General features: G+C 28.2%; 224 protein-coding genes, 7 tRNA genes, 3 rRNA genes and 1 riboswitch (2 of these 235 only partly in view). Of the genes, 87 read left to right on the plus strand and 147 right to left on the minus strand.

The window, feature by feature from the left end:
• The 5 genes from B9N70_RS04995 to B9N70_RS05015 form a co-directional block, all read left to right on the plus strand.
• Positions 1-53: the end of an inositol monophosphatase family protein gene (locus B9N70_RS04995; protein ID WP_085114704.1), read on the plus strand. The gene continues 688 nt to the left of window position 1, outside the view; 53 of the gene's 741 nt are visible here — the last part of the coding sequence; its start codon lies off the left edge, out of view; it ends in the stop codon at positions 51-53.
• Positions 54-88: 35 nt separating this feature from the next.
• Positions 89-319: a 50S ribosomal protein L31 gene (gene rpmE / locus B9N70_RS05000; protein WP_085114705.1), complete on the plus strand. Its 231-nt coding sequence runs from the start codon at positions 89-91 to the stop codon at positions 317-319.
• Positions 320-904: a cell cycle transcriptional regulator TrcR gene (locus tag B9N70_RS05005; protein WP_085114706.1), complete on the plus strand. Its 585-nt coding sequence runs from the start codon at positions 320-322 to the stop codon at positions 902-904.
• A gap of 60 nt (positions 905-964) precedes the next feature.
• Positions 965-1159 carry a 30S ribosomal protein S21 gene (rpsU, locus tag B9N70_RS05010; protein WP_008544401.1) on the plus strand — a complete coding sequence of 65 codons (195 nt, stop codon included), beginning with the start codon at positions 965-967 and terminating at the stop codon, positions 1157-1159.
• A 6-nt stretch (positions 1160-1165) separates the two neighbouring features.
• Positions 1166-1242 (plus strand) — tRNA-Met (locus B9N70_RS05015).
• Between the two features lie 6 nt (positions 1243-1248).
• Here the strand turns inward: B9N70_RS05015 and B9N70_RS05020 are convergent.
• The 18 genes from B9N70_RS05020 to B9N70_RS05105 form a co-directional block, all read right to left on the minus strand.
• On the minus strand, positions 1249-1947 hold the full coding sequence (locus B9N70_RS05020) for a transaldolase family protein (protein ID WP_085114707.1): 699 nt from the start codon (positions 1945-1947) through the stop codon (positions 1249-1251).
• Positions 1948-1952: 5 nt separating this feature from the next.
• Positions 1953-3347, minus strand: coding sequence for an NAD(P)(+) transhydrogenase (Re/Si-specific) subunit beta (locus tag B9N70_RS05025; RefSeq protein ID WP_085114708.1), 1395 nt, complete (start codon positions 3345-3347; stop codon positions 1953-1955).
• A 3-nt stretch (positions 3348-3350) separates the two neighbouring features.
• Positions 3351-3659 carry a proton-translocating transhydrogenase family protein gene (locus B9N70_RS05030; RefSeq protein ID WP_085114709.1) on the minus strand — a complete coding sequence of 103 codons (309 nt, stop codon included), beginning with the start codon at positions 3657-3659 and terminating at the stop codon, positions 3351-3353.
• A 3-nt stretch (positions 3660-3662) separates the two neighbouring features.
• Positions 3663-4751 carry an NAD(P) transhydrogenase subunit alpha gene (locus B9N70_RS05035; protein ID WP_085114710.1) on the minus strand — a complete coding sequence of 363 codons (1089 nt, stop codon included), beginning with the start codon at positions 4749-4751 and terminating at the stop codon, positions 3663-3665.
• A gap of 13 nt (positions 4752-4764) precedes the next feature.
• Complete coding sequence (locus B9N70_RS05040; protein WP_085114711.1) at positions 4765-4875, minus strand: aa3-type cytochrome c oxidase subunit IV; 111 nt, start codon at positions 4873-4875, stop codon at positions 4765-4767.
• 4 nt (positions 4876-4879) lie between these two features.
• The gene (ykgO, locus tag B9N70_RS05045) at positions 4880-5005 is read right to left on the minus strand and encodes a type B 50S ribosomal protein L36 (RefSeq protein WP_075501769.1); all 126 of its coding nucleotides are present in this window, start codon (positions 5003-5005) and stop codon (positions 4880-4882) included.
• Between the two features lie 2 nt (positions 5006-5007).
• Complete coding sequence (locus B9N70_RS05050; protein ID WP_085114712.1) at positions 5008-5889, minus strand: NAD-dependent epimerase/dehydratase family protein; 882 nt, start codon at positions 5887-5889, stop codon at positions 5008-5010.
• 8 nt (positions 5890-5897) lie between these two features.
• Positions 5898-6012: ribosomal RNA gene (gene rrf / locus B9N70_RS05055) — 5S ribosomal RNA — on the minus strand.
• A 65-nt stretch (positions 6013-6077) separates the two neighbouring features.
• Positions 6078-6800 (minus strand): glycosyltransferase family 2 protein, encoded by a 723-nt coding sequence (locus tag B9N70_RS05060; protein WP_231909378.1) that lies wholly within the window; start codon positions 6798-6800, stop codon positions 6078-6080.
• On the minus strand, positions 6800-8443 hold the full coding sequence (locus B9N70_RS05065) for an LIC_10190 family membrane protein (protein WP_085114713.1): 1644 nt from the start codon (positions 8441-8443) through the stop codon (positions 6800-6802). The genes B9N70_RS05060 and B9N70_RS05065 overlap by 1 nt, the downstream gene beginning before the upstream one ends.
• Before the next feature lie 9 nt (positions 8444-8452).
• On the minus strand, positions 8453-10684 hold the full coding sequence (locus B9N70_RS05070) for an SDR family NAD(P)-dependent oxidoreductase (RefSeq protein WP_085114714.1): 2232 nt from the start codon (positions 10682-10684) through the stop codon (positions 8453-8455).
• Positions 10650-11678, minus strand: a complete 1029-nt coding sequence (locus B9N70_RS05075) for an MraY family glycosyltransferase (RefSeq protein WP_085114715.1) — start codon at positions 11676-11678, stop codon at positions 10650-10652. Before B9N70_RS05075 ends, B9N70_RS05070 begins: the two co-directional genes overlap by 35 nt.
• A 7-nt stretch (positions 11679-11685) precedes the next feature.
• On the minus strand, positions 11686-12981 hold the full coding sequence (locus B9N70_RS05080) for an O-antigen ligase family protein (protein WP_085114716.1): 1296 nt from the start codon (positions 12979-12981) through the stop codon (positions 11686-11688).
• Positions 12978-13979: a glycosyltransferase gene (locus tag B9N70_RS05085; protein WP_085114717.1), complete on the minus strand. Its 1002-nt coding sequence runs from the start codon at positions 13977-13979 to the stop codon at positions 12978-12980. Before B9N70_RS05085 ends, B9N70_RS05080 begins: the two co-directional genes overlap by 4 nt.
• The gene (locus tag B9N70_RS05090; RefSeq protein ID WP_085114718.1) at positions 13976-14863 is read right to left on the minus strand and encodes a glycosyltransferase family 2 protein; all 888 of its coding nucleotides are present in this window, start codon (positions 14861-14863) and stop codon (positions 13976-13978) included. Before B9N70_RS05090 ends, B9N70_RS05085 begins: the two co-directional genes overlap by 4 nt.
• A gap of 3 nt (positions 14864-14866) precedes the next feature.
• Positions 14867-15793 (minus strand): methyltransferase domain-containing protein, encoded by a 927-nt coding sequence (locus B9N70_RS05095; protein ID WP_085114719.1) that lies wholly within the window; start codon positions 15791-15793, stop codon positions 14867-14869.
• A 9-nt stretch (positions 15794-15802) separates the two neighbouring features.
• On the minus strand, positions 15803-16567 hold the full coding sequence (locus B9N70_RS05100; protein ID WP_157101744.1) for an FkbM family methyltransferase: 765 nt from the start codon (positions 16565-16567) through the stop codon (positions 15803-15805).
• A 115-nt stretch (positions 16568-16682) separates the two neighbouring features.
• The gene (locus B9N70_RS05105) at positions 16683-17315 is read right to left on the minus strand and encodes a hypothetical protein (RefSeq protein WP_085114721.1); all 633 of its coding nucleotides are present in this window, start codon (positions 17313-17315) and stop codon (positions 16683-16685) included.
• 141 nt (positions 17316-17456) lie between these two features.
• Between B9N70_RS05105 and B9N70_RS05110 the strand changes: the two genes are divergently transcribed.
• Positions 17457-18785, plus strand: a complete 1329-nt coding sequence (locus B9N70_RS05110) for a hypothetical protein (protein WP_085114722.1) — start codon at positions 17457-17459, stop codon at positions 18783-18785.
• Positions 18786-18841: 56 nt separating this feature from the next.
• On the plus strand, positions 18842-20800 hold the full coding sequence (locus B9N70_RS05115) for an acyltransferase family protein (RefSeq protein WP_172819955.1): 1959 nt from the start codon (positions 18842-18844) through the stop codon (positions 20798-20800).
• 16 nt (positions 20801-20816) lie between these two features.
• Here the strand turns inward: B9N70_RS05115 and B9N70_RS05120 are convergent, their stop codons facing one another.
• Genes B9N70_RS05120 through B9N70_RS05130 form a run of 3 tightly spaced genes read right to left on the minus strand, consistent with a single transcriptional unit; the run spans position 20817 to position 24454 of the window.
• Positions 20817-21425, minus strand: a complete 609-nt coding sequence (locus B9N70_RS05120; RefSeq protein ID WP_085114724.1) for a VTC domain-containing protein — start codon at positions 21423-21425, stop codon at positions 20817-20819.
• A 4-nt stretch (positions 21426-21429) separates the two neighbouring features.
• The gene (locus tag B9N70_RS05125) at positions 21430-23817 is read right to left on the minus strand and encodes a hypothetical protein (protein ID WP_157101745.1); all 2388 of its coding nucleotides are present in this window, start codon (positions 23815-23817) and stop codon (positions 21430-21432) included.
• Between the two features lie 4 nt (positions 23818-23821).
• Positions 23822-24454 (minus strand): DUF4956 domain-containing protein, encoded by a 633-nt coding sequence (locus B9N70_RS05130; protein WP_085114726.1) that lies wholly within the window; start codon positions 24452-24454, stop codon positions 23822-23824.
• Between the two features lie 114 nt (positions 24455-24568).
• Between B9N70_RS05130 and B9N70_RS05135 the strand changes: the two genes are divergently transcribed.
• Positions 24569-26425, plus strand: a complete 1857-nt coding sequence (locus B9N70_RS05135) for a sugar phosphate nucleotidyltransferase (RefSeq protein WP_085114727.1) — start codon at positions 24569-24571, stop codon at positions 26423-26425.
• Here the strand turns inward: B9N70_RS05135 and B9N70_RS05140 are convergent.
• From B9N70_RS05140 to B9N70_RS05180, 9 genes are read right to left on the minus strand one after another with little or no spacing between them, the layout of a single operon-like run.
• Positions 26422-27504 (minus strand): WavE lipopolysaccharide synthesis family protein, encoded by a 1083-nt coding sequence (locus B9N70_RS05140; protein WP_172819956.1) that lies wholly within the window; start codon positions 27502-27504, stop codon positions 26422-26424. The two genes, B9N70_RS05135 and B9N70_RS05140, sit on opposite strands and share 4 nt — an antisense overlap.
• Position 27505: 1 nt before the next feature.
• Entirely contained in the window at positions 27506-28411 is a 906-nt protein-coding gene (locus B9N70_RS05145; RefSeq protein WP_172819957.1) for an NAD-dependent epimerase/dehydratase family protein, read from the minus strand.
• Positions 28408-29103 (minus strand): sugar phosphate nucleotidyltransferase, encoded by a 696-nt coding sequence (locus tag B9N70_RS05150; protein WP_085114730.1) that lies wholly within the window; start codon positions 29101-29103, stop codon positions 28408-28410. The genes B9N70_RS05145 and B9N70_RS05150 overlap by 4 nt, the downstream gene beginning before the upstream one ends.
• Positions 29104-29108: 5 nt before the next feature.
• A complete protein-coding gene (gene rfbG, locus B9N70_RS05155) occupies positions 29109-30188 on the minus strand; it encodes a CDP-glucose 4,6-dehydratase (RefSeq protein WP_085114731.1) in 1080 nt (359 codons plus the stop codon).
• Positions 30172-31506, minus strand: coding sequence for a hypothetical protein (locus B9N70_RS05160; protein WP_157101746.1), 1335 nt, complete (start codon positions 31504-31506; stop codon positions 30172-30174). Before B9N70_RS05160 ends, rfbG begins: the two co-directional genes overlap by 17 nt.
• A 1-nt stretch (position 31507) precedes the next feature.
• A complete protein-coding gene (locus tag B9N70_RS05165) occupies positions 31508-32428 on the minus strand; it encodes an NAD-dependent epimerase/dehydratase family protein (protein ID WP_172819958.1) in 921 nt (306 codons plus the stop codon).
• 14 nt (positions 32429-32442) lie between these two features.
• A complete protein-coding gene (locus B9N70_RS05170) occupies positions 32443-33183 on the minus strand; it encodes a 3-deoxy-manno-octulosonate cytidylyltransferase (protein ID WP_085114734.1) in 741 nt (246 codons plus the stop codon).
• Positions 33183-34799 (minus strand): hypothetical protein, encoded by a 1617-nt coding sequence (locus B9N70_RS05175; protein ID WP_085114735.1) that lies wholly within the window; start codon positions 34797-34799, stop codon positions 33183-33185. The genes B9N70_RS05170 and B9N70_RS05175 overlap by 1 nt, the downstream gene beginning before the upstream one ends.
• 23 nt (positions 34800-34822) lie before the next feature.
• Positions 34823-36520, minus strand: coding sequence for an ATP-binding cassette domain-containing protein (locus tag B9N70_RS05180; protein ID WP_085114736.1), 1698 nt, complete (start codon positions 36518-36520; stop codon positions 34823-34825).
• 174 nt (positions 36521-36694) lie between these two features.
• On the opposite strand from B9N70_RS05180, the gene B9N70_RS05185 reads away from it, so the two are divergent.
• Positions 36695-37849 carry a hypothetical protein gene (locus B9N70_RS05185; RefSeq protein ID WP_157101747.1) on the plus strand — a complete coding sequence of 385 codons (1155 nt, stop codon included), beginning with the start codon at positions 36695-36697 and terminating at the stop codon, positions 37847-37849.
• Positions 37850-37870: 21 nt separating this feature from the next.
• On the opposite strand, the gene B9N70_RS05190 is transcribed toward B9N70_RS05185, so the two are convergent.
• Positions 37871-39010 carry an LA_1612 family putative O-antigen biosynthesis protein gene (locus B9N70_RS05190; protein WP_085114738.1) on the minus strand — a complete coding sequence of 380 codons (1140 nt, stop codon included), beginning with the start codon at positions 39008-39010 and terminating at the stop codon, positions 37871-37873.
• Between the two features lie 104 nt (positions 39011-39114).
• Here B9N70_RS05190 and B9N70_RS05195 point away from each other — a divergent pair, with 104 nt between their 5' ends.
• Positions 39115-39816: an acetyltransferase gene (locus tag B9N70_RS05195; protein WP_085114739.1), complete on the plus strand. Its 702-nt coding sequence runs from the start codon at positions 39115-39117 to the stop codon at positions 39814-39816.
• Here B9N70_RS05195 and B9N70_RS05200 read toward each other — a convergent pair.
• From B9N70_RS05200 to hisF, 3 genes are read right to left on the minus strand one after another with little or no spacing between them, the layout of a single operon-like run.
• Complete coding sequence (locus tag B9N70_RS05200) at positions 39813-40979, minus strand: N-acetyl sugar amidotransferase (RefSeq protein ID WP_231909379.1); 1167 nt, start codon at positions 40977-40979, stop codon at positions 39813-39815. The two genes, B9N70_RS05195 and B9N70_RS05200, sit on opposite strands and share 4 nt — an antisense overlap.
• A 59-nt stretch (positions 40980-41038) precedes the next feature.
• Positions 41039-41668: an imidazole glycerol phosphate synthase subunit HisH gene (gene hisH / locus B9N70_RS05205; protein ID WP_085114741.1), complete on the minus strand. Its 630-nt coding sequence runs from the start codon at positions 41666-41668 to the stop codon at positions 41039-41041.
• Complete coding sequence (gene hisF / locus B9N70_RS05210; RefSeq protein ID WP_085114742.1) at positions 41665-42507, minus strand: imidazole glycerol phosphate synthase subunit HisF; 843 nt, start codon at positions 42505-42507, stop codon at positions 41665-41667. Before hisF ends, hisH begins: the two co-directional genes overlap by 4 nt.
• A 74-nt stretch (positions 42508-42581) precedes the next feature.
• On the opposite strand from hisF, the gene B9N70_RS05215 reads away from it, so the two are divergent.
• Positions 42582-43739, plus strand: coding sequence for an N-acetyl sugar amidotransferase (locus tag B9N70_RS05215; RefSeq protein WP_085114743.1), 1158 nt, complete (start codon positions 42582-42584; stop codon positions 43737-43739).
• 3 nt (positions 43740-43742) lie between these two features.
• Complete coding sequence (locus B9N70_RS05220; protein WP_085114744.1) at positions 43743-44987, plus strand: DUF4915 domain-containing protein; 1245 nt, start codon at positions 43743-43745, stop codon at positions 44985-44987.
• Between the two features lie 25 nt (positions 44988-45012).
• On the opposite strand, the gene B9N70_RS05225 is transcribed toward B9N70_RS05220, so the two are convergent.
• From B9N70_RS05225 to B9N70_RS05275, 11 genes are all read right to left on the minus strand, one after another.
• Entirely contained in the window at positions 45013-45702 is a 690-nt protein-coding gene (locus B9N70_RS05225) for an acylneuraminate cytidylyltransferase family protein (RefSeq protein WP_085114745.1), read from the minus strand.
• Positions 45702-46766, minus strand: coding sequence for a sugar phosphate nucleotidyltransferase (locus B9N70_RS05230; RefSeq protein ID WP_085114746.1), 1065 nt, complete (start codon positions 46764-46766; stop codon positions 45702-45704). Before B9N70_RS05230 ends, B9N70_RS05225 begins: the two co-directional genes overlap by 1 nt.
• A complete protein-coding gene (gene neuC, locus B9N70_RS05235) occupies positions 46756-47898 on the minus strand; it encodes a UDP-N-acetylglucosamine 2-epimerase (protein ID WP_085114747.1) in 1143 nt (380 codons plus the stop codon). The genes B9N70_RS05230 and neuC overlap by 11 nt, the downstream gene beginning before the upstream one ends.
• A 21-nt stretch (positions 47899-47919) precedes the next feature.
• Positions 47920-48957 (minus strand): N-acetylneuraminate synthase family protein, encoded by a 1038-nt coding sequence (locus tag B9N70_RS05240; protein WP_085114748.1) that lies wholly within the window; start codon positions 48955-48957, stop codon positions 47920-47922.
• Between the two features lie 12 nt (positions 48958-48969).
• On the minus strand, positions 48970-50136 hold the full coding sequence (locus B9N70_RS05245; protein WP_085114749.1) for a LegC family aminotransferase: 1167 nt from the start codon (positions 50134-50136) through the stop codon (positions 48970-48972).
• 7 nt (positions 50137-50143) lie between these two features.
• The gene (locus tag B9N70_RS05250) at positions 50144-51130 is read right to left on the minus strand and encodes an NAD-dependent epimerase/dehydratase family protein (RefSeq protein ID WP_085114750.1); all 987 of its coding nucleotides are present in this window, start codon (positions 51128-51130) and stop codon (positions 50144-50146) included.
• Positions 51131-51166: 36 nt separating this feature from the next.
• Positions 51167-52165: a class I SAM-dependent methyltransferase gene (locus tag B9N70_RS05255; protein ID WP_085114751.1), complete on the minus strand. Its 999-nt coding sequence runs from the start codon at positions 52163-52165 to the stop codon at positions 51167-51169.
• Positions 52166-52255: 90 nt separating this feature from the next.
• Positions 52256-55008, minus strand: a 23S ribosomal RNA gene (locus B9N70_RS05260).
• A 133-nt stretch (positions 55009-55141) separates the two neighbouring features.
• Positions 55142-55217 (minus strand) — tRNA-Ala (locus tag B9N70_RS05265).
• 10 nt (positions 55218-55227) lie between these two features.
• Positions 55228-55304, minus strand: a tRNA-Ile gene (locus tag B9N70_RS05270).
• A 97-nt stretch (positions 55305-55401) separates the two neighbouring features.
• A 16S ribosomal RNA gene (locus B9N70_RS05275) occupies positions 55402-56876 on the minus strand.
• Together the 16S and 23S rRNA genes with 2 tRNA genes alongside form the textbook arrangement of a ribosomal RNA operon.
• Positions 56877-57212: 336 nt before the next feature.
• Here B9N70_RS05275 and B9N70_RS05280 point away from each other — a divergent pair.
• Positions 57213-58502 carry a M23 family metallopeptidase gene (locus tag B9N70_RS05280; protein ID WP_085114752.1) on the plus strand — a complete coding sequence of 430 codons (1290 nt, stop codon included), beginning with the start codon at positions 57213-57215 and terminating at the stop codon, positions 58500-58502.
• Here B9N70_RS05280 and B9N70_RS05285 read toward each other — a convergent pair whose 3' ends face one another.
• Genes B9N70_RS05285 through B9N70_RS05305 form a run of 5 tightly spaced genes read right to left on the minus strand, consistent with a single transcriptional unit; the run spans position 58503 to position 63193 of the window.
• Entirely contained in the window at positions 58503-58940 is a 438-nt protein-coding gene (locus B9N70_RS05285; RefSeq protein WP_085114753.1) for a DUF4167 domain-containing protein, read from the minus strand.
• A 9-nt stretch (positions 58941-58949) separates the two neighbouring features.
• Entirely contained in the window at positions 58950-59792 is an 843-nt protein-coding gene (gene prmC, locus B9N70_RS05290; RefSeq protein ID WP_085114754.1) for a peptide chain release factor N(5)-glutamine methyltransferase, read from the minus strand.
• 7 nt (positions 59793-59799) lie between these two features.
• Entirely contained in the window at positions 59800-60873 is a 1074-nt protein-coding gene (gene prfA, locus B9N70_RS05295) for a peptide chain release factor 1 (protein WP_085114755.1), read from the minus strand.
• Entirely contained in the window at positions 60870-61970 is a 1101-nt protein-coding gene (ispG, locus tag B9N70_RS05300) for a flavodoxin-dependent (E)-4-hydroxy-3-methylbut-2-enyl-diphosphate synthase (protein ID WP_085114756.1), read from the minus strand. Before ispG ends, prfA begins: the two co-directional genes overlap by 4 nt.
• A 5-nt stretch (positions 61971-61975) precedes the next feature.
• Positions 61976-63193 carry an aspartate kinase gene (locus tag B9N70_RS05305; protein WP_085114757.1) on the minus strand — a complete coding sequence of 406 codons (1218 nt, stop codon included), beginning with the start codon at positions 63191-63193 and terminating at the stop codon, positions 61976-61978.
• Between the two features lie 77 nt (positions 63194-63270).
• Between B9N70_RS05305 and ubiG the strand changes: the two genes are divergently transcribed.
• A complete protein-coding gene (gene ubiG, locus B9N70_RS05310; protein WP_085114758.1) occupies positions 63271-63993 on the plus strand; it encodes a bifunctional 2-polyprenyl-6-hydroxyphenol methylase/3-demethylubiquinol 3-O-methyltransferase UbiG in 723 nt (240 codons plus the stop codon).
• On the opposite strand, the gene B9N70_RS05315 is transcribed toward ubiG, so the two are convergent.
• Entirely contained in the window at positions 63990-64418 is a 429-nt protein-coding gene (locus B9N70_RS05315; protein ID WP_085114759.1) for a DUF1178 family protein, read from the minus strand. The two genes, ubiG and B9N70_RS05315, sit on opposite strands and share 4 nt — an antisense overlap.
• 39 nt (positions 64419-64457) lie before the next feature.
• On the minus strand, positions 64458-65759 hold the full coding sequence (argJ, locus tag B9N70_RS05320) for a bifunctional glutamate N-acetyltransferase/amino-acid acetyltransferase ArgJ (protein ID WP_085114760.1): 1302 nt from the start codon (positions 65757-65759) through the stop codon (positions 64458-64460).
• A 62-nt stretch (positions 65760-65821) separates the two neighbouring features.
• Here argJ and secA point away from each other — a divergent pair, with 62 nt between their 5' ends.
• On the plus strand, positions 65822-68386 hold the full coding sequence (gene secA, locus B9N70_RS05325) for a preprotein translocase subunit SecA (protein ID WP_085114761.1): 2565 nt from the start codon (positions 65822-65824) through the stop codon (positions 68384-68386).
• Here the strand turns inward: secA and B9N70_RS05330 are convergent.
• Positions 68381-69481 (minus strand): acetyl-CoA carboxylase carboxyltransferase subunit alpha, encoded by a 1101-nt coding sequence (locus B9N70_RS05330; RefSeq protein WP_085114762.1) that lies wholly within the window; start codon positions 69479-69481, stop codon positions 68381-68383. The genes secA and B9N70_RS05330 overlap by 6 nt on opposite strands.
• A gap of 92 nt (positions 69482-69573) precedes the next feature.
• A riboswitch (glycine riboswitch) is annotated at positions 69574-69660 on the plus strand.
• Positions 69661-69750: 90 nt separating this feature from the next.
• On the opposite strand from B9N70_RS05330, the gene B9N70_RS05335 reads away from it, so the two are divergent.
• The gene (locus B9N70_RS05335; protein ID WP_085114763.1) at positions 69751-71934 is read left to right on the plus strand and encodes a malate synthase G; all 2184 of its coding nucleotides are present in this window, start codon (positions 69751-69753) and stop codon (positions 71932-71934) included.
• Here the strand turns inward: B9N70_RS05335 and recR are convergent.
• The 5 genes from recR to kdsB all read right to left on the minus strand — a co-directional run bounded on the left by recR (position 71921) and on the right by kdsB (position 76224).
• Positions 71921-72532: a recombination mediator RecR gene (recR, locus tag B9N70_RS05340; RefSeq protein ID WP_085114764.1), complete on the minus strand. Its 612-nt coding sequence runs from the start codon at positions 72530-72532 to the stop codon at positions 71921-71923. The genes B9N70_RS05335 and recR overlap by 14 nt on opposite strands.
• A 3-nt stretch (positions 72533-72535) precedes the next feature.
• On the minus strand, positions 72536-72853 hold the full coding sequence (locus B9N70_RS05345; protein WP_085114765.1) for a YbaB/EbfC family nucleoid-associated protein: 318 nt from the start codon (positions 72851-72853) through the stop codon (positions 72536-72538).
• Entirely contained in the window at positions 72850-74511 is a 1662-nt protein-coding gene (gene dnaX, locus B9N70_RS05350) for a DNA polymerase III subunit gamma/tau (RefSeq protein ID WP_085114766.1), read from the minus strand. The genes B9N70_RS05345 and dnaX overlap by 4 nt, the downstream gene beginning before the upstream one ends.
• Positions 74512-74650: 139 nt before the next feature.
• Positions 74651-75487: a prephenate dehydratase domain-containing protein gene (locus tag B9N70_RS05355; protein WP_085114767.1), complete on the minus strand. Its 837-nt coding sequence runs from the start codon at positions 75485-75487 to the stop codon at positions 74651-74653.
• On the minus strand, positions 75487-76224 hold the full coding sequence (gene kdsB / locus B9N70_RS05360; RefSeq protein ID WP_085114768.1) for a 3-deoxy-manno-octulosonate cytidylyltransferase: 738 nt from the start codon (positions 76222-76224) through the stop codon (positions 75487-75489). Before kdsB ends, B9N70_RS05355 begins: the two co-directional genes overlap by 1 nt.
• 107 nt (positions 76225-76331) lie before the next feature.
• Here kdsB and B9N70_RS05365 point away from each other — a divergent pair, with 107 nt between their 5' ends.
• Positions 76332-76871, plus strand: coding sequence for a c-type cytochrome (locus tag B9N70_RS05365; protein ID WP_085114769.1), 540 nt, complete (start codon positions 76332-76334; stop codon positions 76869-76871).
• On the opposite strand, the gene B9N70_RS05370 is transcribed toward B9N70_RS05365, so the two are convergent.
• Together B9N70_RS05370 and B9N70_RS05375 are read right to left on the minus strand one after the other, a co-directional pair.
• Positions 76863-77792, minus strand: a complete 930-nt coding sequence (locus B9N70_RS05370; RefSeq protein ID WP_085114770.1) for an ornithine carbamoyltransferase — start codon at positions 77790-77792, stop codon at positions 76863-76865. The two genes, B9N70_RS05365 and B9N70_RS05370, sit on opposite strands and share 9 nt — an antisense overlap.
• A 4-nt stretch (positions 77793-77796) precedes the next feature.
• Positions 77797-78960, minus strand: a complete 1164-nt coding sequence (locus B9N70_RS05375) for an aspartate aminotransferase family protein (protein ID WP_085114771.1) — start codon at positions 78958-78960, stop codon at positions 77797-77799.
• Positions 78961-79141: 181 nt separating this feature from the next.
• Between B9N70_RS05375 and B9N70_RS05380 the strand changes: the two genes are divergently transcribed.
• Positions 79142-79636, plus strand: a complete 495-nt coding sequence (locus B9N70_RS05380) for a GcrA family cell cycle regulator (RefSeq protein WP_085114772.1) — start codon at positions 79142-79144, stop codon at positions 79634-79636.
• A 6-nt stretch (positions 79637-79642) separates the two neighbouring features.
• On the opposite strand, the gene B9N70_RS05385 is transcribed toward B9N70_RS05380, so the two are convergent.
• Positions 79643-80614 carry a complex I NDUFA9 subunit family protein gene (locus B9N70_RS05385; protein WP_085114773.1) on the minus strand — a complete coding sequence of 324 codons (972 nt, stop codon included), beginning with the start codon at positions 80612-80614 and terminating at the stop codon, positions 79643-79645.
• Between the two features lie 16 nt (positions 80615-80630).
• Here B9N70_RS05385 and B9N70_RS05390 point away from each other — a divergent pair, with 16 nt between their 5' ends.
• The 13 genes from B9N70_RS05390 (at position 80631) to B9N70_RS05450 (ending at position 92546) form a co-directional block, all read left to right on the plus strand.
• Positions 80631-81242 carry a ribonuclease D gene (locus B9N70_RS05390; RefSeq protein WP_085114774.1) on the plus strand — a complete coding sequence of 204 codons (612 nt, stop codon included), beginning with the start codon at positions 80631-80633 and terminating at the stop codon, positions 81240-81242.
• Positions 81243-82211 (plus strand): KpsF/GutQ family sugar-phosphate isomerase, encoded by a 969-nt coding sequence (locus B9N70_RS05395; RefSeq protein ID WP_085114775.1) that lies wholly within the window; start codon positions 81243-81245, stop codon positions 82209-82211.
• A complete protein-coding gene (gene lptC / locus B9N70_RS05400; protein ID WP_085114776.1) occupies positions 82212-82790 on the plus strand; it encodes an LPS export ABC transporter periplasmic protein LptC in 579 nt (192 codons plus the stop codon).
• The gene (locus B9N70_RS05405; RefSeq protein WP_085114777.1) at positions 82790-83566 is read left to right on the plus strand and encodes an ATP-binding cassette domain-containing protein; all 777 of its coding nucleotides are present in this window, start codon (positions 82790-82792) and stop codon (positions 83564-83566) included. Before lptC ends, B9N70_RS05405 begins: the two co-directional genes overlap by 1 nt.
• Positions 83567-83571: 5 nt before the next feature.
• On the plus strand, positions 83572-84891 hold the full coding sequence (gene aroA / locus B9N70_RS05410; protein ID WP_085114778.1) for a 3-phosphoshikimate 1-carboxyvinyltransferase: 1320 nt from the start codon (positions 83572-83574) through the stop codon (positions 84889-84891).
• Positions 84892-85059: 168 nt separating this feature from the next.
• On the plus strand, positions 85060-86787 hold the full coding sequence (locus B9N70_RS05415; RefSeq protein WP_085114779.1) for a S1 RNA-binding domain-containing protein: 1728 nt from the start codon (positions 85060-85062) through the stop codon (positions 86785-86787).
• 7 nt (positions 86788-86794) lie between these two features.
• Entirely contained in the window at positions 86795-87085 is a 291-nt protein-coding gene (locus tag B9N70_RS05420) for an HU family DNA-binding protein (protein WP_085114780.1), read from the plus strand.
• The gene (gene pyrF / locus B9N70_RS05425) at positions 87078-87752 is read left to right on the plus strand and encodes an orotidine-5'-phosphate decarboxylase (protein ID WP_085114781.1); all 675 of its coding nucleotides are present in this window, start codon (positions 87078-87080) and stop codon (positions 87750-87752) included. The genes B9N70_RS05420 and pyrF overlap by 8 nt, the downstream gene beginning before the upstream one ends.
• Positions 87753-88376 (plus strand): phosphoribosylanthranilate isomerase, encoded by a 624-nt coding sequence (locus tag B9N70_RS05430; protein WP_085114782.1) that lies wholly within the window; start codon positions 87753-87755, stop codon positions 88374-88376. It abuts the gene before it with no gap.
• Positions 88366-89598 (plus strand): tryptophan synthase subunit beta, encoded by a 1233-nt coding sequence (gene trpB, locus B9N70_RS05435; RefSeq protein ID WP_172819967.1) that lies wholly within the window; start codon positions 88366-88368, stop codon positions 89596-89598. Before B9N70_RS05430 ends, trpB begins: the two co-directional genes overlap by 11 nt.
• The gene (gene trpA, locus B9N70_RS05440; RefSeq protein WP_085114784.1) at positions 89595-90398 is read left to right on the plus strand and encodes a tryptophan synthase subunit alpha; all 804 of its coding nucleotides are present in this window, start codon (positions 89595-89597) and stop codon (positions 90396-90398) included. The genes trpB and trpA overlap by 4 nt, the downstream gene beginning before the upstream one ends.
• Positions 90395-91324 (plus strand): acetyl-CoA carboxylase carboxyltransferase subunit beta, encoded by a 930-nt coding sequence (locus tag B9N70_RS05445; RefSeq protein ID WP_085114785.1) that lies wholly within the window; start codon positions 90395-90397, stop codon positions 91322-91324. The genes trpA and B9N70_RS05445 overlap by 4 nt, the downstream gene beginning before the upstream one ends.
• Positions 91278-92546 (plus strand): bifunctional folylpolyglutamate synthase/dihydrofolate synthase, encoded by a 1269-nt coding sequence (locus B9N70_RS05450; RefSeq protein ID WP_085114786.1) that lies wholly within the window; start codon positions 91278-91280, stop codon positions 92544-92546. The genes B9N70_RS05445 and B9N70_RS05450 overlap by 47 nt, the downstream gene beginning before the upstream one ends.
• Here the strand turns inward: B9N70_RS05450 and B9N70_RS05455 are convergent.
• The 16 genes from B9N70_RS05455 to B9N70_RS05530 form a co-directional block, all read right to left on the minus strand.
• Positions 92543-92860 carry a thioredoxin family protein gene (locus B9N70_RS05455; protein WP_085114787.1) on the minus strand — a complete coding sequence of 106 codons (318 nt, stop codon included), beginning with the start codon at positions 92858-92860 and terminating at the stop codon, positions 92543-92545. The genes B9N70_RS05450 and B9N70_RS05455 overlap by 4 nt on opposite strands.
• Before the next feature lie 66 nt (positions 92861-92926).
• Positions 92927-94372: an exonuclease domain-containing protein gene (locus B9N70_RS05460; protein WP_085114788.1), complete on the minus strand. Its 1446-nt coding sequence runs from the start codon at positions 94370-94372 to the stop codon at positions 92927-92929.
• A complete protein-coding gene (locus B9N70_RS05465) occupies positions 94369-95055 on the minus strand; it encodes a hypothetical protein (RefSeq protein WP_085114789.1) in 687 nt (228 codons plus the stop codon). Before B9N70_RS05465 ends, B9N70_RS05460 begins: the two co-directional genes overlap by 4 nt.
• A 37-nt stretch (positions 95056-95092) precedes the next feature.
• A complete protein-coding gene (locus B9N70_RS05470; RefSeq protein ID WP_085114790.1) occupies positions 95093-96190 on the minus strand; it encodes a DNA recombination protein RmuC in 1098 nt (365 codons plus the stop codon).
• Positions 96191-96228: 38 nt separating this feature from the next.
• Positions 96229-96921, minus strand: a complete 693-nt coding sequence (gene hisG, locus B9N70_RS05475) for an ATP phosphoribosyltransferase (RefSeq protein WP_085114791.1) — start codon at positions 96919-96921, stop codon at positions 96229-96231.
• On the minus strand, positions 96918-97964 hold the full coding sequence (locus tag B9N70_RS05480; protein ID WP_085114792.1) for an ATP phosphoribosyltransferase regulatory subunit: 1047 nt from the start codon (positions 97962-97964) through the stop codon (positions 96918-96920). Before B9N70_RS05480 ends, hisG begins: the two co-directional genes overlap by 4 nt.
• Positions 97942-99336 carry a histidine--tRNA ligase gene (gene hisS, locus B9N70_RS05485; protein ID WP_085114793.1) on the minus strand — a complete coding sequence of 465 codons (1395 nt, stop codon included), beginning with the start codon at positions 99334-99336 and terminating at the stop codon, positions 97942-97944. Before hisS ends, B9N70_RS05480 begins: the two co-directional genes overlap by 23 nt.
• A 349-nt stretch (positions 99337-99685) precedes the next feature.
• Positions 99686-99898 carry a cold-shock protein gene (locus B9N70_RS05490; protein WP_085114794.1) on the minus strand — a complete coding sequence of 71 codons (213 nt, stop codon included), beginning with the start codon at positions 99896-99898 and terminating at the stop codon, positions 99686-99688.
• 78 nt (positions 99899-99976) lie between these two features.
• Positions 99977-100051, minus strand: a tRNA-Phe gene (locus B9N70_RS05495).
• Between the two features lie 6 nt (positions 100052-100057).
• Positions 100058-100273, minus strand: a complete 216-nt coding sequence (gene infA / locus B9N70_RS05500; protein ID WP_085114795.1) for a translation initiation factor IF-1 — start codon at positions 100271-100273, stop codon at positions 100058-100060.
• 2 nt (positions 100274-100275) lie between these two features.
• Positions 100276-101562 carry a histidinol dehydrogenase gene (gene hisD / locus B9N70_RS05505; protein ID WP_085114796.1) on the minus strand — a complete coding sequence of 429 codons (1287 nt, stop codon included), beginning with the start codon at positions 101560-101562 and terminating at the stop codon, positions 100276-100278.
• Positions 101562-101957, minus strand: coding sequence for a DUF2948 family protein (locus B9N70_RS05510; RefSeq protein WP_085114797.1), 396 nt, complete (start codon positions 101955-101957; stop codon positions 101562-101564). Before B9N70_RS05510 ends, hisD begins: the two co-directional genes overlap by 1 nt.
• On the minus strand, positions 101957-103210 hold the full coding sequence (murA, locus tag B9N70_RS05515; RefSeq protein WP_085114798.1) for a UDP-N-acetylglucosamine 1-carboxyvinyltransferase: 1254 nt from the start codon (positions 103208-103210) through the stop codon (positions 101957-101959). The genes B9N70_RS05510 and murA overlap by 1 nt, the downstream gene beginning before the upstream one ends.
• A gap of 2 nt (positions 103211-103212) precedes the next feature.
• On the minus strand, positions 103213-103767 hold the full coding sequence (gene dcd / locus B9N70_RS05520) for a dCTP deaminase (RefSeq protein ID WP_085114799.1): 555 nt from the start codon (positions 103765-103767) through the stop codon (positions 103213-103215).
• 97 nt (positions 103768-103864) lie between these two features.
• Positions 103865-104065 carry a hypothetical protein gene (locus B9N70_RS05525; protein ID WP_085114800.1) on the minus strand — a complete coding sequence of 67 codons (201 nt, stop codon included), beginning with the start codon at positions 104063-104065 and terminating at the stop codon, positions 103865-103867.
• A gap of 174 nt (positions 104066-104239) precedes the next feature.
• On the minus strand, positions 104240-104959 hold the full coding sequence (locus tag B9N70_RS05530) for a TVP38/TMEM64 family protein (protein WP_085114801.1): 720 nt from the start codon (positions 104957-104959) through the stop codon (positions 104240-104242).
• 93 nt (positions 104960-105052) lie between these two features.
• Between B9N70_RS05530 and rpmH the strand changes: the two genes are divergently transcribed.
• From rpmH to B9N70_RS05580, 10 genes are read left to right on the plus strand one after another with little or no spacing between them, the layout of a single operon-like run.
• Positions 105053-105208, plus strand: coding sequence for a 50S ribosomal protein L34 (gene rpmH / locus B9N70_RS05535; protein WP_085114802.1), 156 nt, complete (start codon positions 105053-105055; stop codon positions 105206-105208).
• A 10-nt stretch (positions 105209-105218) separates the two neighbouring features.
• Positions 105219-105560 (plus strand): ribonuclease P protein component, encoded by a 342-nt coding sequence (gene rnpA, locus B9N70_RS05540; RefSeq protein ID WP_085114803.1) that lies wholly within the window; start codon positions 105219-105221, stop codon positions 105558-105560.
• The gene (gene yidD, locus B9N70_RS05545) at positions 105560-105811 is read left to right on the plus strand and encodes a membrane protein insertion efficiency factor YidD (RefSeq protein ID WP_085114804.1); all 252 of its coding nucleotides are present in this window, start codon (positions 105560-105562) and stop codon (positions 105809-105811) included. Before rnpA ends, yidD begins: the two co-directional genes overlap by 1 nt.
• On the plus strand, positions 105811-107490 hold the full coding sequence (gene yidC, locus B9N70_RS05550; RefSeq protein WP_085114805.1) for a membrane protein insertase YidC: 1680 nt from the start codon (positions 105811-105813) through the stop codon (positions 107488-107490). Before yidD ends, yidC begins: the two co-directional genes overlap by 1 nt.
• The gene (gene argB / locus B9N70_RS05555) at positions 107490-108356 is read left to right on the plus strand and encodes an acetylglutamate kinase (RefSeq protein WP_085114806.1); all 867 of its coding nucleotides are present in this window, start codon (positions 107490-107492) and stop codon (positions 108354-108356) included. The genes yidC and argB overlap by 1 nt, the downstream gene beginning before the upstream one ends.
• Positions 108353-109024, plus strand: a complete 672-nt coding sequence (locus tag B9N70_RS05560; protein WP_085114807.1) for a pyrimidine 5'-nucleotidase — start codon at positions 108353-108355, stop codon at positions 109022-109024. The genes argB and B9N70_RS05560 overlap by 4 nt, the downstream gene beginning before the upstream one ends.
• Before the next feature lie 2 nt (positions 109025-109026).
• Entirely contained in the window at positions 109027-109845 is an 819-nt protein-coding gene (dapD, locus tag B9N70_RS05565) for a 2,3,4,5-tetrahydropyridine-2,6-dicarboxylate N-succinyltransferase (RefSeq protein ID WP_085114808.1), read from the plus strand.
• A 3-nt stretch (positions 109846-109848) separates the two neighbouring features.
• The gene (gene dapE / locus B9N70_RS05570; protein ID WP_085114809.1) at positions 109849-111006 is read left to right on the plus strand and encodes a succinyl-diaminopimelate desuccinylase; all 1158 of its coding nucleotides are present in this window, start codon (positions 109849-109851) and stop codon (positions 111004-111006) included.
• Positions 111003-111932 carry a histone deacetylase family protein gene (locus tag B9N70_RS05575; RefSeq protein WP_085114810.1) on the plus strand — a complete coding sequence of 310 codons (930 nt, stop codon included), beginning with the start codon at positions 111003-111005 and terminating at the stop codon, positions 111930-111932. Before dapE ends, B9N70_RS05575 begins: the two co-directional genes overlap by 4 nt.
• Before the next feature lie 31 nt (positions 111933-111963).
• A complete protein-coding gene (locus tag B9N70_RS05580) occupies positions 111964-112455 on the plus strand; it encodes an SET domain-containing protein (RefSeq protein WP_085114811.1) in 492 nt (163 codons plus the stop codon).
• Here B9N70_RS05580 and truA read toward each other — a convergent pair.
• Genes truA through B9N70_RS05605 form a run of 5 tightly spaced genes read right to left on the minus strand, consistent with a single transcriptional unit; the run spans position 112435 to position 116574 of the window.
• Positions 112435-113175, minus strand: a complete 741-nt coding sequence (truA, locus tag B9N70_RS05585) for a tRNA pseudouridine(38-40) synthase TruA (RefSeq protein WP_085114812.1) — start codon at positions 113173-113175, stop codon at positions 112435-112437. The two genes, B9N70_RS05580 and truA, sit on opposite strands and share 21 nt — an antisense overlap.
• Positions 113168-114100: a methionyl-tRNA formyltransferase gene (gene fmt / locus B9N70_RS05590; RefSeq protein ID WP_085114813.1), complete on the minus strand. Its 933-nt coding sequence runs from the start codon at positions 114098-114100 to the stop codon at positions 113168-113170. The genes truA and fmt overlap by 8 nt, the downstream gene beginning before the upstream one ends.
• Before the next feature lie 3 nt (positions 114101-114103).
• Positions 114104-114622, minus strand: a complete 519-nt coding sequence (def, locus tag B9N70_RS05595; protein ID WP_085114814.1) for a peptide deformylase — start codon at positions 114620-114622, stop codon at positions 114104-114106.
• 25 nt (positions 114623-114647) lie between these two features.
• Positions 114648-116420: a hypothetical protein gene (locus B9N70_RS05600; RefSeq protein ID WP_085114815.1), complete on the minus strand. Its 1773-nt coding sequence runs from the start codon at positions 116418-116420 to the stop codon at positions 114648-114650.
• On the minus strand, positions 116395-116574 hold the full coding sequence (locus B9N70_RS05605; protein ID WP_085114816.1) for a hypothetical protein: 180 nt from the start codon (positions 116572-116574) through the stop codon (positions 116395-116397). Before B9N70_RS05605 ends, B9N70_RS05600 begins: the two co-directional genes overlap by 26 nt.
• 57 nt (positions 116575-116631) lie before the next feature.
• On the opposite strand from B9N70_RS05605, the gene B9N70_RS05610 reads away from it, so the two are divergent.
• Entirely contained in the window at positions 116632-117144 is a 513-nt protein-coding gene (locus tag B9N70_RS05610; RefSeq protein WP_085114817.1) for a shikimate kinase, read from the plus strand.
• Positions 117131-118237, plus strand: coding sequence for a 3-dehydroquinate synthase (gene aroB, locus B9N70_RS05615; RefSeq protein WP_085114818.1), 1107 nt, complete (start codon positions 117131-117133; stop codon positions 118235-118237). The genes B9N70_RS05610 and aroB overlap by 14 nt, the downstream gene beginning before the upstream one ends.
• Here aroB and B9N70_RS05620 read toward each other — a convergent pair.
• Complete coding sequence (locus tag B9N70_RS05620; RefSeq protein ID WP_085114819.1) at positions 118226-118486, minus strand: BolA/IbaG family iron-sulfur metabolism protein; 261 nt, start codon at positions 118484-118486, stop codon at positions 118226-118228. The two genes, aroB and B9N70_RS05620, sit on opposite strands and share 12 nt — an antisense overlap.
• Before the next feature lie 19 nt (positions 118487-118505).
• On the opposite strand from B9N70_RS05620, the gene B9N70_RS05625 reads away from it, so the two are divergent.
• From B9N70_RS05625 to B9N70_RS05635, 3 genes are read left to right on the plus strand one after another with little or no spacing between them, the layout of a single operon-like run.
• The gene (locus B9N70_RS05625) at positions 118506-119039 is read left to right on the plus strand and encodes a J domain-containing protein (protein WP_085114820.1); all 534 of its coding nucleotides are present in this window, start codon (positions 118506-118508) and stop codon (positions 119037-119039) included.
• The gene (gene cobS, locus B9N70_RS05630) at positions 119023-119997 is read left to right on the plus strand and encodes a cobaltochelatase subunit CobS (protein ID WP_085114821.1); all 975 of its coding nucleotides are present in this window, start codon (positions 119023-119025) and stop codon (positions 119995-119997) included. The genes B9N70_RS05625 and cobS overlap by 17 nt, the downstream gene beginning before the upstream one ends.
• Entirely contained in the window at positions 119997-121799 is a 1803-nt protein-coding gene (locus tag B9N70_RS05635) for a cobaltochelatase CobT-related protein (protein ID WP_085114822.1), read from the plus strand. The genes cobS and B9N70_RS05635 overlap by 1 nt, the downstream gene beginning before the upstream one ends.
• On the opposite strand, the gene B9N70_RS05640 is transcribed toward B9N70_RS05635, so the two are convergent.
• From B9N70_RS05640 to B9N70_RS05650, 3 genes are all read right to left on the minus strand, one after another.
• Positions 121796-123076, minus strand: a complete 1281-nt coding sequence (locus B9N70_RS05640) for an ActS/PrrB/RegB family redox-sensitive histidine kinase (protein WP_085114823.1) — start codon at positions 123074-123076, stop codon at positions 121796-121798. The two genes, B9N70_RS05635 and B9N70_RS05640, sit on opposite strands and share 4 nt — an antisense overlap.
• Position 123077: 1 nt before the next feature.
• A complete protein-coding gene (locus tag B9N70_RS05645) occupies positions 123078-125135 on the minus strand; it encodes a DNA gyrase subunit B (protein WP_085114824.1) in 2058 nt (685 codons plus the stop codon).
• A gap of 114 nt (positions 125136-125249) precedes the next feature.
• Positions 125250-125339 (minus strand) — tRNA-Ser (locus B9N70_RS05650).
• A 78-nt stretch (positions 125340-125417) separates the two neighbouring features.
• Between B9N70_RS05650 and B9N70_RS05655 the strand changes: the two genes are divergently transcribed.
• Positions 125418-126215: an NAD-dependent epimerase/dehydratase family protein gene (locus B9N70_RS05655; protein ID WP_085114825.1), complete on the plus strand. Its 798-nt coding sequence runs from the start codon at positions 125418-125420 to the stop codon at positions 126213-126215.
• Here B9N70_RS05655 and B9N70_RS05660 read toward each other — a convergent pair.
• From B9N70_RS05660 to B9N70_RS05700, 10 genes are read right to left on the minus strand one after another with little or no spacing between them, the layout of a single operon-like run.
• A complete protein-coding gene (locus B9N70_RS05660) occupies positions 126203-127006 on the minus strand; it encodes a glycosyl transferase family 17 (protein ID WP_085114826.1) in 804 nt (267 codons plus the stop codon). The two genes, B9N70_RS05655 and B9N70_RS05660, sit on opposite strands and share 13 nt — an antisense overlap.
• On the minus strand, positions 126999-127700 hold the full coding sequence (locus tag B9N70_RS05665) for a hypothetical protein (RefSeq protein ID WP_085114827.1): 702 nt from the start codon (positions 127698-127700) through the stop codon (positions 126999-127001). The genes B9N70_RS05660 and B9N70_RS05665 overlap by 8 nt, the downstream gene beginning before the upstream one ends.
• A 3-nt stretch (positions 127701-127703) precedes the next feature.
• Positions 127704-129509 (minus strand): translation elongation factor 4, encoded by a 1806-nt coding sequence (gene lepA, locus B9N70_RS05670; RefSeq protein ID WP_085114828.1) that lies wholly within the window; start codon positions 129507-129509, stop codon positions 127704-127706.
• A gap of 5 nt (positions 129510-129514) precedes the next feature.
• A complete protein-coding gene (gene pheT, locus B9N70_RS05675; RefSeq protein WP_085114829.1) occupies positions 129515-131923 on the minus strand; it encodes a phenylalanine--tRNA ligase subunit beta in 2409 nt (802 codons plus the stop codon).
• Positions 131920-132987: a phenylalanine--tRNA ligase subunit alpha gene (gene pheS, locus B9N70_RS05680; protein ID WP_085114830.1), complete on the minus strand. Its 1068-nt coding sequence runs from the start codon at positions 132985-132987 to the stop codon at positions 131920-131922. Before pheS ends, pheT begins: the two co-directional genes overlap by 4 nt.
• A 40-nt stretch (positions 132988-133027) precedes the next feature.
• Positions 133028-133384 carry a 50S ribosomal protein L20 gene (gene rplT / locus B9N70_RS05685; protein ID WP_085114831.1) on the minus strand — a complete coding sequence of 119 codons (357 nt, stop codon included), beginning with the start codon at positions 133382-133384 and terminating at the stop codon, positions 133028-133030.
• Between the two features lies 1 nt (position 133385).
• Positions 133386-133592, minus strand: a complete 207-nt coding sequence (gene rpmI, locus B9N70_RS05690; RefSeq protein WP_085114832.1) for a 50S ribosomal protein L35 — start codon at positions 133590-133592, stop codon at positions 133386-133388.
• Positions 133593-133645: 53 nt separating this feature from the next.
• Positions 133646-134191, minus strand: coding sequence for a translation initiation factor IF-3 (gene infC / locus B9N70_RS07075; RefSeq protein ID WP_157101749.1), 546 nt, complete (start codon positions 134189-134191; stop codon positions 133646-133648).
• Positions 134192-136108 carry a threonine--tRNA ligase gene (thrS, locus tag B9N70_RS05695; RefSeq protein WP_157101750.1) on the minus strand — a complete coding sequence of 639 codons (1917 nt, stop codon included), beginning with the start codon at positions 136106-136108 and terminating at the stop codon, positions 134192-134194.
• The gene (locus B9N70_RS05700) at positions 136109-137263 is read right to left on the minus strand and encodes a glycosyltransferase family 4 protein (protein ID WP_085114833.1); all 1155 of its coding nucleotides are present in this window, start codon (positions 137261-137263) and stop codon (positions 136109-136111) included. It lies immediately after the preceding gene.
• Positions 137264-137308: 45 nt separating this feature from the next.
• Between B9N70_RS05700 and B9N70_RS05705 the strand changes: the two genes are divergently transcribed.
• On the plus strand, positions 137309-138049 hold the full coding sequence (locus B9N70_RS05705) for an alpha/beta hydrolase (protein WP_231909381.1): 741 nt from the start codon (positions 137309-137311) through the stop codon (positions 138047-138049).
• On the opposite strand, the gene gltB is transcribed toward B9N70_RS05705, so the two are convergent.
• Entirely contained in the window at positions 138046-142551 is a 4506-nt protein-coding gene (gltB, locus tag B9N70_RS05710) for a glutamate synthase large subunit (protein ID WP_085114835.1), read from the minus strand. The genes B9N70_RS05705 and gltB overlap by 4 nt on opposite strands.
• Positions 142551-143990, minus strand: a complete 1440-nt coding sequence (locus B9N70_RS05715; RefSeq protein ID WP_085114836.1) for an NAD(P)-dependent oxidoreductase — start codon at positions 143988-143990, stop codon at positions 142551-142553. Before B9N70_RS05715 ends, gltB begins: the two co-directional genes overlap by 1 nt.
• Positions 143991-144172: 182 nt before the next feature.
• Between B9N70_RS05715 and B9N70_RS05720 the strand changes: the two genes are divergently transcribed.
• Positions 144173-144937 carry an undecaprenyl-diphosphate phosphatase gene (locus tag B9N70_RS05720; RefSeq protein WP_085115136.1) on the plus strand — a complete coding sequence of 255 codons (765 nt, stop codon included), beginning with the start codon at positions 144173-144175 and terminating at the stop codon, positions 144935-144937.
• On the opposite strand, the gene B9N70_RS05725 is transcribed toward B9N70_RS05720, so the two are convergent.
• From B9N70_RS05725 to B9N70_RS05740, 4 genes are all read right to left on the minus strand, one after another.
• On the minus strand, positions 144934-145815 hold the full coding sequence (locus tag B9N70_RS05725; RefSeq protein ID WP_231909382.1) for a DMT family transporter: 882 nt from the start codon (positions 145813-145815) through the stop codon (positions 144934-144936). The two genes, B9N70_RS05720 and B9N70_RS05725, sit on opposite strands and share 4 nt — an antisense overlap.
• A 14-nt stretch (positions 145816-145829) precedes the next feature.
• A complete protein-coding gene (locus B9N70_RS05730) occupies positions 145830-147119 on the minus strand; it encodes a 2-oxo acid dehydrogenase subunit E2 (RefSeq protein ID WP_085114838.1) in 1290 nt (429 codons plus the stop codon).
• A gap of 7 nt (positions 147120-147126) precedes the next feature.
• On the minus strand, positions 147127-150165 hold the full coding sequence (gene aceE, locus B9N70_RS05735) for a pyruvate dehydrogenase (acetyl-transferring), homodimeric type (protein ID WP_085114839.1): 3039 nt from the start codon (positions 150163-150165) through the stop codon (positions 147127-147129).
• Between the two features lie 211 nt (positions 150166-150376).
• Positions 150377-151552: an acetyl-CoA C-acetyltransferase gene (locus B9N70_RS05740; RefSeq protein ID WP_085114840.1), complete on the minus strand. Its 1176-nt coding sequence runs from the start codon at positions 151550-151552 to the stop codon at positions 150377-150379.
• A gap of 73 nt (positions 151553-151625) precedes the next feature.
• On the opposite strand from B9N70_RS05740, the gene B9N70_RS05745 reads away from it, so the two are divergent.
• Together B9N70_RS05745 and B9N70_RS05750 are read left to right on the plus strand one after the other, a co-directional pair.
• Positions 151626-151702, plus strand: a tRNA-Arg gene (locus B9N70_RS05745).
• Positions 151703-151815: 113 nt separating this feature from the next.
• Positions 151816-152241 carry a PaaI family thioesterase gene (locus tag B9N70_RS05750; RefSeq protein WP_085114841.1) on the plus strand — a complete coding sequence of 142 codons (426 nt, stop codon included), beginning with the start codon at positions 151816-151818 and terminating at the stop codon, positions 152239-152241.
• Here the strand turns inward: B9N70_RS05750 and B9N70_RS05755 are convergent.
• Complete coding sequence (locus B9N70_RS05755; protein ID WP_085114842.1) at positions 152238-154247, minus strand: TRAP transporter permease; 2010 nt, start codon at positions 154245-154247, stop codon at positions 152238-152240. The genes B9N70_RS05750 and B9N70_RS05755 overlap by 4 nt on opposite strands.
• A gap of 48 nt (positions 154248-154295) precedes the next feature.
• Positions 154296-155303 carry a TAXI family TRAP transporter solute-binding subunit gene (locus B9N70_RS05760; protein WP_085114843.1) on the minus strand — a complete coding sequence of 336 codons (1008 nt, stop codon included), beginning with the start codon at positions 155301-155303 and terminating at the stop codon, positions 154296-154298.
• Positions 155304-155511: 208 nt separating this feature from the next.
• Here B9N70_RS05760 and B9N70_RS05765 point away from each other — a divergent pair, with 208 nt between their 5' ends.
• From B9N70_RS05765 to B9N70_RS05780, 4 genes are read left to right on the plus strand one after another with little or no spacing between them, the layout of a single operon-like run.
• The gene (locus B9N70_RS05765) at positions 155512-157992 is read left to right on the plus strand and encodes a helicase-related protein (RefSeq protein WP_085114844.1); all 2481 of its coding nucleotides are present in this window, start codon (positions 155512-155514) and stop codon (positions 157990-157992) included.
• Between the two features lie 2 nt (positions 157993-157994).
• The gene (locus B9N70_RS05770) at positions 157995-158408 is read left to right on the plus strand and encodes a tellurite resistance TerB family protein (RefSeq protein WP_085114845.1); all 414 of its coding nucleotides are present in this window, start codon (positions 157995-157997) and stop codon (positions 158406-158408) included.
• Positions 158408-158734: a ferredoxin FdxA gene (gene fdxA / locus B9N70_RS05775; protein ID WP_085114846.1), complete on the plus strand. Its 327-nt coding sequence runs from the start codon at positions 158408-158410 to the stop codon at positions 158732-158734. The genes B9N70_RS05770 and fdxA overlap by 1 nt, the downstream gene beginning before the upstream one ends.
• Positions 158676-159587 (plus strand): CarD family transcriptional regulator, encoded by a 912-nt coding sequence (locus B9N70_RS05780; RefSeq protein WP_085114847.1) that lies wholly within the window; start codon positions 158676-158678, stop codon positions 159585-159587. The genes fdxA and B9N70_RS05780 overlap by 59 nt, the downstream gene beginning before the upstream one ends.
• A gap of 361 nt (positions 159588-159948) precedes the next feature.
• Here B9N70_RS05780 and B9N70_RS05785 read toward each other — a convergent pair whose 3' ends face one another.
• Together B9N70_RS05785 and B9N70_RS05790 are read right to left on the minus strand one after the other, a co-directional pair.
• Positions 159949-161646: an AMP-dependent synthetase/ligase gene (locus B9N70_RS05785; RefSeq protein WP_085114848.1), complete on the minus strand. Its 1698-nt coding sequence runs from the start codon at positions 161644-161646 to the stop codon at positions 159949-159951.
• A gap of 6 nt (positions 161647-161652) precedes the next feature.
• A tRNA-Leu gene (locus tag B9N70_RS05790) sits at positions 161653-161737 on the minus strand.
• Positions 161738-161796: 59 nt separating this feature from the next.
• On the opposite strand from B9N70_RS05790, the gene B9N70_RS05795 reads away from it, so the two are divergent.
• Genes B9N70_RS05795 through B9N70_RS05805 form a run of 3 tightly spaced genes read left to right on the plus strand, consistent with a single transcriptional unit; the run spans position 161797 to position 163397 of the window.
• Positions 161797-162402, plus strand: coding sequence for a YqaA family protein (locus tag B9N70_RS05795; protein ID WP_085114849.1), 606 nt, complete (start codon positions 161797-161799; stop codon positions 162400-162402).
• A 55-nt stretch (positions 162403-162457) separates the two neighbouring features.
• A complete protein-coding gene (locus tag B9N70_RS05800) occupies positions 162458-162886 on the plus strand; it encodes a disulfide bond formation protein B (protein ID WP_231909383.1) in 429 nt (142 codons plus the stop codon).
• Entirely contained in the window at positions 162870-163397 is a 528-nt protein-coding gene (locus B9N70_RS05805; RefSeq protein WP_085114851.1) for a demethoxyubiquinone hydroxylase family protein, read from the plus strand. The genes B9N70_RS05800 and B9N70_RS05805 overlap by 17 nt, the downstream gene beginning before the upstream one ends.
• A gap of 6 nt (positions 163398-163403) precedes the next feature.
• Here B9N70_RS05805 and B9N70_RS05810 read toward each other — a convergent pair whose 3' ends face one another.
• Complete coding sequence (locus B9N70_RS05810; protein ID WP_085114852.1) at positions 163404-163973, minus strand: HNH endonuclease; 570 nt, start codon at positions 163971-163973, stop codon at positions 163404-163406.
• Between the two features lie 48 nt (positions 163974-164021).
• Entirely contained in the window at positions 164022-164672 is a 651-nt protein-coding gene (locus tag B9N70_RS05815) for an alpha/beta hydrolase (protein WP_085114853.1), read from the minus strand.
• Between the two features lie 50 nt (positions 164673-164722).
• Here B9N70_RS05815 and B9N70_RS05820 point away from each other — a divergent pair, with 50 nt between their 5' ends.
• Positions 164723-164926 (plus strand): twin transmembrane helix small protein, encoded by a 204-nt coding sequence (locus B9N70_RS05820; RefSeq protein ID WP_085114854.1) that lies wholly within the window; start codon positions 164723-164725, stop codon positions 164924-164926.
• Here the strand turns inward: B9N70_RS05820 and B9N70_RS05825 are convergent.
• A complete protein-coding gene (locus B9N70_RS05825; RefSeq protein ID WP_085114855.1) occupies positions 164923-165432 on the minus strand; it encodes a TlpA family protein disulfide reductase in 510 nt (169 codons plus the stop codon). The genes B9N70_RS05820 and B9N70_RS05825 overlap by 4 nt on opposite strands.
• Before the next feature lie 24 nt (positions 165433-165456).
• Here B9N70_RS05825 and argH point away from each other — a divergent pair, with 24 nt between their 5' ends.
• The 3 genes from argH to B9N70_RS05840 all read left to right on the plus strand — a co-directional run bounded on the left by argH (position 165457) and on the right by B9N70_RS05840 (position 168903).
• On the plus strand, positions 165457-166848 hold the full coding sequence (gene argH, locus B9N70_RS05830) for an argininosuccinate lyase (protein WP_085114856.1): 1392 nt from the start codon (positions 165457-165459) through the stop codon (positions 166846-166848).
• Between the two features lie 127 nt (positions 166849-166975).
• Positions 166976-168190: a diaminopimelate decarboxylase gene (gene lysA, locus B9N70_RS05835; protein ID WP_085114857.1), complete on the plus strand. Its 1215-nt coding sequence runs from the start codon at positions 166976-166978 to the stop codon at positions 168188-168190.
• An 11-nt stretch (positions 168191-168201) separates the two neighbouring features.
• A complete protein-coding gene (locus B9N70_RS05840) occupies positions 168202-168903 on the plus strand; it encodes a lysophospholipid acyltransferase family protein (protein ID WP_085114858.1) in 702 nt (233 codons plus the stop codon).
• On the opposite strand, the gene dnaN is transcribed toward B9N70_RS05840, so the two are convergent.
• The 4 genes from dnaN to mutM all read right to left on the minus strand — a co-directional run bounded on the left by dnaN (position 168900) and on the right by mutM (position 172875).
• Positions 168900-170012 (minus strand): DNA polymerase III subunit beta, encoded by a 1113-nt coding sequence (dnaN, locus tag B9N70_RS05845; RefSeq protein WP_085114859.1) that lies wholly within the window; start codon positions 170010-170012, stop codon positions 168900-168902. The genes B9N70_RS05840 and dnaN overlap by 4 nt on opposite strands.
• Positions 170002-171423, minus strand: a complete 1422-nt coding sequence (gene dnaA / locus B9N70_RS05850) for a chromosomal replication initiator protein DnaA (RefSeq protein ID WP_085114860.1) — start codon at positions 171421-171423, stop codon at positions 170002-170004. The genes dnaN and dnaA overlap by 11 nt, the downstream gene beginning before the upstream one ends.
• Before the next feature lie 277 nt (positions 171424-171700).
• Entirely contained in the window at positions 171701-171961 is a 261-nt protein-coding gene (gene rpsT, locus B9N70_RS05855) for a 30S ribosomal protein S20 (RefSeq protein WP_085114861.1), read from the minus strand.
• 50 nt (positions 171962-172011) lie between these two features.
• A complete protein-coding gene (mutM, locus tag B9N70_RS05860; RefSeq protein WP_085114862.1) occupies positions 172012-172875 on the minus strand; it encodes a bifunctional DNA-formamidopyrimidine glycosylase/DNA-(apurinic or apyrimidinic site) lyase in 864 nt (287 codons plus the stop codon).
• A gap of 31 nt (positions 172876-172906) precedes the next feature.
• Between mutM and ubiE the strand changes: the two genes are divergently transcribed.
• Genes ubiE through B9N70_RS05890 form a run of 6 tightly spaced genes read left to right on the plus strand, consistent with a single transcriptional unit; the run spans position 172907 to position 178019 of the window.
• Positions 172907-173611 carry a bifunctional demethylmenaquinone methyltransferase/2-methoxy-6-polyprenyl-1,4-benzoquinol methylase UbiE gene (ubiE, locus tag B9N70_RS05865; RefSeq protein WP_085114863.1) on the plus strand — a complete coding sequence of 235 codons (705 nt, stop codon included), beginning with the start codon at positions 172907-172909 and terminating at the stop codon, positions 173609-173611.
• Positions 173611-175179, plus strand: coding sequence for a 2-polyprenylphenol 6-hydroxylase (gene ubiB, locus B9N70_RS05870; protein ID WP_085114864.1), 1569 nt, complete (start codon positions 173611-173613; stop codon positions 175177-175179). Before ubiE ends, ubiB begins: the two co-directional genes overlap by 1 nt.
• 8 nt (positions 175180-175187) lie before the next feature.
• Positions 175188-176387, plus strand: coding sequence for a bifunctional phosphopantothenoylcysteine decarboxylase/phosphopantothenate--cysteine ligase CoaBC (gene coaBC / locus B9N70_RS05875; protein WP_085114865.1), 1200 nt, complete (start codon positions 175188-175190; stop codon positions 176385-176387).
• Complete coding sequence (dut, locus tag B9N70_RS05880; protein ID WP_085114866.1) at positions 176387-176824, plus strand: dUTP diphosphatase; 438 nt, start codon at positions 176387-176389, stop codon at positions 176822-176824. Before coaBC ends, dut begins: the two co-directional genes overlap by 1 nt.
• Positions 176821-177573 carry a HesA/MoeB/ThiF family protein gene (locus tag B9N70_RS05885; protein ID WP_085114867.1) on the plus strand — a complete coding sequence of 251 codons (753 nt, stop codon included), beginning with the start codon at positions 176821-176823 and terminating at the stop codon, positions 177571-177573. Before dut ends, B9N70_RS05885 begins: the two co-directional genes overlap by 4 nt.
• Positions 177567-178019, plus strand: coding sequence for an SH3 domain-containing protein (locus tag B9N70_RS05890; RefSeq protein WP_085114868.1), 453 nt, complete (start codon positions 177567-177569; stop codon positions 178017-178019). The genes B9N70_RS05885 and B9N70_RS05890 overlap by 7 nt, the downstream gene beginning before the upstream one ends.
• Here B9N70_RS05890 and B9N70_RS05895 read toward each other — a convergent pair.
• The 4 genes from B9N70_RS05895 to B9N70_RS05910 form a co-directional block, all read right to left on the minus strand.
• Positions 178012-178602, minus strand: a complete 591-nt coding sequence (locus B9N70_RS05895; protein WP_085115137.1) for a DUF3501 family protein — start codon at positions 178600-178602, stop codon at positions 178012-178014. The two genes, B9N70_RS05890 and B9N70_RS05895, sit on opposite strands and share 8 nt — an antisense overlap.
• Positions 178603-178604: 2 nt before the next feature.
• The gene (locus B9N70_RS05900; RefSeq protein ID WP_085114869.1) at positions 178605-179936 is read right to left on the minus strand and encodes a (Fe-S)-binding protein; all 1332 of its coding nucleotides are present in this window, start codon (positions 179934-179936) and stop codon (positions 178605-178607) included.
• A 165-nt stretch (positions 179937-180101) separates the two neighbouring features.
• Entirely contained in the window at positions 180102-180518 is a 417-nt protein-coding gene (locus B9N70_RS05905) for a rubrerythrin family protein (RefSeq protein WP_085114870.1), read from the minus strand.
• Positions 180519-180623: 105 nt separating this feature from the next.
• Entirely contained in the window at positions 180624-181052 is a 429-nt protein-coding gene (locus tag B9N70_RS05910; RefSeq protein WP_085114871.1) for a Fur family transcriptional regulator, read from the minus strand.
• Between the two features lie 74 nt (positions 181053-181126).
• Here B9N70_RS05910 and fabA point away from each other — a divergent pair, with 74 nt between their 5' ends.
• The 3 genes from fabA to B9N70_RS05925 are packed head-to-tail and all read left to right on the plus strand — an operon-like array spanning position 181127 to position 183626.
• Positions 181127-181627, plus strand: coding sequence for a bifunctional 3-hydroxydecanoyl-ACP dehydratase/trans-2-decenoyl-ACP isomerase (fabA, locus tag B9N70_RS05915; RefSeq protein ID WP_085114872.1), 501 nt, complete (start codon positions 181127-181129; stop codon positions 181625-181627).
• Positions 181627-182838: a beta-ketoacyl-ACP synthase I gene (fabB, locus tag B9N70_RS05920; protein WP_085114873.1), complete on the plus strand. Its 1212-nt coding sequence runs from the start codon at positions 181627-181629 to the stop codon at positions 182836-182838. The genes fabA and fabB overlap by 1 nt, the downstream gene beginning before the upstream one ends.
• 2 nt (positions 182839-182840) lie before the next feature.
• Positions 182841-183626, plus strand: a complete 786-nt coding sequence (locus B9N70_RS05925; protein WP_085114874.1) for an enoyl-ACP reductase FabI — start codon at positions 182841-182843, stop codon at positions 183624-183626.
• Here B9N70_RS05925 and B9N70_RS05930 read toward each other — a convergent pair.
• From B9N70_RS05930 to B9N70_RS05990, 13 genes are all read right to left on the minus strand, one after another.
• Entirely contained in the window at positions 183623-184393 is a 771-nt protein-coding gene (locus B9N70_RS05930) for an FkbM family methyltransferase (protein WP_085114875.1), read from the minus strand. The genes B9N70_RS05925 and B9N70_RS05930 overlap by 4 nt on opposite strands.
• A 13-nt stretch (positions 184394-184406) precedes the next feature.
• Positions 184407-186479, minus strand: coding sequence for a polyribonucleotide nucleotidyltransferase (gene pnp, locus B9N70_RS05935; RefSeq protein ID WP_085114876.1), 2073 nt, complete (start codon positions 186477-186479; stop codon positions 184407-184409).
• Between the two features lie 59 nt (positions 186480-186538).
• Positions 186539-186787: a 30S ribosomal protein S15 gene (gene rpsO / locus B9N70_RS05940; protein ID WP_085114877.1), complete on the minus strand. Its 249-nt coding sequence runs from the start codon at positions 186785-186787 to the stop codon at positions 186539-186541.
• A 12-nt stretch (positions 186788-186799) separates the two neighbouring features.
• Positions 186800-187168 (minus strand): 30S ribosome-binding factor RbfA, encoded by a 369-nt coding sequence (rbfA, locus tag B9N70_RS05945; RefSeq protein WP_085114878.1) that lies wholly within the window; start codon positions 187166-187168, stop codon positions 186800-186802.
• Complete coding sequence (infB, locus tag B9N70_RS05950) at positions 187168-189387, minus strand: translation initiation factor IF-2 (protein ID WP_085114879.1); 2220 nt, start codon at positions 189385-189387, stop codon at positions 187168-187170. Before infB ends, rbfA begins: the two co-directional genes overlap by 1 nt.
• A 10-nt stretch (positions 189388-189397) precedes the next feature.
• The gene (gene nusA, locus B9N70_RS05955; RefSeq protein WP_445082309.1) at positions 189398-190951 is read right to left on the minus strand and encodes a transcription termination factor NusA; all 1554 of its coding nucleotides are present in this window, start codon (positions 190949-190951) and stop codon (positions 189398-189400) included.
• 98 nt (positions 190952-191049) lie between these two features.
• A complete protein-coding gene (metK, locus tag B9N70_RS05960) occupies positions 191050-192219 on the minus strand; it encodes a methionine adenosyltransferase (protein WP_085114881.1) in 1170 nt (389 codons plus the stop codon).
• Positions 192219-193754: an apolipoprotein N-acyltransferase gene (gene lnt, locus B9N70_RS05965; protein WP_085114882.1), complete on the minus strand. Its 1536-nt coding sequence runs from the start codon at positions 193752-193754 to the stop codon at positions 192219-192221. Before lnt ends, metK begins: the two co-directional genes overlap by 1 nt.
• A 1-nt stretch (position 193755) precedes the next feature.
• Complete coding sequence (gene ybeY / locus B9N70_RS05970; RefSeq protein ID WP_231909384.1) at positions 193756-194235, minus strand: rRNA maturation RNase YbeY; 480 nt, start codon at positions 194233-194235, stop codon at positions 193756-193758.
• Complete coding sequence (locus B9N70_RS05975; RefSeq protein WP_085114884.1) at positions 194210-195208, minus strand: PhoH family protein; 999 nt, start codon at positions 195206-195208, stop codon at positions 194210-194212. The genes ybeY and B9N70_RS05975 overlap by 26 nt, the downstream gene beginning before the upstream one ends.
• Before the next feature lie 3 nt (positions 195209-195211).
• Positions 195212-196540 (minus strand): tRNA (N6-isopentenyl adenosine(37)-C2)-methylthiotransferase MiaB, encoded by a 1329-nt coding sequence (gene miaB / locus B9N70_RS05980; protein WP_085114885.1) that lies wholly within the window; start codon positions 196538-196540, stop codon positions 195212-195214.
• 2 nt (positions 196541-196542) lie between these two features.
• Positions 196543-196959, minus strand: coding sequence for a Fur family transcriptional regulator (locus tag B9N70_RS05985; protein ID WP_085114886.1), 417 nt, complete (start codon positions 196957-196959; stop codon positions 196543-196545).
• Positions 196960-196967: 8 nt separating this feature from the next.
• The gene (locus B9N70_RS05990; RefSeq protein WP_085115138.1) at positions 196968-197354 is read right to left on the minus strand and encodes a peptidase M22; all 387 of its coding nucleotides are present in this window, start codon (positions 197352-197354) and stop codon (positions 196968-196970) included.
• Between B9N70_RS05990 and B9N70_RS05995 the strand changes: the two genes are divergently transcribed.
• Positions 197302-198363, plus strand: a complete 1062-nt coding sequence (locus B9N70_RS05995) for a polysaccharide deacetylase family protein (RefSeq protein ID WP_231909385.1) — start codon at positions 197302-197304, stop codon at positions 198361-198363. The two genes, B9N70_RS05990 and B9N70_RS05995, sit on opposite strands and share 53 nt — an antisense overlap.
• Here B9N70_RS05995 and B9N70_RS06000 read toward each other — a convergent pair.
• From B9N70_RS06000 to murJ, 4 genes are read right to left on the minus strand one after another with little or no spacing between them, the layout of a single operon-like run.
• The gene (locus tag B9N70_RS06000) at positions 198360-199445 is read right to left on the minus strand and encodes a glucosaminidase domain-containing protein (RefSeq protein WP_085114888.1); all 1086 of its coding nucleotides are present in this window, start codon (positions 199443-199445) and stop codon (positions 198360-198362) included. The two genes, B9N70_RS05995 and B9N70_RS06000, sit on opposite strands and share 4 nt — an antisense overlap.
• A gap of 2 nt (positions 199446-199447) precedes the next feature.
• Positions 199448-199987 carry a NifU family protein gene (locus B9N70_RS06005; RefSeq protein WP_085114889.1) on the minus strand — a complete coding sequence of 180 codons (540 nt, stop codon included), beginning with the start codon at positions 199985-199987 and terminating at the stop codon, positions 199448-199450.
• A 49-nt stretch (positions 199988-200036) separates the two neighbouring features.
• Entirely contained in the window at positions 200037-201041 is a 1005-nt protein-coding gene (gene trpS, locus B9N70_RS06010) for a tryptophan--tRNA ligase (RefSeq protein ID WP_085114890.1), read from the minus strand.
• 2 nt (positions 201042-201043) lie between these two features.
• Positions 201044-202573, minus strand: a complete 1530-nt coding sequence (gene murJ / locus B9N70_RS06015; protein WP_085114891.1) for a murein biosynthesis integral membrane protein MurJ — start codon at positions 202571-202573, stop codon at positions 201044-201046.
• 50 nt (positions 202574-202623) lie between these two features.
• On the opposite strand from murJ, the gene B9N70_RS07145 reads away from it, so the two are divergent.
• Positions 202624-204909, plus strand: coding sequence for an NADP-dependent malic enzyme (locus B9N70_RS07145; protein ID WP_085114892.1), 2286 nt, complete (start codon positions 202624-202626; stop codon positions 204907-204909).
• Here B9N70_RS07145 and B9N70_RS06025 read toward each other — a convergent pair whose 3' ends face one another.
• Both B9N70_RS06025 and rsmI read right to left on the minus strand, forming a co-directional pair.
• Positions 204910-205503, minus strand: a complete 594-nt coding sequence (locus tag B9N70_RS06025; protein WP_085114893.1) for a BON domain-containing protein — start codon at positions 205501-205503, stop codon at positions 204910-204912.
• On the minus strand, positions 205493-206353 hold the full coding sequence (gene rsmI, locus B9N70_RS06030; RefSeq protein ID WP_085114894.1) for a 16S rRNA (cytidine(1402)-2'-O)-methyltransferase: 861 nt from the start codon (positions 206351-206353) through the stop codon (positions 205493-205495). The genes B9N70_RS06025 and rsmI overlap by 11 nt, the downstream gene beginning before the upstream one ends.
• 34 nt (positions 206354-206387) lie before the next feature.
• Here rsmI and B9N70_RS06035 point away from each other — a divergent pair, with 34 nt between their 5' ends.
• Positions 206388-207542, plus strand: coding sequence for an ABC transporter substrate-binding protein (locus B9N70_RS06035; protein WP_085114895.1), 1155 nt, complete (start codon positions 206388-206390; stop codon positions 207540-207542).
• Here B9N70_RS06035 and rdgB read toward each other — a convergent pair.
• Positions 207526-208122 carry an RdgB/HAM1 family non-canonical purine NTP pyrophosphatase gene (rdgB, locus tag B9N70_RS06040; RefSeq protein WP_085114896.1) on the minus strand — a complete coding sequence of 199 codons (597 nt, stop codon included), beginning with the start codon at positions 208120-208122 and terminating at the stop codon, positions 207526-207528. The two genes, B9N70_RS06035 and rdgB, sit on opposite strands and share 17 nt — an antisense overlap.
• 42 nt (positions 208123-208164) lie before the next feature.
• On the opposite strand from rdgB, the gene B9N70_RS06045 reads away from it, so the two are divergent.
• The 6 genes from B9N70_RS06045 to B9N70_RS06070 all read left to right on the plus strand — a co-directional run bounded on the left by B9N70_RS06045 (position 208165) and on the right by B9N70_RS06070 (position 214369).
• On the plus strand, positions 208165-208806 hold the full coding sequence (locus B9N70_RS06045) for a nucleotide exchange factor GrpE (protein ID WP_085114897.1): 642 nt from the start codon (positions 208165-208167) through the stop codon (positions 208804-208806).
• Positions 208807-208869: 63 nt separating this feature from the next.
• Positions 208870-210807: a molecular chaperone DnaK gene (gene dnaK / locus B9N70_RS06050; protein ID WP_085114898.1), complete on the plus strand. Its 1938-nt coding sequence runs from the start codon at positions 208870-208872 to the stop codon at positions 210805-210807.
• 28 nt (positions 210808-210835) lie between these two features.
• Positions 210836-211969 (plus strand): molecular chaperone DnaJ, encoded by a 1134-nt coding sequence (dnaJ, locus tag B9N70_RS06055; RefSeq protein WP_085114899.1) that lies wholly within the window; start codon positions 210836-210838, stop codon positions 211967-211969.
• Positions 211970-212008: 39 nt separating this feature from the next.
• Complete coding sequence (gene dapB / locus B9N70_RS06060) at positions 212009-212785, plus strand: 4-hydroxy-tetrahydrodipicolinate reductase (protein ID WP_085114900.1); 777 nt, start codon at positions 212009-212011, stop codon at positions 212783-212785.
• Complete coding sequence (gene nth, locus B9N70_RS06065) at positions 212785-213438, plus strand: endonuclease III (protein ID WP_085114901.1); 654 nt, start codon at positions 212785-212787, stop codon at positions 213436-213438. The genes dapB and nth overlap by 1 nt, the downstream gene beginning before the upstream one ends.
• 1 nt (position 213439) lies before the next feature.
• Positions 213440-214369 carry an adenosine kinase gene (locus B9N70_RS06070; RefSeq protein ID WP_085114902.1) on the plus strand — a complete coding sequence of 310 codons (930 nt, stop codon included), beginning with the start codon at positions 213440-213442 and terminating at the stop codon, positions 214367-214369.
• A 35-nt stretch (positions 214370-214404) separates the two neighbouring features.
• Here B9N70_RS06070 and B9N70_RS06075 read toward each other — a convergent pair whose 3' ends face one another.
• Complete coding sequence (locus B9N70_RS06075; RefSeq protein ID WP_085114903.1) at positions 214405-214962, minus strand: winged helix-turn-helix domain-containing protein; 558 nt, start codon at positions 214960-214962, stop codon at positions 214405-214407.
• A 17-nt stretch (positions 214963-214979) separates the two neighbouring features.
• Between B9N70_RS06075 and B9N70_RS06080 the strand changes: the two genes are divergently transcribed.
• Complete coding sequence (locus tag B9N70_RS06080; RefSeq protein ID WP_085114904.1) at positions 214980-215474, plus strand: L,D-transpeptidase family protein; 495 nt, start codon at positions 214980-214982, stop codon at positions 215472-215474.
• On the opposite strand, the gene B9N70_RS06085 is transcribed toward B9N70_RS06080, so the two are convergent.
• A complete protein-coding gene (locus tag B9N70_RS06085; protein WP_085114905.1) occupies positions 215471-216124 on the minus strand; it encodes a YggS family pyridoxal phosphate-dependent enzyme in 654 nt (217 codons plus the stop codon). The two genes, B9N70_RS06080 and B9N70_RS06085, sit on opposite strands and share 4 nt — an antisense overlap.
• Here B9N70_RS06085 and B9N70_RS06090 point away from each other — a divergent pair.
• Positions 216119-216676, plus strand: coding sequence for a thiamine phosphate synthase (locus B9N70_RS06090; RefSeq protein WP_085114906.1), 558 nt, complete (start codon positions 216119-216121; stop codon positions 216674-216676). The two genes, B9N70_RS06085 and B9N70_RS06090, sit on opposite strands and share 6 nt — an antisense overlap.
• Positions 216677-216706: 30 nt before the next feature.
• Here the strand turns inward: B9N70_RS06090 and B9N70_RS06095 are convergent, their stop codons facing one another.
• Positions 216707-217681, minus strand: a complete 975-nt coding sequence (locus B9N70_RS06095; protein WP_085114907.1) for a porin — start codon at positions 217679-217681, stop codon at positions 216707-216709.
• A gap of 201 nt (positions 217682-217882) precedes the next feature.
• Here B9N70_RS06095 and B9N70_RS06100 point away from each other — a divergent pair, with 201 nt between their 5' ends.
• From B9N70_RS06100 to holA, 4 genes are read left to right on the plus strand one after another with little or no spacing between them, the layout of a single operon-like run.
• Positions 217883-218395, plus strand: coding sequence for a DUF3576 domain-containing protein (locus B9N70_RS06100; protein WP_085114908.1), 513 nt, complete (start codon positions 217883-217885; stop codon positions 218393-218395).
• Between the two features lie 14 nt (positions 218396-218409).
• Positions 218410-220950, plus strand: a complete 2541-nt coding sequence (gene leuS / locus B9N70_RS06105; RefSeq protein ID WP_085114909.1) for a leucine--tRNA ligase — start codon at positions 218410-218412, stop codon at positions 220948-220950.
• The gene (locus tag B9N70_RS06110) at positions 220950-221405 is read left to right on the plus strand and encodes a hypothetical protein (RefSeq protein ID WP_085114910.1); all 456 of its coding nucleotides are present in this window, start codon (positions 220950-220952) and stop codon (positions 221403-221405) included. The genes leuS and B9N70_RS06110 overlap by 1 nt, the downstream gene beginning before the upstream one ends.
• Complete coding sequence (gene holA, locus B9N70_RS06115; protein WP_085114911.1) at positions 221405-222400, plus strand: DNA polymerase III subunit delta; 996 nt, start codon at positions 221405-221407, stop codon at positions 222398-222400. Before B9N70_RS06110 ends, holA begins: the two co-directional genes overlap by 1 nt.
• On the opposite strand, the gene B9N70_RS06120 is transcribed toward holA, so the two are convergent.
• The 5 genes from B9N70_RS06120 to mnmE all read right to left on the minus strand — a co-directional run bounded on the left by B9N70_RS06120 (position 222387) and on the right by mnmE (position 228006).
• Positions 222387-223226, minus strand: a complete 840-nt coding sequence (locus B9N70_RS06120) for a ParB/RepB/Spo0J family partition protein (protein ID WP_085114912.1) — start codon at positions 223224-223226, stop codon at positions 222387-222389. The genes holA and B9N70_RS06120 overlap by 14 nt on opposite strands.
• Positions 223226-224020 carry a ParA family protein gene (locus B9N70_RS06125; protein ID WP_085114913.1) on the minus strand — a complete coding sequence of 265 codons (795 nt, stop codon included), beginning with the start codon at positions 224018-224020 and terminating at the stop codon, positions 223226-223228. Before B9N70_RS06125 ends, B9N70_RS06120 begins: the two co-directional genes overlap by 1 nt.
• Positions 224021-224041: 21 nt before the next feature.
• Positions 224042-224686 (minus strand): 16S rRNA (guanine(527)-N(7))-methyltransferase RsmG, encoded by a 645-nt coding sequence (gene rsmG, locus B9N70_RS06130; RefSeq protein WP_085114914.1) that lies wholly within the window; start codon positions 224684-224686, stop codon positions 224042-224044.
• Complete coding sequence (gene mnmG, locus B9N70_RS06135; RefSeq protein ID WP_085114915.1) at positions 224686-226557, minus strand: tRNA uridine-5-carboxymethylaminomethyl(34) synthesis enzyme MnmG; 1872 nt, start codon at positions 226555-226557, stop codon at positions 224686-224688. The genes rsmG and mnmG overlap by 1 nt, the downstream gene beginning before the upstream one ends.
• 117 nt (positions 226558-226674) lie before the next feature.
• A complete protein-coding gene (gene mnmE / locus B9N70_RS06140; RefSeq protein ID WP_085114916.1) occupies positions 226675-228006 on the minus strand; it encodes a tRNA uridine-5-carboxymethylaminomethyl(34) synthesis GTPase MnmE in 1332 nt (443 codons plus the stop codon).
• 42 nt (positions 228007-228048) lie between these two features.
• Between mnmE and B9N70_RS06145 the strand changes: the two genes are divergently transcribed.
• On the plus strand, positions 228049-228882 hold the full coding sequence (locus B9N70_RS06145) for a sulfotransferase domain-containing protein (protein ID WP_085114917.1): 834 nt from the start codon (positions 228049-228051) through the stop codon (positions 228880-228882).
• A gap of 21 nt (positions 228883-228903) precedes the next feature.
• Here the strand turns inward: B9N70_RS06145 and B9N70_RS06150 are convergent, their stop codons facing one another.
• Both B9N70_RS06150 and rho read right to left on the minus strand, forming a co-directional pair.
• The gene (locus tag B9N70_RS06150) at positions 228904-230475 is read right to left on the minus strand and encodes a tetratricopeptide repeat-containing sulfotransferase family protein (protein WP_085114918.1); all 1572 of its coding nucleotides are present in this window, start codon (positions 230473-230475) and stop codon (positions 228904-228906) included.
• Positions 230476-230493: 18 nt separating this feature from the next.
• Positions 230494-230686, minus strand: the 3' portion of a protein-coding gene (gene rho, locus B9N70_RS06155; protein WP_085114919.1) for a transcription termination factor Rho. 1076 nt of this gene lie beyond the right edge of the window; the window shows 193 of its 1269 coding nt (coding positions 1077-1269); its start codon lies beyond the right edge, outside the window — the gene reads right to left on this strand; the stop codon is at positions 230494-230496.

Below are 230686 nucleotides of genomic sequence, written 5' to 3' on the forward strand. Positions count from 1 at the left end.
CTTCTAGCCCCGATATTAACTCAAAATTACTTGAAAAATTGAATAACTTTTAATTGTTTTAGTAAATTCTTTTGCTATAAGTCTCGACATGAAAAAAAATATTCATCCAAACTATCACTCTATTAAGGTTGAGATGACTGATGGCACGCAGTTTGAAACAAAGTCTACTTGGGGCAAAGAAGGGGAAGTTCTTAAACTAGAAATTGATCCAAAATCACACGCTGCATGGACAGGCGGAAAACAGAAATTGATGGATAAAGGCAGAATAAGTAAATTCAATAAGAAATTTCAAAACTTTAAAGCAGAGAAAAAAAATTAAATGTCAAACGCACCATTAATGCCAATGGCGACAGCTGTTTGGCTTGTTGAAAACACTACTCTGACGTTTAAACAAATTGCTGAATTTTGTAAACTTCATGAAGTAGAGATCCAAGGTATTGCTGACGGTGAGGTAGCAAAAGGAATAAAAGCTTATAATCCAATTATATCAGGACAATTAACTCGTGAAGAAATTGAACTTTCATCAAAAGATGAAAATAGACCTTTAGTTATTAAAGGCTCCGATATTGAAATTTCTAATTCAGAGAAGAAGACTAAAAAATATATCCCACTTTCAAAAAGACAGGACAAACCAGATTCTGCACTTTGGTTAATTCGACAACACAATATTTTAAAAGACTCTCAAATAGCAAAATTAATTGGAATTACAAAAAATTCTGTGACAGCAATAAGAAATAAAAGCTATTGGAATTATAATAATTTAAATCCAAAAGATCCTGTGGCTTTAAATCTTTTTACTCAAAAAGATTTGGTAGACGCGATTGAAAAAGCTGAAAGAAGAGTAAAGAGAGAAAAAAAACAAAAAGAAAAAGCCAAATTAGAACAACAGTCAGCTAGTCAATGAATAAAATAAATAGACATAAATTTATAAAAGTGTTAATCAGTCGCTTTTTTGGAGGTAGTTATTAAAATAGAAGTTAAAGATAATAATATTGAACAAGCTCTTAGAGTTTTAAAAAGAAAACTTCAAAGAGATGGTTTTTTTAAAGTAATAAAACTAAAGAATACTTACGAAAAACCTTCTGAGAAGAAAAAAAGAATTCTTCAAGAAAATATTAAAAGAGTTAAAAAACTTAATAAACTTAAAAATAGAATTTAAGTATACCGCGGGGTGGAGCAGTCTGGTAGCTCGTCAGGCTCATAACCTGAAGGTCGGCGGTTCAAATCCGTCCCCCGCAACCAATTTCTTTAAATTTTAAATTTAGATTTTTTACTATCAATTAAAAAAGCTTTGACAGTTTCTTTTGTTAATTGGTCAAAAGATTTTCCAAACTTTTCAATTTTTTCAATAATTGAAGGTGGAATTGTAATTATATGACAACCTAATTTTTTTGCCTGCAAATAATTATATGGTTCTCTCACACTTGCCCATAAAATCTCAACATTTTTAAATTTTTTGGCTAATTTAATACTTTTTACAAATTCAGGAACTGGGTCTTTACCAGCATCACCTGCTCTTCCTGCAAAAACTGAAATGATTACTTTTGTTTTTTTATTAATAACTTTTAATATTTTATCGGTTTGTTTTGCACTATAAACAGCCGTTATGTTGAGTTTAATATTTTGATTATTTAATTCTTTTATAACACTGCCCATAAATTTATTTTTTGAATTTACAACTGGAACTTTTACATAGATATTTTTACCCCATGTGTTGATTTTTTTTCCTTGATCAATCATAGATTTTTGATCATCAGCAAAAACTTCAAAGGAAATAGGTTTTTTTGGACAAAGTTTTAATATTTGCTTTGAATAAGATTTGTAATCTTGTGCACCAGCTTTTCTCATCAAGCTTGGGTTCGTTGTAAAGCCTTTTACAATATTTTTTTTATTAAATTTTTTTATTGATGATAGATCTGCAATATCACAAAAGATTTTGGTGTTCATAAAATCTATAAGTTTTTAGTGATATCTTCTGTCATTTTTTTTGCATCAGCAAACAACATCAAAGTATTTTCTTTATAAAAAAGATCATTATCTATTCCAGCATATCCAGGAGATAAGCTCCTTTTAACAAATAACACTGACTTGCATTTTTCTACATCAAGAACTGGCATGCCATATATAGGACTCTGAGGATCTGTTTTTGCAACAGGATTTGTTACATCATTTGCTCCAATTACAAAAGCAACATCAGCATTTGCAAAATCATTATTAATCTCCTCAAGCTCAAAAACTTCATCATATGGAACATTAGCCTCAGCTAATAATACGTTCATATGTCCTGGCATTCGTCCTGCAACTGGGTGAATTGCATAAGAAACTTTGATATCATTCTTCTTCAATGTATCTACCATCTCTCTTAGAGCATGTTGTGCTTGTGCTACTGCCATTCCATAACCTGGCACAATTATAACTGAAGAAGCATTTTTCATTAAGAAAGCTGCATCATCTGCATTTCCACTTTTAACAGGTCTTTGTTCTTTATTTTTATCTCCTGCTGATTGTTCTGTTGCACCAAAGCCTCCTAAAATAACATTAAAGAATGATCTGTTCATCCCTTTACACATTATATATGATAAAATTGCTCCAGAAGATCCAACTAAAGCACCTGTAATAATTAAAGCTGTATTTTCTAGAGTAAAACCAATTCCAGCCGCTGCCCAACCAGAATAAGAATTTAACATTGAAATCACAACTGGCATATCTGCTCCTCCAATTGGAATAATAATTAAAAACCCAATTAAAAAAGAAACTGCAATTAATATCCAAAACAAATTAGCAGATTGAGTTGAACAAAGATAAAACGTTAGAATTACAATTGATGTTAAAATTAATGCATTTAATGCATGCTGGCCTTTAAAGGTTATTGGTGCACCAGACATTATTCCTTGAAGCTTTAAAAAAGCAATAACAGAACCTGAAAAAGTAATTGCACCAACAGCAGCACCAATTGCCATTTCAATTAAACTTGCAAGTTTTATATTGCCTGGTGTTCCAAGTCCAAAAGCCTCAGGATTAATAAATGCAGAGATTGCAACAAATACAGCAGCTAATCCAACTAAACTATGAAAACCAGCAACTAATTCTGGCATTGCAGTCATTGGAATTCGGTATGCAATAAAAGCTCCTATACTTCCACCGATTGCTAAAAATATTAATACATAAATAAATCCAGATGAAAAATTACCAACAGATAAGAAAGTAACTGATACTGCTATCACCATTCCAATAATTCCAAATAAATTTCCCTGTCTTGAAGTTTCTGGAGATGACAATCCTCTTAAGGCTAAGATAAATAATACACCTGATATAAGGTATAAAATTGCTGAAAGATTTGCAGACATTAATTATTTATCCTTTTTCTTTTTTTTGTACATTGCTAGCATTCTTTGAGTGACTAAAAATCCACCAAAAATATTAACTGCTGCAAGAACAATTGCTAAAAATCCAAAAATACTAGATGAAGAAAAAATAACTCCTTCTCCACCGGATAAAGCTGCAATAATTGCTCCCACAATAATTACTGACGAAATTGCATTAGTAACAGACATCAAAGGTGTATGTAATGAAGGTGTTACGCTCCACACAACATAATAACCAACAAATATTGACAAGATAAATATACTTAGTCTGAATATAAAAGGATCTATTTCCATAATTTATTTTATTAAAGTTTTGTCAATTATTTCATCTTCCAAATTAATATTTAATCTTTTATTTTCTTTATCATATAAATTAGAGATAAAATTAAAAATATTTTTAGCGTACAAATTAGAAGATGATACTGGGAGTTTATTTAAAATATTTGCCTCTCCTAAAATTTTAACTCCGTTTTTTTCAACAATCTCATCTACTTTTGTAAATGCAGTGTTTCCGCCTTGAATAGCTGCTAAATCGTAAATAACCGAGCCTGGTTGAAGATTTTTAAACATCTCTTCTTTTATAATTTTTGGTGCCTCTTTACCCGGAATTAAGGCTGTGCAAATAATAATATCAATTTTTTTTAAAGTCTCAGTTAGTAATTCCTCCTGTTTTTTTTTAAAATCGTCAGATGCTTCTTTTGCATAACCACCTTCTGTTTCTAAATTTTCAGCACCTTCAACAGTTAAAAATTTACCGCCTAAACTTTCAACTTGCTCTTTTGAGGCCATTCTAACATCTGTTGCAAATACTACTGCCCCCATTCTTTTAGCAGTTGCAATAGCTTGTAATCCTGCAACTCCAGCACCAACCACTAACACTTTAGCTGCAGGGATGGTACCTGCTGCTGTCATCATCATTGGAATTGCTCTTTCATAAATTTGAAAAGCTTCTATCACTGCTTTATAACCAGCTAAGTTTGCTTGGGATGACAAGATGTCCATTGATTGTGCTCTAGTAATTCTTGGGAGTAACTCTAGAGAAAAACTATTAATTTTTTTTGATTTTAAGTTTGCAAGTTTTTCTCTATTTGAAAAAGCATTTAAAGAGCCAATTAAAGTTTGATTTTCTTTTAGTATTTTTATTTTATCATCATCTAACAAGCCTAACTGAATAATAATATCAGATTTTTTTATTAACTCTTCTTCATTTTCTAGAAAATTTACTCCTAAGCTTTTATATTGATCATCACAAAAACCTAAATGAGTTCCATAATCATTAGGTAAAGATAAGTTAAATCCTAGGTTAAGATATTTTTTTGCAATCTCAGGTGTAATTGCTATTCGTTTTTCTCTAACTTTATTCTCCGAAATTGAAGTTAAATTCATTTGAAATTGTAAATTATAGTAAAAATGTTGCCATTAATACTAAAACTAAAACTACAACAATTGTTCCCCACAAGACAAATTTTGTAAAATTGTTCCAGGTATTTTTATGGTTTTCATTATTCATAAAACTACTTCTGTCTTGCTTTAAATTTTGGGTTAGTTTTGTTTATAATGTAAACTCTCCCTCTTCGTCTTACAAGTTTTGAGTTTAGATCTCTTTTTTTTATCGACTTTAATGAGCTTTTAATTTTCATAATTAATGGGAGTTAATAAAGGAACTTATATAATCTTTCAATTGTATTTTTCCAAATTTTTGAATAATTCTGTTATTATGTGAGATTTTAGTTAATGCTGAAGCATATCTTTCACCAGATCTAGCTTTTAAATAGGTAATTTTACTATTGAACATTTTTGCAACCTGTATGATCGAATATGATTTATTGTTGCTAATACTATAATATTTACATTTGTTAGCTTTAAAGGCAGTATAACAAATTTTAATAGTATCTTGAATATGTGTGAATCTTCTACCTTGTGTTCCAGGTCTTACTATACTTAAGGGCTTTTTATTTAAATATTGATTTTCAAAAATTCCAATTACCGTTGCCATATCACCAACTCTGATCTGTCTTGGCCCATAAACATTATAAAAGAAAATAACTTCAAATTTAAAGTTAAACCATTTTTTTAAGTTATCTAACAATTCTAAATTTTTTGATTTTGTAAAAGCATAGGGAGATAAGTTTTTATCATTGCCTTTGTTACCTAAAGATGCTGATGTTGCTGAATAGATTAGTTTAATTTTGTTATCTAGGCAGAATTTAAATACAGCTTTAGATCCAATTGAATTAGATTGATAGCATTCATCAAATTTTCCAAAACTTTGATAAATTCTTGCAAATTCTCCAAAATGAAAAAGTGATTTAATTCTTTTTCTGTATTTACTTAAAAGGTTATTAATGTCAGATGTATTTCCCTTTAAATACTTTACTCTGCTATTGTTAATATGGTTTTTTCTGGTACCAGACGAATAGTTGTCTAAACTTAAAATTTTATATTTTGTTTTTTTAATTAAAAATTCAATAAGATTTGATCCAACAAAACCTGCACCACCAGTTATAACAATGAGATTTTTCATTTGTAAATGCCTGGCAATGTCCTACTCTTCCGTGCCTTAAGACAAAGTACCATTGGCGCTGAAAGGCTTAACTGCCGAGTTCGGAATGGGATCGGGTGTTACACTTTCGCAATAATCACCAGGCAGTGTTTTATACCCAAACTTTTAAATTAGTCAAAGATAAATTTAGAAAAACCCAAGTAATTTAATTATTTTTTAATTGAATAGATAAAAATTGCTTTAAAAGCTATAAATGCATCTTTTAAGCCTATCTTTTTTCCCTCGTTATATGACCGACCATTATAAGTTATTGGTACTTCAAAAAATTTAAATTTTTTCTTAGCTAATTTTATTGTTATCTCGGGCTCAAATGAAAATGATTTTTCTTTTAATTCAACATTTTTTAAGCAGGAGTTTTTAAATAATTTATAACCAGTCTCCACATCAGTTAAATTTAAATTAGTAAACATATTACAAACAAAAGTAATAATTTTATTAGCTAAGTAATGCCAAAAAAAATGTATTCTGACATATTTTCCACCACCAATGAACCTCGAGCCATAAACAATATCAGCATCAGCCTCAAAAAAAGGTCTTAGCAGCTTTTCATAGTCGGATGGATCATACTCTAAATCAGCATCTTGAATAATTAAAATATCCCCAGTTATATTTTTAATTCCTGTTTGTACAGCCGCACCCTTACCCAAATTTTCTTTATGAGAAAAAACTTTAATATTTTCTGCAAAATTAGTTTGCTCTAAAATTTCTGACGTACCATCATTTGAACAATCATCGATAATTATAATTTCATAATCATTAAAGTCAAATTGATCTAGGTTATAGATTACTTTCTTTATAATTTTTTTAATTGTATTTATTTCATTATAACAAGGTATAATAATTGATAATTTAATTTCATTTTTTTTTAGCATTATTTTAAACTATTAATAATAATATAATTATTTACTAAGTTAACTTTAATTTTATTATAAGAACATATAAAAGGTATATCCCAACATAATCTTCCTTGCCATCCATTACCAGCTAAGTTATTTGCTTCAATATTTGGTCTAAAAACTGAGACTTTTTCATTTACAACATTATCATTAAATTCAATATATTCATTTTTAACGCCATCGATACCAAAAGTGATAATATTTTTTTCACTAATTCTTTTTAAATTTTTAGAAAAATTAAAAGTTAAACACAATATTAATAAAGTTATGAATATCTTTTGAGAAAAAATTTTTTGCATATAAATCTTAGAAGTAATTATGAAAATAAAAAAGAGAAAATAAAGAATTCCAAATCTATAAACTGGTGAAAATGAAAACCAAAAATAAAATCCTATTATAAGAAAAATTATTGAAATTTTTAAAACATTTTTTTTATGATTTTTAGCAAAATTTTTTTTTAATAAGAATAAAAAAACTATTACAGGGAACAACATTGTAAAAAAATGTTCGGCAATTTCTAAATAATTTCTTTTAATCCAATAAGGCAGCCAATTAAAATTTTTTAGATATTCATCGCTTGTAAAAAATTCTCGTGCTGTTGAATAAGATTTATTTACTAATTCTAGTTTATTACGTAAATTTAAAAACTCACTGTTAAACCAAGATACATCTAAGCATGTTATATTAGATGGAAATATAAAACATCCAGTATAAATTAATTGTTGAAAAAAAAATGATATAATAAGTAAATAAATAATTAGATAATTATATCTAAATATTTCTTTATGAAGAATTCTAAAATCTCTAAAAAAAACGAAAAATGTTAAGGTAATAATTGGTATTATGCTAAATTTTATAAGTATAGCAAAAGCTACGAAAGATACATGAGTAAAGAAAAGAAAAGATTTTTTTTTAGAATTTTCTTCCTCTTCGTATTTTAAAAAGAAATAAACACCAAGTATTGAATAAATTAGAGCTGGAATATCATTTCCAAATTCAGAAATTCTTGTAAATTTCAATATAAAATAAAAAATACAAATTATTAAAAAATAATTGCTATTATTATATCTTTTTTGATTAATAATTTGATCTATAGAATAAATAATAAATGTGATGTAAAGTAAAAAAGTTGGCAAAGTCATAAAACTGTAATCATCTTGAAAATAAAATAATGAAAAAATATTTAGCCAAATCGAATTATGAACAAAACCATCATTTAGGTTTCCAAGTCCAAATATAATTTTTTCACTTATAAGATTTACGGCATAAGGCAAATGATAATATCCAAAATCCTCATGATATTTTTGACTTATGAAAATTGGAATTAAAATTAAAAAAACTAAAATAAAACAATAATATTTTTTTCCTATTTCCTTAAAAGAATAATCATAATTTTTAATGTGAAAAAAAATACCAGTGAAAAATATAAAAAACAAAATGAAAAAATTAACCTCAAAAAAAAAATGAAAAAAAGTGACTAACAGACTAACAACTAAATAACCTGAAAAAATATTTAATAAAAAATTGTTTTTATATCCGCTTAATAAAGCACCTAACCCTGCTAAGCACAATAAAGATAAAATGGACAAAGTACTAAAAAAGAATATATCAATTATCATTCACCAGATTTAAATTTTACATATCTCTTGTAAACAATTTATAATTTTTCCGCTCGAATAATACTTGTAATTTTTCTCTAAGTTTAGAAAAAGTTTATTAAATTTATGGTAAGAAAAATTATTATTACTAACGTAAAATACATTATGATTTACTTTGCGTAGTTTTTCTTTTTTTTCATGAAGTTTTTCATGAAGTTTTTCATTTTTTTTTAAACCTGTTTCAATGAATTTTATTTCATACTCAGGATCTAAATTTTTTTTATATTCACCTAACTTCTGTGCTAATTCGTAAATATTTATTGGATTTCCCATATTTAAAATGAATGTTTTATTTCTAATCTTAAAGGATGTGGTTTTAATCACTAAGTAACAAGCTTCTAAGATTGTCATAAAAAATCTAGTTGCAGATTTATTTGTTATAGTTAGTGGTTCATTATTATTAATTTGTTCGATAAATTTGGTTATTGCAGATCCCGAACTACCAAATACATTTCCAAATCTCACAATATTCATATAATTTTTTTTACTATTTTTATTGTAAAAATGAATAATTTGCTCACAAATTTTTTTAGAATATCCTAAGACTGATTTTGGTTGTGCAGCCTTGTCAGTAGAAATTAAGATTAAGTCTATATTTTTTTTTACTGCTACTTCACATAAAGTCTTAGTGCCAATTATGTTATTAACCACAGCTGCATGCACATTTTTCTCTAAAATATTAACATGCTTATATGCAGCAGCATGTATAATTAAATCAATCTTATTTTTTGAAATAATCTGATTAATTAAAGTACTATCGTTTATATCACACAACTTTAATTTGAATCTTTTATCAATTTGATCTTTTTTTTCGTAAATTCCTATTTCAGATTTATCTATACCAACAACATTTTTTGCATTCTGGTATATTAATTGTCTACAAATTTCAAAACCAATAGTACCAACAGCCCCTGTAACTAGAATATTCTTTTTTTTAAGTCCTTTTATCTTATCTATATAAATCGGCTTGCGATTTAAAAATAAATTCAGTTGATCATTTTTTAAATCATTTAAATTTATGTAATTATTATTTAAAAATTTTTTTTCAGGTAAATATCTTACATCAAAGAAATATTTCCTTAACTTAATATTCAAATTATCAATTTCCAAATTACTTAATGAAGGCATAGCAATATAGATCTTATCAATAATTTTTCTTCTATTGATTTGCTTTAAACTATCAAAACTAATTATGGGTATATTATTAAATAGATTGTTTTGTTTTTTTGGATCATCATCTACGAAAAAAATTATTTTTTCTTTTTTTTTAAGTCTTAAAAATAATTTTTCTCCAGCAAAACCCGCACCATAAATCACTGATCCTTTATATTCTACATTCGAATAATTGAATTTTGTTGAGAAAAAAACTTTTTTTTTTGAAATTCTTAAATTTCGCATCAAATAATTTTCAAGAGATTTGAATTTAATATTGCCTATATTCTTTGTTAGTCTTGTTATATCTGCAATAGAATTTGAAATTTCATGAGAATTATTTTTTTTGATTAACTTTTTTTTGTCAAAATTGACAAAATCTACCAAGTTCTGGATTAATTTTCCTTGGCCAGTACCAATATCATATATACCATCATCACATTTTTTTTCTAAAAATTTTTTATATATCAACGCAACATCATCTATATTAATAAAATCTCGAAGTGATACACCGTTATTGATTAAGGTTAATTTAAGATTGTTTTTTTTGGAGTGTATCAATTTTTCAATAAATGAAAATTGATCTGTGGTATCACCATATGTATTGAATAATCGCATAATATAGAAGTTAATTTTTCTATTTTGACAAAAATTCTGAATTATTTTTTCAGATGAATATTTAAAAGATGAATAAATTTTTCTATTATATTTATCTGAACTCGAATGTTTTAGATCTTCATCTATACCGTAAACAGATGAACTGCTTGTATAAATTATTTTATTGATATTTTTAATACTCAAGTTTGATAATATTTTTATCAAATTAACTAAACTTAAATTTAAAAAACTTTCATATTGAGTTGGGCTCAGTGTATTTAATTTAAAAGAAGGATAAAAATTATTAAATATGTAATTTTTTTTTTGGCTATCATCAAATTTCAAATTATCAAAATTTATATTACTCGATGAAATTACCTCAAATTTTTTTATTTTTTTTATAATTGAATTTGTTAGGCTACTTCTTTTTCCAAATATGATTGTTTTGATCATCAGTTTTTAATTTTAAAATTAAAATTATGTATATATTTGTTATTACAAATAAAACTAAAAAAAAATTTAATTTCATAAAAGAAAATAAAAATAGTGGGAATATGACTAAAAACGATAATATAAAATTTGTTATAACTAGTTTGTACCTATTAATCAGCAAATGATGTATATGATTTCTATCGCCATAAAAAGCATTTTTACCATGAAATATTCTCATAATTGTGACTCTTAAAAGGTCTAATCCAGGAATTATGAGCATAAAGAAAATTTGATCAGCATAATTTATCGACTGAAAGTAATTATATTCGTAGATGATTGATATTATCAAAATTGATCCAAATAAATAAATTCCATTATCACCCATGAATAGCTTATTTCTTAGATTGAGGTATAAATTAAGAAGCAATATCAAAACTATCAAAATATATATAATAGATATGTGAGAAAAAATTGATAAGTAGACAAAATTAGTTATAAAAAAAATTATAGACTGACCATTAATGCCATCATAAAAATTTAATGCATTAATTAATATAATTATACAAAAAGTAGAAAATATATAATTAAAATTTTCAAGAAATATTATATCCTTATAAAATGTAAACTTTAATTCATTGATTAATAAATTTTTATCTAAAGATAAAACCATCAACGAAATAAAAATACTTAAAAAAAATTTTTTTTCTGGTTTAATTTGATATTTATCATCAAAAAAACCTAATAGAAAAAAGGTCATCATCATAAAAATTATTGAAAAACAACTTCTTTTAGAAATTTTGAATTCTAAAATTTCAGTATCAAAAATTAAAATATAGAAGATTATTAAAAAAAAGTTTATAAGTAATATCACTCCTCCAAGTAGTGGGACTTTAAATTTATGAGTCTTTAATTTTTTATCTGGATAATCATATAAATTAATTTTTTGAGCTAAAGAATCATATTTTTTTAAAATTAATATATTAATAGCTATTAGAATGATAAAAAAAGTCATCATAATATTTTTAAATTTTTTTTAACGAAAACAACATTAAACCTATCTTAAAATATAAAAATGAAGAAATCCAATTATTGAAAAAATTACCACTTGGTAAAAAGGGAAATAAATTAATGAACAAACCTATTAAAATTATTATTAATTTATTATCAAAATAATTAATCTTGTTTTTATCATGACTAAATATCAGTTGGAAAATGTAAATTATAAAAATGAAATAGAATAAGAAGCCAAAAAAACCCAATTCAGCTAATAATTGAGCTAATATGTTGTGTGGATGTGTAGAGCATACACCTTTAGGAGGGTCATACTCAACTGTTCTACAATAATACCTAAACCCTTTTGGACCTACACCAAAAATAGGATTCTTTATGAATAGATCTTTTGCTATTACAAGATGTCCATGATGATCTGATGAAAATATTGTAATATTTTCAATTTTTTCAATTAAGGACAATTCCTTTTTTTTAAAAACATTCTCACTAGAAAGATTATTATCTGCATTTTTATCTACAAATTGATTATATGTTTTAACAAACATTCTGTGAAATGTATTTTCTTTTCCAAGATTAAAAAAAGTAACAATTGCAACTAATATGACAAAAATTAAAAATGATTTAATAAAAATTTCTCTTAATTCATTTATAAATAATGTAATCATTAAGATCATTAAAATTGTTAACCCAAAAGCAGTTCTTTCACCTGAGATATAAATTGTAAAAAAATATACTGAAAAGAAAATTATAGAGGTTATTTTTTTTGAATTAATCTCTAAGTTTACATAATATGAATACCAGAGAATTATTGGCAATAATCTCATAAGAAAACTTCCTAAAATCAAATCATCACCAAAAAAACTTGAAACTCTGTAGCCATAACGACTTAATTTTTGACCAATAATATTTTGACCTGTGAAATATTGAATACAACTATCAACTAACAATATTGATATAAAAAGTATAATTAATAAAAATACATATCTTAAATTTTTTTCCGGTCTTTTATATACTTCCAAAAAAATATAAATTGAGATAGCAAATAAAACATATCTAAAATGAAAGATAGAGGATAACTTTAAATTATCTGGTATTTGAATAAATGCATTTATTCCAACGTATATAGAAAATATAGAAATAAATAATATTAATCTGCTTAGCTTTAACTCTTTATTTCTAAAATTTAAACATAAGAAAATAGTAAAACAAAAAATATAAAATTCGGTTAATGCAATACCGACAATATGAGTTAAAGGGAAAAAGAATAGTAATAAAAATATATTTTTTTTTTGAAATAAGAATGTCATACAACTATCTTTCGTAATTCTCTTTGAAATTCTTCTCTAGTAAAAATTTTATTTTTCTTAATATCAGATTGAATCTTTTCATAATTACCTAAAATATACTGAATAGTTTTTTCAAGTTTTACAGAATTTCGATCACAAATAAAAATACCTTTAAAATTAATCTTCACATGTGAGATTTCTCTAAAAATTATAATAGGCCTCAATCTAACAAGGCTCTCCAAAATAACTTTCGGTGAACCCTCTGTAAATGATGGCAAAATAAATATATTGTTTCTGTCATAATATTGAATAATTTTTTTTACATCAGAAGTCTCATCATAAAAATGAATATTTTTTTTTGTAAGTATTTTTCTTTCAGCTTGTCCAACTATATTTAACTCAAAACTAATGGTAAATTTTTCTACAAGTTTTAAAAGAGAGAAAATTCCTTTTTCTTTTTTTATTCTGCCAACATATAATAATTTTGCTATTTTAATATTAGGTTTTTTTAGCCTTGTTTTCCAAATATCTGTAATTTCTGAGGGATTGATTTTGTAATAATCGTAATTTTTTATTTTAGATAGATTTCTTGAAACAATTATTGGTTTAAGTTCTTTTAGAACTTTCTTAAACATAAATTGATAGATTGTCCTACCAATGAAACCAAATTTAGATTCATATTCTTTAAAGCCATCACTTCTCAAAATTACATAACCATAAATCTTCTGGTGAAAAAATTTGATTATCATGAAAATACAAAAATTAAAGGGTGTGATTGAAATCATAAAAAGTTTTTGATTATTAAAATTTAAATCTTTTATTTGCAAAATTTTAAGTTTAGACTTATTTTTTAATTTTATTTTGTGAATTTCTTTAAAATAATTTTTTCTACAAAAAAAACTTAAATGGTTTTTTTTTGATAAGCCTTCAATTATATTAAGTGTATCATTAAATTTTGAATAGATTGTGTTTTCTGTGAAATTTAATCTATCATTAGAGATTATAACTAATCTATTCATTTTCTAAAAAAATCAACGATTTTTAATGGTAAAAGGAAAGCTAATAAATATTTTAATTTCATCTTAAATTTTGGTATTTTAAAAATTAGAATTAATAATTTTAAATCTTTCTTTTGATACAATCCATTTATTATTTTTAATTTCAACAATTCTAATAAAAACTTATCTTTATTAATTTCAAAATTTTTATCACTATTTTTTTCCTGATTGTAATACCATTCTCTATACTCCTCATAATGCATTTTTTTACTTAATTTTGATAAATTATTATTGTGAACTCTATAATAAACCAATGGTTCATTGAAAGACTTTGCATTTGCGTATTTGCTAATTCGCATAATTAAATCATAATCACCAATGATATTATATTTATCATTAAAATAATTTTCTTTTTTTAAAATTTTTTTTCTTAAAATTAATCCACTTATAATTATGAAATATTGATTAGCTAAATAATTAAAAATCTTACCATCGGGTAAATCAAATTTATTATATTTTAAAAATTTATTATTTTTTTCATGATAAAAAAAAACGTTACTGTAAAAAAAGTCATATTTTTTATTTATAAAAAATTTTTTTTTTTCAGAAAGATAGCTACTATCCCACCAATCATCTGCATCGAGGAAAGCAATGAGATTGCCGGAAGTTTTTTTAATAGCTTCATTTCTAGCCTTATATAATGAGAGTTTTTTACTACTATAATAATATTTAACTCTTTTATCTTTTAATTTATTTACAATCTCTTTGCTACCATCATTTGAGAAATTATCATAAAAAATTATTTCAAGGTTTTGGTATTTTTGATTTAAAATGCTTTTGATACATTTTTCTAAATATTTCGAACCATTATGACAGTTTACTATTACACTGACTAATGGATGCATATGTTAAATAACCTTAAATATAACTCTGATGTTTGATAAATATTTGTCATCCTCTTTAAAGATTATTTTCTCTGTATTTTTAGAATTTTTAATTATACGTAAATATTTTAATGCTTTTCTTAAATAAGATTTCGCTTTATCTATATATCTGCCTCTTTGCCAATTTTCATATTTTTTTTTACTAACTTTCATTAGTTCAAAATTTCTTTTTAAGGTTATCGAAGCATAACTGATGTCTATTATTTCAAGTGAGTATTTTTGTGCAATCTTTTCAAAACTTTTTTTAGTAAAAAATATTAGGTGTGGTGAGTCGTATGGTCTATCTTTATAAAATTCATTAATTTCACAGTTTGGTACTTCTATGAAAATATAAGTATTGACCTTTGATAATTTCTTAAATTTTTCAAAAATTTTTAAATCTGTTAAGTGTTCAAGCGAGTGAAGACTAATAATTAAATCAAATTTATTATTTACCTTATCTATATTTTCATAATTTTTATATCCTCTTTCTTCAAGAATTTTTTTACAATATCTATCTTTTTCTGCACAATTATTTTCAATCTTTTGATACTTTTTTTTAATAAAATGTCCAAGACATCCTGTGCCTGACCCAAAATCAAACAATTGATAAACTCTCTCCAAGTCTATAAATTTTTCTAAATACTCTAAATAACTAATATTATTATTATTGTTATTATTATTTCTAATATCAATAATATCAAACTCGTGTGGTCTACCATGTGCTCGATAAATATTACTATAAAAAGTATTCAAATTTGCTACTGATGGCATTGGATTACAAAAAGATAAATCACAATTTGGACATCTAAAAATTTCAGGATTATTAAAATATTCTTTATCAGTTTTTATATTGTATCGATAATCATCAAAAAAATTTAGATTATTCTTTTCACAAATTAAACAATTCATTTAATTCAATCAATTTTTTTTATTAAATATGTAGTTAAATGATTTTGAAAATGGTCCATTTGAATTTTTTAATTCATTATTTTGTTTTTTATCAATAAATACAAAATTATTTTTTTTCATTATATCGATTACATTTTCAAACTGTTGACTAAAATTTTCATTTATTTCAACAGATACACTTTTGATTTTTTCGTTTTTTAAATATTCACCCGCACCACTTAAAATAAGATGCTCAATTCCATCAACATCAATCTTTATATAATCGGGAATTTCAAGAAATTTATTGTCTAATATATCCTTTATACTAAAACCAAAAAGTTGGTACTTCATAGGAAAAGAGAATTTTTTTCCCTCAAAATTATGATTTGCACCAAATGAATTTAATGCTCCCCCTTCATTGAATTCATTGTGTTGCATCATAAGAAATTTTTTACTGTTGTCAGTCAGAGGATTGGTAAATATTTTTATAGATTTTTCTAAATTATTAATAGAGATATTTCTGGACAAAACTCTTAAATTATTAGTGGATGGTTCAAAACTAATAACTTGACACCGAGGGTGAGTAATTGAAGCATATATTGAATATAAACCTATATTTGATCCTATATCCCAAAAAATAAAGTTTTTATCTTGAGGATCAAATTTATCTATCCATGCAAGTGTTTCTGGTTCTTTAGTATATAAAGTATCAACTCTCCACTCAGTTAAATGGTTAGGCGTAAAAAGTTTTATTTTTTTTTTCTGTATTTTCACAAATTGATAACTATCTTCCATAGAGAAATCCTTAAACCAAGAAACAAAACTTCTTTTAAAAATCAATCTAAGAAAAAAATCAATAAACCTAAGAAGTTTATACAAAATAAAAGAAAATTTTTTAAACACAGTATTTTTAATTTATTGTAAACTTAAAATATTTTAATAAATAGGGATTTATTTTATTTAAAGCTAAGTATTTATAGTAATTTATATTTTCTATTTCACAAGCTTTCTTCAAATCGTATGTCATTAAATTATATACTAAAGCTAATCTGTTAGAAATTTTATCTCCTTCATATGAGTGCCAACTTAAGTTTTCAGACCTTGAGAAAAAAAAAGCTTTATTTTGTACCCATTCAATCTCCTCTTTGTTTTCACCCCTTTTATTTTTATAAATAAAAGTGCCTTTATTCTTTTCTGGATATAAATAAATTACTCCACTTAATAATTTACTTGGGATATCTTGATGTATTGGAAATGAATAATTTTTTCCAGTTTCAACTAAATGAAACTCAGTGTAATCATAAAGTTTTATTTTTTGAGGTGCCAACTCACCCAAAATTTTATAGGAAGTTTTATTGTAGGTTTTATAAAGGTCTACTAGTAAACTGTTACTAATTAATGTTGAGTTAATATTATTAAATTTATCAATCTTATTATGATAAACTTTTATGGAGTTAGGTTTAATTTTTTCACGTTTTAAATTGCACAATTTATCAAAATGTTCTTTCTTTAAAAAATTTTTTATAACTTTAAAATTTTGCATAATTATTAAGTAAGTATATAATACAATTATCAAATTAATTTAATATCTAATTGTTGACAGAGATAAAATCTAACCTGATATGTAAATACAGTTACATAATGATTTGCTATATCAAAAATTCAATTTAGATTATTTATTATAGTGAACTTTCTTAAAAAAACATTTTCAATTAATTCTTTATTAATATCTATCTCTTTATTTTTGTATACTATATACAGAGCAGAATTTTATTGGGATGGTTCGAAAAATGAATACTATAAAACTTACTATGCAATCTCTTTATTCTTAATAATTTTTTCAATTTCTACTTTTTTTATAAATCAAAAGATAAAAAAAAGATTAATTATTTTAATCTTTACTTCCATTATAGTTTTGTATTTTGTAGAGGGAGCTTTTTTATTGAATAATAAAATTAATAAATTTCCAACATCAGATATAAAAATAAATTATAAAAATAAAACAGGAAAAGATTTTGATACTAGATATCGAGTAGAAATTTATTCAGACTTGAAAAAAATTAATAATAATATTAAAATGAAAGTTGCTCCATCTAATCATCTTCATAAAAAAAATTCAATTCTGCCTTTGTCAGGTTTCTCAAACTCTAAAACAATATATGATAATGAAAATGGATATTTTTCAATTTATCAAAGTGATAGATATGGATTTAATAACCCTGATAATGAATGGGAAAGCAAAGAAATAGAATTTTTATTAGTTGGGGATTCTTTTACTCATGGATCTTCAGTAAATAGGCCCTTTGATATTGCTTCACAGTTAAGAAAATTATCAAAAAAATCAGTTTTAAACTTAGGATATGATAATAATGGGCCATTAATTGAGTATGCAACTTTAAGAGAGTATCTAGAGCCAAATGTTAAAAATATTATTTGGATTTTTGATGCATCAACAAATTTTAAGGATCTAAATAAAGAATATAAAAATAAGATATTAAAAAATTATCTAACTGATTTAAATTTTACTCAAGAACTTAAAGCTAAACAAGGAGAAGTTAATAAAATTGTAAATGACGAAATAAATAAAAGAATTAAAAAAGCTAGCCTAAGATCAAAAATCATTAAGTTTTTAAAGCTTCATGCTCTAAGAAATTCTTTTATAACAGAATCCAAAAAAAAAATTCAACCTCAATTGCTAAAAAAAATACTTTATTTAGCTAATCAACTATCAATACAAAATAATTCAAAATTATATTTTGTTTATCTGCCAAAATATCAACGTTATAAATCAGGGATTAACAATGATGAAGAATATTATTTAATTAAAGATATAGTCCAAAATTTAAAAATTCCTTTTATTGATATACATGAAGAGGTTTTTATTAAAGAAAAAGATCCATTAAAATTGTATTCATTTAGTTTAAATTTTCATTACACTAAAAATGGATATAAAAAAGTTTCTGAAAGTATTTATAGAAATATTAAAGAAAAAAATAATTTGATATTAAAGTGACAAATAAGATAATCATGAATTTTTAAAAAATTAGAAATATTAAAAGACAACCCAATTTGAAATATAGATCTGAAATAGATGGTTTACGTGCTCTAGCAGTTATTCCTGTGATTTTTTATCATGCAGGTTTTGAATTATTTAAAGGTGGTTTTGTAGGTGTGGATGTTTTTTTTGTTATCAGTGGTTATTTAATTACTTCAATTATATTAGATGAGATGAGGAATAAAGAATTTTCATTGATAAATTTTTATGAAAGAAGAGCAAGAAGAATTTTACCAGCTCTTTTTTTTGTAATGCTTGTATCAATATTCTTTGCATGGAATTGGATGCAGCCTATGCAAATGAAAAATTTCTCTCAAAGCTTAGTGGCTGTAAGCATATTTTCATCTAATATATTGTTTTGGCTAGAAACTGGTTATTTTGAGGAAATTTCAGAGGAAAAACCATTACTGCATACATGGAGTTTGGCTGTTGAGGAGCAATATTATTTATTTTTTCCAATTTTGCTTTTATTTATTTGGAAATTTGGAAGAAAAAAAATAATTTCAATATTTTTGACTATTTTAATAACAAGTTTATTCTTGAGTGAGTACACATCACGATTTTATAAAGAAGCAAATTTTTATTTAGCACCTTTCCGTATTTGGGAAATATTTTTTGGATCCATAACTGCAGTTATGACCAAAGATAAAATTATAAGGGATAACAATTTATTATCTACTATAGGATTAATTGCTATACTTTTTTCAATATTCTTCTTTGATGAAACGATACGCTTTCCAAGCTTTTATACATTATTTCCTGTGTTGGGATCAGTTTTAATTATTATTTTTGCAAACAACAATAAAGGTTTTGTTACAAAATTTTTAAGGATTAAACTCATTGTTGGAATAGGATTGGTAAGTTATTCGGCCTATTTATGGCAACAACCGATATTTGCATTTGTAAAAATTAGATTTCTAGATGAGCCATCAAAGTTTATTATGTTTTTACTTTCAATATTTACTTTATTGATTGCAACTTTTAGTTGGAAATATATTGAAAAACCATTCAGACAAAATAAAAATAGTCCAATTAGTAAAAAAAATTTTATTTTGTTTTCAATAATTGGAATATTTTTTTTTACTACATTAGGTTTATATGGTCATTTTCAAAAAGGAAATATTGTAAAATATCAAATTTCACCAACAATTACTGAGACAATTGTAAGATCAAATAAGCAATCAGAATGTTTTGGAAAAGACTTTATACACAAAAGGGATGATTGGTATTGTATTATTGGAGACAAAACAATCAAACCATCTCTAGTAGTGTTTGGTGACAGTCATGCATTATCATTTTTACCAACTATAGATACTAGTTTGCAACAGCTAGGTGAAAGTGCCTACTTTATTGCCACACATGCTTGCCCACCATTATTAAATATCCATTCATTTCATGATAATCAGTCTCTGAGAAATTGTAATAAATTAAATGAAAGAGTATTAAATTTTATTAAAGTAAATGATATTAAAAATATATTCCTGGTTGCCCGATGGACCTACTATACAGACGGTGGCTATGACGGTAATGATTTTTCATATATTGCACTAGAAAATAAAAATATTAAGAATAAAGATGTTAGTCGCAATGCTTTTAAGGTAGGAATTGAAAAAACGTTAGCCTCATATAAAAAGCTAGGTGTAAAACTTACTGTTATCACTCAAATTCCTCAGCAAAAACATAAAGCTTTGGATTTATACTTTGAAAGTTTAAGAAGTGGTGACTCTGTTCAAAATATTTCTTTAAAACGTAGCGACCATGATAATTTGCAAAACTTTGTGAGTTCAATATTTGAAAACAAAAATATAGATTTATTAGATTTTACAGATATTTTTTGTACATCTGAAATTTGCGCTGTTGGTGATGAATTAAACTCACTTTATTATGATGATGATCATTTAAGTTTATCTGGCAGTGAATTAATTGTAAAACCAACGATTAATTATCTAAAATCAAATATTTATTCGAAATAACCTTTGATTTAATATTCTAGAATTCACTAAGATTTTTCTGAGAAATAAGCAAGCCCCTAGAATACTTTGAAAACCTGGATACTTGATATGGTATATATTTTTCAATAAAATCATCGCTGCAATTAATTGCTGTTTTAATTTCAACAACTCTCTCAGGATCTTTATAATCCAGCAAAGGATCAAGAGTTATGTTATTATAATTAATGTTAGAATCCAGCGTAATACGCATTTTATTTAACATATAATATTCTCGATTATAAGACACTTTCAAAGTTGGGTGTATTGCGCCATAATCTTTATCAAAAAGTGTAGATTTAAAAATTTCTTTAGTATTTGAGTAAAGATTGTATTTATCAGTAGTTTTAAATCTTCCCTCAACACTCGAAATTTTTTTTTCAAGTTGTAATCTATTAATACCTTCATACCAACGGATTCTTATTTTTTTTCTTGGAAGAACGCCTTCTTCAGATTGGCTAAACATATCGTATGATAAAGTATCAAAATAAATACTATTAACTTTTCTTGCTCCATAAAGTTTGGTCATACCATTTTCAATAAGTAAATTTTTCATTGAATAAAATTCATTTATTGTAAGGCGAAATTTTTTTTCTTTTCGAAAACTCATTTTTTTAAAAAGGTATTATTCCATATTTATAATAGTGATTTATTGATGTATTTATAACCTTTTCTGCCTCTAACTTTTCATCATAGCGAATAAATTTAACTAAATTTTTCTCTGATTGGATTTGATAATTATTCTTTTCAAAGATATTTTCATTATTGTAATTACTGTTTATTTCTTCTATTTTGGAGAAGTTATCTAATTTACTCCTTTTAAAATAATTCTTGCACTCAATATTTTTAATTTTTATTAAACTGCCAAAAAATTCCTGTTTTTTATTATAAGCAGCCAAACAAAATTCAACGTTTTCAACAGTGGCTCTATCAATTACTGTCTCTGAACTATCTTTGGAAGCTATGCCTATATTTGAGTTATAAATTAAAATTTTTTCTAAATTTAAAGTTGATTGCTCTCCTACAGATAATCCCTTATCACCACACTCATTGAGCTTAACAGATTCAAAATTATATTTTCCATCACTCAAATCAAAGCAATCATTTAATGCATAGGAAATATCAATGATCGAAGCATTTATTTCTGAAAAATCAACATCCAAAGCATCAGCAAAAGCGTTTTTTATGTAAATAGAATCAATATTTCCTTTAGAATTAAGAATATTGAGACTATCTTCACACTCACCATTATTTATTTCAAATGAAACATTTTTAAATGTAGATCTATAAATTGTTAAACAGCCTGTTAGACCAAATTGATTAAATCTTTGTTTTGAAAAAAATTTTTCATTATCATTTTTTTCTAATCCGATAAATCTAATTTTCCAATTATTCAAGTCAGCTGAGTCAATTAACACCCAATCTTTACTTTGAGATTGTGTGAATGAGATAGATTTATTTGACTTATCTATACTAATTTTTATACCTGGAGATGCTGCAATTTTACCTGAAAATTCAGAAATCTCTCTTGAAAAAAAATTTGTATCTATTTCAAGACTCTTGGATTGAATTAATGTAACTCTCTCTTTACCATGTAAATTATTAGAAATTATATCTTTCATTTCTTTTTCATCAATAACTTTTGAATTTCCATTAAAATAATCTAATACAAACTTTTCATTATCAATTTTAACATCTGAAACTAACAACTGAGAAACTTGATTTTCTTTTTGAAATTCAGTGTATGAATTAATTTTATTTTTGATTTTTTTTTTATCTTTTACTCGAGAAGATGATGTTATTAATTCTTCAATTTTAACTAAATTTGATTTATAAACTTTTATAGCTAAATTAAAAAACTCCGCAGCATCATTTTCTGGAATATTTACTCTTTTGATAAACTCAATTTTTAAATCTTTGAAATCAACAATTTCATTAATTTGACTTGACCAATTAAAGTTAAAAGACCTTGAAAGTAGATTTTGAATTATATCTCTAGATTGATGTCCCATGTGGTTATTTTTAAGATCAATAAAATCCACATCGCCATCATAATATATGGGAATAAATTCTGATGTAATTGAGTTATAATAAAACTTTCTATTGTGCGGTCTTAGTCCGTGAGACCCATTCATAGCCAACAACATTAAATCAAATTTTACAAAATTATCCAAACTTTCTTTATTTGGCTCTAATTTTACACCCCAAGTCCCCTGAGGTTGATCTTGTAGTGTTGCTGCATAAGTTAAATACATAGATTGTACTTTAGAATAAGCGCTAAGTGAAATTATTTGAGAAGATGGTCCTTTTAAAAACCAATTTCCATTAACTAGTCTTGATAATGCCAAAGGTTCTAGAAAAAATTTATCATATTTTTTGAATGACCAAAGAAGTGTTTCATCTCCCTCAAAAATTGCACCCTCTCTTTTGAAATTTCTTTCCAATAATTCTTTTTTTGCATTTTCTTGAAAAATCATAATAGACTTAGTGCCATTGATTAGTGTTGAAACTTCAAAAGTTTCAGGGGCAATAAAACCACTATTTTTCAAAATTAAAGATGCAAGAATCTCATTTTTTCCATTTCTAGTCTCGGGTATAAGCAATTTAAAATGAGTTGCTCGAAGAATATTTCCTTTATCTAATTTTACATCAAGAGATTGTAATAATTTTCCTCCATTTAAAAACTTAATATGATCTTTTCTATCACCACTTTGACGGATTTTTGCTAAATATTTACATTCACCAAAATTATAATTTACTGTTAAGTTTGCCTTAAACTTTTTTTTTAAATCTGATGGTATGACATCTCCTTTTGAAGTAAGTATTTTAAATGAATTTCTCATATATTTTCCACTTTTTGGAATTTTAATATTTATGAAATTAATATTTTTTGGATTTTTTAGCTCATTTAAAAATTCAGAAGTTTTAAAATCACAGTTAGACTCTGCGTTCATTTGAAAACTTAACATCAACGATGTTAATACAATAAAAAAACGAAGCATTTTCTTATTTATTTAATTGAGAAGATATTATTTTATTATTAGAGCTTATAGATTTTTCTAATTCTTGTAAATTTTTAAAATCAGATGATGCAAAAATATATGTGGTTTGTTCATCACTGAATGTTTTGGACTTTAAGTCTTCATGATTATTTAAATTGTCTAACTCACTTTTAGTGACGATCATTAATGTTGACATTGAATTTCCTTCAGAAAATGAACTAACGAAAAAAGGAGTTTGCGAAAAAAATTTATTTATCTTATTCAAAGAATAAAGAACTATACTGACCAATGTAACAGCTCCTATAAATAAGATAAGCCACGGTAGAGATACTGATGCCGCTATACCCATAGTAATTGCTCCAAAATACACAGATAATTCAAGAGGAGATCTAACTGGATTTCTGAAACGCACAATTGATAGAGCTCCCACCATACCTAGTGACAAAGCAATATTTCCTGAGATTACACTGGTAATTACATAAGTAAGAATTGGTAATAACATCAATGTAGACGTGTGAGCTATTGTCTTTATCCAGGATTGTCCAACAATCTGTAATAAAATTCTTAGATATAATGAGGCGAATAACAGAGTAACAACTATGTAGATTTTATTTAGATTGTTTAAAATAAATTCCATAATATATCTTTCTTAATATATTTTAATGAAATTTAAAACATCAGTTTTAAGTTTATTTATAACTTAAATACTGTTGAAGTAATAAAATTTTTGTTTATCTAATATATCAAAGTAATGATTATTATAATTCCTCTTGGTGGTATTGGTAAGAGATTTTCTGACTTAGGTTACAATGATCCTAAACCACTTGTAAAAGTTTTAGGAAAGGAAATAATATTTTGGGTCTTGGATAACCTGCGACTAAAAAAGAAAGATAAACTTTATATTGTATATAATAATCAATTGGAAAAATTTAGTTTTGAAGAGCATTTTGCAAAATATCCAAATATAAATTTTTTAAAACTAGACCACAATACTCATGGCCCAGTAGAAACAATTTATAAATTAACTAGTATTTTAGAAAAAAACTCAAAAAATGAAGGTCTTTTAATTTTAGACGGAGATACATTTTATAAAAAAAATATTATTAACCTAATTGATAAAAATGTTCATACTGTTTTTTATCATAAGACTAAAATTAAAGAACCAATTTTTTCGTATGTAAAACTAAATAAAAATAAAATTTACAAAATAGTTGAAAAAAAGAAAATTAGTAACAATGCAAATACAGGTGCTTATTTTTTTAACAATATTAAAAAATTTAATGCATATTCTAAATCTGCGCTAAAAAAAGATAAAAGAATTTATGTATCAGATATTTATAATTTATTATTAAAAAATAAAGAAACTATAAAAGGGATTGAAATCAAAGAAAAAGAGTTTGACTGTCTCGGAACACCGAAGCAAGTAATAGATTTTAGTAAGAAAAATAAAGTAGAAAAAAAAAGGTTTTGTTTTGATCTAGATAATACATTGGTAACATATCCTAAAGTAAAAGATGATTACAATACTGTAAAACCAATTATTAAAAATATCAAATTTTTAAATTTTCTTCATTCACAGGGACACTATATAATTATTTATACTGCCAGAAGAATGAGAACTCACAATGGAAATATAAAAAAAGTGAAAAAAGAAATAGAAAATTTGACCTTAAACCAATTAAAACTATTTAAAATTAGATATGACGAGCTCATACTAGGTAAGCCTTATGCAAATTTTTACATAGACGATTTATCAATCAACCCAATAGAAAATCTTAATACTAAACTTGGTTACTACGAAACAAAGGATTATTTGACAAGAAATTTTAATGAAGTCATTGTGGGTGAAAAATTTACAATAAAAAAATCATCAAATATAAATAAATTGAATAGTGAAATAAATTTTTTACAAAAAATACCCTCTAAAATAAAAAAATTTTTTCCTAAAATTAAAGAGACTGGTAAAAATTTTTATAAAATGGATACTGTAGATGGGTTAAAACTTTCATATTTATTAGTAAATAATTTATTAACTAAAGAAGATCTTACAAATTTATTTAAAAAACTAAACTTCATTCATAAATCAAAAACTTTGAGAAGCCAAAATTTAATTAACATTTATGATAATTATTCAAATAAGTTTAATCTAAGAACCAAAAATCTAAGAAAATATAAAAAAAAATACTTAAACAAACTAAATGAATATTTAAAAGATTATGAAAATTTTAACAAGGGAAAGGTTGGTGTTATTCATGGTGATCCAGTTTTATCAAACATAATTAAAAAAAATAATAGTGATCTTATTTTTTTAGATCCAAGAGGGAGTTTAGGTAAAAAATTTACAATTTTTGGTGATATAAACTATGATTTTGCTAAGATTTATCAAAGCCTAACTGGTTACGAATATATCATTTTGGACAAGAAAATAGACCAAGCATATTTAAGTGAACTTAAAAACCATTTTGAAAAACTTGTATTGGATAACAAACAAATAGATAATATTGAAACTTTAAAGATTCTAACATCGAGTCTTTATTTTACATTAATCAATTTTCATAATAAAAAATATACTTCAAAATTTTTAGATATAGCCTGTAAACTAATTTAGAAAATTTTTTTAGATATTTGATTGTTTTTTTTATCTAAAACAAATCTTTCTTTATAATCAATTGCTTTCAAGTTAAGTTTAAACTCATTATATAATGAAAGCCATTCACTAAATTCTATAGACCTAGAAGATTTATATAGATAATTTTTGACGAATCTTTGTTCAAAATTCCAGTCATATTTATGCCAAAACAAATCAATACTGTAAACATCAACTATGCCAAAATATTTTGATAAACATTCCCACCAATGTTCTAATGTCCAATCTAATTGGACGCCTTTATTCTTTAAATATCTTGCACATAATAAAATTTCACTCATTACTGCAGTTTCGTTTATAATTCTTTTAAAGGAGTAATTTTTTAGAATATCTTCTTCAGTCTCATCTTTAAAGTAAAGTTCGATTTCTTCTGTTTTACTAAATAGCATTATATCTGTTAGACCATAAATCCTATATTTACATGTCGCAACATTTGAAGCAAATATTCGTGAATTCATCGAGTCTTGAGAAATAAAGGTTTTTTGTAGACTTAAAAAATATGACTTAAGATTTGGCTTACATATCCTACAATCAGTTCTTGTTTTTAAAATACTTTTGATACCTTCATCTTTTAAAATTTTAATTGCACTACTTGTAGATTTAATCTGATAATTTATATTTGCAAAACCGGGTACTTTTGGTTTTTCAAGTTCTGAAATCTTAATGTATTCATCATTAAATAATTTTTTAGAAAAAGAATTTTTCCACGTTGAAACTACTATCAAAGTTTTAGGAAAAATATTTTTGTAAATCTTAAGTGTTTCTCTCAGAAAGTTAAGCTCATTTTTACTACTTATCGGTCCTTGTATAATTATTCCAAATTCTTTTTTGTTAATTTCTTCAGTTGAAACTAGTTTAAAATTCTCTGAGTATTTTGGCCTTATGGTATGAGAAATATAGTTAGATCTTGAATATGATGCGATAAAATCTAATCCTTTATTAGCAAGGGGCAAACCTGAAACTTTTTTTGAAAAATTCAAAATAATATTATATTTTAAATAATTAAAAAAATTAATTTTTTTTAAGATTTTTTTTATCACTTTATTCTTTAAAATACTTGATAGTTATAGATAGTCCTTTTTCAAATTTTACTGTTGGTTTCCAATTTATTAAATTTTTTGCCTTTTCTATACTTGGATAATATTCAAAAGATTCGTCTTTTCTCAATTTAATTTTTCCAAACATTGGCTTACCAGAATTTAAATAATCTCTGATCATGAGTATTACTTTTTTTACTCTTAAATTTTTATTAGATCCAATATTTATTATTTCACCGTTAGCTTTTTTTTTGGTCAATGTTTTAAAAATTGCCTTAACAAAATCCTCCACAAATAAGAAATTTCTCAATTGAGTACCAGATGAACATGCAAATTCATTATTTTTAATACTTTTTGATATTATAAAAGGTATCAATCTATTTATCTTTTGTCCTGGCCCATAAACTAAATATGGTCTTAATATTGTTACTGGGAAAAGATTTTCTTTAAAAGCTTTTAAACAATATTCAGTACTTAATAACTTTGATTTTGCATAAATACTTTTTAATAAACTAATTTTTTGAATAGCGATTTTTTCTTTATGAGGAGATCTTGTTTTACCATATTCAAGACTACTTCCTATTTGAATAAACTTTTTAATTTTTCTTTTTTCATAAAAATTTACTAAATTTTTACATCCTAAGAAATGGCTTTTATATGTTTTGTTTTTATTTGTATGATCTACATATCCTCCAAAATTTACAACGAAGTCTACATCAAAATTAAGTTTTTTATTTATTGCATTAATATTAGTAATATCACAAGTAATATATTTAACGTCTTTTATTGATTTAAATTCTGTTTTTTTAGTTGAAACACTGATCACTTTATATTTTTTTTTTATAGCTTCATTACATACATGAGATCCAAGAAAACCTGTACCACCAATAACTAAGATTTTTTTTTTCAAAATTTTAATTTTTTTTCTAATAAAAGTTTTTCTAAAATTTCTTTGTCTCTAACGGTATCCATGCATTGCCATATTTTTTTATGCTGAAATGCTTTTAACTGCCTTTTTTGTGATAATTTTTGAAGAGGCTCTTTCTCAAAAAATGTTTGATCAGATTTAATTAAAGGGAAAATTTCTGGCTCTAAAACAAAAAAACCACCATTTATCCACCCCTCATCAAGACTAGATTTCTCTCTAAATAATATAACATTATTTTTTTGGTTTAATTTAATTTTACCAAATCTTGCTGGTGGCCTGACTGCCGTGAGTGTTGCTATTTTTTTATTTTTTATATGAAAATTTAAAAGACTTTTTAAATTTACATCACTTAAACCATCACCATATGTCATAAAAAATCTTTCATTCCCAATATGTTTCTTTAACCTTTTTAATCTTCCACCAGTCATGGTTTTCTGGCCAGTTTCAATAAGTTTCACGTCCCATGGGAAATTATTTTTTTTAAAAAAATTCTTTAGAACAATACCTTTATACCCGATAGCAACATAAAAGTTTTTGAAACCATAATTATAAAAATGTTTCATAATATAGTAAATTATAGGTTTTCCTTTTAATGGTATCATTGGTTTTGGGATCAATTTTGTATACTCTGATATTCTTGTTCCAAGCCCACCAGCTAAAATAACTACTTTCATATTATTTATTTCAGAATTTCATTAAATTTTTTAATCTGATCGATTGATAGTTCGTAAGTATCTATTTTTTTTTCATAAAAATTTTTATACCAATTAGTCGTATATTCTATTACTTCTTCAAACTTTAAAATTGGCTTCCATCCTAATTTAGTAATTGCTTTACGTGAATCAAGATTTAGTAAAACAGACTCTTTTTGATTATTATTTTTTTTATATTTCCAATTGGCTTTTTTCCAATTTTTTTTCATTAAAGAAATAACTTCTTTTACCTTATGGTTCTTATTGTGATCTGGGCCAAAATTAAAAACTTCATGATTAAGTTTTTCATGAATTGATAAAAAGTAAGATAAAGTTAAATAGCCATAAACAATATCAATAACATGCTGCCATGGCCTTGTTGAGTTGGGCTGTCTAATATTTACATTTTTCGATTTTGACCATGATTTAACACAATCTGGAATCAACCTGTCACTTGACCAATCGCCACCTCCAACCACATTGCCAGCTCGTGCAATTGCTAACCGAATATTTTTTTTGTTAAAAAAATATGATTTTATGTAGGATTGAACTGCTAGATCAGCTGAACTTTTTGAACAACTATAAGGATCATGTCCACCTAAAACACTATTCTCATTATAAGGTTTTTTAGTTTCTAAATTCTTGTAAACCTTATCACTAGTAATAAAAACTACTGTACATTTTTCCTTATAAGCTCTTAAAATTTCTAGTAAATTTATTGTACCAACCAAATTAGTTGACCAGGTATCTAATGGATTAGAATAAGATCTTTTCACTAGTGACTGAGCGGCAAGATGAAAAATGAATTTTGGCTTTTCTTTAATTATTATTTTTCTTAATTTTTCAATGTTTCTCACATCACAAAAATAATCTTTAATATTAATTCTTTTTTTTATCAATTGATAATGAGATGGTGAACTTATAGATCCATTAGATACACCAATTAATTTTGCCCCTAAAAATCTAAGCATCAAGACTAGCCATGAGCCTTTGAATCCAGTATGTCCAGTAACTAAAACTTTTTTTCCTGAATATCTTTTACTCAATTTCTTAAAGTTTATAGCCATATATTTTTTTGTTTTTATTATTTTTTCCTAATTTTATTAATTTACCCTTTTTTTTTAATTTGTAAGTGAATACATTATTATATAATTTTTTTACAATAATATTTCTCCAAAATTTTTCAGAATAAACATCTAAGACAGGAAACTCACATATTTGTATTACTTTAACTCCTCTTTCTAGAGCCTCAATAATCGCTCCTGTGGATCCAATAAAAATAGATAAATCTCTTCTATTATTCTTTTTTTTTATCTTTTCTTTCTTTAATATACTTTTTAAATTTTGTTCAAAATTAATAATTTTTTTTTCTTTAGCAGAAAATGGATGTTTCTGGATTTCTATATCTTTAAGACAAAATTCATTGGAATTTATAATCTTTCTTAATGAACTAATTACGCTAGATGAGTTTCTAATTGTCATTGGAAAATAGATTTTATTACTCATTGAAATTTTTTTATACTTTAAAAATCTAGTAGATGGTCTTACCTTTATAATTTTTTTTGGCCAATTAAGAAATTTGTTGAAACAGTATAATTGATCATCACCATTAACAATAATCTCATCTGGACTAAATTTTCTATAAATATAGTTTGATGGAAAAGATAAAGGTGGTGCATGAATATATCCTATTATTTTAGTTTTAAATTTTTCAGTTTTTAAATAGTGGATGATTTTATTTTGAAATGGTTGACATTCGAATGGGAAAAATATTTTTTTTATGTTAGGTGTCAAATAAGGTTTAACTATATTAAAAAAATTTTCTGCGAAAAAAGAAAAGTTTGCAATACTATGAAGGTATAAATTAGGATTTTTATAATTAATTGTTTTATTCAATAAAAAATGGGTAAATCTAATGATGTTTATATTGGTTCTAATAGTTTGATAAAGTATAATGTTATTGTTTATTTTTTTTGGTAAAAATTTATCTAAGTATATTACTATCCATAAAGTATTTTTCGAATATTTAGAGTTAACATTAAAAAATTTATCATCAAGTGAACCATCATTTCTAAAATTATCAAAATTTGCCCACGTAAAAATTATATTATTATAATTAAATTTATCTAAATTTTTGATTACTCTAGGTCCCGAAAAAAAAACACCTGAGAAAGTATTTTTAAATATTTTTGATAAAAGAGAAAATTTATTTATCTTAGTATCTGAAAATTTATATATTTCAGATAAACCAAAAGAATCTGTAAAAGTTGGATAGTATAGATTTTGTGCATCTTTTAAATAAGATTTTCTATTTTCAAAATAATTTATATGATTTTTAATTTTGTTAATTGAATTAATTTTTTTTTTATAAAAATCAGCTTTCATTTCAGCTTGATTTTTTTGCCCAATAATAAAACTTTTCAATACCTTTTTTAATACCTATAAATTTTTTTTTTTTAGTAAGATCAAATATAGACTTATCAGCAAATATTCCAAATTGATCTCCAGGAGTATTATTTTTTATTATCACTTTACTTTTTTTAAAATGTATTTTTCTAAGAAATTGTAAAATTTGCATTATCTTAGTTTTTTGTCCTGTTCCTAAATTTATAATTTTATTATTCATTTTTTTATTTTTTAAAGCTTCAATCCATATATCAACAACATCATCAATATAAATAAAATCTCTAAATCGTTCTGTGCTTCCTTTGACAATTATCTTATTTCTTTTTAGAAGATTTGATAGGTAGATACTTACCATTCCTTGTCTTTGATTTAGTAAATCTTGACCTGGTCCATAAACATTAAACATTCTAAAAATTATATAATTAAAATTATTTGAATTTTTTAGAATATAGTCTTCTGAAAGTTTTTTATGTAAACCATAATATGATAATGGTTTACAGTAATCTTTAATTTTTGCTTTATTTGTAGTATTTCCATACACAGACATTGAACTTGCATAAAAAAAATTTTTTATAGAATTTTTTTTTGCATAATTAATTAAATTATAAGTTGTTTTAAAATTTCTATCTAAATCATCTAATGGATCATCAAAACTCTTCTCGCCAGAGGATTGTCCAGCTAAATGAAATATGTAATCAATTTTTTTTGGTAAATTAGATATTCTTTTTTTTTTAGATAGATCAATTTTGATAAACTTTGTTTTTTTTGTTATATTTTTTTTTGAGCCAGAGGAAAAATCATCACAGCCAATCACAGAATAGTTGTTTTCAACAAGCTTAGCGCAGATCTTGCTGCCAATAAAACCTGCTGCACCTGTAACTAAAATTTTTTTTTTTTTCAAAATATTATCTAATATTATATTCTATATTTTTTTGACTTAATAATTTTTTCAGCTTTTTTGATATCACTTTTTTCATCTACAGCTACTGATGCAGAGTTTAGTTTTATCATTTTAATCTTAATATTATGTTCAAAAAATCTTAAAATCTCAATATCCTCTATTTTTTCTAATTCTCCTTTTTTGCCTTTCGAATAAAATGTTTTTAATTCAATTTTATTAAACGCATAAATACAAACTTGTTTAAAGTATTTTATTTTTAAATTTTTTTTTTTTGAACCTGGAATTGCTAATCTTGATATATATATTAACTCACTTTTTTCATTAATAACAACTTTTGGTAAATTAACATTAAATGGATTTTGTAATTTGTGGATTCTATCATAACCACATATTACATGATTAGGAAATTTAATTTTCGCCTTTATGATTTTTTTAATGTCTTTTGGATTAATTGTGGGCTCATCACCTTGTACATTAATAAAAATATCTGACTTAATTTTTTTTGATGCTTCTGCTACTCTATCTGTGCCAGTTAGACATTTCTTAGAAGTCATTATAAATTTATATCCATTCTCACTCACTTTTTTAGAAATTCTTTTGTCATCTGTTGCTATAAATAAATCATCTTTTTTAACAACTTTTTTGCATATATCAGCTACTCTTAAGATCATTTCTCTTCCTAAAATTTTTACTAATGGCTTGCCAGTATATCTTCTTGATCCATATCGAGCTGGAATGACAATGCAAAATTTCATCATCTAATTTGATTAATATTTATCTTTTTCACACTTAGCTTAGTAGGTGTCAAAGATGCGAAACGTACATTTTTTTTTGAATACATCTTTTTCATTGAATTAATCATCTCAAAACTTGTGTCTTGGTTTGGTTCATCTTTTGAATATCCATCAAACCCAGCCAAAAAAATATTTTCAAAGTTTTTAGATATTAAAAAACCTACTGTATAGATCAATGCTAAAGGACTTTTAATAGTGATATAATTTTTATTTATGCTGGTTGATTTATTTATCTTAATTCCATAATCTATAATAAGGTTTTTATCAAAATAATTTCTTATATTTTTTGCCAAACAAGAATATGGTATTAATAAATTCTTTCTTAATCTTTTAAAATAATTTAAATTTGAAAGTATATTTATAGGATGACAAAAAGCTCTAATATCAACTAACTGATCATCAATTATTTTTGTTTTATTAAGACAAATTACTAATAATTTTGAATTTTTTATTTTTTTTATTAATTGTGGTTTAATTTTTTCAATAGATTTACCTTTTCCAAGAATTATGGCTTGTTTATTATCTTTATCATCAAAAATACTGCTTTCATTTTTAATTTTGATCTTCTTATTAAATTCATAAATCTTAAACGCAGACATTAGTGTAAATGGATTAAATGTCTTCGCAGTTTTATTTTTTAGATAATTAATCGCACTTATATAATCATTTTTTTTATAACGTTTATCTGATAGCATTGTTTGAATATAAGTAGGATGTATTTTATATTTTCCTGATAATCTATAATAATGATTTGTACCCCAATTATATTTTCTTTTTAATTTTAAAAACTTTGACAAAAGTTTTTTAATAGCTTTATTTGCAGATTTATTTTTTTTAATAAAAAATTTTATCAATTCCTCTGTTTTTGTATTACCTGGCCCTCTACCCATGCCCGTAATTGTGCAATCGAGCCAATTCAAACCAATTTTATTAGCATACAAAGTATTTTCTAAAGCCAAAGATTGATTGTCGTGCGCATGAATGCCCAAATCATATGGCCAATTTTTTTTAAATTTTTTTACTATTTGTTTTATATGGTTTTTTTTTAACGAACCCAAACTATCAGCAATATATAAACATTTAAAAAATTTTTTTGAATAATTGCAAATTTTATATATTGATTGAGAATTTATCTCACTAATTTGCATTATATTTACAAATAAATTAATATTTTTATGTTTCCTTAAAATTTTAATATACTTTTCTATTTTAAAAACTTCGTCAAAATGACAAGCAATTCTGATAAAGGATAAATTTTTATCTTTTAAATCATTTAAGATTTTTACTTTTTTTGCCTCTTCACTTTTATTAGCATAATTAATTAAATCAGAAGCATTAATCATTATTCCAAAATTAATATTTTTAGGAAAGGAAAAATTTTTAAAAAAATTATTATCGCAATTTGCTGTTAAACCTTTTTTTTTGTCTACAGGTAAAAATAAAAAGCCAATTTCTACAAATTTTATACCTAATTTTGAGATTTCATTAATATAATTTTGAATTTCAGCTTTGGAAAATTGCCAATTATTATAGTACCCACCATCTCTTAATGTACAGTCAATTATATTTGTATTCATTTAAAGATCCATAAAACTTAGTATTAAAATTTCTTGTTTAGGTCTATCAAATTATCACACATTTCAATTATTTTTTTATTATGTGATACAACAATTATTGTCATTCTACTTTTTAAATTCTTTATTGTTTGAAAAATTTTTTTTTCATTTTCATAATCAAGACCAGTGGTAGCCTCATCTAAAACTAAAACTGATGGATTTCTGTATAACTCTCTTGCTATTGCAATTCTTTGCATTTGACCACCTGAAATTTTAGATCCCCTTTCACCAATATTTGTATCTTTTCCCTCTGGTAAATTTTCCACAAACTTAAGTAAATTTGCATTTTCCAATGCCATAGATAATTTCTCGTTACTAATACTCTCTTCTCCAAAAGCAATATTTTCTTTCAAGCTTGCGTCTAATAAGAAAATATTTTGAGAAACATACCCTAAAAATTTTTGCCATTTTAAAACATTTTTGTGTATATCAAAGTTGTTTGAATAGACATTACCTTTATCTGGTGTCAGCAATCCAAGCAAAATATTGACCAATGTGGACTTACCTGAACCACTCTCACCACATATTCCAAAAATAGAATTTTTATGAATTTTGAAATTTAAACTTTTAAATATTTCATTTTTTCCATAAGAAAAGTTTAAATTTTTGCAAATTATATTACCGTTATAAATATCTATGTTATTATCATTTTCTTTTTTATTTCTAGAAACTAAATTTTTTTGTATAAGTTCATTAGAAATTAGATTTAATGATGGTTTGAAACTTTCAACTTGTTGCAAGTAACTATTTAATTTAACAAAACCTGGCAATAATCTCAAACCTGCAGCTAAATACACTACTAATAACGGAACTACCGATTGAATTTCTTTAGTTTCTGAAAAATTGGATATTATTATTATTGTTAAAATTACAATAAAAAAAAGTTCGATTAAAAATCTTGGAGCTTCTTGAATTGTGTTTGATTTATAGGCAGATTTTACAAATGATCTAATGTTAAAACTAAAGATATCTTTAAAAAAAAATTCAGATTTTTTTAATTTTATATCTTTGATAGTTCCAAAAATTTCCTGCAAGTTTTTTAAAATTCTTGCAGAAGATTTTTGTCTGACTGTGCCAAAATTATAAACTAATTTTTTGGTAAAAAAATAATAAATTGACGTAAAAATAAAAAAAAAACAAATCAAGATAAAAGATGTCTTAAAATCAATTACTAAAATTAATATCGCAATAGTAGTAAAAATAAACAATTCGACAAATATTTTTAAATAACAAAAAGTCATTTGAGACAAATTTTTTGTCTCAAAAACTATATTTCTTATTAAATCTGAAGATTTTTGATTAACAAAAAACAAATAATTATTATTTAAATATTTTTCTAAAAGTTGTTCACTAAGAACTTTATAAATATTTTGAGAAAATTTATTTGTCCAATATGAAAAAGCTATTAGGTATAAAGTCTTTAAAAAAAATAGAACCACTACAAATATTATTGTAGCTAGTAAAATTTGATTTTTAATAAAATATTTTTCAGCGTAGTCTAAAAAATCATTTATTAAATCAAATGATGTCTCTCCGCTAATTATTATTTCTGCAATTGGAATTAAAAATGTTAAACTAATTAATTCAAAAAACGTTGCAACAAGCAATAAAACAATAAATATATATAATTGTGATTTAATATTATTAGGTAAAATTTTATATAATTTATTAATACTATGCATTTTTAAATACTACTTTAATCTAATTTACTATTACAAATACAAATTATAAGGCATAAATATGATGATAATTTAAAACCACAGAATAATTTTATTTTAATTTTTTTATACTTTTAAAAAATTATAATGCGAGTAAATATTCCTAACACATTCTTTAAAACTAATAAATTATATAAATTGAAAAAAATTGTCTTTTTAACCTCTCAACCACTTGATCAAAGAAATTTCTATAGATTTGGGTTAGATATATTTATTAAGCATAATTGGAATATTATTTACTGTCACTTTAATGTAACAAATAATTCGAACAAAATATTTGAAAATAAAAAAAAAGTTAAATCTAAAGATTTAAAAAAACTTAAAAATTATACTATTTCAAATTTTAAAGAACTAAAAAATATTTTAAACAAAATTGAACATGCATATTATGCAGATTTTACAATAGGTAGTTTGTTTAAAATTTATGCTAATTTAAAATTAGAAAAAAAAAATACTCGTTTAATATTTAATATAAATAATTATCCAAACTTGAAAAAAAGTGAATTAAGAAATTTTTTTGATATTTTTAAAAATTTATTACCATTAAAAAGTAATTTTTATAAAATATTAAGATTAGTAATTAATAAGACAAATAATTTTTTTATAAATTATATTTATAAAAAACCTATTTTAGTTTTTTCAGGAAAAGTTTCCTATAATAAAAATCAATATTTGAAAGTAATAAATAATCATGCCATGGATTATGATTTTTTTATTAAAGACTCAGACTCAAAAATTGAAACTCAATCTATAGTATTTATTGATGCATATCTTGAAAATCATCCAGATCTTACATTCCTAAAAAAAAAAGTTGTAACAAAAAAAAAATATTTTTCCTCTTTAAGTAATTTTTTTTCAAAAATTGAGGAAAAATTTAACAATAAAGTTATTGTTGCAATTCATCCAAGAGCTCCGTTTGACAAAACAAGATATAAAGAAAATAAAAAATTTTTTTATGATACATATAATTTAATTAAAAAATCGAAATTAGTAATTATGCATGGATCTACTTCTGCTAATTTCGCTTGTATCTTGAAAAAACCAATACTTTTTATATACACCAATGAAATGTCTAAAAACTATCCAAAATCAGTTCATAATATAAAATTTTTTGCTAAAGAATTCGGAACTAAAGCAATTAACATAGATGACAACAAGAATATAAATTTTAAAAGTTATTTAGAAATCAATGAAAAAAAATATGAAGAATATTTTTCAAAATATGTAATGAATAACAAAAAAGATAGTTACTTATTTTGGGAAAAAATTATATTTGAATTAGAAAAAATTTAATTGATTATTAAAAATCCACACTTAGAGGTTTTTAATTATTTTCTTAAATTTTTTGTTGTCGTCATCAAAGTTCATGATTTTTTTTCTAAAAAATTTCAAATTTTTATTCCAATTTTTATTTTTTGATTTTACTACAAAATTGAAAACTCTTTTTATTTCTCCAATATCCAATTTATTAAATGAAGTCCAAAAAATTCCTTTATTTTTCAATTTAGAAAATGCACCAAACCTATATGAAAAAATTGGATTTTTTTTTGACTTAAACATTATAAAACCACCTCTAAAACCTTTAGCCAAAAGTTCACTTGCTAAGGTTGAATAAGTGGTAAAAATGAATCTATACTTTGAAAGTAATTCATAACTGGTTTTATTTTTATCAAGAATAAATTCAAAATTTCCTTTAATTAGTTTTTTATAGAAATTTATCTCCTCTTTTAATGATTGTTCCATTTTTTTAAATTGTGGATTAGTTCGATATCTAGGTAGAATTTTAAATGGAATATTATTTTTTTTAGCCAATTCATACAAATGAAATGCTATGATATCTTCATTTTCACACTTGTTTCTGCTGACGTGACTATAGTTTGAAATAAAAACTATTTCTTTTTTTTTATTTTTTTTATAATTAAATTTATTAAAATTATTCTCAAACGATCCTATTTCAAAAAAATTGCCACTAATTCTTTTAGAATAAAATTTTCTTATTGTCTCATTAAACAAAAAGACATAATCAACATGAAATTTTTTTTTGCTGCCTTTTGGAAAATAATAATTACTATTAGAGATAATTTCTTCAGAATATCCTCTTTGACCCTTTTGCAACATAAGAGTTTTGATTCCAGTTTTTTTACTTAATTTAAAAAAAATTATGTGATAATCAAAAGCAGTTAGTATTAATTTTGGTGAAACATGTCTGATAAATTGATTACAATAATCAAGTACTGAAAACTTAAATTTTAAAAAACATCTAAATAATATATATAAATTTACTTCTTCTCCTCTCCTATATAAGATTGTCATCTCTTTTTTTTTTATATATTTTAAAAAAGGATTATATTCACCATCAACTAAAACAAATTTATTTTTTTTTGGAGGACTAATTTTCCATTTTGCTTTAAAGATATTTCTAAATAGAATTTTTAAATTATTCCTTAATGGCATTTGAGCTAATATAGATAAAAATTTTTATTTTTGGATAATCTAGACTATTTTTTTTTAAAAATAAATTTAAATACCTCTACAAACCACTTATGATATAATAATATATGTTAAAAAAAAAAATAGTCATCTTTGGTAGCAATGATCATTCCAAAGTTATTTTTTCTGAAATAATAAAGTATAAAGAATATAATATTTTAGGATTTATAGACGATTATTCTGAGTATGGAAAAATAATTGTTAATCATAATAATAAAAATTATTTTACGCTTGGAACTACAAATAATTTTTTTGAAAAAGAGAAAAATAAAACTAATAAAAAAAAAACTTCTGATATATTTGGAATTATTGGCATTGGTCACAATTATATAAGAAAAAAAATTGCAAAACAGGTTGCAAAATTAGATAAAGAATTCAAATGGGAAAAAATAATATCAAAAAACTGTATTTTAAATGGAAATGTAGAAATAGGTGAAGGAAGTTTAATTATGCCCGGGGTTGTAATAAATACAGAAACAAAAATTGGAAAACATTGTATTATCAACACATCATCTTCAATTGATCACCATAATTACTTTAAGGATTACTCGAGTTGTGGTCCAGGAGTTATTACAGGTGGAAAAGTCACAATTGGAGAAAATAGCCACTTAGGAATTGGTGCTGTAGTAAAAAATGGTATAATGATAGGAAACGACACAATCATTGGTGGAAATTCTTATGTAAATAAAAATTGCAACAATAGCTCAATTTACTTTGGCAATCCCTCAAAATTAGTCAAAAAAAGAAAGGAGAGCGATAATTACCTTTAATCATCAGTACCATCATTGTTGACATTATGTCTTAAACGCCAAATGTTTTTTTCTTTTTTCCATAAATGAGGTGATCTAAATTTATCACAAATCTTAAAAAAAGTTTCTTCTCTTAAATCTAAAAACTTCATTATCTCAGAAAAATATCTGTCAGGAAATTCACCATCATACTTTTTTACTAAATTTTTGCCTTCCTCTCTTGTTAGATGTTTATTTCTAATTTCCTGACTAGCATCATAAGTGGCTCTTCCAATTCCAAATTTTATAAAAGTAGTATAATAATGTAGATCATCTATTTTATCATCAATACTGTTATATTTACTAAAAGTACCTTGTGTTCTAAACGGTCTAGGGGAAAAACCGGTATTTTTAACAGCGTAATAAAAAGCCTCTTGAGGAATCCATTTTAAATAATAACCTAAATAATGAATTTCAATTTTTTTTTTATTTATCTCTTTATCGCTAATTGGTAAAAAAATTTTTAAATCACTATACTTCAATTTATTTTTTTTTATTAAATCAGATATTTTCAGTCCCGCTAAAAAAATTTTATTATAGTTTTTTACTGCGAAATAGCTTTTCTTTCTCAGAGATGAATTATTTTCAGCAATTGGATTACCATATTCAGCTTCATTTTCTCCATAAAATACAAGGTTAATACCAAATTTAGATGCTATTTTTGGGGCAATATTTTTTTGACCTAAAATAAATGTCTGAAATGGGTGAAGTAAATTTGTTATTGAAAGTTTTGTTAACTCTTTCATAACTTTACCATTTGGTCTAACCACCAAGGCATCAAAACCCCCAATATTAATCCAATTGTTGTAATTATTTAGACCATAATCTGTATAAAGTATGGGAGGCCAAGTCACTATCAGAGGATTCATTTTATACTTATATTTTAAAATATGAGCTTGATATGCACTGTCTTTACCTCCACTACCTGGTACTAAACAATCGTACTCTCCATTTTTTTTTCTATGCTTGGCTAAAAGTTTAATTAATTTTTTTTCTCTTTCTTTCCAATTAATTTTATTTTTAATTTCATTTTGTTTACAAGCATCACAAATACCATCTTGTTGATTAATCTTAAGGTAATTAGCGTTTTTTCTATCTTTAGTATGAAAAAATTCGGATATTGAACCAGGTCTTTGATTGGACATAACGCAATTTCTACAAAATATTATCTTTTTAGGTAAATTATATTTTACTATCATTTTTCTTAACTAATCTTATTTAAAAAATTTTGTATAATCTTTAAACCATTCAAACCACTTTTTTCTGGATGAAATTGAACACCAAATAAATTTTTATACTGAATTGAAGTAGCAACCTTTTTTCCACCAAAATCTATTGTTGAAGTAATATATTTTTTATCTTTAACTTCAACATAATATGAATGTATAAAATAAATTGATGGTCTAACATCAATATCCTTGAATAAGTTGTTATTTTTATTTTTTTTAAAATTTAAATTATTCCACCCAAGATTTGGAACTAATTTAGATGTTTTCAGATCTTTGAGAGACTTAACTTTCCCATCCAATAAATTTAAACCTTTGGTATTTTTAAACTCATTACTTGAACTAAATAACATTTGAAATCCCAAACAAATAGCTAGTATTGGTTTACCTTTTTTAAAAAAATTTTTAATTGTTTTTTCTAAACCTGAGCTTTTCAATTTTTCCATACCAGCTGGAAACGACCCAACACCAGGTAAAATTAAAGCTGAGGAATTCATAATTATATTTTTATCATTAGTAACCTTAGTTTGAAAACCAAGATAATTTAAGGCGCCTATTATGCTTTTAAGGTTATTTATACCTGTGTTTATAATAGAAATATATTTCATAACCTAACGCTAATTCCTTTTTTTTTTAAATATTTTTTGATCGAAGAAATACTAGTTTTTTTAAAATTTGTATTATCTCTATAATTTTTAAGAAATTGAGTGTTACCTTCGCCTTTTGACTCAAATTTAAAATTTTTATCTCTTATTAAAGAATAGTGTAATAATGATGAGATCGCTACTCCTGAAACTTTTTCATATTTTAATACATCGTAAATTTGTTTTTCATTACCTGCTCCACCATGAATTATAAATGGGACTTTTATTTCATCATAAATTAATTCTAATATTTCTTGATCAAATCCATTTCCTATCCCATCGCATGAAACTGAAGTTAAGATTATTTCTCCAACTCCTAGTTGTTGAGCTTCGATAATCCATGGTAATAACTTTTTATTAGATACCTCTCTTCCATAATTGCTTAAACATATGTATTCATCATTAGAATCTTTTATAACTTCTATAGAAAGACAAATATTAGCTGATCCAAATTTTTTACTTGCATCAACTAAAAACTTTGGTTTTTTTATTGCTGCAGAATTTATAAAAACTTTATCAGCACCTGCACTTAAAACTTTTTCAATATCTTTTAGGGATTTAATTCCACCTCCAACTGAGATAGGAATAAATATATCATATGATGTTTTCTCTATTAAATCTAAAAAACTTTTTCTTTCATAAAGACTTGCGACACAATCATGATATATAATCTCATCTGATAAATTTTCATAATATTTTTTTGCAAAATAACTTGGCTCACCTAAAACTCTCAGTCCCTCAAGATTGATACCTTTTACTAAATTGGGGCCTTTTATATCTAATTTAGAAATTATTCTTTTCATATTGCTTTACAATAACACTAATAATTATTAAATAATTATGATTAATTCTTATAAAATTATTATTAAAACAAGCAATGTTAAAGTTAATAAAAAAAAACGTTAAAAAAATATACAATTTACCAACAAAAATAAAATTCTGTAAAAGTTGTGTTGTCTCTAATCAAAGACCAAGAATAGGCTTCAACACAGATGGAGTATGTAACGCTTGTGAAAATCTTAAAAACAAAAATAAAATTAATTGGCTTGAGAGAGAAAAAGAATTAAGGGATCTGCTATCAAGGTACAGAAAAAAAAATGGTAAATTTGACGTTATTGTTCCCTCCAGCGGTGGAAAAGATAGTGCAGTGGTAGCACATAAACTAAAATATAAATATAACATGAATCCTTTGACTGTAACGTGGGCTCCGCATATCTACACAGATATTGGTTGGAAAAACTTCCAAAGTTTAATTCATTCAGGATTAACAAATATTTTAGGTACACCTGATGGGAAAGTTCATAGAAGGTTAACTAGAGATTCTTTAATAGAAATAGGTGATCCATTTCAGCCATTTATTTATGGACAAGTGAGTTTCCCAGTTAAAGTAGCATTACAATATGATGTGAGTTTGATTATGGATGGAGAAAATGGGGAATTTGAATACGGAGGAGAAAAAAGTGCGTCTGAAAAGTCCTTTTCACCTAAAGATGAGATCAAATATTGGTTTTCAGATTTTGAGGCAAAAAAGTGGTTGAAAAAAGGATACACAAAAAAAGAAATGGATATCTATATGTCTCCACCAGTAGATAAGATTTTATCAAAAAAAATTAATAGACAATTTTGGAGTTATTATCAATTTTGGGATCCTCAAGAACATTATTATTATTCTGTTAAAAATACTGGGTTTAAAGCTAATCCCGATGGAAGATCTGAAGGAACTTTCTCAAAATATGCATCCCTTGATGATGCTATCGATGGTTTTCATTTTTATTTTATGTTTTTAAAATTTGGTATCGGGAGAGCAACTTCGGATGCTGCTCATGAAATAAGAGATAAACATTTGACAAGAGAAGAAGGGGTAAAATTAGTAAAAAAATATGATGGTGAATTCCCAAAAAAATATTTTGATAAGTTCTTAAACTATTGCAATATTAACCGTAAAGAATTTGATCAAATTTGTGATAGATGGCGTTCAGACCATTTATGGACCAAAAAAAATGGAAAATGGAAATTAAATAAGCAAGTAAGTTAGTTTATGAATATTTGGTTAGATTGGCCTATTTTAAATAAAATATTAAAACAAAAAAAAAGAGTATATTTCTTTGGGAGATCAGAGGACTGGGTACCCAAAACTTTATCAAAAATAAAAAAACATAATATCAAAATCACTGTACTTGATAATAATCCATCATACAAAAATACATTTTTTATGGATTGTAAAGTTGAAAACCCAAGCATTCTCAAAAATTTTGATTTTAAAAAAGATTATGTAATAATTACGGCTGAGCCTGAAACAATTATCCCTGAATTAAAGAAATACAAGCTTGAAGAAGAAAAAAATTTTTGCTGCACACCACAGATTAAAGAGTGGGGTAAACTTCAAGAAATAAAAAAAAACTCTTCTAATGTGATATTTTCATCATCAGATTATTTTGATTTAAGCAAAGCAAGAAGTAGTAAGCTTGGGGGTGGCATATTTACAGCTAATGTGGCTGAACAAAAATATGAAAAAAAAATTGATGGTCAATATCGACAGATAATCAAATATAAAGAATATTATTATGTGATTGAATATATAAAAAAAGAAGTTCATATTTTTGATAATAAATTCAAGATAATTCAAAAATACAATTTAGACCAAAGTTTAAAAAAAAATGAAAAACCAAATTATTGTGGTATTACACATATACCTCAAAAAAAATGTTTTTATGTAGCAAATACTGCTTCAGATGAGATCTCTATATACGATCAGAATAACTTCAAACTAATTGATAAAATTATTTTTTCTAATAAATCAAAACAATTTGATGATGGTCAAAGTCATATTAATGATATTACCTCATTGGGTTCTAGTCTTTTTGTATCTTATTTTTCAAGATCCGGACTTTGGAGGAAAGGTATTTTTGATGGAGGTCTTTCAGAGATTGAAATAGATAATAATAATAAAGTTAATAATTTAATTTCTAATCTCAGCCAACCACATAGTCCTGAGTGTCTAGAGGGACAGATATACGTATTGGACTCTTTTAATAAATATTTATATCATGGAACAAAAAAAGTTTCAAAATTCTCCGGATTTGTCCGTGGTTTAGCTTTTGATGGCAGTTATTTTTATATTGGCCAAAGTGAAGATATGTATCTAAGTAAAGATATGGGAACAGATATTAATTTAACTATGTGCAATGCTGGGATTTATCAACTAGATGCAAATAAGAATATAGCAAGATTTTTATCAATTCCAGATATTATGAATATTCATGATATTTTGATTATAGATTAATTGACTGATCAAACCTGTAATTAATTTATTTGAGATTAAGAAGACTTTTTTTAATTTTTTGTTTCTTTTCCAGGTAATATTCTAACAATTGTAAATCTTCTTTTGTATCTATATCAATCCAATTATTAGTTTCTGATACCAGGCCGTATGTTTTTTTTGGTAAATTAATTTTATCATAATATAAAAAAGTTCTATATACATAGATATTACCTGTAGGCACAAACTTATTTCTAATATCTTGAGTTCTTAAATTTAAATTATAGTCTGGCATCCATCTATTATTTATAATTTTACCAGTAAACGAAAAATTTTTTGCTAAATGAATTAAACTATCGAATTTCTTTTTTTTATTTAAAATTTTTATTGACTCATGCACTAGTTTAAAATTTCTTAACGGCGAAGTTGGTTGAAGCAAGATGATATATTTATACTTTGTTTCAAGTTGACTTATAACATAATGAATTACCTCATGCATTGATGAATTGTCACCTGAAATTTTTTTAGGTCTTTTTAAAAAAAAAATATTTTCTTGAGTACAAATCTTTTGAATTTTATTACTATCACTCGAGACTACTACATCAAATTGATCTTTTGAAAATTTTTTTGCAAATTTGATTGTCCAAAATATTAAAGGTTTTTTTAGTACCTTGATAAGATTTTTATTTTTAATTCTTTTTGAATTTTTTCTAGCAGGGATAATTATAAGATTTTTCATCACCTCAGTGTACTTTTGTAAATCTTTAATTGTTCTTTTGTTCCAAGATCAAACCAATTTTCATAAAATGGAAAAGCTATTACTTTTTTATTTTTTTTTATAAGTTTCATAATAAGTTCGTTCATATCTATATAGTGGTGATACTTTAATATTTTTATAATTTTTGAATTTAAAATATAAATTCCTGAATTAATTATTATGTTTTTCTTTGGTTTTTCTACAATATTTCTAACATTTATTCCTGATATATTAATTTCTCCATAATGATTTTCTGTAACATATTTTTTGACTGCTATCGTTAAATCTGCTTTATTTTTTATGTGAAATTCTAATAAACTTTTGTAATTTATTTCACTTATAACATCACAATTCGTTAATAAAAAAAATTTATTTTTTATCATGTTCTTAAGAAGAGATAGCGAGCCTGCTGTACCTAATGGTTTTTTCTCATTTACATACTTAATATCAATATTTAATTTTTTTCCATTACCATAATAATTTTTAATCAAATTTTTTTTATAGAAAGTAGTTAATATAAAATTAAAAAAACCATATTTTCGTAAATTATTTATAACTAACGTTAGCATGGGTGTTTTCTTAATTCGAACTAATGCTTTTGGTATCTTAATTGTTGTAGGTTTAAGTCTAGATCCCTTTCCACCAGACATAATCACAACTGGCATTTCTAAATTTTTTTTTATTATTGGTTTGTTAGCATTAAAAATACCTATAACTTTTTTGTTATCAACTATAGGAGCGTTATCTAAATTATTTTCTTTTAATTTTTTAATTGAATTTTTTTCATCAAAATTTTTATTCAATACAATTGGTTTTTTATTGTAAATATTTGATATTTTAGTTGTTAAATTTTTGCCTTTAAGAAGAGCTCTTCTGATATCTCCATCATTTAATACACCTTTAAAAAAATTTTTTTTATCAACTACTATACATATTCTTGCGTTAGAATTATTGAGACTTTTTAATGCATCATTTATAGTTTCATGTAATTTGATAAATGTTTTTTTGATATCAATATCTAACAAATATTTGGTCTTATATGTCATAGAAATTTTTTTTAATATTAAACTTAAAATTTAAAATTTTTTTGGCAATTCTATAAGGTGTTAATTTCTTCAAAAATAAATTATTGATTTTTTTTGGTTTCTTAATAATTTTTATATATGCTTTTTTAATTGAATTGAAATTGTTACCACTATTAATAATATTATCAGATAATATTCTACCTTTTTGTCTTTGCCCCACATTGATAGTCTTTGTGCCAAAACTTGGTGTTTCTAAAACTCCACTAGAAGAATTTCCAACAACTAAATGAGCAATTTTCAATAATGAATAATAAGTAGTATTTCCTAATGAAGCATAATAAAATACATTTTTCTCTCTCTTAAAGAATTTTCTAAATTCACTAACAATAATATCTGCTTCATTATCTAAATTTAATGAATTTATAATTATTATTTCATTCTTGAACAATTTAAGAAACTTAATTATATTGTTAATTTGATCTTTTGCTTGATCTTTCTCTAAAGTAACTGGATGGTATGTTACTAAAATTATTTTTTTATCAAATTTGATTTTTAATTTTTTTTCTAGATCTAATTTTGATAACAGTTTTGTTTTAGAAATCGAATATGCGCCTAAACTTCCAAAATTGAATATTGTCTTAGGGTTTTCACCTAGCTGTATAAGTCTTTTTTTATATTTTTCATGAATTGGAAAATGTAAATGTGAAAATTTACTTATCGAATGTCTTATAGAGTCATCCATGGCACCTGAGGTAACTTCGCCTCCATGTATATGTACTATTTTTTTTCTAAATGCCATTGCTGATATTGCAGATCCTAAAATTTCATACCTATCACCCAATAAAACAACTATTTGAGGTGACACACTTCTAATAGTTTGAGCAGTTAGCTTAATTGCTTTAGCAATATAATTACTTACATCTAAATCTGAAATCTTATTATTGAGTAATTTTTCCTTATATAATTTTCTAACAATTAATCTCTTGATTTTATCTTTTTTTATATCTTTTAATGTATTCCCCAGCTCCTTAGATAAATGAGATCCGGTAACCAATAAATAAGTATTTTTATTAATTTTTTGTGTCTCTATGATTACACTTCTTATTAATGCATAATCAGCTCTAGTAGATGTAATAAATAATACCTTTTTCATATTTTATATTTTTTAGGCAAATTAAATTGAGTAGAATTTATTTTTTTTTACTAAAGTTTCTGATTTAACAGAAACTTTTAATTTTTTTCTTATAAAATCTTTATAATTAATTGGTGAAATACCATTTTGGAACGGTCTTAGTGCAACTAGATCTTTATTTTTAATTATATGATTTTTTTTAAAATTTTTTGCGAAATATAAAGCTTTTTTGGCAATTTTTTTTGTGCTTACTTCTTTATTGGTTAAATGATTTCTTTTGCTAATTAAGCTCATTTTAACATCACAAATAATATTAACAAATTTTTGTAAATCTTTGCATTCTAGTGAGGCTTTATGATCTGGACCCTCCATGTCTTTATCTAACGTAATATGTTTTTCAATAATTGAACATCCTTTTGTTACGGCAGATACTGCAGCAGTTGATCCAATAGTGTGGTCAGAAAAACCAATTGGATAACCAAGATTCTTAATTTGATCAATAGCACCTAACATAGAATATTTAATCTCAGTTGGATAGTCACTTGTACAATGCAATATAGCTAACCTTTTTTTTTCAATTTTGACTCTATTGATTATTTTTTTCAATTCATGAAACTTCGTCATGCCTGAAGAAATTATTAGAGGTTTATTAAATTTTTTTATCGTATCAATTAAAAAAATATTATCATTATCTGATGATGAAATCTTAAAAGCTGGCACTTTTAGTTTATTTAAAAAAACTGCACTATCAATATCAAATGGAGTTGATAAAAATATTATATTTTTTTTTGAACAATATTTTTGAATTTTAACAAAATCTGAGTATTTTAAATTATATTTGTGTATTAATTCATTCATATTTTTAAGTTTATTTGTTCTTTGATATTCTGCCAAAGGCGCATTTTTGATCATTAACTTTTCAACATTAATGGTTTGAAATTTTACTGCATCAAATTTTGCTTCAACAGCGTAATCAATTAAACGATATGCATTATTTAAGTTCCCATTATGGTTTATACCAACCTCAGCAATCAAAAATGGTAAGCTATTCTTAGAAATTATTTTTTTTCCAATTTTCATTTATCTTTACCATTAGTCACAAATTCTTAGTTTTTTTATAACATGAATTACTTTAGTAATTTGATTTTTTGTAAGACTCGCGCTAGATGGCAAGCATAGAATTTTATCTAATATTTTATTGGCATAAGTAATTTTATAGCTCTGGCAATTTTTAAAAGGTGTTTGCAGGTGATTTAAATACCAAAGAGGTCGGACTTGAATTTTGTATTTATCAAAAACTTTAATCAAGTTATCAATATTAACTTTACAATTTTTTTTTATACGTAAAAGATTTAACCAATAATTAGACTCACAAAAAACTGGCTTATTAAGAATTGCAAAATCCTCTAATCCCAGGACTTTATTACGATAAAATATATGATTTCTTTTTTTTATTGTTAATAATTTTTTAATACACTCTATTTGAGCCAATCCTATTGCAGCATGCAAATTAGTCATCTTATAATTAAACCCAATATTATTATGGATAAACTTAATTGGATTATCTTTTGATTGGGTTATTAAATACCTTGCTTTTTTTGCTAATCTCTTATTTTGAGTTAATATTGCACCACCACCTCCTGAGGTAATTGTTTTATTGCCATTGAAAGAAAGACAGCCAAATCGGCCTATTGTCCCAGCATGTTTAATTTTATCACTAGCCCTAAGGTTATAATAAGATCCAAAACTTTCGGCAGAATCTTCAATTAATTCTATATTTTTTTTTTTACAAATTTTTACTAAAGATTTTAGATCAACTAAGTTGCCAAAAACATGGACAACTACCATTGCTGAAATTTTTTTTTTTGTTTTTTTATTATAAGTAAATCCACTCTTGGTAATTGTCTGATTTTCTAAAAATTCAATAGTTTTATTAACATCAATAGTCAAAAATTCATTCACATCCATAAAAACTGGGTGAGCATCACAATATTTTATAGCATTTATTGGAGCAATAAAGCTAACGGTCGGTACTATTATCTCATCATTAGGTTTAACATTGGATAATAATAATCCTATATGTAGTGCAGATGTTCCGCTATTCACTGCAATTGCATATTTTGATCCTGTATAATCACAAATTTTTTTTTCAATTAAATTGATAAATTTGCCTGATGTTGAGATCCAATTAGTGCTTAAACATTCATTTATATACTTTTTTTCATTACCTATTAATGTCGGTTCATGAAGTGGTATCATGTAATCTCTATCTTAAGTTATAATTTCCATACTGATTTTCTGTTCTAAAATCATATGTACCTTTTTTAATCTCTGCAATTATTTCTTCTATTCCTTTTTGAACACTGTAACTTGCTTTAAATCCTAAAACCAAGTTAACTTTAGAAAAATCAACTATATAATTTCTCTTATCAAAACCTTTCTCTAAATATTTTACTTTTCCATTTGGAATATATTTTAAAACTTCATCTACAATCATTTTTTTTGAAAAATTGTTGCTGTTATCACCTACATTAAAAACTTCAAATGAGATTTTATCTATATCAATTGTAATGGTTTGACATATCAATCTGGCAAAATCTACAGTATGACAGTAGGGTCTCCATGTATGAGCATCGTAGACTACTAATTCTTTACCAAGTACTAAATCTTTGGTAAATTCATTTACTGTTAAATCAAAACGCATTCTAGGTGACAAACCAAATGCGGTCGCAAATCTTAAAATCGTTGGTTTTAAATTTGAAAAATTTTTTTTTTCCAACAAATATTTTTCTATCTGAACCTTCGCTTTTGCATATAAAGAAAGAGGGTTAAGTTCATGGTTCTCATTTGCTCTTACATTGTTGTCAGTAATACCATAATTAGAGCAAGTTGAAGTAAAAACAAATCTTTTAATTTTTTTACTTTCACAAATATTAATTACGTTAAATATTCCCTCTAAATTAATTTCATCACTTTCTATTTGATATTTTTTTGATATTGGGTCGCCTACTAAACCTGCTAATAAAATAACCGTACAATTTTCATGAAAGCATTCACTTAAATCATTTTTATTTCTAATATCTATATTTGCAAATTTATAATTTTTGTTTTTCAAAAAACTTTTAATACATTCACTCTGATCATAGATTAAATTATCTAAACATAAGACTTCGTAACCCATAAGTAATAGGTGGTTTGTTAAAACTGTACCAATATAACCTGCTCCACCAACTAATATGATTTTGTTTTTCATTATCTAATTTAATAAATAGTTTTAAGTAATTTGTATTTATAATTTTTGAAATATTATTCGCATTGAGTTAGACATTTTTTGTTTGTCGATTATTGCCTGGGTTAAATTTGCAAAATGGTTTATGCTTTTGTTCAATTTAAATTTTTTTTTAAATTCAATAAATTGAAAATAATCTTTCACATCAAGTCCAAAATATTCAATAGATTTAATTTTAAGGCCTGCTTTTCTTGACAAGTAATTCAAAGACTCTTTATTAAAGAAACATATATGTCGAAAAACAGCAAGTAAGTTAAGATCTTCTCGCATTAATTCAAAAGACAATGAATTGATGTTCGGTGTGAAAGCTAAAATATAAGATTTAGATTTTAATTTTTTGGTTGCAGTTTTTAATTCTTTAATTGGATCAAAAAAATGCTCTATAGCATCAAACATTGTAATTAAGTCATAAGAATTATTTTTTTCACTTGAAAGCTCTGACAACTGAGCGTTAAGTTTTAAAGATTTGCAAAATTCTATTCTATTGACATCAAGGTCAATACCTTTGTTCATAATTTTTTTATCTTTTAAAACACTTATAAAATATCCTGAACCACAACCTAAATCTAATACCTTAAATTTTTTCTTATTTGGAAAAATTTTTTTTTTTATATATTTAAACCTTTCGAGACCAAAAATTTTTTTTCTATAATTATAAGTTTTAATCATTTCCTCTCTAAAGTCTTTAGAATTTACTTTATTACTTTTAAAAAAATCAGATTTACTAAACTTTTTTAAATCCAAGTTGTTAAAAATTACCTCACAATTTTTACATTTTCTAAGTTGATATTTTTTAAAATTAAAGAAAACTAAACTTTGATCACTTTTGCATATATGACACTTAATTTTTTTTGTATGAAGAAATTTATTGTATTTTTTATAGTAAAAATTTCTATTTTGAATTGCGCTTTTATAAAAATTTTTGCTTCTTAGGTTGGCTACATTAATATCAAAAAGCTCTAATCTATTAAAATTATTGACAATGAATTTATTATTCATTCGATGATCATATCATATCATTTAAGATAATTATTGATATTAATAATGAAATTTTGAGTTTTTTATCTTAAAAAAATTTTTTTCAGTGCATAAATCAAGCCAATTGAGCTATTAGTACTGGTCAGCTGCACGCATTACTGCGCTTCCACATCCAGCCTATCAACGTGGTGGTCTACCACGGCTCTATAGGAAGAACTAGTTTTGAGGTGAGTTTCCCGCTTAGATGCTTTCAGCAGTTATCTCGTCCATACTTAGCTACCCGGCACTGCAGCTGGCGCTACAACCGGTCCACCAGTGGTATGTTCAACCCGGTCCTCTCGTACTAGGGTCAACTCCTCTCAATTCTTCTACACGCATAGCAGATAGGGACCGAACTGTCTCACGACGTTCTGAACCCAGCTCACGTACCACTTTAATTGGCGAACAGCCAAACCCTTGGGACCTGCTCCAGCCCCAGGATGTGATGAGCCGACATCGAGGTGCCAAACACTGCCGTCGATATGAGCTCTTGGGCAGTATCAGCCTGTTATCCCCGGCGTACCTTTTATCCGTTGAGCGATGGCCCTTCCACTCAGAACCACCGGATCACTATGACCGACTTTCGTCTCTGCTCGACTTGTCAGTCTCACAGTCAGGCAGGCTTATGCCATTGCACTCTACGAACGATTTCTGACCGTTCTGAGCCTACCTTCGCACGCCTCCGTTACTATTTGGGAGGCGACCGCCCCAGTCAAACTACCCACCATACAATGTCTTGATGCCGGATGACGGCAATCAGTTAGATATCAAGAAAAACAAAAGAGGTATTTCACTGGTGACTCCACAAAAGCTGACGCCTTTGCTTCAATGTCTCCCTCCTATGCTAAATATGTTTTTCCTAACACCAATGTAAAGTTGCAGTAAAGGTGCACGGGGTCTTTCCGTCTAACTACGCGAACTCCGCATCTTCACGGAGAATTCAATTTCACTGAGTTGATGTTGGAGACAGCGGAGAAATCGTTACGCCATTCATGCAGGTCGGAACTTACCCGACAAGGAATTTCGCTACCTTAGGACCGTTATAGTTACGGCCGCCGTTTACTGGGGCTTCAGAAGTTAGCTTGCACCAACCGCATTAACCTTCCAGCACCGGGCAGGCGTCAGACCCTATACATCCACTTACGTGTTAGCAGAGCCCTGTGTTTTTGATAAACAGTCGCTTCTCCCTGGCTTGTGCCACCCGTCTCTAGTTGCCTAAAAACAGGTCTTCCTTATCCCGAAGTTACGGAAGCATTTTGCCGAGTTCCTTCAACATCATTCTCTCAAGCGCCTAAATATACTCTATTAATCCACCTGTGTCGGTTTAGGGTACGGTCTAATGATGGAGCTATTTCTTGGAACCTTTTCGCGGCAAGTTCAATCCATTAAGAACTCACAACTTACAAGATCCGTCACTACCATCTGGTTAAGGAATATTAACCTTATTTCCATCGACTACGGCTTTCGCCCTCGCCTTAGGTGCCGACTAACTCTGCGCGGATTAACCTTGCGCAGAAACCCTTGGATTTTCGGCGAAGAAGTTTTTCACTTCTTTTATCGTTACTTATGTCAGCATTCGCACTTCTGATACCTCCAGAGTCCCTCACGGGTACTCCTTTACAGGCTTACAGAACGTTCCGCTACCGCTTATAAAATTCGAAAATTTTATAAACCCACAGATTCGGTATATGATTTTAGCCCCGTTACATCTTCGGCGCAGAAACTCTATTAGACCGGTGAGCTGTTACGCTATCTTTAAAGGATGGCTGCTTCTAAGCCAACCTCCCGGCTGTTAAGGAATTTCCACATCCTTTCACACTTAATCATAATTTGGGGACCTTATCTGGTGGTCTGGGCTCTTTCCCTCTCGACCATGGACCTTAGCACCCACAGTCTGTCTGTTGAAGAACAATGCCTAGCATTCGGAGTTTTATTAGGTTTGGTAAGAATCTCTTCCCCCTAGCCCATTTAGTGCTCTACCTCTAAACATCTATTTATTCAACGCACTACCTAAATAGTTTTCGCGGAAAACCAGCTATCTACGAATTTGGTTGGCCTTTCACCCCTTACCACAAGTCATCCAAAGACTTTTCAACGTCAACTGGTTCGGTCCTCCGGTTGGTGTTACCCAACTTTCAACCTGCTCATGGTAAGCTCATTCGTTTTCGGGTCTAATTCATAAAACTATTCGCCCTATTAAGACTTGCTTTCGCTACGCCTACACCTAGATGGCTTAAGCTTGCTTTATAAATTAAGTCACTGACCCATTATACAAAAGGTACGCCGTCACTCTAAAAAGAGCTTCGACTGATTGTAGGCATGCAGTTTCAGGTTCTATTTCACTCCCCTAATAGGGGTTCTTTTCACCTTTCCCTCACGGTACTAGTTCACTATCGGTCACTGAAGAGTATTTAGGCTTAGAGGGTGGTCCCCCTATATTCGAGCAGGATTTCACGTGTCCCGCTTTACTCAAGAATTTTGTTAAACATTACTCATACGGGACTATCACCCTCTATGGTTAGCATTTCCAAACTATTCAAATTTTCTTAACAAAATTACTGGCCTAGTCCGCGTTCGCTCGCCACTACTAACGGAATCTCAATTGATTTCTTTTCCTCTGGTTACTTAGATGTTTCAGTTCTCCAGGTTGTCTCTTTAAACCTATGTATTCAGTTTAAAGTACCACATAAAGTGGTGGGTTTCCCCATTCGGAAATTTTCGGATCAAAACTTACATACAGCTCCCCGAAACTTATCGCAGTATATCACGTCCTTCATCGGCTTTCAGTGCCAAGGCATCCACTACACGCCCTTAAACGCTTGATTTATGCACAGAAAAAAATTCTGTGTTGAATCAAATTTTTATTTTGAACATTAGCTAATAACATTACTAATGTTCGGATATAGATATTGATATTAATTATTATTTTTATTCACAATTTTTATAACTAAGTGTTTTTGGTGGAGGATAGCGGGATCGAACCGCTGACCTCCTGAATGCAAATCAGGCGCTCTCCCAGCTGAGCTAATCCCCCTTAATCTTATTGGTGGGCCGAGAAAGACTCGAACTTTCGACCCCACCCTTATCAAGGGTGTGCTCTAACCAACTGAGCTACCGGCCCCCATGCAAGAGAAACACTACTTTAAGAAGAGAAATGAGGACGGTCAACATTACCTGTATATTATTTAGAATGAAATTTTACTTTCATTCATCCTTAGAAAGGAGGTAATCCAGCCGCAGGTTCCCCTACGGCTACCTTGTTACGACTTCACCCCAGTCGCTGACTATACCGTGGTCAAGGGTTTGAAACCTTGCCTTAAGGTAGAACCAACTCCCATGGTGTGACGGGCGGTGTGTACAAGACCCGGGAACGCATTCACCGTGGCACGCTGATCCACGATTACTAGTAATTCCAGCTTCATGCACTCGAGTTGCAGAGTGCAATCCGAACTGAGGTATCTTTTAAGGATTTGCTTGACCTCGCAGTCTTGCTTCCTGTTGTAGATACCATTGTAGCACGTGTGTAGCCCAACACGTAAGGGCCATGAGGACTTGACGTCATCCCCACCTTCCTCCAGCTTATCACTGGCAGTTCTTTCAGAGTGCCCAACTTAATGATGGCAACTAAAAGTGAGGGTTGCGCTCGTTGCGGGACTTAACCCAACATCTCACGACACGAGCTGACGACAGCCATGCAGCACCTGTGTTTCGTCCGGCCGAACCGAAAACTCTAATCTCTTAGAGTCGCGACGAACATGTCAAGTGTTGGTAAGGTTCTGCGCGTATCTTCGAATTAAACCACATGCTCCACTACTTGTGCGGGTCCCCGTCAATTCATTTGAGTTTTAACCTTGCGGTCGTACTCCCCAGGCGGTGTGTTTATCGCTTTCGCTGCGACACTGAAAATAAATTTCCAACGTCTAACACACATCGTTTACGGCATGGACTACGAGGGTATCTAATCCTCTTCGCTACCCATGCTTTCGTTCCTCAGTGTCAGTAATGATCCAGAAAGCTGCCTTCGCAATTGGTATTCTTTCTAATATCTACGAATTTCACCTCTACACTAGAAATTCTGCTTTCCTCTATCATACTCTAGCTGAAAAGTTTTAATGGCAGTTCCAGAGTTAAGCTCTGGGATTTCACCACTAACTTTTTCAACCACCTACGAACTCTTTAAGCCCAGTAATTCCGAACTACGCTAGGTCCCTTCGTATTACCGCGGCTGCTGGCACGAAGTTAGCCGGACCTTCTTATTCGGGTACAGTCATTTTCTTCCCCGACGAAAGAGCTTTACAACCCAAGGGCCTTCTTCACTCACGCGGCATCGCTGCATCAGAGTTTCCTCCATTGTGCAAGATTCCCCACTGCTGCCTCCCGTAGGAGTTTGGGCCGTGTCTCAGTCCCAATGTGGCTGATCATCCTCTCAAATCAGCTATTGATCACAGTCTTGGTAGGCCATTACCCCACCAACAAACTAATCAAGTGCGGGCTCATCCAATGGTGCATAAAGCTTTCTCCGTAAAGACTTATCCGGTATTAGCACAAGTTTCCTCGTGTTATTCCAGGCCAAAGGGCAGATACCCACATGTTACTCACCCGTCTGCCACTAAGTATTGCTACTTCGTTCGACTTGCATGTGTTAAGCGTGCCGCCAGCGTACGTTCTGAGCCATGATCAAACTCTCAAGTTTAAAAACGGCGCACACTAGCTTCTATATAAATTCTAAGAATAAAATTTATATAATGTTGAAGTGTGTACGACAAATTTTGGTAACCTTAACCGTCCACACTTCTCTTCTTAAATTTTTACTTTTTAAATAGCTAATTGAGCAAAAAAAAGCCCAATAATGCTCACTAATTTATTGTTATCACAATAATTTACTGAGAAAGTTTGATGCTTATAGGCTAAAAATATAGGAAATCAAGCGTTTAGAAATAAATAATCTATCAAAAAGTACTTATTTTACAGGGTTTTTTTTGATTTTTTTTAATACTAAATTAAAAGTTGTCAATTCTAAAACTTTAAAATGTTAAAAAAATTAAAAAATTATTTTAAAATAAAAAAAGAAATTTTACCATTAATTGGATTAATAATTTTAACAGTTATTTTTACTAATTATTTTAATCACAAGCAAAGACAAATTAAAAATAATTACAATAATCTAATAAATAATATTTTTTTCAAAAAAACTTCAAAACATTTCTTAGATAAACTTGAACCAAAATTTAAAAAAATTAGACATCAAATTAATGAAGGTGAAACCTTTGATGGTATCCTTAATCAATATCAAATAAGTGAAGAAGAAATACAAAACTTAAAAAAAAAACTATCTGAAAAAATAAATCTTAATAAATTAAATACTAGTCAATTAATCTATTTAACAATTGATCAAGCTGATAATCAAATTAAAGATTTTGTTTTTCAAATTTCAAATAAGGAAAAAATATATTTAACTAAAGATGAAAAAAGTAATTTTAATCAAGAGATTATTTTAACTAAGTTAGATAAAAAAATTATTTATCAAGAAAATATAATTATGCAAAGTTTGTATAAATCTGCAACTGACAAAAAAATTCCACCTAACACAATTATAGAACTTGCAAGGATTTATGGTTTTCAAGTTGATTTTCAAAGAGATATTAGAAAAAGAGATCGTTTTCAAATTATGTATGAAGTATTTGTAGATGAAAGTGGAAAAGATATTGAGACTGGTAATATACTTTTTGCTAATTTAATTTTAAGTGGAGAAGATAATTCTCTATATTATTTTGATGAAGAGGGAAGCATTGGGCATTATGATAAAAATGGAAAAAGTATTCAAAAAGCTTTAATGAAAACTCCTATCAACGGTGCAAGACTGTCATCACCATTTGGAATGAGAAAACATCCAATTGATGGATTTAATAAAATGCATAGAGGAACTGATTTTGCAGCACCTATGGGTACTCCTATAATGGCATCCGGATCTGGAACTATAAAAAAAGCTGGATGGTGCGGTGGTGGTGGAAATTGTGTTGTTATTAGACATAACTCAACCTATGAAACAATTTATGCACACATGTCAAAATTTGCTAAGGGAATTAAAAAAGGTGTTAGGGTTGCACAAGGACAAATAATTGGGTATGTGGGCTCAACAGGAAAATCTACTGGCCCTCATTTGCATTATGAAGTTGTAGTTAATGGTAAAAAGGTAAACTCTCAAACATTAAAGCTTCCATCTGGAAAAATTCTCAAAGGAAAAGAGAGAGAAATATTTGAAACGAAAAAAATAAAATTAGACGTTTTAAAATCTGAAAAAATAATAGGTATTAATTAATTATTTTGCTAAAGCCACTTTTGTTTCTGGCTCTTCTTTTTTACTAACAACTTTAGTTTTGGGCTCTTCTGCTTTTGCACCATCATCAGATTTATTATTTTCAGTTAGTTCTTTGCTTGTATCATTTTCTGAGGCATATCTAGCTTTTCTAAAAGCTTCTTGCTCATTTAATATTCTTGTAAAATGATCAGCATGCTGAAAATAGTTTTCAGATAAAATTTTATCCCCACTAGATAATGCCTCTCTTGCAAGGTTTTCATATTTTTCGATAAGTTTTGGCGCATTATGATTATTTCTACCCGGAGCTTTTCTTTGAAAATTTTCATTATTAGAAAAGTTGGATCCAAATTTTGATTTATCTCCATTGGACTTAAAATTCCTATCATTTCTTCTAAAATTATTTCTTCTGTTATTGTTGTTATTTCTAAATGTTACCATTGTTTAATTTTATATTTTTGTACTGATAATACATCGGTCATTCTTTGCTAAGTCTTTAACTACCGAGTTTACATAAAAGCTATTTTTTTTTAATAAATTTTTAACCTCTTGTGTTTGGTTATATTCAATTTCTAAAATCAATTTCCCACCATATTTAATCAGTTCAGATGATTTTCTAATTACCTTCCTGATTTCTGATATTCCATCTAATCCACCATCAAGAGCTAACTTAGGCTCAAAATTTTTCACATCTTTTTCCAAATAATTTAAATCTAAAATTTTTATATAAGGAGGATTAGATATTATTAAATCATATTTGCCTATTTTAAATTTGTCAATATTTGAATTATATAATTTTAATCTATTTTTAATCCCTAGCTTAAAAGCATTAATTTCACATACTTTTAATGCATAATTGCTAACATCTACTCCTGTGCCTTTAAAATTTTGTCGTTCTTTTAAAATTGATAACAAAATACATCCTGATCCAAAACCAATATCAAGAAAATTGATTTTGTTTTTATTTTGATAAAGTTTAAGGACTTGCTCAATAATAAGTTCAGTATCTGGTCTTGGAATTAAAACATGTTCATTCACATAGAATTCGTATTTCCAAAAAGACTTTTTATTGATCAAATATGCAATAGGTTTTCCTTCTGATCTTTGATGAACCATATTTTGGAAGTTGTCATAGTCTTTTTTATCAATATCTTTATCCAAATTTAAAACAATATGTTCTCTACTTTTTTTTAATACATTTGCCATCAACAACTCACTATCTAACAAAGCAGATTTGATGTTGTTATTCTTTAAATTTTGGTAAGCATCATTAATTGCTGTTTGTAATTTCATTTTTTATTTAATTAAGATTACTCAAACTTTCTTCTTGAGCTTGTAGTGTTAAAGATTCAATCATTTCATCAAAAGCTTCTCCCTCTAAAAATTCCTCTAATTTATGAAGTGTAAGATTTATTCTGTGATCTGTAACTCTTCCTTGAGGAAAGTTATAAGTTCTAATTCTTTCGGATCTATCACCAGTACCTATTTTACTTTTTCGATCTTTTGATCTTTCTTGATCAATTCTATTTCTCTCTAATTCATAAATTCTTGCTCTTAATATTTTCATTCCTTTTGCCTTATTTTTATGCTGAGATTTTTCATCCTGTTGTGAAACTGAAAGTCCTGTTGGAATGTGTGTAATTCTAACTGCACTATCTGTAGTATTTACAGATTGTCCTCCAGGTCCTCCTGCTCTAAAAACATCAATTCTAAGATCAGACTCATTAATCTTTAAATCTACCTCCTCAGCCTCTGGCAAAACTGCAACTGTTGCTGCAGATGTATGAACTCGTCCTTGAGTTTCTGTATCAGGAACTCTTTGAACTCTATGAACCCCACTTTCATATTTTAATGTTGAATAAATATTTGTACCCTTGATTGAAGCTATAACTTCTTTTAGCCCACCTGCTTCACTTCTTGATATCGAAATTAATTCAACAGCCCATTTTTTTTTATGACTAACTTTTTCATACATCTTAAATAAATCTGCAGCAAATAAACTTGCCTCTAATCCACCAGTACCTGCTCTAATTTCAATTATTGCATCTTTTTTATCAGCTTCATCTTTTGGCAATAAGAATAATTTTAATTTTTTTTCATTTTTTTCTTTTTCATTTTCAAGATCATCTAATTCAGTTTCAGCCATTTTTTTAAGCTCTTCATCAGAAGACTTATCATCTAAAATTTTCTGAAGTTCTAATTTGTCATTTTTATAAGAGATATATTTTTTTGCATTTTGAATAATTTCATTTAAATCTGAGTATTCTTTAGATTTATCGGCAAAAGTTTTTTTATCAATTGAACCAGTAGAAAGTTCTTTTTCTAAAATTGCATGCTTGCTAATTAGCTCTTCAATTGTTTTTTCAGGTATCATTTATTTATTTCAAGCTCGATAGCTTTTTTTTCAACTTCTTCTACAACTTTTGAAATAATGTTGTCTGTTAATACTTTTTCTGACTGAATACCTGATAAATAAAGCATATTATTACCTTTTCCACCACCTGTAATTCCAATATCTGTCATTGCTGCCTCTCCTGGTCCATTTACTACACATCCGATTATGCTTAGCGTAATTGGTGTTTTAATGTGAGCTAACTTTTCCTCTAAAATTTTAACAGTATCAATAACTTGGAATGCTTGTCTTGCACAAGATGGGCATGAAATTATTTTAACACCACGATTTTTTAAGTTTAATGATTTTAATATTTCATTACCAATTTTTATCTCTTTTACAGGGTCATCTGATAGTGAAACTCTTATAGTATCACCTATACCATCTAATAATAAACTACCTAAACCAATAGCTGATTTTATACTTCCTGATACAAAACTTCCTGCTTCTGTAATTCCAAGATGAAGTGGATAATCAGTTACATTTGAAAGCTGTCTATAGGCTGCTATTGATAAAAAAACATCTGATGATTTAACACTTATCTTAAAGTTTAAAAAATCCTTATCCTCTAAAATTTTTATATTTCTTAAAGCACTTTCAACTAATGCTTCAGGACATGGTTCCTTATATTTTTCTAAAATATCTTTTTCAAGAGAACCTGCATTAACTCCTATTCTTATGGAACAATCGTTATCTTGAGCAGCTTTTAAAACTTCATGAACTTTCTCTATATCACCTATGTTGCCAGGATTAATTCTCAAACATTTTGCTCCATTTACTGCAGCTTCAATTGCTCTTTTATAATGAAAATGAATATCTGCAATTACTGGTATATTCACATTTTTGGTAATCTCTTTTAATGCTTTAGATGATTCTTCATCTGGACATGAAACTCTAACTAAATCTGCTCCCTCTTCTTGAATTTCAATAATTTGATTTATTGTAGCCTTGATATCTGTAGTTAAAGTATTGGTCATTGATTGGACTGATATCGGATTATCACCACCAACTTTTACTTCTCCAACATTTATAACTTTGGTTTTTGCTCTTTTGATCTCTCTAAATGGTCTAATGCTCATGAAGACTAATCTAATTTAAATTCTTTATGCAATACAGTGATTGCTTTTTTTACTAGTTTAGATGAAATTAAGACTGAAATTTTAATTTCAGAAGTTGATATCACCATAATATTTATTTTTTCAGAGGCTAAGGCTTTGAACATTCTATATGTTATTCCTGGTGTTGTAATCATTCCAACTCCAATAATTGAAACTTTAGCTAAATCTTTATCAAAGGAAATCTTTTTGTAAGTAATATTCTTATTTTCTCTAATTATTTTTTCAGTTTTTTTTATATCCTCAGATTTTATAGTAAATGTTAAATCGGTTTCTTTTCCATTTAGAGAGATATTTTGAACAACCATATCAACATTTATTAAATTCTTAGACAGAGGTTCAAAAATATGTGCTGCTACGCCAGGTTTATCTTTTACACCTGCTATTGTAATTTTTGCATCATTTTTAGTTGAAGAAATGCCAGTAATTATTTGATCACTAAAGTCTTTCTTTTTAAAGCTTTTAGTAATTAAAGTTCCAGGCTTGTTAATAAAAGATGACTTTACTCTAATATCAATGATATTTAATTTAGCATCTTGAACTGAAGTTGGCTGCATGACCTTTGAACCTAAAGATGACATCTCTAGCATTTCATCATACTCAATTCGCTCTATTTTTTTCGCTTTTTTATGTAGCCTTGGATCTGTTGTAAATACACCCTCAACATCCGTATAAATAATGCACTCATCTGCTTTTAAAAATTTTGCAAGCATAATTGCAGATGCATCTGATCCACTTCTTCCAATAGTTGTTAATCTTGAATGAATATTTATTCCTTGAAACCCAGTGATAATTGGAATTCCTCCTGAGTTGATATATTTTAATAATTCTTTAGTTGCTATTTTGTCAATTCTTGAACTTTTATATGGACCATCTGTGATAATTGGAATTTGCCATGACATCCAAGATCTTGAATTTAATCCTAAATGACTCAGTCGTCCTGCGATTAAAGCACAAGCAGCCTGCTCACCAGTTGAAACCAAAACATCATATTCTGCTTCATTAAATTGATTACTTATTAATTTTGATTTTTTTATTAAATCATTTGTAACCCCACTCATTGCGGAGGAAACAACAATAACTTTGTTTTTCTTTTTCTTATATCCTAGAATTATGTTTGAAACTTTTTTAATTCTATCAATAGAACCTACAGATGTTCCTCCAAATTTAAGTACTACGGTTTTCATTGTTTTTAAAAAAAAGCACAATTTAATTAATATTTGATAAATTGCATCTTAATTGTTATGTCAATTAATTATTTTATATGAGCAGTGTAAATTATAAAGAAATTGAAAAATTCTCGAAGATTGCTGAAGAATGGTGGGATCCCAAAGGTAAATTTAAGCCATTACATAAATTTAATCCAATTAGAATTGCTTATATTAAAGATCATATAATTAAAACCTTTAAAATAATTGAAAAAAAAACACCTTTAAAAAAATTAAAAGTTTTAGATATCGGATGTGGAGGTGGTTTATTATCTGAACCAATGTGTAGATTAGGAGCTGAAGTGACTGCTATTGATGCATCTGAAAGAAATATTAAGGTTGCAAAACTTCATGCAAAAAAAAATAATCTAAAAATAAATTATATTCATACTTCACCAGAAAAAATGAAAGTTAAAAATCATTTTGACGTTATTTTAAATATGGAAATTGTAGAACACGTTGAAGATGTTAATTTTTTTTTAAAATCTTGTAGTAAACTTTTAAAAAAAGATGGAATAATGTTTGTTGCAACTTTGAACAAAACACTTAAATCTTATTTATTTGCAATTGTAGGTGCTGAGTATGTTTTGCGATGGCTTCCTATTGGTACTCATGATTGGGAGAAGTTTGTAAAACCAGATGAATTAATTTCTACACTCAAAAACTATAATCTTAATTTGGATAAAATTGATGGTATGCAATTTAATATTTTAACTGACAAATGGAAAATAAGTTCAGATAAATCAGTAAATTATATTACTAAATTTATAAAAAATTAATTATTTTTATCCTCTACCCAAGGTATCAATTGGGCATCAATTCCTTCTTCTCTCAGTTCTTTAAGGTCCTGTTTTGATGCTGTGCCATAAATACCTTCTTGTTTTTTCTTATTATCGTAATGAATAGATCGAGCTTCATAAGCAAAGTTATTTCCTACATACTCAAAATTATTTTTAATAAACTTTTGGTATTCTGTGATTGTTTTTTTTATTTTATCATATTTTTTTTGGTCTTTATAATTTGTTGAATTAAATTTTTTACTAATTAAATTTGGTGCCATTAAACTTTTTTCTACTTCTAAAGAATTACAATTGTGACAATTCAAAAATTTTTTCTTTTTTAATTTTTCATATTCTCTTGAACTTGCAAACCAACTTTCAAAAGTTAAATTACATTTCTTACAATTTAGACTATACTTAATCATAATATTAATTTGGTAATTTGGTTTAAAATTTCAATAGTCTTAACTTCTGTAGTCGGCATTTATTTCTATGTATTTTTTAGTTAAATCCATTGTATATACAGTAAAACTCTTTTTGCCTGTTCCTATTTTTATATTTATTTCAATATTTTGATTTTTCATATACTCGGCCACTTCTGATTCATTGTAATTTGGATCGATCTTACCTTTTTTAACAATGCTAATATTACCAAATAGGATAGCAATCTTATCGATTTTAATTGGTACCTGTGCTTTACCAATAGCCATGATCACTCTACCCCAATTAGGATCTTCACCGGCAATTGCTGTTTTTACTAATGGAGAGTTAGCAATAGAAAAAGCGATTGTTTTTGCATCAAACTCTGTTTTTGTATCATTAATATTTATAGTTATAAATTTTGAGGCACCTTCACCATCTGCAACTATTCTTTTAGCTAAACTTAATAAAGTTCTATGAAGTGATTGATCAAAATCTTTTAATATTTTGTCATTAAAACTATTTATTTTTTTGTGAACTGCTTGGCCGGTTGAAAAAATTGAAACCATATCATTTGTACTCGTGTCTCCATCACAGCTTATGGCATTAAATGTTGTTTCTATATTTTTATTTAAAAGCTTTTTAAGTATATCATTTGATAAATCTGCATCAGTGAAAATATATCCAAGTGTAGTTGCTAGGTTTGGATGTATCATGCCAGAACCTTTTGCAATACCATAAATTTTAACTAAAGTTTTTCCTATATAACATTCTTCCATAGCTACTTTTGGTTGAGTATCTGTTGTCATGATCCCAAGTGCAGCCTTCATCCAAATAAATTTATTTTGTGTATATTTGATATTCTTTATTAAATCAGGAATTTTAGTAATTATTTTTTGTTCTGGAAAAGTTTCACCTATTGTTCCTGTGCAGCCAAACAAAATATTTTTTGATCTAATAATTTTTGGCTCATCCTCATCATGCTTTTGTTTATCAGTTAACTCACGAGATATTACCCCAGCAATATTTTGAATGCTTTTATATCCCTGATCACCCGTAAAAGCATTAGCATTTCTTGTATTGACCAATAATGAAAAAATCTTTTTAGTTTTCTGATTAATGTTCCATTTTATGTTCTCAGATACTATTTTAGACTTAGTATAAACTGATGCAAAATTTGCCCCCTCCCTAAAATAAAACATGACCAAATCATCTCTAGGAGTTTTGTAAAGATTTGCACTGATAGCTGAAACAGATAAACCATCTAAATGATCTAAATCCTGAAAATCATTCATTTTATGATTTTTTGATTTGGAATTTAAAAAATTCGATATATTGAAACCCATGCTATTTAAAATCGTTATTTAATAGTTATATTAATCTTATAATTAATTATATATCAAAACCAATGTTTAATCCTTTAAGCTTTATTTCTAAATTTATCAAATCCAGTAATCAGAAAGAACTGGATAGGATTACTAAAATTGTTGAAAACATCAATTCATTAGAACAAAACTTTAAAAACCTTAATGACAAAGATTTTCCCAACAAGACTAATGAATTAAAAAATAGAATAAAAAACGGTGAAACTTTAGATCAAATTTTACCTGAAGCGTTTGCCTTAGTAAGAGAGGCCTCTAAAAGATCTAGGAAAGAAAGACATTATGATGTCCAGTTAATTGGTGGTGTTGTCTTGCATGAAAATAAAATTGCAGAAATGAGAACAGGAGAAGGAAAAACTTTGACCATTGCACTTTCTGCTTATTTGAACGCTCTAGAGGAAAAAGGTGTGCATGTAGTTACAGTAAATGATTATCTTGCAAAAAGAGATTCTCAAGAGATGGGTCAGATTTATAATTTCTTAGGTTTGACATCGGGATTTATTAATAATGATCAAAATGATTTTGAAAGAAAGAAAAATTATAATTGTGATATTACATATGCCACAAACAGCGAGTTAGGCTTTGATTATCTAAGAGATAATATGAAATACTCACTTGATGAAAAAGTTCAAAGAGAGCATCATTATTCAATAGTTGATGAAATAGACTCTTGTTTAATTGATGAGGCTAGAACACCTTTGGTAATTTCTGGAGCAGCTGAAGATAAAACTAATCAATATTTAGCTATTGATAAATTAGTAAAACAATTAAAAAAAGAAGATTATGAAATAGATGAAAAAGATAAAAATATATTATTAACAAATAACGGTATCAACAATGTTGAAAAAATATTTTCGAATGCAGGTATTTTAAAAAATAATAACTTCTATGATCCTGAAAATTTAGCTTTAGTTCATCACGTAAATCAAGCACTAAGAGCAAATCATCTATTTGAAAAAGGAAAAGATTACATCATAAAAGATAATAGTTTAAAAATTATTGATGAATTAACAGGAAGAATTCTTGAGGGCAGAAGGTTTGGTGATGGTCTACATCAGGCTTTAGAAGCTAAAGAAAAAATTGAAATTCAGGCTGAGAATCAAACTCTAGCGTCTATTACTTATCAAAATTATTTTAAACTATATAAAAGAATATCAGGTTGTACTGGAACAGCTGCAACAGAAGCAGAAGAATTTTATGAAATTTATAATTTACCAGTAGTTGTGATTCCAACTAACAATCCTATGATACGGAAAGATTATAATGATCAAATATTTAGATCTGAAGATGAAAAAAACCAAGCAATAGTAAAAAATATAAAAGAATGTAATCAATCTGGACAGCCATTATTAGTATTTACTTCTAGTGTGAATAAATCTGAAGTTTATTCAAAACTACTATCAAGAGAAAATATCAAACACGTAGTTTTAAATGCCAAAAATCATGAAAGTGAAGCAGAAATTATCGCTAACGCAGGTAAAGAAGGTTCTGTAATTATAACAACTAGTATCTCGGGTAGAGGTGTTGATATTCAACTAGGAGGAAAAAAAGGATCTATTCCAGATGAACAACTAAAAAAAGAAAAAAATAAAATAAAATCATTGGGTGGCTTGTTTGTAATAGGCACTGAAAGAATGGAGTCTAGAAGAGTTGACAACCAGGCTAGAGGAAGATCTGGTAGACAAGGTGATGAAGGTAGCTCAATTTTTTATGTAAGTTTAGAAGATGATTTAATGAGAATATTTGGATCAGAGTCCATGAATAATATTCTTCAAAAACTTGGGCTCAAAGATGGGGAAAGTATTGACCACCCTTGGATTAATAAAGCTCTTGAAAGAGCTCAGCAAAAAGTTGAAGCCAGAAATTTTGATATCAGGAAAACCTTAATAAAATTTGATAATGTTCTTAACGATCAAAGGCACGTAATATTTTCACAAAGAAATGATGCAATGAATAGTGATCAAATTTTTGATTATTCAGAGGATTTTTTAAAAGAAATCATTGATGATTTAATAAAATTAAAAATTCAAAAAATTGCAAACTCAAAAAGTAGCGAATTTGATAACAGATTAAAATCTCTGATGGGCAAAACTCTAAAAGAAGATGATTTTGTAGTGATTAACTCTTTAAATGATAATGATTTTAGAAAAAGAATAAGAGATCAGTTTAATTTTAGTAGAGCTGAAAGAACAAAAATATTAGGTGAAAATCAATCAAAAGAAATTGAAAAAAGAATTTTATTGCAATCGATAGACATGAATTGGAAATCACATATTCAATATTTGGAGCAATTAAGACAAGTTATTGGGTTAAGATCTTATGGTCAAAGAGATCCTTTGATAGAATATAAAAAAGAGGCATATGATTTATTTTCAAATCTATTAGAAAAACTAAAACTTGATTACATCACAGTTTTAATGAATTTAAAAATTGTTGAGCAGCCTAGGCAGGAAAACAATAAAAATAAAGAACCTGAAATACTTAATAATCCAAAATGCCTTTTAATTTTGAAAAAAGACCAAAAAATTTCAAGAAATGATAGATGCGAAGCAACTGGCAAAAAATTCAAACAGTGCTGTGGAGCTTTATAAAAAAATAGTTACTAAAAAAGCTATTAACAATAAAAAAGCTGCTGTTAAAAAAAATATCTTTTTATTTTTACTATAAAATTGTTCTAAATTATTTTTCTTGGTTTCCAGTGTGCTCAGACTTTTTGGATTACTAATAAAACCTTTGTTTCTTCCTATTTTTAGAAATTTATTTTTTCTTTGATCTAAAATTTCCTCAGCAGACATCTCTTTATATGCATTTAAGTTTTTGGAAATGGACTCTCTTACATTACTTAAAATTAAGTTTCTGTCTCGATGTGCACCACCAAGCGGTTCAGGGATAATCTCATCAATAACCTTTAATTCCAGAAGATCTCTCGCTGAAAGTTTCATGGCTTTTGCAGCATCTAACATTTTTTTTGGATCCCTCCATAAAATAGTTGCACATCCTTCAGGTGATATAACGGAATAAATTGCATTCTCTAACATTATAACTTTACTAGATGAAGCAAGAGCTATTGCCCCTCCAGACCCTCCCTCACCAATCACTATTGCTAATGTTGGGACCCTTAATTTCATACAGCACTCAATTGATTTAGCAATTGCCTCTGCCTGTCCTCTTTCCTCTGCACCTACTCCAGGATAAGCACCAGGTGTATCAATGAATGAAATTATCGGAATATTGAATTTGTCTGCAAGCTCCATTAATCGAATTGTTTTTCTATAACCTTCAGGCCTCATCATCCCAAAGTTTCTTTCAATTCTTGTTTCTAGATTTTCACCTTTCTCTTGTCCTATTACTAAAACTGATTGCCCATTAAATTTTGCAAATCCAGTAAGAACTGACTTATCTTCACCATAATATCTATCACCTGCTAAAGAAATGAAGTCCTCAAATAAATTATCTATAAAAAATTTTGACTTAGGCCGATCCTCATGTCTTGCGACCATCGTAGTTTGCCAAGGATCTAATGAAGAATAAATTTCTTTTAATTTTTTATCTAATTCATCTTGAGTTTTTGAAATCTTATTAGTATCTACCTCTGAGAGGCCACCTTGATTGTAAGGATCTTTTAGTTTCTCAAGCTCACTTTCTAAGTTTTTTATATCAGACTCAAAGTTAAGATAATTTTTCATTTTATGAGAATAGTACTTATGCTTTAAAAAAGGCAATAAAATGTTTTAGTTTTTTATTAATAAATTGACATCAATATATTAACTTGTAGATTTCTCCCTTATCGGGAGAGACTAATATTTTAGCACCGAAGGAGCAACCACCCCGGAAACTCTCAGGTAAACTGGACCGATAATGGCATAACACTCTGGAAAGTGAATAATTTTCCGCCGAAGGAGCAAAACTCTCAGGCAAAAATACAGATGGGGTAAAGTAAAAAGTAATAAGTGATATGCAGGAAAAATATATAAACGTAAACAATCTAAGAGTTTCAGAAAAACTTCTTAATTTTGTCAATGAGGAGTTGTTAAAAGATACTGAAGTTTCTCCTAATAGTTTTTGGGCGGGGTTTGATAAAGCAGTTCATGAACTTGCTCCAAAGAACAAAGAATTATTAAATATTAGAGATAAACTGCAAAAACAAATCGATGAGTGGCATATCAAAAATAAAGGAAATGAAATTAATATTGATGAATATAAAAAATTTCTTTTAGACATAGGTTATCTTAAAGAAGAAGGTCCAGATTTTAAAATCGAAACAAATAATATTGATGAAGAAATTGCAAACATAGCAGGACCGCAACTTGTAGTTCCAATAATGAATGCACGATACGCGCTTAATGCTGCTAACGCTCGATGGATGAGTTTGTATGATAGTTTGTATGGAACAGATGCTATCAAGCCTATTGATACTTCAAAGAAGGATTATGATGCTTCTAGAGGAGAGCTAGTAATTAATTATGCAAAGGAATTTTTAGATAAATATTTTTCATTAGAAAACTTTAGCTGGAAGGAGGTTACAAGTTTTGATATTCAAGAAAAATCCTTAATTATTTATAATAATGAAAAAACAACAAAGTTAAAAGATCAAAATAAATTTATAGGTCACATAGGTGAAAGTGATAAACCTTCTTCAATTATTCTTAAAAATAATAATCTCCACATTGAAATATTAGTTGATCCAACTTCTTTAAGTGGCAAACAAGATCCGGCAGGGATTACCGATTTAATTATAGAGTCTGCGCTGTCAACTATTTGTGATAACGAAGACAGTGTTGCGGCTGTAGATGCTGAAGATAAAGTTGCTTGTTATCAAAATTGGTTGGGACTGATGAAGGGAGACCTTGTAAATAAATTTGAAAAAAATGGAAAAACTATTGAGAGAAAACTGAATAAAGACAAAAGCTATATCTCAAAAGATGGCCTTGGACTTAAATTGCATGGTAGAAGTTTGTTGCTTGTCCGAAATGTTGGACATCTCATGACAAATTCTGCGATCTTATTAAAAGATGGTGCAGAAATTCCTGAAGGAATAATGGATGCATTCATTACAACAGCTGCAGCCCTTCATGATTTTAAACTGAAAGGTAATTCAAGATCTGGCTCTGTTTATATTGTTAAACCAAAAATGCATGGGCCAGATGAAACTGCTTTTACAGATTTGATTTTTACTAAGGTTGAGGAAGTTTTAAATTTAAAAAAATATACCTGCAAAATTGGAATTATGGATGAGGAGAGAAGAACCTCAGCTAATCTTAAAGAGTGCATTAGATCTCTTATGAATAGAGTATTTTTTATAAACACTGGATTTTTAGACAGAACTGGTGATGAGATGCACACCTCTATGGAAGCTGGTCCAATGATTAAAAAAGGTGATATGAAATCATCGAAGTGGATTAATGCCTATGAAAATAACAATGTTGATGTTGGTATAAAGTGTGGATTTTCAGGAAAAGCACAAATTGGAAAAGGTATGTGGGCTATGCCAGACAAAATGAAAGACATGTTAGAACAAAAAACAGATCACTTAAAAGCTGGTGCTAATTGTGCGTGGGTACCATCTCCAACCGCAGCAGCTTTGCATGCATTACATTATCATGAAATAAATATTTTTGATAAACAGAAAGAAATTCAATCAAGAGATGCTGCTAAACTTAATGATCTTCTAACAATTCCTGTTGCGGATAGACCAAACTGGTCATTAGAAGAAATTAGATCAGAAGTTTCAAATTCTGCTCAAACTCTTCTAGGATATGTTGTAAGATGGATTGATCATGGAGTTGGATGCTCTAAGGTTCCAGACATTAATAATGTTGGACTAATGGAAGATAGAGCAACTTTAAGAATTTCATCTCAGCATATAGCCAATTGGGTGCATCATGAGATTATTTCTAAAGAAAACGTGATTGAAATTATGAAAGAGATGGCAAAAGTAGTTGATAAGCAAAATGAAAATGACTCTGCTTATTCTAGAAGTGGTAGATCGAGTTATAATAAAATGTCTGATGACTTTGAAAATTCAATAGCTTTCTCAGCAGCCTGTGATTTAATTTTTAAAGGCAAAGAACAACCTTCTGGATATACAGAACCTTTGTTACATTTAAATAGAATTAAAATTAAATCTATTCAGAATTAGAATTTAAATTTGAACGATTTTTAAAAGCGGAGAACAAAGTACCATCATCTAAACTTTCTATTTCCCCTCCGACAGGTAAACCTTGTGCTAACTTTGTGATTTTTGCATTAGTTTTCTTTAAGCTATCCTGAATATAATAAGCTGTGGTCTGTCCTTCTACAGTTGCACTAGTTGCTAAAATAACTTCTTCAATTTTATCCTTAACCACTCTTTCAACTAAAGAATTTATTAAAAGATCTTCTTTTCTGTGTCCTGCAGAAGCTAATGTGCCCCCAAGAATATGGAAGTATCCCTTATAAATGTTTGAGTTCTCTATTGACCATTGATCTGCTATATCTTCAACAACACAAATTTTATTATATTTTTCTTTAACATTTTCACAATTTATACATCCCTCATTAACAGATTTTAAAGAACCACATGAGTTACATCGTGTTACATTTTTATAAACTTGAGCTAATGTATTAGCCATTGGTTTTATAATTTCATCTCTATTATTGATGAGTTTTAATACAATTCGTTTTGCTGATTTAGGACCAAGACCAGGTAATTTTGAAATTAATTTTACTAGATCTTCTATTTCAGTAATATTTTGCATCAACTATAATGGCCATTTAAAACCAGGAATACCCAAACCACCAGTAGCTTTTGAAATTTCTTCTGTAGTTTTTGATTTTAATTGAGATTTTGCGTTGTTATGTGCAGCAACTATTAAATCCTCAAGAATTGACTTATCTTCCTTCAAAATTTCATCAGATAATTCAATTTTTTGCATCTCACCTTCTCCATCTAATGTAACTTTAACAGAATTAGAGCCCGATACTCCTTCAACTCTAATACTTTTAATTTTTTCTTGGCTTTCCTTCATTTTTGCCTCTAATTCTTTAGCTTTTTCCAGTATCTTTGAAAAATCCGTCATTTATCTTCATTCTTTCTAGTGAGCTTAACGTCAATTAATTCAGCATCTGGAAAATACTCCATTACCATCTTATGCAAATCTGTTTTTTTTGTACTTTCAATTAATTCTTTTTGTTCGTTTTTTTCTTTGTCTTTAATTGACATCTCTCCCTGATTTTTACTAAAACTAATAATCCACCTCTCATTAGTCCATTCCAATAATTTTGTTGATAAATTTTTTACAAAATCTTTGTCCAGATTGTCATTAAAAGAAATTTCTATTCTACAATTTTCAAATTTTACTAGATTGACATTTTTTTCTAACTCATATTTAAGTTTCATTTCTTTCTTAATAGAACACAATTCTACTAATTCATTAAAAGACTGAATTTTAATATTATTTAGATTTTTTGTACTTATCTGTGAATCTAATTTCATTTTTTTTTCTTGTGAAACATTTTTGATCTGATTGATAGTATCTTTATTCATAATTTTAGATGCGATATTTGTTTCTATCTTTTCTTTTGGATCCTGCAGATCTTCAGTAGCAACCTTATCTTCATCTTTAGGCTTAAATCCTTTGATATGAATTAACCTTAATAAAAACATCTCAATTGATAAATGTTGATTAGACACAATATCTAATTCACTAAGAGTTTTTATTGTGAACTGCCAAAATAAGATCAAAACTTCATTGTTAATATTATCTGATATTTCCTTAATTTGATTAAACTCTTCATCGTTGAGAGAGAAGTTTGTACTTTCCAATGTAAGAGAATTTATATTTTTAAAATAATATAAAATTTCTAAAAAATCATTAATGAATATTTTTGGTTCAACACCTTGATCATAGATATTTCTATAACTTTCAATAACTTTATTCTCATCACCTTTTAAGATTAAATTAAACATCTCTATTAATTGTGATTTATCAAAATATCCAAATATTTTTTGTGCTACACTTAGATCTAATTCTTTCTCACCATCAAGACTTAAAAGGGCTCTATCAAGTAGTGATAACGCATCTCTAACAGATCCTTCGGAAATTTTTACAATGAGCTTTAATGCTTCATCAGTTGCATTGCCTTTTTCTTTATCTTTAATCTTTTTTATAAAATCAAATAATTCTGATGATTTTATTCTAGATAAATCAAATCTTTGACATCTAGAGACTACCGTAATTGGTATTTTTTTTATCTCTGTTGTAGCAAATATAAATTTTAGGTACTCTGGAGGTTCCTCTAGTGTCTTTAATAAAGCATTGAAAGCTTGTTTGCTTAACATGTGTACTTCATCAATGATAAAAATTTTGTACTTAGATGAAGTTGGTCCATATCTTGAAAATTCAATTAAGTCTCTAACATCATCTACGCCTGTTTTACTTGCAGCATCCATTTCAAGTACATCTATGTGTCTTGACTCTGCAATAGCCTCACAGTTTTCACATAAATTCTCTTTACATAAATTTTCTATTCCGTTTAGACAGTTAAGGGATTTTGCAACAATTCTTGCTATTGTTGTTTTTCCTATACCTCTTATGCCTGTAAAAAGGTAAGCATTTGGTACTTTATTTGACTTAATAGAATTTATAATTGTTTCAGCAACAACTTCTTGTCCAATCAGATCATCAAATATCTGTGGTCTGTATTTAAGAGCTAAAACTTTTGTATTTTTGTTCATTATTATATTTTAGGAGACTAGAACCTGAATAACTGTCTCTACGACTGCTTCCGTTAAGATCTGGTCGGATTCAAGCAGCATCCACCTCTAGCCTCCAGAACTATTATAGCAGTATTATTTTCTATTCTACAAGAAAAGATTATAATTTTTTATCTCTAATTGGATCAGCTTCAAATACACCTAGAACATGAAAATCTTGACAGTGAAGACCAAGCTCTTCAAGTGATTTTTGAACTTTTTTATCCTCAATGTGTCCATCAAGATCACACAAAAAAAAGAATGAGTCGAAAGAATTTTTTTCAGGATAACTTTGTAATTTAGTTAAGTTTACACCATTAATAGCAAAACCACCAAGAGACTGGTAAAGTGCTGCAGGTTTACTTTTTAATTTAAATAAAAAAGATGTGATATATTTTTTATTTGAAAACTCTGGTTGAGTTAGTTCTTTACCCATAACTAGAAATCTTGTTAAATTTCCTTTTTCATTTTCAATATTCTTTTTAATTATTTCTAATCCATAAGTTTCAGCACTCAAAGAAGAGGCTATTGCAGCTTCATCTCTTTTTTTATTTTTAGCAATCATTTCTGCAGATCCAGCTGTATCTGCTCTTACATGTTCATTTAAATTATTTTTTTTTATGAAATTTGAGCACTGTGATAATGCTTGAGCGTGAGAAAATACATTTTTAATATCAGTTAATTTTGCACCTTTTTGACCTAAAAGATTGTGTTCAATTTTTTGAAAATGTTCTGAATAAATATTTAAACGATATTTAAATATGAGGTATTCAATACCAATATTTCCAGTAATTCTATTTGACTCTGGGATAACAATTCTAGAATTTTTTTCATTGGAAGCATTCAAGAAACATTCATCAAAAGTCTTACATGGAATTATTTCTGCCTTCGCGTCAATTTCAAGTGATGCTAAGTGAGAATATGCTCCATATGTACCTTGGAAATAAATCTTACTCATTATTCTTTATATTCCATAATTTTTTTTATAGCCAGATAATCTTCCATGGTGTCCACTCCAATTGGTGATCTATTTGCAAGAGCAACATTAATGTTAATACTGTTATCCATAGCTCTTAATTGTTCTAATTTGTTTTCTAATTCATTTTTAGATTGTTTTAACATTACAAATTTTTTTAAAATCGCCACCTCATAACAATAAATACCTATATGGTGAAATATTTGAGTTTGATTTTGTGCATCAACATTTCTCATAAAATTTTCTGCTAATGGAAATGAGTTTTTGTCAAAAGGTTGTTTAAGTTTAACTTTAACTACATTTTCATCTATATACATTTCTTTTTTTTCAATTTTTGCCGCTAGAGTTCCAATCTTTGAATTATTTTCTCGCATTTTAAGTTCTAAATTTTTAATATCTTCGATGTCAATGTTGGGTTCATCTCCCTGAATATTCATTACTAAATCAATTTCTTTCTTATCTAATAAATTTAGTGCTTCAAATATTCTATCAGTTCCAGTTTTGTGATTTTTAGAGGTTAAAATTGCTTTTCCACCATTATTTTCTATATCATCTATAATTTCTTTATCCTCAGTTGCTACAACAACCTCACCAATTTTAGCATTACTAGCTCTTTCATAAACATGTGAAATGATCGATTTACCATTTATCTGTAACAAAGGTTTACCTGGCAATCTGGTTGCTGACATTCTTGAAGGTATAATCACTAATGTTTTCATAGATTTTTTATGATTATTTAGATTATAAAGAGGGGCAAAATTGTACAGTAAAATTTGAGGAATTATAAAATTTTAGTGTTATAGGTCTATTATAAATTTTTATCAAAATGGATTCTTTTGAAATTAATAAGATAGTTGCTGCTGTCCTCTTGGTTGCCTTACTCGTGATCGGAATTGGAAAACTTTCTAATGTAATATTCTATGTTGAGAAACCTGAAAAACCAGGTTATGTGGTAGAAGTCCAACAAGCATCTAATTCAACAACAGCTAATGCTAATGTAGAGGATAAAAAAGTTGATATCGCAGCTTTAATGGCTTTAGGAGATGTTAATGCAGGAGAAAAAATTTTTAAAAAATGTGCAGCATGCCACTCTATAAATCAAGGTGGTGCTAATAAAATTGGACCCGCATTATATAATGTTGTTGGAAGAAAAATTGGTGGTGTAGCAGATTATAAATATTCAAAAGCATTTGTTGAATATGGTAAAGAATGGAATTTTGAAGAGTTGAATGGTTTTTTAATTAAACCAAGCAAGTGGATTAAAGGCACTAAGATGGCTTACGCAGGATTAAGAAAAGAAGCAGATAGAGCTTCGATCATAAAATACCTTAATCAAAATTCAGATAGCCCTCTTCCTCTACCTTAATTTTCCAAAACAATATAATAAAATACTTTTTTGAACATGAGCTCTGTTTAGAGCTTGAAGCCAAACTTTTGAATTTTTGCTTTTAAATACTGTATCTTCTACTTCTGATCCTCTTGGTAAACAATGTAAAAAAGTGCAATCTTTTTTTGCTAAACTCATTAATTTTTTACTTACTCTATAATTTTTAAAATCTTTGACTTTATTTTTTTTGTTAACTTTATCATTAAGAGATATTACTTTATCTGAGAATATAACATCGGCATTTGATGCTGCTTTTTTTGCATCATTAAAAATATAAATTTTTTTCTTTTGGTCTTTAACCCAATCTAGAACAAATTTTTTAGGTTCATATTTTTTTGGACATCCAATGCTTAGTTTAAAAGAAAATTTAACAGAAGCTGCAATCAAACTATTTAAAACATTATTGGAGTCACCTATCCAAGTAATATTTAATTTTGAAATTGGTTTTTTTTTAATTTCTTCAACAGTAAAAACATCTGATAACACTTGTGTTGGATGTGATGAGGGAGACAATCCATTAATAATTGGAATTGATAAATATTTCTTAAACTTTTCAACTTTTTGATCACTATCAGTTCGAAGCATAAAACCATCTCCATAAGTAGATAAGATTTTAGCTGTATCTTCCAAAGATTCTCCTCCCTCACCTAGATGTAATTCATTGGATCTCAATGTAATAGTCCCACCACCTAATTGTTTTATTGCCAGATAAAAGCTCAATCTTGTTCTAAGGCTTGATTTTTCAAACATTTGGATCAAAAGTTTACCTTTTAAAGGTGCATCTTTATCAAGTTGAAGAGTGTTTAAATTAGATCTTTTTTGTTTTCTTTTTTTAGCATCAATTAATATTTTTCTAAGATCCTTAGCAGGAATATCTTTAAGATTTATAAAATGTTTCATTTATCTAATAATTAGCACAAACTTTTTTGATTATTTTTAAAGCTGTATCAAGTTCAGTTTTTTTTACGTTTAGTGGAGGCAAAATTCTCACAACATTTTCTGCGGCTCTTATAGTCAACAACTTATTATTCATTAATTGCTTGATGAAATTAGTTTGGTCTTTATGAAGTTGTAGCCCAATCAAAAATCCTCTGCCTCTTATATCTTTGATTATGTTTGGATAAATTTTTTTAAGCTTATTCAACTCATTAAAGAAATATTTAGAATTTTTTTTAACATTATTTAAAAAACTTTTTTTCGAAATAATATCAAAGACAGTATTTCCTATCTGCATTGCAAGTGGATTTCCTCCAAAAGTTGAACCATGAGTTCCAGCAACCATTCCAGATGCAACTTTTTTATTCATTAAAACTGCACCAATAGGAAAACCTCCTCCTATACCTTTTGCAATGGGAACTATATCTGGCTTCACTTTTGATTTTTCAAAAGCAAAAAAATCTCCAGATCTACCAATTCCACATTGAACCTCATCAAGAATTAATAAGACATTTTTTTCATCACAAATCTTTCTAAGGCCTTTTAGACACCAATCAGGAATAACTTTGATGCCACCCTCGCCCATTATTGTTTCAACCATCACTGCTGCTGTATTTTTAGTTATCAGTTTTTTTAGTGATTTATGATCACCAAAATTAAAATGATCAAAACCACCAACCTTTGGTCCAAAACCTTCTGTCATTTTTTTTGAACCACTAGCGTAAATTGCAGCTATTGTTCTTCCATGAAAAGAATTCTTTATGCATAAAATTCTATTTTTATTAGGCTTTCCAATTGAATAAAAATATCGTCTTGCAACTTTTATTGCGGCTTCAGTAGCCTCTGCACCACTATTTTGAAACATTACAAAATCAGCAAATGTTTTTTTTACTATTTTTTTTGCTAATTTTTCTCCCTCTGGGATAATAAATGCATTCGATACATGCCAAACTTTTTTAGATTGATTATTTAGAGTTTTTATTAATCTTGGATGAGCATGGCCTAAAGAATTAACTGCAATTCCTTGCACAAAATCCAAATACTTTTGACCATTAACTGAAATTAGGTAGCTTCCTTTTCCTTTGCTAAAAGCAATTTTTTTTCGATTATAATTTTTTGCAAGAAAGCTCATTATTTAAATTAGGTAATACTAAATCGTTAAAAATTAAATCAAATAAATTCAATTTTCGATTGTAATTATTAATTAAGAACTAATTAAAGTTGTTAATAACTGGCAAATAATCGTTGTTAATCTGGTTTTTATAACACTATATTGTGTTTTTTTACAAAACTAATACACTATATAGGTAAATATGAGCTGGACAGAGGAGAAAGTTTCAAAGTTAAAAGAATTATGGGGCAAGGGTAATACTGCAAGTCAAATTGCTGAGATTATCGGCGGTATCAGTAGAAATGCAGTAATTGGAAAAGCACATCGACTTAATTTGTCTGCTAAAATAAAAACACGAACAGCTACATCAAACAAAAATTTTGATAATAATTTAGAAGCTAACAGCGTTCAGTCAAAAAGAGGAAGAAAAAGTAGATTTAAATCATTAATAATTGAAAAAGATTTTGAACCAGAAAATCCTAAACAACTAGAGGAATTAGATGAAAGTTCATGCAAATGGCCAATTGGACATCCTGATGAAAAAAATTTTTATTTTTGTGGTAGATCGTCTTTAAAAGATTTTTCTTATTGCAAACTTCATTTGCTTTACGCCTACCAGCCTAAGGGTAAAAAAGAGGATATTGCTGATAAACAAGAGGTTCCAGAATTTATAGAAAAAAAAATTCAGTCAGCTTAAATAAAATTAAGTATTTTCTTCCATTGAATATTTTTCTGTAGAGAATTGTCCGCCCTCTCTCCACATATAAGAGTATTTTTTTACTTCTTCATTAAAATATTTTTTACCAGGTACGCCTATGTCTGAATTACTTTTATATTTTCCAGTTAAAACATTATCATATTTAAGTAATCTCAATTGATCTTCTGTTAAAATTGGATTTGGTGATAACTGAAAAATTTTTGCCGTAAGTGTAGCAAGTTGTAATGGCATAGGTATTAATATTCTTTTTTTATTAATTAAAGCTAGAAGTCTTTCGATTATCTCTCTAAAATTTATTACCTCAGGTCCTACACATTCAATTATTTTTGAATTTATATTTTTTGTAATCGTCTCATAAATCACATCTGTTAAATCTGAACAGTGAATTGGTGAAAATTTTGTTTTACCTGAATAATATAAAGGGAAAATTGGAAGTCGATTTAATAGTGTCATAAAATTAGTCGTAAAATTATCATCAACAGAATAAACGATTGAGGGTCTCAGAATAGTGGAAAGTGGAAAATTATTTATAATGTTTTTTTCACCCTCTAATTTACTTTTTGCATATTTGCTATCTATTGCATCATTAATTCCAAGAGCTGAAAGATGTATAAAATTTTTTAATTTATATTCCCTTGCTAATTTAGATAGCAACGACGGAAAAAGGGTGTGTATATTATAAAAAGTATTTCCTTTTTTTTTCTCAAATAAAATTCCTATTAAATTTATGCAAATATCTGACTTTGAAAATAAATCTCTTATTTTTTTTTCATCATAAATATTAGCCTCAACGATATCAATATAACCTGCATTTCCTTGGGTTTTAATAATATAGCTTTTCTGATGTATATTTCTTGTTACTACAGTTACTTTGATATTATTTTTTGTAAGTTTTCGAATTAAGTTTCTTCCTATTTGACCACTACCGCCAAAAATTAGACAATTCTTAGGTTTCATATATATATATTTAAAAATGAATATTGATATTAAACTTCACAAGGGTGATTTACCAGATGATATAAAATTAGGCAACGTAATTGCTGTCGATGGAGAATTTATGGGTTTAAATGTTAGGAGAGATCCATTATGTCTTATTCAAATATCTGCAGGTAACGGAGATGCACATATTGTACAGTTAGATCGATCTAAATATAATGCACCCAATCTTGTAAAAACATTTTCAGATCAATCAATTACAAAAATCTTTCATTTTGGTCGAGCCGATATGGCTCACATAAAGTATTACTTAAAAGCTGATACAAATAATGTTTGGGATACTAAAATTGCATCTAAATTAGCAAGGTCTTATTCTGACAGTCATTCATTAAAAACATTAATAAAAGAATTCATTAATATTGATATAAGCAAAAATTTTCAAAGCTCAGATTTTGGCGGTGAATTAACACCAGCACAATTAAAATATTGTGCAAATGATGTTATATATCTTCACAAAATTCATGATGAATTGATGAAAATTCTTGTTAGAGAAAAAAGAGAAGAACTTTATAAAGATTGTTTAAAATTTTTAAAAACAAGAGTTAAACTTGATTTAGCCTTATTTAAGGATGATATTTGGTCTCATTAAATGCCAAAAATAAATTATATTAAAACTGCAAGAGAAGTAATCAGTTTAGAAATTAAAGCATTAGAAAAGTTAAAAAAAAATATCAAAAATTCTTTTAATTTAGCTGTTGAGAAAATTGCAAATTGCCAATCAAAAATTATTTTATCTGGGGTCGGAAAGAGTGGTCTCATTGCAAATAAAATTGCTGCCACAATGTCGTCTGTTGGTTCTCCAGCATTTTGTCTATCAGCTAGCGACTCTTCACATGGCGATCTAGGATCAATTACCAAAAAAGATATTCTAATTTTAATTAGTTATTCAGGAAAAAGTAAAGAGTTAAAAAATATTATCCAATACGCAAATAGAAATAGAATTTTATTGATTGGAATAATGTCTAAGAAAGATTCTTTATTATATAAGGCATCCGATATAAAGCTATTAATTCCGCAAGTGGTAGAAGCTGCTGGAATTGTACCTACATCAAGCACAACATCTCAACTAGCATTAGGTGATGCGTTGGCAATTGCGGTAATGAGAAAAAAAAGATTTGGTAAACTAGATTTTAAAAAAATTCATCCTTCAGGTTCTCTTGGCGCACAATTAAAAACAGTTGAGGACTTAATGATTAAAGGCAACAAAATTCCTTTTGTAAAAGAAAATTTAGTAATGAACAAAGCACTTAAAATTCTAACTCAAAAAAAACTTGGAGTCCTTATTGTGCAAAATAATAAAAATCAAACAAAAGGTATAATAACAGATGGTCAAGTTCGAAGATATAATCAAAGTAATAAAGACCTTTTTGACAGCAAAGTGTCAAAAATAATGACAAAAAATCCTATAAGTGTTGAAAAGGATATGTTGGCCGCAAAAGCATTAAATATTATGAATAAAAATAAAATCACTGCATTGTGTGTGCATGATATAAAAAAGAAATTTAAAACCATTGGTGTATTACATGTGCACGATATTTTAGAAGCTAATATTTCTTGAATGTTTATTAAAAGGATTGGCATAAAAAAAATTATAATTTTTTCTTTATTAATACTAAGCATACTAATTTTAATTTTTTATAATCAAAAACAAAAAGAAGAGGTAAAATTAGATAAGGACAATAATTTAGATGAAATCATTGAGAATAATTATATTGAAAATGTAAATTATTCTTATGAGGACCCAAATGGTAATTCATATAATATAAGGGCAATTAAGGGTGAATTTGACTCAGAAAGTAATCAAATTATCTTTATGACCAATGTCAGTGCAAATTTAATAATGGCTAATGGGACTAATTTAAAAATAACTTCTGATTATGGAAAATATAATATATCCAATACTGACACAATTTTTTCAAAAAATATAGCTATTAAATATCTCGATAATAGTATTTATGCAAATTATTTAGATTTTTCAATATCAAGAAATAATCTGATCATCTCTAAAGATGTTTTATTAAAAAGTAAAAAAAATCATTTAAGGGCAGATATTATTGAGATCGACATAACATCTAAAATGATTAAAGTATTAATGCACAATCAAGATGACAAAGTAAAAGTTAATATTAAAAATTAATGGCTCTCATAAAAAAATTTAGGATTAAATCTTTCAAAAAAGAAAATTCAATTATTGAATTTAACAATATCTCTCTTTCATATGGAAAAAGATTAATATTAGATAAAATAAATTTTAAAATAAATGAAGGTCAAATTTTTGGAATGCTAGGGCCAAATGGTGTTGGAAAATCAACTATATTTAATTTGATTACAGGATTAATCTCCCCAGATAATGGAAAAATTAAGATAAATAATAATGAAGTAACAAATATACCTGTTTATTTAAGAACAAAAAATTTTCGTGTTGGTTTTGTTCCCCAATATGGAGGTTATTTTGGTGATTTAAGCTTATTAGATAATCTTAAGGCAATTAGTGAAATAGTTATTGAGAATAAGAATTTACGACAAGAAAAAATTAACTATCTGATGTCAAAATTTGAGCTTGAAAATATTCAAGATGTAAAATGTAAGTTTTTGTCTGGAGGTCAAAAAAAAAAATTAGTTATTGCTTTAGCTTTGTTAAGTGATCCTAAAATTTTATTATTAGATGAATGTTTTGCTGCCTTAGATGTTTTAACAATAAAAATGTTACAAGAAATAATAGTAAACCTTCAACAAGAAAATCGAATTACTGTTTGTATATGTGATCATCAAGCAAGAGATTTGTTATCTTGTGTGGATAAAGCGATGATTTTAAATAATGGAAAAATAATAGCTGAAGACACTCCATCAAATTTAATTAGGAATATAGAAGCTAAGAATGCTTATTTTGGTGATAATTTTAAATACAATTAAATTTGATGAATAATCAAATTAAAATTGAAAAAAAAATTCATAGTTTCAAAAAACAAATAATTGTTCCAGGTGATAAAAGTCTCAGTATTAGATGGGTTCTTTTTTCATCACTAGCAACTGGCATATCTAAAGCGGAAAATTTATTACTCTCAGAAGACGTAATTGCAGCAGTTAATGCAATTAAAAAATTAGGTATCAGAGTTAATATTAAGAACAAAATTTGTAAAATTTATGGAAGAGGTATTGAAGGTTATAAATTCAAAAAAAACATAATTATTGATGCAAAAAATTCTGGAACTTTGGGGAGATTAATTCTTGGAATATTAATTAAAACACCTTATCCAATTAAATTAATTGGCGACCAAAGTTTATCTAAAAGAGATTTCAAAAGAGTCACTGATCCACTTAGTAAATTTGGTGCTAAATTTGAATTAAAAAATGGTAATAATTTACCACTTAAAATATTAGGAATAAAAAAACCTAGCCCAATATTATATGAAGAAAAAAGAGGTTCTGCACAATGTAAAAGTAGCGTAATTTTTGCTGCAATGAAAACAAAGGGTAGAACCATTATTAAAGCAAAAAAATCCAGAAACCATACAGAGCTTTTAAGTCAATATCTCAAATTACCAGTAAAAGTTAAAAAAAATAAAAAATTTGATTTGATTGAAGTAAACAGGGTAAAAAAAATTTCTCCCTTAAATTATAAAATTCCATCAGACATAAGCTCAGGTTCTTTTTTTATTGTGCTTACAGCTCTAATTAAAAATTCAGAATTAATCATAAAAAATGTCAATATCAATCCTTCTAGAATTGGAATTATAACTATTCTAAAAAAAATGGGTGTAAAAATTTTTTTTGAAAAGCAAAGAATCTACAAAGGAGAAAAAATTGCAAATATTCGGGTTATAGGTCCAAAACAATTAAAACCAATTAATTGCCCATCAAACCTTAACGCTGGTGCTATTGATGAATTCCTGGTTATTTTCTTAGTTGCAGCAAAAGCAAAAGGAATTTCATATTTTAAAGACCTGTCTGAATTGAATCAAAAAGAAAGTCCTCGCCTTAAATGGGGTTCAAAAATTTTAAATTTGATGGGTGTCAAAACAAAAACCACTAGTGACTCTATTAAAATTTATGGAAATCCAAATTTAGAAGTTAATAAAGAAATTGTAATTAAAGATTACCTAAAAGATCACAGGGTTTTTATGACAAGTGTCATAGCTTCACTTGCATTTGGGGGTAAATGGACTATCCATGATAAAGATTCTATTAAGACCTCTTTTCCATCATTTTTGAAGATAATTAACGATATTAAAAAATAAATTATAATATCAAAGCTCAAAGAAGAAATTTTTACATAAAATACTCTAAAATAACCCAAATTTTTACTCTAACTAATGTTTAAACATGCTATTTGCTATTGATTTAAATGATTATTTTATCTAAAAGGTCGTGTTTTTAAAAAAACAGATAAGGAATTTAACTAATTAATGGAAATATATAAAGATCTATCAAGTCCAGCCTCTCAAGAGTTTGAAAAATTACTAAACAGTCAATTATCCAAAGTAAGCATCGAAGAAGGAAAAATAATCGATGGAAAAATAAATAAAATTACAGAAAAATTTGTATTTCTTTTTGTTGAAGGATTAAAAAGTGAACCTGTATTAGATATAAATGAACTTAAGAGTATGGGTCTTGCAGATAAAATTAAAGTTGGAGAGACAATTTCTGTTCTATTAGAAAAGATTGAGGATAAAAATGGTGAAGTTTTAGTATCAGCAAGTAAAGCTCAAAAGATTAAAGGCTGGGATAAGCTAGTAGAAGCTTATGAAAAAAATGAACCAATTATGGGAAAAATTACTTCTAAATGTAAGGGTGGATGTATAGTTGAACATATCGATACAGGATCATTAATGTTTTTACCTGGCTCTCAGATAAGTGACAAACCTCTCAAAGACATTAGTCATTTAATGAATGAGCCTCAAAAATTTGCTTTAATCAAACTAGATAAGGTTAGAGGAAATGCGTGTGTGTCTAGAAGAGAAATTATTTCTTCATTTAAAAAAGAAGATAAAGCAAAAATTATTGAAAAATATAATGTTGGAGACATTATCAAAGGAGCAGAGGTTAAAGGTTATAGTTCATTTGGATGTTTCTTTAATGTTAACGGTGAACTTGATGTGTTGGTACATTTACAAGAAATTTCATATTCAAGAGTTAATCATCCTGATGAAGTTTTTAATATTGGAGAAAAACACGATCTAAAAGTTATATCTGTTGATAAAGAGAAACTGCAAGTTGGTTGTTCTGTTAAACAACTTTCGCCAGATCCTTTTGAGCATATTGAAAATTATGAATTAAATAAAATTTACAAAGTTAAAGTTGTTAAAATTATGGACTTTGGAGCATTCTGCGAACTTGAGCCAGGTCTTACAACTCTACTCCACTCAAGTGAATTAAGCTGGACTAAGAAAAATATTTCAGCAAAAAAAATGTTTAAAGTTGGTGATGAAATTGATTGTGTGATCACAGAAATTGATAAAGAAAAAAGAAGAGTAGCAATATCTCACAGATTAACTCAAGACAACCCGTTTGAAACATTTGAGAAAAAATTTCCTATTGGAACAATTATAGAAGGTGAAGTAGTTAACAAAAATGAATACTCTTTATTTGTTAAAGTCGAAGATTTAGATGTAGATGCCTTTTTACATTGTAATGATTTAACTTACCTAAATAATGGTGAAGAAGAGTTAGCTAAATATAAAAAAGGTGAAAAATTAAAAGTAAAAGTTCTTGAGATTAAAGCATCTGAACAGAAAATTAGAGTTGGTTTAAGACAAACTCAACCTGATCCGTTTGACTGGTTTAATGATAAAAAAATTAATCAAACAATTACAGTTAAAATCATATCTACAGATAATAAGGGTTTAATAGTTAGACCTGAAGGTTGTGAAATGGATTTTCAAATTAAAAAGTCTCAAATTGCAATTAACGCTGCAGATGCAAGACCTTCAAGATTTACAGGTGGTGAAAGAATAGATTGTGCAATTTCTGAACTAGATTTAAATAAAAGAAAAGCAACTTTAAGTATCAAGCTTCTTGAAGAAATTGAGAAAAAAGAAGCATTAGAAAAATATGGAGCAGAATGGTCTGGTAAAAATCTTCCTTTTTCATCTTTATCAGAGGATCTAAAGAAAAAAGACGAGGACAAAGAGTAAGATTAATTTGGCTATTGTAAAATCAAAGCTTTTAAAACAACTTTCACAAAATTATCCAAATTTTTTAAAAAAAGACCTCGAAAAATTTACTGAAATTATTCTCAAAGAAATCAAAAGAACTCTAAGACGTGGCGAAAGAGTTGAGCTTAGAGGTTTTGGTGTATTTTCAACTAAAAAACAAAAAGCAAGAATATCAAGAAACCCTAAGACAGGGGAAAAGGTTCATACACCAGAAAAAAAAACAATTCACTTCAAAATGGCTAAAGACTTATTTAAAAAATTAAATAATCATGAATAAAAATATTTTTGTTGCCTGTGATGTTTCAAGTCAAAAAGAAATATTAGATTTGATTTCAAAAATTTGTAATGAGATATCAGGTATTAAAATAGGACTTCAATATATTACTCGGCATTCTCCAGATGAAATTAAAGCCCTTGCAAAATTTAATAAACCAATTTTTTATGATGGTAAATTTTTTGATATCAAAAATACTTTAGTAGAGTCTATAAAATCCCTAAAAGATCTTAATGTAAGTTATGCTACAGTTCATTTATTAAATGGGCTAGAATCTTTAAAAGCTGCTAACAAAGTAGCAAGTAAAATAAATGTAAAATTGCTTGGTGTTTCTGTCTTAACTAGTTTTGGTGATGAAGATCTTGAATTGCTTGGATTTAAAGATCGGGTAGAAAAACAAGTTATAAGATTAATTAAAATAGCTGATAAAGCAAATTTGTATGGTGTAATCTGTAGTCCACTAGAAATAAAAATAATTAAAGAAATTGCTCCTAAGCTTAAATGTTTTACTCCAGGAATTAGACAAGACGATCGTAAAAATGATCAAAAACGAACAATGAATGCCAAACAAGCTTTGGAAGCAGGTAGCGATTGCTTAATAATTGGACGACCAATTACCAAAGGTGATCCTAAAAAAAATATTAAAGAAATTTTATCCTCGTTAAATTAAATGCAGGTTAAAATTTGTGGAATATCAGATCCAATTACATTAAAATTTTTAACAGAACATTCGCATTCACCAAAGTTTATTGGTTTTATTGTAAACTACCCAAAATCAAAAAGATATGTTGAGATAAATAAATTAAAAGATTTGCTAAAAATTGATAAGAAAAATTCATCATACGTTGCAGTTTTAGTTAAACCAGATACAAAAATATTAGAAGATATAAAAAATTTACCCTTTGATTATTATCAGGTGTACGATTGTGATCCAAAAGAAATCAAAGATATTAGAGAGAGATATAATAAAAAAATAATCACAGCATTTACAGTTCAGTCATTAAATGATGTAAAAAAATATAATCTGTATAGCGATGTTTCGGATATTTTTTTATTTGATAGCAAAGGTTATGAAAAAAGTATGTCTTTTGAACATGAGTTAATCAAAAACATAAAATTCAATAAAGAAGTTATGTTGGCTGGTAATATCCAAGTAAACGATGAACTTGAAAAATTTAAAAAAATAGCTGATATTATAGATATATCTGGTGGTGTAGAAACTTCTGGAGTAAAAGATATTTCCAAAATTGAAATTTTCTTAAACAAAATAAAAAAAATAAATGATGAAACTTAAAAAGAACATTCCATTAATTGATCAGCATGACAGATTTGGATTTTGGGGTGGAAAATTTGGTGGAAGTTTTATTCCAGAAACTCTTAAAAAGCCTGTAGAAGATTTAACAAAAGAATTTCAAAAACTTAGAAAAAATAAAAAATTTCTTAAACAGCGAGACCATTATTTCAAAAACTATATTGGGTCTCCTACATCCTTTGTAAAATTAGAAAATTTGTCCAATCATTTAGGTGGTGCTCAAATTTGGGCTAAAGTTGTTTCTGAAGCAAATGGTGGTGCACATAAAATCTATAATGCAACCGTTCACGCTCTAATATGTAAGGCTATGGGTAAAAAATACATCGTAGGGGACACAGGTGCTGGATATGCCGGAAAAATGTTGAGTATGGCAGCAAAAAAATTTGGCCTTAAATGTAAAATCTTTATGGGTGCAAAAGACATCAAGAGACAAAAACCTAACTGTGATGCTATGAGAAAAAATGGTGCAGAAATTGTTCCTGTTTACTCTGGAAGTCAAACACTTGTGGATGCCGTAAGTGAATGTATGAGATATTGGGTTTCAAATTGTGATAATACGCATATGTGTGTGGGCTCAACAGTGGGGCCAAATATTTTTGTTAAAATTTGTGGTTGGAGCACCGCTCAAATCTCACGAGAACTTAAAGTTCAGCTTAAAAAAGAGTTCAAAAAAATTCCAAAAAAAATTAAACTTATAAATTGTGTTGGTGGTGGAAGTTCAGCTTATGGTTTTTGGAGTGAATTTATTAATTATGATAAAAAACAAATTGAATTAGTAGGAGTTGAAGCTGGTGGGCCAAAAAATTCTAAGCTTCATGCAGCACCACTAAGTAGAAATGCAAAGATAGGTGTTTTACATGGTGCAGCTTCTTATGTATGTCAGAATAACGAAGGGCAAATCCAAGAAACAGAGTCTATAAGTGCTGGCTTAGATTATCCTGGCGTAAGTCCAATTCATTGTTTTTTAAAAGATACTAAAAGAGCAAGATATACATATGCAACTGATGAAGATGCATTAAATGCTCATCAAATGGTTACAAAATTTGAAAATCTAAACCCAAGTCTTGAACCAAGCCATGCCTTTGCAGAGGCAATAAAAATAGCTCCTAAGCTAAGCAAAGATACAATCATTATTGTAAACTCATGTGGTGATGCAAAGAAGGATAGGGATATTCTTAGAGAAAGATTAGGTAAGAAAAGATGAGCGCTTCATTAATTGACCAAACGTTTAAAAATACTAGAAAAGAAAATAGACCAGCTCTACTTACATACACAGTTGCAGGTGATAATAGTAAAAAAAAATCATTAGAAATTTTAAAATCAATTTCAAAATATGCAGATATTTGTGAATTAGGTTTTCCCCATAACACACCAATAGCAGATGGAGGACAAATACAAACTAGCGCTTACAGAGCTATTAAAAACGGAGTTAAGATAAGCGATGTTTTTTCAATAGCTAGTCAATTTAAGAAATCAAAAAAAAATAAACCAATTATTTTAATGGGTTATTACAATATGATTTATCAATACAATGAAACTAAGTTTATTGAAAAATGTAAAAAATCAAAAATTGATGGATTGATTGTAGTAGATCTGCCCTATCCAGAAAATAAAGCTTTTGCTTTAAAATGTAAAAAAAAAGGAATTAATTTTGTTCAGTTAGTTTCTCCAACAACATCAAAAGAAAGGTTAAAACAAATCATCAAAGATAGTCATGATATGGTTTATTATATTTCAATGCTATCAACAACTGGAGGTAAACTAAAAGTTGCACCTAAAAAAATTCTAGAAAGATACAATAAAATTAAATCATTAAATAAAAATAAGAACATAGTTATTGGATTCGGTATCACTGAAAAGACAATTAAATCCCTTAAAAAAGCAGATGGTTTAGTTGTTGGGAGTGCAATTTGTAAGGAAATAACTAACTCTATTAATAAGAGACAAAATGCTGTCACAAATGTTACTAATATTGTCAGAAAATTAAGAAATAAAATTAAATGAATTGGATTACCAAAATAATTAAAGCAGGTGAAAAAATCAAAACTGCAATTCACAAAAGAGCATCTAAAGAAGAGATAGCAAAAAGTGATTGGACTTCATGCTGCAAAGGTCCAATTCTTAAAAAAGATTTAGAAAAAAATCTATGGGTTTGCCCAGATTGTAACAAACATCACAGAATTAAACCTAATCAAAGATTTGATATTCTTTTTGGTAAGAATAATTATGAAATTTTTAAAACACCAATTCCTAATGATGATCCTTTGGAATGGAAAGATTCAAAACCTTACAAAGATAGATTAAAAAGTGCTCGTAAAAAAACTGGTCTTGATTGTGGAATGATGGTTGCTTGTGGAAATATCAATAACATTAAGGTAACTGCTGTTGCATCTGATTTTGATTTTTTAGGAGCATCAATGGCCTCTGCTGAAGGAGAAGCTTTCTTATATGGAATTCAACATGCAATAGAAAATAAAACTCCATTTATTTGTATTAGCGCTGGTGGTGGAATGAGAATGATGGAAAGCTTAATTTCATTATCTCAAATGACTAGAACCACATTGGCAATCAATGAATTGAAAAGCAATAACCTTCCTTATCTTGTGTTAATCACAGATCCAACTGCTGGAGGAATAACTGCCTCTTATGCAATGTTAGGTGATATTCACATTGCAGAACCTGGATCATTAATTGCATTTGCAGGGAAAAGAGTAATCCAAGGAACCGTTAAAGAAGAACTACCTGAAAATTTTCAAACTAGTGAATACGTTCAAAAGACAGGATTTGTGGATTTGATAGTTGAGAGAAAAGATCTGGCTGAAAAAATTGGAACTTTATTATCAATATTGTTAAAGAAAAATTCTGTTATAAGCACTGAAGAAAATGAAACTTCAGAAGATAGTCAGTCGCTTACAAGAGCTGCATCCTAAAGAAATTGATCTAAGCTTAGATCGAATTTTAAATCTTTGTAAAAAATTAGATAATCCTCAAGATAAAATTAAAGCAATTTCTGTTGTTGGGACTAATGGTAAATACTCAACAATACAGGCCATGTATGCAATACTTAAAAAAGCAGGATTTAATTGTAACATTTATACCAGTCCTCACATTAGAAAAATAAATGAAAGGTTTGTTTTCAATAATAAAGAACTTAATGATGAAGAATTAACAAATCTTTTAGAAAAGGTTGAGAAAGCTAACAATAATGAGCCAATAACATTTTTTGAAATTTTAACTGCTGCTTACTTTTTTAAAGCAGCAGATTATCCAGAAAATATCAATTTAATAGAAACTGGACTATTTCATAGATTTGATGCAACTAATATTTTAAATCAAAACCTAGCAAGTGTTGTAACATCAATAGGTTTGGATCATTTAGATTGGCTTCCAAAAGATGAACAAACCGTTGAAAAAATTATTTTTGAAAAAACGACCAAATTATTAAATTCAAATATTGTTGTTGCAAAACAAAGCTCAAATGAAATTACAGAGCATATTAAAAAAACAATAAAAGAAAACAAATCAAAAAGATTATTTTTTAATCAAGATTATAGTTATTCAGAAAATGAAAATAATTTCTTTTATTATGAAGATGAATTTGGAGGAATTAAACTCCCAAAACCTAATGTAAATGGTCAATTTCAACTTGAGAATATATCTACAGCAATTGCAACACTAAGAATAATTAAAGAAATTAATATTAATAATGAACATATTAAAGATGGGATTACTAAAATTGAAAGTATAGCAAGACTGCAAGAAATTACTGAGGGGAAGTTAAAGGATTTGGTTAGAGAAAATAGATTATTAGTAGATGGATCACACAACCCACTAGGTGCTAAAGTTTTAAATAATTATTTAGAAAATTTAGACTGTAAAAAACATATTATTCTTGGGATGATGGCTAATAAAGATCACCAAAAATATATCAGTTACTTTAATGAAATTGAGACCTTGACCACAATAGATATTCCTAATCAACCAAATGCAATTGCTGGAGAAGATTTAAAAAATAAACTAAATAACGTTAAAAATGTTCAATACAAGGAAGACATTTTTGAAGCTATTAAGTCAATTCCAGTTAAGAAAAACGACTTGATCTTAATTACAGGATCTTTGTATTTAGCTGGTGAAGTATTGAATTTAAATTAGATGTTTTTTTCTAAAAATTCTTTCATGTGCCCCTCTGGAACACCGCCTACCTTTCTATCAACCTCAACACCTTTTTTGTAGACAATTACAGTAGGTACTCCTCTTATCCCCGCAGCACTTCCAGTATTAATTCCACCATCTTCTATATCTGCATAATAAAAACCAGCTTTTTCTTTATATTCATCTGATAGTTTATCCATCACAGGTTTCAAAGCCTTACAAGGGCCGCACCATGCAGCAGAAAATTGAATTACTGATACATCTTCATTTTTGATTTTATTTTCAAAATCTTCGTCTTTAAAATCTATAAGCATAGTACTGATATAGTTGAATAAAATGAATATTCAATGATCAAAAACAAATTTTTTTAATTTTATCAACTAAGCGTCAGAATATTTTTGCTCTAAATTCATGACGTAGTCATTAATTCCGTCAAGAAACTTAAGCTTTTCATCTACAGTTTTAAATGAAAACATCTTGTCATCATTTTCTCTTATTTCATCACACTCTGAGTAAAAAGCTGAAACAGTCCACCATTTCTCTTTATTTGTACTTAGTATTCTTGATGCAATTCTTCTTTTAATTTTTTTATGTATTTCTTTAGGTAAAACTTCTGGTGCCTCATTATAAATTAGTCCATGACCAAAAGTCACTAATCGATCATCTTGAAATTTATCTAATAATGCAAATTTTTCTTTCCAGTCACTGCTATGAAACTTTGGAAACAAAGCTTCATCTTTTGATGAAATAAAGCCCCCAGAATAAATTGATTCTTCTGGTTCTATATCTTCTTGAGATGCGGTCTCTATTTTTTCTTCAGCAGCTTCTTTTAAAATATTACAAATATCTTGTGAAAACTTTTCATTTTTTTTCATCAGTTCAGCTCTTTTATTTAGCAAGTTTTCACCAATTTTTTTATAAGGATCTACTTTCATTCCCAAACTTTTATCTAAAATGATGGGTGCTTTATTAGCTTTAATAGTTTTATAGAAACGAGGAGATTTTTTCATTTCTTTTTTTAAATCTTGATAATTTAATTTTTGGAGTTCTTCTATATTTGCCGATAAATTGACTGCTTGTCCCCATTTATAAACTGGATGCATACATGAGTTAGGATGAAGAGGCGCAACTAGAAATAAATAATTTTTACCAAAAAAGTTTTCATTTATTGTGAACATTTTTTCCTGTTTAATTAAGTTCTCTACAACTACTTTGCTTCTAGTTTTTAAATATTCATGCCATAAATCTGGTTGCTTATCTTTTAACAAACCTAAAACTTTAACAGTTAATTCAGTATCAAATAATGCTGAGTGAGCATCTTTAGAGTCGAAACCATTTAATCTTGCTAAAGACTCTAGTTTCATTGATTTATTACCTTTAGGATTAAGTTCCGTTTTTAAAACATTTTCATCTACTGCAAATGCAGCTTTGATCATATTCAAAGCATCATGTCTTGCATTTCCCTCCGTATTAATTAGGTAAGGTTTTCTTAGAGATTTAAAAAATTCTCTTCTTAATATTTCATCATCAAAGCCAACACTAGAAAATCCCATAAATGTGGCTGGTGACCATTCTCTGAATTTTTTCTCTAATTGGGCGATCATCTCATAATGGCTCAAGTTTCCTTTTGTAATTAAATCCACGTTTGATTTATTAATACAAAGTGCAGTTGCTGATGGAACTCTGTCTTGAGGCATTCTACAACGAGCAGAAAACCTTTCTTTTTCCTTGAAATTCTCATCTAACAGGATCGCACCCACTTCAATCATAGTTGCCCAATCTAATTGAGCAGAATCTGTTTCTATATCCCAAATTACGTAATTCAATTTGCCAACCTTTGTGAATAAAATTGTTCTACTTTTTCCATAAATAGATTTTGATAATTCTTAAATCTTTCACCATCAATCACAAACCTTTGAAAAATATTATCTTTTGTACATAAAAGAATAGCTGCTTGAGTGATATTTGAACCATAAACAGTGTTATGTGCTAGTCCGTAAGCAGCGCATTGTAGATAATAATCATCAATCCATTCATCTTTTTTTGGCTTATTACTTTGTTTAAAATCTATAATGGTTTCTTTATTTTCGTAAATACCAATACAGTCTGCTGCCCCTGCATATTTTCCAGGATAGTACAAAGTTGCTTCACATCCCCAAATTTCATTTAATTTATCTCTAAGTCCATTTTCAATAATTTGATCTGCCATCATTTTTTCTCTTGTATTATCACCAAGTAAATCTAAATTTAATTTTCCTAATAAAAATTTTTCTAAATAATCGTGCATTGAACTACCTCTGGTAGTTGCTTCTCTTGAAATAGCTTCAGCTTGTTTGTGTCCAACTCTTTTTTTCCACTCTTCTAATTTAGCTTTTTTCTCTTCAGATTCTGTTGCTTTTAAAATAGTTGTCACTGATGGAAGGTTTTCTTGATTAACAGAGTAATGTCTTGAACCTTTAAATATTGATCTGGTAGATTTTGGATAAGTGTATTTATTATTCCACTGCATGTGATTTCTTATAGTCGGTATTGTCGAAAAAAAGAAATTAATTTTTAAACTGTCTAGTTCGTTCAACAAATTTTTCTACATTTTCTGTTTGTACAGCTTTCTCAACCTGTTCGGGATCTTTAATACTTTCTAAAGTTCTTGTAATTGATCTTGCATCGGTTCCAAATTTATCAACAACCCCCATCGCATCTTCTAATTTTTTTCGAAGTGTAATGATGTTTTCGAAATGTTTTGAAAATCTTGTACTGATTGTTTTTAAATGATTATAAATTTCAGTAGCACCCTTTTGTACTTTCAAAGATTGAAATCCCATATGTAAAGATTGTAAATAAGCTGAAAGTGTATTTGGACCACAGATTACAATTTTATATTTTTTCATTAATTCTTGAGTTAATAGCTCTTTAGTGCTTGGGTCTTGGTACTCAGTTAACTCTTTGTATAAACTCTCTGTTGGTGCATAAACAATTGCAAAATCTGTAGTTTTAGGTGGAACTATATATTTTTCATTTACACTCTTTGCTTTTGCCTTAAAAGCACTAGCCAATTTAGCTCTGGCATCTGCAACAGCCCTTTTGTCTTCCGCGTCATGACCATCGGTAATTGCCTTGAACTTTTCAACTGGAAAATGACTATCAACTGGTACCAAAACATCTCCCTGAAGTTTGATTGCAAATTCTACATTTTCACTAGTATTTTCTTTCATCTTCACATTGGTCATAAACTGTGAAGCAGGCAATAAATCTTTAATTAATGCATCTAGAGAAAACTCTGCAAGTGTTCCATATTTTTTAACCCCAGCTAAAATTTTGGTTATACCCTCTTGGCTTTGATTTAATAATTGAACTTGTTGATTAAAGCTTCCAACTTTCTCCTCAACTTTAGTTAAGGTTTCTGTCATATCTTTAGTAACTCCAGTAGATAAGGCATTAAATGAGGTCGACATAGACCCCAATGAATTATTAATTGTTGTATTTAAAGTGTCTTTTAAATTTGTAATCTCTAACTTTAAATTAGCCATCTCTTCAGCTTCTTTATTCTCATTTTCATCTTTAGGCTTAGATTTTAAATTTAAATAAAGAATTGTAGAAGCTATTCCAGTTAACAAAACCAATACAATTAATAATACAATATCCATGATTCTTTGTATTATATCATATTATTGATTAGAAAGATTTAATTCTTAGAAAGTAATTTAACCAAACTTTGTAAATTCCTGTTTTTAGATGAAGACTTTGAAATCATCATGCAAGCCTCAGAATTTAATATTTCACCATCTTTTAATATTCTTAAGTTATTAGCTCTCAAAGTCTCTCCAGTAGAAGTAATATCTGTAATGATTTCTGCAGATCCTGTGAAAGGATAAGTTTCGGTTGCTCCCAAACTATCAACTAATTTAAATTGAGTTACTCCTTTAGAAAACAAAAAATCTCTAGTTAAATTTGGGTATTTAGTTCCAACTCTTAGTCTTTTTTTCTTTTTGTCTTTAAATTCAAATGCAATTTCTTCTAAATCTGCAATTGTTTGAACATCAATCCATTCATCAGGTATTGCAACAACTAACGTTGCTTTTCCAAAATTATATTTCTTTGTTACATTTACCTTATTTTGAATATTAATTTCACTTTCTTTTAATAAATCAAATCCTGAAAATCCCAGATCTAAAGAACCATCTCCAAGTCTTTGGATGATTTCTCTTGCATGTAAATAAACAACTTTAATATTATTTTTATTTTTAATAGAACCAAAGAGATCTCTCTCACCTCTTTCTGAAACAAGTTTTAATTTTTTCTTTTTAAAGATATTTAATACATCTTTTCGAAGTCTGCCTTTACTTGGAATACCTATATTTATCACATCTTTGATCATAGATTTAATGCAGCCCCTACTGCTGAAACTTCTTTTTTAGATCCAAGATCAGATATTAAATGATCATATCTTCCACCATTAATAACGTTTTTAATTTTTGAGCTTGATTTAACATCAATTTTAAAAACCATACCTGTGTAGTATTCAAGCTGTCTTCCAAATGAAGCTGAAAAGATTACATTTAGTTTTGAGATTTTATTTTGAGATAGTGGAAAATATCTTTGATCCACTACAAGATTAATTTTATATTTTTTAAAAAACTTATTTAATTCACTAGCTGCTTTATTAATTGGGCATTTAATTTTTAGAAAATCTTTAATTATCTTCGATACATTTTTGCCCTTGCTTGCTCTTCTTGGATCTTTAATTTTGTTATCAAATCTTTTTAAAATCTCACTAATTGATCGACCTGCAACAATTTTAGATTGATCATCTTTTAGCATTTTAAGATATCTTTTTTTATCAACTTCAACGATGGTTGGATCAACGTCTGAGTTAGTCTCTAATCTTTTTAAAAGATCATTAAAATAATCTTCTCTCCAAAAATGTCTTGATAATCTTAATTTCCACCTTTTTGGAATATCTAATTTTGAAATCAGAAGATTAAATATCTCAACATTACCAATTGTTAATGTTCCAGTTGAATATTTAAGATTTTGAAGTGATTTAAGTGAAGTATTAATGATTTCCTTATCATCATTTTTTTCATTTTTAGATCCAATAATTTCAAATCCAATTTGATTTCTAATAATAGAATCTTTTTTGTTTTGTGATTTTCTATATGCTTGCCCATTATAGAATATCTTTTCTTTTCCTTTTAAATTATTTTCTAAATATCTAAGGCAAGATGCAATTGTGAGATCGGGCCTTAAACACAATTCACTGCCATTTTGATCAATAAATGAAAATATAAATTTTCTAAAGTTTTCGCCAGATCTTTGAACAATGTGATTGGCCTCTATTACTGAAGGTAAATTAATATACTTAAATCCCTTAGATTTTACTGATCTAAGGATATTTTCAGATAAGTTTTTTGATTTCATTAATTAAATTTTCTCTAGAAATAGTTTGATTATTTTCACCCTTAACACCTTTAAGATTTTTTATCGTAACTGTGTTTTCATTAAATTCATTTTCACCACAAATAATAGCAAGCTCAAGTTCTCTCTTATTTGCATATGTTAGTTGTTTTCCTAAATTCTTTTTTGTGTCTAAAAATATTTCGGCATTAATATTGTTAGTTTTTAATTGATCTAAAATTTCATAATAATTTTTTAGATATTTTTGATCCATGACACAAATTAGAACTGGCTTTTGCTCTTTTACTTTTATTTGCTCTAATTGCATTAAAGCAAACAACAATCGATCAACTCCAAATGAAATGCCAGTGCCTGGTATATCTACACCCTTAAATCTAGAGATAAGTTTTGCATAAGCTCCTCCAGAACAAATACTGCCAATATCAACTGGTTTTCCTTTATTGTTTTTCACCTCAAAATTTAAATTAGTCTCAACAATAAACCCATCATAATAAGCAAGACCTCTTACAATTGTAAAATTTGTTTGGACTTGATCTTTGTATTTTCCAAATCCAAGTATCTCAAAAACATCTTCTAGTTCCTTTATTCCTTCTTGAGAAAGTGGATTAGTTAATTTATCTTTTAATTCTTTTAAGTCTTTTATTTTTAGAAAATCTAAAATTTGTTTTACTTGATCATCATTAAGATCAGCACCTTTTGTAATTGCTCCAGAACTATCTTTTCTCTCTTTTTTAAGTAAAGCCTCGACCCCTGATAAACCAAATCCTGGCTTATCTAATTTATCAATTGCTCTAATTACTTTTAGTTGTTTTTCTGATGAAATATTTAGCTCATCAATCAATCCTTGAACAATTTTTCTATTACTGACATTTATTATAAATTGATCTTTTTTAAGACCACATTCTAGTAAAGTTGTTGATATTAAATTACAAAGCTCAGCATTAGATTGAGCAGGATTTGTATTACCAATTATATCAAAGTCGGCTTGAAGAAATTCTCGATACCGTCCATTGCCTGGTTTTTCATTTCTAAAAACATTTTGAATAGCATACCTTTTATAAATTGACGGAAGTTCCTGATTATTTTGTGCAACAAATCTTGCTAACGGACTAGAAAGATCATAACGAAGCGTAATACTTTTATCTCCATCTTTAAATGAAAACACATCTGACATAGGATTAGCATCATCTTCTGCTAGAAAAGATCCTATATTTTCACTTACTTCGAAGGATGGAGTTTCTAATGGTTCAGCTCCAAACTTAATAAAATTTTTTTCAATCACATTTAAAAGCTGTTTTTTTAGAACTAACTTTTTCCCCCAACGATCTTCAAATCCAGACGGTAAGGATGGACTGAGTTTGTTTTCTTTATTCATTTTTTGGTACCTTGGGTAGGTTACGCTCCTACGACTTCGGATCCACAAACCGACGTGATGCTATTTCACCACCAAGGCATATCCTCTTGTGTTTTATATTATTTTTAGTGGATTTAAAATTATATTATAAAAATTAATAGCTAGCTTTAGCCAGCATGGAAATGTCTATGCGTACCTCTATTAGTTCCTCGAAGAGTAGATCTTTGAGTACCTCTGTTTGTTACTTTATTGGTCGCTTTTGTATTCATGGTTAGTCTTTTAGACAAAAAAATTATTTATTCAACCCTAAAATAAAAAAGGACGTTTCTCTAATTTTATAGAAAAACGCCCTTTATAAAATTTTAAATATTTAGTCTAATTTTTTTAGATTAACTGCAGAAGGACCTTTAGGACCATCTTCTAATGTAAACTCTAGCTTATCACCTTCGTTTAAGAATCTCATCCCAGCTGCTTTTACTGCTGAAGCATGTACGAATGCATCTTTTTCTTTGTCATCTCTTTCGATAAAACCGTAACCTTTTTTACCGTTAAACCATTTTACTTTACCTTGTAATGTACTCATCTTATTTCTTAGTCCTTTTTGTTATTTTTAATGAGCGAAAAATAATTTTTTTTAGAATAATTTCAAGATGAAAAGTGGTGGTGGCTGAGGAAGGATTCGCACCTCCGACACAAGCCTTTTCAGGGCTCTGCTCTACTCCTGAGCTACTCAGCCTTAAGATTATCCTCTAAAGATTATTCTGCCTTTAGTAAGATCATAAGGGGTCATCTCTACTGTCACGTTATCACCTTGCAGAACTCTAATTCTATTTTTTCGAAGTTTGCCTGCGGTATGGGCAGTAACGGTATGACCATTTTCTAATTGAACTCTAAACATGGCATTAGGCAACAGGTCTGTTACTTTACCTTTGAATTCAAGTAGATCTTGTTTTGACAAATTTAATTTCTCCTCATTCTTTTTTTTACTGAGTGAGCATGTCCTGCTAACCCTTCATAATTTGCAAGTGTTATAACCGATGGCCCAAGACTTTCAATACCCTTTTTTGATAAGTTAATATAAGAAATTCTTTTATAAAATTCATTAACACTTATTCCTGAAGAATATTTTGCTGACCCGTTAGTTGGTAAAACATGGTTGGATCCAACATTGTAATCTGTCATTGCCATAACAGCATATTTTCCTAAACATACTGAACCTACATTGTTAATTTTAGGAACAAATGATTTATAATTTTTAACATTTAATTCTAAGTGTTCAGGTGCAATTTTATTAACAACATCTATAATTTTTTTATCAGATGCAATGTGCATCAAAATTCCATTATTCATCAAACTTTTTTTAGCAATTGATTGTCTTGGAATGTCTTTAAGTTGTTTTAAGATTTCTGATTTAACTTTTGAAATTAAATTTTTATCTTTAGAAATTAAAATACATTGTGCAAGAGGATCGTGTTCTGCTTGACCAATTAAATCACTTGCTACCCAAATTGGGTTTGAATACTTGTCACAAACAATAGTTACTTCAGAAGGACCAGCTGTCATTCCTTCAATTCCAACATCTCCAAAGACTTCTTTTTTAGCTGCAGCAACATAGGCGTTACCAGGCCCAACTATTTTATTTACTGATTTAATTTTTTTTGTTCCATAGGCAGCTGCTGCAATTGCAGAAGGCCCCCCAATTGAATAAATCTCTTTGATTTTACATTTTCTAGCAGCATATAAAACGGCTGGATTTTGTTTTCCTTTAAAACCTGGGTTAATCATTATTATTCTTTTAACACCTGCAACAATTGCTGGGATTGCATTCATTAATACACTTGAAGGATATGAAGCAGTTGAACCTGGAACATATATTGCAACAGAATTAATTGGTAAATATTTATATTCAAGTTTGTTTTTAAATTTATCTACATAAGAAATGTTTTTAAATTTCTGTAATGAATGAAATTTATAAATTCGATTATAAGCTGTATCAATTGCTTGTTTTACTTTTTTATCTAAAGTTTTAATTGAGTTAGAAATTTGTTTTGAGGCTGGAACTATGATTGAATTTTTATTAAATCTTTTTTCGTATTTTAATAAAGCTTTATCTCCATTTTTTTTAACATCTTTGATAATGTTAGTGACTGATACAGAACTAGACTGAACCTTATTTTTTCTAATAGTTAATAGTTTTTCCAATTCACGATTAAAACTTCTACTACTGCTATTTAATATTTTAACCATTATTTAATCTCATTTTGATCTTCTAGTCTTACTTCAATGGTTTCTGACTTCAATGAAATATGTGCATTGTTATTGAATATGAGGTTAATCTCAAAGTCATCTTTATTTTTTAAATAATCAATTCCAATTAACTCTAATGTTAAATCTTGATCTTTTTGATTAATATTTTTAGATTTTACTTGATCGACAAAATCAAATTTACAAATACTATTGATTTTTTTGTCTTCCTGGCCTGACTCGATTTTTGTTCTTTCAATTGAAAGTAAAAATATCTTATTTTCTTGTAAAAATTTTATATCTGAAATTTTAACTTTTGCTCCAGCACAACAAGCTGAGATCATTTGAAGACCTTCGTTATCAGTTGCAATTATTTTTGCTAAATATTTTTTATCCATTAGTTAACTCTTCTAATTTTAGCTCCAACTTTTTTCAATTTTTTTTCAATATTTTCGTAGCCTCTATCAAGATGATAGATCCTATTAATAACTGATTTTCCTTTTGCTGTTAATGCTGCCAATATTAATGAAACTGAAGCTCTTAAATCAGTTGCCATAAGCTCTGCTGGTGCAAAATTAATATTTCCTTCAACAATTGCCTTATTGCCATTGGTTGAAATTCTTGCACCCATTCTGTTTAGTTCTGCAACATGCATAAATCTATTTTCAAAAATATCTTCTTTAATTATAGAGCTCTTATTAGCTTTACATAGTAAAACCATTATTTGAGCCTGTAAATCTGTAGGAAATCCGGGATATGGTGCTGTTGTTATTTTAGTATTTTTAATTTTTCTATTTCCAATAATTTGAACTTCATTTTTTTTAATCATTACTTTCGAACCTAATTTTTTAAGAAGATTGATTTCTGTTTTTATAATTTCAGGTACAATATTGCTAATTCTTAAATTTCCTTCGGTAACAGCTGCTGCCACTAAATACGTTCCAGCTTCTATTCGATCAAACATTACAGAATATGAAATTTCTTTAATTTTACTAACTCCAATAATCTTAATTGTTCTTTTTGATATCCATTTAATATTACATCCCATTTCTTTTAAAAAATTTACTAAATCATTAATTTCAGGTTCTATCGCACAATTAGATAATATAGTTGTCCCTTTTGCAAAACTTGCTGCGATAATTAGATTTTCTGTTGCTCCTACTGAAATTTTTGGAAATTTAATTTTGTTTCCTTTTAAACCTTTTGGAGCATTTGCAATTACATAACCTTGATCAATTTTATATTTAACTCCTAATTTTGATAATGCCTTAAGATGTATATCCACTGGACGAGTTCCTATCGCACATCCACCAGGCAAAGATACTTTGGCTGATTTATGTTTAGCAAGCAATGGGCCTAAAACTAAAATTCCTGCTCTCATAGTTTTTACTAAATTATATGAAGCAAATTTTTTGTTTTGTTTGGAGTTATCAATTATGGTTTTATTTTTATCTAATTTTATTTTAGATCCTAATGATTGAAGTAATGCCAGCATTGTTTCAATATCTCTTACTTTAGGGAGATTTTTTAAAATAATTTTTTTATTAGATAAAAGTGTTGCTGCTAAAATAGGTAATGAAGCGTTCTTGGAACCTGAAATTTTTATCTGTCCTTTGAGCTTATTGGCTCCAAAGACCTCTAGTTTTTGCATGATTAAACTTTAGGTAACGTTACTCCAGTTTGCCCCATGTATTTACCATTTCTATCTGCATAAGTTACTTCTGGTTTTTCATTACCTTTTAAAAAGATAAATTGGGCAACTCCCTCATTTGCATAAATTTTAGCTGGTAAAGGAGTGGTATTTGAAAATTCTAATGTTACATAGCCCTCCCAACCTGGTTCTAGTGGAGTGACATTGACTATAATTCCACATCTTGCATAAGTTGATTTTCCAAGACAAATAACAAGCACATCATTAGGAATTTTAAATTTTTCAACTGTTCTTGCTAATACAAATGAGTTTGGTGGAATAATACATTCAGAAACATTTTTTGTTACAAAGTTGGTTGGTTTAAAATTTTTAGGATCAACGATTTCGGAATTGACGTTTGTAAAAATCTTAAATTCATCTGAAACTCTAGCATCATAACCAAATGAAGATAATCCATAAGAGATACTATCTCCTCTAACCTGTTTCTCCTCAAAAGGTGAGATCATGCCTTCTTCCTTAGACATTTTTCTAATCCACTTGTCTGAAAGAACTGACATTATTTACTTTTCTTCTTTATCTTTTTTTGGAAAAGTTTTCTTTTTTTTAAGTTTTTCTTAAGTGCTAAACTTAAACGCTCATTCTTTTCTTTAGAATTCATTTTTTGTCTGGATTAGTTAAAAAGTCTAAAGTTATTGGCTTTGAAGCATCTAATGTTGGTGCTTTAGGCTCTTCCTCTTTAGGACCCTCTTTTGCTAATCGTTTTGCTTTTTTTTCTGCAAGCTTTTTTTCCCTTTTAGCTTGCTTCTCCATAAGCTTTGCACTTTTAGTTGATTTATAATCGTAATGAATGCCCATAAAAAATCCTCGCGTGTATATAATACATATTAATTAAAAAATTAAGGCAATAATTTGAAAAAAATGCTTTATTATCAGTGAAATACAATTGTTAGTTTATGCTCCTGTAGTTAAATGGCATAACAAGTCATTGGTAATGACTAGTTCCCTGGTCAGTACAGGGTGGGAGCACCATTAATTTTTATAAAATACTTTTCTAAAAAAAATAGTAATTATCAATAAACAAAAGAAAGCAGTTAACGGAATATAAATTGACGGTGATGTAATTAATTCAATTATACTTGGTGCATTTAGATTGTTATTAATTATTTCCTCAAGTCCACTACCAATAGAGATAACAATAAATAATGAAGGGATCATTCCCAACAATGTTGACCAAAAAAAGCTAGAAACCTTAACGTCAAATATACACGGCAAAACATTTTGAATTTGAAAAGGAATTCCTCCTACAAATCTGTAAATTAATAAATATAAAAATTCAGATTTTTTAAATTTTTCTTCAAGCTGCTTAAATCGATTTAAAAATTTATCTCTGATCATTTCTTTTAAAAAAAAATTTGCAAAGATATAAAGTAAAGTTGCACCTATTGTCATTCCTATAACTGCAAACAACAGACCAAACCATTTACCAAAAATAAATCCTGCAAATAAAGCTAATGGAGAACCAAAGCCAGCTGCAAAAACCCATAGAGCTGCAAAAAAAATAAAGACTATTCCTAAAAAAAATAGATTAGTTTGTCTTAGTTCATAAAAATAGTCTCTATTATTTTTAAAAAACTCATAACTAGTTATTTCTTGAAAGCTAAATTTACTTAGTATGAAATATAAAAATAAACAAACAGCGGATACATAAAATAGGCCAATAAATAATTTAATTTTTTTAGTTTTTGCCATTGATTTTGATGTTAATTCTAAAATCTTCTATTTGCTATTTATATATTTAATTACTATAAAGGGCGAAATTTAATAAAAATTTAACAACATTTTATGAAAAGAACTTACCAACCTAAAAAAGGCAAAAGATTAAAAAAGCACGGATTTCGATCAAAGATGAAAACAAAAGGTGGTCGTAAGCTTTTAAAAAGAAGACGAGCTAGAGGAAGAAAAAATTTAACTGTTTCATCAACTGTTAAAAAAAAATAACCTAACTTAAATGAAAAGCAAAATTCTTGCTCTTTCAAAAAACGAAGAATTTAAAAGCCTTCTTAAACAAAAAAAAATCTCAAATAAATACGTCACCATTTTTTTTGGAAAATTGGCTGATAAAAATAAAAACAAACTTAATATTAGCTTTGTAACTAAGAAAAAAATTGGGAATGCAGTTAAGAGAAATAAAATAAAAAGACGTCTTAGAAATATAACAAACGATGCAGTAAAAAATATCAGTGTAAAATTTGAATATTCATATCTTGTTATTGCTAAGCCAACTATGTTAAACAACGAGTATACAATTATAAAAGAAACCTTATTTAAAGACCTAGAAAGAATACGTTAATGAATATTTTCACAATAATCTTAATAAAGTTTATTAAAGGATATCGTTTTTTAATAAGCCCTCTACTTGGTCACTCATGTCGTTATTTACCAACTTGTTCTGAGTATAGTATGGAGGCATTAAAAACTTATGGTTTTTTAAAAGGTTTATTTATGAGTATAAAAAGAATTCTATCTTGTCACCCAATCAAATTTCTTGGTGGTGGTGAGGGATTTGATCCAGTAAATAAAAAATTAAAGATTAAAAAATAATGGATACAAAAAACGTAGTAGCAGCAATTTCACTCTCAGCAGCAGTAATTGTCTTATACTCTCTTTTTTTTGCACCAGAACCAGTTCAAAGATCAGAAAGTTTATCTGGAAAAGATAAAATAGAAAAAAATTCTGATGCACCAAGTTTGGATCAAGCTGAAACTTTTATAAAAATTTCTAGAGATGAAGCAATAGATCAAGAAGATAGAGTTGCTTTTGAAAATGATAACATAATTGGGTCGATATCCCTTAAAGGTGCAATCATAGATGATTTAACTTTTAGACAATATAATACTGAATTAGAGAGTAATGAAAATGTCGTTTTATTAAACCCGAAAAATATTGAAGATGGGTATTTTATAGAAAGTGGTTTTGTAACCTCAGATAAAAATATTGATATTCCTAATTCAAATTCAGTTTGGACTCTTAAAGGTAATAATAAATTAACCGAACGAACTCCAATAAAACTTTCATGGACAAACAACCAGGGTATTACATTTGAAAAAGATATTTCACTTGATAATAAATTTCTATTTACTGTCAAACAAAGAGTAATTAATTCTACTGATAAAAAATTTGATTTTTACTCATATGGTCAAATTATAAGAAACAAAATTCCAGAAGGTCTTTCAAATTTTTATATTCTTCATGAGGGTATGGTTGCAGCTCTTGATGGAGAACTAATTGAAGAAGATTATGATGATATTGAGGAACAAAAATTTAGTAAAAATGCTGGTAAAGGTTGGTTTGGAATTGGTGATAAATATTGGATAAGTTCAATTATTCCACCACGAGAAAAGGAATTTAAAGTTACATTTGATTACAAAGATAAATTTAGAGCAAACTATATTGCAACTAAACCAATTGAACTCGGAAGTAATTCTTCAATTGAGGATGAAATGCAAATCATTGTAGCTGCTAAAAGAGTTGATGTGGTGGATGGTTATGCGGAACAATTAAATATTGATAAATTCGATTTAGTAATCGATTGGGGTTTTTTATATTTTATTACTAAGCCTCTATTTTATGGAATTGATTACTTTTTTAAATTATTAGGAAACTACGGGTTAGCAATCATAGCGATAACAATTTGTATTCGTTTAGTATTTTTTCCATTAGCTAATTTTTCATTTAGAAGCATGGCAAAAATGAAAGCTCTTCAGCCTGAAATGGTCAGATTAAAAGAATTGCATAAAGATGACAAAATGAAACTTCAGCAAGAGATGATGGCTCTATATAAAAAAGAAAAAGTAAATCCAATGTCAGGATGTTTGCCTATATTGGTTCAAATTCCAGTTTTCTTTGCTTTATATAAAGTCTTATTTGTGACTATCGAAATGAGACAAATGCCTTTTTATGGATGGATAAAAGATTTGTCAGATAAAGATCCTACATCACTATTTAATCTTTTTGGATTGCTACCATACGATGTACCATCATTTTTGGTTATTGGAGCATGGCCTATACTTATGGGTGTTACAATGTACATACAACAAAAATTAAATCCTGCACCAACCGACCCTATGCAGGCAAAAATTTTTATGTTCTTTCCTTTATTCTTAACAATAATTCTTGCACCATTCCCAGCAGGATTAGTAATTTATTGGACAGTAAACAATGTTTTAACGATGGCTCAGCAATTGTTTATAATGAAAAGAACTACAATTAAAACCACCTAATGGTTCCTATTCAAGAGGAAGACTTAAAAAAAATTATACCTGCTGATGGACCTTCTATTTCAGAAGTTAAAAGTTATTTAGATAAATATAACGATGAGTATATTGTTATAAAATGTGGTGGGAGTGTTCTTGTTGATCAAAATTTATTTGATCACTTTATAGATAATATATCTATTTTAAATAAATTAGGATTTATTCCAATTGTTGTTCATGGGGGTGGTAAAAGAATTTCAAATAAACTATCTGAAAAGGGTATTGAAAGTAAATTTTTAAATGGCTTAAGAATTACTGATGAAAAAACAATTAAAATTGCTGAGGAAGTTTTAATTGAATTTAATAAGGAAATTGTTGAAGCTTTAAACAATAAACAGTGTACCGCTGAAGAAATTAATACAAAAAAAAACAATGTTATTTCTGTAATTAAAGATGATGAAAAACTTGGATTTGTAGGAAGCCCTAATAAAATTGATAAGAAATCTCTAGACAAAATTATAGAAGAAAAAAAAGTACCAGTAATTGCTCCACTTGGCTTAAATGAACAAGCAAAACCATTCAACATCAATGCTGATACAGCTGCAGGATACATAGCGAAAGAATTGAATGCTAGAAGATTAATAATTATGAGTGACGTTGAAGGAGTGCTTGGTAAAGAAAAAAATTTACTTCCAGAGATTAACTCTGAAAAGATTAGTGAACTTATTAAGAATAACACTATCTCAGGAGGTATGATACCAAAAATCAATAATTGTCTAGATGTTGCAAGTAATGGTGTAAAAGGTGTTGTAATAATTGATGGGAGAAAAAAAAATTCAATTCTATTTGAACTGCTCTCAGACAAAGGTTCAGGAACGCTAATTAGACAATGAAAGATTTAGTAGATATTAAATATTGGATATTTGATTTAGATAACACTCTATATAGTGGTCAAACTAAAGTTTTTTCTGAAGTTGATAAGAAAATGTCAGCTTTTATATCAAAAAAGTTTGATGTTGATCTTATTCAAGCTCGAGAGCTTCAAAAAAAATATTTTTATGAGTACGGAACAACTTTGTCTGGTTTAATGAACCATGACAATATCGATCCTCACGAATTTTTAGAATTTGTACATGATATTGATATTAGTTGGCTTCCAAAAGATAAAATTTTAAGAGAAGAATTAATTAAGATTAAAGAAAAAAAGATTATTTTCACTAATGGCTCCCATGCTCATGTTGAAAATATAACAAAGCAGTTAGGGATTGATGGTTTATTTGATGGTGCTTTTGATATAACAGATGCAGATTTCATTCCAAAACCCCACTTAGATCCTTATAAAAAACTTATAAAAAAGTTTAATATTGACCCGACACAATCTATTTTAATTGAAGATATCGCTCATAATTTAGAGCAAGCTAAAAATCTTGGAATGAAAACTTGTTGGTTAGAAAATGATGAGGTGTTTGCAAAGAAAGATGCTGATAAGTCTTATATTGATTATAAAATTAATAATTTGCCTTCATTTCTTCAAAAAATTAATATATTAAAAAATAATTAATCATGAATGAATTTGAAAATATAATCAATAAAGCTTGGGATAAAAGAGACCAAGTAAGTGGGAAATCTGATAAAAGTATCTTAGATGCTGTAGGCAAAACAATTGATCAGGTTGATAGTGGAAAAATCAGAGTTGCTGAAAAAAAAGATGGAGAATGGGTAGTTCATCAATGGATTAAAAAAGCTATTCTATTAAGTTTTAGAATTAATGAGATGCAAACTTTACCAGGGCCTTATGCAACTTGGTGGGATAAAGTAAAAGGTAAAACTGCTGGTTGGGGGAAAGAAGAACATCTAAAAGCTGGATTTAGAATGGTGCCTAATGCAGTAGTTAGACATGGTTCACATGTTAGTAAAAATGTAGTTGTAATGCCATCTTTTATAAATATTGGAGCATTTGTTGATGAAGGTACCATGGTTGATACTTGGGTAACTGTTGGATCATGTGCGCAAGTTGGAAAAAATTGCCACCTATCAGGTGGGGTTGGAATTGGAGGTGTTTTAGAGCCAATGCAGGCGAACCCAACTATCATTGAGGATAATTGTTTTATAGGAGCGAGATCTGAAATAGTTGAGGGAGTTATTGTTGGAGAAGGCTCTGTTGTTTCGATGGGAGTATTTATTGGCCAATCAACAAAAATTGTTCATCGAGATACTGGTGAAATTATTCAAGGTAAAATACCACCCTATTCTGTTGTCGTACCAGGAAGCTTACCTGCTAAAGATGGTAAAGGTCCATCATTATATTGTGCTGTAATTATAAAACAGGTTGATGAAAAAACTAGATCAAAAACTTCTATTAACGATCTTTTAAGAGATTAGTAAATGCCCAATATTAATGAATTGCAATTAGCAAAGGAGCTAATAAAATTTCCATCTGTAACTCCCACTGATGCTGGGATTATGAAATTTTTAGAAAAAAAATTAAAATCTTTAGGTTTCAAAACTAAAATTTTAGAATTTAGAGAAAAAAATTATAAACCTGTCAAAAATTTGTACGCAAGACTTGGCCATAAAGGACCAAACTTTTGTTATGCAGGGCATTTAGATGTGGTTCCACCAGGCACTTTAAAAGATTGGACCATTAATCCATTTAAACCTTCGGTTAAAAAAGGGCATCTAATAGGACGTGGTGCAAATGATATGAAAAGTTCGATTGCAGCTTTTGTTTCTGCAGTAAGTGATTATTTAAATTCTGTTAATAAATTTAATGGCTCAATTAGTTTATTAATTACTGGTGATGAAGAAGGTGATGCTGTTAATGGAACTAAAAAGGTTATTGAGTATCTTAAAAAGAAAAGAGAGAAAATAGATTTTTGTCTTGTTGGGGAACCAACTAATCCAAATAAACTTGGGGAAATGATTAAAATTGGTCGTAGAGGCAGTATGACTGGTAAACTAACTGTTATCGGAGTTCAAGGACATGTAGCATATCCTCAAAGAGCAAATAACCCCTCAACCACTTTAGTAAAAATGCTTAAAGAATTAAAAGATATAAAATTTGATAAAGGTACAAAAGACTTTCAACCGACTAATTTGGAAGTTACAAAAATTAATATTCAAAATACAGCTGATAATGTTATTCCTAGTACCGCTGAGGCAACATTCAATATCAGATTTAACAACAAACACACATCACAAAGTATTAAAAAAAAATTAAATAAAATATTTGGTAGAATTTCAAAGAAAGAAAAATCTAAATTTAATATCAATTATCGTGTCTCAGGTGAAGCTTTTTTAACTAAGCCAAACAAAACAACTTTTATGATACAAGACGTAATTAAAAAAATTACAAGAGTTAAACCAATATTTTCAACAACTGGCGGAACATCAGATGCTAGATTTATTAGAAAGATAGCCCCTTGTCTTGAATTTGGACTAGTTGGTAAAACAATGCATAAAGTTGATGAAGCAGTGTCTATTAAAGATCTTAGAAACTTAACCAAAATATACTCAAATATTTTGAAAAATTATTTTCAGTGAAAACTGGTCTAATTACTACTAAAAGCTATCAAGATCATAACACCGGAAATGGTCACCCAGAAAAAATTGATAGAGTTACAGCTATAATAGACAATTTTAAAAAAAAAAATAATAAAAATCTTATTTGGCAAGAACCTAAAAATTTTGACCAATCTTTATTAATCAAAACTCACTCAAGAGATTATATAGAATTTGTAAATAATTCTTTTCCGAAAGACGGCTTATCATTTTTAGATGGAGACACTATCGTTTCACCTGGAAGTAAAGATGCCACTCGAGATTCAGCAGGTTCAATAATTACTGCAATTGATGGGGTTGAGTCTAAGGAATATAAAAATGCTTTTTGTGCTGTAAGACCTCCAGGTCATCATGCAAAAAGAAATAAAGCGATGGGATTTTGCATTTATAATAATGTTGCTGTTGGTGCCAACTATTTAATTGAAAAATATAAATATAAGAAAATAGCTATTATTGATTTTGATGTTCATCACGGTAATGGAACTCAAGATATTTTTTATGAAAATGAAAAAGTTTTATATATCTCAACACATCAATATCCTTATTATCCAGGGTCAGGCACTGAACAAGAAAAAGGGAAATTTAATAATATTTTCAATATTCCTTTAGAGGCAGGAACTACATCTGAACAATATTTAAATGCATATGATCACGTCTTAAATAAAATTATTGAGTTTAAACCAGAATTTTTATTATTTTCTGCAGGATTTGATGCACATAAAGATGATCCGCTGGCTCAATTAAAATTAAACTCGAATGATTTTTATACTTTAACTAAAAGAGCTTTAGAGGCTGCAAAGAAATCTTGTAACGGTAAAGTTGTTTCAATTCTAGAGGGTGGTTATGATCTTAATGCACTAATGTCTAGTACAGAAAAGCATGTTGATGCTTTAATAGAATTTAATTGATAATTATACATAACTAACTAAGAGATGTTTTATGAAATTATATAGAATTAAAAGATCTGCAATTGATAAAAAAGGTCGAGGTCTTTATGCAACTAAAGATATAAAGGAAGGAACAAAGATTATCGATTATATTGGAAAGTTAATCACCAAAAAACAAACAGAAGAGTCAGATAAATATGACAACAGTAAACCAATTTATCTTTTTACGATAAATAAAAAATATGATTTAGATGGAGATTTTCCGTGGAACACTGCAGGATTAATCAATCACTCGTGTGATAATAATTGTGATTATGATGGCAAGGGTCTCAAAATTTGGGTTAAAGCAATTAGAGATATTAAAAAGGGTGAAGAATTTACGTGTGATTATGGATTTGGTTTTGATGAAAATTACAAACAATTTCCATGCAAGTGTAAATCTAAAAATTGTTGTGGCTATATTGTAAGAGCGGAGTCTAGATGGAGAATTAATAAAAAGTTTGCAATGAGTAATAAAAAAAATCTAATAAAAAACTCTAGATAAAAAAAGGCCTTTAGCGGGTGCTGGTGGTGCACAATTTTCTCTTTTCTTTAATTTTATAATTCTATCAAATTTTTTAAGACTCCATTTCCCTTCACCCAAATACTTCAAACAACCAACCATTGATCTTACTTGTTGTTGTAAAAAAGATTGAGATCTAAACTCAATAGATATTTTGTCATTTTGATTTATTATTTTTACAGACTTCATTGTTCGTATTGGACTTTTTGCATTACAACTTGAAGCTCTAAAAGTTGAAAAATCTTTAGTTCCTATTAATTTTTTTGCTCCATTTCTCATTTCTTTAAGATTAAGTTTTTTCATTATATGCCAGCCTCTATCATGATAAAGCACGGACGGACTAATTCTATTGTAAATAACATACTTATAAACTCTTTCCTTTGCAGAATATCTGGCGTGAAATTCTTTATTTTTCTTTTTTAGTTCCAAAACTGAGATCATTTTATTTTTTAAAAAATGATTAATAGATTTTAGAAATTTATCTTTATCTAAAATCAAATTTTTACACTCAAAATGAGCAGATTGAGAAATAGCATGGACACCAGCATCTGTTCTCCCTGAACCAATGACTGTAATTTTTTCTTTAAGAAGTTTTGAAATCTTATCTTGAAGTACACCTTGAATTGTTTGACCTTTTTTTTGTATTTGCCAGCCTCTATAATTAGTGCCAACATATTCAATTAAGATTTGATATTTATACATTTAATAAACTAGCACCCTTTTTGATTTGAGAGCCAATAATGAATTCTTCAATTTTTTGAGGTTTTTTTCCCTGTCTTTGTATTTCTAAAATTTTTAAAGAATGATTATCACCGCACGCAACTTCTAAATCATTTGTCAAAACTTCACCTGCATTACCTTGATTTTTATCTATTTTAGCTTTTAAAATTTTATATCTCTGATTTTTATAAATAAAAAATGCACCTGGAATTGGAAATAGTCCATTAACTTTACCAAAAATTTTTTTTGCATCCTCCTTCCAATTTATAAGTCCTTCAGATTTATCTATTTTAGCTGCATAGGTCGCTAATTCATGATTCTGTTCAACAAATTTGGCTTTTTCATTCAAAATATTATTAATTTCAATTATTATTTTTTCTGCTGCTAATAAAGATAACTTATTTGAAACCACAAAAGCATTATCACATGGATTTAATTCGATTTTATAAGCTGCACATACAGGACCAGAGTCTAACTTTTCTTTTATCTTCATAATACTTATTCCCGTTTCTTTATCCAAGTTCATTATAGCTCGTTGAATAGGTGCAGCACCACGCCATTTTGGAAGGATAGACCCATGTATGTTGATAAAACCTAATTTACATATTTCTAAAAATTCCTTTGGAATCATTTGGCCGTATGCCACCACGATTACAATATCTGGATTAATTTTTTTTATAAATTCTAATTCTTCATTATTGTTTTTTAAACTAGCTGGGGTTCTACAATTGATTCCTAGACTATCTGATAATTGATTGATGGGTGACTTATTTAGTTTTTGTCCTCTTTGTGATTTTTGTGGTGGTTGAGTATAGACAGCCTCAATTGAAAAATTGTTTTCATAAATTGATTTTAAAATAGGGACTGAAAACTCAGGTGTCCCCATAAACACAATTTTTTTTTGCATTAATTAAATAACTATCTGATTGGACTTTAGTTTTGATAGTTTTTTTATAATCATTGATTTTTTTAACTTAGATAAATAATCTATAAACAAAACACCCTCTAGATGATCCATCTCGTGCTGAATACAAGTAGCTAATAATCCACTTGCATGTAAAGTTTGTCTTTCTCCATTATAGTCCAAATAGTCCACATCACAATGACTCGGTCGATCAATTTCAGCAAATTGATTTGGAACTGACAAACAGCCCTCTTCATAAGTAGCTTTTTCTGGATCTTTATTTTTAATTACAGGATTTACAAAATATCTTGGTTCTTTTTTTTCAGGATCTTTGCTTATGTCCATTACAATTATTCTTTTTGGAATACCAATTTGAATAGCCGCAAGTCCTATACCATTTGCTGCATACATAGTATCAAGCATATCATCCATCAATTTTTGCTCATCTTTAGTAATCTTATCAACAGGTTTAGACACTTGTCTGAGTAGTTTGTTAGGTTCTGTTAATATAGGTTTAACCGCCATAATGAATGTATTCTAATTAATTTTTTTAAACTTTTAAAGGTAGAACTTTTAATAAAATTTTATTTCTAATGTAATCAATATCAAGCTGATTTAATGCACTAATTATAAAATACAAAGTATCTTCATCTAAATCTGTAAGATTGTCTTGCCCAATTACTTCTATAATTCTTAATACAGTTGATCCAATTTCGTTATTATTGATCATAACCTGAATATCAGTTGGCATTTCAGACTCATTTATTTCATAAAGGTCCTCATATTTTTTAGAAATTTCAATACCATCTGACTTAATAGATTCGATCAACATTATATCTTTTTTAGTTAAAATATATTTCTTATCTTTTTTGATTTTTTTTAAGAAATTATCCAGATCTTTTTCAATTTTAGATTTTGCAAAATCACCATTAAAATAATTAACTAATCTTGATTGATGTAAAATATCTTTATTAAACTTAATATCTTTTAATTCAACGCTTTCTTCTTGAATATTATCAAAGTAAAATGTTGTAAAATTAGATGGTACATTATCAGGTTCAATTGTCTCTAAAGCTTGTTTAAGCTCAATATCAAATGCATTTGAATATTCATCTTTAATAAATAAATCTTTCAAAAGTTTGAGAAATTCTAATTTTTTTTCAGTATCAGATTCAATTAAAGATCTTTGATAAATTAAAGCTCTCGCCTCTATATTTGATAATGACTTATAAGACTCAGAGGCATTTAATAATTGGTTAATATTAAATTGAAATCTTTTATATAAAGCAAATAAGTCTTTCTCAGAATAATTTTTATCATGTGTTGCTTTTTCAATTAAAGAAATTTTTTCTTCTTCAACAATATCAACTTCTTCAATATTAAATAATAAATTTGAAGCTGATAAATATTTCCAAATTTGAGAATCTGTATTTTTTTTTGGTTCAAAAATAAAATCTGGATTAGTTCTATGAGCTAGGTGAAAATCCAATATGGATGTTTCAGAAATTGATGGATCTGGGTCTTGCGTGTAACCAAATAAATAATTAAGTTTTTTTTCAAAGTATTCATCATTGAAACCTAGTTCTTTTTTTAAGTCTAAAATTAACTGTGCCTCCTCAGACCTACCCGCATTTATTAAACAATATAAATTAAATTTTGAGAGATATTCATCATTTATGACTTCTGAATTTTTTAAAAATAATTCACAAGCTTTTTCAATATTTGCCTCTGATAAATATTGATCTACTAAATATCTACTTAAATCAGGATGTAAGTTTAAAATTTGGTTTTTTACCAAATATTCCTCAATTAACTCCCTATCCTTGTTCTTAATCAGCCAATTAGATCTGATATTTAGAAATTCTTCATTAGTAATATTAATTTCAGGATTATAAGAATTAGTTAATAACACTATATTTAACAAGTCTGATGCATCTTTAGAAAGTTGCATTTTATCTATATTTGTAAAAAGATACTTTAATTGGTCACCGTTAGAATTAGACCACATATTAATTTGAAGGTCATAATCTTCTGGATCATAAAGTCCAATTATCTTTAATTTTTGAGAATTTAAATCTGAACTTACTTGAACAGTTTCAATTTCTTTTTCTGATTGGAGATCAAAAATACTTGGTTGAGAAATTTCAGTATTATTAGTTTCTAAATTATTTTGATTATTACTTATTGAACTTTCTTCAATTTCATTTTCATCAATGTTCCATATGTCAATAGGCTTATCTTCTGCATTAGCATTAAATGTATTTAAAAAAATTAATAATAGAATTGATAAATATTTGTTATTTAACAATTTTAAAATTTTCATTAGGAATAATTTTTTCTATTTCTTTTTTTGGAGCTGGAAAATCAATTTTACTTAGCAAGAAAATTGCCCCAATGAATAAAATTAAAACTAAACCTAGTTTTACAATTAAACCTGTAACACTCTTGCCTGAACTTGTATTTCTAGTAAATTGCATATAACGTTGGTTAAAATCAAATTAAGACATAATTGTGTTTTTTCAATACAGAAACTTATGAATTCAAAAGAAAATTTAGTTTTTTTAGGCATGATGGGTTCAGGAAAATCATCAATTGGTTCATTAGTATCAAAAAAACTAAATTTAGAATTTATTGATGTAGATATTCATATTGAAAAAAAATTAGATTTAAAAATTTCTGAAATATTTGAAAAAAAAGGTGAAAAATATTTCAGACAAATTGAAGAGGTGGAAACTTTAAGAGTTCTTAAAAATAAACAAACTGTAATTTCTCTTGGTGGTGGTGCATTTCTAAATAATAAAATTAAAAAAGAGGTTTTAGAAAATCACATTTCTTTTTGGTTAAATTGGGATGTGAAAACATTGATTAATAGAATTAAAGATAGCAAAAAAAGACCTATTGCACATAAATCATCTAAAAAAGAAATTGAGGAGTTAATTCAAAAACGATCTATTATTTATTCAAAAGCAATGTATAAAATTGATTGTGAGAACCTCACAAAGAATGAAATTATAAAGAAAATAACTAAAATCTATGAAGCCAATTAAATTAAATGTAAAAACAAATTCAGATAATTACCCAATTATAATTGGTTCTAATTTAATCAAAAATATAAGCTCACATCTAAGTAAAAATTCTATTATTTTTAATCAATGCCTTTTAGTTATCGATAAGAATGTTCCAAAAAAATTGATCAATAAAATTTCACAAGGTTTAAAAAAGAAAAAAATATTCAAGTTCAATTTTGATGCCAATGAAAAAAATAAAAATATTAAAATTGTAAATGAAATTTTGAAAATTTTACTTAATAAAAACTTTTCAAGACAAGATTGTTTGATAACAGTTGGTGGTGGTATTACAGGTGATGTCGGTGGTTTTGCTGCTAGTTTGTATAAAAGAGGTTTAAATTTTATTAATATTCCAACAACATTGTTATCTCAAGTTGACTCGTCTATTGGTGGTAAAACAGGGGTGAATACAAAAGAAGGAAAAAATCTTATTGGAAATTTTTATCAACCAAAAATGGTTATTAGTGACACTGAATTTTTAAAGTCTCTTCCAAAAAGAGAAATCATTTGTGGTTACGGAGAAATTTTTAAACATTCATTGATACTAAATAAGAATTTTTTTAAATACCTTAATATAAATTGGTCAAAGGTTTTGAATTTAAAAAGTCCTTTTATTGAAAAAGCTATTTATGAAAGTTGCAAAATAAAAAAAACAATTGTTGAAAAAGATGAAAAAGAAAAAAATATTAGAAAAGTTTTGAATTTTGGTCACACTTTTGCTCATGCTTTTGAGGCCTCTCTTGGGTATTCAAAAAAACTTAATCACGGTGAGGCTGTAATTCTTGGAATTGTGACAGCTCTTCAATTCAGTCTAAATGTAAAGTTAATAAAACCTAATCAGTGTAGATTTATAATAAACCATATTGTTAAAGCAGAATTACCCTCAAATATTAAAGATTACTTTTCAAAAAAAGATTTAAGTAAAATTTTAAAGTTCATGACAAAAGATAAAAAAAATTCTTCAGAAAAAATAAATTTAATATTATTAAAAAAAATAGGATCAGCTGTAATTAATAATGAATACACTAATATTAAAATTCATGATTTTTTAAAAAGAAAATTAATTAATTAATATTTGTAAAGAGTGAATATAATCTTTCATTTCTTTATCTAAAGCTTTATAAATTTTTTTATTGCTCTCAATTTTATTTAAAATTTTTAACTCTTCTGACTCAATTTTAAGTTTTAAATGAAACTTTCCCTCTTGATTACCTGAATGATTTTTATGTAAGAAAGATTTATCTTCAACTTCAATTTTTTCAATTTTAATTTTATTGATTAGTTTTTTTTTTACGATTGCAATTAGTTCATTTATATTCATAAATATTGTTTACTATACCATGAAAAACATATGTGACTGGAATAATTGTAATGAAACTGGTGAATATAAAGCGCCTGTTGAAAAAGATAATAGCAAAAAATATCGCCTACTTTGCTTAGAGCATGTAAAAGAATTTAATAAAAATTGGAATTATTTTTCAGGTATGAATGATGATCAGGTAATTGACTTTTTAAAATCTGATATGATCTGGCATAAACCAACTCAAAGCTTCAGCTCATCTGATAATTTTTTCAAAGTTTTGTGGAATAACACTCTGAGAGATGAACTAGACAAAGATAAATTAAAAGGTGAGTTTAATCATATGAGTAAATTTAAATTTGATCACAAAGATATTAAAGCTTTCGGAATTTTAGGGGTATCTGTTGGTTTAAAATGGCAAAAAATTCAAGAAAAATTTAAAATCCTTGTCAAAAAATTTCATCCCGATATAAATGCTGGAAACAAAAAATACGAGGAAAAACTTAAACAAATAACCTTAGCTTATACTCAGCTAAAAAATACATATAGAGAAAAAATTGACACCGAATCTTAATTCAAAACCTGATATCAAAATTTCTGTTAAACAAACATTTGGCATTGACTCTGATATGGAAATAGAAGCTTTTTCTAAAAAAAGTGAATACGTGCCTGAAATTGATAAAACTTATAAATTTGATAGAGACACAACCCTTGCAATAATATCTGGTTTTGCGTTCAACAAAAGAGTTTTAGTCCAAGGCTATCATGGAACTGGAAAATCAACTCATATAGAGCAAATAGCTGCAAGATTAAATTGGCCATGTGTTAGGGTGAATTTAGACAGTCATGTTAGTCGTATTGATCTTATTGGTAAAGATGCAATTGTTTTAAAAGACGGTAAACAAGTAACTCAATTCAATGAAGGTATTTTACCTTGGTCAATTCAAAACCCAGTTGCACTAGTGTTTGATGAATATGATGCAGGAAGACCAGATGTGATGTTTGTAATCCAAAGGGTTTTGGAAGCTGAAGGAAATTTTACACTTTTAGACAAAAATAAAGTTATTAAACAAAATAAATATTTTAGACTTTTTGCAACCTCAAACACTGTTGGCTTGGGGGACACAACCGGACTTTATCATGGGACACAACAAATTAACCAAGGACAAATGGATAGATGGAATATTGTTACAACTCTTAACTACCTAAGCTTAGAAAGAGAGATGGAAATTATATTAGGTAAAAATAAGAATTTAGATAATCCGAAAGGTAAAGAAAAAATTGCAAATATGATAAAAGTTGCAGCTCTAACAAGAAAAGGTTTCATAGCTGGAGACATATCAACTGTAATGAGTCCAAGAACCGTTCTACATTGGGCTGATAATGCTGAAATATTCAAAGACACAGGATATGCATTTAGAGTAACTTTTTTAAACAAGTGTGATGAAATGGAAAAAAATACCATCGCAGAATATTATCAAAGATGTTTTGGGGAAGATTTACCTGAGTCTTTGCTTAATATTCAAATTTAATGAGTGATAAAGAAACAAATCTCAAAGAAAAATTAAGACAGGCTTTAGCATCCACTATCAGAGTTATTTCTGATGATCTAGAAATTAAACAAAAGAATAAAGACAATAAAAGTTCGAATAAATTTGATTTTTTCGAATTAGATAATCTTAATAGTAAAATAGATTTTATAAAAGCAAGAGCTGAGGCGGATTCCTCTGCTTTAAAAAGAAAATTTTCTAACGATGAAATTTATAAGAAAAATCTTCCAAATAACTCAAATTGTAAATCTTTATATGCAATTGCAGAAAAAATTAGATATGAAACTTTAGGCGGCAAAATGCTTAAAGGTATTGAAAAAAACCTCAAAGATAATTACAGCCAAATGATCAATCTAAAAAGAAAAGATCAGCTCAAAACAAAAGAAGATGTCCCTGTAACTGAAGCTTTCGAACTTTATATGCTAAAAAATTTTTATGATATAAAATTAAATTCTCTTTCATCTAAAATGTTAAATCTTTGGGAACAAGATTTTGATCAATCTATAAGCAAACATATTAATTTTTTGAAAAATAACTTTGAAGACCAAAATGCATATTGCTCTAAATTTTCTAAATTATTACAAGATATGGATATATTTCAAACTGAGGATAATGAGGAAATAAAAGAAAATAATCAGGATGAAGGTCAGGATAATCCATCAAATGACGATCAAGAGAGTGAAACAGAAGATCAAAAAGATGAAAATAAAGAACAAGAAACTGAAGCCAGCTTGGATTCTGACTATGATATTGATGAATACAAATTAGATGAACAGTTAGTTGATACAGATTCTGATAAACAAAGTTCTGAGCAAGTTATCCAAAAAAAGAATATCAATGATTTAAATCTAGAATATAAAATCTATACGACGAAATTTGATGAGATTATTAAAGCAGAAAACTTAGAAAATGCAGATGAAGCCAATAAGCTTAGAAAAACTTTAGATCAACAACTCATTGGTTTTCAAGATGTAGTAACAAAACTCGCAAATAAATTACAAAGACAATTATTAGCAAAACAAAATAGAGCATGGGAATTTGATTTAGAAGAAGGATTATTAGATAGTTCAAAACTTCCAAGAATTATTATGGATCCTTATAATTCTTTATCTTTTAAAAAAGAAAAAGATCTAGACTTTAAAGATACCATCGTAACCTTGTTGATTGATAACTCTGGATCTATGAGAGGAAGACCAATCACTATTGCTGCTATATGTGCAGACATTTTATCTAGAACTTTAGAAAGATGCTCTGTCAAAGTTGAAATTTTAGGCTTTACCACAAAAAATTGGAAAGGTGGTCAAAGTAGAGAGTTTTGGAATAAACAGGATAAACCTAAAACTCCTGGAAGACTAAATGATTTAAGACACATCATTTATAAAGGTGCAGATACTCATTGGAGACAAGCAAAAAATAATCTTGGATTAATGCTTAAAGAGGGTTTGCTTAAAGAAAATATAGATGGAGAGGCCATTAATTGGGCCTTATCTAGATTAAAAAAAAGAAAAGAAGAGAGAAAGATTTTGATGGTTATCTCAGACGGTGCTCCAGTTGATGATTCAACTTTATCAGTAAATTCAGGAGATTTTTTAGAAAAACATCTTAAAAAAATGGTAAAATTTATTGAAGATAAAACTGAGATAGAAGTTTTAGCGATAGGAATAGGCCATGATGTTTCAAGATATTATAACCGAGCAATTAAGATAACAGATGTTAATGAGTTGGGAGATGTTATGATTTCTCAATTAAGCTCATTATTTGATAGTAAAAAAAAGCTCCACTAAATATTAAATAAATCTTTATTCTTCCATTTAATTATAACTTCAGCACCACTTCGAGTTTTAGAATTTCTACAGTTAACATTTGCAAAATTTTTTTCTAAAAGAGTTTTTCCAATGAAGATACCCAATCCTAGACCAGCTCTTGATTTCTGATCAGCATTAAAAGTCTTTAAATATGGTTCACCAATTTTTGGTAATATATCACCTGGGTAACCTGATCCATCATCCTCGATAGTAATTTCTGTAGTTTCGCTGTCGCTTTTTAAAGTTATAAAAATATTGTTTTTTGCAAATTTATTGGCATTCCCTATAAAGTTTCTTAATCCATATATGATCTCAATAGACTTTATAATTTTTTGGTGATTGGAATTTTGATCAAAATTAAATATAAAATTTTTATCACTTATATTCTCAAATGAGGTTATGATTTCATCTAAATAATCTTTTATTGATAAATCTTCATCAATAAAATCATCTTCATCGTTGCTATTTAAGCTTAATCTTTTTAAAATTTCGTTACATCGATCAACTTGACTGACTAGTAGTTCAATATCTTTTTCTACATCTTTTTGATCATTAAATTGTTTCTTTAATTCCTGTGAAACTAATTTAATTGTAGATAAAGGAGTTCCAAGCGAATGGGCTGCTGCTGCTGCCTGCCCACCTAAAGACAAAAGCTCATGCTCTTTTGCCATTACTTCATCCATTCTACTCAAAGCTTCTTTTCTTAATCGAGTTTGATCCTCAAAAGCCAAGGCAAAATAATTCATAAAAATTAATGCTGAGATAAGTGCTAGAGGAATAGAATAATATACATAATCATTAATTGAAGTAGTTAAGTTTAAAGGGCTTGGTAGTGGTTGATAAAAAAAAGTTAATGATAAAATTGATATAGACGTAATTACAACAATAAACACATTAATTTTAAAACCTAAATTAAAAGATGAAAAAATACTTGGTATGATTAAAAAGATTATAAAAGGATTTGCAACACCACCCGTCAAATACAAAAGAAACGTTAACTGTAATATGTCTATGATTAAAAATATAAAAGCTGATCTTTCAGAAAGCTGTGTTTTTTTATAAATATATATTAGGAATAAATTGCTTAATACTCCTAATAACACAATAAAATTTGTTAATAAAAAATTAAACTCAAATCCTAAGAAAGTATTAACAGTAAAGATTGCTAAAAACTGTCCAAAAAAACCAATCCATCTTAACGTTATATAGGTAGATTTTTTTAATGAAAAATATTTTGAAGTTTCAAAAAACTTCATCTTATATATCTAGATTTTGGACATTAATAGAGTTAGAAATTATAAAATCTTTTCTCAAAGCAACATCATTACCCATGAGTGTATGAATTAAGCTTTGATCCTTTTTTAAGTCTTTGGAATATTGAACTTGAAGTAAATTCCTAGTCTCTGGATCAAGTGTGGTGCTCCACAGTTCTTCTGGGTTCATTTCTCCTAATCCTTTAAATCTTTGAATATTCATCTTAGATTTTTCTTCATCAACTCGAGTAGTAAATTCTTTTGAACCTCGTTTACATTTTTTTAAATCTTTATGATTATTAACTATGTATTCTTCTAGCTCCTTTTCATCTTTGATATATATGCCCTTAGAGCCTTTATTAATTTTAAATAAAGGAGGTTGAGCTAAATATACATGGCCATGCTCTATTAGCTTATTAAATGGTTTATTATTAAAAAAGGTTAATAACAAAGCTCTTATATGTGAACCATCAACATCAGCATCTGTCATAATTATAATTTTACCATATCTTAAATCCTTAAGATCAATTTCCTCAGCTTTTGGATCTAAACCTAATGCATTTATTAAAGTAACAATTTCATTAGATGAAATCATTTTTGATATGGCTTTTGTTTTTTGCTCTGAACTATCTTTATTGCCATTTTTTTTTAATTGAGTATCTTCAACATAAGTATTCAATATTTTTCCTCTTAAAGGTAAGACTGCCTGATTAGATCTATTTCTTCCTTGTTTAGCAGAACCTCCTGCTGAATCTCCCTCAACTATAAATAGTTCCGTCCCATCTTGTTTTCCAATTTGACAATCTGCTAATTTACCAGGTAGGCCACTTAATTCTAAAGCTCCTTTTCTTCTTACATTCTCTCTCGCTTTTCTTGCTACATCTCTTGCCATTGCTGCTTGAATTATTTTTGCAAGAATAATTTTTGCAATCGAAGGATTTTGATCAAACCAAATTGACAGTTTTTCATTTACAATAGTCTCAACGATCATCCTAACTTCTGAAGAAACCAACTTATCTTTTGTTTGTGATGAAAATTTTGGATCAGGAATTTTTGTTGATAAAACACAAGTTAAACCCTCTTTGATATCATCTCCAGAAATAGTTAATTTATTTTTTTTCAATAAATTATGTTCATTAGCGTATTTATTGATAATTCTGGTTAAAGCACTTCTAAAACCCAAAACATGTGTGCCTCCATCTTTTTGAAAAATGTTATTAGTATATGGAAGTACGTCTTCAGAATATCCTGCATTCCATTTCAAAGAACACTCTATTTCTATATTATCTTTTTTACCTTCAATATAAATTGGCTTTTTAAATAGATCATTACCATTTTTGTTTTGTAATTTTTCTCTTTTTTCATCTAAAAATTCTACAAACTCTAGCACCCCTCCATCAAATTTAAATTCTGAAACTTTTTCTTTTTTTAAACTTGCATCTGTAAAAATAATTTTAATTCCTTTGTTTAGAAAAGCTAATTCTCTCATTCTTTTTATAAGAACATTTGCACTAAACTTTGTAGATGAAAAAATTTCTTTAGATGGCAAAAAAGTAATTTGTGTACCTGTCTCTTTAGATTTTCCTAATTCTTTAAGCGGTTTTTTTGCTTCACCATTTTTAAATTCTATAAAATATTTTTTACCATCTCTATTTACTTCTAACTCTAATTTTTCGGATAATGCATTTACAACTGAAACTCCTACGCCATGCAATCCACCTGAAACTTTATATGAATCATGATCAAATTTTCCTCCAGCATGGAGTTGGGTCATTATTACCTCTGCTGCAGATTTTTTTTCCCCCTTATGCATATCAACTGGAATACCACGACCATCATCTCTTACTGTGATTGTGCCATCAGAATTAATTTTAACAAAAATGTTTTTGCAATATCCTGCTAATGCTTCATCAATAGAGTTATCTACAACTTCGTAAACCATATGGTGAAGGCCAGTTCCATCATCTGTGTCCCCAATATACATTCCGGGTCTTTTTCTAACTGCTTCTAAGCCCTTAAGTACTTTAATAGAGTCTGCTTGGTAGGTGTTTTTATTTGTCATTTTTAATATTAGGAAATGAAGAAATATATCATTTTTTAAGAAAAATTGCTGATATAAATTTTATAATAATATTTAATATTAGTAAATTTATGTTGCAAATAAAGCCTTATTTAATGGCGGAGAGAATGGGATTCGAACCCATGATAGAGTTGCCCCTATACACGCTTTCCAAGCGTGCGCCTTCAACCACTCGGCCACCTCTCCACATAAATTTTATATCATATTTAATAAACGCAAATGAACTTATTTTAAATTTTAAATTTTCAAAGGTATAAAATACTTATGTTAGATGAAAAAAAATTATTACTGATAGGAAAAAAAAGCTTTATTGCTAATAATCTTTATAAATTTTTAAAAAAAAAAATTAAAGTAAGAATTTTTTCATTTGAAGAATTTATTCTATTAAAAAGTAAATTCATAAATACTTTTACTCATATCTGTAATTCTTCAATTAAAAAAGAATATGTTAAAAATAGGTATAATAAAAAAAATGATATTGACAGATTAATTATTGATAAAATACAAAATTCAAAAATAAAATATATTTTTTTTAGCTCAAGAAAAGTTTATGCACCAAGAGCAAATATAAGGGAAACAGGTAAATTATTAGCAAAAGAAAATTATTCTAAAAATAAATTGATTACTGAAAGATATATTAGAAATAATTATCAATCTAACTATTTAATTCTAAGAATTTCAAATTTAATTGGCAAACATAAAAGATATAACAGAAAAGTATCTTACAACTTTATAGATAACTATTTTAAATATCAAAAGAATAAAAAGACAATTTATTATGAAAATTATTTTAAAGATTTTTTATCGATTGATCAATTTAATATAATATTTTTAAAAATATTGCAGAAAGATTTAAAAGGAATCTTTAATGTTTCTATAGGAGAAAAAATATTTATTAATGAAATTTTAAATGCTCTTGGAAAAGGTAAAATTTTAAAAAAATTCAAACAAAAAAAAATAATTAAAGATGAGAGTTTTTATTTAAATAATAAAAAATTATTGAAAAATATAAATCTTAAATTAAGTAAAAAATCATTACTAGATTATTGTTATAAAATGTAATCCTTAATTTTGGTTATATTGTCTAAAAAATATTTAGGAAAATTTTTATCAATTGATATTTTTTGATAAATATGTCCTCTATTATATAAATCTTGAAAATTACTAATTTTTTTTTGAATAATTTGCTCGCTAGAATATTTTTCATCACTAAATTCCTGATGTGGAGAAGTTTTGAGTTTTTTTGAAATTTTTTCAACTGAGTATAAATTATTGAAATGCCAGCCTCCTTCTTGAAAAATTTGAATATCTTTATCAATATTGAATTTCCAAAAAGGTTTTTTTAAATTTTTCAATCTAATTTTTTTTCTTAAAAAATTAAAACTTTTTAGATATTTTTTTTTACAAACTCGAGTTCCTTCCCAAGGCGATTCATATCTATTAAACAAATTTAACTTATAAACAAAACATTTTTGTAAAAAAATTCCATATTTTTTGGTCATTGAAAAATTCTTGAGAACTTCTGGATTAGGAATTTCATCTGAGTCAGAAAAAAAAATAAAATCTTCTTCCTGAAAATTTTTTACTTCTAACATTAACTTTTCACGCTGATATTCCTCATTTTTCCAACCATCATCAGCCTCAGGAAAATTTTCATCTAAAATTATATGTTTAACTTTATTTGAATAATCTTTATTTTTTAAATTAAAATTAACTCCTTTATAAATACCTCTGTGATCAAATTTAGACTCACAAACAATAAAATAGTCTACAACGTCTTTAAGAATTTCAAATCTACTATTAACTAAAAAATTTTCATCATAAAAAGTAATACAATCAATTAGTTTATACATTTTTTCTAACTGTTATTATGCAGTTATTAGATTTATTGTTATCATGATAAATATCAACAATTGTGAAAAGATAATTTTTTTCTTTAAAATATTGAATAAATTTATTTTGATCTTTATTATAAACATCCTCAACTATATAAACTCCATCATCAGCCAACATATCAATAGAATTTTCAAAGCAACAAATATTAGCGTTATATTCATGTAAACCATCTTCCAGAATTATATCAAATTTGTCGACACCTATTTTTTGATACATGGCTTTAATAATTTTAGGATTTGTTTGATCAACAAAAAAAGTTTTAATTCTATCTTCATCTTTTAGGATATCTTTGTCTATGTCTGCTCCATAGATGTTAGCATTTTTAAAATAATCTCTCCATGCTCGTAAAGAAGCGAGTGGCACTCCATCTTTACCCATATTGCTTAACATGTTTATATTATTAGTCCCAAGTCCAATCTCTAAAAAATTTTTAACCTTGTCTTTTTTATGATAAAAAATTTCAGAGTAATAACTTGCGTAATTGTGATGATTATTTCTTCCACCTTTATCACTTCCATGAATGTTCATTAAATTTTCTAGATCATTATTTACGTTTGCATTACCTATGTATGACATTTTTACTTCTTTTTTTTTTGAAAGAAATTTCAATTCATATCTTAATTTTCTTAAATAATTTCTTATAAATTTCATATTCTATTCCTTGTTAATTTTTAAAACACCAATAAATGCTTCTTGTGGTATTTCAACTCTCCCAAATTGTTTTGACTTTGCTTTTCCTTTTTTTTGTTTTTCAAGAAGTTTTCTTTTTCTATCTGTGGCACCTCCACCATGAATTTTAGTTAGAACGTCTTTTTTAAATCCTTTTATAGTTTCTCTTGCTATTATCTTTCCTCCAATAGCAGCCTGTACAGGTATCATAAAATTATGTCTAGGTATTAAATCTTTCAATTTTTCACATACTTCTCTTCCAGTCCTTTGTGCAAAATCTTTATGTATCATCATGGCTAAAGCATCAACAGGTTCTCCATTTACTAGAATTCCTAACTTAACTAAATCACCTTCTTTATACTCTGCTATCTCATAATCAAAACTTGCATAACCACTTGTCATTGATTTAATTCTATCATTAAAGTCAAAAACAACTTCGTTTAATGGAAGCTCATAACTTAAAACTGCTCTATTTCCAGAATAAGTTAAATTAGTTTGTATGCCTCTTTTATCCTGGCAAAGTTTTATTATCGAACCTAAATATTGATCAGGTGTAATAACTGTTGCTTTAATCCAAGGCTCCCCAATTGTTTTTATTAAAGTTGGATCTGGTAAACTTGAAGGATTTTGAAGATCTAATACTTCTCCATTATTTAGGTTAACTTTATATACAACTCCTGGAGTTGTGGTTAGAAGATTAACATCAAATTCTCTTTCAAGTCTTTCAGAAATAATTTCAAGATGCAAAAGACCTAAAAAACCACATCTAAATCCTAATCCTAGTGCTGATGACGACTCAGCTTCAAAAGAAAAACTTGCATCATTTAATTGTAATTTAGCTAAACCATCCTTTAATTTTTGATACTCAGAACTATCAACCGGAAACAAACCACAAAATACAACTGGCTTACTTGGTTTAAAACCTGGTAAAGCATCAACTTTAGTTTTGGTTGCGTCACAAATTGTATCACCAACTTTAGTTTCAGATAAAACTTTTATACCAGTTGTTATAAAACCAATTTCACCAGAATTTAGTTCATCCATATCTCTTGCTTTTGGTGTAAATACACCTACTTTTTCTACGATGTAATCTTGGTCTGTAGAAAGCATTTTGATCTTCATATTCTTAGTCAATTTTCCATTTATAACTCTTACTAAAATTACAACTCCTAGGTAAGTGTCATACCAACTATCAACTAGCAGACACTTTAAATCATCAGAAGTTTTGCCTTTTGGAGCTGGCAATAAAGATATAATTTTTTCCAATATATCTTCTATTCCCTCACCTGTTTTTCCTGAACAAGGAACAGCATTTTCAGTTTCAATACCTATTACATCCTCAATTTGTTTTTTTGTACGTTCAATATCTGAGGCTGGCAAATCAGTTTTATTTAATACTGGAATTATTTCGTGATTTATATCTAAAGCTTGATAAACATTTGCGAGCGTTTGTGCTTCAACACCTTGTGTACTATCTACAATCAAAATTGATCCCTCACATGCATATAATGATCGAGATACCTCATAACTAAAATCAACATGACCAGGTGTATCTATTATATTTAGAATATAATTTTTTCCATCTTTTGCTTTATAATTTAATTTAACAGTTTGAGCTTTAATTGTAATTCCACGTTCACGCTCTATATCCATAGAATCTAAAACTTGAGCCTTCATCTCTCTTTCAGTCAATCCACCACACTTATGAATTATTCTGTCAGCGATAGTTGATTTTCCGTGATCAATATGAGCAATAATTGCAAAATTTCTAATATGATCGATAGTATCCATTATTTCTATGATCTAATTTTTGCACCAGTTTTTTTTTCTACTAATTCAATTATAGTCTTATTTAATAAATCTAAATCTTGCTCTTTAAGAGTTTTTTCATTTGATTGAATTGTAACATTAATAGCTATGGATTTTTTATCTTCTGAAATATTTTCACCCTCATAAACATCGAAAATTTTAACATCTTTAATTAAATTTTTATCAACACTATAAATTACATCCATTAAATCTTGAGAAATGAAATTTTTATCAACTACAAATGCAAAATCTCTCTCAGATTTTTGATAATCTGAAACTTCAAATTTAGATTTTTGATCCTTTAAATTTTTTTTGGTAACCTTCAAATTATCCATAAAAATTTCAAAACCAATTAAAGCTTCGGTTTTTATATCTAATTTTTTAATAATGTTTGGGTGCAACTCACCAAAGTAAGCTGCTATATTTTCTTTACCTTTATTTAAAAAAACTCTCCCTGATTTTCCAGGATGAAAATAATTTGGTGTAATATCATCAATAAAAAGTTTATTTGGATTAAAGCCGGCTTCTTCCAAAGTTTGAAGTACCACTTGTTTTGCGTCAAAGACATCAACATTTCTCTCATCTTGAAACCATGATAATCTTGATTTTTTACCTGAATTCAAACCTCCAATTACAGTTTCTTGTTCACCTGGCTCTGACCCGAAAAAAACAGGTCCTATTTCAAATAAAGAAATATCTTTAAAGCCACGATCAAGATTTTTTCTTAGGTATAAAATTAAATTTGAAAAAATTGAGTTTCTTAAAACATTTAAATCTGAACTTATTGGATTAACAATCTCTATTGATTTTTTTTGTTCTTTAAAAAAATCGTTAATTTTAGAGTCAGTAAAAGACCAAGTAATAGCCTCTAAATATCCTTTCGATGCAAGAGATCTTTGTAAAAAATGAAACTGTCTCTGAGTTTTTGTTAATGTAGGCTTAGTTCTTGCTTTTTCTGGATTTATAATTTCTATTTTTTCATATCCATTTATTCTTACTAATTCTTCCACAATATCAATCGGCTGAGTAATATCTGGTCGCCATGAAGGAACCTGAAGCTTTAAAGTATTCTTGCCAGATTTTATTTCAAAACCTAAGTTTTTTAATATCTGTATCATTATTTTAGTAGATATTTTAAATCCAGAAATTTTTTCAAATAAATCTGTATCAAATTCTATTTTCGTTTTTTCAAATTTTTCAATTTTTTGAATATCAATTTTACTTACTTCTCCACCACAAATTTCTTTGATTAATTCTGCCGCTCTATTAATTCCTTGTTCAATTGATAAAGGATCTATCCCTCTTTCAAATCTAAATTTGGCATCTGTATCAATATTTAATAATTTTGAAGTTTTTCTAATTGATCTTGGATTAAAATATGCTGACTCAATTAATACATTTTTTGTATCAAGTTCAGTTCCAGACCTTGTGCCCCCAATAATTCCTCCTAAACCCAGAACACCTGTGTTATCTGAAATTACACACATGTTTTTTTCAAGTGTATAATCTTTGTTATCTAAGGCAGTAAATTTTTCACCTTTCTGTGAATTTCTTACAATTATACCTTTGTTGATTTTGTCTGCATCATATGCATGAAGTGGTCTATTCAAATCTAGCATAACATAATTCGTTACATCAACTATTGCTGATATCGGTTTTTGACCAATAGAAATTAATTTATCTTTTAACCATTTGGGACTTTCACAATTTTTTATGTTTGTTATTAAACAACTTCCAAATGAAGTGCAGCCCTGGTTTTTTTCTTTATTAATTTTAACTTTAATTTTTTGATTTAATTTAGATTTTATTTTCTTTTCTTTTGTTTCAATGAACTTTCCAAAACCTGTTGATGCAAGATCTCTTGCGATACCCTTTACACCTAAGCAATCGGGTCTATTTGGTGTAATTGATAAATCAATTAAATTTGATTGATTTTTAGAAAAATATTTTTTTCCAATTTTTTTATTATATTTAGACTGATCTAATTCTATTATTCCATCACTTTCCTCAGATAAACTTAATTCTGATTCTGAACAAAGCATTCCAAAAGAAGTTACACCTCTTATTTTACTTATGGATAACTTCATTTTATTTTTTGGTATGATAGCTCCTGGAGGTGCATAAATAGTAAATAATCCTTCTCTTGCATTTGGAGCACCACAAACAACTTTTAGTAAATCTTTTTCTCCAACATCAACATCACAAACTTTTAGTCTGTCTGCGTCTGGATGCTTTTCTGTTTTGATTATCTTGGCTATTTTAAAAAAATCTGAGTCTGAAGATGGTGTCTCTACACTCTCTACTTCCAGTCCTATATCCGTCAATTTTTCAATTAATTGAGCTTCAGTAGATTTAGTTTTTAGGTGATCTTTTAACCAATCATAAGTAATTTTCATCTACTCAAGCCTCTATAATTACTAGGAACATCTAATGGATCAAAACCAAAATGATTAAGCCATCTATAATCACATTCAAAAAATGCTCTTAAATCATTTATTCCATATTTTAGCATTGCAAGTCTATCAATACCTATGCCAAATGCATAACCTTGATAAATCTTGCTATCTACATTTACATTATTTAAAACATTTGGGTGCACCATTCCACAGCCTAATATTTCTAACCACTTATCACCCTCACCGATTATTATTTTTCCATTTTTTATTTCATATCCAATATCAACTTCTGCAGAAGGTTCAGTAAATGGGAAATGACTTGGTCTAAATCTCATCTTTATTTTATCAACTTCAAAAAATTCTTTTATAAAATAATTTAGACATCCTTTTAAATGTCCCATGTTTATATTTTTATCAATATGCAATCCCTCAACTTGATGAAACATAGGAGCGTGTGTTTGATCACTATCAGACCTGTAAGTTCTTCCTGGTGCAATAATCTTAAATGGAGGTTTATCTTTTAACATTGTTCTAATTTGAACTGGGGAAGTGTGGGTTCTTAAAAGTTTTTGCTTATTATCATCAAGATAAAAAGTATCATGCATATCTCTTGCCGGATGATTGTCTGGTGTATTCAATGCAGTGAAATTGTTATATTCATTTTCTACATCAGGTCCTTCTTCAACACTAAAACCAATTTCTGAAAAAATAGAAGATATTTCATCTATGGTTTGTGATACCGGATGAATTTTTCCTTTCAAATATGGTCTTGAGGGAAGTGTTACATCTACTTTTTCTCTATTAAGTTTCTCATTTATCTCAAGCTCTTCAATTTTATTAATCTTAAAATCAATTTGATTCTGTAAAATATTTTTTATCTCATTTAAATCAGATGCAAATTTTTTTCTTTCACTCTCTTGTATCTGGCCAATTTTTTTAAACTCGAGTGAAATGATTCCATTTTTACCAAATAAATCTGATTTAAATTGATTAACTTCAGATAAACTTAAATCACCCTGCAATTTATTAAGAAATTCTTCTTTAATTTTTTTAATATCAGACATGAATACAGATTATTTCTTAAAGAAATAAAAACAATAGAGATTAATTTAAAGCAGATTGAGCTTTTTGAACTATTGTTTTAAATGCCTCTGGACTATCATAAGCAATTTCTGCAAGAATTTTTCTATCAATAGTAATTCCACACTTAGTTAATCCATTAATAAATTTAGAGTAAGTTAAACCTTCAGCTCTAACACCAGCATTAATTCTTTGTATCCATAGAGATTTGAAATCTCTCTTTTTATTTCTTCTATCTCGGTATGCATACTGCATAGCCTTCTCCATTGCTTGCTTTGCAACTCTTATAGTATTTTTTCTTCTGCCCCATTGACCCTTAACAGCTTTTAAGACTTTTTTATGTTTAGCTCGGCTAGTTACACCTCTTTTAACTCTTGCCATTTTATCCTCTTAAACTGTAAGGCATGTACGATTTTACAATTTTTCCATCTTGTTTTGACATCGCAGTTGTGCCTCTTAATTTTCTAATTTGTGAATTTGTTCTTTTGATCATACCATGTCTTTTACCAGCTTGGGCTGTAATAACTTTACCCTTTGCAGATATCTTAAATCTTTTTTTTGCTGAGCTTTTTGTTTTAAGTTTTGGCATAATTCTGCGAGGTTATACAAAGAATGATTTAAATTTACAACCTTAATTAAGGCCTATAAAGGCTGAATTACCATTATCATTTGCTTGCCATCAAATTTTGGATGCAATTCGACTTTTCCAACTTCCTTCATGTCTTCCTTGATCTTGGTCATCAATTCATTTCCAAGGTGTGAGTGCTGTAATTCTCTTCCTTTAAATCTGATCGTAAATTTTACTTTATCACCTTTTGATATAAATTTTTTTGCGTTCTTTACTTTAAATTCATAATCATGAGTTTCAGTTACTGGACGCATTTTTATTTCCTTAAGTAAAACTATTTTTTGCTTCTTCTTTGCAAGGTTAGCTTTTTTTTGTGCATCATATTTAAATTTACCCATATCCATAATTTTACAGACCGGTGGGTTAGCATTAGGTGCAATTTCAATTAAATCTAATCCCTGATTTTTTGCCATTGATATAGCTTCATTGGTGCTTATAACCCCTAAGTTTTCTCCATCACTTGCTATAACTTGAACCTCAGGTGATGAAATTCTATTATTAGATCTTGGACCACGATCTTTGGTTCTACGCTGAAAATAGTTTTGTTTAAAATCTGCCACTTAGTTTGAGGATGCTTTGTTTAAAGCAGAGAATGTTTTTAAGAATAAGTCTAAATCCATATTTTCTTGTTTATTAGAGTCTAATCTTCTAATCGTTACTGAGTTACTGTCAACTTCTTTTTTACCACAAATTAATAATAAAGGTATTTTTGCCAGCGAGTGATCTCTAATTTTATAATTAAGATTATGTTTTTTTAGATCAACATAAGAACTCATGCCAGCTTGTTTAATTTTTTTTGAAACTTGAATGGCATAATCATCAAACTCTTCTGTAATTGGAATTACAACAGTTTGAAGCGGAGAAATCCAAAAAGGAAATTTGCCTGCATAGTGTTCAATTAAAATTCCTATAAACCTTTCAAGAGATCCAAATAAAGCTCTATGTAACATCACTGGAACTTTTTTTGTTCCATCTTTATCTACATATGAAGCATCAAGTCTTCCTGGTAAATTTAAATCCACTTGCAGCGTTCCACATTGCCAATCCCTACCAATTGCATCTCTTAAAACAAATTCTATCTTTGGGCCATAGAAAGCACCTTCACCTTTATTAATACTATATTCCAGTTTTGAAGCTTTTACTGCTTCAAGTAGAGATGCTTCTGCTTTATCCCAAACTTCGTCATCTCCAACTCTAACTTCTGGCCTATCTGCATATTTTAAAATTACATTTTCAAAACCTAGATCTTTGTAAATGTCTAGAATTAGATTAGTTACATTTAAACACTCACTTGTTATTTGATCTTCTGAACAAAATATGTGTGCATCATCTTGAGTAAATGCTCTAACTCTTAACAAGCCATGCAAGGCCCCAGAAGGCTCATATCGATGTACTTTACCAAACTCAGTTATTCTTAAAGGAAGATCTCTATAACTTTTTAAACCTTGGTTAAAAACTTGAATATGACCAGGACAATTCATCGGTTTGATTGCAAAAACTTTTTCATCAGGCGTTTCAGAGGTATACATATTTTCTCCATATTTTTCCCAATGACCTGACTTTTCCCACAACAAACGATCTAAAACTTCTGGTGTATTTACTTCCTTGTAACCTGCAGCATCTTGGCGAGCTCTCATATAATTAATTAACTTTTGAAATAGAGCCCATCCCTTTTCATGCCAAAATACGGATCCTGGGCTTTCTTCTCTAAAATGAAATAAATCCATTTCTCTGCCTAGTTTCCTATGGTCTCTTTTTTCAGCTTCTTCGAGTCTTCTTAAATATGCATCTAGATCTTTTTGAGTGGCCCAACTTGTTCCATAAATTCTTTGAAGCATCTCGTTATTTGAATCTCCTCTCCAATATGCACCTGAAACTCTCATTAATTTAAAATATTTTCCAATTTTGCCAGTAGAAGATAAATGCGGCCCTCGGCACAGATCGTGCCAATCTCCATGAAAATATATTGAAACTTCCTCTCCTTGAGGAATGCTCTCAATTAATTCAGCTTTGTAGATTTCACCTTTTTTTTTAAAATGCTCAATTGCCTTTTCTCTTGACCAAACCTCTCTTTTTGTAACAACATCTCTGTCAACAATCTCTTTCATTTTGTCTTCAATTTTTTTTAAGTCATCTTCAGTAAATGGTTCTTTCCTAGCAAAATCATAATAAAAACCATTTTCAATTACTGGCCCTATTGTAACTTGTGTACCAGGAAATAATTCTTGCACAGCCATTGCTAATATATGAGCAGTGTCATGCCTTATAGTCTCTAAACCTTCTTTATTTTTTGAAGTAAGTATTTTTATAGAACAATCTTTATCAATTATATAATCTAAATCTTTCAATTGCCCATCTACAGCCACTATCATAGCTTGCTTAGCTAATGACTTGCTAATTTTTTCAGCAACTTCTAATCCTGTTATCTTATTTGAAAACTCTAAATTGTTTCCATCTGGTAATGTTATAGTAGGCATTTAATTTATTAATTTTTTGTATTCTGAATAAGTAGAAAAGCACATTTTTTCAACATTAAATTTGCTTACAATATTTTTTCTTCCTTCAATACCAATTGTTTTTATCGTTGTTTCATCTAAATTTAACACTTTTAGAATTTTATCAGATAATGATTTTGCATTTCCAGATTCAAATAGATAACCAGTTTTTTCATTAATTACTGTTTCATTTGATCCACCAATATCACTTGCAATTATTACTTTTTGCATAGATTGTGCTTCAACTGCTACTCTTCCAAAAGCTTCTGGTTCTATCGATGATGAAACAATAATATCAGAGACTTTATAAGCTAATGCCATATCTTTACAGTGATCTATAAACTTTACCTGTTTAGTCATTCTGTATTGTTCGCTCAGTCTAATAAGTTTTTTTTTATATAAATCACGGCCTTGTTCACTTCCAAGAATAACTGCATAAAAAGCCTCGTAACCAAGTTGAATATTCACCATATTTAAGGCTTCTAAAAATAGCTCTTGGCCCTTCCATGAGGTTAATCTGCCTGGCAATAAAATTATTTTTTTATTTTCTTCGATACCCCAACTTTTTAATAGTTTTTTTTCTTCTACTTCTGTTTTTGTTGTGTGATCAAAATAATCTACGTTTATACCTCTAAAAATTACTAGAAGTTTATTCTTAATATCTAAATAATCTGCATAATTATTTTTAATGTGTGAAAAAATAAAATTTGATCCAGCAATGATTAAGTTAGATTTTACCATGACTGAATTATAAAATCTTTTTAATTTGTTATTAAAGTTATATGTTCCATGAAATGTTGTTACAAATTTTCTCCTAGTAATTTTGGTTGCAAATAAGCAGGACCATGCAGGCGCTCTACTTCTTGCATGTACAATAGTGATATTATTAAAAATTATAATAAAAATGAGAGCTAGCGCATTTAATAAAATTAATAATGGATTTTTACTGTGTACTGGTAATTTAATTAGCTTAACCTTTTCTTTATTTATAAATTTTGTTAAATCACCACCACTTGTGACTATAAAAGATTTACATCCATTCTCAGGCAAATAATGTGCAATATCATAACAACCTGTTTCTGCACCTCCATATCCTAATTTTGGAATAACTTGCAAAACTTTTAAATTAGATGACATTTGATATGGTTATATATTAATAGAATTAACTATTAAACTTTAATGATGAAATACAAATATTATAATTTATCAAAATCAAAAAAAATTCGCTATTTAATACACGAAAAAAAGAATAGACCTTATATTGTATTCTTGCATGGTTTTATGTCAGATCTTGAAGGAAAAAAACCTAAACATTTTTTAAAGTTTGCAGTTAAAAAAAATTACAGTTTTTTAGCTTTAGAATATTCAGGTCATGGAAAGTCTTCAGGAAAATTTACTAGTGGAAATATAAGTAAGTGGACTAATGAAACCTCCATACTCATAAAAAAAATCATAAAGAAAAATAATTTCATATTAATTGGATCAAGTATGGGAGCCTGGATTTCTCTCAATCAATTTAAAATTTTTAAAAATCAAATTAAAGGTTTTCTTGGAATAGGATCAGCTCCTGAATTTTTAGAAAATTTAATGTGGAAAAAATTTACTAAAAATATGAAAAAAGAAATTACTGGAGAAGGAGTAATAAATTTAAAACATGGAAAATATGAATATCCGATCACATTACAATTGATAAAAGATGGTCGAAAAAATAAAATTTTAAAAAAAATTATTAATCAAAAGCTAAACATTACCATGGTGCATGGTGAAAAAGATGAGTCTGTACCAGTTACATATTCAAGAAAAGTTTTAAAACTATTTAAAAAAGCTCAAAAAAAATTAGTTATCGTTAAAAATGGAGATCATAGTTTATCTTCAAAGAAATGGTTAAAAATGCTAACTAAAGAGTTGAATTTAATTCTCTAACTTACTTCTTTAATAGTTTTTTTAAAAGTAATAGGATTGCTTAGTTTATCTAGCATTTCTTTAGGGCATACTTGAATAAAGTTTTCAATTTCGTTTTCAAAGTTACTTATTATTTTTTTAGATAACTCAGAGTTAGTCTCTAATGCATGTTCAGCTACGAGTTTTTTTAAACTGTTTGACCAAAATTCTGTTTCTATTTTTTGCCATACAACAGAATCTGGATTAACTTTTTTTTCAAAATCGTTTGAAATGTCATATACAAATGCCATTCCCCCTGTCATTCCTGCTGCAAAGTTATCTCCGACATTTCCTAATATTACTACTGTCCCACCCGTCATATACTCACAACCATTTGAGTCGCAACCTTCGATAACTGTTGTTGCTCCTGAATTTCTTACTGCAAATCTCTCTCCTGCCTGACCTGCTGCAAACAATCTTCCTGAAGTTGCTCCATATAAAACTGTATTCCCAATTATTGTATTTTCATTTGAAATTAAATTGCTCTCTTCTGAAAGTTTAATGGAAATAATCCCGCCTGAAAGTCCTTTTCCAACATAATCGTTAGCATCTCCTTCTAGTACCAACTTCAAACCTTTTGTAGCAAATGCTCCAAATGATTGACCAGCTGAACCTTTGAAGTTAAGTGATAAAAAACCATCCTCTAATTTCTCATAACCAAATTTTTTGTACAAATGATGACTTATTCTAGTTCCAACAGCTCTATTTGTGTTTTTTATAATATATTTTTTATCAATTGTTTTTGACTGGTCTAATGCATTTTCAATCTCTGGCCATATCTCTTGATCAAGAGTATCTGGTACAGAGTTTATCTCAGAGTTTTCACAATATCTTTTATTATCTCCTGCATCCGCTTGAACGAATAAAGGGTTTAAATCTAAATCATCTAAGTTTGCTGATGCTTTGCTAACCTGCATTAATAAATCTGTTCGTCCGATGATTTCATTTAAAGATTTAAATCCAAGTTTAGCTAAAATCTCTCTTACTTCTGAAGCTATGAAAGTGAATAAATTTACAACCTTATCAGGTGTACCAGTAAATTTTTCTCTTAATTTTTCATCTTGGGTACACACTCCTACCGGACAAGTATTTGAGTGACATTGTCTAACCATAATACATCCCATGGCAACTAAAGCTGTTGTTGCAACACCATATTCTTCTGCTCCCATCATTGCAGCAATTACAACATCTCTTCCAGTTTTAATTCCACCATCAGTTCTTAGGGTAACTTTATGTCTTAAATTATTTAACGTCAGAACTTGATTGGCTTCTGTTAGTCCCATCTCCCATGGTATACCAACATATTTTACACTTGTCTGTGGTGTGGCTCCTGTGCCTCCATTATGTCCTGAAATTAAAATTATATCAGCTTTTGCTTTAGCTACACCGGCTGCAATTGTGCCTACTCCAGATGATGCAACTAATTTTACACCAATTCTTGCTTTAGGATTAATTTGTTTTAGATCATAAATTAATTGGGTCAAATCTTCGATTGAATAAATATCGTGATGAGGTGGAGGTGAAATCAAAGTAACCCCAGGTGTAGAGTGTCTTAGCTTTGCAATTTCTTCTGTAACTTTAAATCCTGGTAACTGACCACCTTCTCCAGGTTTCGCACCTTGTGCAATTTTTATTTCTATCTCATTACAATTGTTTAAATAATTTATTGTCACTCCAAATCTTGCTGAAGCAATTTGCTTTACTCTTGAATTTGCACTATCGCCACTTTCTAAAACTTTAAATCTCTTTTCATCTTCACCACCTTCACCACTACATGATGCACCTTTAATTCTATTCATCCCCATCGCTAAAGTCTCGTGTGCTTCTTTTGATAAAGCTCCATGAGACATACTTCCACTACCAAATCTTTTTAAAATATTCTTAATTGGTTCAACTTCAGAAATATCAATTGAGGGTCCTAATTTTCTTTTTCTAAAATCAATTAAATCTCTTAGATTAATTGGGGGTAAGTTATAAATTCCCTCAGCATATTTTTTGTATGCATCATAAGAATTAGATCCTACTGCACTTTGTAAGAGGTGTATCAATTTTCCTTGATATTGGTGTGTTTCACCATTTTTTCTGTAACGGTAAATTCCGCCTATAGGCAAAACTGTATCTGAATTTTCATAGGCCTCTTTATGATTAGCTCTTATTTTTTTTTCAATCCCAAGTAAACCTATTCCAGAAATTTTTGAAACTACACCTGGAAAATAATCAGCAACAATTGTTCTACTTAAGCCTACTGTCTCAAAATTGCACCCGCCTCTATATGAGCTTAAAACAGAAATCCCCATCTTGGACATAATTTTCAAAAGACCAGCGTTAACAGATTTAATATATCTCTCAACACACTCATCAAAACTAAATTGACCAAATAATTTTTTTTCGAATCTCTGGTACAAACTATCAAAGGCTAAATAAGGATTTACCGTTGTTGCACCAACCCCTATTAAAGTTGCAAATGAATGGGTGTCTAATGCTTCTCCAGATTGAACATTTATTGACACATATCCTCTTAATTTTTTCTGAATTAAAAATGAATTTATTGCCCCAACACATAACAACATTGGCATCGGCAGATTATTAGATGATAAATTTTTATCACTTAAAATTATTTGGGTAACCCCTTGTCTTACTGAAATTTCAGCTTCTTTTTGAATTCTATCAATGGCGGATGATAAAGTTTCCTCACTTAAGAAAGTACAATCGATGACCGTGGAATTTTTTCCAAAGAAATTTATGAATTTATCAAATTGTGAATTAGACAAGATTGGACTGTTAAGCACATAAATATTTTCTTTAGTTAAAGTGTCAAAATCTAAAATATTTCCTAAATTTCCAAATCTAGTCTTTAAACTCATGACTTTATTTTCTCTCAACGAGTCAATTGGTGGGTTTGTAACTTGACTAAAATTTTGCCTGAAAAAATGATATAAAGGTCTATATTTATCAGATAAAACAGCTAGAGGAGTATCGTCTCCCATTGATCCGGTCGCTTCTTTTGCATCTTCAGCCATTGGATGCAATATAAGTTCTAAGTCTTCTAAACTTATTCCAAAAGTATGCTGTTTTCTTCTTAGCTCTTCACCAGAAAATGTATTTTTTTCGTTCGAGATTACTAACTTGTCATCTAAGTCTATAATTTGAGAATTAAAATGTTTGTATTCTTTTGCTAAAAAATCCTTAATTTTTTCATTTGTAAATACTTTTCCTTTTTCTATTCTTACACCAATTATCTCTCCAGGCCCTAATCTTCCCTTGGACAGAATCTTTTTCTCATTTAACTCAATCATACCTGTCTCAGAACCTGCAAATAAGAGTTTGTCTTTAGTGATTGCATATCTAAGAGGTCTCAAACCATTTCTATCATTAGCAACTATAACCCATTCATTGTCTGTTGCTGCTATTGCTGCTGGACCATCCCATGGCTCCATTGTGCTATTTAAAAAGTTAAATAATTGTTGATGATCCTTAGGTAAGGTTTTACTTTTTTTTGACCAAGCATCTGGCACCAACATTAATTTTGCAAGTGGAGCAGGTTGGCCAGAGATATTTAATAATTCAAAAACATTATCTAAAGCAGCAGAGTCAGATGCCCCCTTTTGAATTACTGGTTTCAAGTTATTTACATCGTCAAAAAGAGGACTATTCATTTCCTCTTCATGTACTCTCATCCAGTTTTTATTGCCCCTATATGTATTAATTTCTCCATTATGAGCTATTGCTCTAAAAGGTTGAGCTAAATTCCAGCTTGGTGCAGTGTTAGTTGAAAATCGTTGATGAAATATTGCATATCTTGAAATAAATCTTTCATCTTTTAAATCCAAATAAAAATCAGAAATTCCCTCAGCTAGGAACATTCCTTTATAAATTATTGACTTTGAACTCATTGAACAAATATAAAAATTATTCAACGATGAGCTAAAAGCACTATTTTCAATTTTTCTTCTCGTCTCGTAAATTTTTCTCTCTAAATTTTTATTTAGTAAATCTTTGTCATTTGATTTAAATAAAACCTGAATAATTTCTGGCATTGTTTGAAATGCTTTTTCTCCTAGAACTTTTGGATTTACTGGCACTTGCCTCCAACCATAAATATTAAAATTATTTTTGGTTAACTCACTCTCTACGATTGTTTTACAATTTTCTTGAGAAGCATAATCATTTCTTGGTAGAAAAATCATTCCTACGCAAATTTCTGCGTTATCATACTTGTGTCCAGTAACTTCAATCTTTTCTATGAAAAAATCTTTGGGTATTTCTAAGTGAATACCTGCTCCATCGCCAGTTTTTCCATCTGCATCAACAGCTCCTCTATGCCAAACCGCTTTTAATGCCTCAATGCCATATTCAACAATCTGACGTGATTTTTTTCCCTCTGTTGAAGCAATCAAACCGACACCACAAGCGTCATGTTCCATTTCCTTCGAATAGACGTGATTTCTTTCTAATAATTCAACGTTTTTTTTATAATTGTTCATCACGCGACTTTGGATTGTTTGATCTCTTTACTTTCTAAATATTTCTTTATTGAAGTTGCTGCATCTCTACCATCTTTAATTGCCCAAACCACTAATGAAGCTCCTCTAACAATATCTCCTGCTGCAAAAACACCTTTTAAGTTTGTTTCCATGGTATCAAAATCAGTTTTAATAGTTCCCCATTTTGAAATTGAAAGTTCCGGTGCATCAAATAATGTTGGTAAATTTTCTGGATCAAAACCTAATGCTTTTATTACCATATCTGCCTTGATCTCAAATTCAGATCCAATTTTAATTTCAGGTCTTCTTCTTCCTGAATCATCAGGCTCTCCTAATTGAATTTGATCAACTATAACTTTTTCAATTTTACTCAAACCTTTAAATTCTTTAGGGCTTGATAACCAAACAAATTCCACACCTTCTTCTTCAGCATTAGCTACTTCTCTTGCTGAACCTGGCATATTTTGTTTATCTCTTCTATATAAACATTTAACTGATTTAGCATTTTGTCTAATTGATGTCCTTACACAGTCCATTGCAGTATCTCCACCTCCTATGACTACGACATCTTTGCCTTCGGCATTTAGAACTCCCTTATCAAATAAATCTACCTTATCACCTAAACCCTTTCTATTTGATGCAGTTAAAAATTCCATTGCAGGAAAAATATTATTTAAATCGTTTCCTGATAAATCTATCTCTCTTGCTTTGTAAACACCCGTTGCAATAAGCAACGCATCGTGTTTTTTTCTTAACTGGTCCAATGTTGAGTCTTTCCCAACTTCAAAGTTCTGAATAAATTTAATTCCACTCTCTTTCAGTAAATTAGTTCTTCTCTCAACAACAAATTTTTCTAGTTTAAAATTAGGGATTCCATAAATCAATAGTCCACCAGGTCGATCATATCTATCATATACTGTGATTTTATAACCTTGTTTTCTTAATTGTTCGGCAGCTGCAAGTCCTGCTGGACCTGCTCCAATTATTCCAATGCTTTGATTTTTTTCACTTTGGATTTTAATAGGTTTTACCCAGCCTTGTTCCCACGCTGTATCTGTAATATATTTTTCCATAGAGCCAATTGTTACAGTTCCATGACCTGATTGTTCTATGACACAATTACCTTCACATAATCTATCTTGAGGACAAATACGTCCACATACCTCCGGCATATTATTAGTACTTTGTGATAACTCATATGCTTCTTTAACTCTTCCTTCTGCAGTCAATTTTAGCCAGTCTGGAATATTGTTACTAAGAGGGCAGTGTACTTGACAAAACGGAACTCCACATTGTGAACATCTGCTTGCTTGCTCCTTTGCTTTTTCAGTTATAAATTCGTCATAAATCTCATTAAAATCAGACTTTCTTTTGTCCACCTCTCTTTTAGGTGGGTTTTGTTGACCTATTTGAGTGAATTTTAGCATTTTATCAGTCATAAAATTTTTAGAATTTAAGCAAATTATACATAGTTTTTAATAGTTAAAGCTAAAAAAGAGACAGTAATATTGACCTATAATTTTAATATAATAGCAATTTTAATGGCTAATACCACTATTGCATATCTAATATGCTTAAATCGAATTGTTTAAAAAAAAAATTTATAAGCTACGACGTTGTTATGTTTCAAAATATTATAGAAATTTTTATTCTTTCTTTAATACAAGGTGTGTCTGAGTTTTTGCCTATAAGCTCTTCAGCTCATTTAATTATTGTTTCAACTTTATATGAATTTCATTCTAGTTCGCTATTAATTGATACAAGTCTTCATTTAGGATCTCTCTTAGCAATAATATTTTTTTTTAAGCGAGAATTATTTGACCTTAAAAATAATCAGAGAATTTTGTTATTAATATTTTTTGGATCATTTCCATTAATTATCGTGGGTTATTTTATATTCAAAACAGGATTAATTGATTTATTGAGAAATATAGAAGTTATAGCTTGGACTACTTTTATTTTTGCTATTATTCTTTTTTTTGCTGATAAGAGTAGATTTGATAATAAAATTTCAACCAATTTAAATCTAAAAACAATATTGATAATTGGATTATTTCAAATATTGTCATTAATACCTGGGGTAAGTAGAGCTGGTATTACAATTACTGCAGCAAGGATTTTAAAATTTAATAGAGTAGACTCTAGTAAAATTTCATTTTTACTTTCAATTCCAGCTTTAGCTGGTGCTAGTTTTCTTAGTTTAAGTGATCTGACTTTGGAACAAATTAATTTTAACCTTCAAGTGTTAATGGCTATAATTTTATCTTTTATTTTTTCTTATATTACAGTTAAGTACTTTCTAATTTATATTAACAAATTTTCTATGAATGCATTTGTAATTTATAGGATATTGATTTCATTTTTGTTGTTCTATCTAATATACTAAAGTTTTTTATTCTTAACTAATGGTAAAAGTTGAGATAGCAGAACTCCACTCAAGATAAAGATACATCCTAAAACATTATTGATATCTAAAATTTGATTTAACAAAAACCATGCAGCTATAGTTGCAAATACGCCTTCCAAAGAAAATATAATTGCAGCTGGAGCTGGAGTGATGTTTTTTTGTGCATAAATCTGTAGAACAAAAGCTAAACCTCCTGACAAAACACCTGCGTACAAAATTTCAATTTTTTCTTGTAAAATATTTTCTAAAATTAATTCTTCAAATATTAATGCTATAATTAAAGATAGTATTGCCACTATAAATGTCTGGATTGCTCCAATTGTAAGAGGATAATTATATTTTTTTATGATCATCCCAGTAAAAATTATATGAGTGCTCCAAAAAAAAGCTCCTAAAATAACTAGGCCATCACCAATTCTCACCGTTGTATCGTAAAAATTTGTGAGTAAATAACCACCAATTACACATAAAATTACTGAAGGCCAAACACTCCAATGTATTTCTCTCTTATGAAGAAAAAAAACTATTATTGGAACCATTGGCACATAAAAAATAGTAAAAAAGGCAGCATTTGCTACATCAGTATAAATTAAAGCCACTTGTTGTAGTGCAGAACCTAAAAATAAAGATAAACCGATTAAAGTCACAAGATATAAAAAAAGTTTTTTATTTACCTGAAAAGAGGATCTAAAGTTTTTAAACTCAAAAATATAAGCAAGAGGAACTATCGCGAAACATCCCACAAAAAAGCGTATTGAGTTAAAAGTAAATGGACCTATTTCATCCATTCCTGTTTCTTGAGCTATAAAGGTAGTTCCCCAAATGAAAGTGCATAGCAAAGCACTTAATAAGGACATGGTCTTAGACATTATTAGACTGCTAGTTTATATGCAAAATTTTTACCAAGATTGTCTTTTAAATCATTATTAAATCTTGCAGCTTCAGCTCCATCTATAATTCGATGATCATATGATAAAGAAATTGGTAACATGGTGCGTGTTACAAATTTATTATTCATAAAAATTTGTTTTTTTTGACTTTTACCAACACCAAGAATAGCAACTTCAGGATAATTGATTATTGGTGTAAAAAATGATCCACCAATGCCTCCTAGACTTGTTATTGTCATTGAGCCACCAAATAATTCTTTTTTATCAATTTTAAGATTTCGACATAACTCGCTTACTTGTTTTAAATCTTTACTAATTACAGAAATATTTTTGTTATTAGCATCTCTAATTTTTGGAACCATTAATCCATGAGGGGTATCTACCGCAATTCCAATATGATAATACTTTTTCAAGGTCATTTTTCCATCCTCAATTTCGTCTATCGAAGAATTAAAGCTTGGAAATTTTTTTAATGATGCAACTAAAGCTTTAATAATGAACGCTAAAGGAGTAATTTTTTTTTTCTCCCCAGTATAAATATCTGTAAGTGAATTTCTAAAATTTTCTAGTTCTGTAATATCAATTTCATCGTGATTAGTAACATGAGGAATATTTGACCAAGAATTCATCAAATATGTTGAGGCTAATTTCTTTACTCTCGGCATATCTTTTGTTTCAACTTCACCAAATTCTGAATGTGAGTATTCTAAATTAATTTTTTTTGGTAATTTTTCCTCTTGATAATCAACAGGTGCATTTTGCTTATTTGAAATATAATTCTTTATATCTGCTTCTGTCACTCTACCTTGTCTTTCACTTCCGTATAAGCTGTTGATGTTTACACCCAATTCTCTTGCAAATTTTCTTACTTTGGGTGATGCAAGAGCAAGTAAATTATTGTTAGATCTTATGGTGCTAACATTTTGACTTGGAACAACTTGACTTGGAGTATCTTCTATTTTGACATCTATTTCAGATAATGACTGTTCTTGATTTTTGATAGTTTCATTTGATTTAACTGCATCACTTGATTTACTTACTTCAATTTCTAAAATCTTTGATCCCTCAGAAATCTTATCTCCAACCTTTACTATAACATTTATAACTTTACCCTCTTCAATACTAGGGATTTCAACACTAGATTTGTCGCTTTCTATAGTAATTAATGGATCATTTTTTTTTATAGATTGTCCTTCTGAAACAAGAACTTCAATTACTTCCACATCTTTAAATTCTCCAATATTTGGTACTTTTAAATCAATAAGAGACATGCTTTCTTTATAATTTGGTAGGCATTGGCTTGTTTGGATCAATTTTAAATTTCTTCATCGCCTCTGTGGCGTATTTTGAGGCAATTAGTTGCTCTTTAGATAAAATACTTAAACCATAAGCAACGATGTGTTCTTTATCAACTTCAAAAAAATTTCTTAAACTTTTTCTAGTATCACTTCTACCAAATCCATCTGTACCTAAAGAGTAAAAACTTTTTTCAACATATGGCCTAATTTGATCAGAGTTAATTCTCATATAATCAGAGGCAGCCATGATTGGCCCCTCTGTTTTTCCCAAACATTCCTCAACATAAGATTTTTTTTGTTCTTTGTTTGGATTTAGAAGATTGTATCGCTCAACTTCCATTCCATCTCTTCTTAATTCATTAAAACTTGTCACGCTCCAAACTTCACTATCAATTTGATATTCATTTTGTAAAATCTCTGCACCTTTAATCATTTCTCTTAAAATAGTACCAGATCCAAGAAATTGAATTTTTGTTTTTTTATTTTTATTAAAGTCTCTTATTTTGTACATCCCTTTTAAAATACCTTCTTCACACTTTTTATCTTTCGGCATTTCAGGGTGAGAGTAATTTTCATTCATTGTAGTAATATAATAAAAAATATTTTCTCTTTTTTCATGCATTCTTCTTAATCCTTCTCTAAAGATTACAGCTAATTCATAATGAAATGTTGGATCATAACTTATGCAGTTTGGAATAGTTGAGGCCAATATATGACTATGTCCATCTTGATGCTGTAAACCTTCTCCCGCAAGTGTAGTTCTTCCGGCTGTTGCACCAATTAGAAAACCTCTAGATTGACTGTCTGCGCCGGCCCAAGCCAAATCTCCAATTCTTTGAAAGCCAAACATTGAATAAAACAGATAAATTGGGATCATTTCAATATCATGATTTGTGTATGATGTTCCTGCCGCAATCCAAGATGACATTGCACCAGCTTCGTTAATACCTTCCTCTAAAACTTGTCCTTTCTTATCTTCCCTATATGAACTTAATTGAGCAGAATCTTCTGGTTCATATTTTTGTCCTTCATGAGCATAAATACCTATCTTTTGAAAAAATCCCTCCATACCAAAAGTTCTAGCCTCATCTGGTATTATTGGAACTAATCTTGGAGCAACATTTTTATCTCTTAATAAATTTGTTAACATTCTTACCAAGGCCATTGTTGTCGACATTTCTTTTTCACCTGTAGAAACTTTCATATTGTCAAATATATCTTTTGGAGGAACTTTAATAGGTTTAGCAAATGTACTTCTTTCAGGAATAAATCCACCTAACTTAAGTCTTCTTTCTTTTAAGTATTTTATTTCAACAGAATTTTCATCTGGCTTATAATATTCAATATTTTTTACTTGCTCATCAGTTAAAGGTACATCAAATCGATCTCGATAATACATAAGATCATCAATATCTAATTTTTTAGTTTGATGAGTAGTATTCACACTTTCACCGGTTTTACCCATCCCATATCCTTTAATAGTTTTGGCGATTACAACCGTTGGACTTCCTATATTTTTTGTTGCTCTATCATAAGCAGCAAACACTTTGTGGGGATCATGACCTCCTCTATTTAATCTCCAAATATCTTTGTCTGATAAACTCGATACTAGTTCTCTTGTTTCTGGGAATTTACCAAAAAATTTTTCTCTAACATAAGCTCCATCTCTCGCTTTCATTGCTTGATATTCACCATCTACTGTTTCATTCATTGCTTTTACTAAGTGTCCAGTCTTATCATTTGCTAATAATGGGTCCCAATATGAACCCCAAATTACTTTGATTACATTCCAGCCTGCTCCTCTAAAACTTCCTTCAAGTTCTTGAATAATTTTTCCATTACCTCGAACAGGTCCATCCAGTCTTTGTAAATTGCAGTTAACTACAAAAATTAAATTATCTAATTTTTCTCTTGCTGCTAAACCAATTGCACCTAAAGACTCTGGTTCATCCATTTCACCATCACCTAAAAATGCCCAAACTTTTCTACCTTCATCTTTAATTAAACCTCTATTGATTAAATATTTCATGTATCTTGCTTGATAGATTGCAAGCATGGGACCAAGCCCCATGGAAACAGTTGGGAATTGCCAAAAGTTAGGCATCAACCATGGATGAGGATATGATGATAAGCCTCCAGGCTTAACTTCTTGTCTAAAATTGTCTAATTGTTTTTCGTTTAATCTTCCTTCTAAATACGCTCTCGCATACATTCCTGGAGCACTATGACCTTGAAAATAAACTAAGTCTCCACCGAATTTATTATTTTTTGCCCTGAAAAAATGATTAATTCCCACATCGTATAAAGTTGCAGCTGATGCAAATGTTCCTATATGTCCACCTAATTCTGGAAATTTTTTATTAGCTCTAACAACCATTGCTGCTGCATTCCATCTAATAAATGATCGAATTCTTCTTTCGATATTCTGGTCCCCGGTAGATTTTTTTTCCTCATCAGCTGGAATGGTATTTATATAAGGGGTATTTTGAGTGTAGGGAATATTCACTCCCTGCATATATGCCTTATTTATAAGTTCCTTAATTAGATAATGAGCTCTGTGATTTCCATCTTTATCAATTACTGCAGATAAAGACTCTAACCATTCTTGGGTTTCTAAAGGATCTATATCACCTTGATTTACAACTTGAATAATTTCAGGTTTTTCTGGGGTGACAATCTTATTAGTTTGAACAACATTTTCTTTTTCTTTTAATGCTTGTTCTGCCTCCCTAATTAAATTTTCAGTATCTTTAGGAATTATTTTTTCATCTTTGCTAGACGTATTTTCAGAAGCAACTGTTAAAATTAAATCATCTTTTGAAACTTTATCTCCAACTTTAATATTTAGGCTCTCGATTTTTCCATCTAATGTAGAAGGAATCTCCACACTTGATTTATCACTTTCAATAGTAATTACAGGATCACCAGGCTTAATTTCATCACCCTCTTTAACTAAAACTTCTATTACTTCAACTTTTTCGAAATCTCCTATGTCTGGGACTAATAATTTAGAGCTCATTTTTTTAAGAACTTATACACTAAAAAATAGATAATTATTCTTAATTTTAGACACATTTTGTGCAAATTTTTAACAATCTTAGATGAAAAATTTTAAATATGATAAAAAAATTAATATTTAAAATTTTAAAAAACAAGAATTTTAATCCACTTGATAGTCAAATTTGGATTCAAAAAATTATTTTAGAAGAAAAATTTAATAAAACTAATTTTTAGATTTTTTCTATACAAATTGCTATACCCATTCCACCCCCAATACAAAGTGTAGCGCAACCTTTGGCTTTGTTTTGCCTTAACATCTCATAAATTAATGTCACTAAAATTCTTGTTCCAGACGCACCAATTGGGTGTCCTAATGCTATTGCGCCTCCATTAACATTAACTTTATTTTTATCAATATTTAGCTCTCTGATAACTGCAATACTTTGAGCAGCAAAAGCTTCATTAATTTCAAATAAATCAACATCATCTATTTTCCAATTAGTTTTTTTTAAAGCCATTCTAACCGCTTCTATTGGACCTAAACCCATTAATGATGGATCAACTCCAACAGATGCCCAAGATGTAATTTTTACAAGAGGCTTTAAATATTTCTGTTTAGCCTCTTCCAAAGTTGTAAGAACAACTGCTGCTGCACCATCGTTAATTCCAGATGAATTACCAGGTGTAACTGTTCCATTTTCTTTAAAAACTGTTTTTAATTTTTTTAAATCTTCAATCTTTAAGTCTTTTCTAGGATGTTCATCATTTTCTAATAAAACATTTTCTGTGTCCACTTTTATGATCTCATCACTAAATTTATTTTGCTCTAAACTTTTTTGAGCCTTATTTTGTGAGTTTAAAGCAAAGTCATCTTGTTCTTCTCTTGAAATCTTATACTTCTCTGCAATATTTTCAGCGGTTACGCCCATATGGTAATTATTAAATGCATCAATTAAACCATCAAAAACCATAGTGTCTTTTAATCTGTCTTCAGATAATAACTTCTCATTTCTGTAAGATAGTGAGTGAGGTGCTAATGACATATTCTCTTGACCTCCACAAATTACATATTTTGCCTCATTAAGCTTTAAGGATTGAAAGCCAGATATTACCGACCTTAAACCAGAACCACAAACTTGATTGACTAAATAAGCAGGTATTGATTTTGATATCCCTGCGTTAATTGCAGCTTGTCTTGCAGGATTTTGCCCTGCACCAGCAGTTAAAACCTGACCCATAATTACTTCATTCACTTCATTTTTATCGATACCAGATCGATTAATAACTTCTTTAATAACTAACGAACCTAACTGATCAGCCTTAATATCTTTTAATGAACCTTTGTACGCACCAATAGGAGTTCTCACAGCAGCTACTATTACTACTTCATTTAGTTTATTATTCATTTTTAGAATATGATTTTTAACAAATTACATTAAAAAGTGATAATACTATATTAATAAAAACTATTAACAATCAGCACCTCTAGCTCAATTGGATAGAGCGGCTGACTACGGATCAGCAGGTTGAGGGTTCGACTCCTTCGAGGTGCGCCATAAAATTAAAATGATAAAAAAACTTTTAAAATCCTCATTACAAAACTCAGTTGTTATTTTTTTTGCTTTTATTTTATTTATTTTATTAATTCTAACATTTGTTCTTTAGGCTTATGGAAAATAAATATGAACAAATAAGTTTAAAACCAGGGTTCATGAAACATAATGGTGGCTTATTGTTTAGAAATATATCAGAAACTGAATATGAATTTAAATCAACAATTAATGAAAATCATCTTAATGCAGCAGGTATAACTCATGGTGGTTATATTGCTGCTCTAATTGATGCTGGTGCTGGAACATCTGCTCATCGATCTGCAAATGGTGCTCCGTGTGTAACTATTTCTTTAGATTTAAAATTTATAGGTGCTTCAAAAACTAATGATGAAATCATTGGTAGAACAAAAATACTAAAAAAAACAAACACTTTAATATTTTTATTTTGTGAACTTTTTTGTAATGACAAAATTATAGCTTCTGCATCAGGAATATGGAAAATTTTAAAAGTAAAACAGTCTAATTTTGGGCCAGGTGGCTAAACTTTTTTAAAAAACTGAAAATAAATTGTAGGCGATATTGCGATTAAACCAACAATCATTGAATTTAAACCTGGTGCAACAAATAATAAAGCTGCCAAACCTAAAAACCACTGTTCAAAAGTTTTCAAAGGTTTTATCCAATATCCAGTAAAGGCAATCCCAATTAAACCAATACCCATTAGAGTGCCCAAAACTGTTACAGTTAGTTTAATCAAATCGAAATCATTAGTGATTAAAAGCAATGATGGAGAATAAACAAAAACAAAAGGAACTAACGCCTTAGCAATTCCCAATCTAAAGGCAGTATTACCAGTTTTAAATGGGTTTGATTTTGCAATTCCAGATGCCGCATATGCTGCAAGCGCAACTGGCGGTGTAATATCAGCCAACACACCATAATAAAACACAAAAAAATGTGCAACTAATGGTTCAATATTTAATTGAGCAAGAGCAGGTGCTGCAACTGCAACTAAAATGATATATGTGGCTGTTGTTGGTATTCCAGCTCCCATAACTATGCAGGAGATTGCTATTAAAACTAGTGAAAAAAATAATTTTAATTGATCAAAACTAAAATACGAAATTGGCCAGATATTAGAAAAAAAATTTCCTATATCTCCTGCTGTTTGTAAAACAACAAATCCCAACCTGAAACCAACACCAGTTAAAGTAACTACTCCAACAATTATTCCAACACATGTTGCGGCTGCGCCAACCGCAAGAGTATTTTTAGCTCCTGAAGCTAGACAGTTCCATAGATCAATAAAGTTAAGTTTATTTTTTGGTTTTAATATTCCAACAACTACACAAGCAATAATACCATATATTGCTGCAAAATCAGGAGTTCTTCCTGCTAAGATAAAATAAACTAATACTATTAATGGTAGCAATGATAACCAGTTATCTTTCATAATTTCAAAAAACTTGGGAAGTTCTTTCTGATTTAAACCCCTTAAGCCAAGTTTTTTTGCCTCCAAATGAACCATTATAAAAATTCCAAAATAATGAAATAAAGCTGGCAATAAAGCAGCTGCTAAAATATCTTTTAATGGTAATCCCAAATACTCAACCATAATGAATGCTGCTGCTCCAAGTATTGGTGGTGTAATTTGTCCACCAGTAGAGGAAGCTGCCTCAACAGCTCCTGAAAAATGTGATGGATATCCAATTTTTTTCATTGCAGGAATAGTTAATGAACCCGTGGTCACAGTATTTGCAATTGATGAACCTGAAATTGTACCCATAAATGCTGAGGAGAAAATTGCAACTTTAGCTGGCCCACCAGAATACCTGCCCGCAAGCAACATTGCTAAATCAATGAATAATTTGCCAAGACCTACTCTTGTTGCTAACACTCCAAATAAAATAAATAAAAATACATACTGCGCCATAACTCCAACAGCTATTCCATAAACACCTTGGTTAGTAATATAGATATGATTCACGAAGCCTAACCAGCTCGTACCTCCATGTTTCAATGCTCCTGGCGCATACGGTCCAAATATAGCAAATAAGATAAATATTATGCTAATAATTGGAAGTGTTGGACCAACAGATCTTCGAGCAGCCTCTAAAGTTAGCAAAATTAATACTGATCCCATAGCAACATCGATTAACTCTGGGTTTCCAACTCTTGCTGCTAAAATTTCTGAAGGAAGCAAAGGAAGGTATAAAGCAGATGTAACTGTTAAAATTGCAAATATATAATCTAGGACAGAAACATTTTGAAAAGAAAACAAGGTTTTATTTGTTTCATTCTCAGTATTTTTTTTCCAGCTAAAAACAATAAAAACTAATCCGATAACATAAGCAATATGAATGCCTCTATGTAAAACTTCTCGAACTAAACCAAAACCAGATGCCCAAAAATGATAAAGCGACATTGAAACTAAAATGGTAGTGACAATAATTGATAATTTTGGTCCTAATTTTCTAAATGATAACTGAGGATCATATTTTTCCTCAAATTTTTTTAAATCTTCAATTGATGTTGAATTTTTTTCCATAAAAAAACCCTGGATTAATTAGAAATCCAGGGTTTGTTTTTATCTTAGTTATTTTATTAAGCCAGCCTCTTTATAAAAACGCTCTGCTCCAGGATGCAAAGGAACCCCAACTCCAGATAATGCAGTATCTGGTGTAATAGTTTTTCCTTTTGCATGACCTACATCCATAAGTTTTCTTGATTCCTTATTCCATAATGCTTTAGTAATATTATAGATTAAGTCATCATCTTCTTTTGCAGATGTAAACCACTGTGCACCAACTGCTACCGTGTTTGTAGTTCCAACATTTTCATATGTTCCACTAGGAATAGCACTTTGTGAGAAGAAGCCATACTTGTCAGTTAATTTTTTAGCACCTGCTCCATCAATTGGAACAAGTTTAATATCAACTGCTGATGCTAATTCAACGATAGCACCTGTTGGATAACCAGCAACAACAAATATTGCATCAACTTTACCATTTCTTAAAGCATCTGTTGCAGCATTTCCTTTTAGAGCTTCCGCTTTCACATCTTTTTCTGAAAGTCCATTAGCCTCTAAAATTAATAATGCATCAACATATGTACCAGAACCTGGTTCATCTAGGGATACTCTTTTACCTTTAAGATCTTTAACAGAATTAATCTTATTTTTTTTAAGAGTTACTAGGTGAATATGTTCTTCAAATAAAGCTGCAATTGTTCTTAAATCTTTCGCAGGTTCTTTACCTTCCATTGTTCCAGTGCCTGTGTAAGCCCAATAAGCAACATCTGATTGAGCAAAACCTGAATTTCTTAGACCTGATAAGATTGCATTAACATTATCAACAGATCCTCTTGATGAAACTGCAGAAGCAATCAACCCTTCAACTCCACAACTTCCACCTTTACCACACTCTCTAGATCCTGGTGGTTTAGATATTGCATTCGCAATCATCCCTCCGACTGGATAATATGTATAAGCTGTTCCACCTGTTCCAATTGTGAAAAAGGTTAAATCAGCACTATAAGCTTTACCAAAAATTGAACTTGATAAAAATAAAACAAGTCCAAAACTTTTTAATATCTTTTTAAACATCTTTATTCCTTCTTATTGTTAATTTAAAAAATTAATTTTAACATTTATTCATTAAAACAAGTATGAAAGAATGTACGCATATAATTTATTTAATTAGAGCAAAAATGAGAACATTTAACAGGGCGATTCGGACATGTTTTAGTCTATTTTTGTTCTTTAACGGTAACAATATCTAGTATTAGAAAAAAAAGATATACCAATCATAGATATGACAAAAGATAAAATCACAGCAGTTCTTGGACCAACTAACACTGGAAAAACTCACTTAGCAATAGACACTATGCTTTCATTTGATAGTGGAATGATTGGTTTTCCCTTAAGATTATTGGCACGAGAAGTTTATGACAAGGTAATTAAAAAAATAAGCCTGGATAAAGTTGCTTTGATAACAGGTGAAGAAAAAATAATTCCATCTAACGCAAAGTATTTCTTATGCACTGTTGAATCAATGCCAATTGATAAAGATTTAGAGTTTGTTGGTGTTGATGAAATTCAAATGTGTGCTGATCATGAACGTGGGCATATCTTTACTGATCGATTGTTAAACATGAGAGGCACCAAATTAACAATGTTAATGGGATCAAGTACTATAAAAAAAATTATTTCTAAATTAGATGATGATATTGAATTTATAAATCGCGAACGACTATCAAAGCTTACTTATGCAGGTCATAAAAAAATTTCAAGAATAAATAGAAAAACTGCAATTATAGCTTTTTCAGCTGAGGAAGTTTATGCAATAGCAGAATTAATTAGAAGGCAGAAGGGTGGTGCTGCAATTGTTATGGGATCCCTTAGTCCAAAAACTAGAAATGCCCAAGTTGAATTATATCAATCAGGAGATGTAGATTTTTTAGTTGCAACCGATGCCATAGGAATGGGTATCAACATGGATTTGGATTATGTATATTTTTCAAATTTAAAGAAGTTTGACGGAAGAAAACTTAGAAAACTTAACTTATCTGAAATAGGACAAATTGCAGGTAGAGCTGGCAGATATCTTAATGATGGAAGCTTTGGAATTACGGGAGATTGTAAGGAAATAAATGCTGAAGAAGTAGATTTATTAGAAAACCATAAATTTGAAGAGATAAGAACTTTATTTTGGAGAAATTCAAATCTGAATTTTAACAATCCTCGAAGTTTAATAAAATCTTTAGAAGAAAAACCTCAAAGAGAATGGTTAAGAAAAATTCATGAATGTGAAGATGAAAAAGCTTTAAAATTTTTTCTAAGAGATAAAAATCTTGAAAATATAGATTTCGATAGCAAAAAACTCAGTCTCCTTTGGGAATGTTGTCAGATACCAGATTTTGTTAAAAAAACTTACGGAAATCATTATGAGGTAATTGAAAATGTTTTTAAATTTTTATCTAGTGAAAAAGGCAAAATATCTGATGAATTTATGAGATTGCAGCTTATGAAATTGGATAAATTAGAGGGAAATGTAGATTCTTTATCAAATAGAATTGCAAATGTAAGAACTTGGTCTTATGTTTCGAATAAAAATAATTGGATCGAAAATCAAGAATATTGGATAGAAAAAACAAAACTCTTAGAAGATAGACTTTCAGATAGACTTCATGAAGAACTTACAAAAACTTTTATTGATAAAAGAGCAAGTATTCTTGCAAGAGGTTTAAAACAAGATATGGAATTTAAAACTGAGATATTAGAAAATAATGATGTCAAAATAGATGGTCAATTCATTGGTAAAATTAATGGATTGAAACTTGAGCTTGATCTCAAAAAAGGTGCTCTTGAAACTGATATAAAATCTCTAAAAAAAGCAGCAAGACAATCTATAGGACCAGAGTTAGAAAAAAGAATTCAAAACATAATTGATACTGGGTTAATTGAGCTTAAAGATGATTTCAAAATCTATTGGAATAATTTTGTAATAGCTAAACTTACATCTGGTCATGATTATTTAAGCCCAAATATTGATTTAATTGTTGATGATATTCTTGAACAAGACCAAAAACAAAAACTAAATTTGTTTATTAAAAAATGGTTAAAAAATAAAATTGATACAGTTTTACAGAGTTTAGTAGATTTAAAAAATCTTAAAGAAAAAAAATCTTCAATAAAAGCACTAGCTTATCAATTGTATGAAAATAATGGTGTATTAAAAAGAGAGAATGTATCTGATTATTTAAAAAATTTGGAACAAGTTGATAGAAAAATTTTAAGAGATTTAGGTGTCAAATTTGGAAGATATCATATTTTTTTATATAAATTGATTAAACCTGAGCCTGTAACTATTCGAACTTTGTTATGGAAAAATTATCATCAAAAATATTTTAAACTTAAACCTCCAACCTTTGGATTAAATTTCATTGATGACAATGATAATAAAAATAAAAATTTTATGCTATTATGTGGTTTTGAGAAGTTTGATAACTTTTTTGTAAGAATTGATATTTTGGAGAGATTATTTATGCAAATAATTAATTCTGGATCTGAGGAGAGTAAAGAAATTAAATTAGTACCAGAAATGCTAAATCTTCTAGGATGTAGTAAAGATAATTTCAAAAAATTAATCATAAAAATGAACTATAGAGTCACAGAAAAAGAAGGTGAAATATTTTTTAGATATTTGCCTAAGAAAAAATTTAAAAAAACAAAAGATCAAAAAATAAAGAAAGAAAATCCATTTGGGGTACTTAAAGATTTAAATTTAAATTAGAAATGTTTTTTAACAAAAAAGATAAACAAGAAAATTCTACTAATTTAATAAAGGTTGGTGCGCTACTTATCCATACTGCTAAAATAGATGAAAATTATTCTGCTGAAGAAGAAGAAATCATCAAGAAAACTCTGATTGAACTTGGAGCAGAAAGTAATGATTTAAATGAATTAATAACTAAAGCAAAACAATATGAAGAGAACTCTAATCAAATATTAGACTTTACAAGAGAGATAAAAAATCTTGAAGAAACTGATAAAATTAAGATTATAAAATCACTTTGGAAGATCATTTACTCAAATAAAGACGCTGATATTTATGAAACAAATTTAATGAGAAGACTTGCGGGGTTGCTTTACATTGATAGTAAAGTAATGGGGGATATTAAAGAAGAAATTAAAAAAGAAAATTTGTAATGACTTATATCGTAAACGACAAATGTATAAAATGTAAATTAATGGATTGTGTTGAAGTCTGTCCAGTTGATTGCTTTTATGAAGGTAAAAATATGCTTGTAATTAAACCGGATGAGTGTATAGATTGTGGCGTTTGCGAGCCTGAATGTCCGGTTGATGCCATCACTGCTGATACTGAACCTGGTAGCGAAAAATGGTTAGAGATCAATAAACAATACTCTGAAATCTGGCCCAATATAAGTGAAAAAAAAGATCCACCATCGGATCATGAAAAATTTAAAAATGAGCAAAATAAGTTTGAAAAATATTTTAAAGAAAACCTTTAAAAAAGACTCTCCTAAAAAAAAAACTAAAAAAGTAACAAAAAAAGTCGCTAAAAAAGTTGCGAAAGCAAAAAAAGTTTTACCTAAGAAAACTGCAAACAAAACTACTAAAAAAAAAACTATATCTAAAACAAAAAAAGTTGAGAGTAAAAAAGTAGCTAATAATGTTACCCAGACCGCAGAGGTTAAAACAGATAATTTAAGAATTTCAAAAAGTAATGAAGTAAAACCTGAAATCAAAAAAGTTAAAAAGCAAGAAACTGAAAAAAAAGAATATAAAGTTAAAGATTACGTTGTTTATCCAAAGCATGGCGTAGGTCAAATTACTGAATTTAAAAAGATTAATATTGGTGGGATTGACGTCGAAACTTATGTGATAAAATTTGAAAAAGATAAAGCTAATGGAATGGTTCCTGTGAATAAACAATCACATCTTAGACCTCTAGCTACAATCAACCAGGTTAATAAATGTATTTCGATTTTAAAAAGTAAACCAAAAATCAAGAGATCAATGTGGAGTAGAAGAGCTCAAGAATATGAAGCAAAAATTTCCTCAGGAAAAATATATGAATTAGCTGAAGTAGTAAGAGATCTTAATAAAGGTGATGATCTTATGGTTGATCAATCTTACAGTGAAAGACAATTGTTTGAAAAAGCTTATGAAAGAATTTTATCAGAATTTCAAATTGTTCTCGGAGTTTCTTTAGAAGATACACAAAAAAAATTGGATAAAGCTCTTAAAAGAAATTTAGGTGGTACACCACAACCTGCTCCTGTAGCACCAAAGACGACTACAGAATTGCCAACAGAAGAGCCAATTGGTGACACTGAAGATACTGATCCTATAGACGAATAAAAAAAAACGCCTCTCACACAAAAAGTTATGAGAAGCGTTTTTTGTAAAGATAACTAAGTGACTATCTTCTTCTTTTTTTAGCCTTCTTTTTAGCTTTTTTCTTAGCTTTTTTCTTAGTTTTCTTTGCCGCTTTTTTTCTTTTCTTAGGCATCTTTAGCTCCCTTATTTAGTTAAACGAATCAAGTTGATTCGTTGTTAACTTATTTTTATTTTTTTAAACAAGTTATGTCAAATCATTAATTAAAAACAAAAATTTACAAAAATAAAAATAAAATTTAAAAAAAAATTAAATTTAACTTAATTCTCTTTGTTAAAAAAAGTTAATGTTTATGCGTTAAATAACTAATTATATTTTATTTTATTAATAAAGATTTTCTAATTCTTTTTTATATTCTTTAATAATTTTAAATCTTTTTAATTTTAATGTGGGCGTCATATATCCATTTTCAATTGAAAATTGATTATCAATAATAAAAAATTTTTTTATTTTTTCTATTTTACTTAGTTGTTTATTTATTTTTTCTATTTCTGCTTCAATAATTTTATTATCTATATTTTTAAAATTGTTATTGACTACTATTAGAGCAACTAAAAAAGGTTTGTTGTCACCATAAACTAATGCTTGTTCTATAAATTCTATTTTTGTTAATTCACCCTCTATTTTAACAGGTGAAATATTATCTCCACCAGGGGTAATCAAAATATCTTTCTTTCTATCTGTAATTTTGAGAAATCCATCTTCCAATATCCCAATATCACCAGTGTGCAACCATCCATTTTTAATAACATTGTTTGTCTCTAAAGTATTATTCCAGTAACCCAACATTACATTTTCGCCCTTAACTAATATCTCACCGTCATCTGCAATTTTTACATCGTTTCCCTCAAATGGAGGGCCAACAGTGTCTATTCTAATGTCATTAATAGGATTGCAACTCACAACAGGTGATGTTTCTGTTAAACCATAACCTTGTAAAGTTGGTAATCCAATTGAATTTAAAAATACCCCAACATTATAATCTAGAGCACCCCCTCCAGATATAAATGCTTTTAAATTTCCACCAAATTGAGATTTTATTTTTTTTCTTACCAATTTATCACAAACTAAATTTATAAATTTTTCATAGTTTGATAAATTTTCTTTTAAAAAATTTTTTCTTCCAATTTGTAAAGTTGAATTTATCAAAAATTTTTTTACACCTGTTGCTTTTTTAAAAGTTGAAGTTATTTTTTGATATAAATTTTGATAAAATCTTGGCACTGCTGTCATTATAATATCTGGATTACAATCATTCATATTCTTAACAAGTTTATCTATACTTTCGGCATAAAAAATTCTTGCACCTACTGCTATTTGAACAAATTGTACTGTGTGTTCATATGAATGAGATAATGGCAGCCATGTAAGAAACTTGGGTTTGGTAGTTATAATTTCTCGAAGTAGTTTTGACGAACCTTCACAATTATTAAGAATACCTCCATGACTTAGCATCACGCCTTTGGGGTTTCCTTGTGTGCCAGATGTATAAATTATACATGAAATATCTTTTCTACTTATATCAATCTCTTTTAAATTCTTTTCTTTCTTATATGTCCTTCTAAAAATTTCTTCTATATAAGTAACATTTTTATCTTCGATATTTTCAAAACTAATAACTTTTTTAATGAAAGAATATTTATTTATTAAATTATTAATTTTTTTAAATTGAATAGCATCAGAAACAATAACCACTGAAGGTTTACAATCTTCAATTAAAAATTCATAATCTCTTTCAACATAAGTTGTATAAGCAGGTACAGATATTCCTTTTGATAACATTATGGCCAAGTCTGAAATCAACCACTCTGGTCTATTTTCTGAAATTAATAAACACCTATCATTATGACTAATATATTGATCAAGAAAAAATGAGAAATTTTGAATAGCATCAAATGTTTGTTTCCAAGTAAAATTTAGAGTTTGATTTTTAAGTGATTGTAAAAAAATTTCATTTTTATTTTCGACTTGATATCGATCAAAAAATAACTCTAGAAGGTTGTTATAATTCTCTAATTTCATAATTTTTGGTGGGCGAAGAGAGAATCGAACTCTCACTTCTTGCGAAACACGATTTTGAGTCGTGCGCGTCTACCAGTTCCGCCATTCGCCCTTATATAAAAATATAATTTAAATAGTATAAGAACTATAATTATATTAAAAAACAAAAAAATGTTTACTCAACTTTATAATAAATGTCTTAAGTTAGCTGCTCATAAGAACTCTAACTATTTTTTAGGTATTATTTCTTTTATAGAAAGTTCTTTTTTTCCAATCCCGCCAGATGTGATGATTGCACCCATGGCAGTTGCAAAAAAGAAAGATTTTTTAAGAATTTTTTTAATAGCAACTATTTTTTCAGTTTTAGGTGGGATTTTTGGCTATGTGCTAGGTGCCTTTTTTTTTGATTTCGCAATGACTATTGTTGAGTTTTATAATTACCAAGAAAAAGTGAATAACATAAAAAATGCTTTAGCTGAGGGAACTGGATTTTATACATGGTTAGCTATTTTATTTTTAGCAGGATTTACTCCTCTACCTTATAAAGTTTTTACTATTACAAGTGGTTTGATCGGCTTTAATTTAATAGTTTTTATTTTTATAAGTCTTATTTCACGAGGACTCAGATTTTTTATAGTTTCCTACTTATCAGCAAAATTTGGCGATGCTTTTACGGACTATATGAACAAACATGGACAAAAATGGTTTACTATAATTGGTATCATTATAGTAATTATTGGAGCAATAATTTATTTGTTAAAAAAATTTCATGTTTAGTTTAACAAAACAACATTATTTACGAATTTTATTTACATTAAGCTGTTTAATTTTATTGTCGGCTTTAATTATTGAATATGTTCTTGGCTACCAACCTTGTAATTTATGTATAATTGAAAGAATTCCATATGGACTTGCTATAATCATTTTAATTTTAAATAATTTTTTTAAGAAAGATCAACTATTCCATAATATTCTATTGATATTAGTGTTTTCATTTTCAATCATCATTTCGGTATACCATTTTGGTATAGAGCAAGGTTTTGTGGAAGAATCCACTGTATGCGCATCACAAAATATTGATTTGATGACTAGAGAGCAAATTTTAAATTCATTAAAAGAATTAAACATTAGCTGCAAAAATGTAGCATTTAGGATTTTTGGTTTATCACTTACAACGTATAATTTATTTACTAGCGTATTAATGTTAATAATGTCACTTAAAATTTTATCACTTACTAATAATCATGATATCAAAAAATAAAATTGAAGAATTTATTCGTGTAGATCACGCTGGTGAAAGGGGAGCTGTCAAAATATATGAAGGTCAACTTCTTGCTTTAAATACCTTAGTTAAAAACGAAAAATTAAAAAAGATAATTGAGGAAATGAAAGTTCACGAAAAAGAACATTGTGAATTTTTTGAAAAGGAGATTAAGAAAAGAGATATTAAACCAACCAAACTTTTACCTTTATGGGATTTGCTAGGTGTTGCCCTGGGTTTTGGTTCCACAATTCTTGGAAAAAAAGCTGCAATGCTTTGTACTGCTTCAGTTGAGGAGGTGATTGATAAACATTATCAAAGTCAAATAGATCAATTAGACAAAACAGAAAAAGAATTAAAAAAAAATATAACTAAGTTTAGAGAAGACGAACTGCATCATAAAGATATAGCCTATGAAAAAGGTGCAACTAAAAAAGGCTGTTATTCAATTCTCGATAAAGTTATTAAAACTGGATCTAAAATTGCAATTAATATTTCTGAAAAAATCTAAACTTTTTTAATTTTCTAGCTCAACATCCCAATATAAATAATCCATCCAACTTTTATGCAAATAATTTGGGGGGAAATGTTTTCCATTCTTATGCAAGTCTTCTGTAGATGGTTGAAATGGATGTTGATTTAATTTCATTCCAGAAAACTTAAGAAGTTTTCCACCTTTTTTTACATTACAAGTAGAGCATGCTGTTACAACATTATCCCAATTTGTTTCCCCACCTTTAGATCTCGGCAGCAGATGATCAAACGTTAACTCTTCTCCACTTCCGCAGTATTGGCATGAAAAACGATCTCTTAAAAATACATTAAATCTTGTAAAACTTGGTTTAGTTTGTGGAACTATATAACTTTTCAATGCTATGACACTTGGAAGCTTCATTTCAAAAGATGGACTTCTAATTTGTCTATCATAGTTACTAACAATAACTACACGATCTAAAAAAACAGATTTGACTGCATCCTGCCAAGACCAAAGAGAAAGTGGATAATAACTTAAAGGTCTATAATCTGCATTCAATACAAGTGCAGGACACTTTTCAAGTGAAACACTTTGCTCAATAAAATCATTCATTAAAAAATCTTATAACAATTAAAAGCTGATATCAATATTACTAATGTGTTAAATATTTTTTAAAATATAATTTAAAGCTATGCTAGATGCTTCAATTGGAATGTGATGTGCACAATTTTTAATAAGATGAGTTTCAACATTAACTTTCTCTCTCAGGAGAAAATCTTTTGCTTCTAATAAATAAGTAGGTGAAACAATATCATCTTGATCACCATGAAGCAAAAGAACATTTGTATTATTTTTTTTTCTTAGTTTTAGATTTTCAGAATTAATTATCTTTCCTGAAAATCCAACAATACTACTAAAAGACTTCTCGGCTGTGAGACCTACATTTATTGACATCATACATCCTTGACTAAATCCAGATAAACAAATTTGATTATTTTCAAGTTGATATTCTTCTTTAATTTCATCTAAAAATTTATTAATTTTTTTTTCCGCTTTTAAAGACTCATCCAAAATATATTTTGGATCATCTTTTGTTAAATCAAACCATTGGTAGCCAGATGGATTTATTGAACATTGTTCATGACCATTTGGACAAATAAAAACTGTGTTTGGTAAATGTCTTTTCCAATTTAGTGTAAGCATGCTTATGTCTTTACCGTCACCACCATATCCATGAAATAAAACAACAATATTGTTAATATTATCATTTTTTTCTGGTTTTATAATTGTGCTTTCAAGACAAAATGTCATAAATAAATTTAATATGTTTTTTATTTTGATAAACACTTTACAATAAAATTATGTTTACAGGAATATTTGTTAAAATTTTATCAATTGTCCTTTTGCTTGCAGTCGGCATAGTTCTCATTCTTGGAATTGGCACATTGTTTAAGGGTGGGAGCACAAGTAAAAAATACTCCAATAAATTAATGCAGCTGAGGGTTCTATTGCAATTTATTGCGATAATTCTTCTAATAGTTTTCGCTTATTTTTTTAAAAATTAATTATAATTTTTAATCCACTCAATAAATTCTTTATCTAAAAAATCTATCGAACCAATGACTCTTGCAAATTCCTCACCTTCTTTATTAAATAAAATTGTTGTTGGAACTCCCCGTAGACTTAAATCTTTGGCCAATGTTTTTGGATTATCAAAATAAATATTCAAATTTTTAATATCTAAATCTTTAAAAAATCGATCAGATTTTTTGAAACTATCTTTTCCTATATTAATAGGAAATATTTCAATATTACTCAGCTCTGGTGTCAATTTTAATCCATCAAGTGAAGGCATTTCTTCTTTGCAAGGTGCGCACCAAGTAGCCCAAAAATTCAATAATACTAATTTTCCTCTTAATTCAGATAAATTTATAATTTTTTCATTAGCATCAAGGAAAGTAATATTTTCATACGTTTTTAATTCTTTATTGATGATAAGATTTTTGATTTTTGGAAAATCATCAGCTATTGCATGAGAAATAAAGAAAATAAAAATTACTAAAAATCTCATATTTAATAGGTATAAGTAATTATCATGGCTAAAAATAAAAACAACCAAGCAATTTGGAATACCAGAATAAAGAAAAAAGCCTCTACACTTTTTGCTAAAGTTGGTAGCTCAATTGATATTGATAAAAGATTATACAAAGAAGATATCCGTGGCTCAATTGTCCATGTTGAAATGCTTTTCAAACAAAAAATAATATCTTTTAAGGTTAAAAATAAGATTATTTATGGATTGCAAAAAATAGAAAAGCAAATTTCAAAAAATAATTTTGAATTTAATAAAAAATATGAAGATATTCATATGAATATTGAGAAACAACTTTTTCAAATGATAGGAGAAGAGGCTGGCTATATTCATACTGCAAGATCAAGAAATGATCAGGTAATTACTGATTTTAAATTATGGATAAAGTCAGCTACCAAAGAAATTAATACAAATATCGAAAAAATTATTAAATCAACTCTAAAATTATCAGAAAAAAATATTGAAACTATAATGCCTGGTTTTACTCATCTGAAAAATGCTCAACCAATTTCATTGGCACATTACTTCATGGCTTATGTGGAAATTTTTAAAAGAGATAAGAAAAGATTTACTAATAACCTAGACAATTTAAATGAATGTCCGCTCGGTGTAGCAGCACTTTCAGGGACTTCATTTAATATTGATAGGCATTATTCTTCAAACAAACTTGGTTTCAATCAACCAACTAATAATTCAATAGATACCGTATCAGATAGAGATTTTGTATTGGATTTCCTTTATTGTGTGTCTGTTTGTTCAATGCATATTTCGAGAATTGCAGAAGAATTAATCATTTGGAACTCAGATGGTTTTAATTTAATTCAACTATCAGATAAAGTCGTAACTGGGTCTTCTATAATGCCACAAAAAAAGAACCCTGATCTGCTTGAATATTTAAGAGGTAAATCTGGAATTTCATTTGGAAATTTATTTTCGATGTTAACAATACTTAAGGGCTTACCCTTATCTTACTTCAAGGATATGCAGGATGATAAGGAAATAGTTTTTAAATCGTACGATACATTGATCAATTGTTTAATGATATTTGATGAAATTTTAAAAAATATCTCTCCTAATAAAAAGAAAATGTTAGAGTTGGCTAATTTAGGTTTTATTACAGCCACCGATCTAGCTGATTATTTGGTAAAAAATCATGCAATGTCTTTTAGAAAAGCATATCAAAAAACTGCAGAGATTGTGAATTATGCAGAAAAAAAGAAGAAGAAGTTAAATGATTTAAAAATTGAAGAATTAAAAAAAATTGAACCAAAATTAACAAGTGATGTTTTAAAAGTTTTTGACTTAAGAAATTCAATAAATTCAAAAAAATCTTATGGAGGAACATCTTTTGAAAACATAAAAAGAATGATAATGAAATACAAAAAGAATAAATGATAAAAAAAATTTATATATTGCTGTTTATCTCTATTCTAATTTGTTCTTGTGGTAAAAAAGGAGACCCAGTTTACAAAGAAGATAATCAAAATGTAGAGAAGAAAAGTATCCAAATAACTACATTTTCATGATTTATAAAAAAAATAAACTTACTATAGATCATTTAGATATAGGCAATATTGCAAAAAAATTTAAAACACCTATTTATTGTTATTCCCTAAAAACAATTGAAGCTAACATTAAAAATATTAAATCACATTTCAAAAGTATAAACCCTCTAATATGTTATGCAGTAAAAGCTAATTCTAATTTAGGAATTTTAAAAGAAATAAAAAAAAATAACCTTGGTGCAGATGTTGTATCAGTTGGTGAGCTAATGAAAGCTCTTAAAGCAGGAATTAGTCCTAAAAAGATTGTATTTTCTGGAGTTGGAAAAACTTATGAAGAAATTGAATATGCAATAAATAGAAACATACTTTTGATAAATACAGAGTCTAAAAGTGAAATATTGCAAATAGAAAAAATTGCTAAAAAGAAAAAAAAAATTGTTAATATAGGGATCAGACTTAACCCAAATACAGACGCTAAAACTTTAAGCCAAATATCAACAGGTAAAAAAGAAAATAAGTTTGGTGTAGCTCAAAAAACATTTTTAAAATTAGTCAATATGGCAAAGAAATCTGAAATTCTTAATTTAAAATGTTTAAGCGTACACATTGGTAGTCAGATTCTTAGTCATAAACCATATCAAAAAATGCTAAGTGTAGTAAGTAAAGTAATAAAGCTGTCAAATTATAAGTTTGAATATGTTGATTTAGGAGGAGGAATGGGAATTGATTATAATCACGATCATTCTAAATTAGATTTAAAAAAATACTCCATAGAAATAAAAAAATTTTTAAAGGCTAATAAATGTAAAATTATATTTGAACCTGGAAGATCTATAGTAGGAAATTCTAGTATTTTAATAACTAAGATTATTTATATCAAAGAGGGATTTAAAAAAGATTTTGTAATTTTAGACGCTGCCATGAATGATTTGATGAGACCTGCTTTGTATGGTGCAAAACATAAAATTATTCCTCTAAACAAAATTAAAAAAATATCAAAAAAAAGTTATGAATTTGTTGGCCCTGTATGTGAGAGCACTGACACTTTTTCAACAATCAAAAGATATCAAAAATTGAATGAAAAAGATTATCTGGCTATTTGTGATGTTGGTGCTTATGGAATGTCTTTAGCTTCGAATTATAACCTTAGACCAAAACCATTGGAAATTTTAATCAAAAATTCAAAAGTTCAGATTTTAAATAAGAGGCAAAAAATATCTGATCTAATATAATATTCAAAATAATGTTAAGAAATATTATATTTTCTATAATTTTTTTTTCAGGAATTATTTTTATATCAATTGTATTCCTGCCAGCATTAATTTTGCCCCAAAAAATAATTTTAATTGGAGGTAAATTAATGGGTTATTGGACAGGTTTTTGTCTCAAAAATATTTTATCAGTGAAAATAAAAATCCTAGGCTCAGAAAATATTATAGATAACGAAAAATTTTTTATTGCAGCTTCTCATCAATCAATGTTTGAAACATTTTACTTACAAACAATTTTTAATTCACCTGTATTTATTTTAAAAAGAGAGCTTATTTTAATCCCTATTTTTGGATGGTATCTAAAAAAGATAGGATCAATTTCTATAAAAAGAAATAAGGTTACAAAAGATAATTTAAGTTTTTTTGAAGATGTATCAAAAATAATAAATAAAAGTAAAAGACCTTTAATAATTTTTCCGCAAGGAACTAGGGTTAACCCAGAGGAAAGACCAGCTTTTAAAAAAGGTGTAGGCAGGATCTATGATGAGTTGAAAATATCTTGTCAACCAGTAGCAATAAACTCTGGTTATATTTGGCCCAAAAAAGGTTTAAAACAATCAAAAAAAGATATTACAATATCTATATTACCTAAAATAACACTAGGAATGGATAAAAATGAATTTACGAGAGAATTAGAAAAAAAAATTTATAATGAATTAGATAGGGTTAATTAACCCTTCATAGGCATCACAACATAAATACTATCAAAATCTGAAGGATCTTTAATTAAAGCTGGTGATCCAGTATCATTGAAATAAATCTCAATTTTTTCACCATCTAATTGGGAGGCAACGTCAATTAGATATCTTGAATTAAAACTTATCTCTAAGTCATGGTCAAATTTTACACTAAGTGTTTCATTACCATCCCCACTGTTAGTATTATTTACTGAAAGATTTAATGCATCTTTTGTTAAGTTAAATTTAACACCATCTTTTTTGTCTAAAGATACTGAAGCTACACGATCAACTGAACCTAAAAATGATTTTAAATCTATTTCAAGTTTTTTTTGATTATTCTTAGGAATTACTTGAATATAATTTGGAAATTTTCCATCAATTAATTTTGAAATCAAAATACTATTATCTAGCTCAAATTTAATTTTAGATTTTACATTAGATATTTTAACATCACCATCATAGTTATCTAAAAGAGAAACCAGCTGAAATATTGTTTTCTTTGGCAAAATAATTGGCTCAAAGTTTATTTTTTCATGGAGTCGTATCTTTGAAATAGACATTCTATGACTGTCTGTGGCAACTGATGTTAGGTAATTTTTATCTTCTACTTCAGTTTGATGAAAATATATCCCACTCAAATAATGTCTAGTTTCATCATTAGAAACTGAGAATTTACATTTATTAAGAAGTTTTAATAAACTTTTTGAATTAATTGAAAACTCATTTTCATTAAAATTTTCATCAGTAAGTGGAAATTCAGAGTGACTTATACAATTTAAATTAAAAATTGATTTTTCAGATTCTAATTGCAATTTACTTGTATCTGACAACGATAAATTAATTTTTTTCCCCAAAGAAAATTTTCTCACAATATCATACATAATTGATGATGTGGTTGTTGTCTTGCCTTCTTCAACTACTTCAATATTTTTAATTTGATGAATAAAAATTAAATCTAAGTCAGTTGCTGTAATAGTTAACTTCGAACTACTTGCATCAAGTAAAACATTTGAAAGAATTGGAAGAGTGCTTCTTTTTTCTATGACACCTTGGCAATAACTTAGTGCTTGTTGTAGATCTTGCTGGTTTACGTTAAATTTCATTATCTTTATTATTATATAATATTTGATTTTTTAACTTATTTATATTTTCTACCATCTCAGGATCTTTTTCTTTAAGCTTTTCTATCGTTTTAACAGAATGAATAATAGTTGTATGATCTCTGTTCGAAAACTCTCTTCCAATTTCAGGTAATGATTTTGAGGTTAAAATTTTAGTCAAATATATCGCTGTTTGTCTTGGTCTCACAAGATATCTTGATCTTCTAGAAGACAACATTTCATTTTTGCTTATTTTGAAAAACCTGCATACAAGTGTTTGTATTAAATCAATTGTCACCTTGTTTTCAGATATATTTAAAAGGTCTTTTAGAACAACTTTTGTCTCAGCTAAATTTGGTGCTTTGTTGTAAATTCTAGAAAATGAAATTATTCTATTTATTGCTCCAACAAGCTCTCTAATACTGGTAGTGATTTCAGTGCTTATATATTCTTGAATTTCTTTTGAAATATTAATCTGATCTGAATATAATTTATTGAGTTCTTCTGTTTTTTGGATAACTATTTTTTTTCTTAATTCGTAATCTGGTTTTTGTATATCAATCACCAAACCTCCAGAGAATCTTGATTTTATTCTCTCTTGAATTCTAGATAATTTGTTAGGCGCCCTGTCTGCAGAAACAATTATCTGTGATCCTTTATCAAGCAAAGCGTTAAAGGTATGAAAGAATTCTTCCTGCATTGCTTCTTTGCCATTCATAAATTGAATATCATCAATCAACAAAATATCAGTATTTCTGAAGTATTCTTTAAACTTTACCATGTCATTTGTTTTTATAGATTTAACAAATTGATACATAAATCTTTCAGCAGAAATAAACATTACCTTGTTATCTTTTTTTAATTCTAAACCAATTGAATTCAACAAATGAGTTTTTCCCATTCCTACACCGCCGTAAATATATAACGGATTATAATGAGATATATTTTCAGAAACTTTTATAGAGGCCTCATATGCTAATTTGTTGCTTGAACCAGTAAGAAAATTGTCAAATCTTTTATTTGGATCTATTCTATTATATTGAAGATACGAGTCTTTGATAAAAGAAACATTTTTATCATTAATTGTGTCTTTGGTGATCTCCTCGCCAACATCTTTCTTGCTTGATTTTAATTCTGCAATTTTAAATTCTATTCTAATTATATCTTTTTTATGGGCTTTAATAATCTGTAATATTTGATCTAAATACCTTGATGTAATCCAATCTCTAATAAATCTTGTTGGAACTGTTAACAGAATGTAATTATTAAACTCTTCAACAAAATTAATTTTTTTAAGCCAACTTTCATAAATCTCAACACCAAGTTTATTTTTCATTTGAGACTGAATTAAACTCCAGTCCAAATTATTTTGATTTAATGTTTCTATATTTTTATTTGTAGTTGTGTTGTTCATTTCTTTTTTGGAAGAGACTCCACTTAGACCTATCTAAAAATATTTTCAAGATATAAATTTTTAAATTAAAAAATAAATTAAATCTGAAAGTGTAGAGATTTTTGTCACATAAAAAAAATTCTTTTGACAATAATATTTTTATTATTCTAGTGGAAATAAAACTTCAGGTTGGATTTAAACTATTAATTTATTTACCAAATCTAAATATTGATTGAATGCTTCCATTCAATCTACATTAAGCGTGTTGTTAAAGTTGAATCAACTACAAGTTATAAACTTATAGCGAGGATATTTTTTTAGTAATTCTAGAAACGTTTCTAGAGGCGTTTTGTTTTTTTATAATCCCAGATTTTGCAATTTTCATAAGCTCAGAATTCAATTTAGGCAAGAATTTAAGAGCCTCATCTTTTTTCTTATCTACAATCAGAAGGTTCATTTTCTTTAGAGCATTTCTATATCTGCTTTTTCTAGCTTTATTAACTGCAGTTTGTTTGGAAATTCTTCTAATTCTTTTAATTGCTGATTTTGTGTTAGCCATATGCGCAGGGGTATAGCTTGAGAATTTATATCGGTCAATCAAATAATTATTTAAATTTGACAGTAATTACAAAAAAAAGTTGATCTGTTAGCGATTACTTTTTTTATTATTATTCCATCGCAATTAAATCTTTTACAACACTCTCCTTCTCTTTGATAAACTTTAAAACTATCTTGAAAACCTCCTTTACTACCATCTGTGTTTTTAAAGTCTCTAATGCTAGAACCACCTTTATTAATTGCATTCAAAAGAACTTTTTTAGAATTAGATATTATTTGATTACACTCTTTTTTGTTAAGAGATCTAATCTTTTTACTAGGGTTAACTCTACTTAAAAATAAAATCTCACTTGCATAAATATTACCAATTCCTGAAACAAATTTTTGATCAATTAATAAATCTTTAATGGTTTTTAATTTATTTTGAATAAATTTTTGAAAATATTTTAAATTAAATTTATTATCAAATGGTTCTGGTCCTAGATGAATAAATCTTTTTTTTAAATCTCTATTGTTTTCAATTATTTGAAAAAAACCAAATCTTCTTGGATCATTATAAATAACTTTGAAATTATCAAAAATAATTTCTACATGATTATGTTTTTTTGGTAAAAATGGTGAATTGTAAAAACTTAAGTTAGTAACATCTTTTTTATCCTTAAAATCAATTAAATGAATTGTACCTGACATCCCAAGATGAACTACACAAAATTGATTATTTGAGAGATAAATAATTAAATATTTTGAAAACCTTGAAACTTTAACAATAGTTTTATTTTCCAAAAATTTCTCAAAACCTCTAGGGATTTTAAATCTTAAACTTCTATTTCTTATAATTACTTTTTTTACCTTTTTTTTTTGAATCTTTTTATCTAGAGATTGTCTTACTATTTCTACTTCTGGTAATTCTGGCATTTAATACTATATTGATTGTATAAAATATTTTATGCAACAATATCTCCAAAATAAAAAAGGGCTAGTCCAAAGTGTCTTTGACAAGGTGTATGATAAATATGATCTAATGAATGACTTTATGTCATTAGGCGTTCATAGAGTGTGGAAAAAGAATTTGATTAATATGATGAATCCTTCTTTTAATAGCACCTTGATTGATGTTGCTTGCGGTACTGGTGATATTGGAAAATTATTTCTAGATAATACTAAATCTAACAATTTAATTTACTGTGTAGATCCCAATCAAAGCATGATTGCTAAAGGAAAAGGGAAATTAAAGAGTTATAAAAACATTAAATGGGTAATTGCTCCAGCAGAAAATATACCTGTTCAAAAAAATTGTTTTGATTTTTATAGTATTAGTTTTGGCTTAAGAAACACAAAAAATATTAACAAGGCCCTGGCAGAAGCTCATAGGGTTTTAAAACCTGGTGGTAGATTTTTATGTTTAGAATTTTCAAAGATATTAAACTCTAATTTAGATTTTTTTTACAAAAATTATTCAAAACTTATTCCATTAGTCGGTGGTCTAGTCGTTGGTGAAAAAGAACCTTATGAATATTTAGTAAAAAGTATTGAAAATTTTATTAATCAAGAAGAATTAATTGCATTAATGGAACAAAATGGTTTTAAAAAGTGCTCATACCGTAATTTATCTGGAGGGATTGTTTCAATTCATAGTGGCTGGAAATACTAATGATAAAAAAATTAATCATACTTTTCAAGCTTGGAAGAAAAATTGCTAAATCAGATATTCTTAAAATTACATCAAAATTTAAAGAACCTCCCTTAGCAGTAAAAATTTTATTTAAAATTTTAGCGTTTTCTTTTTCGGAAAAAAAACATTCAAATATAGACCAAGATGAAGGTCAAAGATTATCAAGCTCATTAGAATCAATGGGCACAACTTTTATTAAACTTGGACAATTTTTAGCAACTAGACCTGATATAATTGGTGAAGAACTATCAAAAAAATTAGAAAATTTACAAGATAGACTTCCTCCGTTTTCAATCTATCAAGCTAAAGAAATTATAAAAAAAGATCTTGGTGAAGAAACCTATAATTCTATAATTAATTTAAGTGAGCCTGTAGCAGCAGCATCTATTGCACAAGTACACAAAGCGCAAATAGATGACAATGGAACTATTAAAGACGTTGCAATTAAAATCTTAAGACCAGATATTAAGAAAATCTTTAATGAAGAGATTGATGCAATGATGCTATTTGCTTTTTTAATTGAATCTATTGTAAAAAAAACCCAAAGGTTAAAGTTAGTTGAAGTTGTTTTTTTATTAAAGGAAATCACTAATTTAGAAATGGATCTTAGATTTGAAGCCGCAGCTGCGAATGAATACGCAGAAAATACAAAAAATGATGCTGGTTTTAGAGTACCTAAAATCTATTGGAATTTTACAAGTGAAAATGTAATGACATTAGATTGGATTGATGGTGTTTCAATCAGGGAGACTGATGAACTTAAAAAACAAAATATTGATACAAATAAAATTGCTGAAGATATAATTCAACATTTTTTAAGACATGCTGTAAGAGATGGTTTTTTTCATGCAGATATGCATCAGGGAAATATATTTGTAGATACTAACGGTCAAATTGTGCCTATTGATTTTGGAATAATGGGTCGTTTGGATAAAATGAGTAAAAGATTTTTGGCTGAAATCTTATTTGGTTTTATTCAGAGAGATTATAAAAAAGTTGCTGAAGTTCATTTAATTGCAGGCTTGGTACCTAAAGAAGTACCAATAGATGATCTGGCTCAGGCTTTAAGATCAATTGGAGAACCGATTTTTGGACAGGCTGTTAAAGACATTTCGGGTGGTAAACTTCTTAAGCAGTTGTTTGATGTTACTGAAAAATTTAATATGCAAACTCAACCGCAGTTATTAATGTTACAAAAGACAATGGTTGTAGTTGAGGGAGTTGCAAGGAAACTAAACCCAGAAACAAATATTTGGACAACCTCTAAGCCAGTTTTAGAAAGCTGGTTAAGAGAAACAAAAGATCCTTTGAATACAATTAATGAAACTCTTCAAAATACCTCTGAAGTAATTAAAAGATTGCCAGACTTTCCTGAAATCATGGATAAGGCAAATCAAGCTCTAACGTATTTAGCAAGTGGACAAATACCTCAAAACTCAAATTCTTTTACGGCTTTAAATAATAAGAAGTCAGAAATGATGGCATTTAGAAATCAATCTGTTATTGGAATTTTAGCAGTTGTAATTATTGGTTTATTAGTATTTTAATTCCTTCGATGAAAAATCTAAAAGATAAAAAAATATTATTAATCATTTGTGGTGGAATTTCAGCTTATAAAAGTCTTGAAACAATAAGAATTCTTAAAAGAAATGGTTGTGAAATTAAAACAATACTGACTAAAAGTGCTAAAGAATTTGTAACACCGTTATCGGTAGCCTCATTATCTCAGGGAAAAGTTTATGAAGATTTGTTTAATGTAGAAAATGAAGCAGAAATGGATCACATTGCATTATCTAGATGGGCTGATCTAATTCTAGTAGAGCCTGCTACAGCAAATACAATTTCGAAACTTGCAAAAGGTTCATCTGAAGACTTGGCATCAACAGTAATTTTAGCCTCAAATAAACCAATTTTTTTATGCCCAGCAATGAATGTGAGAATGTGGGAACATCCTTCATTAAAAGAAAACTTGGAAATTCTAAAGTTATATTCCTACAAAATAATTGGGCCTCAGATTGGAGAAATGGCCTGTGGAGAATACGGTGAAGGCAAAATGACTGAGCCAATAGACATTGTTAACAAAATTAATGATTATTTGTATTTCATTAATAAGAATAAAAAACTTAAAGCATTAGTTACTGCAGGACCAACTCGTGAATATATAGATCCAGTAAGATTTATCACTAATAAATCTAGTGGCAAACAAGGTTATGAGTTAGCAAAATCATTATCTAGAAATGGATATCAAACAACTTTAATCTCAGGTCCAACTAATCTTGAAATTGAGAGTGAAGTAAAAGTTATAAAAGTAGAGACTGCTGAAGAGATGTTTAAAGAAACTCAAAAAAACTTGCCAGTTGATGTAGCTATTTTTTCTGCTGCTGTAGCTGATTTTAAAGTCCATGAAAAAAGTAATTTGAAAATTAAAAAAAGCGATGAACTTACAATTAAATTAGAAAAAAATGTTGATATTTTGAATTATATTTCAAATCACAATTCAATGCGTCCTAAATTAGTGGTTGGCTTTGCTGCAGAAACTAACGATTTAGAAAAAAATGCAATACAAAAACTAAAAAGTAAAAATTGTGATATTATTATTGGCAATGACGTTTCTAACAAGAAAATAGGTTTTGATTCTAATTTAAATGAAGTAACAATCTTTTACAAAAACAATAAACAGGAAAAATTATTTGTTAAAAGCAAAACCTTAATATCTGAAGAAATAGTTGAAAGAATTAATAATCAATTAACTTAATGGTAAAAGTTTTAATTAAAAAACTCTCATCAGATGTAGAGCTGCCTTCATATAAAACTTCTGGTGCATCAGGTATGGATTTGATGGCTCACATCAAATCACCTATAATTATTAGACCAAAAACATCGGAATTAATTCCAACTGGTTTATCAGTGGCGTTTTCTGAAGAATACGAAATACAAATAAGACCAAGATCCGGATTGGCGGCTAAAAACAATATAAGTGTGCTAAATACCCCTGGCACAATTGACAGCGATTATCGTGGAGAATTAAAGATTATTATTTACAACCATGGAAACGAAGATTTTACAGTTAACAACAGTGATCGTATTGCCCAAATGATTTTAACTCCTGTAGTAAAAATGGAGCTTCAGGAAACAGATGAACTACCTGAGACTTTAAGAGGTGAGGGCGGTTTTGGCTCAACAGGAAAATGAAAAAATCACTTAACAAAAGTGAAATTGAGAGATTTTCAAGACAAATAATACTCAAAGATATTGGTTCAAAAGGCCAAGAAAAAATAAAAGAAGCAAAAGTTTTTATTGTTGGTGCTGGTGGCTTAGGTTGCCCTGTAGCTGAATTTCTTACTAGAGCCGGTGTAGGAAAAATTGGAATTATTGATGATGATGTTGTTGATATTTCTAACATCCATCGTCAAAGCCTTTATGACATTAAGGATCTTAAAAATTCGAAAGTTAAATCTATTAAGGAAAAATTAAAAAAAATTAATCCTAATACGATTGTTAAAACTTTTAATTCAAAACTTAATGAAAAAAATGCTTTAAAAATAATCAAAGATTATGAATATGTTGTTGATGGAAGTGATAATTTTAAAACTAAATTTTTAGTTAATGATACTGCTTTAAAACTTAAAAAACACTTAGTAGTTGGCGCAATAAGTAAATTTGATGGGCATTTGTTTACTTATGATTTTAAAGCTAAAAAAACACCGTGCTTAAGATGTTTCTTTCAAGAAGATAAAATTTCTGATGATATCTTAAACTGTGAATATGAAGGTGTGCTTGGAACTGTTGCTGGAATTTTGGGTACATTACAAGCTAATGAGGTTTTAAAACAAATATTGAATATTGGACAAAATCTTAATGGAAAAATACTAATATTAGACTTATTAAATCTTAACTTCAGAAAAGCAAAAATTTTAAAACAAAAAAAATGTATATGTTAAAAAATAATTTCATTATTTTATTAATAACATTTATTTTTTTTCAAATTTCTAACTTAGCGAGTGAAGAAAAGTTTTTGTCTTTAAAAAAGAGCAAAGTTAATGTTAGATATGGACCTAGTTTTGAATCTCCCATAAAATTTATATATAAAAAAATTAATCTTCCCATCAAACAAATTGACGAAAAAGAAAATTTCAGAAGAATAATAGATTACAAAAAAAATAGTGGGTGGATACACGTATCTCAGTTAAAAAAAATCAATTCAGTAATTACAGCTAATGACAAAATATTATTTAAAAAACCTACAATTTTTTCAGAACCTATTGCTAATATAAAACAAGGTAGATTATTAATTGTCCAAAAATGTATGGGTGAGTGGTGTAATGTAAAAACTGATGATTTTAAAGGTTGGATTGATAAAAAAAATCTATGGGGCTATACTAACTAAAGTCTGCAGATAAAGATTTTATTGTAACATCTGCTAATTTAGTTGTGTGTGAGTATTCGGCATGATCAATTCCCACTTCAATTTCTGAGCTATTTTTAAATTTTGCAATCTGCTCATCAGTAAATTTAAAATGAATAAACTGAACTGAAGAAGCTTTACCTTCAGCAGAAGTTCTATCAACATCTTCTTCTGGAACTGCTTTAATTTTTTCACCTTCTACTTTCATAAAAACTTTTTCTTCTATACCACCAACTTTTCCAAGAAAAGCTGCTCTTGAAACTGGATTATCTATTTCAAACATTAAAGTTGCAGTTAGCTCTTTTCCATTTGGAACTAAAGGATTATATGCAGCAAGCTCATCTTTTAACTGCTCTTCACCACCTTTTTCTATGTAAAGCATTTCTTGAACTTGCGCTAACATTGTTTCGTAACTTTCAAAATAAAATGTTGCGTATGGTCCAAGCGCAACTCTTCTATCTTTTTTAAAATCAACTATGTTCTTTCTTAGCTCTCTTCTATTTTTTGTGTAAACATCTAAGGGCATTATATCTTCTTTTGAAATTTCTCTTTTTTCTTTTGGCATAATCATAACCTATAACTTTTTGCTACTAATTCGATAGGATGTAGTGCCTCATCATTTGCGATATTTGTATCAGCTTCAAGTTGTTTTAAATGTTTACCAGCCAACGGACAATCTGACGCCATATATTTATTATTTTTAGTTTTGATTTGTCTTGCTGTTGGTCTGCCTACTTTTTTGGCAAGATCATGTGTATCTTTCATAACTCCAAAAGTTCCTCCATGACCTGCACATCTTTCCACTACATCAATCTTAATGTTTGGTATTAATTTAAGCATGTCTCTAGCTTTAATACCCATATTCTGAGCTCTTGCATGGCATGCATGATGGACTGTTACGCCCCCATCAATTTCTTGAAGGCCATCAGCTAGACCCTCGTTATTTGCAATATCAACTACATATTCATCAATATCCATAACATTTTGAGATAATTTTTTAACCTTCTCATCATTTGGTAACAATAATGGCCATTCAAATTTTAACATCAAACCGCAACTGGCAGTTAAGGTTATCACCTTATACCCCTTATCAATCCAATGGATTAGATCATTAGAAACTTTTTTTGCTTGCTCAACAACTTTTGGTAAATCTGCTTGCTCTAAAAAAGGCATTCCACAGCAACCCGGGTAAGCTTCCTGAACCTCTACACCATTTTTTTTAAGTACTTTTAATGCTGCAACACCAGTATCTTTTTTATTAAAATTTACAAAACAAGTTGAATAAATAACAACTTTTCTATCTTTTGATGAAGTTTCATAAGTAATTTTATCTTTATTTTTTTTGAAAAAATTTGAAAACGTTTCTGAGTTATATTTTGGCAACTGAACTCTTTTATCTATTCCTGAAATTATTTCTAAAATTTTTCTAATAAATGTATTTTTAACATCAGATGCCCAGTTAATTATTTTTGAAAATAAAACCCCAAATTTAGCATTTCTATCTATTTTAGCTAGCTGTGCAGGTACTGCTGAAAGTTTACCAAGTTTTTTTTGTGCTGTTCTATATCTCAACATCAAATGTGGAAAATCTAAATCAAATTGATGTGGAGGCACGTATGGGCACTTTGTCATAAAACACATGTCACACAAAGTACATGCATCTACTACTGGAGCAAATTGATTACTAGATAGACTATCTACATCCTCATTTTCTGACTCATCAATCATGTCAAATAACTTTGGAAAAGAATCACATAAGTTGAAACATCTTCTGCATCCATGGCAAATGTCAAAAGCTCTTCTCATTTCAGCATCTAGTTTTTCTGGGTTTAGAAAATCTGGATGCTCAAAATCTATTGGATGCCTTATTGGTGCTTCTGTGCTTCCTTCTTTGCTCATATAATTAAATTACCTACTATTAATAATGATAAAGAAACAATTAATACTGGTTCGTTTAACCAATCTTTTAAAGTTTGTATAATTTGGTCTATCATTTTATAAATTATTAAGAATTTTGAAAATTTGATTAGCGGGCAAGTAAATATGCCCGCTAAAAAGAATTAATTAGCTAATAGACTCTAAAGTTTTTTGGAATTTACCAGCATGAGATTTTTCAGCTTTTGCTAACGTTTCAAACCAATCAGCAATTTCTTCAAAACCCTCTTCTCTAGCAGTTTTAGCCATACCTGGGTACATGTCAGTGTACTCATGAGTTTCACCAGCTACTGCAGATTCTAAGTTTGCTTTAGTTTCACCAATTGGTTTACCAGTTGCTGGGTCACCAACTTGCTCTAAATACTCAAGGTGTCCGTGTGCGTGACCAGTTTCACCTTCTGCAGTTGATCTAAATACTGAAGCAACATCATTGTATCCTTCGATGTCAGCTTTTTGTGCGAAATAAAGATATCTTCTGTTAGCTTGACTTTCACCAGCAAAAGCTTCTTTTAAGTTTTCTTCTGTTTTAGTTCCTTTTAATGACATTTTTTTCTCCTTAATTTAATGTGTAGGACATATAGTTGTTAAAACCATAATGTCAACAGTTTAGAATAATTATAATGTAGATTTTAAGTAATTGATTTTATTGAATTATTTTTGATTTTGATAATCACTCGCAACTTTAACCAAAACTTCAACTGAGTTTATTTTTTTTCCCGTAATATTATTTTTAATATTTACAGAATCAATGTCATCTTCACTACAATCAATCAATTCATTTGTATCTTCATCAAAAAAATGATGGTGAACAGAAGTGTTTGTATCAAAATAACTCTTATCACTATTGATTGAAATTTCTTTTAAATAGCCCTTTTTCTTAAAAGCATGGACAGTGTTATAGACAGTAGCAAGAGAAATTTTCTCATTAAGCTTCTCTTCAATTGTTTTTGCAAGGTCATTAATTGTAAAATGAAAAGTTCCATTTCTTTCAAACAGCACTTTGCAAATTTTTATCCTTTGCTTAGTGGGTCTAAGGCCAGAAGATCTTAATTTATCGATAAAATTACTGTTATTTATCATTATTGTTTATAATAGTTCTAAACTATATCTATATTATATTGCTTAAAAATCAAGTATTAAGGTTATTCAATTTTATGAAAAAAAACTCCTTTGACTACAAAGAGCTAATAAGTTGTGGAAATGGTGAACTTTTTGGGCCTGGAAATGCAAAATTACCACTTCCTCCTATGCTCATGTTTGATAGAATTACTGAAATTAATGACAATAATGGTGCCTTTAAAAAAGGCTCAATAAAAGCTGAATTAGACATCAAAAATGATCTGTGGTTTTTTGATTGTCATTTTAAAGGTGATCCGGTTATGCCAGGATGTCTAGGTCTAGACGCTATGTGGCAGTTAGTTGGATTTTATCTTGGTTGGCTTGGAAACCCTGGAAAAGGTAGGGCCTTAGGAGTTGGGACAGTAAAATTTACAGGCGAAGTTTTACAGAATGTAAAATTAGTTAAATATCTTATCGATATGAAAAAAATTATGTCACCAGGGGGAACAACTGTTGGACTTGCAAATGGTGTGGTTTTAGCTGATGATAAGAAAATTTATTCTGCAGAAAGTTTAAAAGTGGGGTTATTTAAATAATGAGAAGAGTTGTAATAACAGGTCTTGGTGTTGTTTCGTGTTTGGGAAATAACCAAGAAGAGGTTTATCAATCTTTACTAAATTCTAAATCAGGTATTTCTTTTGCTGAAGAGTATAAAGAGCATAATCTTAAAAGTAATATTCATGGCAAACCAAATATTAATTTGGCAGATCATGTAGATAGAAAAACAATCAGATTTATGGGATCTGGATCAGCCTATAATTATATAGCAATGAAAGAAGCTATAACAGACTCTGGTCTTGAGGATAAAGATATTAGTAATTTTAAGACTGGAATAGTTATGGGGTCTGGTGGACCATCAATTGAAAATGTTGTTTTATCAGTCGATAAAACAAGAGCAAAAACACCAAAGCTTATGGGTCCATTTGTAGTTCCTAGAACTATGGCAAGTACTGCTTCGGCAACTCTTGCTGTGCCTTTTAAAATAAAAGGAGTGAACTATACAATGAGTTCTGCGTGTGCAACTAGTGGACATTGCATAGGCCATGCAAGTGAATTAATTCAAATGGGTAAACAAGACATTGTTTTTGCTGGTGGTAGTGAAGAATTACATTGGGCTATGACTGCAATGTTTGATGCTATGACTGCTCTGTCTTCGAAATACAATGATGCACCTGAAAAAGCATCTAGAGCATATGATAAGACAAGAGATGGTTTTGTGATCGCTGGAGGTGGAGGTGTTTTAGTTCTTGAAGAATATGAACACGCAAAAGCACGAGGTGCAAAAATTTATGCTGAATTAACAGGATATGGGGCTACTTCTGATGGATATGATATGGTTGCACCATCTGGTGAAGGTGCTGTTAGATGTATGAAAATTGCACTATCAACAACTAAAAACAAAATTGATTATATTAATACTCATGGAACTTCTACTCCTGTAGGAGATATTACTGAGCTTAATGCAATTAAAGAAACATTTGGATCAGATATTCCTAAAATTAGCTCAACAAAACCTTTGTCGGGTCATCCTTTGGGTGCAGCTTCTGTCCACGAAGCAATTTATTGCTTAATCATGATGAAGAATAATTTTATTACTGGATCAGCAAACATTACTGATATGGATGAAGATGCAAAGAATTTTCCAATTGTTACTAAAAATGAAAATGGCGCAACACTAAATACTGTTATGTCAAATAGCTTTGGTTTTGGTGGAACCAATGCTGCTTTAATTTTTGAAAAGGTTTAATTATGGATTTAATGAAAGGTAAAAAAGGATTAATCATGGGAGTTGCCAATGAAAGATCGATTGCTTGGGGAATTTCTCAAAAATTAGCTGAAGCAGGTGCTGAACTTGCTTTCACATATCTTGGCGATGCTTTGAAAAAAAGAGTTGTACCTTTAGCAGAAAAATTGAATTCAAAAGTAACATTTAGTTGTGATGTTGAAAAAAAAGAAGATGTGGTAAAATTATTTGAAGACGTAAAATCCAAGTGGAGTGAAATTGATTTTATAGTTCATGCAATCGCATTTTCAGATAAGTCAGAATTATCAGGCGAATACTTAAATACAACGAGAGAAAATTTCCAAAGGAGTATGTTAATCTCATGTTTCTCATTTACAGAAGTTGCGAAAGAAGCTTCTAAAGTGATGAAAGATGGTGGAAGTTTAATAACTTTAAGTTATGAAGCTAATAAAGCAATTCCAAATTATAATGTCATGGGTGTCTGTAAAGCTGCATTAGAAGCTAGTGTTAAATATCTTGCTAGAGATTTAGGTGCTAAAGGCATTCGAGTGAATGCGATAAGCGCAGGACCAATTAAAACATTAGCAGCTTCTGCAATAGGGGATGCAAAATTTTTATACAAGTGGAATGAAGATCATTCACTATTAAAGAGAAATGTAGATATTCATGATGTTGGAAATTCAGCATTATATCTACTAAGTGACCTTGCAAACGGTGTTACAGGTGAAATTCACTACGTAGATGCTGGGTATAATAAAGTGGGAATGCCTGATCCAAAAAATATTTCTTAAAAAACAAATTCTTTTTTAAAACAAACTAAATCTCTGCCTATCTTCAAAAATTTATAATTAAATTTTTCTAATTTTTTTAGTAAAAGTCCAATTTCATTTTTTTCTGCGTGAATCCATTCAAATACAATCATAGGTCTTATATTTAATGTATCGACAAAGTTATTTATTAAATTTACATCATAACCTTCTGTATCAACAATTAATAAATCTAAATCATAATAATCATAATAATCAATAAGTTTAGAAAATGTTATACAACTAATTTCTTTAGATATTATATGTTTTTCTTTTATACCATGATTAATTAAATGTTTTTTGTTAAATGATGATAATACATTTAGCCAATCAACATTTATATTATTAAATTTTTTTTCATAATAATCAAAATACGTACTGCTAACTGAAAATATTTCTTTAGATCCATTCTGGATATCTATAGCTAAATTTAAACAATTTATCTTTGAATACTTTTCATAATTCTTTTTTAATTTTAAAAAAGCATCATTAATTGGTTCTATTAAGATAGCGTTCAGATTATCATTTAAGCATTTATATAAAAAATCATCACTTTTACCGTCATTGGCACCTACCTGAATGACTTTATTTATTTTTTTTTTATTAATAAGTGGTTGTATTATATCTTCAACTTTTAGTGAGAGATTATCTATAAATCTCTCTGTTTTTAAAGATTTTTTATCTACTAATTTATATCCTATTGAGCCAATGATTTTTTTAATAAATTTAAACTTTTTTAAATCATGGCTCAATTTAGATTACCAACTAACTTTGAGCTTGTTTAATAGAAAGTTTAACTTTCCCTCTATCAAAACCAATTACTTTAACTTTAACTTCGTCACCTTCTTTAACCACATCAGTAACTTTAGCCACTCTTTTATCTGCCAGTTCTGAAATATGAACAAGTCCATCTTGCTTTCCAAGGAAATTTACAAACGCACCAAACTCCATAATTTTCATAACTTTACCTGAGTAGATTTTATTCAATTCAGCTTTTGCAGTGATATCTTTGATCATTTGAAGTGCAATATTTCTAGACTCTTCATCTGGAGCAGCAACTGTAACGATACCTTCATCGTTTACATCAACTTTTGCGCCTGATTTTTCAACAATTTCTCTAATCGTTGCACCACCTTTTCCAATTACAGCAGCAATGTCTTTTTTGTCTACATTTACTTGTTCCATTTTTGGAGTGTGTTTTCCAACATCAGATCTAGATGCTGATAAAGCTTTATTCATTTCACCTAAAATATGAACTCTTCCATCTTTTGCCTGGCTTAAAGCTTGCTCCATAATTTCAAATGTAATACCAGTAATTTTTATATCCATTTGAAGCGAAGTAATTCCATCTTTGGTACCAGCAACTTTAAAGTCCATATCCCCTAAGTGATCTTCATCACCTAAAATATCTGATAAGACACTAAAATCGTCACCTTCTTTAATAAGTCCCATTGCAATACCTGCAACTGGCTCTTTAATTGGAACCCCGGCATCCATTAGCGCTAATGATGATCCACAAACAGTAGCCATTGAAGAAGATCCGTTAGACTCTGTGATCTCTGATACTATTCTAAATGTGTATGGAAATGCTTCTTTTGAAGGTAATGATGAATTAATAGCTCTCCAAGCTAATTTTCCATGACCTATTTCACGTCTTCCAGTTCCAATTCTTCCAGTTTCACCAACTGAAAAAGGAGGAAAATTATAATGAAGCATAAATCGCTCTCTTTGAAGACCATCTAAACTTTCAATTCTTTGTTCATCATCAGAAGTACCTAAAGTGGTCACAACAATTGCTTGTGTTTCTCCTCTAGTAAACAAGGCTGATCCATGGGCTCTTGGCAATATACCCACTTCACACGAGATAGGTCTAACATCAGATAGTCCTCTACCATCAATTCTATTTTTGTTTTTAAGAATATCAGTTCTAACAATTTTCTTCTCTAGATTTTTAAGCTCTGAGTTAACATCAAGATCAGAATAATTCTCATTTTCTTCAAAAAGCTTTTTGGCTCTATCGGTAATTTCTGAAATTTGATTAGATCTATCTTGTTTGTCTCTGGTTGCAAAAGCTTTTTTGAGATCTTCAGTAAAAGTGTCCTCTAAAACTTTTTTTACTTCTGACAAATCTTTTTTTTCAACAGTCCATTCAGGTTTTCTACATTCTTTTGCCAGTTCTTCGATCATTTCGATCACTGGAACAAAACCCTCATGACCAAATTTAACTGCATTAAGCATTTCTTCTTCAGTTAAACCATTCGCTTCAGACTCTACCATTAGCACAGCATCTTTTGTACCTGCAACAACAAGATCTAAACTTGATTTTTCAAGCTCTGTCTTGGAAGGGTTAAGAATATACTTTCCATCAACAAAACCGACTCTAGAAGCTCCTACAGGGCCCATAAAAGGCATTCCTGAGATAGCTAGTGCTGCTGAAGAAGCAGTAATTGCTAATATATCTGGTTGGTTTTCTTTATCATATGAGATTACAGTTGGTAATAATTGAACTTCATTTTTGAATGCATCTGGAAACAAAGGTCTGATTGGTCTATCAATTAATCTTGAAATTAATGTTTCACTTTCTGTTGGTCTTGCTTCTCTTTTAAAATATCCACCAGGTATTTTTCCACCTGCATAATATTTTTCCTGGTAATTTACAGATAGTGGAAAATAATCCATATCTGGATTAACTTTTTTTGCTCCTACTACTGTCGCTAAAATAACTGTTTCACCACATGAAGCGATGATTGCTCCGTCTGCTTGTCTTGCTACTTTACCTGTTTCTAAACTTATTTTCTTTCCTGCTACTTCTATTTCCTTCTTATATACTTTAAACATTTCATTTCCATTTCGTTTCGTTCGTTTCGTTCCATTCCGTTCTATCTATCTTGATCTTATTATTTTCTTAAATTCAATTTCGACAGTACATTTTTGTAAGAGTCCATTTTGTTTTTCTTTAGGTACTCTAACAATTTCTTTCTTCTATTTACTGCTCTCAACAATCCTACTGAAGAATGCTTGTCTTTTTTAAATTGTTTGATGTGTTTTGAGAGAGTTTCTATCTTCTCAGTTAGCAATGCGATCTGAATCTCTGAAGATCCTGTATCTTTATCATGAATTGCTAATTCTTTTACCTTGCTGTTCATGCTTTTTTTTCCTTATTTGTTTGTTTGTTTTATTAAGTTTTCTATTTTTTCCGCATACTCGAAAGACTCATCTTTTCTAAAGAGTAATTTAGGTAAAAATTTCATAAATACTTTTTTAGACAATATTTTTCTGATTAAAAAAGAATATTCTTTAAGTAATTTAACTACCTCATCTGCATTTTTTCCGCCTAATGGCATTACATATGCTTTTGCTATTTTTAAATCTTGGCTCATTTGAACTTCTGTAACTGTAATAGTGTTAGTTTCTAAATTTGGAACTTTCGCCTCATTTTTTATAAATATCATACTCAAAGACTGCTTAATCATTTCACCAACCCTCAATTGCCTTTGGGAAATTGGTTTTCCTATTCTATCAACCATTATATTGTTCTCTCTGTTGAAGTAACATTAAATGCCTCTATTGTGTCTCCTTTTTGAAAATCCATATAATCTTTTATCGTAATTCCACACTCCTGGCCATTGCTTACCTGTTTCACTTGATTTTTTTCTCTAAATAAAGTGCCGACTTTCCCAGTATAAATAATAGCCCCATCTCTAATTAATCTTACATCTGATGTACCTGTGATTTCACCTTCTGTAATTTTGCAACCGGCAACTTTGCCAGCTCCTGAAACTTTAAAAATTTCTAAGATTTGCGCAGTACCAGCAACTGTCTCTTGAACGTCTGGTGTTAATAAACCTGACATTTTTTGTTTTATAAAATCCAAAACTTCATAAATAATATTATAAGAAGAAATTTTAATATTTTCATTTTCAGCTAATTTTTTTGCTTCCTTGCTAGGTTTAACATTAAACGCTATTAGTAATGCTTTTGAAGCTTTAGCTAAAGTCACATCGGTTTCTGTAACCATACCAATATCAGATAAAATAATTTTTGGTTTTACTTCATCGTGTTTAATTTGACTGATTGCATTTTTAATAGCCTCTGAGGACCCATGGACATCTGATTTGATAATCAAATTTAATTCTTCTGCAGATTTATCTGAAAAAGCTGAGTCTTGAGTGGCAAATGATAAAGGATTTTTTCCATCTTTTGCTTCTTCTGCTCTATTTTCACTTAAAGTTTTTGCTTCTTTTTCATTATCCAAAACAATAAAATCATCGCCTGCTTTTGCAGCACCATTTATACCTAAAATTTCTACTGGTGTTGATGGAGAAGCTTCATTTATATTTTTTCCTTTATCATTAATGATTGCTCTAACTTTTCCCCACTTCAATCCACTAACAAAATAATCACCTTTTTTAAGCGTTCCTGTTGTAACAATTATTGTTGCAACAGGTCCTCTACCAACATCAATTTTAGACTCTAAAACAACTCCAGTTGCTTTTGACTCAAAGTCAGTTTTTAAATCTAAAATTTCAGCTTGCAATATTATTGCTTCAACTAATTTATCTAAATTCAATTTAGTTTTAGCAGAAATTTCAACCATTAATGTGTCACCGGATAAATCTTCTGCTATTAATTCATATTCTAATAATTGATTTTTGATTTTTTGAGGATCAGCTTCAGGAAGATCACATTTGTTTATTGCTACTACTATAGGAACATTTGCTGCTCTAGCATGTTTAATAGACTCAACTGTTTGAGGTTTTACACCATCATCTGCTGCAACTACTAATACTACAACATCAGTTAATTTAGATCCCCTAGCTCTCATCTCTGTGAAAGCTGCGTGACCAGGGGTATCAATAAAAGTTAATTTGTTAGACTGACTTTCTATTTGATAAGCTCCAATATGTTGAGTAATACCTCCAAATTCGCCTGAGACTACATTTGCGCTTCTAAGCACATCAAGCACAGAGGTTTTTCCGTGATCAACATGGCCCATTACAGTTACTATTGGCGGCCTATTTTTTAAATTTTCAACTCTGGTTGCTTTTATTTTTTGAATTATTTCTTCAGCTTTTTCTTCACGGATTGGGTTGTGCCCAAACTCTTTAACTAAAAACTCTGCTGTATCAGCAGCTAATGTTTGATTTATTGTAACTGTAACTCCCATTCCAAAAAGATATTTAATTACATTGCTTGATTGCTCAGCCATTCTATTAGCGAGCTCCCTAACTGTTATAGCCTCTGGAATATTTACATCTCTTTTAATAGGTTTAGGATTTTCTTTGTTATCATCTTTGTTTAAATTTTTTTGCTCTTTTTCTCTGGCTCTTTTAACAGATGCCAAACTTCTCTCTCTCGCCTCAATTTCATCACTAAGTGCTCTTGAAACAGTAAGTTTAGTTTCTCTTTTTTTTGTACCAAGCTTGGTTTTCTTATTATCACTATCACCCTTTAGTCTTTTTGTAGCTCTTTGTTCTGCAAGCTTTCTTCTTTCAAAATCATTTGTAATTGGTGGAGTTTTTAACCCTATAGATGGCTTAAAGGGTGCTCCACGAGAAAAAGGTGAAGCTGGTTTTGTACCAGTGCTAGAGCCTGCTGATCTAAATGAACTACCTATTTTTACGAAACTATTTTTTGGCTTTTCGATTACAACTGAATTTTTTCCTTGAGTTTTAGCAACCTCAATATTTTTGATCGATTTTTTGGCTGTGCCTGAAATTGTTAATTTTGTTTTTTTGTTTTCCATAACTCATCACTCAATCTTTATAAACAATATTTCTTGCAGACATGATTAATTCATCTGCTTCTTCTTTTGATAGAGCAAAATCTTCTAAATAACCTTGAATTTTTACTCTCTCACCTTTTACTACATCATAACCACCTGTTAATTCGTCAGATGCAAGATCTGCAAAATCTTCTAGAGTTAAAATTTTTTGCTCACCCAACGTAACCAACATTCCAGGTGTCAAACCTTTCAAATTAATTAATGCTTCTTCAAGACCTAAATCTTTTATTCTTTGAGAAATATCTTCCTGATCTTTTTCATAAAACTCTTTGGCTCTTTCAATTAATGCTTTTGCTGTATCCTCTTCAATACCCTCTATCTTTATTAAATTTTCTGCACTGCTATCTTTAATATCGTCTATTGTTGAAAAACCCTCGGCAACTAATAGTTGACCTAATGTTTCATCTAATTCTAAGTTTTTAACAAAATTATCTGTCTTTTCTTTGAACTCAAGTTGTCTTCTTTCAGAGTCTTCGGCGTCAGTCATTATGTTTATCTCATAATTTAATAACTTGGTTGCTAACCTAACATTTTGACCTCTTCTACCAATTGCTTTACTTAAATTTTCCTCGGTAAGGATTACATCTAGTTTTTTTCTTTCAGCATCAACATTAACTCTTTGCACTTCAGCAGGTGATAACGCATTTGAAACTAAAATTGCAGGGTCTTCAGACCAATTAACAATATCAATTTTTTCTCCTTGAAGTTCATTGACTACAGCTTGAACTCTCGATCCTCTCATACCAACACAAGCTCCGACTGGATCTAATGATGTATCCACTGCTTTTACACAAATTTTTGCTCTACTACCTGGATCTCTTGATGAAGATTTAATTTCAATTAAACCATCATAAATTTCTGGAACTTCCTGAACAAATAATTTTTCCATAAATTTAGGATGAGCTCTAGACAAAAAGATTTGTTGGCCTCTTGGTTCTCTTCTCACATCATAGCAATATGCTTTAACTCTATCTCCTGCTTTGATGTTTTCTCTAGGTATCATTTCATTTTTTTGTATAATTGCTTCCGTTCTTCCAAGATCAACAATCACATTGCCAAATTCTAATCTCTTTACAATTCCACTCAAAATTGAGTCTTTTTTATCTATAAAGTCATTAAATTGTCTTTCTCTCTCAGCCTCTCTCACATTTGTACTGATTACTTGCTTTGCAGTTTGTGCAGCTATTCTTCCAAAATCAAAAGATGGCAACGGTTGTAAAACCTCGTCTCCAACTTTTTTTTCCTTATTAATTTCATTCAAAGATATAGCATCCTCAAGTTTGATTTCTGTATTAGTGTTTTCAGGATTTTCTGAAATTATTAGTTTCCTAAAAAGTTCGATATCACCATTTTCTCTATTAATTAAAACTTTGATTTCATTGTCTTGACCAAATTTTGATTTTGCTGCCTTAGCAATTCCAGTTTCCATAGAACTAATTATCAACTCTTTATCAATTGATTTTTCTAATGCTACTGCTTCAGCAATTCTTAATAATTCTAGTTTATCCGCTCTTTTATTTAACATTTTTTTGTTTGCTCCAAAAAAAAATGGGCTAAAGCCCATTTTGTAAATTCAATAATGTAAAGGTAATATATAAAAGTTTTTTTTTAATTCAATAAAAACTATTTTAAAAAAACGTTTATTTTATCAGTTTTTTCCCAAGAAAATGCACCATCACTTTCAGGGGATCTTCCAAAATGACCATAAGCTGCTGTTTTTTCATAAATTGGTTTGTTTAGATTTAGCATCTCTCTTATTCCTCTAGGACTCAAGTCAAAATTTTCTTTAATTTTTTCTTCCACAAATTTATTTTTTTCTAAATCATCATCAAACAAATCTACATAAATCGAAAGAGGTTTTGAAACGCCAATTGCATAAGCTAGTTGTATCAAACATTTATCTGCAATTTTCGAGGCAACTATATTTTTAGCTATATATCTTGATGCATACGCAGCAGACCTATCCACTTTAGTTGGATCTTTTCCTGAAAATGCCCCACCACCATGTGGTGCTGCACCACCATAAGTGTCAACAATAATTTTTCTTCCTGTTAAACCACAATCTCCATCCGGGCCACCTATAACAAAATTGCCTGTTGGGTTTACATAAAACTCCTCTTCATTAAATCCTTCTAAAAAATTTTTAGGTATAGAATTTAATAGATATGGTCTTAATAACTCTCTTACTTTTGCTTGATCAACATCAGCTGAATGTTGAGAAGATATAACGACTGATTTGACTTTAATTGGTTTTCCATTTTCGTATTCAAATGTAACTTGGCTTTTAGAGTCTGGTTCAATATTTTGTAATTTTCCAGATTTTCTATCAACTGCCATTAATCTTAAAATTTTATGTGAATAATAAATTGGAGCAGGCATTAATTCGTCAGTCTCGTTGCAAGCATATCCAAACATAATTCCTTGATCACCTGCACCCTCATCTTTATTGCCTGATGAGTCTACACCCATTGCAATATCCGCTGATTGTGAGTGTAAGTGACTTTCTATTTTAGTTGCCTCTCTCCATGTAAAACCATCTTGATCATAACCAATATCTTTGATGCAATCTCTAACTTTTTGAATTAACTCATCTTTTTTAATTTCAGGACCTCTAACTTCACCTGCTAAAACTACCTTATTGGTAGTTGTTAAGGTTTCACAAGCAACTCTTGAGAAAGGATCATTTGATAAATAGCTATCAACAACCATATCTGAAATTCTATCTGAAACTTTATCGGGATGACCTTCAGAAACAGACTCACTTGTAAATAGATAGTTTTTTAAATTACTCATTATGAAATTCTATTAAATGAAAATATTAAAAAAATATATAACAAAATTATAATTAAAAACATTTTATTCCCATATTTTGAAAAAACAGTTTCTTTAAAGATTTTTTTATCTTTAAAATCTATGTATCCAATTTGATCAAATTCAATTTTTTTTTCAATTTTACCGGTAGGATTTATTATTGCTGAAATTCCATTATTTGCTGATCTTAATAAGTATTTTCCACTTTCAATTGCCCTAAATATACTGTGTGCAAAATGTTGATGGGGCCCAATAGAGTTACCAAACCAACCATCCTCGGAAATATTTACAATATAATCAAAATCAGAATTTGTAAAAATATTACCTGAATAAATTATCTCATAACAAATCAATGGTAAAATTTTTAAATCAAAATTATTTTCATCGACTAATAGTATCTCTCTATGATCACCACTACTAAAAGATTGGTAGTTGTTAGTTAAAGATTTAAGACCCAGTTTTTTTAAGATTTTTTCAAAAGGTAAAAACTCACCAAATGGAACTAATTTCACTTTTTTATATTCATTAACAAGGTTTAACTTATGATCATAAAAAGAAAGTGTATTGTAATAATAATTCTTTATGTCAGTTTGTTCATAACTATTAATTCCAATTGCCAATAGATGATTTTCATTGAATTTTTCACTAAATAAAAATTCAAACTCTTTTAATTGTTTTTGACTTACATTAGGTATAATCCCCTCAGGCCATAAAAAAACTGTCTTAGTATTTTTGTCAGGCTGGCTTATTTTAATTAACTCATTGATTACTTCCGCTGTGTCTGAGTTACCGTAGAACCTATCAAGATTTATTTTTGTTCCAATCGTTCTAATCACATATTCGTTTTTAACACTTTTTGTTAATTCAAAAGAACTAATGTTATTAGATCCAAGTTTAAAAAAGAAAATAGGTGATAATAAAAAAATTACACAAACTAAAATTTCTTTTTTATTTTGTCTTAAAATAAATATTGCAGGACTTGCAAAAAAAGAAATGCAAAGCATATTGAGACCATATGTTCCTAGAAAAGATAATACCTGCAATATCTCTAGGTTTTCTGAAAAACTGAATACAATTAAATTCCAAGGAAAACCTGTAAATATATTTCCCCTGATAAATTCAATTAAGCCAAACAAAAGTGAGAATAAAAAAAAGTTACTTATTGATTTTTTCAAATCTATTTTAAAAAAAATATAAGTTGCAAGTCCATAAAAAGCTCCAAGAAATAATGGAATTAAAATCAAAGCAAAGGGAATTAAAAAACTAAAATTCTCATCAAAAGTTAATGATATTGAAATCCAATATAAATTTGTTAAAAAATAACCAAATCCAAAAAGCCATCCATACAAAAAAGTATGTTTTTTTACATTCAATTTTTTTTTTTGAAAGATGTAGATGAAAAATAAACTAATAGTTAAAAAGTTGATAAGTAAATAATTGTAGGGTGGTAAGCTTAGAGATGTGAATGCACCAAGTGCTATTAAAAGAATAAATTCTAAATATTTTTTATTTTCCAAATTAATTAATTTTTTTAATTACTGACTGATAAATATTTTGCTCTTCTTTAAGCATTTTTCTATAATCCTTAAGTTTAATGTGGTCAAAACCTAATAAATGTAAAAATCCATGAATAAATGTTTTGACAACTTTTTCCTTAAATAGACTTAAATTTTGACTTTTAGGTTTGTCCATAAAATCATAACTAATCACAATATCACCCAAATATAATTTTTTTATATTTTTTATTTTATTATCAAATGGAAACGACAATATATCTGTTGGTTTATTTTTATTTCTAAATTTTCTATTTAAAATTTTTATATTTTTATTATTAGACAATAATAATGTTAAAGAAAATTTTTTATTTAAAAAGCGATATTTTTTTGGGAAAAATTTACAAATACTTTGAAAAAAAAAATCTATTTTTTTAATCTTTTTTGACCACTTTTTTTCTTCTGATACGACCTCAATCTTAATCATTATGATTGCTATAAGCATTAACAATCTTTGAGACTAATGGATGCCTTACTACATCTGAATGATCAAAATCTATTACTGAAATCTCATTTAAATGAGCAAGTAGTTTTTTAGATCTATCAAGACCCGACATATTTTTATTTGGTAAATCTATTTGAGTAGGATCTCCATTTACAACTATCTTGGAATTTTCTCCAATTCTCGTTAAAAACATTTTTATTTGAGTGTCTGTTGCATTTTGAGCTTCATCTAAAATAGCAAATGAATTTTTTAAAGTTCTACCTCGCATAAATGCCAATGGTGCAATTTCAATGTCTCCAATTTCAATCATTCTCTGAATTTTTTCAAAATCAAATAAATCGTATAAAGAGTCGTATAAAGGTCTTAAGTAAGGATCAACTTTCTCTTTCATATCACCAGGTAAAAAACCCAATCTCTCACCAGCTTCAACTGCAGGCCTTGATAAAATTATTCTTTCAATTTTTTTTTCAAGCAACATTGTTAAGCCTACCGCTACAGCAAGAAAAGTTTTTCCAGTTCCTGCTGGTCCAGCAGAAATTACTATATCACTCTGTCTTAATGCCCTAACATATCCTTTTTGTTTTTCTGATCTTGGTATTATAGATTTTTTTGGGGTTTTAATGATATCTGTAATATTTTGATTTTTAACTTTTTCATTAATCATAAATTTATCAATTGATGATAATATATCTTTATTTTCTATGCTTCCATTATTGATAAATTGATTTGCTAAAAATTGTATAGCATTTTTAACAATCTCATTTTTTTCAGAAGTTGATTTGATTAAAATAGAGTTTCCTCTTGAATATAAATTTGACTGAGTGATTTTTTCTAATTCTTTAAGATTTTTATTAAATTCACCAACAACCCCCATCAACAGATCATTATCATGAAAAATAACACTTAGGGTATTGTTATCGGAATAAACAAACTTTAAATTTTTATCAAAATTTTTCTTTGTGCTGATATTCAAATTTTAGGCTACTTTCTGATTCGATTGATTAACTAGATCACCAAATAAAGTGTTTTGATTACTTTTTTTAATTTTAACTTTCACAATTTTTCCAACTAAATCATCACTACCACTAAATAGTACAGAAGTCATGTATTCAGATCTGGCAAAAAGTTTAGATTTGTCGTCTGTTCTATTTTCAACAAGTACATTTATTTGTTTACCTTCTAATTTTTTGTTCATATTTATTTGATTGCTAAATAGTTTTTGCTGAACAATCTCTAATCTTTCCATAGATCTTTTTTTATCTATTAAAGGTAGATCTGCAGCAACTGTTCCTGGTCTTGGACTAAAAATAAATGAAAAAGAATTAATAAATTTAATTTCATCAATAAGTTTGATCGTATCTTCAAAGTCATTTTCTTCCTCACCTGGGTAAGCAATTATAAAATCACTTGAAAATTCAATATTTGAATTAATCTTTTTTAATTTATTAAAGATTTCAAGATAAGTTTTTATTGTATGCTTTCTATTCATTAAATCTAAAATTTTATCTGAACCACTTTGAACTGGTAAATGAACCAGTGGCATCAATTTTTTTGAGTTTTTATAAGTATCAATTAAATCTGTTGTCATATCTTTTGGATGAGAAGTTGTGTAACGAATACGCTCAATACCTGAGAGTTTTTCAAGTTCTAAAATTAAATTTGATAATCGATAATTTTCAAAATTATATGCATTAACATTTTGTCCCAATAATATGATTTCTTTTGAACCATTATCGGCTAGTTGTTTCGCTTCATCCACAATCTGATTAAAAGGTCTCGAATATTCAGGCCCTCTAGTATAAGGCACTACGCAGAAGTGACAAAACTTATCACAACCTTCTTGAATTGTTAAAAATGAAGAGATTTTTGAAGCTTGATTTTTAATTTTACTCAAATACTCAAACTTTGTTATTGCATCAAATTCAGTTTCTTCATGCTTACTTTTTTTTGATTGGTAATTAAGAATTGTGTCGTTAATTTTATGATAGGCCTGAGGTCCAAGAACTAAATCAATATAGGGTTCTCTTTTTAACATTTCTTCATGTTCTGCTTGAGCAACACAACCCACAACAATTACTAATGGCTTAGTTTTTGATCTAAATATTTTTTTAACTCTTCCAATTTCGTGATAAACTTTTTCTTTTGCTTTATCTCTTATGTGGCAAGTGTTTAGTAAATAACAATCAGCTTCGTTATATTTTTCAGTTTTAACAAAATCAATTTTTTTTACAGTGTCATATATTCGATTAGAGTCATACTCATTCATCTGACATCCAAAAGTCTTTATAAAAATTTTCTGTGTCATTATTATTTTTTAGACTTTTTTTTCACACCATATAATTCAAGTTTATGATCCACTAAAGTATATCCATATTTTTCTGCAACTTTTTTTTGAAGTTTTTCTATCTCTTCATCAACAAATTCTATTATCTCTCCTGATTTAACATCTATTAAATGATCGTGATGCCCCTCATTTAACTCTTCATATCTTGCTTTACCACCTTTGAACTCATGTTTGGTTAAAATGCCAGACTCCTCAAATAATTTTACTGTTCTATAAACAGTTGCAATGCTTATCTTTGAATCAATTTTTGAAACACGGTTATAAAGCTCATCGACATCTGGATGGTCAGTTGACTCAGACATTACTTTTGCAATAATTCTTCTCTGATCTGTTAATTTTACTCCTTTAGATAAACATTTAGACTCTATGGTTTCAGACATATTTAATTTTAACTTATATAAATTGGATTAATCAAATTTTTTTTAACATTAAATTTTTCACACAAACTTGGCACATTTTCATATTTACAATCATTAAAATCACCAAAATCATCAAAACTAAAACAATAATAATTAATCTTTTTTGCAACAAATATAGCTTTAACTACAGATAGAGAGTTTCTAATACCTGCAAAACTTCCTGGTCCTCGGTTAACATATAATTTTGAAATTTCATCAATTTTTAAATCATGTTGATTAATAAATTCATTTATTAATATTGTTAATTTTTCATAATTAGTTTTACTATTTTCATAACTAATACTATAAATATTTTTATCCTTAATGAGTGATAAACATATTTTTTTATTTGCTGCATCAATTATTAAATTATTCATAATTCTATTTTTATTAATAACAAATTCTAAAGCAGAAGATAATAATATCAAACAATATTCAAATGATGAGGGTGTTTTATCAATTATGTATCATCGATTTGATGAAAATAAATATCCTTCAACAAATATTCAGATGGAAGTTTTTTTAAAACAAATTCAATTAATTAAAGATCTAAATTATAGTTTTATTCATCCTGAGGATTTTGAAAAAAATTTTAATATACCAAAAAAACAAAAAAAAATTCTGATAACTGTTGATGATGCATTTCAATCTTTCTACGAAGTTGCATGGCCATTTTTAAAGGAAAATAGAATTCCATTCATTTTATTTGTTTCAACAGAGCCTGTTGGAAATAGAGGATATATGACATGGGAACAAATTAGAGAAGTTGAAAAAGAAAAATTTGCTGTTATTGGGCATCACTCCCACTCACATAAATATCTAATAGATAAAACTAATGAAGATTTTGAAGAAGATATTGAAACTGCAAATAGAATTTTTAATGAAAAAATTGGATATGTTCCAAGTTTGTTTTCTTATCCATTCGGCGAATATTCAGAATTTATGAGAAATTATATTTCAAAAAAATTTACATATGCTTTTGGTCAGCACTCAGGGGTTATTGATGTTAATAAAGAAAAATTTCAGCTGCCAAGATTTCCAATTAATGAAAATTACGGAGAACTGAAAAGATTTACATCAATTATAAAAACCTATCCTCTGGAGTATAAAGAATTATTACCGGTAGAAAAAAAATTAAATAAATCAAATAATCCACCATCATTTTCTGTTGAATTTTTTAAAGATCAAAAAAATATTAAAAATATAAATTGTTATTCAAATGAAGGAAATCAGTGGGAAAAATCAAACATTATATTTAATGACACTATTTTAAATATTAATTTTAGAGAAGCTTTTCTTCCAAGAAGAGGTCGAATTAATTGTTCATTAAATGATGATGGCAAATGGAGATGGTTTGGAACTCAATTTATTGTTAAAGATGATTAAATTAAACTCTCTAATTCTAAGCTTGTAGGCAAAAGTTTTGCTTTATCAAAATCTTTAAGATTGTTTTGTTCAATAATCTTTCTTAAAATTCTAACATACTCTTGACCTGTTTCTGCATACTTATCTAAATACTGAGATAGTATAATGCTATCTAACTCTTTACCCTCATCCCTTAATTGAGCTCTAGCTAGCCTAAATTCTTTATATGTTTTATGGGTATTCAAATTTCTTTGATATGCTCTAACTGAAGCTTGTAAGATATTAAACTTCATTACTTTGTGACCCTCGCCTTCCTCGGCTTCTTTTGGCTTTAAACCTTCTCCAGACCACGTCCATTGTCCAAAAAGAGCGTTACCTTCTTGGGCAAACCTTGAGGTCCCCCAACCAGTTTCTTTTGCCGCTTGTGCAAGAGCTAATGATACTGGAACTTCATCCATTCTTATTTTTAGAATTGAAAGATCTTTTGATGGAATGCCATATTGTTTGAATTTCTTATTAAGCCATTTTTTTTCAAGCTCTGTGTTATTACTTTTATTAATTATACTAAAAAGTCTTTTTCTATCTAATTTAATATTATTATTTTCCTGAAGAACTAAAGGTAAAACAATCTGTAAAAATAATTCTTTTCTTTTTTTTGTGTTTTCAATCATCTTAATTTCTTGAGGAAAAGAATCTAAAGCTACAGGTTTTACTAATTTGTTAACTCTAACGTCGTCTAATTTATATCCCGTGTCTTCGAAAAGTTGTTTTATTGTTGAAGCATTTAATCTTACAGCATCAGTTTCTTTGTCATTTAAGTTATAGATATCTGCTAGAAGATCTCTTTCATCAAATATTTCATTTTCATCTTGAGTTCCATTTATTTTTTTGTCAAGTGTATACACTAAAACTTGTTTAGAATTATTTCTAAACTCTTTAGTATTCAAAATATTGTTGTTAGCAAAATTGATCATTAATGGTAAAGAATAAAATATAAAAATAACTACCAAACTTCCCAATAGAGTTCTTGCTAAAGAACCTAAATTATTATTATCGATAGTTTCTAAAATCTTATTTTTTCTTTTTTTTTGGATTTTTTTCATTATTAAACAGCTACAACTTCTTTAACTTCTGGTAAATAATGACACAAAAGATTTTGAACTCCTTGTTTCAATGTCATTGTCGAACTAGGACACCCCGAACAACTACCCTGTAATTGAACCTTAACTATTCCATCCTTAAACTCTTTAAATCTTATATCTCCACCATCTTTAGCAACAGCAGGTCTGATTTTTTGATCTAAAATTTTAACAATCTTTTTTTCAATTTCTCCAAGATTTTCATCAATTTCAAAAGGACTTTTATCTACTACAAACTCTTTCCCTGTTGAATAAAAGTCATTTATTAAAGAAATTACTATATGCTTTATTTCATCCCATGAGGTTTCGTCATATTTATTTATTGAAATAAAATCTCTGCTTAAAAAAATTCCCTCAACACCGTTTACTGACATTAAATTTCGTATTAATTCATTTTTAACTTCATCTTTTTTTGTAATTTCAAAAGATCCACTATTTGAAACTGTTTTGCCTGGCAAAAACTTCAATGAATTAGGGTTTGGTGTTGTTTCAGTTTGAACGAACATAGATCTTATATAGTCAATAATTCTGAAAATGGAACTTGTTTAAGAATTTTTACAAAAAACCTACAATTTCATGTATCTTTTTTAATTTATTTGATGCGTATTCATTAGCTTTTTTTTGTCCATCTAATAAAATTTTATCTAAATACTCATTTTCTTTGTTAAGTTTTTTGATTTCATTTGCTACAGGGTTAATTTTTTCAACTAAGACTTGAGAAAGTTTTTCTTTAAATTCTGAGAAATTTTTTCCACTAAATTCATTAATTGTTTGATCCAATGTAAAATTATTTAAACTAGAATATATTCCTAAAAGATTTTTTGCTTCAGGCCTTGTCTCTAATTCTTTTGAGTCTGAGGGTAATGGTAACGGATCAGTTTTTGCCTTCTTAATTTTATTAACAATTAAATCTTCACTGTCTGTTAAATTTATTCTACTTAAATCAGACAATTCTGATTTACTCATTTTTTTTGTCCCATCCTTTAAACTCATTATTCTTGAAAATTCTTTTTGTATTAATGGATCTGGGACTTTCAAAAAATCTTCAACGCTATAATCATTATTAAATTTTTGAGCAATATCTCTACAAAGCTCAAGATGTTGCTTTTGATCTTCACCTACCGGTACATGAGTAGCATCATATAAAAGAATATCAGCTGCCATTAGTACTGGATAAGAATAAAGACCTATACTTGCTTTCTCTTTATCTTTACCTGCTTTTTCTTTAAACTGTGTCATTCTATTCAACCATCCCATTCGAGCAACACAACTTAATATCCAAGCTGCTTCAGAATGCGCTGGAACGGCTGATTGGTTAAAAATAATACTTTTTTCAGGGTTTATTCCACATGCCACAAAGGTTGCTACTGTCTCTCTGATATTATCCCTGAGTTCTTTTGGGTCTTGTTTTACTGTAATGGCATGCAGATCTACTACACAAAATACACAGTTATTATTTTCATCCTTATTAAGTTCAACAAAATTTTTAATTGCTCCTAAATAATTTCCTAGATGTAGGTTTCCTGTTGGTTGAACTCCTGAAAATATTTTTTTATTCATTTTCAATACTTTAATTTAATATCTTCTAATTGGAAAGCTTTCATCAAGTAAGATACGAATATATAGAAACAGAGCGCTATCACTACTGATAAAATTAAGTAAAAAGATTTAAAAGTTTGATCAAAAGCTAATTCATACTGAAACAGTATTAATAAATAATAAAACAAAGCACCCATTAATACTGAAGATAAAATAATTTTAAAAAAACGATTAATAAAAATACTATTAAAATTAAACAGGTTTCTTTTTTTTAAAATTAAAAACAAAATAATTGTATTAAACCATGAGGAAATGCTCGTAGCTATAGGGATTATAATAAAACCAATTAATCTAAAGAAATAAACACTTATCAAAATATTTAATAAAACAGATGCTAATGAAATATAAAATGGTGTTTTAGTATCATGGTTGGCAAAAAAGAAATTTGAAAATACTTTAATAAATGCAAAAGCTGGCAGCCCTAAAGCAAAATAAAATAATGCATTAGCAGAATTTAAGACCGATGACTCATTAAACTGTCCATAACCAAATAATGCTGAAATAATATTATCAGATCCTAACAACAAGGCGATAGTTGCAGGCAGACTTAAAAACAAACTCAATTCCAATGCTTTATTTTGAATTAAATCAATTTTTTTTTTATTTTTTTTAATAATATGTTTTGAAAGTTGAGGAAGTATTACAACTCCAATGGCAATTCCAGCTATTGCTAGATTAATCTGATAAATCCTATCAGCGTAATAAAGATACGAGACGGCACTAGCTTGAAACGAAGCAATTATTGTTCCTACTAAAATATTTATTTGAGTTACACCTGAAGAAAAAATACTTGGAACTAATTTTTTGAAAAAAATTTTAACGTTTTTTGAAACTTTAAAACTTAAATTAAAATTTAAATTAAAGAATTTTCGTACAAAAAAATATAAAAATATAAATTGCAATAAACCTGCAAGGGTTACAGCATATGATAGATAATAAACTAAATCATCATTTAGTGATTTACTAAATAATAGGACTATTATTAAAATAAGATTTAATATTATTGGTGCTGCTGCTGCTTCTGCAAATCTATTGTATGAATTTAATATTCCAGAAAAAAAAGATGCCAAAGAAATTAATAATAAAAACGGAAAGGTTATCCTTGTAAGATTAATTGCTAATTGCATTTTTTCACTATCCTCTAAAAAACCTGGTGCAATTAAAGACACAAATACTGGCATAAATATTTGAACCAACAAAACTAGAATTAATAAAATTAAAAAAAGTAAGTTAAATACTTCACTTGCAAATTTATTTGATTTAGCTTTTCCTTTTAGTACTTCTGAAGAATAACTTGGAACAAATGCTGCATTAAAGGTTCCTTCTGCAAATAATCTTCTAAAAGTATTAGGTATTCTAAAGGCAACAAAAAAAGCATCAGCTAAGAAACTAGTTCCAAGAAAGATTGCTATTAAAATATCTCTTAAATAACCAAATATTCTACTAATTATTGTAAAAAAACTGAAGGCGCCAGTTGACTTAATTAAGTTCATAAATCATATTAGTCTTAATTTTACCCTAATTGTACATCTAATTACCAAAAATGAAAAAAACAAAAACTGATCATTATACTGAAAAAGAAGCATTAGATTTTCACTCCAATAAAAAACCTGGAAAGATAGAAATTGTAGCGTCAAAAAATATGACGACCAAAAGAGATCTTGCACTTGCTTACTCTCCAGGTGTTGCGGCTCCTGTAAAAGCAATCAGTGAAAATCCTGAGACTGCTTACGACTATACAGCAAAAGGAAATTTAGTTGCGGTAATTAGTAATGGTTCAGCAATTCTAGGAATGGGAAATTTGGGAGCACTTGCTTCTAAGCCTGTTATGGAAGGAAAAGCAGTTTTGTTTAAAAGATTTGCCGATATCGACTCCATAGATCTTGAAATAGATTGTAGCGATGCAAATGAAATTATAAATTCAATTAAAAATTTTGCCCCTAGTTTTGGAGGAATAAATTTAGAAGATATTGCTGCTCCAGATTGTTTTGTCATCGAGGAAAAATTAAAGGAAATTTTAGACATACCAGTTTTCCATGATGATCAACATGGTACTGCAATTATAACTACAGCAGCATTGATTAACGCATTACACATTAATGGTAAATCTATAAAGGATATAAAGGTTGTTGTTAATGGAGCAGGAGCTTCTGCAATTGCTTGTACTGAACTATTTAAAAATTCAGGTGTTCCAAATGAAAATGTAATCATGCTTGATCGAAAAGGTGTCATTTATAAAGGCAGAACTGAAGGGATGGATCAATGGAAATCAAAGCATGCAGTTGAAACAAAGTTAAGAACCTTAGAAGATGCTATAGATGGTGCAGATGTGTTTTTAGGTTTGTCAGCAAAAGGGGCATTAAAAAAAGAATTTGTGAAGAAAATGTCAAAAAATCCAATAATTTTTGCGTGTGCAAACCCTGATCCAGAAATTCTACCTGAAGAAATTCAAGAAGTTAGAGATGATGCAATAATTGCAACTGGAAGATCTGATTATCCCAATCAGGTTAATAATCTCATAGGTTTTCCATACATATTTAGAGGAGCATTAGATGTTAGATCTAAGATAATTAATGAAGAAATGAAAGTTGCAGCTGCAAAGGCTATTGCAGAGCTTGCAAGAGAGGATGTTCCTGATGAAGTGGTTGCAGCAATGGGAGGTCAAAGACCTAAATATGGAAAAGAATATATTATTCCTTCAACATTTGATCCAAGATTAATAAGTGTAATTCCTGCAGCAGTGGCAAAGGCTGCTATGGACAGTGGTGTTGCAAGAAAATCTATAGATGATTTTGAAAATTATAAAGATCAACTTAAACAAAGACTAGATCCAACTGTAACTATAATGCAAGGTATTAACAACCACATCAAAAAAAATCAAAAAAAGATTGTATTTGCAGATGGAGAGGATGAAAATAATCTTAAAGCAGCAATTGCTTTTAAGAATTCAAAACTTGGAATTCCAATTCTAGTAGGGAAAGAAGACAAGATTAAAGAACAGGTAAAAAAAATTGGTTACAATGAAAATTTTGATATTGAAATTATAAACTCAAAAGATACTGAAAAAAGAGAGAGATATGTTCAACATCTTTTCAAAAAGCTTCAAAGAGAAAAAGGTTTGTTAGAATGGGATTGTGATAGATTGGTTAGAAATGATCGTGTAATTTGGGCTGCTTGCATGGTTGCATGCGGAGATGCTGATGGTGCGGTAACTGGAAATACTAGAAGATTTGGAGCGTCTTTTGAAAAAATTACTCAAGTAGTTGGTGCTAGAAACAACGAAATTATGTTTGGATTAAATATGGTTGTCCATAAAGGTAAGACTATATTCGTTGCAGATACTAGTGTTCATGAATATCCAACATCAGAGGAGATGTCTGAAATAGCAATTTCAACCGCTAGGGTTGTTCGTTTGTTTGGTATTGAGCCAAGAGTTGCTTTTGTATCTCATTCAACATTTGGCCAACCTCTTACCAGCAGAACTAAACATATTAAGAAAGCTGTCGATATCCTAAAAGAAAAAAATGTAGATTTTAAATTTGATGGAGACATGCAGCCTGATGTAGCTTTAAATGATCAGTATAAAAATTTATATCCTTTTTCTAATATAGTTGGTAATGCAAACATTCTAATTATGCCAGGCCAACATAGTGCGGCTATATCCTATAAAATGATGAAAACATTAAGCGACGCAAAAGTGATAGGTCCTCTTTTAATTGGTCTTGGTCTTCCTATTGAAATTGCACCTCTTAGAACTTCAACATCAGAAATAATCAATCTTGCTTCAATTGCGGCTTATTCAGCAGATAAAATTGATTATAAAAAATAATTAATCTTTTTGTATTCTTAAATCATCAACGAGAATAATACTGGCTATAACATCTTCTACATCTAAAATTTCCTTAGCCTCTTTAATAACTAGATCTTTTTCTTCTGAAGTTAAAGCAATACCATAAACGTAGATTTTTTTCTTATAAGTATCAATTTGATAATTTGTAGCTTTAATTTCTTTATTAAAGATCATTGCCGATCTTAATTGAGAGGTAATTAAAATATCTTTAGCAGATTGTTGAAAATTAAATTCTTCTTTAATTTTAATATCATTTCTTACTGATCTAACCCCACTAGTCTCCCATGCCAATTTTGTAAGTTTAAGTTTTTCTTCAGGGCTATCTACTTTTCCTGTCAAAAATATTCTTCCATCTAAAACTTTTGTATTAACAGAAATTAAATATTTTTTATCTATTAAAAGTATTCTGCTTGCTAAATTTTTTTGCATTATTGAATCATCAACTTGGGTTCCCACTGTTCTTGGATCAAATGCAACGCTAACACCTGTTCCAAAAATTCCTTTTGATGCAACCCCAGCACAACCTGAGAAAATCAACCCTACAAAAAATAATAATAAAATTTTATTTCTCATTTTTTATTTTGACACAGTATTCATAAATTTCTTTTTTTGACACATTGCTATACTGCGCAATAATGTTTGTAATTTCTTTTGTGCTTAATTTATTAAGCATTTTATTTATACTATTCTTATCTGATTCACTAATCCCTTGTGAAGTCTTTTTATCAATTTGTTTTTCAGATATAACAATAGTCAATTCACCTTTTGGTTCATTTTCAAATAATTTTAAATTTTTAATATCAGATCTTAGATATTCCTCATAATATTTTGAAATTTCTCTACAAATTAATATTTTTCTATCTTTAAAATAAGTTTTTAAATAAGGGATAATCTTATTAATTTTCTTTGGTGAAATAAAAAAAACAATACAAAAATTATGATTTGAAAACTTTTCTAACTCTTCTACTATTAATTTTTCTTTTTCTGGAAAAAAACCATAAAATAAATATTTCTCATCAAAACCACTGGCCGAAACTGCTGTAGTTACTGCAGATGGGCCTGGCAAAGGAATGATACTAATATCTTGTTTTATGCACTCATTAATTAAAACTGCACCAGGATCAGAAATACCTGGGGTTCCGGCGTCTGAAATTAAAGATACTAGCTTGTTTTCTTTTAAAAAATTCACAACTTTTGATAAATTTTTATTCTCATTAAATTTATGATTAGAAATTAAGTTGGTTTTGATTTCAAATTTATCTAATAGTTTTTTGGATACCCTAGTGTCTTCACAAAGTATAAAATCTGAATTTTTTAAAATTTCTATGGCCCTAAAACTAATATCTCCTAAGTTGCCTATTGGTGTGGGTATTAAATAAAGTCCTTTTTTTAGATCATTTTTATGCAATATAGCTTTTACCATAATTTAAACAGTATTAGATTAACAATAACATTAAATGAATAAAATTTTTATAATTCTTTTTTTAGTGATTTATAATTTCTTTTTATTAATCACTCCTACCTTTTCTGAAGATAACAAAATTAGAATAGGCCTACTTGTACCCCTGACTGGTGAAGATGCAGAAATTGGAAAACAGATTATCAAAGCAACACGTTTAGCGCTAAATGATATAAACTCTAGCAAGATAGAAATTTTTCCAAAAGATACAAATTCTGATCCAAATAAAACACTAAAATCTGCAATTGAACTAAATCAAATGGGTATAAATTTAATTATTGGTCCTGTGTTTTATGAAAACTTAATTTATCTTGATGAGGTAAAAGATGTTTTGTTTTTATCGTTTACAAACAAAACTTTAGATTTGCCAAAAAATGTAATTAGCACAGGAATCAACTCAATATCTCAACTTAATACTATTAATAAATTTCTTAAAGAAAATGAGATAAATAAAACAATATTATTGATACCTAATTTGAGTTACGACCAAGAAATTGAAAATGGAATAAAAAAATCTAAAATCAGAAATCTTAAACGATATTTTTATAATATTAAGCCAACAGAACTTACAAAGCAAATAGAAGAAATTACAAATTATGAAACTCGTAAACAAAATTTATTTGATGAAATCGCTAGACTAGAAAATTCAGATGATTCAAATAAAGAAGATAAAATAAAAAATCTTGAAAAAAAATATACAATAGGAAATGTAAATTTTGATGCAGTCATAATTAGTGATTTTGATGAAAGTTTAAAAAGTGTAATAACCTCATTACTGTATACTGACGTATCTCCAAAAGAAAAATATTTCATAACTTTAAATCAATGGTTTGATGAAAGTTTATTAACTGAAACAACTTCTCAACCAATATACTATCCATCTATAAATAAAAAAAACATGGAACAGTTTGAAAAAAAATTTACTACAGAATTTAATGAAAATCCCAATCATTTATCTTTATTAAGTTATGATTTAGTTGGTTTAATTTATTATCTTTCATTAAAAAATACTCTGTCTGACTTAGATAAGGCTTTTAGGAATAAAAATTCTTTTAAAGGAAAGATCGGAATTTTTGATATTGAAGATAATAAGATTAATCACAGATTAAATTTTTATAAAATTGAAGACAGAATACTTAAAGAAATTTTTTAATTTTTTTAAAAGCATTAAATCGATGATCCATTTTATATTTTATTTTTGGAGAAATTTCCCCAAAGGTAAATTTTTTTCCAATAGGAATAAAAATTGGATCATAGCCAAAACCATTTTTACCTTTGGGCTCATGTGAAATAAGTCCTTCCACTTTTCCTTTAACGCAAACTATTTTTTTTTCTAAAAAACAAATCGACAAACAACAAATGAACCGTGCTTTAATTTTTTTTCTTTTCCAATTTTTATCTTTTTTATTCAATTCTCTATAAACCCTTTTAATCGCCTTTTTAAAATCAGAGCTTTTTCCACCCCATCTTGCGGAATAAATGCCTGGTGCTTTACTTAAAATATCAATTTCTAAACCTGAGTCATCAGCAAGACATGGCAAATTTGTTTTTTTAGAAAAATATTTTGATTTTATAAGTGAGTTATCTTCAAATGTTTTTCCATTTTCTATTGGACTTTTGATTTTGAAGTTTAAATTAGAATAAATTTTTATACCCTTTGGTAATAATGCCTTAATTTCCTTAATTTTTCCTTTGTTATTAGTGCCTATGAACAGTTCAGAAATTTTTTTCATTAAAGTCTAGCAATTTTCAAATTTCTTACCATATATGCGCACATGGATAAAGAACAACAACAAAAACCTTTAGAGGAACAAACTGCAACCAGCAATGCAGAGGAAAATAATAAAGGAAATGCCGAAACTAATGACCAAGCTAAAACTGAAAAAAGTAAAAAAGAAAAAGAAATTTCACCAGAAGAAAAAATTATTGAACTAGAAGATAAGTTAGCAAGAACTTTTGCAGAAATGGAAAACCAAAGAAGAAGATTTGAAAAAGAAAAAGAAGACGCATTTGAATATGGAGGATCATCATTTGCAAGAGAAGCTTTAAATTTAATTGATAACTTAGAAAGATCGAAACAAGTCTTAGAAAATGATGAAAAATTAAAAGACACTGATGCTTTAAAAAAAATATTAGAGCATCTGGAAATAATTAATAAAGATTTGATATCAATTTTTACTAAAAATTACATTAAACCAATTGAATGTTTGAATAAAAAACTTGATCCAAATTTTCATCAAGCAATGATGGAAATTGAAGATGATCTAAAAGAACCTGGAACTATAGTTCAAGAAATTCAAAAAGGTTTTATGATTAAAGACAGATTATTAAGACCGTCGTTAGTTGGTGTTTCAAAAAAAACTGAAACTAAAAATGAAGATCCGGCTGAAAATAAGGAAAATAAAGATAATAATTAATGTTTAGATCAACTTGTAGAAATAGATTTAACCCCTATATGAAGAAAGAGAGAAAATAATATTATGAGCAAAATAATTGGAATAGATCTTGGAACAACAAATTCGTGTGTTGCTATCATGGAAGGTAGCCAGCCAAAAGTTTTAGAAAATGCCGAAGGAGCAAGAACCACACCTTCAGTTGTTGCATTTACTGATGATGGTGAAAAGCTAATTGGTCAACCAGCTAAAAGACAAGCTGTAACAAATCCTGAAAATACAATCTTTGCAGTTAAAAGATTAATTGGAAGGAATTTTGACGACCCAACTGTGAAAAAAGATGTTGAGGCTGCTCCATTTAAAATTGTTAATTCTGAAAAAGGAGATGCCTGGATTGAAGCAAAAGGAGAAAAATATTCTCCATCACAAATCTCTGCTTTTATTCTTCAAAAAATGAAAGAAACTGCAGAAAAATATTTAGGTCAAACTGTTTCAAAAGCAGTAATAACTGTACCAGCATATTTTAATGATGCACAAAGACAAGCAACAAAAGATGCTGGTAAGATTGCTGGTTTAGAAGTTTTAAGAATCATAAACGAACCAACTGCAGCTTCTTTGGCATATGGTTTGGATAAAAAACAAAATAAAAAAATTGCTGTATATGACCTGGGTGGTGGTACATTCGATGTATCAATATTAGAACTGGGTGATGGTGTATTTGAAGTTAAATCAACTAATGGAGATACTTTCCTAGGTGGTGAAGACTTTGATAATGCAATTGTTGAATACCTAATTTCAGAATTTAAAAAAGATAATGGAATAGATTTAAAATCAGACAAATTGGCCCTTCAAAGACTTAAAGAAGCTGCTGAAAAAGCAAAGATAGAGTTGTCATCAGCAGAACAAACTGACATAAATTTACCTTTTATTACAGCTGATAAAACTGGTCCAAAACACATAAATATAAAAATGACTAGAGCAAAACTTGAAGCTTTAGTAGAGGAACTGATAGCCAGAACTATGCCTCCTTGCAAAACAGCGCTAAAAGATGCTGGCATAACTGCAAGTGAAATTGATGAAATAGTTATGGTTGGTGGTATGACCAGAATGCCAAAAGTAGTAGAAGAAGTTAAAAATTTCTTTGGCAAAGAACCAAATAAAAGTGTCAACCCTGATGAAGTTGTTGCTATGGGTGCAGCAATTCAAGCAGGTGTATTACAAGGAGATGTTAAAGATGTTCTTCTTCTGGATGTTACACCTTTATCATTAGGTATTGAAACACTTGGAGGTGTTTCTACAAAATTAATTGAAAAAAATACAACAATACCTACAAAGAAAAGTCAGGTTTTCTCTACAGCTGAGGATAATCAACCAGCTGTTTCAATAAGAGTTCTTCAAGGTGAAAGAGAGATGGCAGCTGACAATAAAATATTAGGTAATTTTGAATTAGTTGGAATAGCTCCAGCACCAAGAGGTGTGCCTCAAATTGAAGTTACTTTTGATATCGATGCTAATGGAATTGTTAATGTCTCAGCAAAAGACAAAGGTACAGGAAAAGAACAGAAAATACAAATTCAAGCTTCAGGCGGACTTAGTGATGAAGAAATTGAAAAAATGGTTAAAGATGCTGAGGCTAATAAAGAAGCTGACAAAAAGAAAAGGGAGTCAGTTGATGTAAGAAATCAAGCTGACACTTTAATTCACTCTACTGAAAAAAATCTTAAAGAACATGGCTCAAAAGTCTCTGATGCTGAAAAGAAAGCTATAGAAGATGCTTCAAGCTCCCTTAAAGAAAGTTTAAAAGGTGAAGATATCGAGGATATTAAAAAAAAGACAGAGGAATTAGTTCAAGCTTCAATGAAACTTGGTGAGGCAATTTACAAAGCTCAACAAAGTGCAAGTTCTGAAGCTGGAAAAGATGCAGGTAAAGAAAATAAAGATAAAAAAGATGATAATGTTGTTGATGCTGATTTTGAGGAAGTAAAAGAAGAAAATAAAGAAGACAATCAAGAAAAAAGTGCTTAAATAACATTTAGTCGTCTGGATTAAACTAATGGCTAAACGAGATTACTATGATGTTCTTGGTATCAATAAAAGTGCCAGTCCAGAAGATATAAAATCAGCTTACAGAAAGTTAGCAGTCAAATATCATCCAGATAAAAATCCTGGCGACAAAACTGCTGAAGATAAGTTTAAAGAGGCAAGTGAAGCCTATGGTATTCTTTCTGATAAAAGCAAAAAAGAGAATTATGATAATTTTGGACATGCTGCTTTTGAAAATGGTGGTAGTGGCCAAGGAGGATTTAGTGGCTTTGGAGGATTTGGTGGATCAGATTTTTCAGATATTTTTGAGGATTTTTTTGGAGATTTTGGAGGTGGAAGAAGAGGTAATAAACGAAACTCAAATAATAGAGGTTCAGATCTAAGATATGATTTATCGATAACACTTGAAGAAGCTTATTCAGGAAAAAAACAAAATATACAATTTTCATCTTCTGATAAATGTGAAACGTGTAAGGGTAGTGGTTCAAAACCTGGTTTCTCTCCTGACAGATGCACCTATTGTGGTGGAAATGGAAAAGTTAGATCCAATCAAGGTTTTTTTACTGTACAACAAACTTGCCCTCAATGTTCTGGTAGCGGAGAAGAAATTACTAATCCATGTAATGATTGCAGCGGAAATGGAAACAAACAAACTTCAAAAAAAATCAATGTAACTATTCCAAAAGGTGTTGATGATGGAACTAGAATTAGGTTAGCAGGAAAAGGTGAAGCTGGCTCTAGAGGTGGAGCTAATGGTGATCTATATCTATTTATAAATGTTAAATCTCATGAATTATTTAAGAGATCAGATGAAAATTTATTTTTTGAGTGTCCAGTTTCTATAGCAGATGCTGCATTAGGTACAACTATTGAAATACCAACTATTGATGGGGGTAAAGCTAAAATAAAAATTCCAGAAGGAACACAATCAGGTAAACAATTTAGACTAAAGGGTAAAGGTATGCCTTATATGAGAGGAAGTGGAGATGGTGATTTATATGTTCAAATAAATACAGAAGTACCGGTTTCTCTTAACAATGAACAAAAAGAACTATTAGAAAAATTTAGAAAAATTGAGAACGAAAAGTCTAACCCTAGTATTAGACAATTTTTCAAAAAGGCTAAAAGTTTTTGGAAAAACTAAGCTTTAATTAAGATAAAAGATAGTTATAAATTCTCATAAATGAGAAAGATTAATTTAGCAATTTCAGGCTGTCTTGGACGAATGGGTCAACAACTGATAAATTCTTCAAAAAAAAATAAAGACTTTAAACTAGTTACACTTACAGAGAATAGATTAATAAATAAAAAATTTAACAATATTAAGCCAGAATTAAATTCTGAAAAAGCTTTCAAAAAAACTGATGTGATTATTGATTTTACAATTCCAAACTGCACTCTTGATATACTTAAAATAGCTTCAAAACTTAAAAAAAAGGTTGTTATAGGCACTACAGGATTTTCCAGAAGCCAAGAAAATCAAATAAAAAAATATTCAAAAAAGATACCTATTTTAAAAGCTGGCAATATGAGCTTAGGTATAAATTTGTTAATGTATTTAACTGAAATTGCATCAAAGTCACTAAATCATAAATATTTGAGCAAAATACTTGAGACACACCATAGACATAAAAAAGACTATCCTTCAGGTACAGCCTTAATGCTTGGAAAAGGAATAGCGAAAGGGAAGAATAAAAATTTATATAATTTGATTGGTAAAAAATTTTTAAACAAAAAATCTTTCCCCTATGGAAAAAAAATTAATTTTAATTCAATAAGAAAAGGTGAAATTATTGGGCAACATGAAGTGAAATTCTCAAGTGGAAAGGAAATTATAACATTAAATCATGAGGCCTTTGACAGAGCGCTTTACTCTGATGGAGCATTGTCCGCCTCTAGATGGATAATGAGACAAAAACCAGGTTTATATTCTATGAGAGATTTGCTTAATTTTTCATAATGAATGAAAAGCAGAAAGCACAAATCATAATTAAAAATCTAAATAAGATTTATCCAAAAACACCAATACCTTTAAAAAGTAAAAATATTTTTACTTTATTAGTTTCTGTTCTTCTTTCTGCTCAATGTACAGATTTAAATGTAAATAATGTAACAAAAAATATATATCCAAAATATTTCAAACCAGAACACTTTGTAAAACTAGGAAGAAAAAAAATTGAAAAATTAATTAAAAAAATAGGTATTTATAGAGTTAAAGCAAAAAGTATTTACTTAATGTCAAAACAGATTTTAGAAAAACATAAAGGCAAAATACCTAAAACTTTTGAGGAATTAGAGAGGCTTCCTGGTGTAGGTCATAAAACTGCTAGCGTAGTTATGTCTCAAGGTTTTGGCTATCCAGCCTTTGCGGTTGACACTCATATTCATAGACTCGCACAAAGATGGGGCTTAACAAATGGAAAAAATGTTGTTCAAACAGAGAAAGATTTAAAAAGAATATTTCCTAAAAAATATTGGTCTAAACTACACTTGCAAATAATCTTTTATGGAAGAGAATATTGTAAAGCTCGAGATTGCCATGGTTTAGATTGTATAATTTGTAGAGCCTGCTATCCAAATCGAAAAAAACCTGTTATTACTAAAAAGGCTTAGTATGAGAATTATAGGAATAGGAAATGCAATTGTAGATGTCATTTGTAAAGTTGATGATGAATTTATCACCAAGAATAGTCTTACAAAAAGTACTATGAAACTATTTTTCGATGAATATGAATTTAGAAAATTAATAACTGGCCTTAAAGTTGAAAGAACTATTTCTGGAGGGTCCGTAGCTAACTCAATAGTTGGTCTAGCCCAACTTGGTAATACTGTTGGCTTCATTGGTAAAATTTCTGATGATGAATTTGGTATTAAATACGAGGAGGGTTTAAAATCAGAAAAAATAGAATTTTTCTATTCAAAGAAAAAAGAAGAATTACCAACAGGAACTTGTTTAATATTAGTCACACCTGACTCTGAAAGAACAATGTGCACGTTTCTTGGAACTGCTGGAAAAATTAATGATAGTGATATCAATTCTAATGTGATTAAAAAAAGTGAAATAGTTTTTTTAGAAGGCTACTTGTGGGATGAAGGAGAGCCAAAAAAAGCATTCGATAAAGCTATTTTATCTGCGAACAAAGTTGCAATGTCACTTTCTGATCAATTTTGTGTAGATAGGCACAAATCTCATTTTTTAGACCTAGTCAAAAATAAACTAGATATAACTTTTGCTAATGATCAAGAAATGACCTCATTAATTGATGCCAAAAATTTTGATGAAGTAGTTTCTTTTGCAAAACAAATGAAAAAATTAATAGTTATAACTAGAGGTGAAAAAGGGGCAATTGCAATTAAAGATCGGGAAATCGTTGAAATTGATATAAGAAAAAATTTAAAAATTGTTGATCTTACAGGTGCAGGAGATCTTTTTGCCTCAGGGTTTCTACATAGTTTTATTAATAAATCACCTTTAATAGATTGTCTTGAAAAGGGTACTGAAATGTCTTCTAGAGTTATACAGCAAATAGGAGCAAGGCTTTAACAAGACCTCAAATTTAATATTACTAAGTAAATTTTTTATTCAATTTTATAACCATTTTTTTCACTTATAATAAATTTATTATCATTGAAAATATCTAAAAATTTTTTTCTTAAGCGATAAATGTGAGTTTCAACTGTATGAGACTCAATCTCATTTTGATAATTCCAAATTTTTTTTTGCAACTCATCAATGGCAACAGGTTTATTTGCATTTAGCAAATACATAATCGTATCAATTTCTTTTTCAGTTAATTTAACTTTGTTAGTTTTAGAGGATATCTCTCTTGAGTTTAAATCAACAATATAATCATTCAATCTTATTTTAGATTGTTTGCTATATTGTAATTTTAAAAATTCAGTGTTTATTTTCTCAACTAGTTTAAAAATATTCATTGGTAAATCGTACAAAACAATAAGATCATTGATATCAAGATATTTTTTGTTCGAGAGAATTAAATAATTTTTAAGAGTTTTTAGTTTAACATTTAATTTATTCTCCTCATCAATGAATTCGATTTTGAAATTAAAATCTGAGCTAATTTCTTTAAGAATATCGTATAATGAGCTAGATTTATATATTACTAAATTATTCATTTTTGTAAAAATAGAATATGACAATTTTTGTAAAAAACAAACATACTCTTCAAGTGGAAGATTTTAAATTCCAATGTTGTATCGGAAAAAAAGGCTCTACAAAATATAAAAAAGAAGGTGATAAAAAAACACCTAAAGGAACATTCGGTATAGAGAATATCTATTATAGAAAAGATCGTAAAAAAAGACCATTAACATCACTTGACTGTATAGAAATTAAAGCAAACATGGGTTGGTGCAATGATAGTAGATTTCCTAAAATTTATAATAAACTCTTTAGAATTAAAAAAAAGATCCGGCATGAAAAGTTAAAAAGAAAAGACTATAAATATGATTATATTATTCCAATAAAATATAACTTCAAAAAAACAATCCCTAATTTAGGAAGTTGTATTTTTATTCATTTAACAAAAAACTATAAGCCAACTGCTGGATGTGTTGCTTTGAAAGAAAATGATTTTTTAATTCTGCTTAGAATTATTAATAAGGATACAAAAATTAAAATTTATTAATTTCTAGATCCAAAAATTTTAGATCCAACTCTAATAAAACTTGAACCAAATTCTATAGCGTCTAAGTAATCAGACGACATCCCCATACTTAGTTCGTTAAGCCCTAAAGAATGATTAAGTTCTCTCATTTTCTTGAAAAAAGTTCGTACATCTTCTTTAGCAGGTGGCAAACACATTAAGCCTAAGATATCTAAATCAAATTGATTTACACAAGTTGTATAAAAGCTTTCAAGTTCATTAATTTTTATTCCATTTTTCTGTTCTTCATAACCAATATTTACTTGTATAAAAATTTTTATTTTTTTTTTTAGTTTTACTTGTTCATTAGCAATTTTTTCGGCTAATTTGACGTTATCTAATGAATGTAAATAATCAAATAATGGAATCAAAAATTTTGCTTTGTTTGATTGTAATTTTCCTATCATATGTAATTTTACATTTTCAAAATCATTTTTAATGTTTGTCCATTTATCGATAGCTTCTTGAATCTTGTTTTCACCGAAATGAAGATGTCCGTGCTTTAACAAAGGTTTTATTTGTGTCATAGAAAAAGTTTTGCTTACAGCAATGATATTAAGATTATTTGTTTGATTAAATTTTGTCTTTATCTGTTCTTTTATAGAAGATAAGTTAGTAATACTTTTATGCAAAATTTAATACCTAAAATTTATTGTTATGTTAGTGATTATAATTTATCAGAATTGTCTAAATTAGGTAGAAATATTAACATTATATATAGAAATTATGAAAATATTAATCACACAAACAATTTATTAAAGCTTAAATTATTCTGTAGAAAAAATGGCAATTGTCTTTTCTTATCTAATGATCTAAAGCTTTCTCTTAAACTTGGGCTAGACGGGATTTATATTCCATCATTTAATCACAGATTAAACTATACTAGCATGTTTAATTTAACAAAAAAATTTAATATAATTGGATCTGCTCATAATTTAAAAGAAATTAGAATTAAAAAATTACAAGGCTGTAAAGAAATTTTTTTATCACCACTATTTAAAGTTAAAAAAACTAAAAAATTTTTAGGTGTTATTAAATTTAATTTAATATCATATAAAACAAATTTTTCTTTTATTGCTCTTGGTGGAGTGAATGAAAAAAATTATAAAAAACTTAAATTGCTTAAATTAAATGGTTTTGCATCTATAAGTTGGGCAAAAAAAAACGGCCTAAAAATAATTTAGGCCGTTTTTATGAATAAAAATTATTACTTTCTAGAATGCGAAAGATAATTTGATTTCTGAAACATCATAGTCATCACCACTTACACCAGCAGCATCTGATGTTTTGTTGTGTACAAGACCAACTGTTGTTGATCCCATTGTGTATGATGCAGAAATACCAGAATCTGTTTGATCAACTAAACCAGCCGCATCAAACTCAAGATCTGATTGACCTACAGCAACACTTAAGTTTTCGTTAACTGCAAATGAAACACCGACGTGCAATCTATCTTTATCAGTTGTTGCTACAGTTGTACCAGCACCATTTGTAGGTTCTACAGATGACTGCTGAACACCAAAAGTTGCAGCACCCATTGTATACTTAACAAACATAGTTGTTAAGTCTGTAGTGTTTGAGTTAGTTGCAGCTTCTTGAGTTTCACCAACACCATAACCAATTGACATTCCATCAATTAAATTATCGTATACAAGTACTACTGAACCTTCTCCACCATCAGCTGCTTTTGCCCATGATGCAGAAGCTGTAATGTTTCCTGCAGAAACTTTGTAACCAATGTTGTTTCTTACACCTTCATCAACAATACCGTTATTGATACCACCGTGTGAAGATACACCAGTGTCATCCCAAACTTGCTCACCTGCATTTGGTACAACGTCTTGGTAAGTTGAAATACCAGCACCATCAGAATTATCACCGTATAATCCGATTGTTCCAGCATCACCCATATCGATTGCAACTGAACTTCCAGTAAAGTTTACTGTTGTTCCAGCACCGCCTGTTAGTGTGTTTGAGTAACTAACTGTGTAACCATTATCTAATTCACCTGAACCAGAAAAAGTCATAGTTTGGTTATCTGAAAAAGGATTTCCTGTTGCAGATCCATCACCATGTGTTTGATAGTTAATTTCTGCACTACCACTTACTGACAATGTGCCAGCTTGTGCTACTGATGCAGCTAGAGTTCCAGCTAAAGCTGTTAACCCGATTTTTTTAAAGTTGTTCATAAATTTACTCCGTTGTTATTATTTATAATTATAAACAGGACATACTTACCAGAAATTAATTAACATTTTCTATATTTTACCTACTTTTTATATATTTTAGTGTCATTGTTGCAAAAATATCACATTTATAATCAATAATTATAATTTTTATTATGTTAGATAAAGTTTTTAGTTTATTAAATATCTAACTTAACAGAATTCATGAAACTTTTAAAATTTTTTGTATTATTCATATTACTAATATCATTAAACTCCTGTGGTCTTTATAGACCGACTGACGCTAAAGAGTTTCCCCCTGATCCAAAACTAAGAGTAAAAAAGAATATGGATGAAGGTAGAGGTTTTAGATTGATGGATGCAGTCGAGAATAAAGGTACAAATTTTGAATTCGCGAGCTCCAATGAACTTTGGAGAGCAACTTTAGATACCATTGATTTTATGCCTCTAACTACTGCTAACTACAGTGGTGGAATAATAGTTACTGATTGGTATTCTGATAATGAAAATTTATCTGAGAGTTTAAAAATCACAGTAAGGTTTTTATCAAATGAAATTAGATCAGATGCTGTTGACTTGAAAATATTTTTTAAAAAATGTGACACCCAAAATATTTGTTCGGTTTCAGAAGGCAAAACTAATTTAAACAATGAATTAAAAAAACAAATTCTAAAAAAAGCTAGTATCTATAAAGCTCAAAATAAAGATAAAAACTAAATAATTTTAAATTTGTGGACAGATACAATTTCAAGTTAATTGAAGATTTTTGGCAAAATTATTGGGAACAAAACAAATCTTTTAAAACTAAATTAAATAAAAATAAGAAAAAATTTTACTGCCTAGAAATGTTTCCATATCCATCGGGAAAAATTCATATGGGGCATGTTAGAAATTATACAATTGGTGATGTTCTTGCTAGATACAAAACACTGCAAGGTTATAATGTGCTTCATCCTATGGGCTGGGATTCTTTCGGTATGCCAGCAGAAAATGCTGCTAGACAAAACAATTTAGACCCTAAATCCTGGACAGAATCAAACATCTCAAATATGAAACAGCAGTTAAAAATGCTTGGACTTTCAATTGATTGGGAAAGAGAAATTTCAACATGCACACCAGAATATTACAAACACCAACAAAAATTTTTTCTTGAACTTTATGACAAGGGCCTTGTTTATAGAAAAGAACAATATGTTAACTGGGATCCGATAGATCAAACAGTATTAGCAAATGAACAAGTAATTGATGGTAAAGGATGGAGATCAGGAGCTATTATTGAAAGAAAAAAATTAAATCAATGGTTTTTTAAAATTACTAAATTTTCAAAAGAATTATTACAAAATTTAGATACTCTGAATGAATGGCCTGAAAAAGTAAAATTAATGCAAAAGAACTGGATTGGACAGTCTTTTGGATGTGAAATAAAATTTAAGATAGAAAGTAAAAAAAATATTGATTATGTAGAATGTTTTACAACCAGACCAGATACTTTATTTGGAATGTCTTTTTTAGCTTTATCTGTTGATCACCCTATCGCTAAGTTTTATGAACAAGATCCTGAGTTTATTGAATTTAAAAAAAATTGCTCAAAAACGGGTACTACAGAAGAATCTATAGCAAATGCAGAAAAAATTGGATTTAAGACTGATTTATTAGCTATTAATCCAATTGATAATAAAATTAAGGTTCCAGTTTATTTCGCAAATTTTGTTCTCATGGACTATGGTTTTGGTGCTGTTTTTGGATGTCCAGCACATGACCAAAGGGATTTTGATTTTGCAAAAAAATATGATCTCGAAATTAAAACTGTAGTAACACCAGAGATTAGTGAAGAAAATTTTAAAGTAGATAAAAAAGCATACACAGGATCTGGCTACATAATAAATTCATCATTTTTAAATGGTCTCGAATGTCCTAAAGAATCTATTAATAAAACAATTAAATATTTAGAAGAAAAAAGTTTAGGTCAAAAAAAAATTAACTATAGATTAAAAGATTGGGGAGTATCAAGACAGAGATATTGGGGTTGCCCAATCCCAATAATATATGATGATGAGGGCAATCCTCATAAAATACCACAGACAATGTTACCCGTTAAACTCCCAGAAATAGAAAAAATTAAAACCACAGGAAATCCTTTGGACACTATAAACGAGTGGAAAAAAGTAGAAATTGACGGGAAAAATTATACTCGAGAAACAGATACCCTGGATACATTTGTTGATTCTTCTTGGTATTTTTTAAGATTTTGTTCAGCTGACAATGAAAATTATGGTTTTACAAGAGAGGACATTAAATATTGGATGCCAGTGGATCAATATATTGGTGGAGTAGAACATGCAATTCTTCATTTGTTATATTCAAGATTTTTTATGATGGCTCTTTCATACAAAAATACTAACTTTGATATTACCGAACCTTTCAAAGGATTATTTACTCAGGGAATGGTCTGTCACGAAACATACAAAGATCAAAATGGCGAGTGGCTCAGTCCTGAGGAAATTATTGAGATCAACGGCAAAAAATATTTAAAGGAAAATAAAAAAATAGAGGTAAAAGTTGGTTCCTCTGAGTCGATGTCTAAATCTAAAAAAAATACTATTGATCCTCAAAAAATAATTGAAAATTATGGGGCCGATTCTGTAAGACTATTTATTCTTTCTGATAGTCCTCCAGAAAAAGATGTTCAATGGTCTGAGGAGGGAATTGTTTCGTGCTATAAATTTATTCAAAAATTTTGGTTACTTCATACAAAAATTTTAGAAAAAATTAAAAATAATATTAATGAAGAAAAAAACAAAGATTTTGAAAAGTTTACAAATCATTTTATTAAAAAAATGAAAAATAATCTTGAAAGTTTTCAGTATAATGTAGTAGTGGCTAACATTCATGAATTATACTCTTTCTTATTTAAAAATTCTGAAAAAATTTTTTTTAATCAATTATTTATTGAAAACTATAAAAAATTATTAATATCCATAATGCCAGTAATTCCACATATTGCGAACGAAGCTTTAAAAACACTTAATATAAAAGGACCATTTGAATTTCCAAGTTATGATGAACAGTTATTAAAAGAAAAAAATGTTAACTTCGTAATTCAAATTAATGGAAGAAAAAGAGGTCTTTTGAATTACGAAACCAACTGTTCTGAAAAACAATTAGTTGAAGCTGTAAAAAAAGATAATAACATCAATAAATATATTGCTAATAAAAAATTTAAAAAAATCATTTTTATTCCAAATAAACTAATAAATATTATTATCAATTAATGAAAAATAAAATTATTCTAATTTTAACTATTTTAATTTTACTAGCATCTTGTGAATATGAGCCAATTTATAATAATTCAAAAATAAAAGATATAAGATTTGAATTTATTGAAATGGAAGGCGATCAACAAATTAATAAATTAATTATTAACAATTTAAAGAGAAATCAAAAAAAACTTTATTCAGATATTTATAAAATTAAGATTAAATCTAAGTTCAATAAAGTTGTATTAGCAAAAGATAAGTTTGGGTCACCTACGGATTATAAACTATCAGTAACATCAAACTTTGGGGTAGAAAATGAACAGAAAAAATTATCTTTAGTTTTAAATGAAGAATTTATTTATAAAAACTTACAAGAAAATTATGATCAAAGTAATTACGAGAATACCATTAAAAAAAATTTAGCTGAACAAATTTCTGAAAAATTGAGGACTAAACTCTTAACTAATTGATGATTCTTAAGTCCTTTAATTTAAATAATATTGATATTAAAACAAATATAATTCTTTTCTATGGGAATAATGAAGGGCAAAAGGAAGAGGAGATTAATAAATTATACAGAAAAAGTGAAAAATTAGAAAAAATTAAGTATGACGAAAAGGATGTTTTATCTGATTTAGAAAGTTTTTATTCAGCTATTTTTAATCATTCTTTTTTTGAAAATGAAAAATTCATAATTATCAAAAATGTTACAGATAAGATTCTAAATATAATAAATGAGCTAATCTCAAAGGATCTTGGAAATTTGAGATTGATTCTAAATGCTAATGTTTTAGATAAAAAATCAAAATTAAGAAATTTTTTTGAAAAAGATAAATTTTATGTATGTGTTCCATTTTACCCAGACAATGAAATTAGTTTATCAAAAATTGCTTACCAACATTTAAAAGAAAATAATATTTCACTTTCGAGAGAAATTATTAATCACATTATAAAAAAATCTAATGGTAATAGAACTCACCTGTTAAAAGAAATTGAAAAAATAACTTTATTTTCAAAAAATAAAAAAATCACAAATGAACAAGTATTTAAACTTGTAAATTTAAATCAAGAGCATGAATTTAATGAATTGATTAATAGTTGTTTAACTAGAAATGAAATTAATGTTAAAACAATTTTAAATGACAATACAATTACACACGAAGATATCATTGTCATCATTCGAACTTTTATAAATAAGATTAAAAAATTAATTAAATTAATAGAATTATATAATGAGAAAGATAACCTGGAAGAAACAATTAACTCTTTCAGACCTCCAATATTTTGGAAAGAGAAAGAAATTGTAAAAAAACAAATTTTAACATGGTCTAAAAATGAAATTAAAAAATTATTTTATGAAATAAATTCTTTAGAATTAAATGTTAAACAAAAAAGTGATGTTTCTAGATATATGTTAATTAATTTTATTTATGAGAAAGCTATAAAAAAAACTAATAATATTTAGATATTATTTCAATTATTTTTTTGAGTTGATCTATATCTCTATAATGAAATATTAGAGAGCCTTTATTTTGTTTATTATTCTTAATTTCGACATTTAACCCAATTCTTTCAGTAGTTTTATTTTCAAGATCTTTAATATTGGGGTCTTTTATGTATTTTTTTTGTATCTTTGATTTAAAAGTTTTAACGAGGTTTTCAGATTGCCTTACAGAAAGTTTTTTTTCAACAATCTTAGTTGCAATAAAACTCGCATTTTCTAAACCAACTAGAATTTTTGCGTGGCCTGCACTTAATTTTTGCTCCTCAATTAATTTTAAAATATCATTAGGTAAATTTAATATTCTAAGAGCATTGGCAATATAGCTCCTGCTTTTACCGATAAATTTAGAAACTTTTTCTTGATCATATGAAAATTCGTCAATTAATCGTTTATAACCCCTTGCTTCTTCGAGTGAATTTAAATCATGTCGTTGAACATTTTCAACAATAGCAAATTCTAGAGATTTTAGATCATCAGCTTCTGTAATAACTACTGGAACAGTATGAAGTCCGGCTCTTTGAGCTGCAAGCCATCTTCTTTCTCCTGCGATTATTTCAAATTTAGAAGCATCGTGCCTAGATTTTCTAACTATGATTGGTTGGATAACGCCTCTTTCTTTTATTGAATTTGTTAAATCCTCTAAAAAAGCTTTATCAAAAATTTTTCTTGGCTGATATTTGTTTGGAACTAAATCACTTATTGGTAAATGATTTTTTTGAGTCGAAACTTTTACTTCTCCTATCAATGAAGATAGTCCTCGACCTAGCCCTTTTTTTATTTTTTCCATTAAGCGGCACTTCCAACAGTTGTCTCTTGGTTTATAAATTCGTCGGTAAAGCTGAAATATGATTTGCTTCCTGGACAAAATTTATCATAAATTAAAACTGGCATTCCATGTGATGGTGCCTCTGACAATCTAACGTTTCTTGGTATTACAGTTGAATAAACTTTTTCGCTAAAATAATCTCTTGCTTCTTTTTCAACTTGTGAAGATAGTTTATTTCTTTTGTCATACATTGTTAAAAGTATACCTCTGATTTTTAATTCTGGATTTAAACTTACTTTTATTCTTTCAATTGTTTTCATAAGCTGAGTTAAACCCTCTAAAGCAAAAAATTCTGTCTGCAGAGGCACTAATAGTGAGCTTGAACAAACAAGTGCCATAACAGTTAATAGACTGAGAGAAGGAGGACAGTCAATAAGTATATAATCATAAGATCCTCTAGAATCATTTAAATATAAGGCTAATTTACGTTTTAAAATAAAAGCTCTATTTGAATCTTCAGCTGTTTCAACTTCTAGACCTGATAAATCCACATTGGAAGTTATTAAATCTAAATTTTCAAAATTCGTCTTCTTGATTACATGATAAATTTCTTTAGTTCCATTCAAGACCCCATAAATTGTATCACTTGAGTTATCCATGTTAGATAATCCAAGGCCCGTAGTTGCATTTCCCTGAGGATCCAGATCTATAACTAAAATTTTTTTATTAAGTTGTGATAGCCCGGCTGCAAGATTTATTACTGTTGTAGTTTTTCCTACCCCACCCTTTTGATTTATGACAGAAATAATTTGCATTCAATTTAATTTAAAATCCTTTTAATTTTTTTTTTCAATCTTTTTTATATTTATTAAAAATGAATCCTTACTTGTTAAGCTTTTTTTTACTAAATATTCTAACTTCCATGTTTTTTTAGAATTTTCAAAAATTTTTTTCCCACTTTTACCCATAAAGAAAATTAAATTTTTATATTTCGAAAAATTCTCATAAACTAAATCTAAAACAACAGGCATAGGTTTAAATGCTCTTGACATAATTGTTCCAGTCTCTAAATTTTTTGTCTCAAAAATATTTTTTTGAAAAACTTTTGTATTTAAATTTAATTTTTCTGAAACTTTTTTTAAAAAATGGCTTTTATGGTAGCTTTTTTCATATAAATGAACATTCATTTCATTTTTCATATTTTTTAATATAATTGCCACTATTATACCCGGAAAACCTGCGCCAGAACCCAGATCTATAGTTGTATTGCTATTTAAATCAACAAAATCAATTATTTGCGCTGAATCAATAATATGACGCTCAATTAACATGTTTTTTTTGGCTGTATTTTGACCAATTAAGTTTATTTGTTTATTTTTTTCAATAATTAAAGATATGTAGTTTTCAAAGTCTAAAAATGTTTCACGTGAAACATTTAAATCATTGAGTTTAGAGTAAGAATTTAAAATTTCTTGATCCATTAAGCTATATGCTTAATAGACTTTCTTTTAAGATGTGACAACAAAATATATACTGCTGCAGGAGTTATTCCATCAATTCTAAGCGCTTGACCCATAGTTTTAGGCCTTATTTCTTTAAATTTGGCTTTTACCTCATTAGATAAACCTGAAAGCACATCATAATTTATTTTATCAGGAATAATTAAGTTCTCATCCCTCTTAAAAGCTAAAATATCAGCTTTTTGCTTCTTTAAATATCCCCTGTAATGAGCATCGATTTCTACTTGTTCATCTATTTCATCACTAAAATATGGTATTTCAGGCCATATTTCTCTGATTTTACTCATATTTACGTTCTTTTGAGTTAGAACTTCATTTGAAGACCTCAAAATTCCATCTTTCGCTATTTTAATTCCAAATTTTTCAGCTTTAGATGGGGAAATGCTAGATTTACTCATTTTTGAACTAATTTTTTCAATTTTATGAAATTTATCTAGGAATATTGCTTTTCTATCTTTTCCAATTAACCCGATCTCTATTCCCTTAGCTGTCAATCTTTGATCCGCATTATCCGCTCTCAAACTTAATCGATATTCTGCCCTTGATGTAAACATTCGATATGGCTCTGCCACTCCCTTTGTAACCAAGTCATCAATCATTACTCCTAAGTAAGCATCAGATCTATCAAGTATAAAAGGCTCAGAATTTTTAACAGATAAAGCTGCATTTATACCAGCTATAAGTCCTTGTCCGGCTGCTTCTTCATAACCTGTCGTTCCGTTAATCTGTCCAGCCAAATATAAATTGCTGATCTTCTTTGTTTCAAGGGTCAAGAATAGTTCACGTGGATCTATATAGTCATATTCTATAGCATATCCTGGCCTTACAATTTTAACATTTTCTAAACCATTGATATTGCTACATATTTCTTTTTGTACATCAGCTGGGAGCGATGTGGAGATCCCATTTGGATAAATTGTGTGGTCGTTAAGCCCCTCTGGCTCTAAAAAAATCTGATGACGAACTTTATCTGCGAATTTTACTATCTTGTCTTCTATAGATGGACAATATCTTGGGCCGACTCCTTTTATGTTACCTGAATACATTGCACTTTTGGATAAATTTTTTTCTATAATTTTATGAACCTTCTCATTTGTATAAGTCATTCGACATGACACTTGTTTGTTCAAATTTTTTTTAGTTAAGAAGGAAAAAAAATAAGGATCATCATCTGCAAATTGTTCCTCAAGATTATCAAAATTAATCGTTCTTGCATCTAACCTGGGAGGCGTCCCAGTTTTTAATCTTCCAATTTTAAAATTATATTTTGCTAATTGTTCACTTAAACCTGTTGAAGGTTTTTCATCATACCTTCCTGCTGGTGTTCTTTCATCACCTATATGAATCAAACCATTTAAAAAAGTTCCTGTTGTTAGTATTAACTTTTTACATGATACCTTTTTACCTTCTTTTGTTTCAATACCATTTGTAGTATTATTATTAAAAATAAAGTTTATTACAGGATCAGAAAAAATGCTTAAATTACAATAGTTTATAAGTTTTTCTTGCATAAATTTCCTGTATAGTGCTCTATCTGATTGAGTTCTTGGTCCGCGCACAGCTGGCCCTCTACTTCTATTTAATAATCTAAATTGTATGCCTGATTTATCTGCAACATCTCCCATAACACCGTCTAATGCATCTATTTCTCGAACTAAATGACCTTTACCTAAACCACCTATTGCAGGGTTACATGACATCTCACCAATCGTTTCTATGTTATGAGTGAATAGGGCGGTGTTTACACCTAATCGAGCAGAAGCTGCAGCTGCTTCACATCCTGCATGACCACCACCAATTACAACTACATCAAATGACAAATCATTTTTCATGAGTTGAATTTATATGTGAATACATAATTTACAAGACAGGCTCATTTTTTTTGTAAATAAACATTAATTATCAACAGTTTTTTTAAAAAAGGTCTAAAAATCAAGGAAAAAAGGGGATTACTTACCGATGCAAAAATCGTTGAAAATACTACCCAATATCTCTTCTACATCAACTTTTCCAACGATCATACCTAAATGTCTAGTAGCTAATCTTAAATCTTCTGCTGCTTTATCAAAATCTTCTATTTCGTTTTTTTGATTAAAGTTATTCAAATGATCTAAACACTGTTCTAAATGTTGTCTATGTCTTTCTCTAGTAATTAAAATATCATCACTAGTTATAAATTTATTTTTTAAATTATTTTTTATTTTTGAAATTAGTTCATCAATATTTTTGTTATCTTTAATTGAGATTAAAACATGATTAATATTTTTTATTTCTAAATCAATTTCTTTTTCTAAAAGATCAGACTTGTTTATAACTAAAATTGCATTTTCATCTAATAAACCCTTCAAAACATCAGTAAAATCAGGGCTTTTTGCTTCTACGACTACTAGCTTTAAATCTGCTTCTTCAGCTCTATTTAAAGATAATTTTATACCTTTTTTTTCTATTTCATCCTTTGATTCTCTTATTCCTGCAGTGTCAGATATTATTACGGGATAGCCATCTATACTAAGATGTGTTTCAATTACATCTCTTGTAGTACCAGCTATTTCAGAAACAATCGCAACATCTCTATTTGATAAATAATTTATTAAGCTGGATTTCCCTGCATTAGTAGGTCCAAGGATTGCAATCTTAAAACCTTCTCTAATTCTTTCTCCAACTTTTTGATCATTTAAAATCTTTTCAATTTTTTTAATAACTTCATTTGAATCATTTTTAATTTCATCCATAATATTGTTTGGTAAATCTTCATCAGGAAAATCGATTTTAGCTTCGACATGTGACAAAATTTTTAACAGTTTTTCTCTTAAAAAATTAAATTGATCAGCAGCTTTTCCATTCATAATTTTGATTGCTTGCTGTCTTTGAATTTCAGTTTCCGATGAGATTAAATCTGCAATACTTTCTGCTTTTAATAAATTTATTTTTCCATTTTGAAATGCAAGTTTAGTAAATTCACCTGGCTCTGCTAATCTGCAATTTTCAATTTGAGAAATAGAAAAATGGAGTGCGTCTACTACAGCTTTACTCCCATGAACTTGAATTTCAGCCATATCTTCGCCTGTGTAGCTCTCAGGCCCAGGAAACCATAGTATGATACCTTCATCAATAAGCTCAGAAGTATTGATTTTCCTGATTTTTCTTAATGTTGCTACTCTTGGCCTAGGAACTTTTTTGCCAGTTAGAGACTCAACTACTTTTGATGATCCTTCTCCTGAAATTCTAATTATAGCAACACCAGAAATACCAGGTCCTGTTGAGAGTGCAAAAATTGTCATTTTAATTTCCAAAATTTATAATTTAATATTAGCATATATTTAATGATTATTTGGATATCTTCTTTCCCTAAAAGTGGAAATACGTGGGTAAGATCAATTATCTCAGCGTTAGTTTATAGTGATGATGGAATATTTAACTTTGACTTGATAAAAAAAATTGATCAATTTCCACTTAGAAAACACTTTATAGAGTTTACAAAAGATATTGGAAACATTCATTCTGTCAAAAAATATTGGGTATTAGCCCAGGACAAAATAAACCTGGATAATGAGCCCAAATTTCTAAAAACACATCAAATAAATTGCAATCTAGATGGATATTCTTTTACAAACAAAGATAACACTGCTGCAACTATTTACATTATTCGAGACCCAAGAAATGTCATTGGTTCAATATCAAACCATTTTTCGGTTACAATAGAAGAGGCTAAAAATATAGTACTAGGTGGACGAGTATTAATTAATAAAGATAAATCATATGAGCATGATGTGGTAACTTTATTAGGATCATGGAGTGAGCACTATAAGTTTTGGACAAAAAAAAATAACAATTTACTTTTATTAAGATATGAAGATATTTTGCTCGACCCAAAAAAACAATTAAAAAAAATAATATTATTTTTAGAAAAATTTATTAAATTTAAAATCGATAACTACAAAGAAAATAATATTATTAAATCTACTTCGTTTAAAAATCTACAAGATTTAGAGGATAAAATTGGATTTAATGAAAGTATAGTTAGCAAAACAAATAAGAAAATTAAATTTTTTAATTTAGGATCAAGAAATAACTTTAAAGAATATTTAGATAAAAAAATTCAAGCTGAAGTGGAAACAAAATTTTTTTTTGAAATGAAAGAACTAGGTTATTTGTAATATATTTTAACTAATAAAAAACTAATCTAATTTATTAAAGAAATCTTTAAAATAAGGCTTATAACTATCGCTTAAACTCAAAGAAGAATTATATATAGGGTTTCTTGCTTGAGCAATACTTGCAGTCTTAATAGGAGTTTTATTATTAGAGTGATGATTTAAACAATTATCATCCCATTCAAGGTCACAAAAATCTAATAATTTTTCTATTTCAGCTTTCTTGTTTGTAATAAGATTTTCATACTCAAGGGTATAAATAAAGCCTGGTAGCTTAGAATACCAAAAATCCATTAATGAATTATAATTATGATAATAATTCAATATATCATCAAAGTTGTAAGCCCAATTCATTAAAGAAGAAGTAAAATAATTTTTAAATATTGATAAACATATTTCTTTTGGGTTTCTCTTTATATGAATAATTTTACAATTTGGGAAAAAGATCTTTATGAATCCTATCCATTTAAAATTTTGAGGTGTTTTATCTGTTATTATTTCTTGTTCATAATTAAAGATTTTTAATTTACTAAAATATTCTTCATTTAAGAAATTTTTATAATCATTTTGTTTTTCTACTAAATGATTTTTTTTAATTTCCAGTTTATTAAAAAAATTTTCATGAATAATATTGTGTAAAAAAACCAACTCTCCTGCACCGATAACTTTATTGTGTGATGCCACTATTTGTTCTGTAAGTGTTGTTCCAGATCGAGGCATACCACAAATGAAAATTACTTTTTTTTTTGAATAACTTTTATGTATTTTATTTATATCTATATCGTTAAAAATTTTTTGAAGATTATTCATGATTTTTACTTCTTGATCTAAATTCGATTTTATATTTTTTTCTTGATTTTGATTTGCTAGTTTTATGAATTTGCTTGCAGTCTTAAAATCCTTAAGGTCATCATAAGCCTTGCCTATAGCGAATAAAAAATTAGTTTTCTGATAGTCATCCAGGTTATTGTTTTTTAATATTTGCTCCATCTTTGATAAATGAGCTATAGTTTCTTTTTTTTTTGTAGAATATTTATAGATATTTCCTAGTGCTTTATTTGCAATAGAGTTCTTTTCATCAATCTTTAATATATCTTCTAAAATTTTTTGTGACTTCTCAACTTCATTAACACTTTGAAATGCATCAGATAACTGAAGCATCAAATCTTTTGGGTTTATATTTTTTTTTTTTGAAATTTTTATTGCTTGCTCATATAGTTTTATAGCACCTGTAAAATCATTAATAGTAGTTTTTAAGTTTGCATAATTATTGTAAGCTTTGATATAATTAGGATCCATTTGAATAATTTTTTTATAAACTTGCTCAGCTTTTTCTAATTGACCTATAAATTTTAAAGAATTAGCAAGATTGTTCATTGCAGCAATATTGGATGGATTGATATTTAGTGATGCTTGGAAAAAATGGATTGCTTGATTGTGCTGGTTTAATCCTTGATAACCCATACCCATTAAATTAATAACAAAAGGATTTCTTGGAAATTTTTTATTTAAAATTTTACATCCTTCAATAACTTTTTTAAAATTGCCTACTGATAAATATTTTTGAAGTATTGTGGCTTTTTTAACAAAATCCATTTCTAAATTTTAGAAATTTTAGGCAGGTTTATTCATTGAATTAAAAAACTCAGCATTATTTTTTGTGTCTTTCAATTTTGAACTTATAAATTCAATAGCATCCATAGTGCCCATAGGAGCGATAATTCTTCTTAAAACATTCATTTTTTGTAGATCATTTTTATCAAACAAAAGCTCTTCTCTTCTTGTTCCTGATTTAGTTATGTCAATT

It is taken from the genome of Candidatus Pelagibacter sp. HIMB1321 (genome assembly GCF_900177485.1).
In the GTDB taxonomy this organism is placed as follows: Bacteria; Pseudomonadota; Alphaproteobacteria; order Pelagibacterales; family Pelagibacteraceae; genus Pelagibacter.

Coding starts and splice junctions, on each gene's coding strand:
- B9N70_RS05100 (WP_157101744.1), bottom strand. CDS start 16,567: ATGGAAGATAGTTATCAATTTGTGAAAATACAGAAAAAAAAAATAAAA.
- gltB (WP_085114835.1), bottom strand. CDS start 142,551: ATGAACAATTATAAAAAAAACGTTGAATTATTAGAAAGAAATCACGTC.
- B9N70_RS05105 (WP_085114721.1), bottom strand. CDS start 17,315: ATGCAAAATTTTAAAGTTATAAAAAATTTTTTAAAGAAAGAACATTTT.
- B9N70_RS05825 (WP_085114855.1), bottom strand. CDS start 165,432: ATGAGATTTTTAGTAATTTTTATTTTCTTTATTTCTCATGCAATAGCT.
- B9N70_RS05130 (WP_085114726.1), bottom strand. CDS start 24,454: ATGGAATTTATTTTAAACAATCTAAATAAAATCTACATAGTTGTTACT.
- aceE (WP_085114839.1), bottom strand. CDS start 150,165: ATGAGCTCTAAATTATTAGTCCCAGACATAGGAGATTTCGAAAAAGTT.
- B9N70_RS05805 (WP_085114851.1), top strand. CDS start 162,870: ATGATATCAAAAAATAAAATTGAAGAATTTATTCGTGTAGATCACGCT.
- nth (WP_085114901.1), top strand. CDS start 212,785: ATGAATGAAAAGCAGAAAGCACAAATCATAATTAAAAATCTAAATAAG.
- B9N70_RS06025 (WP_085114893.1), bottom strand. CDS start 205,503: ATGAGAAATAAAATTTTATTATTATTTTTTGTAGGGTTGATTTTCTCA.
- trpS (WP_085114890.1), bottom strand. CDS start 201,041: ATGAATAAAAAAATATTTTCAGGAGTTCAACCAACAGGAAACCTACAT.
- dnaN (WP_085114859.1), bottom strand. CDS start 170,012: ATGAAATTTAACGTAAACCAGCAAGATCTACAACAAGCACTAAGTTAT.
- murJ (WP_085114891.1), bottom strand. CDS start 202,573: ATGAACTTAATTAAGTCAACTGGCGCCTTCAGTTTTTTTACAATAATT.
- def (WP_085114814.1), bottom strand. CDS start 114,622: ATGGCGGTTAAACCTATATTAACAGAACCTAACAAACTACTCAGACAA.
- B9N70_RS05600 (WP_085114815.1), bottom strand. CDS start 116,420: ATGAAAATTTTAAAATTGTTAAATAACAAATATTTATCAATTCTATTA.
- B9N70_RS05445 (WP_085114785.1), top strand. CDS start 90,395: ATGAATTGGATTACCAAAATAATTAAAGCAGGTGAAAAAATCAAAACT.
- B9N70_RS05525 (WP_085114800.1), bottom strand. CDS start 104,065: ATGGGCATTCATTACGATTATAAATCAACTAAAAGTGCAAAGCTTATG.
- B9N70_RS05740 (WP_085114840.1), bottom strand. CDS start 151,552: ATGAATAATAAACTAAATGAAGTAGTAATAGTAGCTGCTGTGAGAACT.
- ybeY (WP_231909384.1), bottom strand. CDS start 194,235: ATGCTTATAGCAATCATAATGATTAAGATTGAGGTCGTATCAGAAGAA.
- holA (WP_085114911.1), top strand. CDS start 221,405: ATGATTCTTAAGTCCTTTAATTTAAATAATATTGATATTAAAACAAAT.
- B9N70_RS05215 (WP_085114743.1), top strand. CDS start 42,582: ATGTTAAAGTTAATAAAAAAAAACGTTAAAAAAATATACAATTTACCA.
- lptC (WP_085114776.1), top strand. CDS start 82,212: ATGTTTATTAAAAGGATTGGCATAAAAAAAATTATAATTTTTTCTTTA.
- hisG (WP_085114791.1), bottom strand. CDS start 96,921: ATGATCAAAGATGTGATAAATATAGGTATTCCAAGTAAAGGCAGACTT.
- rnpA (WP_085114803.1), top strand. CDS start 105,219: ATGAAAAGCAAAATTCTTGCTCTTTCAAAAAACGAAGAATTTAAAAGC.
- B9N70_RS05985 (WP_085114886.1), bottom strand. CDS start 196,959: ATGTCTGAAACCATAGAGTCTAAATGTTTATCTAAAGGAGTAAAATTA.
- kdsB (WP_085114768.1), bottom strand. CDS start 76,224: ATGAAAACATTAGTGATTATACCTTCAAGAATGTCAGCAACCAGATTG.
- truA (WP_085114812.1), bottom strand. CDS start 113,175: ATGTATAAATATCAAATCTTAATTGAATATGTTGGCACTAATTATAGA.
- B9N70_RS05200 (WP_231909379.1), bottom strand. CDS start 40,979: ATGTCCAATCAAAGACCTGGTTCAATATCCGAATTTTTTCATACTAAA.
- fabB (WP_085114873.1), top strand. CDS start 181,627: ATGAGAAGAGTTGTAATAACAGGTCTTGGTGTTGTTTCGTGTTTGGGA.
- B9N70_RS05580 (WP_085114811.1), top strand. CDS start 111,964: ATGAAATTATATAGAATTAAAAGATCTGCAATTGATAAAAAAGGTCGA.
- B9N70_RS06110 (WP_085114910.1), top strand. CDS start 220,950: ATGAAAAATAAAATTATTCTAATTTTAACTATTTTAATTTTACTAGCA.
- B9N70_RS05480 (WP_085114792.1), bottom strand. CDS start 97,964: ATGAAATCAAAAAACTTATCTGAAAATATCCTTAGATCAGTAAAATCT.
- B9N70_RS05330 (WP_085114762.1), bottom strand. CDS start 69,481: ATGAAAAATTATCTTAACTTTGAGTCTGATATAAAAAACTTAGAAAGT.
- B9N70_RS05415 (WP_085114779.1), top strand. CDS start 85,060: ATGGAAATATATAAAGATCTATCAAGTCCAGCCTCTCAAGAGTTTGAA.
- B9N70_RS05890 (WP_085114868.1), top strand. CDS start 177,567: ATGTTAAAAAATAATTTCATTATTTTATTAATAACATTTATTTTTTTT.
- B9N70_RS06035 (WP_085114895.1), top strand. CDS start 206,388: ATGAATAAAATTTTTATAATTCTTTTTTTAGTGATTTATAATTTCTTT.
- B9N70_RS06000 (WP_085114888.1), bottom strand. CDS start 199,445: ATGAAAAAAATCCAAAAAAAAAGAAAAAATAAGATTTTAGAAACTATC.
- recR (WP_085114764.1), bottom strand. CDS start 72,532: ATGCAAAATATTACTGAAATAGAAGATCTAGTAAAATTAATTTCAAAA.
- B9N70_RS05005 (WP_085114706.1), top strand. CDS start 320: ATGTCAAACGCACCATTAATGCCAATGGCGACAGCTGTTTGGCTTGTT.
- B9N70_RS05365 (WP_085114769.1), top strand. CDS start 76,332: ATGGATTCTTTTGAAATTAATAAGATAGTTGCTGCTGTCCTCTTGGTT.
- rsmG (WP_085114914.1), bottom strand. CDS start 224,686: ATGGATCAAGAAATTTTAAATTCTTACTCTAAACTCAATGATTTAAAT.
- rpmE (WP_085114705.1), top strand. CDS start 89: ATGAAAAAAAATATTCATCCAAACTATCACTCTATTAAGGTTGAGATG.
- dapD (WP_085114808.1), top strand. CDS start 109,027: ATGAATGAATTTGAAAATATAATCAATAAAGCTTGGGATAAAAGAGAC.
- B9N70_RS05700 (WP_085114833.1), bottom strand. CDS start 137,263: ATGTCATCTAATTTAAAAGTTTTGCAAGTTATTCCAAAATTAGGATAT.
- dapB (WP_085114900.1), top strand. CDS start 212,009: ATGAGAAAGATTAATTTAGCAATTTCAGGCTGTCTTGGACGAATGGGT.
- trpB (WP_172819967.1), top strand. CDS start 88,366: ATGAAACTTAAAAAGAACATTCCATTAATTGATCAGCATGACAGATTT.
- B9N70_RS05385 (WP_085114773.1), bottom strand. CDS start 80,614: ATGAAACCTAAGAATTGTCTAATTTTTGGCGGTAGTGGTCAAATAGGA.
- B9N70_RS06095 (WP_085114907.1), bottom strand. CDS start 217,681: ATGAACAACTTTAAAAAAATCGGGTTAACAGCTTTAGCTGGAACTCTA.
- B9N70_RS05225 (WP_085114745.1), bottom strand. CDS start 45,702: ATGAAAAATCTTATAATTATCCCTGCTAGAAAAAATTCAAAAAGAATT.
- rsmI (WP_085114894.1), bottom strand. CDS start 206,353: ATGGTAAAAGCTATATTGCATAAAAATGATCTAAAAAAAGGACTTTAT.
- B9N70_RS05220 (WP_085114744.1), top strand. CDS start 43,743: ATGAATATTTGGTTAGATTGGCCTATTTTAAATAAAATATTAAAACAA.
- B9N70_RS05065 (WP_085114713.1), bottom strand. CDS start 8,443: ATGATAATTGATATATTCTTTTTTAGTACTTTGTCCATTTTATCTTTA.
- hisS (WP_085114793.1), bottom strand. CDS start 99,336: ATGAATAAAGAAAACAAACTCAGTCCATCCTTACCGTCTGGATTTGAA.
- B9N70_RS05070 (WP_085114714.1), bottom strand. CDS start 10,684: ATGATCAAAACAATCATATTTGGAAAAAGAAGTAGCCTAACAAATTCA.
- rpmH (WP_085114802.1), top strand. CDS start 105,053: ATGAAAAGAACTTACCAACCTAAAAAAGGCAAAAGATTAAAAAAGCAC.
- B9N70_RS05720 (WP_085115136.1), top strand. CDS start 144,173: ATGTTTCAAAATATTATAGAAATTTTTATTCTTTCTTTAATACAAGGT.
- dnaJ (WP_085114899.1), top strand. CDS start 210,836: ATGGCTAAACGAGATTACTATGATGTTCTTGGTATCAATAAAAGTGCC.
- B9N70_RS06005 (WP_085114889.1), bottom strand. CDS start 199,987: ATGTTCGTTCAAACTGAAACAACACCAAACCCTAATTCATTGAAGTTT.
- B9N70_RS05285 (WP_085114753.1), bottom strand. CDS start 58,940: ATGGTAACATTTAGAAATAACAACAATAACAGAAGAAATAATTTTAGA.
- B9N70_RS05470 (WP_085114790.1), bottom strand. CDS start 96,190: ATGGATATTGTATTATTAATTGTATTGGTTTTGTTAACTGGAATAGCT.
- pyrF (WP_085114781.1), top strand. CDS start 87,078: ATGAATAAAAATATTTTTGTTGCCTGTGATGTTTCAAGTCAAAAAGAA.
- B9N70_RS05250 (WP_085114750.1), bottom strand. CDS start 51,130: ATGAAAAACAAAATCATATTAGTTGGTGGAGCAGGTTATATTGGTACA.
- hisH (WP_085114741.1), bottom strand. CDS start 41,668: ATGAAATATATTTCTATTATAAACACAGGTATAAATAACCTTAAAAGC.
- B9N70_RS05785 (WP_085114848.1), bottom strand. CDS start 161,646: ATGAAATTAGAGAATTATAACAACCTTCTAGAGTTATTTTTTGATCGA.
- B9N70_RS06080 (WP_085114904.1), top strand. CDS start 214,980: ATGACAATTTTTGTAAAAAACAAACATACTCTTCAAGTGGAAGATTTT.
- B9N70_RS05995 (WP_231909385.1), top strand. CDS start 197,302: ATGAGTGATAAACATATTTTTTTATTTGCTGCATCAATTATTAAATTA.
- B9N70_RS05390 (WP_085114774.1), top strand. CDS start 80,631: ATGAATATTGATATTAAACTTCACAAGGGTGATTTACCAGATGATATA.
- B9N70_RS05635 (WP_085114822.1), top strand. CDS start 119,997: ATGAGTGATAAAGAAACAAATCTCAAAGAAAAATTAAGACAGGCTTTA.
- B9N70_RS05455 (WP_085114787.1), bottom strand. CDS start 92,860: ATGCTTATAGATTTTAAAGACGAAGATTTTGAAAATAAAATCAAAAAT.
- B9N70_RS05060 (WP_231909378.1), bottom strand. CDS start 6,800: ATGCTAAAAAAAAATGAAATTAAATTATCAATTATTATACCTTGTTAT.
- B9N70_RS05725 (WP_231909382.1), bottom strand. CDS start 145,815: ATGTCCTTATTAAGTGCTTTGCTATGCACTTTCATTTGGGGAACTACC.
- aroB (WP_085114818.1), top strand. CDS start 117,131: ATGAAGCCAATTAAATTAAATGTAAAAACAAATTCAGATAATTACCCA.
- prmC (WP_085114754.1), bottom strand. CDS start 59,792: ATGAAATTACAAACAGCAATTAATGATGCTTACCAAAATTTAAAGAAT.
- dcd (WP_085114799.1), bottom strand. CDS start 103,767: ATGTCAGTTCTTTCAGACAAGTGGATTAGAAAAATGTCTAAGGAAGAA.
- B9N70_RS06075 (WP_085114903.1), bottom strand. CDS start 214,962: ATGAATAATTTAGTAATATATAAATCTAGCTCATTATACGATATTCTT.
- argJ (WP_085114760.1), bottom strand. CDS start 65,759: ATGGGTTTCAATATATCGAATTTTTTAAATTCCAAATCAAAAAATCAT.
- pheS (WP_085114830.1), bottom strand. CDS start 132,987: ATGTCTGATATTAAAAAAATTAAAGAAGAATTTCTTAATAAATTGCAG.
- B9N70_RS05175 (WP_085114735.1), bottom strand. CDS start 34,799: ATGAATACAAATATAATTGACTGTACATTAAGAGATGGTGGGTACTAT.
- B9N70_RS05450 (WP_085114786.1), top strand. CDS start 91,278: ATGAAACTTCAGAAGATAGTCAGTCGCTTACAAGAGCTGCATCCTAAA.
- B9N70_RS05900 (WP_085114869.1), bottom strand. CDS start 179,936: ATGAGCAAAGAAGGAAGCACAGAAGCACCAATAAGGCATCCAATAGAT.
- B9N70_RS05810 (WP_085114852.1), bottom strand. CDS start 163,973: ATGAATGATTTTATTGAGCAAAGTGTTTCACTTGAAAAGTGTCCTGCA.
- B9N70_RS05345 (WP_085114765.1), bottom strand. CDS start 72,853: ATGACGGATTTTTCAAAGATACTGGAAAAAGCTAAAGAATTAGAGGCA.
- dnaA (WP_085114860.1), bottom strand. CDS start 171,423: ATGAACAACACAACTACAAATAAAAATATAGAAACATTAAATCAAAAT.
- prfA (WP_085114755.1), bottom strand. CDS start 60,873: ATGATACCTGAAAAAACAATTGAAGAGCTAATTAGCAAGCATGCAATT.
- lysA (WP_085114857.1), top strand. CDS start 166,976: ATGATTTATAAAAAAAATAAACTTACTATAGATCATTTAGATATAGGC.
- rpsT (WP_085114861.1), bottom strand. CDS start 171,961: ATGGCTAACACAAAATCAGCAATTAAAAGAATTAGAAGAATTTCCAAA.
- B9N70_RS05610 (WP_085114817.1), top strand. CDS start 116,632: ATGAATTCAAAAGAAAATTTAGTTTTTTTAGGCATGATGGGTTCAGGA.
- B9N70_RS05315 (WP_085114759.1), bottom strand. CDS start 64,418: ATGATTAAGTATAGTCTAAATTGTAAGAAATGTAATTTAACTTTTGAA.
- B9N70_RS05430 (WP_085114782.1), top strand. CDS start 87,753: ATGCAGGTTAAAATTTGTGGAATATCAGATCCAATTACATTAAAATTT.
- B9N70_RS06120 (WP_085114912.1), bottom strand. CDS start 223,226: ATGGAAAAAATAAAAAAAGGGCTAGGTCGAGGACTATCTTCATTGATA.
- B9N70_RS05180 (WP_085114736.1), bottom strand. CDS start 36,520: ATGCATAGTATTAATAAATTATATAAAATTTTACCTAATAATATTAAA.
- B9N70_RS05085 (WP_085114717.1), bottom strand. CDS start 13,979: ATGAATAGATTAGTTATAATCTCTAATGATAGATTAAATTTCACAGAA.
- B9N70_RS05765 (WP_085114844.1), top strand. CDS start 155,512: ATGACAAAAGATAAAATCACAGCAGTTCTTGGACCAACTAACACTGGA.
- rbfA (WP_085114878.1), bottom strand. CDS start 187,168: ATGGTTGATAGAATAGGAAAACCAATTTCCCAAAGGCAATTGAGGGTT.
- fabA (WP_085114872.1), top strand. CDS start 181,127: ATGAAAAAAAACTCCTTTGACTACAAAGAGCTAATAAGTTGTGGAAAT.
- B9N70_RS05240 (WP_085114748.1), bottom strand. CDS start 48,957: ATGAAAATTGGAAAAAAAATAATTTCTAAGAATAGCTTACCATTTTTG.
- pnp (WP_085114876.1), bottom strand. CDS start 186,479: ATGTTTAAAGTATATAAGAAGGAAATAGAAGTAGCAGGAAAGAAAATA.
- B9N70_RS05620 (WP_085114819.1), bottom strand. CDS start 118,486: ATGAATATAAATGAACTAATTGCAATCGTAAAAAAAAAACTAATCAAT.
- B9N70_RS05280 (WP_085114752.1), top strand. CDS start 57,213: ATGTTAAAAAAATTAAAAAATTATTTTAAAATAAAAAAAGAAATTTTA.
- B9N70_RS05075 (WP_085114715.1), bottom strand. CDS start 11,678: ATGATGACTTTTTTTATCATTCTAATAGCTATTAATATATTAATTTTA.
- B9N70_RS05170 (WP_085114734.1), bottom strand. CDS start 33,183: ATGAAATTTTGCATTGTCATTCCAGCTCGATATGGATCAAGAAGATAT.
- thrS (WP_157101750.1), bottom strand. CDS start 136,108: ATGCCTACTATAACATTACCAGATGGAAACAATTTAGAGTTTTCAAAT.
- aroA (WP_085114778.1), top strand. CDS start 83,572: ATGAATAATCAAATTAAAATTGAAAAAAAAATTCATAGTTTCAAAAAA.
- rpsO (WP_085114877.1), bottom strand. CDS start 186,787: ATGAACAGCAAGGTAAAAGAATTAGCAATTCATGATAAAGATACAGGA.
- B9N70_RS05195 (WP_085114739.1), top strand. CDS start 39,115: ATGTTAAAAAAAAAAATAGTCATCTTTGGTAGCAATGATCATTCCAAA.
- rfbG (WP_085114731.1), bottom strand. CDS start 30,188: ATGGCTATAAACTTTAAGAAATTGAGTAAAAGATATTCAGGAAAAAAA.
- B9N70_RS05025 (WP_085114708.1), bottom strand. CDS start 3,347: ATGTCTGCAAATCTTTCAGCAATTTTATACCTTATATCAGGTGTATTA.
- B9N70_RS05370 (WP_085114770.1), bottom strand. CDS start 77,792: ATGAAACATTTTATAAATCTTAAAGATATTCCTGCTAAGGATCTTAGA.
- mnmE (WP_085114916.1), bottom strand. CDS start 228,006: ATGACAATTTTTGCACTCTCAACAGGACCTGGTATTTCTGGTGTTGCT.
- B9N70_RS05020 (WP_085114707.1), bottom strand. CDS start 1,947: ATGAACACCAAAATCTTTTGTGATATTGCAGATCTATCATCAATAAAA.
- B9N70_RS05640 (WP_085114823.1), bottom strand. CDS start 123,076: ATGAAGTTTTTTGAAACTTCAAAATATTTTTCATTAAAAAAATCTACC.
- B9N70_RS05120 (WP_085114724.1), bottom strand. CDS start 21,425: ATGAGTTTTCGAAAAGAAAAAAAATTTCGCCTTACAATAAATGAATTT.
- B9N70_RS06070 (WP_085114902.1), top strand. CDS start 213,440: ATGAGAATTATAGGAATAGGAAATGCAATTGTAGATGTCATTTGTAAA.
- B9N70_RS05840 (WP_085114858.1), top strand. CDS start 168,202: ATGTTAAGAAATATTATATTTTCTATAATTTTTTTTTCAGGAATTATT.
- dapE (WP_085114809.1), top strand. CDS start 109,849: ATGCCCAATATTAATGAATTGCAATTAGCAAAGGAGCTAATAAAATTT.
- infB (WP_085114879.1), bottom strand. CDS start 189,387: ATGGAAAACAAAAAAACAAAATTAACAATTTCAGGCACAGCCAAAAAA.
- B9N70_RS05095 (WP_085114719.1), bottom strand. CDS start 15,793: ATGAATTGTTTAATTTGTGAAAAGAATAATCTAAATTTTTTTGATGAT.
- hisD (WP_085114796.1), bottom strand. CDS start 101,562: ATGGTTAAAATATTAAATAGCAGTAGTAGAAGTTTTAATCGTGAATTG.
- rplT (WP_085114831.1), bottom strand. CDS start 133,384: ATGGCAAGAGTTAAAAGAGGTGTAACTAGCCGAGCTAAACATAAAAAA.
- nusA (WP_445082309.1), bottom strand. CDS start 190,951: ATGTTAAATAAAAGAGCGGATAAACTAGAATTATTAAGAATTGCTGAA.
- lepA (WP_085114828.1), bottom strand. CDS start 129,509: ATGGATACTATCGATCATATTAGAAATTTTGCAATTATTGCTCATATT.
- argH (WP_085114856.1), top strand. CDS start 165,457: ATGGCTAAAAATAAAAACAACCAAGCAATTTGGAATACCAGAATAAAG.
- rpmI (WP_085114832.1), bottom strand. CDS start 133,592: ATGCCAAAACTTAAAACAAAAAGCTCAGCAAAAAAAAGATTTAAGATA.
- B9N70_RS05030 (WP_085114709.1), bottom strand. CDS start 3,659: ATGGAAATAGATCCTTTTATATTCAGACTAAGTATATTTATCTTGTCA.
- B9N70_RS05820 (WP_085114854.1), top strand. CDS start 164,723: ATGTTTACAGGAATATTTGTTAAAATTTTATCAATTGTCCTTTTGCTT.
- B9N70_RS06150 (WP_085114918.1), bottom strand. CDS start 230,475: ATGGATTTTGTTAAAAAAGCCACAATACTTCAAAAATATTTATCAGTA.
- B9N70_RS05230 (WP_085114746.1), bottom strand. CDS start 46,766: ATGACATATAAGACCAAATATTTGTTAGATATTGATATCAAAAAAACA.
- dnaK (WP_085114898.1), top strand. CDS start 208,870: ATGAGCAAAATAATTGGAATAGATCTTGGAACAACAAATTCGTGTGTT.
- miaB (WP_085114885.1), bottom strand. CDS start 196,540: ATGACACAGAAAATTTTTATAAAGACTTTTGGATGTCAGATGAATGAG.
- B9N70_RS05465 (WP_085114789.1), bottom strand. CDS start 95,055: ATGCAGTGGAATAATAAATACACTTATCCAAAATCTACCAGATCAATA.
- fdxA (WP_085114846.1), top strand. CDS start 158,408: ATGACTTATATCGTAAACGACAAATGTATAAAATGTAAATTAATGGAT.
- B9N70_RS06100 (WP_085114908.1), top strand. CDS start 217,883: ATGAAACTTTTAAAATTTTTTGTATTATTCATATTACTAATATCATTA.
- B9N70_RS06090 (WP_085114906.1), top strand. CDS start 216,119: ATGCAAAATTTAATACCTAAAATTTATTGTTATGTTAGTGATTATAAT.
- B9N70_RS05035 (WP_085114710.1), bottom strand. CDS start 4,751: ATGAATTTAACTTCAATTTCGGAGAATAAAGTTAGAGAAAAACGAATA.
- B9N70_RS05135 (WP_085114727.1), top strand. CDS start 24,569: ATGATTATTATAATTCCTCTTGGTGGTATTGGTAAGAGATTTTCTGAC.
- hisF (WP_085114742.1), bottom strand. CDS start 42,507: ATGAAAAGAATAATTTCTAAATTAGATATAAAAGGCCCCAATTTAGTA.
- B9N70_RS05375 (WP_085114771.1), bottom strand. CDS start 78,960: ATGAGCTTTCTTGCAAAAAATTATAATCGAAAAAAAATTGCTTTTAGC.
- ubiE (WP_085114863.1), top strand. CDS start 172,907: ATGCAACAATATCTCCAAAATAAAAAAGGGCTAGTCCAAAGTGTCTTT.
- B9N70_RS05380 (WP_085114772.1), top strand. CDS start 79,142: ATGAGCTGGACAGAGGAGAAAGTTTCAAAGTTAAAAGAATTATGGGGC.
- B9N70_RS05160 (WP_157101746.1), bottom strand. CDS start 31,506: ATGAAAGCTGATTTTTATAAAAAAAAAATTAATTCAATTAACAAAATT.
- B9N70_RS06125 (WP_085114913.1), bottom strand. CDS start 224,020: ATGCAAATTATTTCTGTCATAAATCAAAAGGGTGGGGTAGGAAAAACT.
- ubiG (WP_085114758.1), top strand. CDS start 63,271: ATGAGCAGTGTAAATTATAAAGAAATTGAAAAATTCTCGAAGATTGCT.
- dnaX (WP_085114766.1), bottom strand. CDS start 74,511: ATGAACAAAAATACAAAAGTTTTAGCTCTTAAATACAGACCACAGATA.
- B9N70_RS06145 (WP_085114917.1), top strand. CDS start 228,049: ATGATTATTTGGATATCTTCTTTCCCTAAAAGTGGAAATACGTGGGTA.
- rdgB (WP_085114896.1), bottom strand. CDS start 208,122: ATGAAAAAAATTTCTGAACTGTTCATAGGCACTAATAACAAAGGAAAA.
- pheT (WP_085114829.1), bottom strand. CDS start 131,923: ATGAAAATTACTTATGATTGGTTAAAAGATCACCTAAAAACTAAATCT.
- coaBC (WP_085114865.1), top strand. CDS start 175,188: ATGAAAAATCTAAAAGATAAAAAAATATTATTAATCATTTGTGGTGGA.
- neuC (WP_085114747.1), bottom strand. CDS start 47,898: ATGAAAAAGGTATTATTTATTACATCTACTAGAGCTGATTATGCATTA.
- B9N70_RS05050 (WP_085114712.1), bottom strand. CDS start 5,889: ATGAAAAATCTCATTGTTATAACTGGTGGTGCAGGTTTTGTTGGATCA.
- B9N70_RS05625 (WP_085114820.1), top strand. CDS start 118,506: ATGAAAAACATATGTGACTGGAATAATTGTAATGAAACTGGTGAATAT.
- B9N70_RS05780 (WP_085114847.1), top strand. CDS start 158,676: ATGAAAAATTTAAAAATGAGCAAAATAAGTTTGAAAAATATTTTAAAG.
- B9N70_RS05560 (WP_085114807.1), top strand. CDS start 108,353: ATGAAAGATTTAGTAGATATTAAATATTGGATATTTGATTTAGATAAC.
- mnmG (WP_085114915.1), bottom strand. CDS start 226,557: ATGAAAAATGATTTGTCATTTGATGTAGTTGTAATTGGTGGTGGTCAT.
- murA (WP_085114798.1), bottom strand. CDS start 103,210: ATGCAAAAACTAGAGGTCTTTGGAGCCAATAAGCTCAAAGGACAGATA.
- B9N70_RS05245 (WP_085114749.1), bottom strand. CDS start 50,136: ATGATACCACTTCATGAACCGACATTAATAGGTAATGAAAAAAAGTAT.
- fmt (WP_085114813.1), bottom strand. CDS start 114,100: ATGCAAAAAAAAATTGTGTTTATGGGGACACCTGAGTTTTCAGTCCCT.
- yidC (WP_085114805.1), top strand. CDS start 105,811: ATGGATACAAAAAACGTAGTAGCAGCAATTTCACTCTCAGCAGCAGTA.
- B9N70_RS05490 (WP_085114794.1), bottom strand. CDS start 99,898: ATGAGTACATTACAAGGTAAAGTAAAATGGTTTAACGGTAAAAAAGGT.
- B9N70_RS05660 (WP_085114826.1), bottom strand. CDS start 127,006: ATGTATAAACTAATTGATTGTATTACTTTTTATGATGAAAATTTTTTA.
- B9N70_RS05885 (WP_085114867.1), top strand. CDS start 176,821: ATGAAAAAATCACTTAACAAAAGTGAAATTGAGAGATTTTCAAGACAA.
- B9N70_RS05405 (WP_085114777.1), top strand. CDS start 82,790: ATGGCTCTCATAAAAAAATTTAGGATTAAATCTTTCAAAAAAGAAAAT.
- B9N70_RS05355 (WP_085114767.1), bottom strand. CDS start 75,487: ATGAGTAAGATTTATTTCCAAGGTACATATGGAGCATATTCTCACTTA.
- B9N70_RS05990 (WP_085115138.1), bottom strand. CDS start 197,354: ATGAATAATTTAATAATTGATGCAGCAAATAAAAAAATATGTTTATCA.
- mutM (WP_085114862.1), bottom strand. CDS start 172,875: ATGCCAGAATTACCAGAAGTAGAAATAGTAAGACAATCTCTAGATAAA.
- trpA (WP_085114784.1), top strand. CDS start 89,595: ATGAGCGCTTCATTAATTGACCAAACGTTTAAAAATACTAGAAAAGAA.
- B9N70_RS05190 (WP_085114738.1), bottom strand. CDS start 39,010: ATGCCATTAAGGAATAATTTAAAAATTCTATTTAGAAATATCTTTAAA.
- B9N70_RS05510 (WP_085114797.1), bottom strand. CDS start 101,957: ATGGATAAAAAATATTTAGCAAAAATAATTGCAACTGATAACGAAGGT.
- B9N70_RS05255 (WP_085114751.1), bottom strand. CDS start 52,165: ATGAATAATAAATTCATTGTCAATAATTTTAATAGATTAGAGCTTTTT.
- yidD (WP_085114804.1), top strand. CDS start 105,560: ATGAATATTTTCACAATAATCTTAATAAAGTTTATTAAAGGATATCGT.
- ispG (WP_085114756.1), bottom strand. CDS start 61,970: ATGAGCATTAGACCATTTAGAGAGATCAAAAGAGCAAAAACCAAAGTT.
- B9N70_RS05530 (WP_085114801.1), bottom strand. CDS start 104,959: ATGGCAAAAACTAAAAAAATTAAATTATTTATTGGCCTATTTTATGTA.
- secA (WP_085114761.1), top strand. CDS start 65,822: ATGTTTAATCCTTTAAGCTTTATTTCTAAATTTATCAAATCCAGTAAT.
- B9N70_RS05795 (WP_085114849.1), top strand. CDS start 161,797: ATGTTTACTCAACTTTATAATAAATGTCTTAAGTTAGCTGCTCATAAG.
- B9N70_RS05040 (WP_085114711.1), bottom strand. CDS start 4,875: ATGAATAATGAAAACCATAAAAATACCTGGAACAATTTTACAAAATTT.
- B9N70_RS05770 (WP_085114845.1), top strand. CDS start 157,995: ATGTTTTTTAACAAAAAAGATAAACAAGAAAATTCTACTAATTTAATA.
- B9N70_RS05925 (WP_085114874.1), top strand. CDS start 182,841: ATGGATTTAATGAAAGGTAAAAAAGGATTAATCATGGGAGTTGCCAAT.
- B9N70_RS05815 (WP_085114853.1), bottom strand. CDS start 164,672: ATGACATTTTGTCTTGAAAGCACAATTATAAAACCAGAAAAAAATGAT.
- argB (WP_085114806.1), top strand. CDS start 107,490: ATGGTTCCTATTCAAGAGGAAGACTTAAAAAAAATTATACCTGCTGAT.
- B9N70_RS05895 (WP_085115137.1), bottom strand. CDS start 178,602: ATGCCAAAAGAAAAAAGAGAAATTTCAAAAGAAGATATAATGCCCTTA.
- B9N70_RS05605 (WP_085114816.1), bottom strand. CDS start 116,574: ATGCAATTTACTAGAAATACAAGTTCAGGCAAGAGTGTTACAGGTTTA.
- B9N70_RS05305 (WP_085114757.1), bottom strand. CDS start 63,193: ATGAAAACCGTAGTACTTAAATTTGGAGGAACATCTGTAGGTTCTATT.
- B9N70_RS05080 (WP_085114716.1), bottom strand. CDS start 12,981: ATGACATTCTTATTTCAAAAAAAAAATATATTTTTATTACTATTCTTT.
- B9N70_RS05750 (WP_085114841.1), top strand. CDS start 151,816: ATGGAAAATAAATATGAACAAATAAGTTTAAAACCAGGGTTCATGAAA.
- B9N70_RS05125 (WP_157101745.1), bottom strand. CDS start 23,817: ATGCTTCGTTTTTTTATTGTATTAACATCGTTGATGTTAAGTTTTCAA.
- B9N70_RS05665 (WP_085114827.1), bottom strand. CDS start 127,700: ATGAAATTTATAAGAAATTATTTAAGAAAATTAAGATATGAATTGAAA.
- metK (WP_085114881.1), bottom strand. CDS start 192,219: ATGAGTAATTTAAAAAACTATCTATTTACAAGTGAGTCTGTTTCTGAA.
- B9N70_RS05395 (WP_085114775.1), top strand. CDS start 81,243: ATGCCAAAAATAAATTATATTAAAACTGCAAGAGAAGTAATCAGTTTA.
- ubiB (WP_085114864.1), top strand. CDS start 173,611: ATGATAAAAAAATTAATCATACTTTTCAAGCTTGGAAGAAAAATTGCT.
- dut (WP_085114866.1), top strand. CDS start 176,387: ATGGTAAAAGTTTTAATTAAAAAACTCTCATCAGATGTAGAGCTGCCT.
- B9N70_RS07145 (WP_085114892.1), top strand. CDS start 202,624: ATGAAAAAAACAAAAACTGATCATTATACTGAAAAAGAAGCATTAGAT.
- B9N70_RS05705 (WP_231909381.1), top strand. CDS start 137,309: ATGAAATACAAATATTATAATTTATCAAAATCAAAAAAAATTCGCTAT.
- B9N70_RS05655 (WP_085114825.1), top strand. CDS start 125,418: ATGTTAGATGAAAAAAAATTATTACTGATAGGAAAAAAAAGCTTTATT.
- B9N70_RS05730 (WP_085114838.1), bottom strand. CDS start 147,119: ATGTCTCTTATTGATTTAAAAGTACCAAATATTGGAGAATTTAAAGAT.
- ykgO (WP_075501769.1), bottom strand. CDS start 5,005: ATGAAAATTAAAAGCTCATTAAAGTCGATAAAAAAAAGAGATCTAAAC.
- B9N70_RS05910 (WP_085114871.1), bottom strand. CDS start 181,052: ATGATAAATAACAGTAATTTTATCGATAAATTAAGATCTTCTGGCCTT.
- B9N70_RS05755 (WP_085114842.1), bottom strand. CDS start 154,247: ATGGAAAAAAATTCAACATCAATTGAAGATTTAAAAAAATTTGAGGAA.
- B9N70_RS05760 (WP_085114843.1), bottom strand. CDS start 155,303: ATGTTTAAAAAGATATTAAAAAGTTTTGGACTTGTTTTATTTTTATCA.
- B9N70_RS06045 (WP_085114897.1), top strand. CDS start 208,165: ATGGATAAAGAACAACAACAAAAACCTTTAGAGGAACAAACTGCAACC.
- B9N70_RS05645 (WP_085114824.1), bottom strand. CDS start 125,135: ATGACAAATAAAAACACCTACCAAGCAGACTCTATTAAAGTACTTAAG.
- B9N70_RS05150 (WP_085114730.1), bottom strand. CDS start 29,103: ATGAAAGTAGTTATTTTAGCTGGTGGGCTTGGAACAAGAATATCAGAG.
- B9N70_RS05335 (WP_085114763.1), top strand. CDS start 69,751: ATGCAGGAAAAATATATAAACGTAAACAATCTAAGAGTTTCAGAAAAA.
- B9N70_RS05905 (WP_085114870.1), bottom strand. CDS start 180,518: ATGTCATTAAAAGGAACTAAAACAGAAGAAAACTTAAAAGAAGCTTTT.
- B9N70_RS05090 (WP_085114718.1), bottom strand. CDS start 14,863: ATGCATCCATTAGTCAGTGTAATAGTAAACTGTCATAATGGTTCGAAA.
- B9N70_RS05715 (WP_085114836.1), bottom strand. CDS start 143,990: ATGACTGATAAAATGCTAAAATTCACTCAAATAGGTCAACAAAACCCA.